The sequence below is a fragment of the Xenorhabdus beddingii genome (assembly GCF_002127545.1).
In the GTDB taxonomy this organism is placed as follows: domain Bacteria; phylum Pseudomonadota; class Gammaproteobacteria; order Enterobacterales; family Enterobacteriaceae; genus Xenorhabdus; species Xenorhabdus beddingii.
Genome location: NZ_MUBK01000003.1, coordinates 1 through 230,686, shown reverse-complemented (window position 1 = coordinate 230,686; position 230,686 = coordinate 1). Strand labels below are relative to the sequence as shown.

196 protein-coding genes, 1 tRNA gene, 1 other RNA gene, 2 pseudogenes and 1 other annotated feature (1 of these 201 cut by a window edge) are annotated in these 230,686 nt (G+C 43.7%); of the genes and pseudogenes, 89 read left to right on the top strand and 111 right to left on the bottom strand.

Translation table 11 applies throughout. From position 1 onward, the window contains the following. The 4 genes from fkpB to ribF form a co-directional block, all read right to left on the bottom strand. Window positions 1-181: the 5' end (the start) of an FKBP-type peptidyl-prolyl cis-trans isomerase gene (fkpB, locus tag Xbed_RS03390; protein ID WP_086111538.1), read on the bottom strand. 290 nt of this gene lie to the left of the window's left edge; the window shows 181 of its 471 coding nt (coding positions 1-181); it begins with the start codon at window positions 179-181; its stop codon lies off the left edge, out of view. Window positions 182-367: 186 nt separating this feature from the next. Continuing rightward, entirely contained in the window at window positions 368-874 is a 507-nt protein-coding gene (gene lspA / locus Xbed_RS03385; RefSeq protein ID WP_086111537.1) for a signal peptidase II, read from the bottom strand. Next, window positions 874-3,687 (bottom strand): isoleucine--tRNA ligase, encoded by a 2,814-nt coding sequence (gene ileS / locus Xbed_RS03380; protein WP_086111536.1) that lies wholly within the window; start codon window positions 3,685-3,687, stop codon window positions 874-876. Before ileS ends, lspA begins: the two co-directional genes overlap by 1 nt. Before the next feature lie 152 nt (window positions 3,688-3,839). Next, complete coding sequence (gene ribF, locus Xbed_RS03375; protein WP_086111535.1) at window positions 3,840-4,784, bottom strand: bifunctional riboflavin kinase/FAD synthetase; 945 nt, start codon at window positions 4,782-4,784, stop codon at window positions 3,840-3,842. A 348-nt stretch (window positions 4,785-5,132) separates the two neighbouring features. Between ribF and rpsT the strand changes: the two genes are divergently transcribed. Continuing rightward, entirely contained in the window at window positions 5,133-5,393 is a 261-nt protein-coding gene (gene rpsT, locus Xbed_RS03365) for a 30S ribosomal protein S20 (protein ID WP_047961479.1), read from the top strand. Between the two features lie 73 nt (window positions 5,394-5,466). On the opposite strand, the gene nhaR is transcribed toward rpsT, so the two are convergent. Together nhaR and nhaA are read right to left on the bottom strand one after the other, a co-directional pair. Beyond that, window positions 5,467-6,393, bottom strand: coding sequence for a transcriptional activator NhaR (gene nhaR, locus Xbed_RS03360; protein WP_086111534.1), 927 nt, complete (start codon window positions 6,391-6,393; stop codon window positions 5,467-5,469). 223 nt (window positions 6,394-6,616) lie between these two features. After that, complete coding sequence (gene nhaA, locus Xbed_RS03355) at window positions 6,617-7,798, bottom strand: Na+/H+ antiporter NhaA (protein WP_086111533.1); 1,182 nt, start codon at window positions 7,796-7,798, stop codon at window positions 6,617-6,619. A 206-nt stretch (window positions 7,799-8,004) separates the two neighbouring features. Between nhaA and Xbed_RS03350 the strand changes: the two genes are divergently transcribed. Beyond that, window positions 8,005-8,850 (top strand): DMT family transporter, encoded by an 846-nt coding sequence (locus Xbed_RS03350; RefSeq protein ID WP_086111532.1) that lies wholly within the window; start codon window positions 8,005-8,007, stop codon window positions 8,848-8,850. Between the two features lie 327 nt (window positions 8,851-9,177). On the opposite strand, the gene Xbed_RS03345 is transcribed toward Xbed_RS03350, so the two are convergent. The 3 genes from Xbed_RS03345 to dnaK all read right to left on the bottom strand — a co-directional run bounded on the left by Xbed_RS03345 (window position 9,178) and on the right by dnaK (window position 13,322). Continuing rightward, window positions 9,178-9,927 carry a hypothetical protein gene (locus Xbed_RS03345; RefSeq protein WP_086111531.1) on the bottom strand — a complete coding sequence of 250 codons (750 nt, stop codon included), beginning with the start codon at window positions 9,925-9,927 and terminating at the stop codon, window positions 9,178-9,180. A gap of 249 nt (window positions 9,928-10,176) precedes the next feature. Further along, window positions 10,177-11,313, bottom strand: coding sequence for a molecular chaperone DnaJ (dnaJ, locus tag Xbed_RS03340; protein ID WP_086111530.1), 1,137 nt, complete (start codon window positions 11,311-11,313; stop codon window positions 10,177-10,179). A gap of 104 nt (window positions 11,314-11,417) precedes the next feature. Further along, on the bottom strand, window positions 11,418-13,322 hold the full coding sequence (dnaK, locus tag Xbed_RS03335) for a molecular chaperone DnaK (protein WP_086111529.1): 1,905 nt from the start codon (window positions 13,320-13,322) through the stop codon (window positions 11,418-11,420). Window positions 13,323-13,673: 351 nt separating this feature from the next. Between dnaK and satP the strand changes: the two genes are divergently transcribed. After that, window positions 13,674-14,246 carry an acetate uptake transporter gene (gene satP / locus Xbed_RS03330; RefSeq protein WP_086111528.1) on the top strand — a complete coding sequence of 191 codons (573 nt, stop codon included), beginning with the start codon at window positions 13,674-13,676 and terminating at the stop codon, window positions 14,244-14,246. Between the two features lie 78 nt (window positions 14,247-14,324). Here satP and Xbed_RS03325 read toward each other — a convergent pair whose 3' ends face one another. Both Xbed_RS03325 and Xbed_RS03320 read right to left on the bottom strand, forming a co-directional pair. Beyond that, window positions 14,325-15,596 (bottom strand): MFS transporter, encoded by a 1,272-nt coding sequence (locus Xbed_RS03325; RefSeq protein ID WP_086111527.1) that lies wholly within the window; start codon window positions 15,594-15,596, stop codon window positions 14,325-14,327. Between the two features lie 298 nt (window positions 15,597-15,894). After that, window positions 15,895-16,392 carry a DUF2938 domain-containing protein gene (locus tag Xbed_RS03320; RefSeq protein WP_086111526.1) on the bottom strand — a complete coding sequence of 166 codons (498 nt, stop codon included), beginning with the start codon at window positions 16,390-16,392 and terminating at the stop codon, window positions 15,895-15,897. 138 nt (window positions 16,393-16,530) lie between these two features. On the opposite strand from Xbed_RS03320, the gene Xbed_RS03315 reads away from it, so the two are divergent. The 3 genes and pseudogenes from Xbed_RS03315 to Xbed_RS03305 all read left to right on the top strand — a co-directional run bounded on the left by Xbed_RS03315 (window position 16,531) and on the right by Xbed_RS03305 (window position 20,102). After that, window positions 16,531-17,172: an ArsR/SmtB family transcription factor gene (locus Xbed_RS03315; RefSeq protein ID WP_086111525.1), complete on the top strand. Its 642-nt coding sequence runs from the start codon at window positions 16,531-16,533 to the stop codon at window positions 17,170-17,172. Window positions 17,173-17,290: 118 nt separating this feature from the next. Further along, window positions 17,291-18,655: pseudogene (locus Xbed_RS03310) on the top strand (PTS transporter subunit EIIC); the annotation flags it as partial. Window positions 18,656-18,701: 46 nt separating this feature from the next. After that, window positions 18,702-20,102 (top strand): glycoside hydrolase family 1 protein, encoded by a 1,401-nt coding sequence (locus Xbed_RS03305; RefSeq protein ID WP_086111523.1) that lies wholly within the window; start codon window positions 18,702-18,704, stop codon window positions 20,100-20,102. A 160-nt stretch (window positions 20,103-20,262) separates the two neighbouring features. Here Xbed_RS03305 and mog read toward each other — a convergent pair whose 3' ends face one another. Beyond that, the gene (mog, locus tag Xbed_RS03300; protein WP_086111568.1) at window positions 20,263-20,838 is read right to left on the bottom strand and encodes a molybdopterin adenylyltransferase; all 576 of its coding nucleotides are present in this window, start codon (window positions 20,836-20,838) and stop codon (window positions 20,263-20,265) included. 81 nt (window positions 20,839-20,919) lie between these two features. Continuing rightward, window positions 20,920-21,873 (bottom strand): transaldolase, encoded by a 954-nt coding sequence (gene tal / locus Xbed_RS03295; protein WP_086111522.1) that lies wholly within the window; start codon window positions 21,871-21,873, stop codon window positions 20,920-20,922. A gap of 171 nt (window positions 21,874-22,044) precedes the next feature. On the opposite strand from tal, the gene yaaA reads away from it, so the two are divergent. Beyond that, window positions 22,045-22,821 (top strand): peroxide stress protein YaaA, encoded by a 777-nt coding sequence (yaaA, locus tag Xbed_RS03290; RefSeq protein ID WP_086111521.1) that lies wholly within the window; start codon window positions 22,045-22,047, stop codon window positions 22,819-22,821. Between the two features lie 91 nt (window positions 22,822-22,912). Here the strand turns inward: yaaA and thrC are convergent, their stop codons facing one another. From thrC to thrA, 3 genes are read right to left on the bottom strand one after another with little or no spacing between them, the layout of a single operon-like run. Continuing rightward, window positions 22,913-24,205 (bottom strand): threonine synthase, encoded by a 1,293-nt coding sequence (gene thrC, locus Xbed_RS03285; protein ID WP_086111520.1) that lies wholly within the window; start codon window positions 24,203-24,205, stop codon window positions 22,913-22,915. A 2-nt stretch (window positions 24,206-24,207) separates the two neighbouring features. Continuing rightward, window positions 24,208-25,158, bottom strand: coding sequence for a homoserine kinase (gene thrB / locus Xbed_RS03280; RefSeq protein WP_086111519.1), 951 nt, complete (start codon window positions 25,156-25,158; stop codon window positions 24,208-24,210). Then, on the bottom strand, window positions 25,140-27,644 hold the full coding sequence (thrA, locus tag Xbed_RS03275) for a bifunctional aspartate kinase/homoserine dehydrogenase I (RefSeq protein ID WP_086111518.1): 2,505 nt from the start codon (window positions 27,642-27,644) through the stop codon (window positions 25,140-25,142). Before thrA ends, thrB begins: the two co-directional genes overlap by 19 nt. Before the next feature lie 25 nt (window positions 27,645-27,669). Further along, window positions 27,670-27,789: a sequence feature (Thr leader region), on the bottom strand. A gap of 684 nt (window positions 27,790-28,473) precedes the next feature. On the opposite strand from thrA, the gene arcA reads away from it, so the two are divergent. Continuing rightward, entirely contained in the window at window positions 28,474-29,190 is a 717-nt protein-coding gene (gene arcA, locus Xbed_RS03270) for a two-component system response regulator ArcA (protein WP_038238609.1), read from the top strand. 120 nt (window positions 29,191-29,310) lie between these two features. On the opposite strand, the gene creA is transcribed toward arcA, so the two are convergent. Next, the gene (creA, locus tag Xbed_RS03265) at window positions 29,311-29,787 is read right to left on the bottom strand and encodes a protein CreA (RefSeq protein ID WP_086111517.1); all 477 of its coding nucleotides are present in this window, start codon (window positions 29,785-29,787) and stop codon (window positions 29,311-29,313) included. A gap of 733 nt (window positions 29,788-30,520) precedes the next feature. On the opposite strand from creA, the gene robA reads away from it, so the two are divergent. Then, complete coding sequence (gene robA / locus Xbed_RS03260) at window positions 30,521-31,402, top strand: MDR efflux pump AcrAB transcriptional activator RobA (protein WP_086111516.1); 882 nt, start codon at window positions 30,521-30,523, stop codon at window positions 31,400-31,402. Here the strand turns inward: robA and gpmB are convergent. After that, the gene (gene gpmB / locus Xbed_RS03255) at window positions 31,399-32,046 is read right to left on the bottom strand and encodes a 2,3-diphosphoglycerate-dependent phosphoglycerate mutase GpmB (protein WP_086111515.1); all 648 of its coding nucleotides are present in this window, start codon (window positions 32,044-32,046) and stop codon (window positions 31,399-31,401) included. The two genes, robA and gpmB, sit on opposite strands and share 4 nt — an antisense overlap. A gap of 55 nt (window positions 32,047-32,101) precedes the next feature. Between gpmB and yjjX the strand changes: the two genes are divergently transcribed. Continuing rightward, window positions 32,102-32,629: an inosine/xanthosine triphosphatase gene (gene yjjX / locus Xbed_RS03250; RefSeq protein WP_086111514.1), complete on the top strand. Its 528-nt coding sequence runs from the start codon at window positions 32,102-32,104 to the stop codon at window positions 32,627-32,629. A 208-nt stretch (window positions 32,630-32,837) separates the two neighbouring features. On the opposite strand, the gene trpR is transcribed toward yjjX, so the two are convergent. Together trpR and sltY are read right to left on the bottom strand one after the other, a co-directional pair. Next, window positions 32,838-33,158, bottom strand: a complete 321-nt coding sequence (gene trpR / locus Xbed_RS03245; RefSeq protein ID WP_086111513.1) for a trp operon repressor — start codon at window positions 33,156-33,158, stop codon at window positions 32,838-32,840. Window positions 33,159-33,214: 56 nt separating this feature from the next. Then, window positions 33,215-35,134, bottom strand: a complete 1,920-nt coding sequence (gene sltY / locus Xbed_RS03240) for a murein transglycosylase (protein ID WP_086111512.1) — start codon at window positions 35,132-35,134, stop codon at window positions 33,215-33,217. A gap of 246 nt (window positions 35,135-35,380) precedes the next feature. On the opposite strand from sltY, the gene ettA reads away from it, so the two are divergent. Next, a complete protein-coding gene (gene ettA, locus Xbed_RS03235) occupies window positions 35,381-37,048 on the top strand; it encodes an energy-dependent translational throttle protein EttA (protein ID WP_086111511.1) in 1,668 nt (555 codons plus the stop codon). Between the two features lie 64 nt (window positions 37,049-37,112). Here the strand turns inward: ettA and Xbed_RS03230 are convergent, their stop codons facing one another. The 4 genes from Xbed_RS03230 to serB form a co-directional block, all read right to left on the bottom strand. Further along, the gene (locus Xbed_RS03230) at window positions 37,113-37,841 is read right to left on the bottom strand and encodes an ATP-binding cassette domain-containing protein (protein WP_086111510.1); all 729 of its coding nucleotides are present in this window, start codon (window positions 37,839-37,841) and stop codon (window positions 37,113-37,115) included. 679 nt (window positions 37,842-38,520) lie between these two features. Next, window positions 38,521-39,747: a multifunctional transcriptional regulator/nicotinamide-nucleotide adenylyltransferase/ribosylnicotinamide kinase NadR gene (gene nadR, locus Xbed_RS03225; protein WP_086111509.1), complete on the bottom strand. Its 1,227-nt coding sequence runs from the start codon at window positions 39,745-39,747 to the stop codon at window positions 38,521-38,523. A 462-nt stretch (window positions 39,748-40,209) separates the two neighbouring features. After that, window positions 40,210-41,595, bottom strand: a complete 1,386-nt coding sequence (gene radA, locus Xbed_RS03220) for a DNA repair protein RadA (RefSeq protein ID WP_086111508.1) — start codon at window positions 41,593-41,595, stop codon at window positions 40,210-40,212. 39 nt (window positions 41,596-41,634) lie between these two features. Next, entirely contained in the window at window positions 41,635-42,612 is a 978-nt protein-coding gene (serB, locus tag Xbed_RS03215) for a phosphoserine phosphatase (protein WP_086111507.1), read from the bottom strand. Window positions 42,613-42,727: 115 nt separating this feature from the next. Here serB and Xbed_RS03210 point away from each other — a divergent pair, with 115 nt between their 5' ends. After that, window positions 42,728-43,375, top strand: coding sequence for a YtjB family periplasmic protein (locus tag Xbed_RS03210; protein ID WP_086111567.1), 648 nt, complete (start codon window positions 42,728-42,730; stop codon window positions 43,373-43,375). A gap of 72 nt (window positions 43,376-43,447) precedes the next feature. Here the strand turns inward: Xbed_RS03210 and Xbed_RS03205 are convergent, their stop codons facing one another. The 5 genes from Xbed_RS03205 to metC all read right to left on the bottom strand — a co-directional run bounded on the left by Xbed_RS03205 (window position 43,448) and on the right by metC (window position 47,222). Then, window positions 43,448-43,741 carry a hypothetical protein gene (locus tag Xbed_RS03205; protein ID WP_086111506.1) on the bottom strand — a complete coding sequence of 98 codons (294 nt, stop codon included), beginning with the start codon at window positions 43,739-43,741 and terminating at the stop codon, window positions 43,448-43,450. Between the two features lie 293 nt (window positions 43,742-44,034). Then, complete coding sequence (dkgA, locus tag Xbed_RS03200; RefSeq protein ID WP_086111505.1) at window positions 44,035-44,865, bottom strand: 2,5-didehydrogluconate reductase DkgA; 831 nt, start codon at window positions 44,863-44,865, stop codon at window positions 44,035-44,037. A 25-nt stretch (window positions 44,866-44,890) separates the two neighbouring features. Continuing rightward, complete coding sequence (locus Xbed_RS20480) at window positions 44,891-45,019, bottom strand: hypothetical protein (RefSeq protein ID WP_279625501.1); 129 nt, start codon at window positions 45,017-45,019, stop codon at window positions 44,891-44,893. 154 nt (window positions 45,020-45,173) lie between these two features. Continuing rightward, entirely contained in the window at window positions 45,174-45,845 is a 672-nt protein-coding gene (locus Xbed_RS03195; protein WP_086111504.1) for a DedA family protein, read from the bottom strand. A gap of 183 nt (window positions 45,846-46,028) precedes the next feature. Next, window positions 46,029-47,222, bottom strand: coding sequence for a cystathionine beta-lyase (metC, locus tag Xbed_RS03190; RefSeq protein ID WP_086111503.1), 1,194 nt, complete (start codon window positions 47,220-47,222; stop codon window positions 46,029-46,031). A 395-nt stretch (window positions 47,223-47,617) separates the two neighbouring features. Between metC and exbB the strand changes: the two genes are divergently transcribed. Together exbB and exbD are read left to right on the top strand one after the other, a co-directional pair. Continuing rightward, window positions 47,618-48,622 (top strand): tonB-system energizer ExbB, encoded by a 1,005-nt coding sequence (gene exbB, locus Xbed_RS03185; RefSeq protein WP_086111502.1) that lies wholly within the window; start codon window positions 47,618-47,620, stop codon window positions 48,620-48,622. A gap of 6 nt (window positions 48,623-48,628) precedes the next feature. Further along, window positions 48,629-49,054: a TonB system transport protein ExbD gene (exbD, locus tag Xbed_RS03180; RefSeq protein ID WP_086111501.1), complete on the top strand. Its 426-nt coding sequence runs from the start codon at window positions 48,629-48,631 to the stop codon at window positions 49,052-49,054. Between the two features lie 84 nt (window positions 49,055-49,138). Here exbD and Xbed_RS03175 read toward each other — a convergent pair whose 3' ends face one another. The 4 genes from Xbed_RS03175 to Xbed_RS03160 form a co-directional block, all read right to left on the bottom strand. After that, window positions 49,139-50,449, bottom strand: coding sequence for an insecticidal delta-endotoxin Cry8Ea1 family protein (locus tag Xbed_RS03175; protein WP_244182394.1), 1,311 nt, complete (start codon window positions 50,447-50,449; stop codon window positions 49,139-49,141). Window positions 50,450-50,515: 66 nt separating this feature from the next. Further along, window positions 50,516-50,941, bottom strand: coding sequence for a JHE-like toxin PirA (locus Xbed_RS03170; RefSeq protein ID WP_086111500.1), 426 nt, complete (start codon window positions 50,939-50,941; stop codon window positions 50,516-50,518). Between the two features lie 393 nt (window positions 50,942-51,334). Beyond that, window positions 51,335-53,770: a beta-N-acetylhexosaminidase gene (locus tag Xbed_RS03165; RefSeq protein WP_086111499.1), complete on the bottom strand. Its 2,436-nt coding sequence runs from the start codon at window positions 53,768-53,770 to the stop codon at window positions 51,335-51,337. A 102-nt stretch (window positions 53,771-53,872) separates the two neighbouring features. Next, window positions 53,873-54,517 carry a TetR/AcrR family transcriptional regulator gene (locus Xbed_RS03160; protein WP_086111498.1) on the bottom strand — a complete coding sequence of 215 codons (645 nt, stop codon included), beginning with the start codon at window positions 54,515-54,517 and terminating at the stop codon, window positions 53,873-53,875. Between the two features lie 571 nt (window positions 54,518-55,088). On the opposite strand from Xbed_RS03160, the gene Xbed_RS03155 reads away from it, so the two are divergent. Then, on the top strand, window positions 55,089-56,237 hold the full coding sequence (locus tag Xbed_RS03155) for a porin (protein WP_086111497.1): 1,149 nt from the start codon (window positions 55,089-55,091) through the stop codon (window positions 56,235-56,237). A gap of 119 nt (window positions 56,238-56,356) precedes the next feature. Here Xbed_RS03155 and rdgC read toward each other — a convergent pair whose 3' ends face one another. From rdgC to Xbed_RS03140, 3 genes are all read right to left on the bottom strand, one after another. Further along, on the bottom strand, window positions 56,357-57,268 hold the full coding sequence (rdgC, locus tag Xbed_RS03150) for a recombination-associated protein RdgC (RefSeq protein WP_086111496.1): 912 nt from the start codon (window positions 57,266-57,268) through the stop codon (window positions 56,357-56,359). A gap of 301 nt (window positions 57,269-57,569) precedes the next feature. Beyond that, entirely contained in the window at window positions 57,570-58,133 is a 564-nt protein-coding gene (locus tag Xbed_RS03145; RefSeq protein ID WP_086111495.1) for a hypothetical protein, read from the bottom strand. A 65-nt stretch (window positions 58,134-58,198) separates the two neighbouring features. Continuing rightward, complete coding sequence (locus Xbed_RS03140; RefSeq protein ID WP_339373820.1) at window positions 58,199-58,420, bottom strand: hypothetical protein; 222 nt, start codon at window positions 58,418-58,420, stop codon at window positions 58,199-58,201. A gap of 306 nt (window positions 58,421-58,726) precedes the next feature. On the opposite strand from Xbed_RS03140, the gene mak reads away from it, so the two are divergent. The 8 genes from mak (at window position 58,727) to Xbed_RS03095 (ending at window position 72,815) form a co-directional block, all read left to right on the top strand. Beyond that, entirely contained in the window at window positions 58,727-59,635 is a 909-nt protein-coding gene (gene mak / locus Xbed_RS03130; protein ID WP_086111493.1) for a fructokinase, read from the top strand. Between the two features lie 947 nt (window positions 59,636-60,582). Then, window positions 60,583-61,779, top strand: coding sequence for a porin (locus Xbed_RS03125; protein ID WP_086111492.1), 1,197 nt, complete (start codon window positions 60,583-60,585; stop codon window positions 61,777-61,779). Window positions 61,780-61,840: 61 nt separating this feature from the next. Then, window positions 61,841-63,796, top strand: a complete 1,956-nt coding sequence (locus Xbed_RS03120) for a bifunctional 2',3'-cyclic-nucleotide 2'-phosphodiesterase/3'-nucleotidase (RefSeq protein WP_086111491.1) — start codon at window positions 61,841-61,843, stop codon at window positions 63,794-63,796. Window positions 63,797-63,955: 159 nt separating this feature from the next. Beyond that, a complete protein-coding gene (locus tag Xbed_RS03115) occupies window positions 63,956-65,593 on the top strand; it encodes a bifunctional metallophosphatase/5'-nucleotidase (protein ID WP_086111490.1) in 1,638 nt (545 codons plus the stop codon). Between the two features lie 318 nt (window positions 65,594-65,911). Then, window positions 65,912-67,546, top strand: a complete 1,635-nt coding sequence (locus Xbed_RS03110) for an ABC transporter substrate-binding protein (protein ID WP_244182393.1) — start codon at window positions 65,912-65,914, stop codon at window positions 67,544-67,546. A 127-nt stretch (window positions 67,547-67,673) separates the two neighbouring features. Beyond that, window positions 67,674-69,308 (top strand): ABC transporter substrate-binding protein, encoded by a 1,635-nt coding sequence (locus Xbed_RS03105; RefSeq protein WP_086111488.1) that lies wholly within the window; start codon window positions 67,674-67,676, stop codon window positions 69,306-69,308. A 75-nt stretch (window positions 69,309-69,383) separates the two neighbouring features. Continuing rightward, window positions 69,384-71,006 carry an ABC transporter substrate-binding protein gene (locus Xbed_RS03100; protein WP_086111487.1) on the top strand — a complete coding sequence of 541 codons (1,623 nt, stop codon included), beginning with the start codon at window positions 69,384-69,386 and terminating at the stop codon, window positions 71,004-71,006. Window positions 71,007-71,192: 186 nt separating this feature from the next. After that, window positions 71,193-72,815 (top strand): ABC transporter substrate-binding protein, encoded by a 1,623-nt coding sequence (locus tag Xbed_RS03095; RefSeq protein WP_086111564.1) that lies wholly within the window; start codon window positions 71,193-71,195, stop codon window positions 72,813-72,815. A 207-nt stretch (window positions 72,816-73,022) separates the two neighbouring features. Here the strand turns inward: Xbed_RS03095 and Xbed_RS03090 are convergent, their stop codons facing one another. The 11 genes from Xbed_RS03090 to sbcD all read right to left on the bottom strand — a co-directional run bounded on the left by Xbed_RS03090 (window position 73,023) and on the right by sbcD (window position 84,660). Beyond that, window positions 73,023-73,808 carry a hypothetical protein gene (locus Xbed_RS03090; RefSeq protein WP_086111486.1) on the bottom strand — a complete coding sequence of 262 codons (786 nt, stop codon included), beginning with the start codon at window positions 73,806-73,808 and terminating at the stop codon, window positions 73,023-73,025. A 44-nt stretch (window positions 73,809-73,852) separates the two neighbouring features. After that, the gene (locus tag Xbed_RS03085) at window positions 73,853-74,494 is read right to left on the bottom strand and encodes a 2OG-Fe(II) oxygenase (protein WP_086111485.1); all 642 of its coding nucleotides are present in this window, start codon (window positions 74,492-74,494) and stop codon (window positions 73,853-73,855) included. Between the two features lie 182 nt (window positions 74,495-74,676). After that, on the bottom strand, window positions 74,677-75,405 hold the full coding sequence (locus Xbed_RS03080; protein WP_086111484.1) for a DUF6065 family protein: 729 nt from the start codon (window positions 75,403-75,405) through the stop codon (window positions 74,677-74,679). A 5-nt stretch (window positions 75,406-75,410) separates the two neighbouring features. Beyond that, a complete protein-coding gene (locus Xbed_RS03075) occupies window positions 75,411-76,571 on the bottom strand; it encodes an MFS transporter (RefSeq protein ID WP_244182397.1) in 1,161 nt (386 codons plus the stop codon). Beyond that, window positions 76,561-77,271, bottom strand: coding sequence for an SDR family NAD(P)-dependent oxidoreductase (locus Xbed_RS03070; protein WP_086111482.1), 711 nt, complete (start codon window positions 77,269-77,271; stop codon window positions 76,561-76,563). The genes Xbed_RS03075 and Xbed_RS03070 overlap by 11 nt, the downstream gene beginning before the upstream one ends. Then, on the bottom strand, window positions 77,259-78,077 hold the full coding sequence (locus Xbed_RS03065; protein ID WP_086111481.1) for an aldo/keto reductase: 819 nt from the start codon (window positions 78,075-78,077) through the stop codon (window positions 77,259-77,261). The genes Xbed_RS03070 and Xbed_RS03065 overlap by 13 nt, the downstream gene beginning before the upstream one ends. A gap of 109 nt (window positions 78,078-78,186) precedes the next feature. After that, complete coding sequence (locus Xbed_RS03060; protein ID WP_086111480.1) at window positions 78,187-78,423, bottom strand: hypothetical protein; 237 nt, start codon at window positions 78,421-78,423, stop codon at window positions 78,187-78,189. 582 nt (window positions 78,424-79,005) lie between these two features. Further along, on the bottom strand, window positions 79,006-79,410 hold the full coding sequence (locus tag Xbed_RS03055; RefSeq protein WP_086111479.1) for a type II toxin-antitoxin system HicB family antitoxin: 405 nt from the start codon (window positions 79,408-79,410) through the stop codon (window positions 79,006-79,008). 60 nt (window positions 79,411-79,470) lie between these two features. Then, window positions 79,471-79,653 carry a type II toxin-antitoxin system HicA family toxin gene (locus tag Xbed_RS03050; protein ID WP_086111478.1) on the bottom strand — a complete coding sequence of 61 codons (183 nt, stop codon included), beginning with the start codon at window positions 79,651-79,653 and terminating at the stop codon, window positions 79,471-79,473. 91 nt (window positions 79,654-79,744) lie between these two features. Further along, on the bottom strand, window positions 79,745-83,425 hold the full coding sequence (locus Xbed_RS03045; protein ID WP_086111477.1) for an AAA family ATPase: 3,681 nt from the start codon (window positions 83,423-83,425) through the stop codon (window positions 79,745-79,747). A gap of 17 nt (window positions 83,426-83,442) precedes the next feature. After that, the gene (gene sbcD, locus Xbed_RS03040) at window positions 83,443-84,660 is read right to left on the bottom strand and encodes an exonuclease subunit SbcD (RefSeq protein WP_086111476.1); all 1,218 of its coding nucleotides are present in this window, start codon (window positions 84,658-84,660) and stop codon (window positions 83,443-83,445) included. A 277-nt stretch (window positions 84,661-84,937) separates the two neighbouring features. Here sbcD and phoB point away from each other — a divergent pair, with 277 nt between their 5' ends. From phoB to brnQ, 3 genes are all read left to right on the top strand, one after another. Next, window positions 84,938-85,627, top strand: coding sequence for a phosphate regulon transcriptional regulator PhoB (gene phoB, locus Xbed_RS03035; protein ID WP_086111475.1), 690 nt, complete (start codon window positions 84,938-84,940; stop codon window positions 85,625-85,627). A gap of 91 nt (window positions 85,628-85,718) precedes the next feature. Further along, window positions 85,719-87,011: a phosphate regulon sensor histidine kinase PhoR gene (gene phoR / locus Xbed_RS03030; protein WP_086111474.1), complete on the top strand. Its 1,293-nt coding sequence runs from the start codon at window positions 85,719-85,721 to the stop codon at window positions 87,009-87,011. A 489-nt stretch (window positions 87,012-87,500) separates the two neighbouring features. Further along, on the top strand, window positions 87,501-88,841 hold the full coding sequence (gene brnQ, locus Xbed_RS03020) for a branched-chain amino acid transport system II carrier protein (protein ID WP_086111563.1): 1,341 nt from the start codon (window positions 87,501-87,503) through the stop codon (window positions 88,839-88,841). 108 nt (window positions 88,842-88,949) lie between these two features. Here brnQ and ggt read toward each other — a convergent pair whose 3' ends face one another. The 3 genes from ggt to Xbed_RS03005 form a co-directional block, all read right to left on the bottom strand. Continuing rightward, entirely contained in the window at window positions 88,950-90,713 is a 1,764-nt protein-coding gene (ggt, locus tag Xbed_RS03015) for a gamma-glutamyltransferase (protein WP_086111473.1), read from the bottom strand. 224 nt (window positions 90,714-90,937) lie between these two features. After that, on the bottom strand, window positions 90,938-91,540 hold the full coding sequence (locus Xbed_RS03010) for a peroxiredoxin C (RefSeq protein WP_086111472.1): 603 nt from the start codon (window positions 91,538-91,540) through the stop codon (window positions 90,938-90,940). Window positions 91,541-91,737: 197 nt separating this feature from the next. Beyond that, window positions 91,738-92,325, bottom strand: coding sequence for an acyl carrier protein phosphodiesterase (locus tag Xbed_RS03005; RefSeq protein WP_086111471.1), 588 nt, complete (start codon window positions 92,323-92,325; stop codon window positions 91,738-91,740). Window positions 92,326-92,437: 112 nt separating this feature from the next. Here Xbed_RS03005 and queA point away from each other — a divergent pair, with 112 nt between their 5' ends. From queA to pgpA, 13 genes are all read left to right on the top strand, one after another. Next, complete coding sequence (gene queA, locus Xbed_RS03000) at window positions 92,438-93,523, top strand: tRNA preQ1(34) S-adenosylmethionine ribosyltransferase-isomerase QueA (protein ID WP_086111470.1); 1,086 nt, start codon at window positions 92,438-92,440, stop codon at window positions 93,521-93,523. Window positions 93,524-93,758: 235 nt separating this feature from the next. Next, a complete protein-coding gene (locus Xbed_RS02995; RefSeq protein ID WP_086111469.1) occupies window positions 93,759-93,938 on the top strand; it encodes a hypothetical protein in 180 nt (59 codons plus the stop codon). Further along, a complete protein-coding gene (locus Xbed_RS02990) occupies window positions 93,935-94,348 on the top strand; it encodes a type II toxin-antitoxin system death-on-curing family toxin (RefSeq protein WP_086111468.1) in 414 nt (137 codons plus the stop codon). Before Xbed_RS02995 ends, Xbed_RS02990 begins: the two co-directional genes overlap by 4 nt. A gap of 355 nt (window positions 94,349-94,703) precedes the next feature. Then, window positions 94,704-95,828 (top strand): tRNA guanosine(34) transglycosylase Tgt, encoded by a 1,125-nt coding sequence (tgt, locus tag Xbed_RS02985; protein WP_086111467.1) that lies wholly within the window; start codon window positions 94,704-94,706, stop codon window positions 95,826-95,828. Between the two features lie 167 nt (window positions 95,829-95,995). After that, entirely contained in the window at window positions 95,996-96,334 is a 339-nt protein-coding gene (gene yajC, locus Xbed_RS02980; RefSeq protein ID WP_086111466.1) for a preprotein translocase subunit YajC, read from the top strand. A gap of 28 nt (window positions 96,335-96,362) precedes the next feature. Continuing rightward, window positions 96,363-98,210 (top strand): protein translocase subunit SecD, encoded by a 1,848-nt coding sequence (secD, locus tag Xbed_RS02975; RefSeq protein ID WP_086111465.1) that lies wholly within the window; start codon window positions 96,363-96,365, stop codon window positions 98,208-98,210. 10 nt (window positions 98,211-98,220) lie between these two features. Beyond that, window positions 98,221-99,189, top strand: a complete 969-nt coding sequence (gene secF / locus Xbed_RS02970) for a protein translocase subunit SecF (protein ID WP_086111464.1) — start codon at window positions 98,221-98,223, stop codon at window positions 99,187-99,189. A gap of 122 nt (window positions 99,190-99,311) precedes the next feature. Further along, entirely contained in the window at window positions 99,312-99,761 is a 450-nt protein-coding gene (gene nrdR / locus Xbed_RS02965; RefSeq protein WP_086111463.1) for a transcriptional regulator NrdR, read from the top strand. 5 nt (window positions 99,762-99,766) lie between these two features. After that, on the top strand, window positions 99,767-100,873 hold the full coding sequence (gene ribD, locus Xbed_RS02960; RefSeq protein WP_086111462.1) for a bifunctional diaminohydroxyphosphoribosylaminopyrimidine deaminase/5-amino-6-(5-phosphoribosylamino)uracil reductase RibD: 1,107 nt from the start codon (window positions 99,767-99,769) through the stop codon (window positions 100,871-100,873). A 99-nt stretch (window positions 100,874-100,972) separates the two neighbouring features. After that, a complete protein-coding gene (ribH, locus tag Xbed_RS02955) occupies window positions 100,973-101,443 on the top strand; it encodes a 6,7-dimethyl-8-ribityllumazine synthase (protein ID WP_086111461.1) in 471 nt (156 codons plus the stop codon). Between the two features lie 28 nt (window positions 101,444-101,471). Further along, window positions 101,472-101,888, top strand: a complete 417-nt coding sequence (gene nusB / locus Xbed_RS02950) for a transcription antitermination factor NusB (RefSeq protein ID WP_086111460.1) — start codon at window positions 101,472-101,474, stop codon at window positions 101,886-101,888. Between the two features lie 101 nt (window positions 101,889-101,989). Next, window positions 101,990-103,036, top strand: coding sequence for a thiamine-phosphate kinase (thiL, locus tag Xbed_RS02945; RefSeq protein WP_086111459.1), 1,047 nt, complete (start codon window positions 101,990-101,992; stop codon window positions 103,034-103,036). Next, complete coding sequence (gene pgpA, locus Xbed_RS02940) at window positions 103,029-103,520, top strand: phosphatidylglycerophosphatase A (protein WP_086111458.1); 492 nt, start codon at window positions 103,029-103,031, stop codon at window positions 103,518-103,520. Before thiL ends, pgpA begins: the two co-directional genes overlap by 8 nt. 96 nt (window positions 103,521-103,616) lie before the next feature. On the opposite strand, the gene pcp is transcribed toward pgpA, so the two are convergent. From pcp to Xbed_RS02895, 8 genes are all read right to left on the bottom strand, one after another. Continuing rightward, the gene (pcp, locus tag Xbed_RS02935; RefSeq protein WP_086111457.1) at window positions 103,617-104,264 is read right to left on the bottom strand and encodes a pyroglutamyl-peptidase I; all 648 of its coding nucleotides are present in this window, start codon (window positions 104,262-104,264) and stop codon (window positions 103,617-103,619) included. A 20-nt stretch (window positions 104,265-104,284) separates the two neighbouring features. Then, a complete protein-coding gene (locus tag Xbed_RS02930; protein ID WP_208612186.1) occupies window positions 104,285-105,304 on the bottom strand; it encodes a DUF979 domain-containing protein in 1,020 nt (339 codons plus the stop codon). Further along, window positions 105,301-106,029 (bottom strand): DUF969 domain-containing protein, encoded by a 729-nt coding sequence (locus Xbed_RS02925; protein WP_086111455.1) that lies wholly within the window; start codon window positions 106,027-106,029, stop codon window positions 105,301-105,303. Before Xbed_RS02925 ends, Xbed_RS02930 begins: the two co-directional genes overlap by 4 nt. Window positions 106,030-106,431: 402 nt before the next feature. Next, window positions 106,432-107,112, bottom strand: coding sequence for a helix-turn-helix transcriptional regulator (locus Xbed_RS02915; RefSeq protein ID WP_086111453.1), 681 nt, complete (start codon window positions 107,110-107,112; stop codon window positions 106,432-106,434). A 704-nt stretch (window positions 107,113-107,816) separates the two neighbouring features. Further along, complete coding sequence (locus Xbed_RS02910; protein ID WP_086111452.1) at window positions 107,817-108,995, bottom strand: MalY/PatB family protein; 1,179 nt, start codon at window positions 108,993-108,995, stop codon at window positions 107,817-107,819. Continuing rightward, window positions 108,982-110,436: a Na+/H+ antiporter NhaC gene (nhaC, locus tag Xbed_RS02905; protein ID WP_086111451.1), complete on the bottom strand. Its 1,455-nt coding sequence runs from the start codon at window positions 110,434-110,436 to the stop codon at window positions 108,982-108,984. The genes Xbed_RS02910 and nhaC overlap by 14 nt, the downstream gene beginning before the upstream one ends. Window positions 110,437-110,476: 40 nt before the next feature. Next, on the bottom strand, window positions 110,477-111,478 hold the full coding sequence (locus Xbed_RS02900; RefSeq protein WP_086111450.1) for a LacI family DNA-binding transcriptional regulator: 1,002 nt from the start codon (window positions 111,476-111,478) through the stop codon (window positions 110,477-110,479). A 153-nt stretch (window positions 111,479-111,631) separates the two neighbouring features. Next, complete coding sequence (locus Xbed_RS02895; protein WP_086111449.1) at window positions 111,632-112,366, bottom strand: PAS and helix-turn-helix domain-containing protein; 735 nt, start codon at window positions 112,364-112,366, stop codon at window positions 111,632-111,634. Window positions 112,367-113,232: 866 nt separating this feature from the next. Here Xbed_RS02895 and Xbed_RS02890 point away from each other — a divergent pair. The 9 genes from Xbed_RS02890 (at window position 113,233) to Xbed_RS02850 (ending at window position 129,733) form a co-directional block, all read left to right on the top strand. Continuing rightward, window positions 113,233-116,364, top strand: a complete 3,132-nt coding sequence (locus Xbed_RS02890; protein ID WP_086111448.1) for a toxin VasX — start codon at window positions 113,233-113,235, stop codon at window positions 116,362-116,364. After that, entirely contained in the window at window positions 116,365-117,321 is a 957-nt protein-coding gene (locus tag Xbed_RS02885; protein WP_086111447.1) for a hypothetical protein, read from the top strand. A 171-nt stretch (window positions 117,322-117,492) separates the two neighbouring features. Further along, a complete protein-coding gene (locus tag Xbed_RS02880; RefSeq protein ID WP_086111446.1) occupies window positions 117,493-118,473 on the top strand; it encodes a hypothetical protein in 981 nt (326 codons plus the stop codon). A gap of 170 nt (window positions 118,474-118,643) precedes the next feature. Beyond that, entirely contained in the window at window positions 118,644-119,624 is a 981-nt protein-coding gene (locus tag Xbed_RS02875) for a hypothetical protein (protein ID WP_086111445.1), read from the top strand. A 1,023-nt stretch (window positions 119,625-120,647) separates the two neighbouring features. Beyond that, window positions 120,648-122,390: a type VI secretion system baseplate subunit TssF gene (locus Xbed_RS02870; RefSeq protein WP_167371859.1), complete on the top strand. Its 1,743-nt coding sequence runs from the start codon at window positions 120,648-120,650 to the stop codon at window positions 122,388-122,390. Between the two features lie 12 nt (window positions 122,391-122,402). Beyond that, entirely contained in the window at window positions 122,403-124,412 is a 2,010-nt protein-coding gene (gene tssI / locus Xbed_RS02865; RefSeq protein WP_086111443.1) for a type VI secretion system tip protein TssI/VgrG, read from the top strand. Continuing rightward, entirely contained in the window at window positions 124,412-125,623 is a 1,212-nt protein-coding gene (locus Xbed_RS02860; RefSeq protein ID WP_086111442.1) for a DUF4123 domain-containing protein, read from the top strand. The genes tssI and Xbed_RS02860 overlap by 1 nt, the downstream gene beginning before the upstream one ends. An 18-nt stretch (window positions 125,624-125,641) precedes the next feature. Then, window positions 125,642-128,734 carry a toxin VasX gene (locus Xbed_RS02855; protein ID WP_086111441.1) on the top strand — a complete coding sequence of 1,031 codons (3,093 nt, stop codon included), beginning with the start codon at window positions 125,642-125,644 and terminating at the stop codon, window positions 128,732-128,734. Then, entirely contained in the window at window positions 128,735-129,733 is a 999-nt protein-coding gene (locus Xbed_RS02850) for a hypothetical protein (RefSeq protein ID WP_086111440.1), read from the top strand. A gap of 83 nt (window positions 129,734-129,816) precedes the next feature. On the opposite strand, the gene Xbed_RS02845 is transcribed toward Xbed_RS02850, so the two are convergent. Genes Xbed_RS02845 through Xbed_RS02835 form a run of 3 tightly spaced genes read right to left on the bottom strand, consistent with a single transcriptional unit; the run spans window position 129,817 to window position 134,369 of the window. Further along, window positions 129,817-131,043, bottom strand: a complete 1,227-nt coding sequence (locus Xbed_RS02845) for an MFS transporter (protein ID WP_086111439.1) — start codon at window positions 131,041-131,043, stop codon at window positions 129,817-129,819. Between the two features lie 17 nt (window positions 131,044-131,060). Continuing rightward, entirely contained in the window at window positions 131,061-133,145 is a 2,085-nt protein-coding gene (locus Xbed_RS02840) for a 2OG-Fe dioxygenase family protein (RefSeq protein ID WP_244182392.1), read from the bottom strand. Window positions 133,146-133,199: 54 nt separating this feature from the next. Continuing rightward, complete coding sequence (locus tag Xbed_RS02835; protein WP_086111438.1) at window positions 133,200-134,369, bottom strand: KamA family radical SAM protein; 1,170 nt, start codon at window positions 134,367-134,369, stop codon at window positions 133,200-133,202. A 1,075-nt stretch (window positions 134,370-135,444) separates the two neighbouring features. Here Xbed_RS02835 and Xbed_RS02830 point away from each other — a divergent pair. From Xbed_RS02830 to Xbed_RS02810, 5 genes are read left to right on the top strand one after another with little or no spacing between them, the layout of a single operon-like run. Beyond that, window positions 135,445-136,452 carry an amino acid--tRNA ligase-related protein gene (locus tag Xbed_RS02830; protein ID WP_208612180.1) on the top strand — a complete coding sequence of 336 codons (1,008 nt, stop codon included), beginning with the start codon at window positions 135,445-135,447 and terminating at the stop codon, window positions 136,450-136,452. Between the two features lie 42 nt (window positions 136,453-136,494). Further along, window positions 136,495-137,436 carry a TauD/TfdA family dioxygenase gene (locus tag Xbed_RS02825; RefSeq protein ID WP_208612179.1) on the top strand — a complete coding sequence of 314 codons (942 nt, stop codon included), beginning with the start codon at window positions 136,495-136,497 and terminating at the stop codon, window positions 137,434-137,436. Continuing rightward, a complete protein-coding gene (locus Xbed_RS02820) occupies window positions 137,433-138,671 on the top strand; it encodes an ATP-grasp domain-containing protein (protein WP_086111435.1) in 1,239 nt (412 codons plus the stop codon). The genes Xbed_RS02825 and Xbed_RS02820 overlap by 4 nt, the downstream gene beginning before the upstream one ends. After that, the gene (locus Xbed_RS02815) at window positions 138,652-139,869 is read left to right on the top strand and encodes a multidrug effflux MFS transporter (protein ID WP_086111434.1); all 1,218 of its coding nucleotides are present in this window, start codon (window positions 138,652-138,654) and stop codon (window positions 139,867-139,869) included. Before Xbed_RS02820 ends, Xbed_RS02815 begins: the two co-directional genes overlap by 20 nt. Beyond that, window positions 139,869-140,585 (top strand): aspartate/glutamate racemase family protein, encoded by a 717-nt coding sequence (locus tag Xbed_RS02810; protein WP_086111433.1) that lies wholly within the window; start codon window positions 139,869-139,871, stop codon window positions 140,583-140,585. Before Xbed_RS02815 ends, Xbed_RS02810 begins: the two co-directional genes overlap by 1 nt. Window positions 140,586-140,587: 2 nt before the next feature. Here the strand turns inward: Xbed_RS02810 and Xbed_RS20645 are convergent. From Xbed_RS20645 to xseB, 4 genes and pseudogenes are all read right to left on the bottom strand, one after another. Then, window positions 140,588-140,733 (bottom strand): annotated as a pseudogene (locus Xbed_RS20645) (IS982 family transposase); the annotation flags it as partial. 100 nt (window positions 140,734-140,833) lie between these two features. Then, a complete protein-coding gene (gene dxs / locus Xbed_RS02805) occupies window positions 140,834-142,699 on the bottom strand; it encodes a 1-deoxy-D-xylulose-5-phosphate synthase (protein ID WP_086111432.1) in 1,866 nt (621 codons plus the stop codon). 164 nt (window positions 142,700-142,863) lie between these two features. After that, window positions 142,864-143,796, bottom strand: coding sequence for a (2E,6E)-farnesyl diphosphate synthase (gene ispA, locus Xbed_RS02800; protein WP_086111431.1), 933 nt, complete (start codon window positions 143,794-143,796; stop codon window positions 142,864-142,866). Between the two features lie 4 nt (window positions 143,797-143,800). After that, complete coding sequence (xseB, locus tag Xbed_RS02795; protein WP_086111430.1) at window positions 143,801-144,058, bottom strand: exodeoxyribonuclease VII small subunit; 258 nt, start codon at window positions 144,056-144,058, stop codon at window positions 143,801-143,803. 228 nt (window positions 144,059-144,286) lie between these two features. Between xseB and thiI the strand changes: the two genes are divergently transcribed. Next, entirely contained in the window at window positions 144,287-145,735 is a 1,449-nt protein-coding gene (gene thiI / locus Xbed_RS02790) for a tRNA uracil 4-sulfurtransferase ThiI (RefSeq protein ID WP_086111429.1), read from the top strand. Window positions 145,736-145,809: 74 nt separating this feature from the next. Here the strand turns inward: thiI and panE are convergent, their stop codons facing one another. Then, the gene (gene panE, locus Xbed_RS02785; protein ID WP_086111428.1) at window positions 145,810-146,724 is read right to left on the bottom strand and encodes a 2-dehydropantoate 2-reductase; all 915 of its coding nucleotides are present in this window, start codon (window positions 146,722-146,724) and stop codon (window positions 145,810-145,812) included. A gap of 175 nt (window positions 146,725-146,899) precedes the next feature. Between panE and Xbed_RS02780 the strand changes: the two genes are divergently transcribed. After that, entirely contained in the window at window positions 146,900-147,391 is a 492-nt protein-coding gene (locus tag Xbed_RS02780) for a YajQ family cyclic di-GMP-binding protein (protein ID WP_086111427.1), read from the top strand. Between the two features lie 160 nt (window positions 147,392-147,551). On the opposite strand, the gene Xbed_RS02775 is transcribed toward Xbed_RS02780, so the two are convergent. The 9 genes from Xbed_RS02775 to Xbed_RS02735 form a co-directional block, all read right to left on the bottom strand. Further along, window positions 147,552-148,919 carry an MFS transporter gene (locus Xbed_RS02775; RefSeq protein WP_086111562.1) on the bottom strand — a complete coding sequence of 456 codons (1,368 nt, stop codon included), beginning with the start codon at window positions 148,917-148,919 and terminating at the stop codon, window positions 147,552-147,554. Between the two features lie 160 nt (window positions 148,920-149,079). Then, window positions 149,080-149,964 (bottom strand): heme o synthase, encoded by an 885-nt coding sequence (cyoE, locus tag Xbed_RS02770; protein WP_086111426.1) that lies wholly within the window; start codon window positions 149,962-149,964, stop codon window positions 149,080-149,082. Between the two features lie 12 nt (window positions 149,965-149,976). Next, a complete protein-coding gene (locus Xbed_RS02765; RefSeq protein WP_086111425.1) occupies window positions 149,977-150,309 on the bottom strand; it encodes a cytochrome o ubiquinol oxidase subunit IV in 333 nt (110 codons plus the stop codon). Continuing rightward, window positions 150,309-150,920: a cytochrome o ubiquinol oxidase subunit III gene (locus tag Xbed_RS02760; protein ID WP_086111424.1), complete on the bottom strand. Its 612-nt coding sequence runs from the start codon at window positions 150,918-150,920 to the stop codon at window positions 150,309-150,311. The genes Xbed_RS02765 and Xbed_RS02760 overlap by 1 nt, the downstream gene beginning before the upstream one ends. Beyond that, window positions 150,920-152,902: a cytochrome o ubiquinol oxidase subunit I gene (gene cyoB / locus Xbed_RS02755; protein WP_086111423.1), complete on the bottom strand. Its 1,983-nt coding sequence runs from the start codon at window positions 152,900-152,902 to the stop codon at window positions 150,920-150,922. The genes Xbed_RS02760 and cyoB overlap by 1 nt, the downstream gene beginning before the upstream one ends. Before the next feature lie 4 nt (window positions 152,903-152,906). Continuing rightward, window positions 152,907-153,872, bottom strand: a complete 966-nt coding sequence (gene cyoA / locus Xbed_RS02750) for a cytochrome o ubiquinol oxidase subunit II (protein WP_086111422.1) — start codon at window positions 153,870-153,872, stop codon at window positions 152,907-152,909. A 351-nt stretch (window positions 153,873-154,223) separates the two neighbouring features. Continuing rightward, on the bottom strand, window positions 154,224-154,991 hold the full coding sequence (locus Xbed_RS02745; protein ID WP_086111421.1) for a nucleoside-specific channel-forming Tsx family protein: 768 nt from the start codon (window positions 154,989-154,991) through the stop codon (window positions 154,224-154,226). 245 nt (window positions 154,992-155,236) lie between these two features. Beyond that, on the bottom strand, window positions 155,237-156,766 hold the full coding sequence (gene ampG, locus Xbed_RS02740) for a muropeptide MFS transporter AmpG (protein WP_086111420.1): 1,530 nt from the start codon (window positions 156,764-156,766) through the stop codon (window positions 155,237-155,239). 71 nt (window positions 156,767-156,837) lie between these two features. Beyond that, window positions 156,838-157,425 carry a lipoprotein gene (locus Xbed_RS02735; RefSeq protein WP_086111419.1) on the bottom strand — a complete coding sequence of 196 codons (588 nt, stop codon included), beginning with the start codon at window positions 157,423-157,425 and terminating at the stop codon, window positions 156,838-156,840. Window positions 157,426-157,663: 238 nt separating this feature from the next. On the opposite strand from Xbed_RS02735, the gene bolA reads away from it, so the two are divergent. The 9 genes from bolA to Xbed_RS02685 all read left to right on the top strand — a co-directional run bounded on the left by bolA (window position 157,664) and on the right by Xbed_RS02685 (window position 168,419). Next, window positions 157,664-157,987, top strand: coding sequence for a transcriptional regulator BolA (gene bolA, locus Xbed_RS02730; RefSeq protein WP_086111418.1), 324 nt, complete (start codon window positions 157,664-157,666; stop codon window positions 157,985-157,987). A gap of 398 nt (window positions 157,988-158,385) precedes the next feature. Then, on the top strand, window positions 158,386-159,690 hold the full coding sequence (tig, locus tag Xbed_RS02720) for a trigger factor (protein ID WP_086111417.1): 1,305 nt from the start codon (window positions 158,386-158,388) through the stop codon (window positions 159,688-159,690). 262 nt (window positions 159,691-159,952) lie between these two features. Further along, window positions 159,953-160,576 carry an ATP-dependent Clp endopeptidase proteolytic subunit ClpP gene (gene clpP / locus Xbed_RS02715; RefSeq protein ID WP_086111416.1) on the top strand — a complete coding sequence of 208 codons (624 nt, stop codon included), beginning with the start codon at window positions 159,953-159,955 and terminating at the stop codon, window positions 160,574-160,576. Window positions 160,577-160,721: 145 nt separating this feature from the next. Further along, a complete protein-coding gene (clpX, locus tag Xbed_RS02710; protein ID WP_086111415.1) occupies window positions 160,722-161,993 on the top strand; it encodes an ATP-dependent protease ATP-binding subunit ClpX in 1,272 nt (423 codons plus the stop codon). A 334-nt stretch (window positions 161,994-162,327) separates the two neighbouring features. After that, entirely contained in the window at window positions 162,328-164,682 is a 2,355-nt protein-coding gene (gene lon / locus Xbed_RS02705; RefSeq protein WP_086111414.1) for an endopeptidase La, read from the top strand. A gap of 240 nt (window positions 164,683-164,922) precedes the next feature. After that, the gene (gene hupB / locus Xbed_RS02700; RefSeq protein ID WP_208612184.1) at window positions 164,923-165,198 is read left to right on the top strand and encodes a nucleoid-associated protein HU-beta; all 276 of its coding nucleotides are present in this window, start codon (window positions 164,923-164,925) and stop codon (window positions 165,196-165,198) included. Window positions 165,199-165,372: 174 nt separating this feature from the next. Beyond that, entirely contained in the window at window positions 165,373-167,253 is a 1,881-nt protein-coding gene (ppiD, locus tag Xbed_RS02695) for a peptidylprolyl isomerase (RefSeq protein ID WP_086111412.1), read from the top strand. Window positions 167,254-167,401: 148 nt separating this feature from the next. After that, entirely contained in the window at window positions 167,402-167,794 is a 393-nt protein-coding gene (locus Xbed_RS02690) for a ComEA family DNA-binding protein (RefSeq protein ID WP_086111411.1), read from the top strand. Between the two features lie 226 nt (window positions 167,795-168,020). After that, entirely contained in the window at window positions 168,021-168,419 is a 399-nt protein-coding gene (locus Xbed_RS02685) for an acyl-CoA thioesterase (protein ID WP_086111410.1), read from the top strand. A 90-nt stretch (window positions 168,420-168,509) separates the two neighbouring features. Here Xbed_RS02685 and queC read toward each other — a convergent pair whose 3' ends face one another. Both queC and Xbed_RS02675 read right to left on the bottom strand, forming a co-directional pair. After that, window positions 168,510-169,208 (bottom strand): 7-cyano-7-deazaguanine synthase QueC, encoded by a 699-nt coding sequence (queC, locus tag Xbed_RS02680; RefSeq protein WP_086111409.1) that lies wholly within the window; start codon window positions 169,206-169,208, stop codon window positions 168,510-168,512. A gap of 32 nt (window positions 169,209-169,240) precedes the next feature. Continuing rightward, window positions 169,241-170,293, bottom strand: coding sequence for a PLP-dependent cysteine synthase family protein (locus tag Xbed_RS02675; RefSeq protein ID WP_086111408.1), 1,053 nt, complete (start codon window positions 170,291-170,293; stop codon window positions 169,241-169,243). 122 nt (window positions 170,294-170,415) lie between these two features. On the opposite strand from Xbed_RS02675, the gene Xbed_RS02670 reads away from it, so the two are divergent. The 5 genes from Xbed_RS02670 to amtB all read left to right on the top strand — a co-directional run bounded on the left by Xbed_RS02670 (window position 170,416) and on the right by amtB (window position 176,264). Next, a complete protein-coding gene (locus Xbed_RS02670) occupies window positions 170,416-170,886 on the top strand; it encodes an Lrp/AsnC family transcriptional regulator (protein ID WP_086111561.1) in 471 nt (156 codons plus the stop codon). Between the two features lie 57 nt (window positions 170,887-170,943). Beyond that, entirely contained in the window at window positions 170,944-172,692 is a 1,749-nt protein-coding gene (locus tag Xbed_RS02665) for a SmdA family multidrug ABC transporter permease/ATP-binding protein (protein ID WP_086111407.1), read from the top strand. Further along, window positions 172,676-174,454, top strand: coding sequence for a SmdB family multidrug efflux ABC transporter permease/ATP-binding protein (locus tag Xbed_RS02660; RefSeq protein ID WP_086111406.1), 1,779 nt, complete (start codon window positions 172,676-172,678; stop codon window positions 174,452-174,454). The genes Xbed_RS02665 and Xbed_RS02660 overlap by 17 nt, the downstream gene beginning before the upstream one ends. 176 nt (window positions 174,455-174,630) lie before the next feature. Beyond that, window positions 174,631-174,969, top strand: a complete 339-nt coding sequence (gene glnK / locus Xbed_RS02655) for a P-II family nitrogen regulator (protein ID WP_086111405.1) — start codon at window positions 174,631-174,633, stop codon at window positions 174,967-174,969. Between the two features lie 14 nt (window positions 174,970-174,983). Then, window positions 174,984-176,264: an ammonium transporter AmtB gene (gene amtB, locus Xbed_RS02650; RefSeq protein ID WP_086111404.1), complete on the top strand. Its 1,281-nt coding sequence runs from the start codon at window positions 174,984-174,986 to the stop codon at window positions 176,262-176,264. Between the two features lie 121 nt (window positions 176,265-176,385). Here amtB and tesB read toward each other — a convergent pair whose 3' ends face one another. Beyond that, the gene (gene tesB / locus Xbed_RS02645) at window positions 176,386-177,240 is read right to left on the bottom strand and encodes an acyl-CoA thioesterase II (RefSeq protein WP_086111403.1); all 855 of its coding nucleotides are present in this window, start codon (window positions 177,238-177,240) and stop codon (window positions 176,386-176,388) included. 510 nt (window positions 177,241-177,750) lie between these two features. Between tesB and ffs the strand changes: the two genes are divergently transcribed. Continuing rightward, an RNA gene (gene ffs / locus Xbed_RS02640) (signal recognition particle sRNA small type) lies at window positions 177,751-177,847 on the top strand. A 90-nt stretch (window positions 177,848-177,937) separates the two neighbouring features. On the opposite strand, the gene Xbed_RS02635 is transcribed toward ffs, so the two are convergent. From Xbed_RS02635 to Xbed_RS02620, 4 genes are all read right to left on the bottom strand, one after another. Continuing rightward, window positions 177,938-178,141 carry an HHA domain-containing protein gene (locus tag Xbed_RS02635; protein ID WP_038238384.1) on the bottom strand — a complete coding sequence of 68 codons (204 nt, stop codon included), beginning with the start codon at window positions 178,139-178,141 and terminating at the stop codon, window positions 177,938-177,940. 47 nt (window positions 178,142-178,188) lie between these two features. Beyond that, a complete protein-coding gene (gene tomB, locus Xbed_RS02630; RefSeq protein WP_086111402.1) occupies window positions 178,189-178,557 on the bottom strand; it encodes an Hha toxicity modulator TomB in 369 nt (122 codons plus the stop codon). Between the two features lie 651 nt (window positions 178,558-179,208). Continuing rightward, window positions 179,209-182,358 carry an efflux RND transporter permease subunit gene (locus tag Xbed_RS02625; RefSeq protein ID WP_086111401.1) on the bottom strand — a complete coding sequence of 1,050 codons (3,150 nt, stop codon included), beginning with the start codon at window positions 182,356-182,358 and terminating at the stop codon, window positions 179,209-179,211. A gap of 7 nt (window positions 182,359-182,365) precedes the next feature. Then, window positions 182,366-183,565: an efflux RND transporter periplasmic adaptor subunit gene (locus tag Xbed_RS02620; protein WP_086111400.1), complete on the bottom strand. Its 1,200-nt coding sequence runs from the start codon at window positions 183,563-183,565 to the stop codon at window positions 182,366-182,368. A gap of 141 nt (window positions 183,566-183,706) precedes the next feature. Here Xbed_RS02620 and acrR point away from each other — a divergent pair, with 141 nt between their 5' ends. Together acrR and mscK are read left to right on the top strand one after the other, a co-directional pair. Beyond that, entirely contained in the window at window positions 183,707-184,372 is a 666-nt protein-coding gene (gene acrR, locus Xbed_RS02615; protein WP_139837446.1) for a multidrug efflux transporter transcriptional repressor AcrR, read from the top strand. A 42-nt stretch (window positions 184,373-184,414) separates the two neighbouring features. After that, window positions 184,415-187,873, top strand: a complete 3,459-nt coding sequence (mscK, locus tag Xbed_RS02610; protein ID WP_086111398.1) for a mechanosensitive channel MscK — start codon at window positions 184,415-184,417, stop codon at window positions 187,871-187,873. A 58-nt stretch (window positions 187,874-187,931) separates the two neighbouring features. On the opposite strand, the gene rsmS is transcribed toward mscK, so the two are convergent. The 3 genes from rsmS to Xbed_RS19690 are packed head-to-tail and all read right to left on the bottom strand — an operon-like array spanning window position 187,932 to window position 188,875. Continuing rightward, window positions 187,932-188,096 carry a pleiotropic regulatory protein RsmS gene (gene rsmS / locus Xbed_RS02605; protein ID WP_086111397.1) on the bottom strand — a complete coding sequence of 55 codons (165 nt, stop codon included), beginning with the start codon at window positions 188,094-188,096 and terminating at the stop codon, window positions 187,932-187,934. Between the two features lie 21 nt (window positions 188,097-188,117). After that, on the bottom strand, window positions 188,118-188,660 hold the full coding sequence (gene priC / locus Xbed_RS02600) for a primosomal replication protein PriC (RefSeq protein WP_086111396.1): 543 nt from the start codon (window positions 188,658-188,660) through the stop codon (window positions 188,118-188,120). After that, window positions 188,660-188,875 (bottom strand): hypothetical protein, encoded by a 216-nt coding sequence (locus Xbed_RS19690; protein ID WP_086111395.1) that lies wholly within the window; start codon window positions 188,873-188,875, stop codon window positions 188,660-188,662. The genes priC and Xbed_RS19690 overlap by 1 nt, the downstream gene beginning before the upstream one ends. A gap of 5 nt (window positions 188,876-188,880) precedes the next feature. Between Xbed_RS19690 and apt the strand changes: the two genes are divergently transcribed. From apt to Xbed_RS02550, 9 genes are all read left to right on the top strand, one after another. Next, a complete protein-coding gene (gene apt / locus Xbed_RS02590; RefSeq protein ID WP_086111394.1) occupies window positions 188,881-189,432 on the top strand; it encodes an adenine phosphoribosyltransferase in 552 nt (183 codons plus the stop codon). Between the two features lie 96 nt (window positions 189,433-189,528). After that, window positions 189,529-191,499: a DNA polymerase III subunit gamma/tau gene (gene dnaX / locus Xbed_RS02585; protein WP_086111393.1), complete on the top strand. Its 1,971-nt coding sequence runs from the start codon at window positions 189,529-189,531 to the stop codon at window positions 191,497-191,499. Window positions 191,500-191,548: 49 nt separating this feature from the next. Then, the gene (locus Xbed_RS02580) at window positions 191,549-191,878 is read left to right on the top strand and encodes a YbaB/EbfC family nucleoid-associated protein (RefSeq protein WP_086111392.1); all 330 of its coding nucleotides are present in this window, start codon (window positions 191,549-191,551) and stop codon (window positions 191,876-191,878) included. Continuing rightward, on the top strand, window positions 191,878-192,486 hold the full coding sequence (recR, locus tag Xbed_RS02575; protein WP_086111391.1) for a recombination mediator RecR: 609 nt from the start codon (window positions 191,878-191,880) through the stop codon (window positions 192,484-192,486). The genes Xbed_RS02580 and recR overlap by 1 nt, the downstream gene beginning before the upstream one ends. Window positions 192,487-192,690: 204 nt before the next feature. Then, entirely contained in the window at window positions 192,691-194,580 is a 1,890-nt protein-coding gene (gene htpG, locus Xbed_RS02570; RefSeq protein ID WP_208612183.1) for a molecular chaperone HtpG, read from the top strand. Between the two features lie 176 nt (window positions 194,581-194,756). Further along, window positions 194,757-195,404: an adenylate kinase gene (gene adk, locus Xbed_RS02565; protein ID WP_086111389.1), complete on the top strand. Its 648-nt coding sequence runs from the start codon at window positions 194,757-194,759 to the stop codon at window positions 195,402-195,404. Between the two features lie 255 nt (window positions 195,405-195,659). Then, a complete protein-coding gene (gene hemH / locus Xbed_RS02560; RefSeq protein WP_086111388.1) occupies window positions 195,660-196,625 on the top strand; it encodes a ferrochelatase in 966 nt (321 codons plus the stop codon). Window positions 196,626-196,790: 165 nt separating this feature from the next. Further along, window positions 196,791-197,894, top strand: coding sequence for an LPS O-antigen length regulator Wzz(fepE) (wzz(fepE), locus tag Xbed_RS02555; protein ID WP_086111387.1), 1,104 nt, complete (start codon window positions 196,791-196,793; stop codon window positions 197,892-197,894). 231 nt (window positions 197,895-198,125) lie between these two features. Beyond that, window positions 198,126-199,436, top strand: a complete 1,311-nt coding sequence (locus Xbed_RS02550; RefSeq protein ID WP_086111386.1) for an inosine/guanosine kinase — start codon at window positions 198,126-198,128, stop codon at window positions 199,434-199,436. 55 nt (window positions 199,437-199,491) lie between these two features. On the opposite strand, the gene ybaL is transcribed toward Xbed_RS02550, so the two are convergent. After that, window positions 199,492-201,207, bottom strand: a complete 1,716-nt coding sequence (gene ybaL, locus Xbed_RS02545) for a YbaL family putative K(+) efflux transporter (protein ID WP_086111385.1) — start codon at window positions 201,205-201,207, stop codon at window positions 199,492-199,494. Window positions 201,208-201,445: 238 nt separating this feature from the next. After that, the gene (locus tag Xbed_RS02540; RefSeq protein WP_086111384.1) at window positions 201,446-202,663 is read right to left on the bottom strand and encodes an MFS transporter; all 1,218 of its coding nucleotides are present in this window, start codon (window positions 202,661-202,663) and stop codon (window positions 201,446-201,448) included. A 310-nt stretch (window positions 202,664-202,973) separates the two neighbouring features. Between Xbed_RS02540 and ushA the strand changes: the two genes are divergently transcribed. Next, window positions 202,974-204,635 carry a bifunctional UDP-sugar hydrolase/5'-nucleotidase UshA gene (gene ushA / locus Xbed_RS02535; protein ID WP_086111383.1) on the top strand — a complete coding sequence of 554 codons (1,662 nt, stop codon included), beginning with the start codon at window positions 202,974-202,976 and terminating at the stop codon, window positions 204,633-204,635. A 101-nt stretch (window positions 204,636-204,736) separates the two neighbouring features. Here ushA and ccdB read toward each other — a convergent pair whose 3' ends face one another. The 5 genes from ccdB to copA form a co-directional block, all read right to left on the bottom strand. After that, the gene (ccdB, locus tag Xbed_RS02530; protein ID WP_086111382.1) at window positions 204,737-205,045 is read right to left on the bottom strand and encodes a type II toxin-antitoxin system toxin CcdB; all 309 of its coding nucleotides are present in this window, start codon (window positions 205,043-205,045) and stop codon (window positions 204,737-204,739) included. Then, a complete protein-coding gene (gene ccdA, locus Xbed_RS02525) occupies window positions 205,046-205,264 on the bottom strand; it encodes a type II toxin-antitoxin system antitoxin CcdA (protein WP_086111381.1) in 219 nt (72 codons plus the stop codon). Window positions 205,265-205,347: 83 nt separating this feature from the next. Next, window positions 205,348-205,824: a Cys-tRNA(Pro)/Cys-tRNA(Cys) deacylase YbaK gene (gene ybaK, locus Xbed_RS02520; protein WP_086111380.1), complete on the bottom strand. Its 477-nt coding sequence runs from the start codon at window positions 205,822-205,824 to the stop codon at window positions 205,348-205,350. Beyond that, a complete protein-coding gene (locus Xbed_RS02515) occupies window positions 205,821-206,639 on the bottom strand; it encodes a TraB/GumN family protein (protein ID WP_086111379.1) in 819 nt (272 codons plus the stop codon). Before Xbed_RS02515 ends, ybaK begins: the two co-directional genes overlap by 4 nt. A gap of 131 nt (window positions 206,640-206,770) precedes the next feature. Then, a complete protein-coding gene (gene copA, locus Xbed_RS02510) occupies window positions 206,771-209,620 on the bottom strand; it encodes a copper-exporting P-type ATPase CopA (RefSeq protein WP_086111378.1) in 2,850 nt (949 codons plus the stop codon). Window positions 209,621-209,699: 79 nt separating this feature from the next. Between copA and cueR the strand changes: the two genes are divergently transcribed. Next, window positions 209,700-210,104 (top strand): Cu(I)-responsive transcriptional regulator, encoded by a 405-nt coding sequence (cueR, locus tag Xbed_RS02505; RefSeq protein WP_086111377.1) that lies wholly within the window; start codon window positions 209,700-209,702, stop codon window positions 210,102-210,104. A gap of 26 nt (window positions 210,105-210,130) precedes the next feature. Here the strand turns inward: cueR and Xbed_RS02500 are convergent, their stop codons facing one another. From Xbed_RS02500 to Xbed_RS02485, 4 genes are all read right to left on the bottom strand, one after another. Continuing rightward, window positions 210,131-210,595, bottom strand: a complete 465-nt coding sequence (locus Xbed_RS02500; RefSeq protein ID WP_086111376.1) for an NfeD family protein — start codon at window positions 210,593-210,595, stop codon at window positions 210,131-210,133. Between the two features lie 2 nt (window positions 210,596-210,597). Further along, on the bottom strand, window positions 210,598-211,527 hold the full coding sequence (locus Xbed_RS02495; RefSeq protein WP_086111375.1) for an SPFH domain-containing protein: 930 nt from the start codon (window positions 211,525-211,527) through the stop codon (window positions 210,598-210,600). Window positions 211,528-211,575: 48 nt separating this feature from the next. Next, window positions 211,576-212,454: a thioredoxin family protein gene (locus Xbed_RS02490; RefSeq protein ID WP_086111374.1), complete on the bottom strand. Its 879-nt coding sequence runs from the start codon at window positions 212,452-212,454 to the stop codon at window positions 211,576-211,578. 143 nt (window positions 212,455-212,597) lie between these two features. Beyond that, the gene (locus Xbed_RS02485) at window positions 212,598-213,374 is read right to left on the bottom strand and encodes an SDR family oxidoreductase (RefSeq protein WP_086111373.1); all 777 of its coding nucleotides are present in this window, start codon (window positions 213,372-213,374) and stop codon (window positions 212,598-212,600) included. Window positions 213,375-213,660: 286 nt separating this feature from the next. On the opposite strand from Xbed_RS02485, the gene Xbed_RS02480 reads away from it, so the two are divergent. Further along, window positions 213,661-214,338, top strand: coding sequence for a hypothetical protein (locus Xbed_RS02480; RefSeq protein WP_086111372.1), 678 nt, complete (start codon window positions 213,661-213,663; stop codon window positions 214,336-214,338). Window positions 214,339-214,513: 175 nt separating this feature from the next. On the opposite strand, the gene tesA is transcribed toward Xbed_RS02480, so the two are convergent. Beyond that, complete coding sequence (tesA, locus tag Xbed_RS02475; RefSeq protein WP_208612182.1) at window positions 214,514-215,146, bottom strand: multifunctional acyl-CoA thioesterase I/protease I/lysophospholipase L1; 633 nt, start codon at window positions 215,144-215,146, stop codon at window positions 214,514-214,516. Between tesA and ybbA the strand changes: the two genes are divergently transcribed. Together ybbA and ybbP are read left to right on the top strand one after the other, a co-directional pair. Next, complete coding sequence (ybbA, locus tag Xbed_RS02470) at window positions 215,117-215,803, top strand: putative ABC transporter ATP-binding protein YbbA (protein ID WP_086111370.1); 687 nt, start codon at window positions 215,117-215,119, stop codon at window positions 215,801-215,803. The two genes, tesA and ybbA, sit on opposite strands and share 30 nt — an antisense overlap. After that, window positions 215,800-218,232 (top strand): putative ABC transporter permease subunit YbbP, encoded by a 2,433-nt coding sequence (gene ybbP, locus Xbed_RS02465; protein WP_086111369.1) that lies wholly within the window; start codon window positions 215,800-215,802, stop codon window positions 218,230-218,232. The genes ybbA and ybbP overlap by 4 nt, the downstream gene beginning before the upstream one ends. Before the next feature lie 57 nt (window positions 218,233-218,289). Here the strand turns inward: ybbP and Xbed_RS02460 are convergent, their stop codons facing one another. After that, window positions 218,290-219,567: an MFS transporter gene (locus tag Xbed_RS02460; RefSeq protein WP_208612178.1), complete on the bottom strand. Its 1,278-nt coding sequence runs from the start codon at window positions 219,565-219,567 to the stop codon at window positions 218,290-218,292. 131 nt (window positions 219,568-219,698) lie between these two features. On the opposite strand from Xbed_RS02460, the gene Xbed_RS02455 reads away from it, so the two are divergent. Next, window positions 219,699-220,313, top strand: a complete 615-nt coding sequence (locus Xbed_RS02455; protein WP_086111367.1) for a riboflavin synthase subunit alpha — start codon at window positions 219,699-219,701, stop codon at window positions 220,311-220,313. A gap of 81 nt (window positions 220,314-220,394) precedes the next feature. On the opposite strand, the gene purK is transcribed toward Xbed_RS02455, so the two are convergent. From purK to ppiB, 4 genes are all read right to left on the bottom strand, one after another. After that, on the bottom strand, window positions 220,395-221,462 hold the full coding sequence (purK, locus tag Xbed_RS02450; protein ID WP_086111366.1) for a 5-(carboxyamino)imidazole ribonucleotide synthase: 1,068 nt from the start codon (window positions 221,460-221,462) through the stop codon (window positions 220,395-220,397). Continuing rightward, complete coding sequence (gene purE / locus Xbed_RS02445) at window positions 221,459-221,935, bottom strand: 5-(carboxyamino)imidazole ribonucleotide mutase (protein ID WP_086111365.1); 477 nt, start codon at window positions 221,933-221,935, stop codon at window positions 221,459-221,461. The genes purK and purE overlap by 4 nt, the downstream gene beginning before the upstream one ends. A gap of 247 nt (window positions 221,936-222,182) precedes the next feature. Beyond that, complete coding sequence (locus tag Xbed_RS02435; RefSeq protein ID WP_086111363.1) at window positions 222,183-222,905, bottom strand: UDP-2,3-diacylglucosamine diphosphatase; 723 nt, start codon at window positions 222,903-222,905, stop codon at window positions 222,183-222,185. Window positions 222,906-222,925: 20 nt separating this feature from the next. Beyond that, a complete protein-coding gene (gene ppiB, locus Xbed_RS02430; RefSeq protein ID WP_086111362.1) occupies window positions 222,926-223,420 on the bottom strand; it encodes a peptidylprolyl isomerase B in 495 nt (164 codons plus the stop codon). A 274-nt stretch (window positions 223,421-223,694) separates the two neighbouring features. On the opposite strand from ppiB, the gene cysS reads away from it, so the two are divergent. Further along, window positions 223,695-225,077, top strand: a complete 1,383-nt coding sequence (gene cysS, locus Xbed_RS02425) for a cysteine--tRNA ligase (protein WP_086111361.1) — start codon at window positions 223,695-223,697, stop codon at window positions 225,075-225,077. 138 nt (window positions 225,078-225,215) lie between these two features. Here cysS and sra read toward each other — a convergent pair whose 3' ends face one another. The 4 genes from sra to folD form a co-directional block, all read right to left on the bottom strand. Next, entirely contained in the window at window positions 225,216-225,452 is a 237-nt protein-coding gene (sra, locus tag Xbed_RS02420; RefSeq protein ID WP_086111360.1) for a stationary-phase-induced ribosome-associated protein, read from the bottom strand. A gap of 100 nt (window positions 225,453-225,552) precedes the next feature. Further along, window positions 225,553-226,164, bottom strand: coding sequence for a hypothetical protein (locus tag Xbed_RS02415; RefSeq protein ID WP_086111359.1), 612 nt, complete (start codon window positions 226,162-226,164; stop codon window positions 225,553-225,555). A gap of 178 nt (window positions 226,165-226,342) precedes the next feature. Then, window positions 226,343-226,555, bottom strand: a complete 213-nt coding sequence (ybcJ, locus tag Xbed_RS02410; RefSeq protein ID WP_086111358.1) for a ribosome-associated protein YbcJ — start codon at window positions 226,553-226,555, stop codon at window positions 226,343-226,345. Next, the gene (folD, locus tag Xbed_RS02405; protein ID WP_086111357.1) at window positions 226,555-227,430 is read right to left on the bottom strand and encodes a bifunctional methylenetetrahydrofolate dehydrogenase/methenyltetrahydrofolate cyclohydrolase FolD; all 876 of its coding nucleotides are present in this window, start codon (window positions 227,428-227,430) and stop codon (window positions 226,555-226,557) included. The genes ybcJ and folD overlap by 1 nt, the downstream gene beginning before the upstream one ends. A 193-nt stretch (window positions 227,431-227,623) precedes the next feature. On the opposite strand from folD, the gene Xbed_RS02400 reads away from it, so the two are divergent. Beyond that, window positions 227,624-227,700 (top strand) — tRNA-Arg (locus Xbed_RS02400). 15 nt (window positions 227,701-227,715) lie between these two features. On the opposite strand, the gene Xbed_RS02395 is transcribed toward Xbed_RS02400, so the two are convergent. From Xbed_RS02395 to Xbed_RS02375, 5 genes are all read right to left on the bottom strand, one after another. Beyond that, the gene (locus Xbed_RS02395) at window positions 227,716-228,873 is read right to left on the bottom strand and encodes a tyrosine-type recombinase/integrase (RefSeq protein WP_244182396.1); all 1,158 of its coding nucleotides are present in this window, start codon (window positions 228,871-228,873) and stop codon (window positions 227,716-227,718) included. Next, window positions 228,756-229,094 (bottom strand): helix-turn-helix domain-containing protein, encoded by a 339-nt coding sequence (locus tag Xbed_RS20100; protein ID WP_244182389.1) that lies wholly within the window; start codon window positions 229,092-229,094, stop codon window positions 228,756-228,758. Before Xbed_RS20100 ends, Xbed_RS02395 begins: the two co-directional genes overlap by 118 nt. 104 nt (window positions 229,095-229,198) lie before the next feature. Further along, entirely contained in the window at window positions 229,199-229,378 is a 180-nt protein-coding gene (locus Xbed_RS02390) for a hypothetical protein (protein WP_086111355.1), read from the bottom strand. Continuing rightward, entirely contained in the window at window positions 229,375-229,911 is a 537-nt protein-coding gene (locus Xbed_RS02385; RefSeq protein WP_086111354.1) for a phage N-6-adenine-methyltransferase, read from the bottom strand. The genes Xbed_RS02390 and Xbed_RS02385 overlap by 4 nt, the downstream gene beginning before the upstream one ends. 174 nt (window positions 229,912-230,085) lie before the next feature. Continuing rightward, window positions 230,086-230,686 (bottom strand): hypothetical protein (locus Xbed_RS02375; RefSeq protein WP_208612177.1); only part of this gene is annotated, 601 nt, incomplete at its 5' end.

Below are 230,686 nucleotides of genomic sequence, written 5' to 3'. Positions count from 1 at the left end.
GTTTATCACCCACGGTTAAACCAAGAAGTTGCTGTTCCAATGGGGCAGAAAGGCTGCCGTCACCGAGGCGGAATAATGCGGGCTTACCCTGACTATAAGTCGAGTCTGCCGTTGAGCCATCATCCAGCTTTAGAGTGAAGTGTAATAAAACTGCGCTGTGCGTTTGCACCTGCATTGACATGTTGCTCAAGCCTTTTACTTAAAAGTGATTGCAAGTATACCGCTATTGGGTATAGATGAAACTATCCGCCCCAGTTTTGTTCACTGGGGCGGGTTTATTATCATTTTTTCAATGACTGTTTTTTCAATGATCGTTTTTCAATGACCATGTTTTACTGACTATGTTTCACTGACTATGTTTCACTGACTACGTTTTGGGTGCGGCTTTTTTGTCGCTTGGACTGATAAAGCTCTCAATGATAATGAGGGCTGCACCGATGCAGATCGCAGAATCCGCGATGTTAAAGGTCGGCCAGTGCCATTCTCCGACGTAAAAGTCGATGAAATCGACAACAAAGCCATGCACCAACCGATCGAACAAATTCCCCAATGCCCCACCAATCACCAAGGCGTAAGCAATATTGCTCAGTTTTTGCCTGGCACTGGAGCGATACATCATCACCAGTAGGGCAACGGTGATGACCGTTGCTATCAATGCAAAAAACCAACGCTGCCAGCCGTCCTTGTCAGCCAGAAAGCTGAACGCAGCCCCCAGATTCTGGGCATAAGTCAGATTGAAATAAGGTATCAATGGAATGGATTCGTACAGCGTGAAGTGTTGCAACACTAAGTACTTGCTTCCCAAATCCAGTATCAATACCACGACAACCAGCCAAAGCCAGCGAAGGCCCGTGGAACAAATGGGTTTATTCATCAGGCAAATTTACGCTCTTCACCGTTACCGGCAACGTTAGTCACACAGCGGCCGCAAAGTTTTGCATGTTCCGCCACCAATCCCACATCTTTAGTATAGTGCCAGCAACGTGGGCATTTTTCTCCATCCGCTTTACGGAAGGCTATTTTCAGACCCGCAAGTTCGCTTTGCTGCGCATGGTCACCTGCGGCTGCGTATGCCTCAACGTTAGCCTGAGAGGTCAGCAGGACAAAACGCAATTCGTCAGACAGTTGGTTGAGTTTTTCTGCCAGTGCTTCATCTGCATAGAGCGTGACAGCCGCTTCCAGTGAACTGCGGATATGTTTATCTGCACGAGCCTGTTCCAGCACTTTATTGACTTCACCACGCACTGCCAGCAGGTCAGCCCAGAAAGTGTCATTCATGTTTTCACCCTCTGCCAGACCAAACAGCCCGTCATACCACTCTTCGGTAAAGACATATTGAGCACGTTTGCCCGGCAGCTCATTCCAGATTTCATCAGCAGTGAACGACAGGATGGGGGTCATCCAGCGAACCAGTGCTTCTGCAATATGGAACAATGCCGTTTGACAACTGCGACGGGCAAGGCTGTCACTTTTCGCGGTGTATTGGCGATCTTTAATGATATCCAGATAGAATGAGCCCATTTCCACGGAGCAGAACTGCATCAAACGCTGAACGACGGAGTGGAAATCATATTCGTCATAGTATTTGACGATATCAGCTTGTGCCGCTTGAGCACGGCCGACCGCCCAGCGATCCAGCACAACCATATCTTCTGGTTTCACCCTATGCAGTTCAGGGTTGAATCCGTTCAGGTTTGCCAGCAGGAAGCGAGCCGTGTTGCGGATACGGCGGTAAGCATCAGCAGAACGTTTCAGGATCTCGTCAGAAACAGCGATTTCACCCGTATAGTCGGTGGCCGCTACCCATAAACGCAGGATATCTGCCCCCAGTTTGTTCATCACATCTTGTGGGCTGACGGTGTTGCCGATGGATTTGGACATTTTGCGCCCTTGCTCATCGACAGTGAAACCATGAGTCAGAACCTGACGGTAAGGCGCCTTGCCTTTGATGGCAGTAGACAGCATCAGTGAAGACATAAACCAGCCACGATGCTGGTCAGAACCTTCCAGATAGATATCCGCTGAATGGCCGTTGAATTCGGGACGGGCGTCAACAACGGAAGAGTGGGTACTTCCGGAGTCAAACCAGACATCCAGCGTATCGGGTGCCTTGACGTAATCCGCCGCTTCACTGCCTAACAGCTCTGTTGCATCCAGATCCCACCATGCCTGAATGCCATCGACTTCGACGCGCCTGGCGACGTCTTCGATCAATTCAACGGTACGGGGATGAGGTTCTTGTGTCTCTTTGTGGACAAACAGAGACATTGGAACGCCCCATGTACGCTGGCGGGAAATACACCAATCCGGGCGGTTTTCTACCATGGATTCGATACGCGCCTGTCCCCAGCCCGGGATCCACTGAACGTCTTTGATTTCTTTCATTGACTGGGTACGCAGGCCGTTCTGATCCATGCTGATAAACCACTGTGGGGTTGCACGGAAGATAATCGGTTTTTTGTGACGCCAGCAGCAAGGGTAGCTGTGCTGAATTTTGGCCAGACTGAGCAGCGCGCCTTTGTCTTTCAGCATTTCAACGATGATATCGTTCGCCTTGAAGACAAACTGACCGTCAAGGGCAGGATAAGTCCCCGAGATATAACACCCATTCGGGCCAACAGGATTGGCAATTTCAAGGCCGTATTTCAGGCTGATGGCGTAGTCATCAGGCCCGTGGCCGCCTGCAGTATGCACCGCACCTGTACCGGCTTCAAGTGTGACGTGATCACCCAGAATGGCAGGAACGTCGAAGCCCATGAATGGATGGTTGAAGCGCATCAATTCCAGATCTGCGCCGGTGCAATCGTTCATGACTTCCCATGAAGTTATGCCCGCACGCTGCATGACCTGCTCGACCAATTCAGCCGCCAGAATCAGGCACTGATTGTCAGCTTTGACCAATTGGTAGGTGATTTCTGCATTCAATGCAATGGCACGGTTAGCCGGTAATGTCCACGGAGTGGTTGTCCAGATGACGAGGGAAACCGGTAGCCCTTGTGGTTGCACAGCAAATTTTGCGTACACGGCATCTGCATCAACGGCAGTAAAACGCACGTCAATGGAAGGGGAGGTTTTATCGTAATATTCCACTTCCGCTTCGGCTAGGGAGGAGCCGCAATCCGTACACCAGTGAACGGGTTTCACACCTTTCAGCAGATGCCCATTTTTGATAATGCGTCCCAGTGCCCGGATGATGTCTGCTTCAGTTTTGAAGTCCATCGTCAAGTAAGGTTTATCCCAGTCGCCCAGTACACCCAGGCGCTTGAAACCCGCTCTCTGTGTCTCGACTTGGGTCATCGCATATTTACGGCACTCAGCACGGAATTCAGCGGCGGAAAATTTTTCCCCGGGCTTGCCGATAATTTGCTCAACCTTGAGCTCAATGGGCAAACCGTGGCAGTCCCAACCAGGAATGTAAGGCGAATCGTAGCCTGATAATCCTTTGGACTTAATAACAATATCTTTGAGAATTTTATTAACTGAGTGACCAATGTGAATATCGCCATTTGCATAGGGAGGGCCATCATGCAAAATAAACGTTTTCTTGCCAGATTTTGCCTTTCTAATTGCCTGATACAATCCTTCTTTGTACCAACGATTTAACATATCTGGTTCGCGCTTGGCTAAATCCCCGCGCATGGGGAACCCTGTTTCCGGTAAATTCAGGGTATCTTTATAGTCACTCATTATAGGTTCTCAGTTCCAATTTTCCGCTATATCCTTCATCTTTCAAGCTGCGGCTTTGTTGGCTGCGTTCTCTCACCCCAGTCACATAGTGAGCTATGTTCTTGGGGGTTCGCTCACTTGCCGTCGCGCTGCAACTTGAAATCTATTGGATATCAGATACATGATTCGGATCGCTGCAAAAGGTAGTCTCTTGCCGCAACCACATCATTTGCGATTTGCTGCTTAAGCGCATCAAGCGAAGCAAACCGCTGCTCATCACGCAATTTTTTGCGTAATACCACATCAATATGATGCCCGTACAGATCCATTTGGGTATCAATTAAATGCACTTCCAGTTGCTGGCCTTGACCCGCAACTGTGGGGCGGTTGCCTATATTTGCAACACCCGGTAAAGGTTTATCGCCCAATCCATGGACTTCAACAGCATAAACGCCCTTAACTGGCGTAACCAGGCGTTTCAACGGTAAGTTAGCTGTGGGAAATCCGATGGTACGCCCCAATTGCTTACCGTGAACGACTCTGCCGCTTATGCTGTATGGATGACCCAGTAATATTTCAGCCAATGCCAGATCATCACGTTGCAGTGCCTGACGAATGGCTGTACTGCTGATCCGAAGACCACTGTCACAAAAGCTGTCCGTACTGGCGACCTCAAAATGGTATTGTTTACCTGCTTGCTGCAAATAGTGAAAATCACCTCGGCGATTTTTGCCAAAGCGGAAATCATCTCCTATCGCCAGAAACTTAACACCCAGCTTTTCAACGAGCAACCGCGAAACAAAGGTTTCAGGTGAGTTGGCTGCAAAGTGACTGTCAAATTTCACACACAACAGATAATCAACCCCATTTTGAGCGAGATATTTTATTTTATCTCTCAGCCGTGTCAGGCGAGCGGGTGCTTTATCTGCAACAAAAACTTCCAGAGGCTGCGGTTCGAAAATCATGACCATCGTCGGTAGCCCGAGACGCCGCCCTTCTTGCTTCACATGTTTTAATAAAGCCTGATGCCCGCGATGGACACCATCAAAATTACCAATCGTCAGCACGCAACCATGGTGACGCGCCCGGATATTGTGTATACCGCGAATTAGCTCCATAGCTGGCTCAATACCGTGGAAATTGCCGGATTATACCTTGTACAAAGCTCAAGGTTAACCCACTATCACAAAGGGTTTTAATTAATAACCTGATTCATACAATAAAAATAGGCCAGATGCCCGAAAAATATTTAATTTATCGCATTTCTCTGCGATTCATTCAGTTTTTTATTGCGAAAGACTGTATTCCCTTTCAGTAAGCTGATAAAATCCCGCCCCATCACAACGTAACCAGCGTCGCCGTACAACGACGCTTATTTGCACAAATCCATTGACAAAAGAAGGCTGAACAGGCATATTCCTCGGCCTTTGAATTGTCCTCGATAGAATATATTTGGGAGTTGGACCTTGGCTAATATCAAATCAGCTAAGAAACGCGCCGTACAGTCTGAGAAACGCCGTCAGCACAATGCAAGCCGTCGTTCTATGGTGCGTACTTTTATCAAGAAAGTATACGCGGCTATCGCTTCTGGCGATAAAGAAGCTGCACAGAAAGCATTTAATGACATGCAACCAATTGTTGATCGTCACGCCTGTAAGGGTCTGATCCACAAAAATAAAGCAGCACGTCATAAATCTGCTCTGGCAGCGCAAATCAAAGCAATGTAATCATTGTTTTGGCTATGCTGAAAAAAACCGGCTTTAAGCCGGTTTTTTTGTCTCTGGGTGTTTAGTGGATCGTTTAACGTAACCTTTTAGGGCTGCTTTTAGGCGGAGCGCTGAATAAAGCAGAAAAATCCTTGTTGCACACTCGCTGGACTGCCGGATGTTGGATCATGCGTTCTGCGAAGATGACGTAATACTCTTCTTGTACGGTATCCAGCCGGCCTATTTCAACAATATCGCTGTCGGCAAAAATATCGTTGGCATAGAAAGAAGGGGCAATGAAAATGGCGTTGTGGTACAGGCCAAATGCCTTCATCAGTGCCGCATCATCAAATTCTCCCAGTACCTCAACCTGAAGATTCTTGTTGCGTATCCATGTCAGAAGTTTTCTACCCAGCATGGAGCGGCGGCCGGGGATCAGCAAACGGCGTTCTTCCAAACATTCAGGAAACGGTTTCTCCGGGATTGGCTGGCGGCAGTAAAAACTAATATTGCACTCACCCAATTTCACTGAAAACAAGCCTTCCTGCTGGGAAGAATCTACCGGACAATCTGATAAGATCATATCCAGCTTATGTTGGCTGAGTTGCTCAAGCAGCATTTCATGCGTTGATTCAAAACAACGCAAGTGAATTTTCTCATGCTCTACCACCGTGGTTTCCAACACCTTGCTGACTAAACGCTTGGAGAGTGCATCAGCGACACCCACATCAAACAGCAGGTTTGATTCTCTGCTGTAAGTGACGATATCCAACATTTCTTGACTGAGCGTAAACATTTTATCCGCATAGCGGAAAATTAACTGCCCCAGTTCAGAGGGCACCAAGCCTCTTCCCTGCCGCTTGAATAATTTTCCACCCAGGCGTTCTTCTAATGCCTTAATTTGCCCGGTAATGGTCTGTGGTGTCAGGTATAGCGCTTCTGCGGCACCCACAACAGAACCTTCCTTACAAACATGCCAAAAATAATAGAGGTGGTTAAAATTTAAATGTGAAACCCGCATATATTTATCCTTGTATTGCCTCACATCTGTATGACAGCCGTGACCCTACATTTGAGGCCGCCAGATTATGGCGTTCCCCTATTTTCTATTGATATAAATATTCGCGACCCGACATGTTTAATGACTCTTGTTTAACTGCTATGTCGCGAACCCTAACGGAATGAATTACTTCGGAAATGAGTTCTGGTTCTGGGCTTAAATTAGTCTATTCATTTGCTTTTGGCTACGTTTTTTCTTCGGTATTTTTCTTCGGCAATAGTCTGTTTAACAATCCATAGCCGACGATAGCCGCAGTTGTGGAGCCAATCAATATACCCAAGCGTGAATAAGTACTGAAAGCGTCATTGAGACCTTCGAATGCCAGACCAGAAATAAAGATAGACATGGTAAATCCGATCCCACACAGCACGGAAACGGCAAAAATTTGCCTCATGCCAATTTCTTCCGGTAACTTAGCCAGTCCCAGTTTTACTGAAATCCAGCTAAACAGAAAAATGCCCAATGGCTTACCGATGAACAGACCAAGTGCAACGCCCACGGGTAACAGGCTTGTTAAGCCATCCAGTGTGACACCCTGCAATGAAACGCCGGCATTGGCAAAAGCAAACAGGGGCAGAATTAAATAAGCTACCCAAGGGTGCAGTTCATGCTCCAGTGTTTCGGACGGTGAATGTCCTTTTTTGTCGCGCAGAGGGATCAGGAACCCAACGATAACCCCAGCCAGCGTGGCATGAACACCCGATTTTAAGATACAAACCCATAAAACAACACCGACAGCCAGATAAGCGGATGTTTTGGCTATTCCTTTCCAGTTCATCCAGGCCAGAAGCACAATCATGGCTGCCGCCAGACCTAATGCCCCCAAAGAAACGGTTTTGGTATAGAACAAGGCGATAATAATGATCACGCCTAAGTCATCAATGATGGCTAATGCAAGTAAAAAGACTTTTAATGCGGTGGGAACACGCCTGCCCAATAACGCCATGACGCCAAGTGCAAAGGCGATATCTGTCGCTGCGGGAATGGCCCAACCTTGCCGTGCAATGTCATCACTGCCATTAAACAGTAAATAGATGAGTGCAGGAGCCAACATGCCTCCAAGTGCAGCAATGGCAGGGAAAATCGCCTTGTCACGACCCGCAAGCGAGCCTTCCATGAGTTCCCGTTTTACTTCCAGTCCGACAATGAGGAAAAATACCGCCATTAAGCCATCATTTATCCATAATAATAAAGGCTTGTTGATTTCCAATGCGGCAAATTGCACGGCAACAGGAAGATTGATAAATTGATGATAAATACCCTGCAATGGCGTATTCGCCATAACCAGCGCAATAATGGCCGCAATAATGAGGATAATTCCTCCTGCTGCCTCTAACTTCAAAAACTGGCGAATGATTGCAGTCATGAATAGATAACCTATGAAATTAATCGAAGTGCTTATGTTATGACAGACATGATATCGGAAAAAGTAGATTATATGTGCGATACTTTTCGTTTTATTCGAATTATTACTTTGTGTAAGTAACCTGTTTTCAGTTATTGATAAATTGCACTAAACAAAAGATGATGTCCTTATCATCAATATCGCTAACAATGTGAGTCAATTACCTTATGACGACTTTACTTTTCTTGTGGGTTCTTTGTGCGGCTTTGTTGCATGCCAGTTGGAATATTTTAGTAAAGTCTAGCGCTGATCGGTTCTTGGGTATTTCTATTATCGTCTTTTTTGCCGGGTTGATTGCAACATCAGGATTATTCTGGGTGGGATTACCGACCTTCGCTTCTCTACCGTGGTTAATCTTGTCCGCCATTCTGCATACCGGTTATTGCCTGTTTTTAAGTCGTTCTTACTCCACGGGAGATTTAAGTCAGGTTTATCCAATTGCCAGGGGATGCGCACCACTCATTACTGCCTTATTGAGTTGGTTAATTCTGCGGGAAAGGCTACCACCTTTCACGATGCTGGGAGTCGGGTTAATCATTGTGGGGATCATTCTGATTGCGTTTCCACAAGGGAAAAAATCGCTTCATTTGGATCGCAAGACATTGATTGCAGCCATGACAACCTCGGTATTTACGGCCTGTTATACCTTGTCTGATGGGGTAGGCTCCCGCACCAGCGATAGTGCCCTGACCTATATTTTGTGGTTATTTGCGGTTAATGGTTGGGTAATGGGCGTCATTATGTATTTCAAGTATTGGAATATGGCTGGAAAGAATATTTGTCAATACTGGAAGCAGGGATTGCTGGGGGGATTGATGCAACTACTAAGTTATGGAATTGTCATTTGGGCGATGAGCTATGCTCCCATTGTGCTGGTTGCTGCATTGCGCGAAACCAGTGTGCTGTTTGCTATGTTATTGTCAGTTTTTATCTTGCGGGAACCGTTTAGCAAAATGCGATTATTGGCCTGTGTTGTAATTGTGACTGGAGTTATTGGGACTAAATTGGCGTAATGGGTTAGTAGGCAATGATAAATAGAAATTCATTACTCTCAATTAAGTTGGGAATATTTTTATTCCTATTATCTTTATTACTGATATGTGAAGGATAATAGATCACCATTATATGGTCTTGGGATTATTGTAAAAATCTCTATATAAATAGGGCTGTTACATCTAGGTTTATTGTTAATAAAGGAATTTTTATATAACAGCCATGGTTATAATTAAACATATTTTATATTCCACAATTGATATATTTAGCAAGAACAGTGACTGAAGCGAGTGAGCACCGCCGACAAAGTTACAACTTGAAAAACAACGGGTATCACTTGAAAATTATCATATTATATTCGTACTACCATTAGGATGTATTACTGCCATATGTTCCACTCTTTTTATGCTATGGGTCATGGCGTGATAATTACGCGGTCTCAATGATGACGGATAATGCATATCGTCATCCAGTTCCTGCTCTGGTTGATATATAGATGTTGTTTTTCCTACTAGTTCCCATCTCAGCATCTTAACTTTCCATCTGGTAATATATTCCTCAGATGAACAAGCTATCTTGGCCCACGAGTCACATACCCAAGAGTTATCAGGGAGTGCCCTATAGCTCTGCCCTATCTTAGGTATATGCTGTGTGTGCTCAGGATGAGTAATAACAGTAATACAATGATCATATGGGTTGTCAAAAACCAGAAACAGTATATAAATGGGTTTCATTGCATTACTTCTATCCCATCTGCCATGTGACCTAAGACATTCTAAGATATCACTAGACCTATGTTTAGCTAAGTAGCTGAATACTGCTGTCGTTAATTCACCACAGTTTCCAATTAATTCTTCACCAGCATCTGATTGAGATAAGGAATATTGATATTGATTAATAGGATGCTCTATTTTATGAAGTTTATCTAAAAATTCATCATGTTTATCTTCCCTTGATGTAATATTTTGGGGATCATACATTGCTCTTTTATTTTCAGATAGCCTTGTAGTGTCACGATAAGTTTTATTCGTTGTTTTACCACGAAAAACATATCGAGAATGTCTTATTGCATCTTGTAAGATATTTTCAATCATCATTCTAACCTCATGATAATTTATAATTAGAACTGTGGAAAATATGTAAAGTGAGTATAACGTGGTAAGGAATTATAATGTCATGCATTACTATGTGGGATAGTCTGCTCTATTTTTAGCAAAACTTCAATCAGAGAATTGGGTATGTTAGTGTTATTAGAAAGAATAAATTAATAAGTCCCTGCTTATTATCAATTAATTATAAGGATAATAGCAGGGATTATTAACAAAGATTTCACTAAGGTAATTAAATTACTTAGTCAAATCATCAAAAAATTTCTTCACGCCATCAAGGAAGCTCTTGGAACGAGGGCTATTGGTTTCACCGCCTTTTCCGCCAAAAGATTCACCCAATTTACGCATCAGCTCTTTCTGCTCTTCATTCAGTTTAACCGGCGTTTCTACGACAACACGGCACAGCAAGTCGCCCTGTACACCGCCACGAACGGATTTTACCCCTTTACCTTTCATGCGGAACAATTTGCCCGTTTGCGTTTCCGCAGGGATTTTCAGGCTGACGCGGCCATCAAGGGTAGGGACTTCAATTTCGCCACCTAATGCCGCCGTTGCGAAGTGAATAGGGACTTCACAATAGAGGTTGCTACCATCGCGTTCAAAGATGTGGTGAGTCTTAACTTGAACCTGTACGTACAAATCACCGGCTGGTGCACCCTGCTCACCGGCTTCTCCCTCGCCACTTAAGCGAATGCGATCGCCGGTATCAACGCCCGCTGGAATTTTAACAGACAGGGTTTTGTATTTTTCAACGCGACCATGCCCATGACATTTGCCGCAAGGGTTTTTGATGATTTTTCCACGACCATGGCACTGAGGACAAGGTTGCTGAACCGCGAAGAACCCCTGACGCATTTGCACCTGGCCTGCACCGTGACAGGTTGAGCAAGTTTCTGGGCTGGTGCCTGCTTTTGCTCCGCTGCCATGACAGCTATCACAGGATTCCAATGTTGGAATGCGGATCTCTTTGGTCACACCACGGACAGCTTCTTCCAGGGTTAATTCCATATTGTAACGCAGGTCTGAGCCACGGCTGGGGCGCTGTTGACGGCGACCACCACCGAAAATATCGCCGAAAACGTCACCAAAGATATCGCTAAACTCAGCTCCACCACCGAAGCCACCTGCGCCACCGCCCATGCCGCCCTGTTCAAAGGCAGCATGACCATATTGGTCATAAGCGGCGCGTTTCTGAGAGTCCGTCAGGATTTCATACGCTTCTTTAATTTCTTTAAATTTACTTTCAGCATCTTTATCGCCCTGATTACGGTCAGGGTGAAATTTCATTGCCAGCCGTTTATAGGCTTTTTTGATCTCTTTTTCGTCTGCGGTTTTGGCGACGCCCAAAACTTCGTAATAATCTTTCTTTGCCATCGTATTGTTTACCCTTAACACGCACGCACGGGCGTGGAGTTACCTCAACGCCCGTGCCAGTTAACAAGTAACAGGCGCCCTGTTACTTTGCCCGCTAAGGGCTATTATTTTTTGTCTTTAACTTCTTCGAATTCAGCGTCTACAACGTCGTCTTCTTTTTTCGCGTTGCCAGCGTCAGCAGCACCTGCCTGAGCTTGTTGCTGGGCGATTTCCAGAAGTTTCTTGGACGCTTCAACCAGAGCCTGGATCTTCGCTTCGATGTCAGCTTTGTCTTCGCCTTTTATCGCCGTTTCCAGTTCAGAAGTGGCTTTCTCGATGGCTGCTTTCTCGTCTGCAGTCAGTTTGTCACCCGCTTCTTCAACTTGTTTACGAGTACCGTGAATCAGTTGGTCAGCTTGGTTACGGATTTGAACCAATTCTTCAAACTTACGGTCTGCTTCTGCGTTTGCTTCTGCATCACGTACCATTTGTTGGATCTCTTCTTCGTTCAGACCAGAAGATGCCTTGATGGTGATGTTCTGTTCACGGCCTGAATTTTTATCCTTGGCAGAAACATGCAGGATACCATCAGCATCGATGTCGAAAGTGACTTCGATCTGCGGAGTACCGCGCATTGCTGGTTGGATGCCATCCAGGTTGAACTGGCCCAGGGATTTGTTATCGCTGGCACGCTTACGCTCACCTTGCAGTACGTGGATAGTGACCGCAGACTGGTTGTCTTCTGCGGTTGAGAACACTTGGCTATGCTTGGTTGGGATAGTGGTGTTCTTGGTAATCAGGGAAGTCATCACGCTGCCCATGGTTTCGATACCCAGAGACAGTGGGGTTACGTCCAGCAGCAGAACGTCTTTCACGTCACCTGCCAGTACGCCGCCCTGAACGGCTGCACCTATCGCAACGGCTTCGTCCGGGTTCACGTCTTTACGTGGCTCTTTGCCGAAGAAGTCTGCAACTGCTTTCTGAACCATTGGCATACGTGTCTGACCACCCACCAGAATGACATCTTGCACGTCAGATACAGACAGACCTGCGTCATTCAGGGCTACTTTCAGTGGCTCGATAGAACGTTTAACCAGATCTTCAACCAGTGACTCCAGTTTCGCACGGGTCACTTTAACGTTCATGTGCTTAGGACCGGTTGCATCAGCAGTGATGTATGGCAGGTTCACGTCAGTTTGCTGAGCAGAAGAAAGTTCGATTTTCGCTTTCTCTGCGGCTTCTTTCAGACGCTGCATTGCCAGTGGATCGTTACGCAGGTCGATGCCTTGTTCTTTTTTGAACTCGTCAACCAGATAGTTGATCATACGGCTGTCGAAGTCTTCACCGCCCAAGTGAGTATCACCGTTGGTTGCCAGAACTTCATACGTTTTTTCGCCATCAACTTCGTCAATTTCGATGATAGAGATATCGAAAGTACCGCCACCCAGGTCGTAAACCGCGATAGTACGGTTACCCACTTCTTTGTCCAGGCCATAAGCCAGGGCAGCAGCAGTCGGTTCGTTGATGATACGCTTAACTTCCAGCCCTGCGATACGACCCGCATCTTTAGTGGCTTGGCGCTGTGCATCGTTGAAGTAGGCAGGAACGGTAATAACCGCTTCGGTGACTGGCTCGCCCAGATAATCTTCCGCTGTTTTCTTCATCTTTTTCAGAACTTCAGCAGAAACCTGAGGAGGTGCCATTTTCTGGCCTTTCACTTCCAACCATGCATCGCCGTTGTCCGCTGCCATGATTTTGTATGGCATGATGGCTTCGTCACGCTGAACTTCTTCGTCCTGAAAACGACGGCCGATCAAACGCTTGATGGCAAACAGAGTATTTTGCGGGTTAGTGACAGCCTGACGTTTAGCTGGTTGACCAACCAGAGTTTCACCATCCTGAGTATATGCGATGATGGAAGGTGTGGTACGGTCACCTTCACTGTTTTCAAGCACACGAGCAGTAGTGCCGTCCATAATTGCTACACAAGAGTTGGTAGTTCCCAAGTCGATACCAATGATTTTACCCATCTAAACGCCTCCACAAAGAATTCATATATTCGGTCAAGTTACTAAGCTATATGAGGACGAATGTTTGCTTTTCAATGGCACTGATTGCCAGACATTCCCCATTTTATGTTTTCAGTTGATGCTGATATATCAGTAGTAACTGTAGTTGAAACTTAGATGGGGTCATTCGTCTCATCATCAAGGGGCAGATTGAAAAAAAATTGAAGTTTAGTAAAAAATTTTTTTCCAAGGCCATTGTGTAGTTGATGCCATCACATTATGATTCGCCGCCTTTTATGGGTTCTCGGCGCCAAAAACGCCCGGAAAACTTTTTTTTACTATTTTGTTTTATTTGCATTTTCTAGGGGAAGTATGAACGCTAATAAGTTGGCGAACCCAGGCCCGTTGGGTTTAATGGGTTTTGGTATGACAACCATTTTATTGAACTTGCACAATGCAGGTTTTTTCCCATTGACGTCGGTCATTTTGAGCATGGGAATTTTTTATGGGGGTTTGGCTCAGGTGCTGGCCGGCATTTTTGAGTACAAAAAAGGGAATACGTTTGCGGCGACCGCATTTACCTCTTACGGAATGTTCTGGTTGAGTCTGATCGGCGTGCTGTTCCTGCCAACAATGGGACTGGCAGAAGCAACCAGCCAGGAATTTCTCGGCGTTTACCTCGCCTTGTGGGGAATTTTCACCCTGTTCATGTTCTTGGGTACGTTGAAGGCCAACCGTGTCCTGCAATTTGTGTTTGGCAGCCTGACGCTGTTGTTCGCCTTGCTGGCGATAGGAAATATTACGGGCAATGCTGACATCCTGACTTTCGCGGGTTTTGAAGGCATTATCTGTGGTGCGAGTGCTTTCTATCTGGCAATGGCTGAAGTTCTGAATGAACAATATGGCCGGACTATTCTGCCGATGGGTGAAGTGAAACAGGCTTAACCGTTTTCAGGCAGGATGAGCCTTTGTGTTCATCCTGCCCTTAGTCGATAACTCGCCCGCCTTGCTCCCCGCCCGTTTTTACATGGCTTTTTTGCGCAAATAGCATCCCAATAAGATACCGATCACTGATAACGCCAGCATATAGTAGGCCGGCGCCAGGGGAGTATATTTCAGCAGCAGGGTAACCAAGATCGGAGTGAGTCCACCAAAAATGGCGTAGGCCAAATTATAGGAAAATGAAATGCCGCTAAACCGTATTTCAGGTGGATAACTGTTAACCATAACGAATGGCGTTGTGCTAATGACGCCAACAGCCAATCCCGCGATGGCATAAGTACTGAATAATTTGAGCGGTTCATGGCTGATATTATGGTAGAAAAACCACGTGGCAGCAGCCAATAGCATACAGCCGATGATCAACACGATACCGGCGCCCCATTTGTCACATAAATATCCAACAAAGACGCAGCTTATCGCCAACGAGATGATCGCAAGGCTGTTTGCTTTCAGGGTAAGTGATTGTTCCAGATGGAATACCGTCTGCATATAGGTTGGTGCCATTAAGATAATGACCACGATGCCAGCAGACAGTAGCCAAGTTAACAACATAGAGATCGTGATGGCGGGTTTGTGATTAAGCACCACGGATTTTAGTGGCAACTCTTCTGCCAGTGCCTTGCGTTCCTGCATTTCCTTGAAGATAGGCGTTTCATGTAGCCAACGACGCAGGTACATGGCACACAGGCCGAAAATGCCGCCGAGGAAGAAGGGGAGACGCCATGCCCAATTCAATACTTCTTGTTGGGTATAAATGGAGGTGATCAAAGTCGCGACAAGAGAGCCAAACAGAATACCCATGGTCAATCCTGCCGTCAAAATCCCACAGGCGAGACCGATGCGTTTATGGGGAACATGTTCAGCGACAAAAACCCATGCACCGGGCACTTCTCCCCCAATCGCCGCTCCCTGCATAATCCGCATCAGTAAGAGCAGTACCGGCGCGGCAATGCCGATGGCATCATAGGTGGGCAACATGCCAATGGTCAATGTGGGTACGGCCATCAGTAATATGCTGAGTGAGAACATTTTCTTGCGCCCAATGAGGTCACCAAAATGAGCCATGATGATCCCACCTAAAGGCCGGGCCAGATAACCCGCAGCAAAAATACCAAATGTTTGTAGTTGCCTAAGCCATTCATGTGTATCCGCAGGGAAAAAGAGTTCTCCCAGCGCAACGGCAAAAAAGACAAAGATAATAAAGTCGTAAAATTCTAACGCACCGCCTAAGGCAGCTAAAGACAGAGTTTTATAGTCCTGCCTGTTTAGTGAACGATTTTGATATTGTGACATAAGTTACCGATTTATAGTTATAAAATGGGATTTTTATGATGATCTTCAATAAATTCGAAGAGGGTTAAAATAGATGAAAATAAAACTTATGCTATATTAAAAGATATTTATTCTGCAATTTTTTAAATGGAACGATTGCGGTGATATGTAGTTTGGATTCGCTCAGAGGGAGAATTTAAATCTACATATCAGGGGAATTGAGAATGGAAGAACCTTGATCATGGCTGAATTTAAAGACCTAATCGCTTTTTTTCAAAATCATAATTAAAGATATCAGCCATCATTTAAGGGGATGAAATCAAGAAAATAATGTCAGGAAAAGTGCGGCTAAATACAGACCAATACCATAAGAAGTATGCGCCATTAAACTTCTCAGTCTTAGTGTATTAGGGGCAGGGGTTTTGGATGCCGCTATCCCCATTCCCATTCCCGGCTGCATAATAAAAAAAGGGGCAATGACCGTCACGAACCCCATGATTAATGCAGGAAGAAACGTGGGATTTTTTGCCCAAGCTAATCCCCAAATGAGTAACAGAATGCCCGCAAAAATAATGCCAATAAAATAGTGGGCGAACCAACCCATTCCGCTTTCCCCTTTCACCGGCTCGGCTTGTAGAATATGTGTATGGATGAATTTCCCTTTTGGAATATGACCAAGCCAGCGTCCCACCATGCTATAGTTCAGTGAAGGTATGCCGAAACAGCGTCTTATGATGACAGCCCAAAGATCCATCACAACCGTTGCCCCAGCCCCAATGAATACAGAACGAACAATAAATTCCAACGCTTCACTCATTTGTTGATATTCTCCGAATGTCAGTCACCTGTTTCTCGTCCGCATTGAACGAAGGGTTTACGATGTTTTTCGCGAAAAAATTCTGTTATCATATTCAATTAACTAATTTATTGTAATAATGTAGGAAGGTTAAAGTCAATGTTTGATAAACAACTTATTGTTGAAATTGCGGAAATCGCGAAAGTGTTGGGCAATCCCCATCGGTTGATACTGCTTGAGTGCCTGCTCGATACTGAGCAATCGGTGGAAAATTTGTCGGCGCTTTCCGGTCTGTCCATTGCCAATACATCCCAGCACCTTCAGCACCTTAAACGAGCAGGATTGCTCCAATCCCGCAAATCAGGCAAACATGTGTTTTATCGTCAGAGTGAAGGGCCGGTCAGTGCGGTTATTTCAGCACTCCAGCAATATGCTGAATTTAACCGTACAGAAATGCGTAGGTTGATTGATGACACGAGCAATCAGGAAGCCATTTCATGGGAAGAGTTGCTGGAAAAGATCAAAGCAAACAGCATGACCTTACTTGATGTCAGGTCAAAAGAAGAATTTGAGCAAGGTCATTTACCCAATGCCATCAACATTCCCATTGATGAATTGGAAAACCGGCTGGATGAATTGACCTCCAGCCAGGATCTCATTGCCTATTGCCGTGGCCCATATTGCGTGCTTTCTACCAATGCCCTTGCATTGCTTCGGGCAAAAGGCATTCACGCCCGCCGATTTAAAACCGGGTTTTCGGGGTGGAAAGAGGCAGGAATGCGAATTGAGATAGAGTCATAACTCATCTCGCGATCACAATCACATTTTTATCGGGCATAAATTGAGCAAATGAAGAAAGTAAATAGACTTAAAAATTAGATTATTGAAGCATAGACAATGTGACAATGAGGTAAGTAGCATGAATTACCCGATACTGGCGCGAGAAATTATTGTAGGTGTTGGCGGTAAAGAGAATATAGTTACTTTCGTCCATTGTGCGACTCGATTGCGGTTCAAACTCCGGGATCGCAATCTCGCCGATCTCAATGCCTTGAAAGCTCATCCCGATATTATTGCGGTTGTCGAGAGCGGAGGGCAATTTCAGGTTGTGATTGGGAATGAGGTCAAAGAGGTCTATCAGGTTATTCAGCAACGGTTGGCAATTCCTGATGAAACATCCCCAATCACCGATTCAACGGAGCGCCGGGACAGTTTATTTAACCATTTTATCGATATCATCTCCGGCATCTTTACCCCATTTTTGGGTATCATGGCCGCTTCGGGGATCTTAAAAGGCTTGCTGGCCGTTGCCACCACAATTCATTGGTTATCACCTGACAGCGGTACTTATCATGTCTGGTATGCCGCCAGCGATTCACTGTTTTACTTTTTTCCTCTAATACTCGGTTATACAGCGGGTAAAAAATTCGGCGGCAACCCTTTTATTACGATGGGAATTGGTGGTGCATTGGTGCATCCGCTCATCATCTCAGCTTTTGAGACATCAATGATTGCGGGTCACTCAAGCGAAAACTTTTTAGGGATCCCACTTTCCTTTTTGAATTACAGTTCTTCGGTGATCCCCATTATTTTTGCCTCTTGGGTAAGCTGCAAAATAGAAAAAAAATTGGATGCCCTCCTGCCCAGTGCAATCAAAACCTTCATTACCCCCCTGATTTGCCTGATGCTTATTGTGCCACTGGTATTTCTGGTCATTGGGCCTGCGGCGACATGGTTAAGCCAAATATTGGCTCAAGGTTACCAAACAATCTATGGATTTGCCCCAGCTCTGGCGGGAATGGTGATGGGCGCAATTTGGCAAGTCTGCGTCATTTTTGGTCTGCATTGGGGGTTGATACCCATTATGGTCAATAACTTAACGGTTTTGGGACACGATACGTTAGCCCCTTTATTACTGCCTGCGGTCATCGGGCAAACGGGGGCTGCATTGGGTGTTTTCCTGCGTACCCGTGATGCTAAATTGAAAGTACTCGCGGGTTCTGCTGCGACTGCGGGGATGTTTGGCATTACTGAGCCTGCGGTTTATGGTGTGACCCTGCCTTACCGGAGGCCGTTTATCTTTGGTTGTATTGCGGGTGCGATGGGGGGTTCAGTTGTTGGTTATTATCAAAGCGCCATGTACTCAATGGGACTGCTCAATATTTTTACCTTCACTCAATTGATCCCGCCATCGGGCATCGATCATACCGTGTGGGGAGCCATGATGGGTACGCTGCTGGCGTTTGCCATTTCTACCCTTTTAACATGGATGTTTGGCCTGCCAGCTATTACGCATAAAAGCTATCACGCATAAAAAAGAGGAAATTTAAATGAAACAGTTTCCAGCGCATTTTCTATGGGGTGGTGCGGTTGCCGCCAATCAGGTTGAAGGGGCTTATTTGACGGATGGAAAAGGTCTTTCTACATCAGATACCTTGCCTTATGGCATTACAGGCCCGGTGATTGAACGAAGCGCTGCAAATGAAATCCCCTATCTCAAAGATATCGCCATCGATTTTTATCACCGCTATCCCGAAGATATCGCCTTGTTTGCGGAAATGGGGTTTAAATGCCTGCGTACTTCCATCGCCTGGAGCCGGATTTTTCCGCATGGAGATGAGGCTCAACCCAATGAAGCGGGGCTGGTATTTTATGACCAACTGTTCGACGAAATGGCCAAGTACGGTATTCAGCCTTTGATTACGCTATCCCACTATGAAATACCGTGGACACTGGTCAAAAAATACGGCGGTTGGGGTAATCGCAAGCTGATTGCGTTTTTTGAACAGTACGCCCGCACGGTCTTTACCCGTTATCAACAGAAAGTAAAATTATGGCTGACATTCAATGAAATCAATATGTCGCTGCATGAACCGCTGACGGGGGTAGGATTGCCGAGAAACAGCAGTCAATCTGAAATTTACCAAGCTATTCATCACCAATTGGTTGCCAGTGCCCGGGTGGTGAAACTGTGTCGGGAAATCATTCCTGATGCCCAAATAGGTAATATGTTGCTGGGTGGTTTGATGTATCCACTGACGTGTAAACCAGAAGATGTACTGGCAACGCTTCAGCAAAATCAAAAATGGTTATTTTTTGGTGATGTTCAATGTCGGGGGAATTATCCCGGCTATATGTTGCGTTATTTCCGCGACAATAACATTGCATTTACCATTACCGAACAAGATAAAAGTGATCTGAAAAACACCGTCGATTTTATCTCATTCAGCTATTACATGAGTGGTTGTACGACGGCAGATGAAGCGGCGTCTCTGAAACAGCAGGGGAATATCCTGCACATGATTGCCAATCCTCATTTGCACAGTTCGGAATGGGGCTGGCAGATAGACCCTATCGGTTTACGTACCCTCTTGAACCTCTTATGGGATCGTTATCAGAAGCCCCTGTTTATTGTGGAAAATGGTCTGGGTGCGAAAGATACACCAGAAGCCGATGGCAGTATTCGGGATAACTACCGTATCCGATACCTGAACGATCATCTGATCCAAGTCAGGGAGGCGATTGAGGATGGGGTGGATGTGATGGGCTACACCAGTTGGGGGCCGATTGATTTGGTCAGTGCTTCAAAAGGTGAGATCACCAAACGCTACGGTTATATTTATGTTGACCAAAATGAACAGGGAACAGGCACGCTGGAACGTCGCCGTAAGCAGAGTTTTTATTGGTATAAGCAGGTGATTGAAACTCATGGCCGTAGTCTGGATGAATAGCCGATCCTGATTTATCACTTAATTATCCATCAAGGTTCTGAGCCTGTTCAGAACCTTTTTATGCTATTTATGCTATGCGATTTCGGGATTATCTGATTTTTATTCTGCCGGCTTTAATGGAAAAAAATTAAAGATGGCAAAAAAGGAAAGCGACTGAATATCAACGCCGTGCGCTTTTGGGGCGGAATGCCGCAACCACGGTTTCATCCGTTTCCACATAAGGGCCATCCAGTAACTGGATGCAGTAAGGCACACTGGCAAAAATTCCGGCGACCCGTACTTTGCCATTTGCGTCTTTCAATCCTTCCAGCGTTTCTGCGATGGCTTTGGGTTGTCCGGGCAGGTTAAGAATTAACGCCTGATTGCGGATTACGCCTACCTGACGGGACAAGATTGCCGTTGGAACAAACTGAAGGCTGATTTGACGCATCTGTTCCCCAAACCCGGGCATTTCACGATCAGCAATCGCGAGGGTTGCATCCGGTGTGACATCCCGGCGTGCCGGCCCGGTTCCCCCGGTGGTCAGTACCAGATGGCATCCCATTTCATCGACTAATTCACATAATGTCTGCTCAATCAGGATTTGCTCATCGGGGATCAGACGGCTTTCTACACGAAAAGGTGTCGTGATCGCAGTTTCCAGCCATGCCTCCAGTGCCGGCAGCCCCTTGTCCTGATAAATGCCATTGGAAGCCCGATCAGAAACAGACACGAGGCCAATGCGTAATACGTTCATATAAACCTCAGTTAACGACAAACAAAAGGCGACATCCATTATGTCGCCTTTGTATAAGAAAAAATAGCGTATCGTTTGAGATTACAGCAGAGAGGCGATCATGCTCTCAAGTTTGCCTTGGTCTACCGCAAACTTACGGATACCTTCCGCCAGTTTTTCAGTTGCCATCGCGTCTTGGTGATGATCCCAGTAGAACTCAGCTTCAGTCATGCGTTGTGGGCGCGCTTTGATTTCGCCTTCATAACCCAGTTTGCATTCAACTTCACCTTCTGCTTCAGACAGCTCTTTCAGCAGTGCAGGGGAAATTGTCAGGCGGTCACAGCCAGCCAGTTCCAGAATTTCACCCGAGTTACGGAAACTTGCACCCATGACGACGGTGTTATAACCGTGCGCTTTGTAGTATTGATAAATTTCAGCAACAGAAATCACACCCGGATCTTCGTGTGGTGCAAATTCTTTCTTGTCGCCATTGGCTTTGTACCAGTCCAGAATACGGCCAACGAATGGCGAAATCAGGTAGACGCCGGCTTCTGCACAAGCACGAGCCTGGGCAAAGGAGAACAGCAGGGTCAGGTTACAGTTGATGCCTTCTTTTTCCAACTGTTCCGCAGCACGGATGCCCTGCCACGTAGAAGCCAGTTTGATCAGGATGCGGTCATTGCTGATGCCTGCTTCGTTATACAGTTTGATCAGGCGTTTTGCTTTCGCTACGCTTGCTTCGGTGTCATAAGACAGACGAGCATCAACTTCAGTAGAAATGCGACCCGGGATCAGTTTCAGAATTTCCAGGCCAATGTTAACGGCCAACTTGTCACCGGCATCGATAATTTGCTGCTCACGGGAATCGCTTTGACCACGCGCCCACTCAACGGCTTCATCAATCAGTTGGCGATATTCTGGGATTTGAGCTGCATTCAAAATCAGGGAAGGGTTGGTGGTCGCATCTTGCGGCTGATACAGTTTCATAGCCGCAATATCCCCGGTATCTGCTACTACCGTTGTCAGCTTACGCAGGGAAGTCAGTTTATCGGTCATGTTTAATATCTCATCGTTATACGTAAAATCTTTGGCAACGTTGCCTCGCCATCCCGTGATGATAACATGGTCAAGCGCGGCTGTAAGGTAGGAAAATCCTATCGCTGAGATTCTCCCCTTTCTGTGCTTTTTTGCTAAAGTGGGGAAAGTCTGAATTATTAGGAAAAAATGATGCTTATTACTCTTTCACCTGCAAAAACACTCGATTATGAAAGTCCACTCGCCACAGAAAAATATAGTCAGCCGGAATTGCTGGAGGAATCTCAGCAACTGATTGACGTTTGCCGTACTTTAACCCCGGCGCAAATCGGCAGTTTGATGAGTATCAGCGATAAATTGGCGGGGCTGAATGCCGCACGCTTTGGGGAATGGCAGCCAAATTTCACGCCGGAAAATGCCCGTCAGGCCATTTTGGCATTTAAAGGTGATGTTTATACCGGTATGCAGGCTGAAACTTTCTCTGCGGATGATTTTGCGTTTGCCCAGACTCATGTGAGAATTTTGTCCGGCCTGTATGGTGTCTTGCGTCCCCTCGACCTCATGCAGCCCTATCGCTTGGAAATGGGCATTAAACTGGAGAATCCACGCGGTAAAGATCTGTATAAGTTTTGGGGTGATCGTATCACTGACAATTTGAATGCCGCATTGGAACAGCAAGGTGATGAGGTGTTGGTCAATTTAGCATCGGATGAGTATTTCAAATCGGTGAACAGCAAAAAGTTGGCTGCGACTATGATCAAGCCGGTTTTTCTGGATGAGAAAAATGGCAAGTATAAAGTCATTAGTTTCTATGCGAAAAAAGCTCGTGGATTGATGAGCCGTTTTATTATTCAGAACCAACTGACTGATCCTGCACGGCTGGTGGAATTTAATCTGGAGGGATACGCTTTTGATGAATCCCTGTCCAAAGGGAATGAATGGGTGTTTAAACGTCCTGAACAACATTAATTGGTTGCCAGCATGGGAGGACTTCATCACCGGTAAAAGCCCACCTGAAAACTCCACCTATTTATTTTTAGGTGGAGTGGTGAATGTCCGGTTATTTCGGCGCTCTTGCCATCAGAAACTCACGCAGGGTAGAAAAATCCGCAGGCATGAAGTGGGATAACACATCCAAATCCGCTCGTTCAGCCAATTCTTGTGGCAAGGGTAACGGTTGACCGAGGGTGGCTTCGACGCTTTCCTTGAATTTGGCCGGGTGAGCGGTGCCCAGGAACAGACCATATTCCCCTTCCTGTAACTGATCACGCAGAACTCGATAGGCAATGGCCGCATGGGGTTCGGAAATATAGCCCTTTGCCGCCAGTTCCTGCATGGTGCTCTGAGTGGTTGCGTCATCCACAACCCCCTTTGCCAATTCACTCAATGCCCAACCTTTGCGTTTGAACAGCTCTTCAATGCGTGGCCAGTTATTGGGCTGGCTGACATCCATGGCATTGGACAGTGTGGCAATGGTTTGATGAGGTTGCCATGAGCCTTCCGCCAAATAACGGGGAACGGTGTCATTGACATTGGTTGCCGCGATAAAACGTTTTACCGGCAGTCCCAGCGACTTCGCCAGTAATCCTGCGGTTAAATTACCGAAATTGCCGCTGGGTACAGAAATGACCAACTGTTCACGTTTCTCGGCCGGGATCTGTGCAACCGCTTCAAAGTAATAACAGATTTGTGCCAACAATCGGCTGATATTAATGGAGTTGGCCGAATTGAGATGCAGGGCTTGTTTCAGTTCTTCGTCATCAAAAGCCTGTTTGACCAATGCCTGACAAGCGTCAAAATCGCTTTTGATGGCAACCGTGTGAATGTTGCCGCCCAGCGTACAGAAGAGTTTCTCCTGCAATGGACTGATTTTGCCTTCAGGATAAAGGATCACGACTTGGACGTTATCCAACCCATAGAAAGCGTGGGCAACGGCAGCGCCGGTGTCACCCGAGGTTGCGGTCAAAATAGTGACGGGTTGTTCTCCTGCGATCTGGGTCAGGATTTGTGCCATGAAACGGCCGCCAAAGTCTTTGAAAGCCAGTGTCGGGCCGTGGTAAAGCTCCAGTGAAACGATATTATCTTCGACATGTGCGACGGGGGCAGGGAAGGCAAAAGCGTTTTTCACCCGGGCAGCCAGTTGCCCTGCGGGGATCTCATCACCGATAAAGGCGGTGAGAATGCGCTGGCTACGGCTGACAAAATCTAATGCTAATAATTCGTTAATCTCATCATGGCTGAATTCTGGTAAATCCTGCGGAAAGAAGAGACCTTGCTGCTTGCCCAATCCCTGTTTTACCGCCTGTGAAAAACTTACCTGCTCGCTGTTGTCTTTTAAATTATATAGTTTCATCGTTACTCTACCTGTCGTGCGCCTGCGAGATCCAGACGGCAAATGTGTACAAAACCTTCATCATTCTGTACGTAGTGTTGTTGCAGCCATTGTGCGACATCTTCTGCGACGGCCATTTCATTGCAAATCGCAAAGAGGGTGGGGCCTGAGCCGGAAATACTGCATGCGAGTGCCCCCAATTTCAGGGCGGCTTCACGCGCGTTGGCAAAGCCGGGCAAGAGTTGCGTGCGATACGGTTCTGCAACCACATCTTGCATCAATTTGACGGCCAGCCCTGATTGTCGGGTATGGCAGGCATGAATGAAGCCGGCAAAATAACGGCCGTGATCAATGAGATCCTTGCGGGGGTATTCTGCCGGCAGGATCGCCCGGGCTTCGGATGTTGAAACTTTGATGCCCGGATAAGCCATCACCCACAACCAATCATCAAACACAGGAACGGGTTGGCAAAGTGGCCCTTCTTGAGACAATATCAACTGTAACCCTCCCAAATAGCAGGGCGCGACATTATCATAATGAACACTACCAGAAATGCGTCCTTCCAATTCACCCATCATGTCCAGCAACTGATTGCGACTGAATGGGCGGCCTTCATATTCATTCAAGGCCACCAGACTGGCGACCACGGAGCAGGCACTGGAGCCTAACCCCGAACCAATTGGCATATTCTTTTCTAATGTCATGGCAACAGGCAGTTCTTTTCCTAACCGTTGACAAAAAAGCTGCCAGCATTGGTAGACAATATTATGTTTGGGATCGGTAGGGAGTTTGCCGACAAATCGTCCCTTGTTATTGAGGCTGAAACTTGCAGCTTCACTTATGGAGACACAATCTCCAAGCAACGAGCCATCAACGGGAGAAACCGCTGCGCCGAGCACATCAAATCCGACGCCAACATTCCCGATAGAGGCAGGTGCATAAACCCTGACAGCCATTAAACCCCCAATTTCCATGACAGAGTGCGTAAGATATCAGCAAAAACCCCGGCTGCCGTCACATCATTCCCTGCGCCATAACCCCGCAATACCAGCGGAATGGGTTGGTAATAACGGGTATAGAAAGCCAGTGCGTTTTCGCCATTTTTGACTTTATAAAGCGGATCGTTGCCATCAACCGCGACAATTTTTACCGTACAACGACCTTGTTCAATGATGCCGACATAACGTAAAACTTTGCCTTGTTCCGCTGCATTTACCGCCCGTTGGCTGAATTCCTGATCCAGCCGTGGTAAATGGCCCAGGAAATTTTCGACATCACCGCTGGAATCGAATGAGGCTGGCAATACCGGCTCAACATGAATATCTTCCAGTTCCATTTCATAACCCGCTTCCCGCGCCAAAATCAGCAGCTTACGGGCAACATCCATGCCAGAAAGATCGTCCCGTGGGTCCGGTTCAGTAAAGCCTTTCTCTTTCGCCAGCATCGTGGCCTGTGAAAGCGTCATACCTTCATCCAGCATACCGAAAATGTAGGATAGAGAGCCAGACAGAATTCCGTTGAATTGGACTAACTCATCTCCGGCATTGAGCAGATTCTGCAAATTTTCAATCACAGGCAATCCAGCGCCCACATTGGTGTCATACAGGAATTTGCGCTTTGATTTTTCCGCTGCCTGACGGATTTGGCGGTAATAAGCCATCGACAAGGTATTGGCTTTTTTATTGGGTGTGACAATGTTAAAGCCATCACTGAGGAAACTGGCATATTGTTCCGCAATGGTTTGATTAGAGGTGCAATCCACAATGACCGGATTCAGGAGATGGTACTCTTTCTCAAGGCGGATCAGACGGCTAAGGCTAAAAGGTTCAGTCGCTTCTGATAGGGCTCGTTGCCAATTATCCAAACAGATCCCCTGCATATCGGTCAGCAAAGCGCGGGAATTGGCAATACCGCACACCCGTAGTTCAATGTGTTTTTGTTTGAGCCAGGCTTGCTGGCGACGGATTTGTTCGATCAAGGCATTTCCTACTCCCCCCACGCCCACAACGAAGACTTCAACGACTTGGGCGGTGTTGAACAACATCTGGTGACAGAGCCTGACTGCCGTGGTTGCCGCATCATTTTCAATGACGGCGGAAATGGAACGCTCAGAAGAGCCTTGGGCAATGGCAATGATGTTGATATTAGCGCGTGTCAATGCAGAGAAGAAACGGGCAGAAATTCCACGCTGGGTACGCATACCATCCCCAACGACGGAGATAATGGCCAGGTTATCGATCACGTCGATGGGATCAAGCACGCCATCTTTCAATTCCAGATAAAATTCTTCTGTTAATGCCTTCTGTGCCTTTGATAGCTCTTTTTGCGGCACGCAGAAACTAATGCTGTATTCCGATGAAGACTGTGTAATCAACACAACGGAAATCCCTGTGCGGGACATAACGGAAAATACCCGGGCTGCCATTCCAACCATGCCTTTCATGCCGGGGCCGGAGACGTTGATCATCGCCATGTGGTTCAGATTGGTAATGCCTTTAATCGGCATATTTCCGTCTTTTTGTTCACCTTGTTCACCATCAATAAATTGTCCATCACCAATAGCTCGCCCATTACCAATAAAAGTACCGGGAGCATCGGGATTGGCCGTGTTTTTAATCAGGCAAGGAATTTGAAATTGTGCAATGGGGGCGATGGTACGAGGGTGAAGGACTTTCGCGCCAAAGTAAGATAACTCCATGGCTTCTTGATATGACAGGCTTTTCAGCAAGCGTGCATCCGCAACCGCTCTTGGATCACAGGTATAAACGCCATCGACATCCGTCCAGATTTCGCAGCAGTCTGCGCGTAAACAGGCTGCCAGCACAGCGGCTGAATAATCGGAGCCGTTGCGTCCCAACACCACCAATTCACCGTTTTCATTACCTGCGGTGAAGCCTGCCATCAGAATAATATGGTCAGCAGGAATGTTCAGTTCAGCAATCCGTTTGGATGATTCATGGATATCAACGGTAGATTCAAGGTAATGCCCATGCGCCAGGAGATTTTTGACGGGATCAATCACAGTGACTTTATGACCACGAGCCAGTAATACCGCTTCCATGATGGCAATTGATAACTTTTCGCCACAACAGATCAAAGATGCGTTAATCCTGTCCGGACACTGTTTCAACAAAGAAATGCCATGCAGGGTTTGTTTCAGGTGACCGAGTTCACGCTCCACTATTCCTTTCAGGCGTTCATAATCAAATCCCGCTTGTTGCGCTTTCAACCCCGACAGCAAATCAGCGAAAACTTGGGTTGCATCGCTGATATTGGAAACAATATCCTGCCCTGCGACCGTTTTTTCGATCATCGCCACGAGATGGTTGGTAATTTTTGCCGGTGCAGAGAGCACCAAGGCAACTTGCCCAAGGCGTAACTCATTCTCGGCGATCTCTGCAACGCTCAGTACTCGCTGGTCATTTGCCACTGAGGTGCCCCCAAATTTCAGTACTCGCATTAACATTCCTCTCCTGATTTCTGTCAAAAAAAAAGCCCGTATCTTGTGGGATACGGGCTCATTATTATTTTATGTGTACGCGTTAGCCCGCACCGCAACTTAGGGTTCCGGTGGTAATCGTCGTGGTGGTTTTTGTAGTGACCATCTTTTTAGGGCTGTTATGGCGCATAGTTTCCTGTCTGTCTTTTAATTTGTCTGACCCCCTATTGGTTAAATTAAACTGTGGTCAATGTCAAATATTTTTTATCGGGAAAGCAGAAAAAAACGTCATTTTCCGTACTGTAATTATTCAAAGTATGACAAAAGTGATGAGTCATTATCTGGTAGGTAGGGTTATTTCCCAGCATTTAATTTTACAAAAAACATATTTTGTAATTATTTTGTCTTTATGATAAAAACATGCAAATTTGAACGGTTGGGTGCCGAATCGATCTTTTCAGGCATTCAAGATCCAGTGACGGTCATTAACATATTTTATTCAAATCAATAACAAATGATCTAAAGTAAAATTAACAATTACAGTTAATGTTAACGTGCTACAATTGATTTTGATATGTATCAACAAAAGTTAGTTTTTTTAGCAGGTAAATGCATTACTGGCTGTTATATTGCTGTTAATAGACTAATATAGGGCCTTGTTTAAATCGGGTTTTCCGGGTATGTACCCTCCAAAAAAGCGCCGCAGGCTTTTAGCGTAAAACATATCAAAACCTTTATTTTGGGCATAAGCTGGTTTTCTGTGCATCAGAACAAGATCAGCATATTTTCTTTTAATAATAGCAGCTTATGTCATACAGATTCTGTTTTTTAGCGATTTTAGGTAGCAACCATGCAAACCCCGCACATTTTGATTGTTGAAGACGAAATTGTCACACGCAATACCCTTAAAAGCATCTTTGAAGCTGAAGGGTATGTCGTTTATGAAGCCACTGACGGTTCAGAAATGCACAACATTCTGTCAGATAACGATATCAACTTAGTGATTATGGATATCAATCTGCCAGGTAAAAATGGGTTACTTCTTGCCCGTGAATTACGTGAACAGGCAAATGTCGCGCTGATGTTCTTAACGGGGCGCGACAATGAAGTGGATAAAATCCTTGGTCTTGAAATCGGTGCTGATGACTATATCACCAAGCCGTTTAATCCGCGTGAATTAACTATTCGTGCCCGGAACTTGCTTTCCCGGACAATGAACCTGAGTCATTCCGGTGAAGAACGCCGCCAAGTTGAAAGCTACAAGTTCAATGGGTGGGAACTGGATATCAACAGCCGTTCCCTGGTGAGTCCAATGGGCGATCAGTACAAACTGCCACGCAGTGAATTCCGTGCGATGCTGCATTTCTGTGAGAATCCAGGAAAAATCCAGACTCGTGCAGAATTGCTGAAAAAGATGACGGGTCGCGAACTGAAACCTCACGATCGTACTGTTGATGTCACGATTCGCCGCATTCGTAAACATTTCGAATCGACGCCAGATACGCCTGAAATCATTGCAACCATCCACGGTGAAGGTTACCGTTTTTGTGGTGATTTAGAAGACTAATCAACGCGGTTACAGTGATTAACACTGTATGGGTCAAAAAGCCCCGAATGTCTTGCGACATCGGGGCTTTTCTTTTTAACCGCCGCTCGCGTTTTCACCATTGATCGCCCTGTGGGGGATTTATTCTTTCCACGGCATAATCGGTACGGCGCTGATCGCATTTTTAGGGGAGCCATCGATCACTTTGTCAGAGTAAGTTAAATAAATCAGCGAATTACGCGCAGGATCATAGAAGCGTACAACCTGAAGTTTTTTAAAGACTAAAGAGGTCCGTTTCTGGAAGACGACCTGTCCTTTCTTGGGTGATTTTTTTATCTTATCTGCCAACTCAATCGGGCCAACCTGCTGACAGGATATGGCGGCATCAGAGGTATCTTCCGCCAATCCAAGCCCCCCTTTAATTCCACCTGTTTTGGCCCGGCTCAGATAACAGGTCATGTTTTTAACATCAGGATCATCAAAAGCCTCGATCACGATTTTGTTATCAGGGCCAAAAAGTTTGAATACGGTATCGACAGAACCAATCTCTTCTGCGTGCAGCACGACAGGAGAAAAGAGTAAGCCAGCCGCTATCACTAGTTTCTTCATTGTTGCCATATTTAGTCCATTTGAATTAAATAAATACAGTGAAAATATCTACCATTAACATATAATGTCAATCAATAGACCTAATATAACTATTTTCACCATGAATATATCCGCAATAAAAAATCATGGCATTATAGCTAAATATGCGCCCAAAACGAGTCAGTTGTGGTGGGTAAATCGCTCTCCACTGACTGCCCCGATTTCTCAATTGCGCTTAAAACAGAGGGAACTTTTAGAAAGTTGCCATGTTCATAACAACATTCGCCCATCAGATAGTGGTTTATTTTTTATTTAAATTCATGGCGTTGCCTAATTCATCAAGACAATGCTTGACATATTGTCAAATCTACCATTAATTTATTCCAAGTTTAAACTTGTTTAATTTTGTTGCTGATTTACTTGAAACATAAATGTAACAACAAGGATGCTAAATTAAATATAGTTTAGTTGGTGATTATCTCGGTGGTTATTTGAATTTTCAGGCAATGATAAATTTTGTCATTAATTTGCTGAAATGGGACTGCCGTTACCACGGTAAGGAACAGGGACGGTTTTCAAAATGTGAAAATTATAATGTGCCTGAACCATACCTGAACGTCAGGTAGGCAATGCCCTCAGAAAAACCCTGTCTTTTATCTTTGAGGAAATATAGGTATTGATGATAAATCAGACGACATAATATGTTCATTCAGAAAAATATTTTATATGATTTTCTTTTTGTCTTAATGACTTAGGGAGATGTATGGATCAAACCAACATCATTCGAGATTTGCTGCATTGGGTGGATAACAACCTGGATCGGCCATTATCCCTTGATAACGTTGCAGCAAAAGCAGGTTACTCCAAGTGGCATTTGCAGCGTATGTTCAAGGATGTGACTGGTCAGGCAATTGGCTCTTATATTCGCGCCAGAAGGTTATCCAGAGCCGCAGTTGCATTACGTTTAACCAGCCGCCCTATTCTGGATATTGCCTTGCAATATCGCTTTGATTCCCAGCAAACTTTCACTAGAGCGTTCAAAAAACAGTTTGACAGAACGCCAGCATCCTATCGCCGAAGTGAAGATTGGTGCGCCAAGGGGATATGTCCGCCTATTTTGCTGGATAACAAGCCCTTGCCCGCGCATAAATATGTCACATTGGAAGATAAGCCACTTATTGGTACTGAGCATACGTGTAGTTATATGCTTGAGCAGTGGTCAGTGGCTTGCAAAGATATGCGTCATAACTTTTGGGTCAACTATCTGCAGGATGCCGAAGTATTGCCACCCAGACTTTATGGATTACACCATACGACCTTTAGTATGGATCATGAAGATGAGCAAACGGTTTTCTATACTACGGCTATTGAACCCGAATACGCTACCTTTGATACCAAAGACAGTAGTCCGGTTATTCTGCCCGGTGGAGATTATATTTCGTTCAGTTATTTTGGTGATAAAGAACAGTTGCAAGAGTTTCTTTTCACCATTTATGGTATCTGCCTGCCTACACTAAACATCACTCGCAGAAAGGGATACGATGTCGAGCGATACTATCTCACTAACCTTGAATGGAAAAATATTGGGAATGAGTCTCAAAACCATATTGTGGAGTTTGAGTATCTCATCCCAATTGAGCGTTAGCCCTGTAATTCATCCAAGGCGGGCATATCCAGATGTGTGATATCGCCCGCTGTTTCGACAACCCAGCCCGAAGCCAGCCACGGGCTATCCTGATAATCCACCCGTGAAATGGAGCAGTTTCTTAGTCTCAGACGGCGTTCTGAATTGGCCGGAAGTCCCAAAATCGAACAGACTAAACTGACAAGTGCCATGCCATGACTCACCAGCAAAGGGCGGCTTCCTGCCGGTAGATTGAGACAACTTTCCAATGCCGCCCGCATCCGGATAGATAACTCATTCATCGATTCACCTTCTGGGATACGTCCATTTGGTGTACCATCGACCAGACTTTTACGCCAGGATTCCTCTTCCGGTGTGAGGGAATTCAGTTCGCGGTTTTCCAAGACGCCCATATGTAACTCTCGCAAACGCGGTTCCAGTATTATTTCGCACCCACAGGCTTTAGCGATGATTTCTGCTGTTTGTCGTGTTCGGCCAAGGTCACTGGTGATAACATGAGTAATGTTTTCTGATTTGACTCTCTGCGCGACTAAGTGAGCCTGACGTTGACCAATTTCAGTCAAAGGGCTGTCAGATTGTCCCTGAATACGGCGAGCCACGTTCCATTCGGTTTCGCCATGACGAACAAGATAGACCTGTAACATAGTTATTTTCCGTTATACTGCATCATGAAATAATTCAAAGGATAATTTATTTATTATGTACCACGTTATTGCAGCAACAACTAACCCTGCGAAAATAAAAGCGATTAGCCTTGCATTCGATGATGTTTTTGGCCCAGGTACTTACCGCATAGAAGATGTCAATGTAGACAGCAGTGTACCTCAACAACCTATTGGCAATACTGAAACCCGCACAGGTGCGCGTCATCGCGTTATGGCTGCCCGCCAGGTTCGGCCCGAGGCTGATTTTTGGGTTGGGGTTGAAGCTGGAATTGAAGATGACATGACATTTGCCTGGATGGTGGTTGAACACAAACAGATCCGTGGGGAATCGCGTTCTGCCAGTCTGATGCTGCCTGAAAAAGTGTTGGAAGGCATTCGCGAGGGACGCGAACTGGGCCACGAAATGGCTGACGTGGCTGGCATCGATAATATCAAACAGAAAGGCGGTGCAATCGGCTTTTTTACCAACGGTATTCTGACGCGCACCAGCGTTTATCATCAAGCGTTGATACTGGCTCTTGTACCTATCCATCATGAAATTTATAAAGAGTTAAATAACTAATCTTAACGGTACAGTATAGTTAACGGCCTACTCAATAGGATGGCTGTTCAAATGACATAGCCGTTCAAATGATATAGCTGTTCAGACGACATAGCTGTTTGGGGTTACCGTTGGATGACCCCAAACAACATTTGAATCCGTTATTTTATACTGACCGCATTTCACACTGATTATTTTGATAAATTAATCGCGGTTATTTTAGCCGCAGTTATTTTAGCAACTGAGCTTCCAGCCACGTTTTAACATGGGCTGGCGCTGTTTTTAAGCTGTTGGAACCCCGTGTAATGGTCGCAATACCAACACTAAGCTCGTTTTTTAGTTCGCGTTGGCTCATTTGCCCCCGCATCAATTCCTTAATAATCTGAACCCGGGTTGATAAAGCTGTACGCTCATCGGGAGTCAATAATAGCTGTAAAATAGAATGTTGCAAATTTTGTTCAAATGCTGTCTGCAACAACTCCACAAAAGTGAGCCAGTCATCACCATCTTCCGGGGAAATCGCCGGATCAATCAAATGATTTTGTGTCATAATAGACTACCATACTATTTAACTAGTACGGCAGCATATCATACTTGCCGCACAAATTAATAATGCCTTTGCCATTCAGCATCAGTCAGTACGTTCGATATTTTTCCCATAAAATTATGGTAAAACATATCATAAGCAAGAACGTTTTTGACATAAGAACGTGTTTCAAGGAAAGGAATGCTCTCAATAAAGGCGATCGGATCAATGCGCCCAGAGGAGTTAGCCAGCCAGCGATCAACATTTGTCGGTCCTGCATTATAGGCGGCACTGGCAAGAATGCGGTTATTACCAAAACGCTGGTAAACCGAATCCAGATAGGCGGTGCCAATTTGGATATTCATGACAGGATTCATTAATTGACTGCTGCTGACATAGCCTTGAATTTTTTGACTTTTCACCGTGTGTTCGGCTGTTTTTGGCATAATTTGCATTAAGCCACTGGCTCCTTTGGCAGAGCGGGCTTGTGGATTCCAGGCACTTTCCTGACGGGCAATCGCCATCGCATAACTTTGTGAAATATTTTTATCTGACGTAAAGTTGGCAAATTCGTTTTGCCATGCCAGAGGGAAGCGCTCTTCAAGGTGATCCCACATTTTTCCCGTAATGGTGGCCTGCACACTAAACGCAGGCCAGTGCTGCTCCAGCGCATAACGAGCTAGTTGCTGTTGCCTGAGATGCTCTTGCGATGAAACCAGGCTAACCCATTCTGAACGCGCCAGACCATCCATGTTCCAATACAATAATTCGCGGATGCGCTTGATTTCAGGCATATTGGCAATGGAAGCATCCGGTCTTTCTGATTTATTAATGAACAATGGATAGGGCATATGTAATTTCTGCGCCGCCACCATAGGATAAAAACCCCGGTGCCCGGTCAGGTTACGTAAAATCGCCTTTCCTTCTGTCTTTTTCCCTTGGTTGAACAGAATCATGGCGCTCCAATATTGCCACTCATCTTGCTGTAAATTCGTTTTTGGCAGCAACGAAAGCCATTTTCCAAGCCCGGTATAATCACCCTCCCTCAATGCCAAGCGAGCGCGTCGCTCAATTAATTGAGCCGATTGTGAATCCTGAATGGTCTCATCCCGCCATTTTGCCTGTTCGGGTGTGATATCCCCCATCAATTGCCAGGCAACGATATCTTTTAACTGCTGGTGTTCGCTATCATTCATTTTCTGTGCGCGAACAAAGGCAGGAATGTTAACTCTGGCAAGCTCGGCTTCTTTGCGGGCAAAACGAGGAAAAATCATCATGACAACTGAACGGGTGAAATTGGTTGGTGCTGTCGTTGTGGAAAATTGTTTAATCAGTGCCGGATCTTGTTGCAGCTTAATCAAACTTGAGCCTAGGCCCTGATGATCTAAGGGCAAGCGTTTGGCAAGATAAGTGATGAGTGCAGTATTGTTTTCTTTCATTGCCAATTCAATGCGCTGCAAAATTAAATGGGTAGAAAGATATCCGGCTTTCTCCCAGACATCGAATAGCTTATTGCAATTATCAGGTAATGCACGGCCACTTAGCCAAATTTCTTCCGCCCCGTTCCATGCAACCTGCTGGTGACCCGTAGCCCATTGGGCAAAGTAATAATCACAGCGTTCTGTCACTGCGCTTGGGGGATTGCGGCTGAAGGCTAAAATACCGGCCCAGTCACCCTTGTTGGTTAGCACATTAATAAACCGGGATGTCAGTGAACGTGCGGGTGGCAGAGTCGGATAAGTGTGAATAAAATGCTGAATTTGCTGGGGGGTCGCCATTGCTAGATCTTGAGTTAACTGACGATATTCAAGATAGGGGTAGAGCGGATAATTTTTTAGCGTTGGCATCAGGCGTGCAACTTCGGCCATATTTTTGGCTTCCCATGCCTGTTTTATTTCTTGATAGCGCTGGCGTTGAGCATTCAGAGAGTCAGCATGTGCCGCTCCAGCAACCACGGAAACCATACTTACAGCGATTGTAAAATGCTGCCACTTACTCATTGCCACATACCCCTCTGGAAGACTACTATCAGTCAGCGCTCAAATGCATTGCCAAAATATATTGTAATTATAATCATATTATTGATGTGATTTATTACAACTGATGAATGCGAGAGGGAATGCGGGAATTTAATCCTAATCAGGTAGCAACACGATAGGTAAAATTTAGGATAGAATACGCCATTCAAGGCTCCACAAGCACAAATAAATCTTAAAATTTCCTGATTAATCAAAAGGTAAAATACATTGGCTCAATATGTTTATAGTATGCACCGGGTTGGTAAAATTGTTCCCCCGAAAAGACATATTCTGAAAAATATTTCTCTAAGTTTTTTCCCTGGAGCAAAAATTGGTGTTCTCGGCCTGAATGGTGCAGGTAAATCAACCTTACTGCGCATCATGGCGGGTATTGATACAGATATCGAGGGAGAAGCTCGCCCACAACCCGGCATTAAAATTGGCTATTTGCCGCAGGAACCTAAGCTCAACCTTGAGCATACTGTTCGTGAAGCGGTGGAAGAGGCGGTCAGTGAAGTTAAAAATGCGCTGGCACGCCTTGATGAAGTTTATGCTGCTTATGCTGATCCGGATGCGGATTTCGATAAGCTGGCAAAAGAGCAGGGTGATCTGGAAGCGATTATCCAGTCCCACGACGGGCATAACCTGGATAACCAACTGGAGCGAGCGGCTGATGCCCTGCGTTTGCCGGCGTGGGATGCCAAGATTGAGCATCTGTCCGGTGGTGAGCGCCGTCGTGTAGCGATTTGCCGCTTGTTGCTGGAAAAACCAGACATGCTGCTGCTTGATGAACCCACCAACCACCTTGATGCTGAATCTGTCGCCTGGTTGGAGCGCTTCCTGCATGATTACGAAGGTACAGTGGTTGCAATTACCCACGACCGCTACTTCCTTGATAACGTTGCTGGCTGGATCCTGGAACTTGACCGTGGTGAAGGTATTCCATGGGAAGGTAACTACTCTTCATGGCTGGAGCAAAAAGATGCGCGTCTGGCACAGGAAGCGGCTTCAGAAGCGGCTCGGCGTAAGTCGATTGAAAAAGAACTTGAGTGGGTTCGCCAAAATCCGAAAGGACGTCAGGCAAAAGGCAAGGCGCGTTTGGCTCGCTTTGAAGAACTCAATAATGTGGATTACCAGAAACGCAATGAAACCAGTGAACTGTTCATTCCACCTGGCCCACGTTTGGGCGACAAGGTATTGGACGTCACCAATTTAACGAAGTCTTACGCTGATCGCGTTCTGATCGATAATTTAAGTTTCTCCCTGCCGAAAGGGGCGATTGTCGGGATCATCGGCCCGAACGGTGCGGGTAAATCAACGTTGTTCCGTATGTTGTCCGGTCAAGAGCAGCCTGATTCCGGCTCAATTACACTGGGTGAAACCGTTAAATTGGCTTCTGTTGATCAGTTCCGTGACAACATGGATGACAGCAAAACGGTTTGGGAAGAAGTTTCTGGCGGTCAGGACATCATGCGTATCGGCAACTTTGAAATTCCAAGCCGTGCCTATGTCGGACGTTTTAACTTCAAAGGGGTAGATCAAGGCAAGCGTGTGGGTGAATTGTCTGGTGGTGAACGTGGCCGTCTGCATTTATCCAAACTGCTACAAGTTGGCGGCAACATGTTACTGTTGGACGAACCGACTAACGACTTGGATATTGAGACGTTGCGTGCATTGGAAAATGCCCTGTTGGAATTCCCGGGTTGTGCGATGGTTATTTCCCATGACCGTTGGTTCCTTGACCGTATCGCAACGCATATCATTGATTATCAGGATGAAGGTAAGGTCTCCTTCTTTGAAGGAAACTTCAGCGAATACGAAGACTACAAGAAGCGGACATTGGGGGCTGAAGCGCTGGAGCCTCACCGCATTAAATACAAAAAGATCAGTAAGTAAGTTTGATCGAAAAAACGGCCTGATATCAGGCCGTTGTTGACTCATCATGATTCGTTTATCGTAACTACTGCACTAAAACACGTTGTTCCAGAAAAGATTCATAAGTTTTAACGGCTTTTCCACTTGTCAAAGTGATAACACTGTCCGCATGTCGCATCAGACGGCTATCTTGTGAAGCAATGACGACGGTGCCTTTCTGTTCATGTGCAATAAATTTAAAGATATTAATGAACGTCTGGAATGCTTTCTGATCCAGGTTACGTGTCGGATCATCTGCAAATAAATATTCAGGTCTTCTGGCGATGGCTTTTGCCATTGCCGCCAGTTGCCGCTCATTTCCAGACAGTTCCCCTGGGTAATAACGGCTTTTATCGCCTAATTTCACAATATCCAACGCTTTCTGCGCGATTTTTTCTGCTTGCTCACGAGAAAGCGATAATCCATAAGACGTTGATAATAACAAGTTATCTAACAGCGTGAGTTCACTCGATAAATTGAAGCCTTGGAAAATGAACCCACTATTTTCAGCATGAAACTTTCCTAATTCTACATCATTCATTAGTTTCAACTTGTTATTATTAATTAATACATCTCCTTGATCTGGTTGTAACATACCCGATGCAATCGACAATATCGTTCGGTTAGTCGATGCTCTCGGCCCTGTTATCAAAGTAATTTCACCTGGTATAATAGAAAATGTGATATCTGAAATCATTTCATGATTAACTGTGGTATCAGTTAAACCATATGAAATATTGATAACCTCAATCGATTTAAATTGATTTAAGTTCATATTCTCAACACAATTAGGTTAAAAGATTAAAACTTTTTCCTTAACATATGCGGTCTAATTTTATTCGAAATAGCATTAATATCCTTGTGATATTGTACGAGTAAAAATAGTCTATATGTGAAACATCTTCATCAAGGATATGCTCATCTTATGTCAATTATTATTTACAATGATCATCATAATAAATGAGATGTTTCTTAGTCTTAGAATAAAAAAATCAAGAATATTAATTGATTATGCTTAAAACAAAAAATTATTCAAATAAAAATAGCATAAGCTCTTCTATCTTTATTCCATTTTAATAATAAGGAAAAAAGTCATTTTATATTTCATTAACATTTTAATGTTATCTCGCATTACCTCCATGATTGTTTAAAACACCTAAAATATTTGTGGGATTATTATAACCTAATAAATTTTATATAAATAAATCAATAGGCCTGTTCATTAAATGACTTATTTCTCTGCAATTCAAGTCAAAAGAGTAAAATTAAAGTATCAAAAATTATTATTAACACAATCTATTTTATTACCGTTGTAAAAATAACGACAGTTAACATTTAATTAAATGTTAACTTGGCGTCAGCATAAAATGAAAAAAGTTACAGTGAATAATAAATAAACATCAATTAATTGTGATCATAATATAAGTGTAATCTATTTTATCTATATAAGTGGATTACGCCATTAACATGTGTTGAACCAGTTCAACACAGCGTAGAAAACGCTGATCATAGTCGGGTGAATCAACACAGACATAGTCGATATTATTTTTTTTCAATAAACTTTCAAGTAAATATTGAAATTCTTTACGATCTCGTTCACTGCCTAAACTTCTCAAACCATCCGCGACCCAAGGGGTGTTATTCTCTAAAAGAATAACTAAATCAAAACGATACTCATCAACCATGGCCTGAACAAAGGGATGTTCTTTTCCTTCATAGCGTTTGCAAAATGCCTGGGTTGTCACGAAATCAGTGTCGATAAAAGCAACCTTATTAGCATATTTAACCGAAAAATCAATATATTGAGCATGACCCAGCGCAATTTTATCGTAATCTGAGTATTGCAGGGCCATTTCATCGCCACCCAGATGGGAGAACACATAGTCTCGCCCATATTCCCATGCGCTGGTGGTGTTAAACATATTGGCCAGTTTATTCACCAAGGTAGATTTTCCGCTTGATTCACCGCCGAGAATGGCAACGGTACGCACAAAGAAGGGTTTCACTTCGGTAGGGATGTATTCCCAATAGCGGAAAGGAGCCTGACGGATTTGGCTTCCGCTGATATTCATGAATGAGCGTTGTGGGTCAATAAGCACGGTTTCAATGTTGAAATGCTCTTTATAACGGGCAGCATCTTGCGCCTCACTGGAATAGATGTATTTGGGCGTGATCCCTTTTGTTGACATGAATGCTTTCATGCCCTTGCTCCATGCCTCCCAGCCATTTGGATAAGGCTCCATGCCTTGTTCATCAAATGCATGAATATGAATATTTTTTTGATACTTGAATGTTTGCAACAACCATCTCAATCGGTCACTTACCGTTGGCTGCTGGGACATCGAGCTGTTGATAAACAGTTCACGATCACGAACTTCATCATAACAGAGAACAACATGTAATTCATCAACTTGGCTGGAAGCTCTCTGAATCAAATAAATGTGCCCGGTATGTAACGGGTAAAATTTACCAAACACGACACCAATTGTTTTCTTTTCCATGGGATACGCCAATCCTAGATATTGATGAAGAGAAGCCAGTTTCTGTGCACTGGGACTCTTTATTTTGTCGTTAATGAGTTGGCTAAGATAGCCTTTTGTCATACCACTGGCATCAGCAACTTGCTGTAATGTGCAACCCGCCTGTTTGATAGCCTCTTTCAAATAGTCAAACTGCCCCATATAACTCCCTCCTCTTATGTTTAGTATATTAAACAAATTAGCATGTTCATCGTGAAAGGTAAAAACAAAATGAGTTGTTTATCGATGCTTTGGGATTAAATACTGTTATTTTGGCAACTTTGAGTGTTTAAGATTGGATAATCAGCGATATGAATAAAATAAAAAAACAAATGCTAAATTATTAGGATTAATTGTAAGATTCAAGGCGAGGCGGAGAGTTGATTTTTTATTTATACAGAGTGAATAAAAATATTTTTTAAATATTGCCAGATTATTTATATTCATTAAGAATAATCTGATTTTTTGAATTTCAGATTAACGGGCTAAAAATTTCAAGGCGGGAAAATGCAGGAAATTGAAATGGCAATGTTATTGCCTGCCTTATTTGAACTGTGATGGCAGGCAACAAATATTCTGGATAATTAGGAAAAACACGTAGGTTGAAAAAGAATAAAAGTGGTTTTACTCATCCAGATCTTCCAGAACAGATAACGCATCGGCCAATTTTTTGACACCAAATACTTTCATGTCGGGTAAGGCTTTTTTGGGCATATTGGCATGAGGAACAATGGCGCGTTTAAAACCGTGCTTGGCAGCTTCTGAAATACGTTCCTGACCACTGGGTACAGGCCGGATTTCACCCGCCAGGCCGACTTCACCAAATACCACCAGATCACGGGGCAAAGGGCGATCACGGAAACTGGAAACCAAAGAGAGCAGTAATGCCAGGTCAGCACTTGTCTCCGTAACTTTCACCCCCCCCACGACGTTAACAAAAACATCTTGGTCAGACATTTGCAAACCACCGTGTCGATGCAAAACAGCCAGTAGAATAGCCAGCCTGTTCTGTTCAAGCCCTACCGCGACGCGACGCGGATTTGACATCATGGAATGATCGACTAGCGCCTGAATTTCAACCAGCAAAGGACGTGTGCCTTCCCACACAATCATGACGGAGCTGCCTGAGGTAATTTCATCGCCACGACTCAGGAAAATTGCAGAAGGGTTATTCACTTCCCGCAATCCTTGTTCGGTCATGGCGAACACCCCCAGCTCATTGACGGCCCCGAAACGGTTTTTATGGCTGCGCAGGGTACGGAAGCGGGAATCTGCTTCGCCGTCAAGCATGACTGAACAGTCTATACAGTGTTCGAGTACCTTGGGACCCGCCAAAGAGCCGTCTTTTGTCACATGACCAACCATGATAATGGCGACGCCACGGGTTTTAGCGAACCGGGTCAGGTAAGCGGCGGTTTCCCTCACTTGGGCCACGCTGCCCGGTGAAGATTGAATATCCGCCATGTGCATGACCTGAATTGAGTCAATCACCATCAGTTTGGGTTGTTCTTGTTCTGCAATCAGGCAGATCTGTTCAATGCTGGTTTCTGACAGCATGTTCAGTTTATCAGTCGGCAATCCCAGCCGATGGGCGCGCATTGCGACTTGCTGCAATGATTCTTCCCCTGTCACATACAGGGTTTTCATCTGTGCCGATAATTGGCACATGGTTTGTAAGAGCAGGGTACTTTTTCCCGCTCCGGGATTACCCCCGATCAAAATGGCACTGCCGGGAACCACCCCTCCGCCGAGAACACGGTCAAATTCTTTGAACCCGGTTGAAAAACGGGGAAGCTCTTCCAGACTGATATCTGAAAGTTTTTGTACTTTACTGATACCCGCATCCCCGGCATAACCGCTGAAACGCTCAGTGCGGGAAGATGAAGCTGCGGCCAGACGCACTTCCGTAATGGTATTCCATGCGTGGCATGCGGTACATTGCCCCTGCCAGCGGGGATAATCCGCGCCACATTCGTTACAGACAAATGCCCGTTTTGCTGCTTTTGCCACTCTATGCTTCCTTAATATGATGATATTGGGCTATTGGGATTAACGTTCTTCGTGCTTCAAGCCGCCACTCAACACACACAGAACGCCCATTAAATCTGCATGGCGGATCGCAACTTTAGCCTGCGCATACACTTTGGGTTTGGCATGATAGGCAATTCCCAACCCTGCTTTGCGGATCATTTTCAGGTCATTGGCACCATCCCCGATAGCGATAGTCTGACTGAGCGGAATGTTCAGCTCTTTTGTCAGCCTTATCAAGGTGGTTGCCTTATATTTGGCATCGACAATCGGCCCTTTGACTTTACCGGTCAGTTTGCCGTCTTTGATCTCAAGTTGATTGGCGACGGCGGCAAAAAGGCGTAGTTGCTGGCGAAGATTATCGGCAAAGAAAGTGAAACCCCCGGAGGCAATCGCGACATGCCAATCCAAAGATTGTAACTTACGGACAAGGCTGGTTAATCCGGGCATCAGGGGCAGTGTTTCCATCACTTGCTGCAAGATTGAAACATCAGCACCGGCCAGTTGTGCGACGCGTTCACGCAGGCTGTCTGAAAAATCCAGTTCACCCTGCATGGCACGTTCTGTAATTTCCGCCACTTTATCGCCGACCCCAGCCAGACGCGCAATTTCATCGATACATTCGATTTGGATAGCGGTTGAATCCATGTCCATCACTAATAAGCCGGGTGAACGCAGGCGTGGGATTTGCCCCAGTGGAACCACATCCAGACGGCATTCATCCGCCAGTCGTTTAATGCGGGGTGAAAGGCTACCGGCAATACGGACAACCTGATAATCATCAATGCGCCATGAAGATACCACGACGATGGCTGCCCCAAGGCGGTGCTGAAAATCACTGATACGTTGCTTATCCAGGCCTCGTCCATACAGCAACCAGCCGCTGTCTCCGGCGCGGTAGTCCAGCGGCATGACTTCATCACCACTGAGGGATAACGGTAATCCCGGCCATTTATGGATTTCATCCGGTAAGTAACGATAGGCCAGATTATTGGACATGAATATCGACTCCTGTAATTCCATGTAATTTTGGCAAGCGAAAAATGCTTTTCAAACTATCCTATCAGTACCGCATCTGGCAACATGTGCTTTCCGATCATAGGATGGGATAATGATGATAAAAGCAAAGCTAAAATTTCGACTGCATAAGACGGCGATTATTTTAATATGTCTAGCACTGCTGGTTATGCTGATGCAGGGTGTCTCCTATTTCAGCCGTTCTCAACAGCAGGCCCATATGAAGCAATTTGAAGATCTGGCGAATACATTGGCAAAACAGGTTGCATTCAGCTTGGCTGATTATATGGAGAATGGTAGCAAAGATCTTAATAATAAAAAGATTGTGGCGAGTTTGGTTTACTTGACGAGTAACAAACGCATTTTGGATGCCAGCGTTTATCTGGAGAATGGAACGCAGATAGCACGGAGTGGGGAGCCGGTTTCAGTGCGTGAGCGCTTATCGCTGGAAGGAAAAAAATCCAGTGGCTACTTCAACCAACAAATCGTTGTCCCTATACCGGGGAAAAATCATCCGAAGGGTTTTCTTCGCCTGACACTGGATACGCATAAGCTGGCAACAGAATCCAATCAGGTCGATAACACGACTAACTTACTGCGGATCATGCTTCTGTTGGCTTTGGCGATTGGTTTTATTTTGGCGCATAATTTACTGCAATTGGCGCCCAGCCGCTGGCAACAATCTCCTTATCTTTTGACTGCGAATGTCAAATCACCGGATGAGGATAATGGAGAGAACCGTTAGTCGATCCTGATAGCGAAACTTATCGATCCGCCACGACGCCCCCAAAGGGGGCGGTGGGTCACAAAACAGATTTTAATGTTCTTCATAAATAGCTTTCCCATAATATCGACCGAAACAAAGGGAATAGATCACACCGTGCAGAAAAGCCACAAAAATTGCGCCATAGAACACAATCGGTTGATGGGGTAGGGCAACATGCACAAACGGTATTTTGTTAAAACGAAATACGTACATGTGAAAGGCCATCGCTGCGATTGCCAGCAGAATTCCTGCCACATTGTGATGTACTTGGTGTGATAACAGGAACCCTTTTACAGCAAAGAAAAAAGGGACAAGCATAAATAAAGAAATAACGATATAAATCATGGTGATTTCCTTAAGTTTTGTTTGGGGTTTATAACTAAAAACAGATGTATCAAGGATTGTTACAAATTCAGTTGATATCTATTATCTATTTAATATGTAAATTATTTAATGCTGATAATTAAGTCTATGACATCAAATATACATAGATAGTAAACATAGTTATTATCAATAATATTGATTTGATCGATAATTTATAGTGTTTTAGGCTAGGGCTTATGTCCCTGACCTGAACCCTGCCGGAAAACAGAATTCAGGTCTATTGGAAGGGATTGAATGAGGTCGGTGGATATTCATTAAAGTTGATTGTAATTATCGGGATTCGGGCCTATCCGCTTACCAATATCCAATTCAGCCATCGCAGCCAAATCTTCTTTTTCCAATCTGAAATCAAACACATCAAAGTTTTCTTTAATGCGCGAAGGTGTGACAGATTTAGGAATGACAATCATGCCACATTCGAGATGCCAGCGGATCACAATTTGCGCTGGTGTTTTGCCGTGCTTAATGGCCAGTTGTTCAACCAGTGGAGAGTTAAAGACACCTTTTCCACCCCGTGATAATGGGCTCCAGGACTCAGTGGTAATATGATGGGTGGCATTCCATGAATGAAGCTGCCGTTGTTGCATCAGGGGATGCAGTTCAATTTGATTGATCGTGGGAACGACGCCCGTTTCCTGAATCACTTTTTGTAAGTGTTCAATGTGAAAATTACAAACACCAATACTGCGGGTCAGTCCCGCTTCTTTCAGCTCAATCAGTTGCTTCCAGGCATCCACATAATGGTTCTGTTCGGGAACCGGCCACTGAATGAGATAGAGATCAACATAATCTAACTGTAATCTCGCCAAACTTTCCTGTAATGCAGCACTGGCATCCAGATGACGATCATTCCAGAGCTTGGTGGTGACGAAAATCTCTTCACGTGGGATAGCACTTTCTTTCAGGGCCTTCCCTACACCCTCTTCATTATTATACATCGCGGCCGTATCAATAGAACGATAGCCCACTTCTAATGCAGTGTGGATGGCTCCCACAACCTGCTCATTACTCGCTTTCCAAACCCCAAGCCCCAGTTGTGGCATTTGATTTTCATCGACGAGTTTAATAATTGTCTGTTGACCCATTCTAACCTCCTTCAGGCTTGGAATTTCAGATGGACGCTGTGTCAATCCGTTTACGGATATCAAGCGTAACATCCTGCTGTTCACCAAGGGTAACCAAACCTTCTTGTTTTAATTTTTCGATCATGGCTGGAATAGAATTTCCATCTTTTGGCATGGTGTTGCTCAGTTAGGCAATTTGCCTTTTACCAAAAATGACTTGTGGATGTGTATAGGTTTATCTGGATGTTTATAATTAATATTTCTTTATTAAATGGGTTGATTGAACTTAATTGATTGAATTTAATCGATGAGGCAGTCATTCAGCATATTTACTGATTTTTCTTCGATGATGCTCTTTTGTGACGCCAGTACATCAACAAAGAAGCAGACAGCCCACTGATCAACAAAACGACGGGTAGAATGACCAAAATGTTCATGACCAGATCTTGATGTGCTTTAACAAAAGGGATCTGGTTCAAGATATAGCCAAAACCCACGATAATAATGACCCATAAAAAGCCACTTAACCAGTTAAAAAATTGAAAGCGTTTATTATTTAGACCAGAAATGCCCGCAAATGTTGGCAGGAGAGTACGCACAAATGCCAAAAAACGCCCGATAAGCAGGGCCGATAGGCCATGTTTGGCAAACAGGGTATTAGCGCGTTGCCGGTATTGCAGGGGAAGTTGAGCCAGCCAATTTTTGACAATGCGGGTATGGCCGAGCCAACGTCCTTGCAAATACCCTAACCAACATCCCAGACTGGCTGCGATGGTCAGCAGAACAACCGTGGGGATGAAGCTCATGACCCCTTTGGCAATTAAGGCGCCGGAAAGTACCAATAAGGTATCGCCGGGTAAAAAGGCGGCGGGTAATAGTCCGTTTTCCAGTACGAGGGTGACAAAGAGGACACCATAAATAACCCAGATGATATCGGGGTTGGCGAGTTGGTTAAAATCATGATGCCAGAGTGCATGCACAATCTCGCTTAACGTTTCCATTGTTTATCCTGTAATTTTTGTAAGTAAACTCATTAACAGACAGATCCCTCCCAGTGTACCGCAAAATAGAGGGATGGAAGTGGATTTGATTTAGCATACGGGATTGGAAGGGATAAAACAAAACCGTGGCTGTCTGTAAGGGAAAGACAGCCAACAATGTTGACACATTGTTTTATCAGGACATTAACGCATCGCGAGGCGGGCAAAACCCGCTTTCAGATCATCCATCAAATCTTGAGGATCTTCCAACCCTATGTGAAGGCGGAATAATGTGCCGGTTTTTTGTGGTGGATGATAGCGACGCAGCGTTTTGAGCATTTCAGGTTGAACATACAAAATCAACGACTCAAACCCTCCCCATGAAAACGCCATCTTAAAATGTTTCATGTTATCGAGATAATCAGCCAGTTGTTCGGCGGTAAGCTGGGTGTTCAGGAGAAAAGAAAACAGTCCGCAGGAACCTGTGAAATCGCGTTTAAAATAGGGGTGTCCGGGGCAGGAAGGCAGGGCGGGATGATAAACCTCGGCCACTTCCGGTCGTTGTGCGAGCCATTTGGCTATTTCGATACTGCTTTTTTCATGTTGCCTTAGACGAGTCGCCAATGTGTGCAAACCGCGCATTGCCATATAAACGGTATCGGGATCGGCAATTTGCCCCAGCAGGTAAGATCGCTCCCTGAGTTGCTCCCAACATCGGGCATTGGCGACTGCGGTGCCCAGCATGCCATCTGAATGACCGATGATATATTTTGTCGCGGATTGAACGGAAATATCGATACCAAACTCCAGAGCCTTAAACAAAACGCCCGCCGCCCAGGTATTATCAATGATAATGACAATATCAGGATTGACCTGACGGGCAGCCCGCACGATAGCAGGAATATCCTGTATTTCCATCGTTAGCGAGCCGGGAGACTCAAGAAAAAGCACCTTAGTGTTTGGCCTGATCAGAGAAGCAATATTCTCTCCCATCATCGGATCAAAATAATCGGTGGAGATATCCATTCTTTTCAGGAAATGATCACAAAAACTCTGTGTTGGTTCGTACACCGTTCCCGTCATCAGAACGTGATCGCCTGTTTCTACGAAAGCCAGAATTGAATGAGTGATAGCGGCCGCACCGGAAGGATACAATGCACAGCCAGCGCCACCTTCCAGTTCAGTCATGGCGCTCTGAAAGGCAAAATGCGTCATCGTGCCACGGCGTCCATAGAATAATTCGCCTTTATTGTGATTTTGCAACGCATATTTCAGGTCTTCAACGGTATCGAAAATGACAGATGATGTCCGTTGAATCAGGGGGTTAACGGCACCTTGCGTATATTTTTTTTCCCTTCCTACATTAACCAATAAGGTTTCTGGCTTCTTTTTTGTCATGAGATCTCACCCTAAGTTAATTTTTGGCCTACAGTCCAGTGCCCGGATTGAATGGGGTCATAATGATTAGAAAGTTAAAAGATTTAGCATCGTTTTGCCAAAGGGATTCATGCAACTTGACGAAAATTCAAGGTGATCTGCTGGGTGAATGGGAAGATGTGAACGAATGTGCACCGTCTATTAGCACTTTTTTATCAAATAGTAATGATAATTACTATCAAATCGCGCAATGTCTGATATCATTTGCAGCGAACTTTTTCCCCCTCTGAGCCATTGAGCGACGGAGGTCAGAAAGTTAAGAAACATGACTCCGGTCATATTAGGATTAGCAAGATGACTAAATGTGACTCACTGCTAAGTAACAGAATCTATAAAAAAGAGAGTAAGGCTAACTGATGCGTAATTTGACAGCTTCTATTCTATTGGCATTCGGATTAACAAGTTCAGCGTGGGCTGATACAGCGCCAGCGGCGCCAGAAAATCAGGCTGCTGCTCAGGTAGCCGCTCCGGCAACCCCAGAATCTTCCGCTGCACCACAAGCGGCTGAACTGAAAACGGGAACGCCACCCACCACGGAAACACCGATCTCAGCCGCAAATACGGCAGAAACTATATCTACAAAAACTATATCTACAGAAACTACAGCGACAGAAACGACTGTTACACCGGTTACAGCAGAATCTGAGAATCAATCCACGGGTTTTGCAACGGACCTGTCTGTTTGGGGTATGTATAGTAACGCTGACGTAGTCGTAAAAACGGTCATGGTAGGATTAGTGATCGCTTCTGTCATCACTTGGGCACTGCTGTTCTCCAAGGGGACGGAATTATTGATGGCCCGCCGTCGTTTACGCAAAGAGCAATTGGCCTTGGCTGGCGTTGCCAGTCTGGATGCGGCTGTAAAAATTGCAGAGAATTTTGGCAAGCGGAGCATCAGCCGCCTGTTGTTGAACGAAGCACAATCAGAGCGTGTCCTGTCGGTTGAAAGTTCTGACAAGGCGGGAACTAAAGAGCGAACGTCATTCCGTATGGAACGTGCGGTTGCGGCCATCAGCCGCGGTATGGGACGTGGCAATGGTTATCTGGCGACCATTGGTGCAATCTCCCCGTTTGTCGGGTTATTCGGGACAGTTTGGGGGATCATGAACAGTTTTATCGGGATTGCCCATTCACAAACCACTAACCTGGCCGTTGTCGCACCCGGTATTGCGGAAGCACTGCTGGCGACAGCTCTGGGTCTGGTGGCTGCTATCCCTGCGGTTGTCATTTATAACGTTTTTGCCCGTGTGATTTCATCATACCGTGGGCAAGTGGGAGATAGGGCGGCTCAGGCAATCCTGCTATTGAGTCGTGATCTTGATCTGGCTGAAAGTAAAGCAGAAAAAGCAGAGGCAAGGTAACAGACTATGGCAATGCGTCTTAATGAAGATTTGGACGATAGCGGCGAATTGCATGAAATTAACGTCACGCCATTTATTGACGTGATGTTAGTGCTGCTGATTATTTTCATGGTAGCAGCACCACTGGCAACCGTAGATATCAAAGTTGATTTGCCGGCATCAACCGCTAAACCACAACCTCGACCGGAAAAACCGGTGTTTTTGACCGTGAAAGCGGATCATCAGTTATATGTCGGTGAGCAAAAAATTGATCGCGATGCTTTATCTTCGGTATTGGATCAAACCACGCAATCCAACAAAGAAACCACGATTTTCTTCCAGGCAGATAAGACCGTGGATTATGAAACGTTGATGAGTGTCATGGACTCGTTGCGTAAGGCGGGTTACCTCAAAGTTGGGCTGGTGGGCATGGAATCGGTTGCTGCTCAATAAACCTGATGAATGCAGTTTAATGGTGTAGTTAGCGAAAGCCGTTGTAAACCCTCGCCCAATGTGGGCGAGGGATATATAAATGTATTATTTATCAGTCATCATATGGTAAGAAACAGCAATGCCTGCGGCTTGACCAGCAAGTGAAGGAGCATCGCTTGCTAAATACAGACCAGCTATATAGTGATTATCAACGGCATATTTTCTATATTTTTGGGCGTATCGTTCACCAACACGTAATTGCCGGCCATCGCTCAGCGTAAAAAACGCTTCATCGACGGCACCATTTCCCCATACTTCTAAGCTGACAATAACACTACCATTTAAATCAATTGATTTCGTTTCAGATGTCACTGTACCTAATGTACTGGAGGTATCATCACTAAATACAATTCTAATGCCGCCAACTCGGGGTGCATTGCCAATTCGCTGAACATATCCAACCAGTGACTTGATTTGATTGTATTTCCCATTGATTAAGGATGGCTTAAATGGTGCGGTCATTTGATCATCTTTTGTCAGCGCCTGAATCCTCATCTGGTTTGTGGCACGATCAAATACCGTTGAATAGCTGATGGTTTTAGGATAAAAACCACTTACAAGACTGTTGTTTTGTAAATGCTCAATCATTTCAAGACATTCTAAACCATGCAATAAGCAATAACCTCTTACAGACAACAAATTATTTGTGATATTGTCTGCATTCGATGTATTAACGGCGTTATTATACTCTCTTGTGTACATTGTATGAATATAATCATTGGCGCGAGTGACCAACTTATCGATAAGCTGTTTTAATTCATTAACTTCTATATCGGTTAAGCCAATGTCTGTTTTTTTCTCTATGCCTAATTTCCAATAAGGGATCTGCAACATAAGTGTGGAAGTATACATTGGCAGGATTTGATAATTTGTTTTGTCATCAAAAGATTTAAATTTTTCATCTATGCTGATGATATATCTGGCCAGAAACATATAAGCATCATGGGCTTCTTGGCTGCCGGGTGATGTTTCTAATATATCGTAGACATGTTCCATCTTCCCTTTTATTTCTTGTATATCGCCATTGAGTATACCCTTAATAGCCTGTAGAACGGCATTCTCTATCATCTGTTCTACTCTCTTGAGAATTTCATCCCAAGTATTATCTTTTTTATCAGGCCAAAAGAGTCCCAGTAGAAAAGATAGAGCGGCTCCAGGTCCAGGAATAAACCCTACACCGCCAATAATGGCATCTTTGATTTTTGATGATACATCCCATTCATAATCAGGCGTTGAAGTGGTGTAAAGCATCATTGGCATCATTTCATTCATCAATGCTGAATGAGGGGGGGTATCTATATTTATGGATATATTATTCATGGTTTTCTCATTGTATTTATACCCTTCATCTTCCAAGTTTCTGCCTAGATGTAACTTGAAACCTATTGGGTATATTATTATTAAATAATAATCTTCTGATTGTTACAGATTATATCCAGTAATAAAGGCACGCTGATCTGTATCGTTATAAATTACCACTTTGCTGTAATATAATGAATTGCTGGGGGAGTGTAATATTTTTTCTTCCCCTGCATTCACAATAACAGAGCTGGATTCGAACCATTCTGACGTAAAGGAATGAGACCAATAAAAAACAGCTCTTACTGATGATGCCGGGCCGGAATTAGCGATAAAGTAATTTGGCCGAGTTTCTGGGATAATAGGAGTGTCAATTCTTGTTGCCTCAATTGATGAATGTGGCTCGACAGTCATTTCCTTATAATTACTGATTGTTGGAGATTCAGATGCAGGCGTGATTATATTATCATTTTTTAACGTTGATATGTTTTTATTATCAATAACACTTTGAAATTCACCACCACTAATATTAATGTTTATTGTAATCATAATATGTTATCCTATTGAAAATTAGAATGAACAACAAAATAAGTTTTTTGATTATTTTGTTATTAGTGTGATTCCACGGCTATTTTAAACACACATTGTGAATGATATAAAAAACAAAAAATGGAATTTTAATTTAAAATTTATATTCGTTATTTCAAATTGATTGTGATAAATACCCGCTATTGTTTATTTTTACAATAACTTAATTTTGATAGAGTTGTTTGTGAAGTGATAAGGTGCTGGAATAATTCAGTCCGTTTGATGATTTGTAATTTGTGATGATTGAACAGAGTGTCAAAATAGGGCTGAGTTTCCTTCAGTGATTTACTATTTTGACAGCTTATTGACGAATAGGATAAGTATCAGAATAGCGATACCTATCCCCGGATTGACTTATTGAGTCGATTTACTCAAATGTTCCAGCATCTGTTCCAACGGATAGACCGCCCGTATCACCACTTCATCGCGCATTTGCGCGCCTTGTGACAGTCGTTTTTGTGCATCCTGCTGCTGTTGCGGAGAGAATGTTTTTCCGGCTTTCAGGTGATCCAACATCAGGAGACCGAGTTCGGCAATCTCGCCCACATCATTGGCAACGGGCACCAGATCACGCATCATATAATTCGCTTTGACGATCTTCATCAGCGGATCATGGTTATCCCGCCAGCGTATCAGCCGGGCACGTAATGCCTGTTCAGCTTGCCAATCCTGCTTATTCTTTAATAACCGATTGACCAAAATATCCATTTCCCTGACAACATGGCTTTCTGGCCCGATTGCATCAGCAAAACGGTAAAGTGGTTCATATTGATGGTAATTCCCCGCCTGAAATTTGGCATGATGGCGGGAGTAATACTGGGCAGGTTCTACGGCTTCAGCGAAGATCTGCAATGGCTCAATATTTGTACTGTTTGCCAGGCGAGTCATTAACCGTTGGGTATTGGCCTGCTGTTGCAGCCCGACAGATACCGTTGTCCAGGCATCCATTGCTTGCAGACGCGGGTACATGTGCTTCTCGTTAGTCACATCTTTGGCCGACCAAAGCCGTTCAGCAATAGCGAAAGTGCGTGGCCAGAGCTTAATGTCGAGTATTTCAGCGGTCACATTCTCTGACCATAATGCGGCTTCAGCCCCAAGAATATTTTGTTGATGTTGACTCGCCGGCACGACAGGTTGCTTGCCTGCGGGAGCCTCGGCCAATTTTTCTCCGGTGATTGGATAGCGGACATTGCCCAGCAAAATATAACCGCCAGCCGTTTTCTGTTTCTGATCGAGCGTCACAACCGGCGTGGTTTCTCCCATCCAGCTATCCACCGTAAACTTGACCGTATCTCCCTGCCAAACCATCTTATTAACGGCGCGACGTGATTTTCCGGCAAAATCAATAAAACCCCGCCATGTGCCTTTGTTATCTTGAATCAGGGTAAAACTGCCCGTCACGGGGCTGCCCTTTAAACGTGGCATCGTAAATGACCAGCTTTGCGCGGTTTCATTGGCTTTCACGCTATCGTCGATGCCAAGTGCCTGCGGCAGTATTTCATTGCGATAGTGATAGGCGGTACTTTGAGGTTGATCGAGGTAAAATCCGGTGGACAAAATGCCCTGATAGCCATCGTCGGCCGTTTTGCCCAATGAATCTTGCCCTTGCCATGATTGAATGACAATTGAACGAGGCAGGGAGGGATGGTAGATCTCGTCCCAACCCACCATTTTGCGTCCATGCTTCTCAAGCATTTTTTCCAGTTCCTGATTGAACCAGGCTTGCAGGGCATGTGTGTCTTTTAACTCTTTTTCCTGCATAAATGCCTGTATTTTTTCGGAAACCTGCCACTGAGAAGCATCGACTTCATCACCGCCAATATGAATATAGGGATCAGGAAAAATGTCGGCGACTTCACCAATCAAGGTATCAGCAAATTGGTGTACTTGAGGATTGCTCGGATCAAGTGTCGGTTTATGGACTCCCCATTCGCGCTGCATTGCGTAAGTTCCACGTACACTGATCAGTTCAGGATAAGCAACGGCAATGGCGGAGGCATGGCCGGGTAAATCAATTTCAGGCACAACACGGATACCCAAATGACTGGCATAGGCAACCAAATCCCTCATCTGCTCCTTACTGTAAAACTGCCCGTCGCTGGCGAGTTGTTGCAGTTTGGGATAATGATCAGACGCGAAGCGCCAGCCCTGATCATCGGTCAAATGCCAGTGAAAGACATTCATCTTGGCGGCCGCCATGCCATCCAATTGACGCTTTATGGCTTCAATGGGCAGGAAATGACGGGCTGAATCCAGCATCACCCCACGCCACGAAAATCGCGGCTTATCCGTAATATTAACCAGTGGCAGATAAGTTCCCTTGGCATCATTTTGGAGTAATTGCAGCAAGGTTTCCATGCCACGCAGCGCACCAAAACGGGTCGCGGCTTTTAATGTAATGCCGTGAGAATCAATGAGTAATTGATAACTTTCATCGCTGTCGGGCTGAGGAATGGGAGGCGTTCTTCTGGCGATATTGATTTTGATGGTTTGAGTAGAAATAGCTTGAGTAGAAATAGCTTGAGTGGAAGAAAAAGTGGCATCGCCTGATGGCAATACCCAACCCGTTTGGGCTTCAATGCGTTTTCGCCAGTAGGATACCGCCTCCTGCATGTCATCCCCGCTCACGGTGATATGCAGTTTCCTGTCAATCTGATAAAGGCGCCCCGGTTGCACTGAAATTTGTTGTGGCCACGGCATCAGGGGAAGATGATTGGCCGATGCTGCAAGGGACGAAAAACTATAATTTAAAGCCACAATGAATAATAATTGATGAAAAGAAAATTTCATGATGTTTTTCTCGTCTTAGAGAAGGCGCTGATTTATTTGTCCTTTCAGCGCCAATGTATATTTTTGTGAAAGTGATAGGGTCAGTAAATAACAGTTGGTTTTTTATAAATCCATGTTGATAAGTCCATGTTTGAGTAATGTCATTGCTGTGGTAATGCGAGGCATAATATCAGTTTCTGGTAGAGGAGGGAGAGTACCGAGTGCCATTTGCCTGAGGGGTTCTGCAATGACCATTGAGATGATTAATTCGCTGACAAGGCCGTAATTCAGCCCTTTCAGCACTCCTTGTTGATATTGACGTTCAAGCCAATGGGCCAGAATATTTTTGTCTCTCTCGATACCGGCCTTCTGATATTTATCCAGCCATTTATCACGATAAGGAAAATCAGATTGCAGTAATTTAAATAAACCTATCGCGTCTTTTGATAATGATCTTTTGGCCATTTCGGTTAAATATACTTTTAATAACGTGATGAGTTGCTGAGGATGATTGGCGTCTTTCTTAAAAACGGGAATAAAATTATCTGTCCAGCGGATGACAATTTGTTCAATCAAATCTTCTCGATTCTTAACAAAGCGATAGAGTGTTTTTTTGGCGATGCCCGTTTTCCTGGCAACAACATCCATGGTTGTTTTGTTATAACCTTGATGAATAATAAGTGAAAAGGTGACATCGTAAATTTTTTGGCGTATTTCCTTTTCTGGAATGGTCGGACGCCCTCGTGGACGCGGATGATTTTCTGCCATTTTAGCACCTTATGAGTTGTTAACACTTGTACTGTATTGGCGTGATCCCATTAGCAAACAGAATTTACTGATTGAACTTTAAATGGGAGGAGTCAATCACGTTTCACCAGATACAAAATTAAAAGGTTCTTGTCAATAATATCAATTTGTTATTGTCACTGAATCTATGATGGAGGATCGTAAAAAACACGACGTGAAGTGAAAAAATAAACCTTAAAATGAAAAAAAACTTCAATGATGGCAGGGTTATTTTTTATTAATCTACCTAACATTTATAACTAACTGTTTTTAGTAATTTATTTTCATAATTAAGACCATAAAGTTACTGCGTTTATACTCATAGCGTGATTTTCGTCACAGGATGGCATTTTTTGCTAATTTTTGTTAGCAAATGGTTGCATTAAATCTTAGTATCGTTATTGCATGTTACATATTTAACATATAGATAACATGCTCATGTAACACAACACAAATTCCGCTCACCTGATTATTTATTCCAAAAAAGATATTTCTTGGAATATGAGTTTCTTGGCGGTGGTGAAAAATAACAATATCAATGAGGATCATGATAATGATAAGACACAACGCAATAGCAATGGCACTTCCGGTACTTCTCATCGCAGGGGCTGCAAATGCGGCTGAGATTTATAATAAGGATGGTAATAAAGTTGATTTATATGGAAAAGCGGATGTCCAGAGAACATTCTCCAAATCAAATACAGAGTCTGGTGATGGTTCCGTTGGCCGTATAGGTATTAAGGGGTCAACCCAAATTACAGATAAACTCATTGGTTACGGGCGTTGGGAATTTAATATGGGCGCCAATGACGTGGAAACGGAAAGCGGTAAAAATACCAGAACACGTTATGCCTTTGCGGGTTTAAAAGTCGATAAATACGGTTCGCTGGATTATGGCCGTAATATGGGGGTGGTCTATGATGTCAACTCATGGACGGATGCACTGCCGGTATTTGGTGGTGATTCCATGGCAGCAACCGATAATTTCCTGATGGGGCGTTCGACAGGATTACTAACATACCGTAATACCGACTTTTTTGGTCTGGTGGATGGCCTGAACTTTGCCTTGCAGTATCAAGCCAAAAATGACGGTGGTACTCGAAATAGTCGCAGTGATATTTCAAGGCAGAACGGTGATGGTTTTGGTCTTTCCAGCTCCTATGATTTTGATAACGGTCTGAGTATTGGTGCGGCCTATGGCAACTCCAACCGTACTTTGGACCAAAAACAGGGGAATGCTGAGGCTAACGTACTGGCTAAAGGGAATAAAGCTGAAGCATGGGGTGTTTCTGCCAAATATGATAAAAATAACGTTTATCTGGCGGCCATGTATAGTGAAACCCATAACTTAACCCGATTTGGCAGTTCTGTGGACAAGTACACGATGTTTGCCAATAAGACCCAAAACATCGAGCTGACCGCCCAATATCTGTTTGATTTTGGCCTGCGTCCATCCATTGGTTTTGTTTATTCCAAAGGTAAAGATCTGGGCAAGGATTTGGCTGATCAGGGCACACAGGCAGCCAATAATTCTGAAGATTTGGTGAAGTATGTTTCAGTCGGTGCTTTCTATGATTTCAACAAAAATATGGGCACCTATGCTGAATATCAATTCAACTTGCTGAAAGACAATGATTTCACCAAGCAGACTAAGATCAACACCGATGATGTCTTTGGTGTCGGTCTGGTTTACCGTTTCTGATTGAAACTGTAATAGGGATGAAGACAGGGTAAAAAAACAGGGTCAATTGTCTTGTCGAACTGCCTCACTGGATATCACTGTTGTAGGCAGTTCGTCTTTTATTTATCTTTTTATGTCTATTATCTTTCCGCCTCGCCGCCCAGTGCCTCAATGGTGTTTTTGATGAGTGCGCTTAATTCGCCGGTCATTAAGGTAAAATCGGCATCGAACCGTTGGGCAACATCTTCACGATCGATATCATCGTTTTGATCACGTAAGGTTTGGCTGAATTTGATGCGTTTAAAAGCGCCATCATCTGACAGCATGAACTGAACGCGCTCTTCCCAATCCAATGCCAGTTTAGTGACGTGTTTGCCGGATTCAATATGTGCCGCAATTTCGTCTGATACCAATGCTTGCTTCTTACAGCGGATAACGCCACCTTCTTCCAAAATGGCTTTCAGCTCGGCCTCATCCATCAGGGCATAACCGGTAGGCAAATGACCTGAACGCACCCATTCCGTTAAGGTCAACTCAATAGGGTCGGTGAATGTCAGCGGAACGACGGGCAATGAACCCAAAGTTTTTCTCAATAATGCCAGATTATCTTCAGCGCGTTTTGCGCTGGCGGCATCAACAATGATCAAATGGTTGACGGTATCGATCCAAATATAGGTTTGGCTGAAACGGCTAAAGGCTCTTGGCAACAGTGTGTGGATGACTTCATCTTTCAAAGAATCCTTTTCTGTTTTTTTCAGCTTACGGTGCTGTTCACCTTCCAGACGGGCGATTTTGGCCTGTAATTCTTGCTTAATGACAGGCGAAGGCAGCATTTTCTCTTCCTTACGCGCGCAGATCAGGATCTGATTGCCGGAAGCATGGGTCAGCGCTTCACTGTGAGAACCCATTGGCGAAACCCAACCCGTTTTCATCATATCCTGACTGCCACACGGGGTGAATGCCAATGGGCTTAATTGTTTTTCCAGTTCATCCGCAGAAAGAGATATCTCTCGGTTTAAACGGTAAATCATTAAATTTTTGAACCATAACATGCAGTTACCCCATATTGTTGCGTATCGTGATAAAGGTCATCTCAAACATAAGGGGGCATAATAACGAATCATGTGATGAAGCCCTAGTACTTCATCCGTTTCATTTGACATCCTCCCCGGCATTGCGTTCAGGTTGATCAGCCACAGTCGATACAACCCTTCAGATATTTCTTAATAAACTCCATACAAGTAGGTAGAAGGTATGTAAGTTAAGCTATCAACGGATGGAATACTGCGTTTTGAACAAAAAAAAGCCATCTAATGATGGCCAACTGTGAGACTTTAAAGGCGTTATTATTATTTATACGGAAACTAACGCATGGTTATTATTCAGTTCATCCAAAAATTGAGACACCGCGACCATTGCGTTAGTATTTCGGATTGATAGGGCGGTATTAATAGAGCCAGTGATACGCGCTTGCTCTACCAACTCGTTGTCTATGATCTTATTTTTTGCCAGCCATTCCGCAATATCGCCCCAAGACCATAATGGGCGTTGACTGTCTACACGCAGGATAGGTGTTGGGAAATCCCCTTTTCCACGGCTACCCTTGTTGTATCGAGATAGCGCGGCCTTAGTGGTGCCGGCCAGTTCGGCAGCGTCACTTAAACTGACCACATCACCAATATCTACAGACAGACAAACTAAACCAGAAACAGACTCAATGTCAGAGATCGCAGACATCACGGCCTTTGAGTAACTTTCGCGAGTGCGTGTAAAGTTAACATAAAGTGTGCCGTTGTATGCGGCTGGATGTGCGTCGCTGCATCCCGCTTCGTACAACGCATCTGATATATCAAATAAACTATCGTCGGTAGTGATTTTCTTTCCGCCTACCACAATATCGAAACTGTATTTTTTCATCGTTAATTTCCTGTCAGGGAGGTGTGAGACTTAAAGAAAAAGGCCGCCGATTGACGGCCTGAGTATTATTGGCATTTATCCACTAATGAGATGATGTCTTTCGCGTGGTCTTGAGGACTTTCCGGTGTTCCCCAAACTGATTTTTGGTGGCATTTATCTTCATTACCACAGCGCAAAATTCCCACTGCATGGCCTTTTCCCTTACGTTTAACGTAGATCCAGCCTTGAGACACGGCATATGCAATTGCCGCGCTAATTTCTTTGTTTTTGTGATACGCGATAGACAACACTCCTTTCAAACTCAGTCTCACTTTGTAAAAGAACGCTGTTGACCAAAATAGCCAGTCGGTAACAATAGTAACCAGTCAAGAGTTTTTTGTCAACAATGGTTACCGTTTTTTGGGGGTTAATATGGGGTTCGAATCCAGAACCGCCACAAGTGCGTCAAGGTCGATAATTTTACCATCACACCGGAAGGGATATATTGGAGGCGCGGCCCAAATGCCGGAGATATACTCTGCTCTGGATAATAAAAAGCCCCATAGTATTAACATAGTATTAAACAGCAACGGTATAAATAGAAAAGGTAAGCTATGCGCATAGGTATTGATCTGGGTGGGACTAAGATTGAAGTGATCGCATTGGGTGATCAGGGTGAAGAGCAATTTCGCAAACGGGTGGATACCCCCCGTAACGACTATCAAAAAACATTGCAAGCCATTGTTGGGCTGATTCACGATGCGGAACAGGCAACCGGGCAGCAGGGAACCGTAGGGATCGGCATTCCTGGCGCCATTTCGCCTTTTACCGGAAAAGTCAAAAATGCCAACTCCGTTTGGATGAATGAGCAAATACTGGATAAGGATATCGCTGCGCTGTTGGGGCGTGAAGTGCGTATTGCCAATGATGCAAACTGTTTGGCGGTATCAGAGGCCACTGATGGTGCAGGCGCGGGAATGCCAATGGTCTTTGCCGTTATCATTGGGACGGGCTGTGGCTCAGGGATCGCATTTGATGGCCGGGTTCATGCGGGCGGGAATGGGCTGGCCGGAGAGTGGGGACATAACCCGTTACCGTGGATGGATGAAGAAGATCGGGCGTATCAGGCCGAAGTCCGTTGTTTTTGTGGCAAGCCGGGATGTACCGAAACGTTTGTATCGGGGACCGGGTTTACGCAAGATTACCTTCTCTTAAGTGGAGTCAATAAAAAAGGTCACGAAATTATCGCCTCCCTGGAACAGGGAGATCAGTGGGCAGAATTGGCAATGCAGCGTTATGAAAGGCGTTTGGCTCGGGCTTTGGCACAAGTGATTAATCTGCTTGATCCCGATGTGATTGTCTTGGGGGGAGGCATGAGTAACGTCGATCGCCTCTACCAAACTTTGCCCGATCTCGTCAAAGAGTGGGTTTTTGGTGGAGAGTGCGCTACGCCGATCAGAAAAGCGCTACATGGTGATTCTAGTGGGGTGCGTGGTGCAGCTTGGTTGTGGCCACAGCAGTAACTGCGTATTTTCATCAGGCATAGACTAACCCAATATCCTTAATCGATTTCAAGTTGCGTGCAGCGGAGAATGAAAGCCAACAAGAAAGCCGCAACTTGAAATATGAATAATCATAATAAATGAATGTCCTCTTTATTTGTTTGACTTATCCTATCTACAAAATATGATGGACTTATTAAAGGTTGACTTAAGTTAAATATGTAACTTTATGCGTTAATTTATTTTCCATGTTACGGGTAATAATGGGAATAATGAATTAATCCATTCATTATATTTATAATAAATGTCTTATACTGCATTGAAAATATATTTATTCGTCAGTGAATGAAATATCGCATCTGACTTTAAATTTGTTAATTATTCAGGTGATAAAAAAGACAGTTCATTAAATCATTAAAAGATGGAGAAAAAACAGGCTAAATGAAGGGTTTTCAATGGCATGATAAATAAAATTTTTTGCGGGTTCTCATCATGGAATGTTGTGTCGAAAATCATAACTGTCAAAATTTTGTGATTTTTATCACATATAATTGTAATAATTTGTCTATATATTTGCGTTAATGTGGATTTCTTCACGAAATATATTGTTTTTTTAGGTTATTATTAGCATGTGCAATAAACAGGGTTCAGAAGCGCAAGGGAAGAAAAATACATTTTCCAAGTGTCTTCTGGCTTAAAAGTAAAACGCATTATTGTCACAAATCTTTTTGATTACTGACTCCATATTGATGTTGATAAAAACGCTCAACAGGAAGATGTAACAGAGATTATTTTAAATAATATTCAAACATAGTCATTTTTTTGAACGATTTTCTTTTGACGAAAGGATCGTGACGGGCATTTATTGTCCTCAATATATTGATATTGCAGACTGGCCTGCGATAGAGCGAGCTTTTGCCTGAAAGAAAATCAGATTATTAAATTTAATATTTAGTGGGTGTCTTATTATGAGCAAGATGAAGCCGTTAGTCACTTTAATTGGGTTATTGATCACGTCTGGCAGCGCCAATGCGGTTACGGTATATAACGACAAAGGAAGCAAGGTCGATTTGACCGGTCAGGTTCGGATGAAAACGTCAGTGACCAGCGATAATCATGATATTCGCATCAAAGATGATGGTAGCCGTATCGGGGTGGCTGCCAGTCATGAACTGACTCAAGAGATTAATGTCTTCGGCAAAATGGAGTGGGGTTCTGATACCCAAAGGACCAACAGCGAGAACCGCAAAACGAGTTTTGAGATGTATAACCGCGTCGGTTATATCGGGGCTTCTCACCGTGACATGGGTGAATTTCAAATTGGCCGTACTTATATTCCCATCGATTGGGTGAGAAAATCCAGCTACGGCTATGGCAACACCGGCGTATTTTATTTCGGCGACGTATTGGGCCGCGCAACCGGCTATGACGGTAAAGGTGTCGGCAAAAACAACTTCCTTACCCGTTTGCCTCAAACGCTCTTCGTTCAAACCAATAGCTATAAAGGTTTCAACCTGGCGGCAACTTACAGTGGTCAATCCGGTGATGATAAAGAACGTCATCATGGTGATATTCGCCACGCTTATTCAATAGTCGGTTTCTATAAATCGGACTTTGGTCTGGAAGCCAGTGCGGGTTATTCTCAGGCGACAGGAGAGCGGAAAAAACCGGTAACGATAGAAACTGAAAGTAAAGCGAAGAGTAGCGGCGATGCCGGGCTGGCTTCTCCACAAGATAGCCTGCTGGCTTTTGGCGTGGAATACTATTTCCCTGGACGTGAATTCTCCATGGGCTTGGATTATGGGGTAGCGCGTTCCAAAAACTCAGGATTAATCTATCAGGAAGGCCGCAGCTCAAGCCTACAGAGCAAATCGGTTAAAGGCGACTGGAAAGCAAACCTATACGGTTTGGGTGGAAAGTGGCATTGGGATAAGATTGGCAGCGGCATGTATGCGGGATATTACCTGCGGGCAGGGGACGCCAACACATTCAACTATAAAAAACAGACCTACACGGTCGGTTTAGACAAACGCTTTGCGGTTTCTAAGTACAATAACCTGATCCTGTTTGTTGAAACGGCCTATGATGATGTCCGTAGTGACAATCCGGCTTACAAAAATACCCAACAAACCATTCTGGAAGCAGGCGCACGTTTGTCTTTTTAAGCAAAATTTCATGGGGAGAACTCACTTGGGCTCTCCCGTAATCATTCTAGAGGGGCATAGCATGATGAAGAGTATGTTGAAAGTATCAACATTGGCAATGTTGGTGGCATTCAATGTGAATGCGGCGACCGTTGATTTACGGGTGATGGAAACCTCGGATATTCATAGCAATCTGATGGACTTCGATTACTTTAAGGATAAATCCACGGAGCAATTTGGTCTGGTTCGTACTGCGAACTTAATCAAGGCTGCCAGGGCTGAAGCAACCAACACCATTTTGGTTGATAACGGTGACTTGATTCAGGGCAGCCCTCTTGCAGATTACATGGCCGCAAAAGGGCTGAAAAAAGGGGATGTCCACCCGGCCCATCAACTGATGAACACCATGAATTATACCGTGGGTAACTTTGGCAACCATGAATTCAACTTTGGGCTGGATTACCTGAAACAGGCCATTGCGGGTGCCAGGTTCCCCTATATCAACGCCAATATCATGGATGCCAAAACCGGCAAAAACTACTTTACGCCTTATATTATCGTCGATACCCCAGTCAAAGATCGGGAAGGCAAAGAACACACGATTAAGGTGGGTTATATCGGTTTTGTTCCGCCCCAAATCAGTATTTGGGACAAAGCCAATCTGGATGGCAAAGTCATTGTCAATGATATTACCGAAACCGCGAAAAAATTTGTTCCTCAAATGAAGAAAGAGGGCGCTGACCTGATCATCGCCATTCCGCACTCTGGTTTTTCTCAAGAACCTTATAAGGCAATGGCAGAAAACTCCGTTTACTATCTGAGTGAAGTGCCTGAGATTAATGCCATCATGTTTGGTCATGCACATGGTGTATTCCCAAGTAAGGAATATGCCGATATCAAGGGTGTCGATGTCGCTAATGGAACGGTTAATGGTATCCCAGCCGTGATGCCGGGACAGTGGGGCGATCATCTGGGCGTGGTTGATATGGTGATCAATAACGACAGCGGCGAGTGGAAAGTCGAATCAGCCAAGGCAGAAGCCCGCCCTATCTATGATAAAGTGCATAAAAAGGCGCGGGTTGAACGCGATGGCAAACTGGCCTCCCTCATCGAAAAAGATCATCAGGGAACCCGCGATTTCGTTGGCAAATTCATTGGTAAAGCCTCTGCCAACATGTACAGCTATTTGGCTTTGATCCAAAGCGACCCAACCGTTCAGATCGTCAATGATGCGCAGGTGGATTACACCAAACGCTTCGTTCAGGGCGATCCTAATCTGGATGGGCTTCCCATTCTGGCAGCGGCGGCACCTTTCAAAGCGGGCGGCCGCAAAAATGCCCCGGCTGACTTTGTGGAAGTGGAAAAAGGCGATTTGACCTTCCGTAATGCGGCTGACCTGTACCTCTACCCAAATACACTGGTGGTTGTCAAAGCCACGGGTGCGGATGTGGTTGAATGGCTGGAATGCTCTGCGGGCATGTTTAACCGGATCGACCCGACGTCCAGCAAACCGCAGGAATTGTTGAACTGGGAGGGTTTCCGCACTTATAACTTCGATACCATCACAGGTGTTGACTATAAGATAGACCTGACCCAACCCGCTAAATATGACACGGACTGCCAGCTTATCAATAAAGATGCAAACCGCATCAAAGACGTCACCTATCAGGGCAAACCGATTGATCCGAAAGCCACTTTCCTGATTGCCACCAATAACTACCGTGGTTACGGCGGTAAATTTGCGGGAACCGGAGAGGATCACATCGCATTTGCTTCACCGGATGAAAACCGGACCATTTTGGCGTCTTACATTGCCAGAATCACCAAAGAGAAGGGTGTCGTATCGACACAGGCTGAAAACAATTGGTCATTCCTGCCCATTAAAACAGACAAAAAACTGGATATACGCTTCGAAACTTCGCCATCAGAACAAGCAGCAAAATTCATTAAAGCACATGCTCAATATCCGATGAACTACTTGAAAAATGATGATATCGGTTTTGCGATTTATCAAATCTCTCTGACAGAGAAAAAATAAACCTGAACGGTACTGCACGGAATAGTCCTGATGCCTGCTCATCCTCTCCCCGGTGAAGGCGAAGGGCAGGCAGACTGTTCGTGACGAATTCTATATCTGCTACAGCAAAAATTTTGCAGTGATTGATTGTTCAAAGCCTGAACGTTAAGAGGTCATACAATGAATTATAAATATAAATTTCTTCCGATTGCGATAGGTGCCGCATTGTTGGCAGGATGTGCAACCAAACCGGCCTATGATCCAGAAAATGTTGTGGCTGTACGGGTGCTGGGCCTGAATGACTTTCATGGCGCATTGAAAGCGCCGGGGCCTAATCAACCGGGTGGTATTGAACATATGGCTACCTTGATTAAGGCGTTGAAACAAGAGAACCCGAACAACATTGTCGTTGCCGCAGGGGATATGATCGGCGCCAGCCCGTTGCTCTCGTCTATGTTCCATGATGAACCCAGTATCGAAGCCTTGTCCCTTGCCGGACTGGAAGCGACTTCTGTCGGCAATCATGAATTCGACAAAGGCAGGGATGAACTGCTGCGTAAGCAAAATGGCGGCTGCCATCCGGTGACCGGCTGTCAGGGGTCAAAACCCTTTAAGGGCGCGGATTTCCAATACCTGTCCGCCAATGTCACGGTGAATGAAACGGGCAAAACCCTGTTTCCTGAATATGTCATCAAAAAATTTGATGGCATTCCGGTTGCCTTTATCGGTCTGACGCTGGAAGGAACCCCTGCCATTGTGACTCCTCAAGGTACTGAAGGACTGACTTTTTCCAATGAAGTCAAAACCATCAACGCCTTGGTGCCGGAATTGCAGAAAAAAGGGGTGAAAGCGATAGGCGTCTTGATCCACGAAGGTGCCGCGCAGAAACGTGATGGCGGGCGCATTGATGTCAATGCCTGTCATGACGTAACAGGTAAGGTCTTGGAGATCGTCAACCATCTGGATCAAGAAGTGGATTTCGTGATCAGCGGTCATACCCATCAGGCTTATAACTGCGTGATTAATGGTAAGTCCGTCACTTCAGCGCAATCTAATGGGGCATTGCTGACTCAACTGGATCTGAAACTGGATAAAACCACGAAAGATGTGGTGGATTTCAAGGCGAAAAATATCTGGGTTGATAACCGTCAATACGCCAAAGATCCGAAAATCACTGAGTTATTGTCATCTTACGAAAAAATAGCCACGCCGCTGGCAAACCGTATTATTGGTAAATTGGCAAGCAATCTGACTAAAGAGACCAGTACCGGCGGGGAATCTGCATTGGGTAAAGTGATCGCGGATGCCCATTTATATGCAACCACTGCCAAAGAACATGGTGGGGCGCAGATAGCGTTCGTCAACAGTGGTGGCATTCGTGCCCCGATGGATGCGGGAGAGGTGACGTATAACGCGATTTATACCGTCCAGCCCTTCTCCAACATGATGGTGACCAAGACACTGACGGGCGAACAGATCAAGCGATTGCTGGAACAACAATGGGATCGTTCACGTCCACAGGTTTTGGCGGTATCACACAGTCTTCAATATGCATGGGACAGCACCCAACCCGTGGGCGATCGCGTTATCGTCAATTCGATAAAAATCAATGGCAAGCCGATTGATATGAAAGCGAAATATCGCGTGGCCGCCAATGAATACCTGGCGACCGGGGGAAGCCGTTTCTCCGTCTTTAAAGAGGGAACCGATCCGGTCTATAACGTGCCGGATATTGAGGCGGTGGTGAAATATTTTGCGGAGAAATCCCCGATTCATTACCCGAAACAAGAGCGGATTACAGATATTGGGGCAAAATAATGTGACGGGGATAAAAGATAACGTAGATCATCGTGGATAAAACCCCTAGATCAAAGATACTGTAACCGTTGTTTGATCCAGATCAAAAGTGCAACGTAAACAAAAAAGTGCAACGCAAATTGTTATGCGTTGCACTTCTGCATTGGAATAAATGTTAAGTCTGTAAAATAACGCCAATTACTCGAATATATAACTTAATGCAGTAACTTTTATATTGGCAAGGGTTATAAGGGGATTATTATAAAGTGATAAATATAAGGTAGTAATGATATAGGTAAAGATTATCTAATAATAGAAACCGTTATGGAGATCACTCATATGCAGAAAAGACAGGTAAGCATAATAAAAAATAAAATAGCTACAATATTCCTCTGTTCTATCAGCCTCATTTTAGGCGGTGTCACTTTCTCTTATGCGGCGATTATACCTCCCGGCGTGCAACTGGCGGATAAACAAGAAATTACCCGCAATAATTTTTCTGAACCCGGCTCTTTAGATCCGCATAAATCAGAAAGTAGCAGTGAATTTGATATTTTGCTGGATTTTTTTGCGCGCTTAGTGGATACAGATAAAGAGGAGAATATTATCCCCGCCCTGGCTGAACGCTGGGAAACGAAAGATCATAAAACGTGGATTTTTCATTTAAGAAAAGGCGTTAAATGGTCTGACGGCACCCCGCTGACTGCCCATGATGTGGTCTTTTCTTTCCGGCGGCTGGTCACGCCTGATACGCTTTCTCCTTACGGGAGTTACCTGATTCAGGCCAAGGTGGTGAATGCCCGTGATGTGTTGACAGGCAGGAAAAAACCGGAAGAGCTGGGGGTCAAGGCACTGGACGATGCAACGGTAGAAATTGCCTTGGAAAGGCCCAAAGCGGGTTTTCTGCAAATGCTGGCACATCCTGTCCTGTCTCCCGTGAATGAACAGGTTATCAAGAAATATGGCAATAAATGGACGCTGCCACAATTTTTTGTCAGTAATGGTCCTTTCAAACTCTCTGAATGGGTGGTGAATGAAAAGATCGTGGGTGTCAGAAATCCCCATTATTGGGATGATAAGAATACGGTCATTAATAAAGTCACTTACTTGCCAATATCCGATTATAAAGCGGATCTAAACCGTTATATGACCGGAGAAATGGATATCTCCAACGGTGGGCCATCGGAATTCTTGCCAACCGTGAAGAAGAAATTTGGCGATCAACTCCATGTCAGGCCGATAATGAGTGTTTATTATTATCTGTTTAATACGCAAAAACCGCCATTTAATGATATTCGGGTCAGGCAGGCGCTGAGTTTGGCACTGGATAGGAATATTATCACTGACAAGGTATTGGCTAATGGCCAAAAACCAGCCTATGATGTGGTGAGTCTGGGAGCCGGCGGGATTTATTTAAAGCAGCCTGAATATGCCTCATGGACACAAGAACAGCGTGTTGCAAAAGCCAAAGCGTTACTCAGTGAGGCGGGATTTAATGCAAACAACCCCCTTAAATTTACCCTGCTGTATAACACGTCGGACGCTCATAAAAAAATCGCCATTGCTGCCAGTTCGGCATGGAGGAAGAATCTTGGTGTGGAGGTGATTTTACAAAATCAGGAAAGCAAGACCCAGAATGACAGCATGGCGCAAGGCGACTTTGAGGTGACAAGATACGCATGGAATGCTGATTATAGTAGCCCGACCAGTTTTTTAGATATTTTCACCTCAGGAAATACGAATAACCATATGAGATATCAAAATAAGCAATTTGATCAATGGGTTTTAAAAGCCGATGAAACCAACGACCCGGCCGATTATCAACAAGCAATTGATATCCTCAATAAAGAATCTCCTGCCATCCCCGTTTATTATTATGTCCGTGTAAAATTAGTTAAGCCTTATGTCGGAGGATTCCACGTTGACTCGATGGGAAATATTCCGACAAAAGATCTTTATATTATTAAGCATTAGTTTTGAGTTAATAACCGCCGGTTAAAACAGGCGGTTATTACTGAACAAAGTTAATTGGAATAATACGTTAAATAAGAATGGTAGCGAAATGTCACAATAAAAACAGCAATTAATGGAGATTGAAAACATGAAAAGAATCATGGAGGGCTTAATTAAAAATAGGCTCACCCAAATCCTGACCTGTTCGATAGGCATACTATTGACAAATATCGCCCCATCCTATGCCGCAACCGTTCCGCCGGGAATAGAATTGGCCGATAAACAAGAGATTGTGCGTAACAATGGCTCCTTTCCTGCCTCTTTGGATGCCCATAAAGTAGAAAGTAATGTTGAACTGAATATTATCCATGATTTTTTTGATGGTCTGGTTTACACCGATAATCAAGGCAAAATCATTCCCAGATTGGCGGAACGCTGGGAAACGGATGACAACAAAACATGGGTTTTTCATCTGAGAAAAGGGATCAAATGGTCTGACGGCTCACCCATTACCGCCCGGGATGTGGTATTTAGCTGGCGGCGTCTGGTTGCTCCCGGCACATTATCCCCCTATAGCAGTTATCTTGGAACCGCCCATGTCGTGAATGCCAACGACATCATGTCAGGCAAGAAAAAAGCGGAAGAACTGGGTGTTAAGGCATTGGATGATTTGACACTGGAAGTGAAACTCGATAAACCTGTGGCTTATTTCTTGCAGATGTTAACCCATCCGGTTTTGGTTCCAGTGAGTGAGAAAGTGGTTAAAAAACAGGGCGATAAATGGACCCATCCCGATGTTTTTGTGGGCAGTGGTGCATTTAAACTGTCTGATTGGAAAGTGAATGAATATGTGATTGGCGTCAGGAATCCTCTTTATTGGGATAATCAAAACACGGTCATTAATAAAGTCACTTATCTTGCCCTGACATCAGAAAAATCGACTTTAAACCGTTATCTCGCTGGTGAAATTGATATTACTAATACTATTCCCTTGGACTCCTTTGCCTCATTAAAGAAAACATTGGGCGAGCAGGTGAATATTGCTCCGATGCTCAGTACTTACTATTACGCCTTTAATACTCAAAAACCGCCCTTTAATGATGTCAGGGTCAGGAAAGCATTAAGTTTAGCTATAGACAGAGAAGTGATTGCGGATAAGGTATTGGCGATGGGACAGCTTCCCGCTTACGGTATTCTTCCTCCCAATATTGGTGGTATGGCATTAACCCCACCAGAATATGCTTCATGGACACAGGAACAGCGAATTACCGAAGCCAAAAAATTATTAAATGAAGCGGGTTTTAATCAAAATAATCCACTCAAATTTAACCTGCTTTATAACACACTGGAGGCACATAAAAAGATTGCCATTGCTGCCACTTCAATGTGGAAGCAGAATCTGGGGGTTCAGGCTAACTTACAAAACCAGGAATGGAAGGTGATGTTGGATAATATGCACCAGAGTAAATTTGATGTCGTCAGATATGCATGGATAGCGGATTACAATAGCCCAATGTCTTTTTTGGATACTTTCCTGACCGGCAGTAGCCTGAATACCCCACTCTATGAAAACAGGGATTTTGATCAGATGGTGATTAAAGCCGGTGAAACCAATGACATGGCTTATTACCAAAAAGCGATGGATATCTTCAACCATGATACGCCTGTGATCCCGATTTATTACTATGTCGCTAATCACATGGTGAAACCGTATGTCGGCGGATTCTATGTAAGCCCAATGGATTATATATCCACAAAAGATCTCTACATTATTAAACATTAGAAAAAATGAGCGCCTGTTAACACAGGCGCTCATGATAGACAAATAAGAACAAACATCATTATGGAGAGTTAAAACATGCTGGAAATAATAAGAGCGAGAAAAATAAAACTATTCTCTTGTGCCATGGCGTTAATGTGGGGAAATAGCTCACTGTCTTATGCGGCAGTGGTTCCTGAGGGAACAAAACTGGCCGTTAAGCAGGAAATTGTGCGTAATAATGGTTCAGAACCCGCTTCATTGGATACCCATAAAGTTTCAAGTGATGTTGAATTCAATATTATTAACGATTTTTTTGATGGCCTTATTTATGTTAATAGACAGGGTGATATTGAGCCGAGGTTGGCCGACAGTTGGGAAACCAAGGACAATAAGACATGGATTTTTCATTTGAAAAAAGACATCAAATGGTCAGATGGTTCACCCATTACGGCTCATGATGTGGTATTCAGTTGGCGGCGACTGGTTGTTCCCGATACCGTTTCTCCTTATGGCAGTTATCTTGAAAATGCGTCGGTCATCAATGCGAACGAGGTACTGATTGGCAAGAAAAAAGCGGAAGAACTTGGGGTAAAGGCGCTGGATGATACAACGCTGGAAGTCAGGCTAGAGAAACCGGTTGGGGATTTTCTACAAATGCTGGGCCACCCGGTGATGTTTCCGATAAGCGAAAAGGCAGTAAAAAAACAGGGTGATAAATGGACCCGGCCGGAAGTCTTTGTGGGCAGCGGGCCATTCAAACTCTCTGAGTGGGTGGTCAATGAAAAAATCATCGGCGTCAGGAATCCCCTTTATTGGGATGATAAAAATACGGTAATTAATAAAGTCACCTATCTGCCTCTTTCTTCAGAAAAAGCCACTTTAAACCGTTACCTGGCAGGAGAAATCGACATCACTAATACGATTGCCGCAGAATCTTATCCATCACTGAAAAAATCATTGCCTGATCAGGTGCATATTTCTCCCAAAGCGGCAGTCTATTTCTATGAATTTAATAATAAGAAACCGCCCTTTAATGATGCCAGAGTCAGGCATGCGCTGAGTTTAGCGGTAGATCGAAACATTATTGTTGATAAGATATTGGGGCAGGGGCAATTACCCGCATATACCATGCTGACACCCGATATCGGGGGATTTAATTTTAAACAACCTGATTATGCTGCATGGACTCAGGAGCAGCGTGTTGCAAAAGCGAAAGAATTATTAAATGAAGCCGGATTTAATCAAAATAATCCACTGACCTTTAACCTGCTTTATAATACTCAGGAAGGACACAAAAAAATTGCCATTGCGGTGGCTTCAATGTGGAAAAAAAATCTTGGTGTAAATGCGGTTTTGCAGAATCAAGAATGGAAAGTCATGTTGGATAATATGCAACAGGGTAAATTTGATGTTATCCGGCGGGCATGGGTTGCTGATTATAATAGCCCGATGGCATTCTTATCGATATTTTTATCTAATAATGTTAAAAATACATCCCTGTATGAAAGTAAGGAATTTGATAAGCTATTGGAAAAAGCCGGTGAGAATAATGATAAAGTTTACTATCAGCAGGCATCAGATATCTTAAATAAAGACTTGCCCGCGATTCCAATTTATTTTTATGTAAATCATAATATGGTTAAGCCTTACGTTGGCGGATTTTATATTAATACAAGAGGCGAGTATTTGACAAAAGACCTTTATATTATTGAACATTGAAAATAATTATAGGCAATAAATGTCAAGCTGCACTTTTTCAAGTTGCAGCTTGACAATAAAAATATAGATACTGTATGAGTTCCATGCTAATTTTTTGAGAAGTGTAAAATGGATATGTATCCATTAGGCATACATAAATTTTTTCTCAATAATCAAAACCTCATCACCGCAATAGAGGAAAATAACATGTTAAATAAAATTTCTCATAAAAAAATTAGAGCATTAATCTGTTCTATAATTATGGCATTAGGTCATATTCCGATATCTTATGGTGTGGTTATTCCTAACGATATTCAATTGGCTGAAAAGCAAGAAATTGTGCGTAATAATGGAGCAGATCCTGTTTCATTGGATATCGCTAAGGCTGAAAGTAATATAGCAATGAATATTATCAATGATTTTTTTGATACATTAGTGGGCACAGATAAACAAGGTCATATCATCCCCAAATTGGCTGTAAGCTGGGAAACGAAAGATAACAAAACATGGGTTTTCCATTTGAGGAAAGGGATCAAATGGTCTGATGGGACCCCCATTACCGCTAATGATGTGGTGTTTAGCTGGCGGCGTTTAACTGATCCTAAAACACACTCTCCTTATGGTAGCTATTTTGTGGATGCTTCTGTCATGAATGCTAAAGCGATTTTAGCCGGAAAGAAAAAAGTGGAGGCGCTTGGCGTCAAGGCTCTGAATGACTCGACATTGGAGGTCACGTTAGAAAAACCCGTTGGGTATTTTTTACACATGCTGTCTTTTAATATTACCTCTCCGATTAGCGAAAAAGCGGTTGAAAAACAGGGTGATAAATGGACTCAACCTGAGTTTTTTGTCTCTAGTGGCGCATTTAAATTAGCGGAGTGGAAAATCAATGAAAAAATTGTCGGCGTGAGAAACCCTTATTATTGGGATGATAAAAACACCGTCATCAATAAAGTGACTTATCTTTCACTGTCATCAGATACCTCAGATTTAAACCGTTATCTTGCTGGAGAGATAGATATTACATTGACGATCCCAATAGATTACTTCGCATCATTAAAGAAAAAAATTGGCTCACAAATTCATATTTCACCGATACTGGCTACCTATTACTATGCATTTAACAATAAAAAACCCTTATTTAATGATATTAGAGTCCGACAAGCATTAAACCTTGCGTTAGATAGAGATATCATTGCGAATAAGATTATTGCTCAAGGTCAAATACCTGCTTATACATTTTTGCCGCCGGGAATAGGGGGTTTTAAGTTTAAACAACCTGATTATGCTTCATGGACACAAGAGCAACGTAACGCAAAAGCCCGGCAATTATTAAGTGAAGCTGGGTTTAATAAAGAACACCCTCTTTCTTTTAATTTACTTTTCAACACGTCAAACTCACAAAAGAAGATTATTATTGCTACAACCGCGATGTGGAAGAAGAATCTTGGTGTTATTGCTAATATGAAAGCGGAAGAATGGAAAGTGATGCTGGATCATGAACGTCAGGGTAAATTTGATGTTGCCAGAAGTGGATGGGTTGGTGTTTATAATAACCCAATGTCTTTTTTGCAAATATTGAAAACCAATCAAACAAATAACCTTTCATTGTATACCAATAAGAATTTCGATAATTGGCTTGATAAAGCCGGAGAAACGAATAATCAAGAAGACTTTCAACAAGCGCTCGATATTCTGGAAAAAGATATCCCCATTATCCCGGTTTATCACCCCATTACTGCGGTATTAGTTAAACCCTATATCGGCGGCTATTATTCCGATCTTATGGGAAGGGTATCCACAAAAGATCTTTATGTTATTAAGCATTGAATTAAGAGCCTGTTAAATCAGGCTCCTGCAGTGCCTTGCTGGCAGCCTAAAGTAGTTTTTGACGGACTACGGTAGGCTGCATAGGTAACGAGGGATCAAAATGCAGGCCATAAATTTACTAACATATTTATTTTTAAGTGATATCATCCATGTTAAATCTGTATCTTGAAGTAGATTAAGTATACATATCCTTTTTTGGAAACAGTTTTATAATATAGCGATATCTAATGGAGTCACAAGACGAGACATAACAGCAATTTCTGTATCTTCTATTTCTTTAAATGGGCTATGAATAATTATAGTTGTTTTATTTGTTAAATACTCATATAAATCATTGGCTTTATTTAGATTGACTGTTTTAATTTCATTTTCTAATCCGAGTGTGATGAGTGATAAATGACTACTGTCTGGATAAGTAAGCTGGATAAATTCAAACAATTTACTAAACCAAGTTTTGTTTGGTATACACCCTAGAGTATGTCGTGAAGAACCAACTCGACAGACCTGCAACAGAACAGTATCAACAAATGGATCTAAGCGAGTTGAAAATGTTGCCTTACTAGTATCCCAGACGCGAAACCCTTGGCCTGTAATTAAGGATGGAAACGCTATAAGTAATTTATCAATTATTGAGGGGCCAGAAAACACATTAATTTTAAAATCACAATTTTGAATAGAATAAAGTTGATTGGCAATACCTTCTATAACATAAGGGTTTCCTAGTATAGGAATTGCAATAACCCTATGTTTTATAACGATATCAATTATTTCCTTTGCCGCTTCTTTATAAACGTTTGATCGTTCTTCTAAGAATGTAGGCATAGCATTCAATCGAATAATTATGCTTTTAGGAGAAAATTTTTTTATATCGTCCTCGTCTATCTCAAAATTTGAAACTATTGCATTGGACGTCCTTAAAGCATTTAGACCAGCTGCACTTATGTCTGTATGGTAATATCCAATCCCTACAATATTAATTACTTTTTTATCCATGCTGTATATCTCCTATCTTTTTATGAAAATTTATTTTAATATCATTATCTTATAAAACCAGTTAATGATATACGCCCGATGCCTGAATATCCTTCAACTTTTGAAACTTTATGTGGAATACCTGTACGAAAGGCTACTAACCTATTAAACAATGGAGCAACTGCTAACCCATCTACTCCCCAAAAACGGTTCTGAACAATCTTTTTACCCATTAGTGCTAACCTAAAGTCATCATGTGAGATATTAAGATCAGGATAAATAATAAGCTCCCCTCCATTATTAGGATTCCATTCTGTATCTAAATAATAGATAAAAGCAGCTTTATAACTAGAATCTATATGAAAACTATGATGAGAACCATTAGTCATAATGACAAAATAGCATGTGACGTTAGATGTAATCAGATCAAAATGCAGTAACTTCAATGAGTTTTGAATAATTGTATCTATTGGTGTACCTGAAGGGATACGTTTTAGAGGATTATTCACATCAGCATGTGTTTCAAAGGGTTCTTCTTGTTTAAATATTCGGTATCCAGATGATATGCTAGGGCGAAAAAAAGAAAAAAAAGACTCATAATCTTTATAAATTTGTGCTCTAGCCAGTTCGAATACAAGGTTCGCCTCACTTTCCTCTAATAAATCATCTACTATATATATTCCATAATCTTCAGTTTTCTTAGTCATTTATTTAATACACCGTTAAAATAATTTAATTATATATATTAAAAATCCCGCATCTATATCTGTAATATAATGGTCTATAAAGGTTTGTATATTTCATGAAAAATATTAACTCTTAATAAAAACAGTATATTATGATATTTTTGGGGAGTATGGAATGTTTACAATTATCCATTTTAAATATACTAACGTTTGACATAAGTTTGACTTTTTACCGGGCAAATATATTCTATTTCAGTTTTCCAACGTAAATAAACACCATGATGTATTCGTTTCGTATGATTTCTATCAAATTTTCCATAAACCTCTCTTATGTATTTTTTCCATGGCTCAAGCAATGATGGCTCATCATTAATTGATATTGTTTTTAGTTCTATATTTTGTCCTTCTTCAAAATTTACTAGTGGAACTAAGCGGGCAATCGGGTGTTGTGATTTTATCTCTACTGTCTCATCTTGACGGAAAAATTGAAGATTGACAGTAGATGGTAAATGAAACCAATCAGAATCAAGTATACCAACATGTGTTGTATAAGCTGGTGATGGTTGATTTATTGCTCCTGTAAGTAATAGCTTCACATCAGGATCAGTGCGCCAAATCCAACCAACATCAATTTGAAGAACCCCTGAAATCTTAGAACACCATACGTAAGATGGAATATTGATAAGTGATTCCATTTCACTCGTCCAGATATACTTCAATATTGCATCATTTTCTATTTCAACATCAAATTTGCAGCCACCTCTCCATGTTACAGTTATGTCAAATGGAAGATATACATCAAGACCGTATTCATTGGCTGACAGAAAAACAGAACACAACCGCCCTGAACCAACAAGTGTTCCACCAAGAAAACGATCTGGTAACTTTGGTTCACGAGCTAGTGATGTAGTTTTAATTGCATCAATTTTCATATGAGCTACCTCTTAAAAAATTGCAGAAAGTTGGAGAGTGTCCAAGGAACAATAACAATTACAACAGCTATTATTGTTATCACACCAATAAAAAAGTAATTGGGTTCAAAGAAAAAAATCACAGATGCCAAACCTATTGAAACAAGTTGCCCGACGGCTGTTGCCATATTCATAGCAACAGCCGTATTGGCTGTAAATTGAGGTGATTTTTGCAAATTAGTATTCGTCGAAATAAATACAGAAGTACTAGAAAATCCTGTGATAAAGGCAATGATGAGTAAAGCTTCAACTGGAATAGGTGTAATTATTTTATATAATAGGAGACCTAAGCCTACTGAAAGAAATCCCCACAATACTGAGTTTTTTGCTTCACGAACACGAAACACAATACTAGAAAACACAGCTCCTAGACCGAAAGACATTAAGAGGGCAGAAAATGACTCAAGACCACCAGTACTATAATCTCTAATATACAATGGATAAATCAAATCAAATGTTATAACAATAAACATTCCTCCTGCAATAATATTCAGCGGTTTGCTATGTATTATAAACTCCTTAAACACATTATTGCGACTACCATTAGAAGAAGTCAGTGATGGATACTCATCAACTTGGTGGCATAGAGAAATGACTATGAAAATCGCAGCAATACAGAGTATTGAGAAGACAAGCATTATAATTCCCAATGTCCACTGTTTTATCGCGAGAGCTGCTATTGGTGGGGATATAATCACTGAAATAGCTCGCAACCTAGATATACCAGCAACAACCTGATTTTGCAATTCATTGGGAAATAATTTCTTAATAGAAATAGGCCTCATTGGATAAACCATAGACCATGCAACAGATTCTATAGCTACAAGTAAGAGAATAGCAATTTTTGAATTCATAAAAATAAGTGCTAATGCGATAAGTCCATTAAATAGTAAACCTAATATAGCCGTTTTACACACTCCAATCTTTGAAATAATAGCTGCGATGCTATTTCCAGTTAGTAATATTGGTATTATTGAACAAATCAGAATTCCAAAACTTTCAAAATATGTACCTGATTGGTCAAATGTAATTTTTGAGTATATTACCATTGCAGGAAACCAACTTCCAATGAAGACAAACCCAAAGAGAAGATAGAGAAGAAAAAGATTCTTTCTATTATTTTTCATTTCCAAGTAATAATCCCCCATCAACAGTTATTATATCTCCAGTAACCCAAAGAAAATAACGATGTATGGCAAAGGCAACTTGTGCTACATCTCGTGCTAATGTTAAGCGCTTTTCCAACAAGTGAAATGGTACAGATAGCCGTTTTAACTGCGCAGAGAGTCCTTCAGTGTTTGGCTCTACGGGGCCAACTCTTAATGCATATATACGGAGACATGGCGCTAATTCAATAGCGCTGGCTCTAACATATCCCTCAAGTGCTGCTTTACTAGCTGAATATGCGACATATCCTCTTGCTGGAGATACAGAATTAACGCTTGAAACATGAATTATGCTACCAATACTTTTATTTGTTTCTAAATAACGGTGAAATTGAACTGATATTATATGAGCACTGACAAAATTCAGATTAAGTGTCTTATGCAAAGCTGATACTGAAAGATCTTTCATAAGAGCATAATCTCCGCCACCCACAAGATTTAAGATGTGAGTGGGTTGAACGAATGTTATTGCTTTCCAAACGAGATTTTCATCAAATACATCAACAGAAAAATTAACATACTCACATCTTACTTGTTTAGCTTCTATATATGCATTCTTATGATTAATGTCAGCTAGATAAACCTTTTCAAACTTACTTATATAATTTTCAGCTATCCCACTAGATAATTGGTTTACAGCGCCAAATATTAAAGCTCGCATAGTATGCCCCGAAGTTCTGAAAGTTGATTATCATCTCTTGGAGATAACACTAACGTTGTTGCACCTGCAGATATAACTTCCTTGATAGTTTTCCTTAAAAGCTCGTTATACCCATTTTTGTCATGATGATAATTATCTGATATAGAAATCATTTCGAATTCTTGTTTATAACGTGAGTGTGTTTCTGAACGGTTTTGAAAGAGAAGGCCTGAATGAAATATTCCATATGCCTGTATCTCTAGATTCATTTTTTTATATAAACTGAGTGCGTTAAGTGATTCTGGTATAAGCGGTGTGCAACGTAACTGGATTATTGAGGGGATCTCAGATAGAGAGGAAGAAGTTTCTTCTTGAAAAATTTCACACATAATTTCCACCTGTAGTAGTGAAACATTTGACATTCCAAAACTCTTTATCTCTCCATTTATTATTTTTTTGATAATCCAACGGCATACTAATCTCAGTTGAGCAAATTCTGGAATTGACCATAGCATCAGACAATCAATATAATCAGCATTCGTTACTCTTATAAAGGTTTGGATGTTAGAATCCCATTCATTTTCTTCAAATAGACAATTTCCACTGAGAGTTTGCTTTGCACCAATTTTATATACAATTCTAATTTTATCTCGATTGATATAAAGCCTATGAAAATTCAAACGGTGGTGATTTTTACCAAAGAATTGGTAACCTTCACCAAGATCTAATGTAGAGAAGCCTGTATCAATCAAACGGTAGAAAAAATCTATCTCAGTGTTACGAGCAGGCTTCCAACATCCAAGAGATAAACGAGGTATAAATTTCATATATATTATTTTGAATGGTTACTAATTTTTTAGAAAGAAGGTTATCCGAACTGAAAACCAAATAACCTTCTCGTACTAACTAAAATGAAGCGTATCTCTTAAAAATAACTTATGCTCCTGTTACAGGAATTGCCATATTTACAACTTGTTCCTTTGCAATAGCTTTGTTTAGTCTAAGCATCAAATCTGTTGGCAAATCTTGATTAATAATATAACGGAGAACAGGAACAAAGTTTTTCTTATTAACGCTCTCTAAGAGCATTTCCGATTCCTCTGAAGTTAGTTCGGATTTATTAAATGGTAAACCTTCAATAGCATTACAAACTGCAATTGCAAAAGTGCTCATTTTAATTCTCCACTTTGATTAAGTAACATTTCAAAATAGTAGAACATTTTGAATAATGCCTTGTATAGCAAGATATTAAAGCATTTCATTGTAGAGTTATAAGTTGATATGATATTTAGCAAGTATCAAACTTAAATTCAGCTTTATATATCAATCAGGCAGACTATATCAGTATTATGAAAAAGTTATTCATATTTAATTACCCCCAATGGAGGTTAAATATAAACAAACAAACACAAGAATGTAAATATTGGGTTATAAAATTGTTTATTTTATTGTGTTTTTGTTTACTTTCTTGCGGTGCTTATCTGTGGAAATAATTTTAAAAACATATAATTATACCCAGCGTATTTCAAATTGTAGCTTTGGTGGTTCGTGACACCATTCTTATAAACATAGAGTTATCTATGTTTTTGGGGATTCATGAGAGACTCCTGCTTATCACCAGAGGATAGCCTTTGGTTGGACAAATGGACTCCTTTGCCACCGCACTTCATCTTGCAATTCGTTAGGTATAGAGAATGCTCTGATATTTATTTTTAGAATGGAAGAAGAGCCTGTTAAATCAGGCTCCTTTTGTAATTATTGCAGTGCCTTGCGGGCAGCCAAGGCTAAAAAACCACTGCGGCTGCCATATTCGGGGTGCTGTTTGACTTTAGCATCAATGCGATTAATTAAACGCAATGGTAATGTAATATTAATCCGCTCTATTTTGTCTTCGAACTGGTTCATATCGACAGGGATTAACAGCCATTGCCCATTTTCGTATTCATTCGCATTTTTTGTGAGGTGCTCTTGCATGGTTTTTGGTAACGGGAAATCCAGGTTTTGTTCTTTCATTAACTCAAAATGTGCATTGATCGCAGATTGTGCATCTGAATGCGCCTCTTCAAGTGTGTTACCTGCAAAGATACACCCTGCAACATCAGGAAACCAACCACTGGCGCTACCATCTTGATCTATTTCGATAAATGCCGGATATAACATAATCTTATTCCATTTTTATTGGTGTGCTTTTTCAGGATAATTCATGATTTGTTCACTGGATTATTTGAGTTTTGCATCTTTTAGAATTTTGTTGAGAGTTCCTGATTTGATATCTCTACGTGGATGCGGAACCGTTATTACGACAGCGAATTTAGGATGAGTCAATTGATGGTGACTTCCTTTGATTCGCTTAAGTTTCCAGCCGTTTTTTTCCAATAATTTCATCAAGTCTGAACTGTTCAAGCAGCCTCCTTTCCGCTTTGAATATCATATACACACTATACACATCTATCAAGGGGTTATTAATACACGACATAGGGGATAATCTTCAGGTTTAAACCCGAAATTCTGGTGCCAGTTGACTGAATCCCAACCCATTCCTTTTTTCCACTTTGATCTGAACGGGAATTCGTTCTTTTAATGCTTCTACATGGCTGATCACACCGATGGTCTTTCCTGACGCATTAAGGTGATCCAGTGCATCCAGAGCAATATCGAGAGTTTCAGGGTCAAGCGTACCAAAGCCTTCATCAAGGAACAGGGACTCTATCTGGGTTTTGTTACTCACCAGATCGGACAGGGCGAGGGCAAGGGCTAGGCTGACAAGGAAACTTTCTCCCCCAGAGAGGGTTTTGGTATCCCTGATGGCATCCGCTTGCCAAGTATCCACGATCTGTAATTCGAGGCTGCCATCATCTTTGCGTTGCAAGTAGTAGCGTTCATGCAGTTTTTCCAGCCGGAGATTCGCCAGATGGACGAGATGATCTAACGTCAAACCTTGGGCAAAACGGCGGAATTTGGCGCCGTCTGCGGAACCGATGAGATTGTTGAGATAGCTCCAGTCATCGTAGTTTTGTTGTGAAAGGGCGATCTGTGCCAGTAATGTTTGTTGTTGTTGACGGCGGCTAGCATCGCTATTCAGCAGGGTTCTGACTTCACCTTGTTGCTGGTTGTTGTGTTTCAATTTAGCGGTAGCGTCGGCCAATAGGGTTGATAACTGCTGGGCTTCATAGTGTTCAAGCAACGGTGGCTGCGTTTCTGTCTGCCTCTGTAAGGCCACTTCAGATTCATGATGGCGTGTTTTGGCCTGCAATTGTTGGTGTTCAAGTTTTTCTTGTAACTGTTGGAGTTTTTCCCGTTTTTCCGGTTCCAATAAGGCTCTTTCAAAAGAAGATTGATCAGAAAAACCTTGTTGCGCCAATCCGCTTTGGAAGTGGTTGCTGGCAAGTTTGCAGGCGGTTTCGGCGGTGATAGCGTTTTTTTCAATTTCACTGGCTGCGCCGTTTAATTGATTCATTTTGTTTTGCAGTGCTTGCAGGTGAACGGCTGCCTGTTTGCAGGCGGCGTCCAGTTCATTGTTTTTTTGCTGTAGGCTCTGGCGAACGGCTGTAACGGATTGTTCGGCAAATAAGTCATGACGTTCCTGACGTGTTTGTTCCAATAGTTGCTTTTGTTGCCGTTGCTGTTCATTCAAAGTATCAAGATGAGTGGCTAGCTTATTTTTTTGTTTTTCCAATTCACTCAGCTTGCTTTGTAAGGCGGCGTGTTCTTTCTGTAGTTGTTGCCATCTTTCTCGTGATTCACGGTAATTATTTAATTCCTGTTCACGTTGTTGCAGCCAGCTCTCTACTTCTTGATGGGGGGGCAGAGTAAAAGGAGTTGATTGCAATTCGGCGGTTAATTGTTGTTCTGTCACTGCGTAATCGGTTTCTATCTGTCGAATTTCAGTCGTTTTTTCGGCCAGTTGTTGTTGGGCGGAACCCTGTTTGAATTTTTCCAGCTCAATATTTTTTTCACAGCCCTGATATTGCTCTCGATGGGCTGAGAGTGCTTTTTCTGCTGCCTGCCAGGTTTTTTCTGCCTGTAACCACCTTTCTTGCTGGATTTGGTACTGTTGATAAGCCGATTGCCGTTGGTTGATAAAATGATTAACCGGCTCTGCTTCTATTGGCAAGTCTGTAGTCTGTAATTGTTGGCAATGATGTTCCCATTGTTTAACCCATTCAGCCAATTTAGTGTTGGATTGAGTTATATTTTGCTGCAATTGCTCGCAATTCTGCTGCTGAATCTGGTGTTTTTGCTGGAGAGTCGTGCGATTTTCTTGCAGTTGTTCAATCTGTTGACGCAGGGTTTTTAATCGCTCTTCTGATTGTGGCAGGGCAATATTTTGGTATTCACTGATTAAAGGATGATGAGTTGAACCGCAAAGCGGGCAGGATTCGCCTGCTTTCAATTGCGCCCGTTCTTTTTCCAGACTGACGATCCGCTGTTCTAAGCGAATGCGATGATTAAGATCGTCATAGTGCTGCTGCTTTTCTGCCAATTGTTGATTGAGGTCGGCAATCTGATCCGGTAAGCGTCTCACCGCTTCTTGAGATTGTGCAAGTTGAATTTGATCGACGGCGATCCCGCTGCGCAATTGCCGGATCTGCGGTAGCAAGATCTCCAACTGGTTCTGTGATACCAGTTGTTGCTGATAATTCGACAAATATTTCTGTAACTGTTCTAAAGGATGATCTTTCTGCAAAGCCGTGAGCTGGTTTTCAGCATGAGTAAGGTTATTGCGTAATGTTTGGCCCTGTTCTTTTTGTTTAGCCAATTCTACATTCAGCGCATTTAAATGAGCCGTTGTGCGAGTGATCTCTGCGGCAATGTGTTGGGTGTTTTGTGCCAGTTGGTTTATTTTTGTTTGCCGCTCTTTCTGGCGGGTAAATAGCTGCTTCCATTCCGGCAGTTTGCTGTCCAGATGATGGTAATAGGGGTGTTTTTCATAATAAGATTCCAGCGCTTTTTGTTCTTTATTCAGCGCATTTGCGTGGTTCTGTGTAGCTTGGTATTGGGATAGGGTGTCAGCGTATTCGCGGTTTTGTCGCGTGATGTCTTTTTCAATAGTCAGCAGATCTTTTGCTTGAATATCAATTTTATGATCGAGTGGCATTACTTGCTCTGAGATGAGCTTTTCCTGCTGATTTTGATATTGTTGGTGTGCTCGCTGGTTTTTTTCCAACTGGGTAATGTGTTGTTCAGCCGGTTGCAGCAGCGCCAATTGTTGTTGGCGTTCATTTTCTATTTGTGTGCGTTGTTCTGTGAGACGCTGTTTTTCGTGAAAAGTCCGGTTTTGTGCATCCCATAATGGGCGGATTTTCTCTGCCGGTTCGCTGGTTGCAAGTTGCTGTAATTGAGGTTGGGCCTCTTGGATCGTCTGTTCAGCTTGTTGCAAAAGTGCGGTATTGTTGGCCAGTGATTGCTGGAGTTCATCCCGGCGAAACAGCCACTGCTCGGCTGCCTGCAACGCCTTCATTTGCTGACTCAGTTGAATTTCTTCTGCAGCAAGTTGTTGTTGTTGGTTTTGGTAAGTTTGTTGCTGTTCTGGTGTGAGTAACTCAATGGCGGCGGCTTTGGCCTGTTGAATGTTCAGCTCAAGCTGAGCCTCTTTGTAGCGTTGATAAATTTTTTCGGACAAAATACCGTAAATTTCTGTACCGGTCAGCTCTTCCAGTAGGTCTGCCCGATCTTTATCCTGCGCATTGAGAAAGGCAGCAAAATCACCCTGTGACAAAAGTATGGATTTGGTGAAACGACTGAAATCCAGCCCGGTTATTTCGGCAATTTTTTCTTTTTTCTCCGGCAGCTTATCCGCCAGGATTTTTCCCTCTTTTTTGAGAACCAATTCCCCTTTTGGCTGTTGGAGTTTGCCGTTTGCCTGATTGCGGGCGCGGCGCTGGCTCCAAAATGCCCGATAAGCGATGCCCTTGACTTCAAATTCCACTTCAGCAAGGCATTCAGCGGTATGACGGGTCATTAACTCATTTTGTGACATGGAAATCGTTTTGAGCCTTGGGGTTTCATGATATAAAGCGAGGCAGATGGCATCCAGCAAAGACGTTTTGCCCGCTCCCGTTGAGCCGGTAATGGCAAACAATCCATTGCTGGCAAAAGGCTCGGCTGTAAAGTCAATTTTCCATTCACCCTGCAGTGAATTGATATTTTTCAGCCGTAAGCTAAGAATTTTCATGGAATAAGCTCTTTATGTTATTGCTGAGAAATATCATCCAGCGTTTGCTTAAATAGGGTGGTCAGGCGTTGTTTTTGAGCAATATCTTCTATTTCAGCCAGTGCCAGACGCCGTTCGAAAACTTCGTTGACGCTCAATTCGGTGAGGGTTTCTTTATTTTTTTCAGACAACGACTGATGACGGGGGCTTTTACTGCGTCGTAGCAGAATGACTTCGACTGGCAGCCCTTCGCTCAGGGTTTGGATGCGTTTCTGGATATCGGGCAGGTAATCCTGGGTCGCGACTTCAATATCCAGCCAGACCGGGCGCTCCCCCTGATATTCCTTGAAAGCCCGTAATTGTGTTTCGATTTGTTTCAAATTACCACGAATAAGCTGCATCGGTTGATACTGGGGTATCGGTAACAGCGTGATGTTATCGAGTTTATCTGCCTTAAAGTCTACCAGACAGACACTTTTATCCTGTCCCACTTCATCAAAACTGAGTGGAATAGGGGAACCGCTGTAGCGGATGTGTTCTGATTTTCCGATGACTTGTGGACGATGGATATGACCCAGTGCAATATAGTCGGCAGGGGGAAATTCCTGTGCAGGGAAGGCGTCCAACGTGCCAATGTAAATATCGCGGACGGAATCGGTGGTGGAAGCCCCCACGGTAGTGAGGTGCCCGGTGGCAATAATGGGTAATGGCTGGCTGAGTTGTTCCCGCAAGGCACAGGCTTGGTGATAGAGCTTGTGGTAGTGTTCGCTAATGGCATTCTGCAATGCCTGCTGTTTCTGGATACCGGATTGTCCCGCCTGGCTGGTCATGATATCCCGGGGGCGAAGATAAGGGATAGCGCAGAGAATCGCCCCTGGATTGCCATCTTTATTATTCAGTTTCTTTATTTGCTTTTCTGTCTCGTCGGTTTCGGCATTGGAGATCACCGTCGTATTCAGGCAGGAAAGCAGGGCTTTTGACTCATTGAGTGTGGCGACGGAATCATGGTTTCCACCAAGAATGACAAGTTGGCAGCCGGTGGGCTGTAGTGCCACAATGAATTTGTTATACAGCTCGCGAGCATAGCTGGGAGGAGAGCCTGTATCAAAAATATCTCCGGCAATAATCAGCGCATCAACTTGATATTGAATGATTTGTTCAATAAGCCACTGCAAAAAGTGCTTATGTTCTGCCGCCCGGTTTTTGGTGAAGAAATATTGGCCCAGATGCCAGTCCGATGTATGAATGATTCGCATGCTTTCCCGCCGTCGCCTGTGAGTTTCTCTTGCCTATGACAAGCGCTAATTATAATGGGTATGTGAAGGATGTCCTGTGCCAATTTGCTCTTGTTGTTGAGCTGTCGAGCAGCTTCGCATCAAAAATGTAATATGACAGCGGTTGAATATATTTCCTGCGAGTCAGATTACAACTTGATGATTGGGAAATCAGAGTTTTCATAAAATTGTCATAAAATTGACGCATAATGACTTAAAGTAAATGTTGCTGACTTCAATAATATTGACAGGATTAGCCATGGTTAAACGTATTTTGGTCGTTGAAGATGAAGTACCGATTCGTGAAATGGTTTGTTTTGTACTTGAGCAAAACGGGTATCAGACCGTTGAAGCTGGAGATTATGATTCGGCAATAAAGCGTTTGTCAGAGCCTTATCCTGATTTAGTGTTATTGGATTGGATGCTTCCCGGTGGTTCAGGAATACAGCTTATTAAGCAGATCAGGCGGGATAGTAATACCCGGGCGATCCCAGTCATTATGGTAACCGCTCGCACAGAAGAAGAAGATCGGGTGCGTGGCCTTGATGTCGGCGCTGATGACTATATCACTAAGCCTTTTTCACCCAAGGAATTGATTGCCCGTGTCAAGGCGGTTCTGCGACGCATTTCGCCCATAGAAGCCGAAGATGTCATTGAGATGGATGGGTTGATACTGGACCCGGTTTCTCACCGAGTTTCCAGTCAGGGGCAGGATTTGGAAATGGGTCCGACCGAGTTCAAACTGCTCCACTTTTTTATGACGCATCCGGAGCGTGTGTATAGCCGGGAGCAGCTACTCAATTATGTGTGGGGAACGAATGTTTATGTGGAAGATCGCACGGTTGATGTCCATATCCGGCGCTTGCGTAAAGCGTTGGAAGCCGGCAGGCACGATAAAATGGTGCAGACTGTTCGTGGTACAGGCTATCGTTTCTCTACCCGCTATTGATGGTTTGGGTAAATAAACGGGGTAAATAAAGTCGTGGGTTTGGGGAAACCGTCGTTTCGGGTAAAACCGTTTTCGTACCGGAGAAAATAGCGTGCTTGAGCGTTTGTCGTGGAAAAAGTTGGTATCGGGCCTCGTGCTGTTCTGTTTGCCCGCCGTCATTTTGTCTCTTTTTGTTGGTCATCTGGCTTGGTTATTAGTTATCGCGCTGTTTTTGGCTCTGGTATGGCATAGCTATAATCTTCTGAAATTATCCTATTGGTTATGGTTGGATCGCAGCACGTTGCCTCCAATGGGATATGGCGGATGGGAACCCATCTTTTACGGCATTTATCAGATGCAGCAGCGCAACCGTAAACGGCGGCGTGAACTCGCATTATTGATCAAGCGTTTTCGCAGTGGTGCTGAGTCACTACCGGATGCGATTGTGATGATGACCACAGAAGGCAATATTTTCTGGTGTAACCGTCTGGCACAGCATTTACTTGGGTTCCGCTGGCCGGAGGATAATGGTCAGCATATTTTCAATCTACTCCGTTATCCTGATTTCAGCCGTTATATCACGGCAAATGATTTTTCCCGCCCTTTAACCATTGAACTGAATAACGGCAATATGATGGAGTTCCGGGTCATGCCCTATTCAGAAAGACAGTTATTGATGGTGGTGCGTGATATTACTCAAAAAAGATTGTTGGAAAATTCCAGACGGGACTTTTTCGCTAATGTCAGCCATGAACTCAGAACGCCACTGACGGTACTGCAAGGTTATTTGGAGATGATGCAGGATCAGGTTCTCGGCAGTGAGGTAAACCAGAAGGCAATCAGTACGATGCAGGAACAGATACTGAGAATGGATGGTCTGGTTAAACAACTGTTGCATCTCTCTAAAATTGAAGCAGGGCCACAAGTGGATATGAGTGAAGTGGTTGATGTCCCTGCTATGTTGAAATTATTGCAGCAGGAAACGCTGGCTTTGGGGAATAATCAGTATGACATCCTATTTAAGGTTGATGAAAAACTGAAAGTGTTTGGTAATGAAGAGCAACTGCGTAGTGCAATGTCCAATCTGGTCTATAACTCCATTAGACATACTCCTGCGGGAACCCGCATCGTGGTCAGTTGGCAAAATGTTGCCCAAGGCGCGCTGTTTAAAGTGGAAGACAATGGTGAAGGAATGAGTGCAGAACATTTACCACGCCTGACAGAACGTTTTTATCGTGTTGACCGTGCCCGTTCGCGGCAAACAGGCGGAAGTGGGCTTGGGCTGGCGATAGTGAAACATGCATTGCATCACTACAATACCCATCTCGATATTTCCAGTGAGCTGGGTAAGGGGTCTACTTTTAGCTTTCTCTTGGCTCCCAGACTTATCGTTTCAACTCAATAAGTTTTCATCATAGTGACAGACTGAAATTCCGAAGATCCCTGACTCCCCACACTGCGGGGAGTCAGTAAGCGTCCTACGATTTTGCCATTTCATTGAGAAAAAGTTTAACTAAAAAATAAGCAATTTAATGGTAGTCATACGGAAAAAATGATTAATTAATCAATATGAGGGCAAAAAATACAAATCATATAGTGTGTATTCAATGATAGATAACCATAATCACTGATTTTAAAAATTAGTTTGGAATATTGTTCTGGTTTTTGGTTTGCCGCTTGCCTTTTGACGCTATAAAAGTTTTACTTGGGGGCAGTTGTTGGCGATTCTAGCTGTAATTACCACTATCATTCTGTATGTTTCGTCTATCAGTGAATATTGTGTTCCTCACTGACTGTGCAAGCAGAATTCGGTCTCGCCAGTGAAAATTCAAGTGTTTGCGATAATTACTATCGTACATGCAATTCTTTTGGCAACAATATATTAACAATCATTATGGCATACCGTTTATCATCTAAGGATATTTGGGCATTAGGCTTTATGACTTTTGCCTTGTTCGTTGGTGCGGGAAATATTATTTTTCCGCCTATGGTTGGCTTGCAGGCTGGAGAACATGTTTGGATCGCAGCAGTTGGCTTTTTGCTAACCGCAGTTGGCTTACCCGTCATTACTGTCATTGCTTTGGCAAAAGTCGGTGGGGGTATTGAGGCACTCAGCTCACCTATCGGTAAAACGGCAGGTTTGGTTCTGGCGACGGTTTGCTATCTGGCTGTCGGCCCGCTATTTGCCACGCCCAGAACGGCTACGGTTTCATTTGAATTGGGCATCGCACCCTTGACCGGGGCGGGTGAACTTCCTCTGTTTATCTACAGTGTGGTTTATTTTGCACTGGTGATTTTGATTTCGCTGTATCCGGGCAAACTGCTGGATAACGTCGGGCATATACTGGCTCCAATCAAAATTCTGGCACTGGCAATTCTGGGTGTCGCCGCTGTGCTGTGGCCTGCGGGCGAACCTATTCAAGCGGTTGCAACCTATAAGGAAACCCCATTCTCAAATGGTTTTGTCAATGGCTATTTGACGATGGATACCTTGGGCGCGATGGTGTTTGGCATTGTTATTGTCAATGCGGCTCGTTCCAGAGGGGTTGAAGCGTCTTCTTTGCTGACTCGTTATACCATGTGGGCAGGCTTGATTGCCGGTCTGGGTTTGGCGCTTGTGTATCTCTCCTTGTTCAAGCTGGGGGAAAGTAGCGGTACATTAGTACCGGCCGCTGAAAATGGCGCCGTGATCCTGCATGCTTATGTCCAAAATGTTTTTGGTAACTACGGCAGTTTCTTCCTTGCGGTACTGATTTTCATTGCTTGTATGGTCACCGCTGTTGGTCTGACTTGTGCTTGCGCTGAATTTTTCAGCCGTTACGTGCCGTTGTCTTATCGGACTCTTGTGCTGATTTTGGGCACTTTTTCCATGTTGGTGTCTAATCTGGGCCTGAGTCACTTGATTAAGTTCTCAATTCCAGTGCTGACGGCGATTTACCCGCCATGTATTGTGTTGGTATTGCTGAGTTTTAGCATAAACTGGTGGCATAATTTCTCGCGTATTCTCGCTCCAGCGATGTTGATTAGCTTGCTGTTTGGGATTTTGGACGCAGTAAAATCTTCTGAATACTTGACTCACTTACTGCCAGAATGGGCGAAACATCTGCCCTTGGCAGACCAAGGGTTGGCGTGGTTGCTGCCTACTTTGCTGACTGCGGCTGTGTGTGCGATCTATGACCGCCTTATCGGGGGCGTAAAACTCCCAAAGTATGAAGCACAGCATGAAGAAAAGTAGAAGCAAAGTGTAAGCGGTGGCGGTTATCCGCTGGCTTCATGGCTGCGTTGATGACAAATGATAAGGGCGGGCTGCTAAAGCAGCCTGCCCTTATTGATTTAGGTTGGATCAGTAACCAATAGCAGCACCGGCAGGTCTTCGTACATCATTGGAACCGTAGATGTAACCTTCACGAATAATGCCTGATACGGCTGAATCATTGCCCGATGAGTCAACCGGAGTGACACCGGCTGCGCCCGGTAACCCAATCATAATGAGTTCCGTCGCTCCCCATGGTGTTTGTTCCACCATTTTGTAACCCATTTTTTCCAGTAAATTCAGAGTATCTTTCGACAGCCCTCGTTGCTCATAATAGACCTCATCAGGTAGCCATTGATGGTGGATACGCGGGCTATTGACGGCTTCTTGTGGTGGCATATTGAAGTCGATGATATTCAGGGCACTCTGTAGCGTGATGGAGATAATGCGCGAACCTCCCGGAGACCCCAAGACCAGAAAGATTTTATTGTCTTTGGTCACGAGTGTCGGACTCATTGATGATAGTGGGCGCTTACCGGGGGCGATGGAGTTAGTGGCACCTTGTACTAATCCATACAGGTTCTTCTCACCTATTTTCGTTGTGAAATCGTCCATTTCATCATTCAGGAAAAAGCCGGTTCCCGGGGCAATGACGACAGCGCCAAAGCGCCCATTAATGGTATAAGTGGTTGATACCGCGTTTCCTGCTTTATCCACGACGGAGTAATGCGTGGTTTCTGGCTTTTCATGAAGGCCAACGCCAGGCTGGACATTGACTGATGGAGTGGCTTTGTTGGGTTGGATCTCTTTTCGGATAGATGCTGCGTAGCTTTTGCTCAACAGCCGATCGAGAGGGTTATTAATAAATGCCGGATCGCCCAGATAGGTATTTCTATCCATATAGGCGTGACGCATGGCTTCTGTCAATGTGTGAATATAAGCGGCGGAATTGAATCCCATGGATTTAAGGTCATAACCTTCAACAATGTTCAATATTTCGCATAATGTGACACCACCAGAGCTGGGCGGTGGGGAAGAGATGAACTTATAGCCGCGATAGCTACAGGTGACAGGCGCTGTCTCTGTGATAGAGAAGTTAGCAAAATCGGCGGCTGTGATAATTCCCCCTGATTTTTTTGACATCTCTTCAACCCGTTGGGGAATTTTACCGTGATAAAAAGCATCCGGCCCCTGTTTGGCAATCATTTCCAGCGTGTTGGCTAAATCGGATTGAATGAGCCTGTCTCCCGGTTTGAATGGTGTCCCATCTTTGCGCAGGAAAATACGGGCGGCTTCTGGATCTTGGGCGAAACGCTTAACAGTGGTGTCCAGAATATCGGTATCACCCCGGGTCAGGATATAGCCTTCACGCGCCAGCTTAATGGCTGGGGCCATGACTTGTTCCCGGGACAGGGTGCCGTATTTTTTTAATGCCGCGTCAAATCCCATGACGGTTCCGGGTACACCAACCGCTTTATATCCGTACAGGCTGGCATCTTTGATGACATTACCGTTCTTATCCAGATACATATCAGCGCTGGCGGCGGCGGGAGCGGTTTCACGGAAGTTAATGAAGGTATCCTTGCCATTGGCGAGATGAATGGTCATAAATCCACCTCCGCCTATGTTGCCACAGCAAGGGTTGACGACCGCCTGGGCATAGCCGACAGCAACGGCGGCGTCAATGGCGTTCCCGCCTAGTTTGAGGATCTCGATGCCAGCTTGTGAAGCCAGATGTTGTGAACTGACAACCATGCCCTGTTTGGCTTCAACCGCCGATTCAGTGGCGGCATAAAGTGGGGAGGCAACAAGGAGGGTTACTGCTATAAATGGAATTTTCCATGCTTTTAACATGTGTTGTTCTCCTGAACGCGAGTCTATCGTGGAGAGACTCAATGGGTTGTAATTTTTTTGTTAGAAAGATGTAATTTACCTTATCTAAAGCTCAGGATTTTGGAAAGGTGATTTTTTGTGCGCAGCTTGATGTTTTTTTCGGGGAAGAAAAAACCAGCCGACAGGCGGCTGGTTTGGCGGGGTCAATAACATGATGTTATTAACATGCTGAATATCGAAGAATATTACAGTTTATCCGCGTTTTTGGTCAGGTATTTTGCTACGCCTTCAGGTGAAGCGCCCATACCTTCCTGACCTTTTGCCCATTGTGCAGGACAAACTTCGCCGTGTTCTTCGTGGAATTGCAGAGCGTCAACCATACGTACTATCTCATCGATGTTACGGCCCAGTGGCAGATCGTTGACAACTTGATGACGAACAACACCATTTTTGTCCACCAGGAAAGAACCACGCAGGGCAACGCCAGCTTCTGGGTGCTCAATGCCGTAGGCTTTCATGATGTCACGTTTGATGTCAGCAACCATGGGATATTTGACTTCGCCGATGCCACCTTCGCTGATTGGGGTTTTACGCCATGCGTTGTGAACGAATTCAGAGTCGAAAGAAACGCCGATGACTTCAACACCACGTTTCTGGAATTCTTCATAGCGGTGATCGAAAGCGATCAGCTCAGAAGGGCAAACAAAAGTGAAATCCATTGGCCAGAAGAAAATAACAGCAGGACGGCCATTCAGGTGTTTTTTCAGATTGAAATTATTAACGATTTCACCGTTACCGAGAACTGCAGCAGCTGTAAAGTCAGGGGCTTGGCGGGTTACTAAAACCATAATTGACTCCTGTGATTTTTAAAGGGGGGTTATGTAAAAACGGGTTACAGCATAAGGAATTAGGGTATAGCAATAAAGGATAAAATACCAATTGTTATAATAGGTATTACCTATCAATAATCTGTTTTTAATTCCTTTTGTTCCACATAAGATAAAACTATTTGAAAAAAGTGCAAGGCTCTGGGCCATTTTCTTATTCAGTCAAGCAGTCGTTTGCTGGATGCCAATGCCATCATTTGTGGATAGAACCGCAAAAATAGCGCTTCAAAATCAAGATAATGATTTTCTATATCCTGATATGAACCTGCCAGCGCGGATAATTTCGGGCGCCTGAGTGCCATGCCTTGTAATACATGGGCAATACACGACATATCCGCATAGCGGATGAGCAAATTTTGTGACCAAAGATAGCGGTTCAATTCTTGGAACTTTTCGGGAGTTGAACCAAGGTAAGGTTCTATATTACTGCGGGCAAAATTGACAAATTCAGGCAGAGAGCAGCTTGTTTCAACTTTGCCCCAATGTCGGGAAAGAAAGTGATCCCAGATAATATCAAGGGTAATCGGGGCAACGCGGCGATACTCGCAACGAAACAAGTTACGTGCTTCTATGACAAGCGGGTGTGTGTCCGTCAGAGTGTCTACCCGACGGTGCATACGGATACCCGCCGCAATGTCGGAACTGAATAGTCCTTCTGGAGAGCCACGGACAAAATCCGCCATCAAATTGCCCAATAAGGAACTTTCCGATAATGCAGCTAAATGAAGGTGTGCGAGAAAATTCATAGTGGGAGTATACCGTAAATCGTTAAACTGGGTGCTTCTTTGTTGCACCCTTGCGTTTGCAGCACTAGACTAGTCCGCCTGTTTTTTTTTTTTTTTGAATGATACAGATAAAATGCGTGTCGCTGATTTTACATTTGAACTGCCAGAAGAGCTGATTGCTCACTATCCCCAGCCGCAGCGAAGTGCTTGCCGGCTGCTTTCCCTTGATGGTGAAACCGGAGAGCTGACGCACGGTATTTTTACTGATGTGCTGGATAAACTGGAAACCGGTGATCTGTTGGTTTTCAATAATACCCGCGTCATTCCTGCGCGCCTGTTTGGCCGCAAAGCGACCGGTGGAAAATTGGAAGTGTTAGTTGAAAGGATGCTGGATAATAAGCGAGTACTTGCTCATGTTCGTGCTTCCAAGGCACCGAAAGCAGGTGCCGCTCTGATCCTTGGCGAAGATGTTCTTGGTGAAAATCGGGGCATCAAAGCAACGATGCTGGCGCGCCATGATACGTTGTTTGAGATTCGTTTTGATGATGATCGTGACGTATTGACCATTTTGGATCAGATTGGTCATATGCCACTGCCTCCTTATATCGCCCGTCCTGATGAAGACGCCGATCGTGAGTTATATCAGACCGTCTATAATGAGCGCCCCGGTGCAGTGGCTGCCCCGACGGCCGGGCTGCATTTCGATGAACCCCTGTTGGCTGCGTTGCGCGAAAAAGGCATTGAGATGGCCTTTGTTACCTTGCACGTTGGTGCCGGTACTTTCCAGCCTGTGCGGGTGGAAACCATCGAAGATCATGTCATGCATGCTGAATATGCTGAAGTGCCGCAGAATGTCGTGGATGCTGTACTGGCATGTAAAGCGCGTGGCAACAAAGTCATTGCGGTGGGAACAACCTCAGTCCGCTCACTGGAAAGTGCCGCCAGAGCTTGCCAGGATGGAATTATTGCGCCCTTTTTTGATGATACCCAGATCTTTATCTATCCAGGTTTTGAATATCAGGTTGTAGACGCACTGATTACCAATTTCCACCTGCCAGAATCCACCCTTATCATGTTGGTTTCTGCGTTCGCCGGTTATAAAAATACCATGAGCGCCTATCAATCAGCGGTTACGGAAAAATATCGCTTTTTTAGTTATGGTGATGCGATGTTTATTAGTCGCAATAGAATGGCATCAAAAGAAACGGTGTCGAAATAAAAATAATCGTCATCTCAGCCGGTTAACAGCTGTAAATGCTGTTGCTGGCTGATGTCACTATCGACCTGTGCCAAAAATGTGACAACGCCGCTATAGTTGGCTAACTATTCGCCGATTAATGTATTCTCATTACCAATTCACGGATGGCATGACTAGTCCGGTTTCATCATGATTATGTACGTTGACTGCTGTATTGATGCTGCTAACCTGTACATATACAGAAAGAGAGGTGCATATGGAAAGAATTAACGTTATCAAAAAGATAGAGCAATCTGATAACTCAGAGTTGATTAGGAATGGTGACGCGGCTGATGTAGCTAAGCCTATCAACATCAGCGCCAAAAAATTTAAAGATGCTCTGTCGCATACTCAAACGAAATATGCAGCCATTATTAAGGCGCTGGAAGATAAATAATGGATATTCGATTTCTTTCAGTGGAAGAAGTTATTGAAATCCAGAGATCAACGCTTCCCAATAGCGGAATACCTGATATTGGTAGGCTTGAGGGAGCCTTATCCCGTATTGAAACGTTGAGAGATTATGAAGAGTGCGAAGATGTCTTTAAGTTTGCGGCTATGTATTTGATAGCAATAGCTAAAGCGCACGCTTTCAACGATGCAAATAAACGGACTGCTTTTCAGGCAGCTAGTGTATTCTTGATACTTAATGATTTTGAACTTAATGCGTCATTTGAGCTAGTGAAACTGACAATATTGGCAGCTATTGGCGAGGCAGATTGTGATAATACTGCTTTCGTGTTAAAGATTTTATCTAACTATCGCAATGAGCTTTTAGAAGATACCATTGCTGGCTATGGTTCATAAATTTTTATCACCATTCCACCCTCGATGATTCACACAAGGTCGCTTATGCGGCCTTTTTTTGGGGATCTAAACATGAACTTTCTAAGCGGCCTGAGTACCTTGCAGGGTGAAAGTGTGAAAAGTGGGCGATGGAATGGAATAGCGTCAATGGATCACGTGAATTTACGTGGCCGCCACAATGGGTGATTGGGTGCTGTCTCAAAACGGTGGTACTAAAAAGGATAAATGGCACAAAAAATCGCAAAATTTGACATACCGTATATTGTGAGGCTGGCGTGTACAGTGGCTTAATTAGCCATTAGAATGTGCGGTTTATGTATCGCATCAGACTGTTTTTCTGATGTCTGGAGGTTAAGTGAAATTTGAGTTACAAAAGACGGATGGAAATGCCCGTCGTGGCCGTCTGATTTTTGAGCGTGGGGTGGTGGAAACCCCGGCATTTATGCCTGTAGGGACTTACGGTACGGTAAAAGGCATGACACCGGAAGAAGTGAAAGAAACCGGTGCGCAAATCCTGTTAGGCAATACTTTCCACCTGTGGTTGCGTCCGGGGCAGGAAATCATGAAATTGCATGGTGACCTGCATGATTTTATGCAGTGGCAGGGGCCTATTTTGACAGACTCTGGCGGTTTTCAGGTCTTCAGTCTTGGGGCAATGCGTAAAATCAAAGAAGAGGGCGTTCATTTCCGTAATCCAATCAACGGAACCCCTGTTTTTCTCAGTCCTGAGAAATCGATGGAAATCCAGTATGACCTGGGTTCCGATATTGTCATGATTTTCGATGAATGTACGCCATATCCTGCTGATTGGGATTATGCGAAGCGTTCCATGGAAATGTCATTGCGTTGGGCTGCCCGCAGTCGTCAACGTTTTGATGAGATGGGCAATAAAAATGCCTTGTTTGGTATTATTCAGGGTGGCGTTTATGAAGATTTGCGCGATGTTTCTATAAAAGGACTGGTGGAAATCGGTTTTGACGGCTACGCTGTGGGTGGTCTGGCCGTTGGTGAACCCAAAGAAGATATGCACCGTATTCTGGAGCATGTTTGTCCGCAGATCCCGCAGGATAAGCCGCGCTACCTAATGGGAGTCGGCAAGCCGGAAGATTTGGTTGAAGGTGTTCGCCGTGGCATCGATATGTTTGACTGTGTGATGCCGACCCGTAATGCCCGCAATGGTCATCTGTTTGTGACAGAAGGGGTCATCAAGATCCGTAATGCCAAGCATAAAGAAGATACTTCTCCACTGGATGAGCATTGTGACTGCTATACTTGTCGCAATTATAGCCGTGCCTATCTTCATCACCTTGATCGCTGTAACGAAATTCTTGGTGCAAGGCTGAATACAATACATAATTTAAGGTATTATCAGCGTTTGATGGCCGAAATTCGCAAAGCCATTGAAGAAGACAGACTGGAACAGTTTGTTGAAGCGTTTTATCAGCGGATTGGCAAACCCGTTCCGCCGTTAAAGAGATAATTTGGCGTGACTAACCAGCCTCAATATGTGTAGCATATCGGGCTGGTTTTTGATCTAGCCATTGCCGATTTTCGGCAAACAATATTTTCGATGATACTATTTTTGATAACATGTTTTCGATAACCTGTTATCGATGACCTGTTTTCGATAACAATGAGGGAAATTTGATGAGTCTTTTTGTTTCTGAAGCTGCGGCAGCCGCTGGTGCACCCGCGCAAGCTCAGGGTAGCCCATATTCTCTGATTATCATGCTGGCAGTTTTCGGTTTGATTTTCTATTTCATGATCCTGCGTCCACAGCAAAAACGTACCAAAGAACATAAAAAATTGATGGATTCCATCTCCAAAGGGGATGAAGTGCTGACTTCTGGTGGTTTGGTTGGTCGTGTCTCTAAAGTGTCTGAAACAGGCTACGTGGTCATTGCCCTGAATGACACCACTGAAATAACTGTCAAACGTGACTTCGTTGCTGCCATTTTGCCGAAAGGTACGATGAAAGCTATTTAATTTTCTGATTTTCCCGAAGGGAACTGCCGTGTTGAACCGTTATCCTTTGTGGAAGTATCTGATGCTGATCGCTGCGATCCTCATCGGTCTGCTTTATGCACTTCCCAACCTTTATGGTGAGGATCCGGCTGTACAAATCACTGGCGTGCGAGGTGTCGCCGCCAGTGAACAAACGCTGGACCAAGTCCGTAATGTTTTAGAAAAAGATCAAATCAAGAGCAAGTCCATCGCATTGGAAAATGGAGCCATCCTTGCTCGTTTCAATAGCACTGATGTGCAGCTCCGTGCCCGTGAAGCACTGGTTTCTGCATTGGGCGAACAGTATGTCGTGGCATTGAACCTTGCGCCGGCGACGCCAATCTGGTTAAGGACTGTGGGTGCTGAACCCATGAAACTGGGGCTTGACCTGCGTGGTGGTGTTCACTTCCTGATGGAAGTGGATATGGAAACTGCACTGGGCAAGTTACAGGAGCAGAACATTGATAGCCTGCGCTCTGAACTGCGTGATCAAGGCATTGCTTATTCCACTATCCGCAAAATTGATAATTACGGCGTTGAAGTACGTTTCCGTGATAACGATGCACGTTCTAAAGCGGAAAGCTATCTTGAATCCCGTCACCGTGATTTAGTCTTCTCTGCGGGTGCCAACAGTACACTGAAAGCGGTCATGAGTGATGAACGCCTGCGTGAAGCCCGCTCTTATGCCGTACAGCAGAACATTACTATTTTGCGTAACCGCGTAAACCAACTGGGTGTTGCGGAGCCTCTGGTTCAACGTCAGGGCGCAGACCGTATTGTTGTTGAACTGCCGGGTATTCAAGATACCGCCCGTGCGAAAGAGATCCTCGGTGCAACCGCAACATTGGAATTCCGTTTGGTCAATACCAATGTTGACCAGAATGCCGCGTTATCTGGCCGAATTCCGGCGGATTCAGAATTGAAAGATACCCGCGATGGCAGCCCTGTGGTGTTGTATAAGCGCGTTATCCTGACTGGTGATCATATCACCGATTCGACTTCCAGCACGGATGAGAACGGTTATCCGCAAGTGAATATTTCCCTGGATAGTGCTGGTGGTACGGCGATGTCCAATTTCACCAAAGATAACCTGCAAAAACCAATGGCAACCCTGTTTGTGGAATACAAGGACAGTGGTAAGAAAGATGCCAACGGTCGTGCGGTCTTGGTTAAGCAAGAAGAAGTCATTAACATCGCTACCATTCAGTCACGTTTGGGTAACAGCTTCCGCATTACGGGTATCAGCAACCCCGCCGAAGCCCGTCAGTTGTCTCTGTTACTGCGTGCCGGGGCATTGATTGCACCCATCCAGATTGTTGAGGAGCGCACCATTGGGCCGACGTTGGGTTTGCAGAATATTGAGCAAGGTCTTGAGGCGTGTTTGTGGGGCTTAATGGCATCCATCCTGTTTATGGTGATTTACTATCGCAAGTTTGGTCTGATTGCGAGCAGCGCACTGTTGGCTAACTTAGTGCTGATCGTCGGTGTCATGTCCCTGTTGCCGGGAGCGACGCTGACCATGCCGGGGATTGCGGGTATCGTCCTGACACTGGCCGTCGCCGTGGATGCGAACGTGTTGATAAACGAACGTATCAAAGAAGAGCTGCGTAACGGTCGCACGGTACAACAAGCCATTCATGAAGGTTATAAAGGTGCGTTCTCCAGTATCATCGACGCAAACCTGACTACACTGATTACTGCCATCATTTTGTATGCGGTGGGTACTGGCTCCATTAAGGGCTTTGCGATTACCACCAGCATTGGTGTGGCGACTTCAATGTTCACGGCCATTGTGGGAACCCGTGCAATCGTGAACTTGCTGTACGGTGGCAAGCGAATCAATAAGTTGTCAATTTAAGGAGTACGTTGTGGCACAGGATTATACTGTTGAACAATTAAACTACGGGCGTAAAGTGATCGACTTTATGCGCTGGGACAACGTTGCCTTTGGGATTTCGTTCCTGCTATTGCTCGCTTCCATCGTTATGATAGGTGTTCGTGGGTTTAACTGGGGGCTTGATTTTACCGGTGGGACGGTCATTGAGGTAAACTTGAGTAAGCCCGCAGATCTGGACAAGATGCGTGAGAGCCTGACACAGAGTGGTTTTGTCGATCCATTGCTGCAAAATTTCGGCAGCAGCCGTGATGTGATGGTTCGTATGCCACCCGTGGAAGGAAATGCGGGGCAGGAACTGGGTAATAAGATTATTACGGTTATTAACCAGAATATCGATAAAGATGCCAAGGTTAAACGTGTGGAGTTCGTCGGGCCAAGCGTGGGAAGCGAACTGGCGCAAACCGGAGCGATGGCGTTACTGGTTGCCCTGATCTGTATCTTGATCTATGTCGGTTTCCGCTTTGAATGGCGTTTGGCACTAGGGGCGGTGATCGCACTGGCGCATGACGTGATGATTACGCTGGGCGTTCTGTCGTTGTTCCGCATCGAAATTGACCTGACTATCGTTGCATCGTTGATGTCCGTTATCGGCTATTCATTGAACGATAGTATCGTTGTGTCGGATCGTATACGTGAAAACTTCCGCAAAATCCGCCGTGGTACTTCTTATGAAATCATGAATGTTTCCCTGACTCAGACGCTGAGCCGCACGATCATGACTTCGGCGACCACGTTGCTGGTTGTATTGATGCTGTACATTTTCGGTGGTGAAATGCTGAAAGGCTTCTCGCTGGCAATGTTAATCGGTGTTTCCATCGGTACCGTGTCTTCTATCTATGTGGCTTCGGCACTGGCTCTTAAATTGGGTATGAAGCGTGAGCATATGATCCAGCAGAAAGTTGAGAAAGAAGGGGCAGACCAGCCTGCTATTCTTCCTTAACGATTTAGCGTGATCGAGTGAGGATATCGCTTAAACACCCTGTAAGTACTCACTGACAGGGTGTTTTTCATTATCACTTCAAGGTACACTGTTATCCCTTCGGTTAACTGTCAGGAAACGATATGCATTGCCCATTTTGCGCAGCCGTTGATACTAAAGTTATTGATTCCCGCTTGGTTGGGGATGGCTCCCAAGTGCGCCGTCGCCGTCAGTGCCTGGAATGTCATGAGCGTTTCACCACGTTTGAGATTGCAGAACTGGTGATGCCACGGGTCATTAAAAGTGATGATATCCGTGAGCCTTTCGACGAAGCAAAATTGCGTCGTGGCATGCAAAAGGCACTTGAAAAACGTCCTGTCAGCTCTGATGATGTGGAAACGGCGATTAGCCATATCAAATCGCAGGTGCGGTCAACGGGAGAACGCGAAATTCCGTCCAAGATGATTGGTAATTTTGTCATGGACGCCCTGAAAAAACTGGATAAAGTCGCGTATATCCGTTTTGCCTCTGTTTACCGCAGTTTTGAGGATATTCGTGAATTCGGCGAAGAGATAGCCAAACTACAAGACTAAATACCATGACACTTGATGAGATATATATGTCCCGGGCGCTGGAGCTGGCGCAACTGGGACGTTTTACAACATCCCCGAATCCCAATGTAGGTTGTGTCATCGTTAAGGATGATCAGATTGTAGGGGAAGGTTTTCATCTGCGTGCCGGTGAGCCTCATGCAGAAGTTCATGCCCTGCGCATGGCAGGTGAAAAAGCGAAAGGTGCTACCGCTTATGTCACGCTTGAACCCTGCAGTCATCATGGCAAGACCCCTCCCTGTGCTGATACTTTAATTGCGGCGGGCTTAAGTCGTGTCGTGGTCGCGATGCAAGATCCCAACCCCCAGGTAGCCGGACGTGGTTTGTATAAATTGCAGCAGGCGGGTGTCATCGTTGAACATGGCCTTATGATGGCGCAGGCTGAATCCTTGAATAAAGGCTTTCTCAAACGTATGCGCACCGGTTTTCCTTACCTGCAATTAAAACTGGGAGCCTCGTTGGATGGACGCACCGCGTTGGCATCGGGAGAAAGTCGGTGGATTACTTCAGCCGAAGCGCGTCAGGATGTACAGAAATTGCGGGCGCAGTGCAGTGCCATTCTGAGTTCCAGTGCGACGGTATTGGCGGATGATCCTTCACTGACTGTCCGTTGGCATGAAATGGATGCTGATACACAGGCGGCTTATCCTCAAGAACTTCTCCGCCAGCCAATCCGCATCATTACCGATAGCCAAAATCGGGTTACTCCACAACACCAAATTATCCGGCAGACCGGGCAATGTTGGTTAGCACGTACTAACAAAGATGAACAGCAATGGCCTGAGCATGTCGAGCAAATCCTGCTGCCGGCATATGGCAATGGCGTTGACTTGGTACTGTTGATGATGCAACTTGGCAGGCGTCAGGTAAATTCAGTCTGGGCAGAATGTGGTCCTGCTCTGGCCGGGGCTTTATTGTCATTGGGGCTGGTGGATGAACTGATCCTTTATCTCGCGCCTAAGGTGCTGGGAAATAGCGCCCGTGGATTGTTTGCTATCCCTGAATTACAGAAATTATCGGATGCTCCTGAATTCACTCTGTTTGATGTAAAACAGGTAGGGCCTGATGTGCGTCTGCGCTTACGACCCATTTAAGTGCCCTGATTTAAGTCGGGACATAAATCAAGACGCAGAGAAAAAGAATGTGATAAGATCCGCGCCCCTGCGGAATATGAATAAGATATAAGGAAGGCTATGAACGTAATCAAGGGTGTTGTTGCCGCGCCTGAAGCTCGTATCGCTATTGCGATTGCCCGCTTTAACAACTTCATTAATGACAGCCTGCTGGAAGGGGCCGTGGATGCGCTGGAACGTATCGGTCAGGTTTCTTCAGACAATATCACCGTAGTATGGGTACCGGGTGCTTATGAACTGCCGTTGACGGCCAAGGCACTGGCTGAGTCCAAAAAATATGATGCGGTTATCGCTTTGGGTACAGTTATCCGTGGCGGTACAGCCCACTTCGAATATGTTGCCGGCGAATGCAGCTCTGGTTTATCCAGTGTGGCTATGTCCAGCGACATTCCTGTTACATTTGGTGTTCTGACGACTGAAAATATAGAACAGGCGATTGAACGCGCTGGTACTAAAGCGGGTAATAAGGGCGCAGAAGCTGCCCTGACCGCATTGGAAATGATCAATGTAATCAAAGCCATTAAAGGCTGAGTTTTTAGTTTTAATTAAGGGGAATTTTGTGAAACCTGCTGCTCGTCGTCGTGCTCGTGAGTGTGCTGTTCAGGCAATTTATTCATGGCAATTATCCAAAAATAGCATTGCTGATGTTGAATTGCAGTTTTTGTCGGAGCAGGACGTAACTGGTGTTGATATCACCTATTTCCGTGAGCTGCTGTCCGGGGTAGCGGTCAATGCTACAAAATTGGATGCGTTGATGGCGCCTTATCTTTCCCGCCAGCTCGAAGAGTTAGGTCAGGTGGAGAAAGCCATCTTGCGCGTTTCAATGTTTGAACTAAGCTTTCGTGATGATGTTCCCTACAAAGTGGCTATTAATGAAGGCATCGAACTGGCAAAAGTGTTTGGCGCTGAAGATAGTCATAAATTCGTGAATGGGGTGTTGGATAAAGCTGGCCCGGCAGCACGCAAGAAAAAGTGATTGCTTGCCAGGAGTTCCCCATTATAACTCGATGATTTTACACATGAGGCCGGTTCCCCGGCCTCATGTGTTCATCGTTAGTCACTTTTTGGAATTCTACTATGGCATGTGGTGAATTTGACCTCATTGCACGTTATTTCAATCGCCCCGTCATCCGCCGACGTGATGTAACCTTAGGGATTGGTGATGATTGTGCGCTGATGACCGTTGCAGATAAGCAAGAATTAGCGGTAACCACTGATACATTGGTTGCCGGCGTTCATTTCCTTCCTGACATCTCACCGGAAGATTTGGCCTATAAAGCACTGGCTGTCAATATCAGTGACTTGGCCGCAGTTGGAGCAGATCCAGCTTGGGCATCATTGGCTTTAACGTTGCCTGACGTCAATGAGGATTGGTTAAAGCGATTCAGTGACAGTCTGTTTGAGCAACTGAACTATTACGGTATGCAGCTAATCGGTGGGGATACAACGAAAGGCCCCATGAGCCTGACGCTAACCGTACAGGGTTTGGTTCCGGCGGGCAGGGCACTGCGCCGTGCGGGGGCGAAAAATGGCGACTGGATTTATGTTACCGGCACACTGGGGGACAGCGCCGCAGGGCTTGCTCTGCTGCAAGACCGTCTGACGGTGGAAGATACCGCTATCCACAATTGGTTGGTCAGGCGTCATCTGCGCCCACAACCACGGGTTTTACAGGGTCAGGCGTTGCGTGATCTTGCGTCTTCCGCCATTGATCTCTCCGATGGTTTGATTTCTGATCTCAATCATATTCTGACCACCAGCCAATGCGGTGCGCGTATTAATCTGGATGCTTTGCCTTATTCGGAAGCCATGCAGCAATATGTTGCGCCCGAACAGGCATTGAAATGGGCATTGAGCGGTGGTGAAGATTATGAATTGTGCTTCACCGTACCTGAGCTTAACCGTGGTGCGTTAAATATGGCATTGGCCCACACGGGTGCCAGTTTCTGCTGTATTGGTCAAATCAGGCCGGAATCAGAAGGCATCCGCTATTTTAATAAAAACGAAGAAATTGAGCTGGATCTGAAAGGTTTTGACCATTTTGAAACCGATAAAAAACCGCTAGCACCTTGTTCGGCAGCACAGCAAGCGGAAAATGATCAAACGGAGGGAACGCATGGGTGATGCAAAGCGCCACTTAAGGATGAGCAATCCGTGGCATTTATTGGCGACGGGATTCGGTAGCGGTTTATCGCCGATTATGCCGGGCACAATGGGTTCCGTGGCGGCGCTCCCTTTCTGGTTACTGCTGGTGCAGTTACCGACATGGGGGATCTGGTTGGTGATTGCGTTGGGAACGGTCATTGGTTGTGTGATTTGCCAGAAAGCAGCCGACGCCATGAACGTAGAAGATCCGGGCTGTGTGGTCTGGGATGAGTTCATTGGTATGTGGATCACACTGATGGCTATCCCTGTGCTCAACTGGCAGTGGGTTTTAGTGGGTTTTGTGGTATTTCGTATTTTCGATATGTGGAAACCCTGGCCGATTCGCTGGTTTGACCGCTATGTGAAAGGCGGAGTCGGCATCATGCTGGATGACATTATCGCGGCCATTTTCGCGGTTGTGGTTATTGGGTTGCTGAATTTCTATCAACTATTGCCTTTTTAATACATTTATTTTTTAACGTATTGTTTTTATAAAATATTTTTCTGATTTGGCCACTATCTTCAGTGGCCAATCTATTTCCTGCACTGATTTATTTTCTTAATGCGTAGCTCCACCCGTCACAACAATATCTGATCTATTTTCCCATGCGGCTTCAATAGCGGCTTTTAGCGACATTGCCATCAATTCCAGAGTCATGCTGGGCATATCAGAGCGTTCCGCTGCCTGTTTTGGCAAATAAGGAATGTGGATAAAACCGCCACGTATAGCAGGGTAATGTTGGTTCAAATAATGCAGTAAACCATACATCACATGATTGCAAACAAAAGTACCGGCAGTTTGAGAAATAGATGCGGGGATACCCGCCTTTTTTAATGCACTAACAATAGCCTTGATCGGCAGGGTAGAAAAATATGCCGCAGGGCCATTGAGAATAACGGGAGTATCAATGGGCTGTTTCCCTGCATTATCGGGAATGCGGGCATCATTAACATTAATTGCGACACGTTCCACGCTGATATTTGCCCGGCCTCCTGCTTGTCCTACTGAAATCACTAATTCTGGTTTATAGAGTTCAATAGCCGCATAGAGATGTTGCAAGGCGATATCAAAAACACAGGGAAGTTGGCAAATCTCAATATTTGCGTCAGCGATTTGGCATCCTTGTAATGGCTTGATGGCTTCCCATGAGGGATTTATCGTCTCACCACCGAAAGGTTCAAAACCAGTGACTAAAATAGTTTTCATGACAGTTCCTTGTAGTTGTTTTATAAGAACATTAAAAAATAGAGTAAGAACACATTCGTCAGCAGTAAAGCGCATCCTGTAGGAATTTGTGCCTTGATGACAGCATTGCGATCCGGCAGCTCTAACAAGGCTGCGGGAACAATATTGAAATTCGCTGCCATTGGTGTCATCAACGTACCGCAATAGCCGGAGAACATCCCGATAGCGGCCATGACCGCAGGGTTGCCACCATGCTGTAAGATCAAAATAGGAATACCTATGCCGGCCGTGATAATCGGGAAGGCGGCGAAAGCATTGCCCATTATCATGGTTAGCAAGGCCATGCCAAAGACATAAGTGACCACTGCAATAAAGCGATTATCGACAGATAAATAATTTTCGGTTAAGTGGGAAATCACTGTACCTACACCGGCTGCGGTAAACAGCAATCCAAGGGTTGCCAAAATCTGTGGCAAGATAAACACACAACCAATGGAATCCAGCAGACGGCGAGTCTCCTGTATGGGCTGTGTGATGGTATCGCGGCTCATGCGTAACGCAATGATGAATCCAATCAGGCAACCCAGGGTAATGGAAAAGAGCGTGACCAAAGTTGTGTGATTACCTGCACCAAAAACCGCCTGTTGCAAACCGGGAATGTGGTTAAACATCAGAACGCCTATCATCGTAATGACAGGGATCAGTAAGGCGGGCAAAAACAACCGAGAGCCAAGACGGTCAGCACTTTCCTGCCGCTGTTTGGGTGTGGGTTGATGATAGCTGCCCAAGCGCACGCCACCGAATCCTGCCAGCAGTGACATCACCACCACCAATATGCCAACACTGATATGGGCGATTTTCTGGGCATGAATTTCATCACTGGTCCAGATGCTTGCCAGATGAGCGCTCCATTTCCCCACCAGAAATATTAAACCATAGAGCGCCCAGAATAAGCCGGTCGTTAAACGGCGGGGATTGGCTTTATCACGCCATGACATGATTGCAACAGCGAGTAAGAGCAGCCCTGCCAGCACATAAAGATACTGTAGTTGAAACATTATCTTGTCTCCTTGCTGTTCAGCTTAGTGTGGTTCAAGGCGCTAAGTTCATTGGCAAGGCGGTGATCGAGGCGATATAACCGAACGGAATGAATAAGAAAAGCACAGAGGGCGGTGGGAATTCCCCAGAGGGCAATATGCAGGGGTTCAGTGTGAATCCCCCCCGATTCCAGCATGAAATTGTGCATAAAAATAATTGCGCCAAAGGCGACAAAAATATCCTCGCCAAAGAATAAACCCGTATTGTCTGTTGCGGCGGACATCGCGCGAATGCGATGGCGAACTGAATCCGGTAATTCACCATATTGATTTTCCGCCGCGCCTTCTGCCATAGGAGCCAGCAGAGGGCGAACCATTTGTGGATGTCCCCCTAAACTGGTTAACCCCAGGGCGGCAGATGTTTCGCGTATAAACAGATAAATAATCAGTAACCGTCCGGTGGTGGCGGTTTTGATATGGGCAATAGATTGCTGGGCACGTTCTTTTAACCCGTGTCTTTCCAGCAGGCCAATGATGACCAAAGGAAGCAGAATGGTCAGTGTCAGGTTTAGCGTATTAATAAATCCCGAACCTAGCTTCTCCAGAATATCGACGATGGGCATCTGGGCGGATAATCCCGTGGCAAAGCCGGCAATGGTAACAACCAGAACCGGATTAAATCTGATGATAAAGCCAATGATAATGACGGCGATCCCGATTAGGGGCCAAAAATTGATAGTGTGCAGCATATCTTAACTTCCCCATGAATGAATTGTTGTTTTATTGTTGGTTTTGGTTTCTCTTATTGTTAACTCATTGTTTGTTCATTGTTGAACAATAAATAGGTTGCGATCAAAAAACAAGCAAGAAAAATCCGCATTGGATTGTAAAAATGGAAGACAGATCACTTATTGGATGAAAATGAATTTATCTGGTGAAAGGATTTTGCTAACCGTCTGGAAGATAAGAGAGATACACCGCCGAAAAACAGCAATACGGTATTATAAATATCAAATTAGGATTAATCTCTATCGTATTGGTCAGGCAGGCATAAAAGAACAATTTATTGATCTTGTTGTCAATAAAACCGATATTTTGGCAGCATACAGGGATTAAATATCGGTATTGTGGATGCCGCCAAAATTTGAGATTCAAACTAAAATACGGCTTTCAGGACGTAAAAAATTTTCGGGCACATAGAGATCGAAATCATTAAAGCGACAATATTCTTCCAATTGTTGAGCAGAACTGACACCCGCTTTTTTATATATTTGTGCTGTATAGTTTTCGACAGTACGATAAGAAATATTTAACATTCTGCCCATTTGTTTACTGGTGTATTTGTGTAAAGAGAGGAAAATAACATCCCATTCTCGTTGGGTAAATAAATGAGTCGGTGGTTGAAACATAATGGAGGAAGGCAGTTTTCCATGGTACAGGCGGGTTAATGAATAATCTTGGGCTTTCCATAGATGAAATATAATGCCTATACAATCACCATTATCATGATAAAGCGGTGATTTTTCACAAAAGTAAGATGATAACGTTTTCGTTTCTCCCCAAATATGGGTTTCGAGTGAAACATATGATTTTTCTTCTTTCATGACCTTGTGGTCATGGTGGATATATTCCTTTGCAAACTCAGCACCATCCCAGGGAAGCTCATCATCATAGAGTCCTTCAAAATCAAATGACTCAGAGAATCCTTTAATGGATTTCAATGCCTTGTTGCCATAAATAAAGCAGGAGTTTTTATCTTTTATGCCCCAGGGATCGTGACTTGCGGCTAGAGTGTTAATTATTTGAGGTGAAATGATGGGTTTATTACTCATATCATTATCTTTTTGCCATGTTTGAATAAATTAATCCTATAATATGGCACAACAATTAGCCAGTCAAAGACGATATACCCGTCGTTTTTCAAGTTACCGCTTTGTTAGTTGTATTTTTAAATCTATTGGGTATAAAGATTTAATGTTGCTTATTTGCCTTAAGAGAAGTGATGTTCAGTAAAGTATTTCATACGCTTCCAACATTTCTAAAAACGATTACAATTTTCAAATATTATGTCGGTTGCAAAATAATCTGTTCGAGTGTTTGTTGTCCGATTTTTACTGATATTAATTAATATATGACCTTTTAGTCACTGAACTCACTTTTGCCATTCGGAGAATATTTGATTGTTCTTCGTCAAGATTAACGTTTTAGTCGCGATATTTTTAGTATTTTATACCAGCACCAACGCCAGGGAATAACCTGTAATATTATAAAAAAATTATCTTAAGAAGATATCAGTATTGTGTTTTTATTAACCAACCAGAAGGAAGGGAAGAAAGAATTATTGATCGTCACTGATTGGCACAGAGCTGATAGGGTAAATAAATTGCCTTTCTCAAACTTAGCACGAACGTTTCATACAAAAAGCAGTATAAGTGAACGAATTACTTGAAACTTTTCTTGCGAAAAGTTTCAAGTATTATCATAGGCTTAAAACAGAACGGTTTCTCGGATACCTTTGTATTTTATAATGTGAACTTTACGGTGTTAACTGGGCTAAACCCGCGATGGCTTCTTCAAGGTATTGACGGGGGCAACCTAAGTTGATGCGGATAAACCCTTGTCCTCTTTCGCCAAAACTGCATCCCATTGAAACGGCTATTTTGGCCTTTTGGATCAATACCTGTTGCAAGGTGCCATCATCCAAGCCCAAATCGCGACAATCCAGCCAGGCCAGATAGGTACCTTGCGCTTTGGTCATCCGGCACCAAGGGACGGAAGAGGCTAAAGCCTGTTCGAACCAGCGACGATTTTCAGCCAGATAATTTTGTAGGTTATCAAGCCATGCATCCCCATATTGGTAAGCGGCTGTAGCCGCAGTCATCGATAATGCATTGAATACATCTAATCCGTGGGCATTAAGCCTATCATTAAAGGCTTGTCGGAGAGCGGGGTCTGGAATGAGAAAGTTTGATATACGGAGCGATGAAAGCCCAAACGTTTTACTTGCTGAGGTGGCAGCAATAACATGACGATGCCATTCACTTCCAAGATGCAGTATTGAAGTGAATTTCTCCTGTGGCAAAATTAAATCAGCCCAAATTTCATCGGAAATGACCGTCGTACCGTATTTTTTGCAGAGCCCCAATAACTGGAGCAGTTCGTCACGATCCCAACACCGGCCAGTAGGATTGTGTGGGTTACATAACAAGAACAGAGGGGGTCGGTGTTGCTCCAGTAGCTGTTCCAGATGGGCGTAGTCAATTTTATAACCTTCCGGGCTTTCAAGAAGCGGGTTTTCAATGAGCACCCTGTCGTTCATTGCAATAATTTTGGCAAATGAAGAGTAATAAGGCCCTTGTACAATGACACCTTCTCCTGGTTTACTCAGCATCTGTATCAATAAAGCTAATCCGGGCAGGACACCCTCTATCGATGTGAACCAATCCCTGTGCAAGGTCAGTTGATGGCGTCTTGAAAACCAGTCTATGGCTGCCTGATAGTAAAGATCGTCGCGTTCGCTATAACCGAAAATACCGTGATCAATACGGGAAGACAGGGCTTGCCGGACTTCTTTGGGGCTTTGAAAATCAAAATCAGATACCCACATGGGGAGAAGGTCAGTTTTAGTTAAGTGTAGGTAACGATCTAAAAAATCCCACTTAACAGAACCTGTATTGTGGCGATCGATTATCTGGTTGAAATCAAATGATTCCACGTTGGTTTTCCTTTTTCTTCGGGGAGATTTCTGGTGTGGTTCTTGCAATACCGAAACCAGTAAAGCCATAGATGAGAGCAAAAAAGGCCGCAGCATAGCACTGGATAGCCCAAGGTAGTAGATCAAGCGTACTGACACCCAATGTCGTCGCCATGTAAATGCCAGCGGCAGTCCAAGGGATCAGGGGTTCAATGACAGTACAGCCATCTTCAATGGTTCGAGATAGATTTTTGTTGTCCAATCCCATCCGGCGATAAGCTCCTTTGAACAGTTCTGCCGGGATAAGAAGAGCCAGCTTTCCATCACAGGTTGCCCCAGTTAACAGAATGGTGGTGGCCAGGGTTGCCGCGATAAGTTGCCCGGTTGAGTGAACCGCTTTCAGAAGCTGGTTAATGATGATGTTCAGGGCACCCGTGAGTGTTAACGTGCCCGCAAACGCGAATGCACAAAATACAAGCAATATAGTACTCATCATGGAGAACATACCACCACGATTGAGCAGGCGGGGAACATCACTAACGATCCCGGTGATGTCGTGCACCTGACCAGAAAACATTGAGAGATTGAAACCATCAATTAACGCATTAAGCCCTTGTTTAAGCGTGAATCCCTGAAGCCCTACACCGATCGCAATCGCCAGTGTACAGGCAGCCAGCATGATGGGTATCACCGGCCGTCTTGTCATCGCTCCCCACAAAACCAGTAATGGTGGCAAAATCAGCAATAAATTGAAGTGATACAGGCTTTCAAGAGACTGAATGATGTCGGTGATTTTTTCGGGTGTTGCCGCGTTATCGGTTAGGCTGGTATGGCCTGCAATAAAATAAACAATGCTGGCTAAGACAAAACTTGGGAGAGTGGTATACATTAAATGTTGAATATGGCTGTAAAGATCGGTATCAGCAACGATGGCCGCGAAATTGGTTGAGTCAGATAACGGCGAGATTTTATCCCCGAAATATGCACCTGAAACCACCGCACCCGCTACTGCTGCCAAAGATACATCCAGGCCAGTGGCGACTCCCATTAGGGCGACACCGACTGTTCCGACTGCCCCCCATGATGTGCCGGTGCAAACTGAAATCACGCTGGTGATAAAGAAGGCGGCAATGAGTATGTATTGAGGGCTAATCAGCTTGAGTCCCCAGTAAACCATGTAAGGTATGGTTCCACTGAACATCCAGGTGCCAATTAAGCCCCCGACGCAAATCAGTATCATGATCACTGGCATGGCTTTGGCTAGCTTTGCCACAATGGCATCAATAATGTCATTCCAGCGATAGCCTTGCCAATAGGCTAAGGCGGCGGCTATTGCTGCGGAGACGAGCAAGAGGGATTCGATGCGTAGACCCAGTTGACCATAGCCAATAATCAGCAATAAGAGCATTGCAGCAATGGGCAGTACAGCCAGCCCCAAATTAAGTTTTTTCTTGTCATCCATATAAAAAATTCCAGTTTAATATAGGTTATTGAAATAAAAGTTATTCTATCAAAAAAACGGAATCTCTGATGACGAGCTCCGCTGAGAACATATTCATTTGTGGCGTGAGTTCTTTTTTGGCGCTGATTTGTAATGCCAGATGAGCCGCCCGTTGAGCCATTTGTTCGATCGGATTATGGATGGTGGTTAAGGGGGGATAGAGATACCGGGCAGTGACAATATCATCAAACCCAACGATCGACAGTTGTTCCGGTAAGTTGATTTTCCGCCGATGCAGGGAGCGCATCATGCCGGCCGCCATCACATCATTGAATGTGACTGCCGCAGTAAAGTTGACACCACTGTCCAGGAGCTTTTCCGCCGCCAGCTCCCCGCCTTTTTCGTTAAATGGAACGCTGATAACCCAATCACTGGGCACGATGATCCCGGCATTCGCCATCGCAGCATGATATCCCTCCAGACGGAGCCTTCTATCATTGATCGGGAGATCGGCGGTGACATAAGCAATTTTTCGATGACCATTTTGGAGAAGGTAATGGGTGGCAGTCTGAGAGGCACTGACATTATCCAACCAGATACACCGGTTGGCGATGGCCGGTAAATATCGATTGATAATCACTAACCCTGGAGTATGCGCCGCATAACGTAATATATCGGCATCGTTCATTCGGCTGACATGGGCCACTATTGCTTCACATCCTTGGTTGATTAAAAAATTCAGGGCAGATTGCTCAAGTTCAGCTTGATGCCCACCACTGCAAACCATTAACTTAGCCTCTTTTTGCCGGGCAATGTTTTCAGCTCCACGAGCCAAAAGGGAAAAAAAAGGGTCAGCCAAATTCCCTGTCAGCAAGCCCAACATATTCCCGCATCTTTTTGCTAAGGCAAGAGCTGCGGAATTACGGTGGTAGTTGAATTCCCGCATAGCTTTTTCTACCCGCTCACGGGTGCCCGGCTCGACGTAAGCGGTATTATTAATGACACGGCTGACAGTGGCTGCGGATACTCCAGCTCGATGTGCTACATCTTTCATAGTGGCCATGCGTTCTCCCCGGCAGTGATGCAATCCAAATGTGAAGTGAAATAATATCCCAATTTATTCATATTATCATGAGCGGTTTTGTAGACGTTATTTCAAGTGAATAATGGATGTTGATTTTTTTAACAATTTTCAGTAAATGGCTCTATATTACGCTTAATATAATAAAGCATGGTTTACAGATTTAAAATATTCAGGTGGAATATAGAGGTCATAATTATGTTTTTCACAAAACATTTTTAATTCAATGATTGAATTTATTGATAATTTTTCATAGATAACTTTAAAATACCTTTCCAGGGTACGACCTGAGATATTCATTTCTTTAGCAATGTTTTTATTGCTGACACCACGGCAAAATAAAAAAATCACCCGCCATTCTTTCTCTGTCAGTATATTATTTGGGTGATTAAGATTAATCGCTATAGAAGTATCATTTTTAATATAATGATGTACTGAAAAATGACTTATTTCTTTGGCATGGCAAATGATACCAATACATTGATTATTTTCATCCATTAACGGATATTTTTCACAAAAATAGGACTTGAGTTGTTGATCATTGTCTTGTTGAACATTGTTTTGTCGATCATTGTTTTGTTGATCACTGCCTTGCTGATCATTACGTTGAGAATAAGCACCGATAGAGGATATCCGTTGCATAGACTGCAAAACCTTACGGTCATGCTCTTCAAAGAGATGAACAAGATGGCTGAACGGCGTAGATAATTCTTGTTCAGTATATCCCCTGGGATCAAAGTGTTCAGGTAAATTATTTAAGTTAATAAACACCTTATTTGCGTATATAAAACGGAGTTTTTTATCTTTTACAAACCAGGATTCGTGACTTTTATCCCACATATTTGTTAACTGGGGGGTTATTTGACTCATATATAACCTTAAGTAATTATTGAATATAATTTACCCTTCGTCTTTCAAGTTGCAGCTTTGTTGGCTGCGCTTCCATGCCACCGCGATGTAACCTGTAATCTATTTTTTAACCACACAGTGAGCACTTCGGTGTGGGATAGGTCGTAACAGACAGGGTAACGAACTTATTCCAGATAGAATGTGAGAGGGGCTTGCTATTCATGTAATCGGTTTCATGAAGTGTAAAAATGTGACTTTTGTAGCGGTTTTTGATCTTGCTTATCATTAAGTCAGCAAAGTCGGTAGTCGTTATCGGCTCCATCGTGCGTAAATTAGTCAGTAAATGGGCTTACATTGAAGCAGGCTGAGGAATGAAATTTAACGTAATGTGATCAATGCCGCTTTTTTCAGAGGATTGCTGTCAATTCATTGTGTTAGGTTAACTTTTCTCGATTTTATATCCCAATATTTTAAATTTAAATTCTCATTTAGATTATTGTTCCGATTGAATGACGATTTGGACATAATAATGAAATTATTGTCGGAGGCTTCTGTTGTTATTGGCTGTTTTTTGTTTTGACATATTTTTATCATGGCTTAATATTTGAATTTGTCTTATTAATCAATACAGGGTTGTAGGTTATTTATTCTATATAAAACCCGTTTTATTTTAAATTTAACGCATCTGAACTGGGCTTTATCTTAAATTAACCTGTCATCCTGCTGTAAATGTAGTGGCTGTTTTTTCTATAGCTAAAATAATGCGAGTGGCAGCGGGCGTGGGAACCTGCATATGCAGGATCACAGGCACAAGAGATACGGGCGCTGAGTTGTTATGAGTATTGTTTTCAGCATCGGATTGCAAAATAACATAGGAAAAAAGAGAAATGGATATTGTTGATTCTATTGTCACGAAAACCGGTGAGGCTGTTGATACAGCAGGGAAAGCCATTGATGGCGCGTTTGAAAAGATAGTTGATGAGGCGAGGGCACGTATACCCCATGAGTTGGACATGGATACCGTTATCAGGCCCTGTGACGTCAATATCCGGCCGGTTTATCCGGTCAGATACGCCTATATGAATTTTTTTGGTGACAACTGGGTAAATGCTCAATTACCACCGCCAATCAGTACGTTTATTGATCCTTATGATAATTCATTAAATGCAAGCGTTTTAGGGGGCTATAGCATCCGAATGCCAAGACCGGGTTGGATCTATGTCAAAGAAGAAGGATCAATTAAAACCCGGGGTTCCCAACATGAAGGTAAGTTATTGATTTTCAAATTCAGCCCTGAGATTGTTACATTAGGGGGCAAAAGGGGGATGGTCACAAAATACACCAAATATGAGCAAAAATCCGGAAGCTCATCATGGGAAGAAATCCAGCCTGTCAGCGGTACTGCGGGATTAGGCTATCCTTTTCTGGCGATTGACAAAGATGTGACCCAAATCAGCATTATTTACAGTGAAGTCGAGCTGGCTAAATCTGTCCTGAACAAAATAGATAATGATAAAAACTTCCGTAAGCATGCGATGCAATTTGTGGATTTTGACAGTGAGGCATCAGATTATGCCATTGATGCCAAACAAGAACATTTTGACGGATTAGTGGAAGATTTCAAAGATCCTGAAAAACAATTTCAGGTATACAAAAATCAATTATCCGATCCGCTGTTACAATCTGCTGATTTGGGGGATATCACGACGGAAGGCAGCTTTTTCATGGATGCAGACATGGAAATGCGTTATATAGACAGTCTTATCTGTCCTTATTACAAAGATAAAGCCAAGATTGTGGTATTGCATGATCCTGTGGGATATCAGCGTGATATTTTAATGATGTATACGTTACTTAATCTTTGGGAGCTAAACTATAGTGCAACTAATATGTATCCTCTTACGATAGGAAATTTTGTTGAGATATTAGCTGCATCAAAAAATGAAGCAGTCAAAAAATATGTTGAGGAGTGTATTCACCAAGAAAATTGGAAAACTTGGTGGCCTAAATTGACTGCTCCAATTAAGAGTTTAAAAGATAGAAAGAAAGAGATTCTTGAGTTATATAAACATTTCTTTGAAAGTGAAATGATCGCAGGTCAATTAGGTGGGCTTACCCATTACGTTGAAAATTTTTTCTCTCTATCTGATAAAAAAGACATTTATACTGAAGATGACGCAAAAGAATTTGAACGATTCTGCATATTACAAGCCGAACTAATTGAACCTCTAAACCATTCGGAAGAGGGATTGTTGGCAATGGAAAGTATTATTGCAGGTCCATTGGCTATAGCAGGAAATAGCGTATGGGATGTTGCCCTCAATGGAATAGTGAATTCATTGGGCCATGATGGTGTTGATAAAGGTTCCATTGCAAAGTTCCTCAATCGAGGAATAGATATAATGCTCAGTGTTGTTGGTAATTTATTGGCTAGACTTTATGTATTTACAACAGAATTATCATATAAAGGAATATTGCACTTACATGTATTGAGTGTTAAACAGATAACGCATAAACTTGTTCCTAAAATCTTACACTATTTGGGGCTTGAAATAATGCAAGGGCAATATTTAGAGTTAACTGAAAAAGAGTATTATAAGTTTCTGAAAAAAATTGAAGAATATGAAAATCAAGGTGTGTCAGGAAAAATTAAGAAAGGTATGACCCATGCTGAGTCTGGCCTGAAAAGGATTGTAGGCAAAAAAGTGTTTGATTGGTCTAACAAATTGGATAATTACAATAATAATATAAAGATAAAAATACCGCTGGTTAAATTTAAAAGACCTGAATTAAATCTCCAGTTTAAGTTTTTTTATAATGCAAATAAGTCTGCTGGTTACTTATTGAGTTCTGGCTTAAGTGGCCTGGATTTATTTATGAAGAGTTATGTGTTATATAAATTAACATCAATGTCTCGTTTCGATAAAAATGCACCATTTAACGCAAACAGACTTCCTTATTATTATGTTGCAAGCTATGTGAATACTATATTAGGAGGATTAATTGCTGCAAAAGGTGTTTCCGCTATTGGTGGAGATGCTGTTAAATTTGCAGCTAGATTGGCGGGTAAATTGAATAGCCCCGCAGTAAAAGCATTATTGGACTCTGCATCACGCAGGCTTATGTTAGAAAGTGCTTTAATAACAAAATGGGTAAATGGTGGATTAATTGCTACCGGATTTGTGAGTGGAGCACTTTCTTATTATGATGCATACAACTCTTTTGGTATTGGTAATGATAAAGAGGCTTATTCTCATATTGCAGTAGGTACAGGATCAATAGTGATGGCTGTAGGATGGTCCATAGCGGTAGCAACGTCGGAAGTGACTTTTGGCATCAGTCTTCTGATTGCGATAGGAGCTTCACTCATGCTTGGTGGAACATTTGCAGCTATCTACTTCAATTGGGTAGATTTGGAAACGTTGTTAAAGAACTGCTTTTGGGGGAATGGAGAGAAGTATGCTTTTTGGAGTAAAGATAAAGATCGTCCATCCTTAGATGATCAATTTTTCGAAATAAAAAGTGCAGACGAAATAATTAATAATGCATATTGGGTTGAGAAACAAGAATTTTTAAATATTTTTATTAAACCAATGTTAAAGATTGAAAATAATAAACAAGGAAATATAATTTATAAATTTATATTGCCTAACTTCAAATGGGGGGAATCAGATATATATTATGAAGTTATTCCATCTAATTTGTCAGATGGTTATAGTGATCCGGATGCGTCAATAACTGAACGTAGTTATGGTAGATATCATTATTCTGTGGTGAAAAATAAGTTTGATAAAGCAATAAATATTGCTTGTGAAAATCGTAATAATCTAATTTATGATGAGAAAAGTGGTTTCACCACACTCACTGTAGAGGTAGAAAAACAATATTCTGCGTATATGAAAGTTTTTTGGTATTATAAACCAATAAGAGATATTGTTTCTCCTCTTCACTATAAGTGGGGAAAAGAACCAACGTTGGGAAATGCGGTTTATGGATATGAAGATGAGGTATTACGTTAAATGAAAAAAATATTTAAAAAACTTTTTAGAGTGAAAGCTCCATCAACAGAACCTTTGTTTTCATTTGGTGATCCTGTTCTGGAAGAAAAGATAATTCTTCTGGATAATAAAACTGTAAAACGTGCAGATTTTTTGGATGCGATAAATAGCAAGGAGTGTCATTTTCGTCATAATCTTATCAGAGCAAGAAAAGAAGTTATAGTACCTGTGATGATTGGGTTTATGTTAGCTTTTGGATTTTTCATTAATAACTTTGTTAAGGCATGGGATGCTAACGAAAAGCATTTTCTTTGGTCTGTTAAAAATGCAAAAAAATTTTATGGGGAGCAATTTTATTTAAATCCTAAGGCACCTGCATATACTAAATCATTACAAGTGATATCAGATGAAAAAAAGGTATCATTATTAAAATATCTCTATATTAAATATTCTAATGATAGCTATTATGGTGAAGAAAGGGCTAGGCGATATCTGATTATAGATGCTAGCTTTGGATTATTCTTCCTTAGTGCCAATATTCTTCTTGTCAGCATCTTTTTAAGATTGCGTAAACCTGCAAATTTCATTATTGATCATGAAAGACAACTTTTTTACACCTGGAAAAGAGGGAAGGTGTATGTATCTCGCTATAAAGAATTAGGCGTGGCGTTTACTAATAATATTTTGCATTTTAAATGTCATGGGTTAAACGAAAAGAATGAACTGACACATCAGTTTTTTATCCCTTATCTTAGCCTTTTCAACTCAGACAAGGAAAAAATATATATTTTGGCATTTATGTCGAAATATTTATTACAAGGAAAGGAGTCTGTCAGTTCAGTTGATTTTAAACGTCAAGAGCGATTGCCGTGGTTACGTAAGCAAATAAAACCCGCAGATTGGGAAGCTCAGATTACGGCAATCTTAGCTGAATTGGATAGGCTTGGGCCACCGAAAGGAGCTACGGATCCTAAATAATAGCGGGAAAAAATAGTCATATAGTGAGTGATTTTTTTATTCCAAAAATAGCACCGAAGAATGTTTTAATTATCTCGGTGCTAAGTTTAAATTTTAAAAATATATTTAATCGACACGATAATGGATAAAGTGATCTGATGTTATGAGTATTATGATGAGGAATGGTGCTAAATGATAAACTCAATAAAAAAGTGGCTAACCAAAAAAACTAAAACCAAAGTCAACCCTAATATCAGAATTAGCCGGCTCTCAACCGTGGGTGATCCTTTTTTGGATGAAGATATTGGCATGCTGGATAAAGAGCAAATAAAGGCAGAGGGTTTTATTGATTTCATTAATGAAAAAAAATGTGAAATTCGATATGGAAGAAGTAATTATCGTGAAAAAATTTTACTGGCTTCTTTAGCCGGCTTTTTATTAGGGTTTTGTTTTTTTATTGATGATTTTATTACATCATGGAAAGCGAATGAAAAATTTCATTTGAGAATTGTTAGTAGTATTAAAGAGAGATATGGAGAAGATTTTTATCTAAATCCTAAATTACCCGATAATGATAAAGTTTATGAGTATATTTCCAATGCAAAGCATATCTCTTTCCCTCAATATTTTTATATTCATTATACGGATAGTGGTTTTTACAATAAATCACGTGTTCGAAATTGGTTGTTACTCGATGGTGGTTTTTTCCTATTTTCTATTACAATGATTTTAATTCATTTATGGGTGTTTTCTTTACTTCGTAAAATATCCCCGCTGGTTATTGATCGGGAAAAACAACTGTTTTATAGCTGGCGTAGAGGGAAAATGTATGTTGCGCGTTACTCGCAGGTAGATATTGTTAATCTCCATGATATTTTGTATTTGAGAGTGTATGGATTTGACAAGAATAATAAACTGATGATTTATGATTTTGAGCTTGAAATTCCGCATTTACCGGATGATATAGTCAGCAAGAAATATTTATTGGCTTTTATGGCAAAATATTTGATAAAAGGAAAGGGCTCTGTCAGTTCAGTGGATTTTGAGCGTCGTCCACACCTGTTTCCTTTGTGTAAAAATCCAAAACCCGCAGATTGGGAAGCTCAGATTACGGCAATTTTAGCTGAATTGGATAGGCTTGGGCCACCGAAAGGGGCTACGGATCCTAAATAATAGTGGGGAAAAAATAGTCATATAGTGAGTGTTTTTTATTCCAAAAATAGCACCGAAGAATGTTTTAATTATCCCGGTGCTAAGTTTAAATTTCAAAAATATATTTAATCGACACGATAATGGATAAAGTGATCTGATGTTATGAGTATTATGATGAGGAATGGTGATAAATGATCAACTCAATAAAAAAGTGGCTAACCAAAAAGGCTAAAACCAAAGTCAACCCTAATATCAGAATTAGCCGGTTCTCAACCGTGGGTGATCCTTTTTTGGATGAAGATATTGGCATACTGGATAAAGAGCAAATAAAGGCAGAGGGTTTTATTGATTTCATTAATGAAAAAAAATGTGAAATTCGATATGGAAGAAGTAATTATCGTGAAAAAATTTTACTGGCTTCTTTAGCCGGTTTTTTATTAGGGTTTTATTTTTTTATTGATGACTACATTATATCATGGAATGCTAATGAGAATTCTTATTTAAGAGTTGTTAGTAATATTAAAGAGAGATATGGGGAGAGTTTTTATCTAAATCCTAAATTGCCAGATGATTTTAAAATTTACGAGTATATTGCTGATGCAAAGAATATCTCTTTTTTTCAATATCTTAATATTCGTTATTCGGATAATGGTTTTTATAGTAAATCGACTGCTCGAAAAGATTTGTTACTCGATGGTGGTTTTTTCCTATTTTCTATTACAATGATTTTAATTCATTTATGGGTGTTTTCTTTACTTCGTAAAATATCCCCGTTGGTTATTGATCGGGAAAAACAACTGTTTTATAGCTGGCGTAGAGGGAAAATGTATGTTGCGCGTTACTCGCAGGTAGATATTGTTAATCTCCATGATATTTTGTATTTAAGAGTGTATGGATTTGACAAGAATAATAAACTTATGATTTATGATTTTGAGCTTGAAATTCCGCATTTACCGGATGATATAGTCAGCAAGAAATATTTATTGGCTTTTATGGCAAAGTATTTGATAAAAGGAAAGGGATCTGTCAGTTCAGTGGATTTTGAGCGTCGGCCACGCCTGTTTCCTTTGTGTAAAAATCCAAAACCTGCAGATTGGGAGGCTCAAATTACGGCAATTTTAGCTGAATTGGATAGGCTTGGGCCACCGAAAGGGGCTACGGATCCTAAATAATAGTGGGAAAAAATAGTCATATAGTGAGTGATTTTTTATTCCAAAAATAGCACCGAAGAATGTTTTAATTATCCCGGTGCTAATTTTAAAGTTTGAAATTTAATATTTAAACGATACCAAGAGTGGTGAAATTAGCCAGTATTTAAGAATGTGGTTACTACCTGTGATGATTGGATTTTTTTAATCACAGAGTGAGCGCTATGGTGTGGAAGGGATCATAACAGACAGGGTAACGAATTTATGTTAGATAGAATGTGAGAGGCGCTTGCTATTCATTTAATCGGTTTCATGAAGTAGGAAAATATGACTTTTGTCGCGGTTTTTGATCTTGCTTATCATTGAGTCAGCAAAGGCGGTAGCCGTTAGCTTGCTTCATTGTGCGTCAATTAGTCAGTCAATGGGCTTAAATTGCAGCAGACTGAGTAAAGACTTGTTGGTTATTATTTGACGGGTTTTTGCATAATGCACTAATTTCTATATTATAAGTTTATAATTGTTATTAATTCAATGTTATTAATCATCTGTTGGAATTTTATTTTGGCATCTGTTTTTTATTTTTCACAGAGTGAAATTTAACGTAATGTGATCAATGCCTCTTTTTTCAGTGGATTGCAGTCAATTCATTGTGTTAGGTTAACTTTTCTCGATTTTATATCCCAATGTTTTAAATTCAATTTCTAATTTAGCTTATTATTCCGATTGAATGAAAATTTGGACATGATAATGAAATTATTGTCGGAGATTTCTGGCGTTATTGGCTGTTTTTTGTTTTGACATATTTTTGCCATGACTTAACATTTGAACTTATCTTTTAATCAATAAAGGCTTATAGGTTGTTTATTCTATATAAAACCCGTTTTATTTTAAATTTAGCACATCTGAGATTGGCTTTATCTTAAATTAACCTGTTATCCCGCTGTAAAGAGGGTGGCTGTTTTTTCTATTACCTGTTTCATCTTATTTAAGCCAGAGATGAGAACGGGCACGACGTGTCGCTTGGCTTTAAAGGAAAAGGAGTGAGTGGTGAATTCGTTTGAATATTATTATCAGTGGGAACTTGATTACCTGAGGCAACGGGGAAAAATAGTGAGCGAGGAGAATCCGCATCTCAGAGATACGTTCAGCGGGCGAGATCCTGATGTGGAAAGGCTGAATGAAGGTTTTGCCGCACTGATGGCGCGTTTGGGTCAGAAAGTGAATGATGCATTTCCTGAATTAACCCAACCGTTATTGCAAAGATTGCGGGCACAGCCGCTGAAAGGCATTCCTGCCACCAGCATTATTCAATTCGATAGTGGAGCACGGGGGGATTTCGATTTTTCCATTCCTGCCGGAACGGAAGTTTATACCTATAACCGACAACCCTATGTGACTTGCCGTGAATGTGCCATTGTGCCGCTAACGCTGGTATCACGTGAAATTATGCATCAGGTGAAAACTACCAGAATCACCTTGAATTTCCGCTATGTCGGCAAAGAAGAAGAGTGGTTAACTCAACCCGTTAGCCTGTTTTTGAGCAGTGATGAAGTCGTGTCTGATACATTGATGCTGGGGTTGAGCCAGCATTATTGCGGTGCTGAATTGCATCACAATGGGCAAGTTTATCAAGCCCATTGGAAGCGATTTGAACCCCGCTCAGGGGCCTCCCGGTTGGTTTTGTCTTCTGCTGTGGGAGATAACTGGGCACCACAATTGCTGGTGGAATCGTTCTATTTACCGCATGTCAACCAATTCCTGAATTTGCCGTTACCCACCATGACCCATCGGCTGAAACTGGCAGAACATCGCGAATTTAGTGTCGTACTGACATTGGATACCCTTCTGCCGTTGTCAGCAGAACAAATATCCACCGCATTCCAGCTTCATTGTGCGCCAGTGGTCAACATAGTGCGAAACAGCCAGATCACCCTTCCTTTTGCCGCCGGGACAGCCCGTTATTGCTTACCCTTGGCTCCAACACAAGGCGTTCTGCATATCGCAGGCATTGAATTAAAAAGCGAGCCAAATACAGAAGAAGAAATCCGGGGAAATGAATACTTATTCTATCCGGTCAGCCTGCTTACCGGCATGGAACGTTATCACCCTGAATATGATAATGCTTGGTTTTATGCCCTTGAAATAACGAGTGATGCACTGGGTAAGATTCAGTACCAATTGGTGTTCTATGACAGTAAGGCGCAACTCATGCGGGAGCCGCCTGAATGTGAATTCATCTGCCATTTTTATGGTTTTGAGCTGAATCAGGCTCCGCTGGCGTTGGGGGAGATTTGTTTAAGTGGGGAGAAGGTCCCCGAAGTCTTCCAACTGAAAAATATCACACCGACTTCACACACTTACCCACCCATTATGGATAGCCGCCGTCACTGGAATTTACTGTCGCATTATTCTGTAGGTAGCTATTTGTTGGAGATGACGGCTTCAGTCAAACAGTGGTTACAAGATTTTGACCTGTATACGGACAGTGACCGCTCAAGCAGCCGAAATATTCGTCGCATGATCGATGGCATCACCAGTATAGACGCAAAATGGGGTGACAGGCTGATTAGGGACAGGCCGGTCCGTTGTCTGATGATCACTCTGGTATTGGATGAAACCGCTTATACCCATGCCGGTGAAATGTATCGTTTTGCCAATTCCCTCTATCAATTTTTCCCATTCTGCCTTGCCCAGGGCTCGTGGCTGAGAATGTGCGTGATTAGCCAGCCCTCGGGCACGGAATGGTATCTGGCCCCGTCAATGATTCAAGGTTATCGCTCAATTATGTAAGGAGTTTCTACAATGGATGGATTAGTTTTTACCTGTCAGATCGGCGCATTATCCAAGACCACTTTTCAGGTGGTGGATTTCAGCTTGCAGGAAGGGCTGTCGCAGCTTTTTCATTTGACCATGACCGTCGTGAGTGCCTCTGACAACGTGGCATTGAGTGAACAATTGGGAGCCAGCGCCTCCCTGACGGTTATGCGTAATGGTGTCATTGAACGCACCGTCAATGGCGTCGTGGCGGGGGCGGAACAGGGCAATACCGATGGCCGGCAAACCTATTACACTTTTATTATCCGCCCGGAAATGTGGTTGATGACACTCAATCAGGACAGCCGGATTTTCCACCACCAATCTGTGCCCGATATTCTCAATCAATTACTGAAAGAGCACCGCATCAAGGCAGACAGCAAGTTTTACAACGACCACCAACAACATTCGATACGGGAATATATCACTCAGAAACGTGAATCTGCCTATGATTTTTGGTGCCGGCTGGCAGCCGAAGAAGGCATCATGTTTTGGTCTGAAGAGGAAAAACTTTTTTACAGCAATTCCCATCTTGGCATGTTGGCCGCGCTGACCCTGACTTATAACGCCCAACCGAACACGGATGACAGCGATTCAACCGCTTGGCAGTGGAATTATGGCGAATATCTGTGCCCGGATGAGACGATCCACAAGGATAATAACTTCCTTCGGCCTTCCTATCCCCTGCAACATGCTGCGGCATTGGAAAACGGTGGCAATCGTTCTGTATTTGAAAGTTATGGACGCTTTCAAATGGATGCCGAAGGCCGTCCCTTTACCCAATTGCGTCTGGAACAGTTGCAGAACCAAAGCAAAGTCGGCAAGGCAAATACCAACTGCATCAAATTGCGGCCGGGGCGAATTTTTCTCCTGCAATCTCATCCGATTGCTGCCATGAATGATCGCTGGCAGGTGGTCAGCGTGACGCATCATGGCCGTCAGCCACAGGCTTCCGGGGATGCGGGAGAAGGAACCACACTGACCAACACCGTTTCCTTTATTCCGGGGCGACAGGATTGGCGTCCGCCATTCCGTTACAAGCCATTGGCGGATGGGGATGAAGTGGCAACGGTCGTCGGGCCGGAAGGTGAAGAAATCTACGTTGATAAACAGGGTGCCATCAAAGTTCATTTCCATTGGAACCGCTATGACGAAGCGGATGATCGCGCTTCCTGCTGGGTGCGTGTTGCGCAGGGCTGGAACGGTGATGGCTATGGTTTTATGGCCATTCCACGCGTGGGTCAGGAAGTGATAATTTCCTACCTCAATGGGGATATCGATCGTCCGCTCGTCACAGGTTGTACTTACAACGGACGTAACCGCCCACCGTTGGACTTACCCGCCGAAAAAACCCGCACGACCTTTAAAACGCAGACCCATAAAGGGGAAGGCTTTAACGAACTGCGCTTTGAAGATGCCAAAGGGAGTGAAGAGATTTATATCCACGCCCAGAAAGATCAGCTTATTCAGATTAACCACGATAAAACCCAGCGTGTCGGCCACGATGAAAGCCATCATGTGCTGAATGACCGTAAACATGAAGTGGGTAATGATGAATTCATTCGGATCATGCATGAACAGCACATCCAGGTTGACCTGAACCAGTTTGAAACCATCACCAAAGATCGCAAGACCCGCATTAACAACAACTGGCAGGAAAATATCTTTGCAGATCACCGGCAAGAAGTGGGACGGGACAAAACCGCCAGAATCAACAACAACTATACTCTGAATGTCGTCAACAACATCCAGAGCCTGACGAAAGTCCATACCCTACAGGCCAGCGAATCCGTGCTGATCAAAGGCAAGGCGGGGTCGATTAAGCTGGATGGTGCCGGGGTGACGATCACCGGAAAAATCACCCTGCAAGGGGATGTGTCGGTCACGGGGGGGAGCCCGGGTTCAGTGCCTTCTTTAGACGGTTCGGCCAATGAAGGCTTGGCAATGGCCGAAGATTGCCGGGAAAAAGCCAAAAAGCTCAAGGAGTCATCTGAATAATGTCTTGGTTACCCGATTGTTCTGAGTACTGGGTGGTGGATTATTCGTTCACGACCCAAGAGGGTGAACAGTTCTCTGCACAGGCGATGATCCATGCCAAAAGTGAGCGTCAGGCGCTTTCTGAGCTGGTGGAATATTTGCTGAATGCCGGGCACTCGCCCGGCCAATACCACGCCATTCAGCCATTGCTGGATTACCTCACGACCACTTCCCGGCAGGAACTGCCGTTATTGCGACACTTCCGGCAAGGGCAGGAACCGGGAGAGCGGGTGATATCGCTGAACGAACGTAATAACAGTTCACCTCTGCCTGTAGAGCGGGGTGCATTGCAATTCGCCGTTGCAGATAGCATGCCGGAAAAATCCCAGACGAAATATCGTTATGCTGTGTTGGATGCTGCGGTTTATCGTCAGGTGACGGGCAGTTTTCTTATCGCTGATCTGATGGTTTCCAACCTGCGTTGGGAAAGTTTGTTTCAGGGGGAAACACAAGTCACTTTGGAAGACAGCGCCCCTTATCTGGTGGAATTAACGGAAAATGAGGCGGTGTACTCCCGTTTCCGGCAGACGATTACCCGACCGGCGGCATCTGCCTTGGGCATTTTTATTGACAGCGACCAGCCTTTTAGTGTGTTACGTAACCACTTGCGTAAATTCACTTATCTGAAAAATGAACAGCAGCAAACATGGATGTTCTATCGGTTCTACGTTCCACTGGGATTAATTCCACTACTGAAAAGTTTGCCTGATGAGCAGTTGATGCACTTTATGCATCCAATCAAAAACGTCGGGTATTTCGATCCCCAGACCGCGCAGTATTACGCTTTATCCCTGGCTGAAAATGTGCCGGATAGGGATAAAACGGCCCCGGTGATCCTCAATCCAATTTTAATAACGAGTCTTGCAGAACAAACCCAGCAGCGTGCACTTGGTCAAATAGTGACGTTTATCGAAGAGACACAACCTGAGCTTTCACCACAGCAGAAAGCACAACTACCTGCTTTTGTACTGCAACAGAGTAACCTGGCTTGTCTGGCCGGATTTGCCCATCAGCGTTCCGTTCTTTATCTGGTCGCCGCCAGAAGTCTGGCTCGCCATGATGAGGAACTGTGGCAGCAGGCGTGGGAGCATGCATGTGCGGGATCACAGGCACAAGAGGTACGGGCGCTGAGTTGTTATGAATATTGTTTTCAGCATCGGATTGCAAAATAACATAAGGAGAGGATAAAAATGGAAATAGATAACTATATGTTTTATACAAAAGAATCTGCAACAACATCGGATGCGGATTTTAGACAGAAAGTTGATGAGGCTAATAAAAAACTCCCTCATGATCTAGATATGGACACAGTAGTCAGATTATGTGATACCAATATTCAACCAGTTTATCCGGTTAGATATGGTTATGTGAATTTTTTTGGCGAAACTTTAGAAAAAGCACAATTGCCTCCTGATATTCGTACGTTAATGCATCAAACAAACTCACTTTCTTTGCGAAATAGAAGGGGATATGCTGCGCGAATACTCCGTCCTGGTTGGATATATGTGAAAGAAGAAGGTTTGTTAAAAACGCGAGTCTCTAAACAGGAAGGAGATCTACTTATCTTTAAATATCAACCTGAAACCGTAGATATAAAAGGAAAAGAGGGAATAATTGAAAATTTTATCCAATATGAACGAAAAAAAGATAATTCATCTTGGGGTGAAATACGGCCAGCTAGTGGTAGGGCTGGATTAGCTTATCCTTTTCTGTCTATTCGTAAGGATGTGCAAAAAATTAGTATTGTTTATAGTGAAGTTCCATTTTCGCAATCTATTTTGGAAAAAATGGATAATGATGTATCTTTTCGTGCCGGAGCAATGCAGTTAATTGATCTGGACGATAGTCATTCTCCTCATGCTATAACTGCGACCGGGTATAACTTTAATTATTTAGTTGAGGATTTTAAACTTGAGGAAATACAGTTTGAATACTACAAACATGGATTGTTAGGTCCTGACTTATCATCATTTAGCCCAAGTGATGTGACCACACAGGATACTTATAGATTGAGTTCTTATACTCTTATGAAGCAAATGGAGTCTTTACTTTGTCCTCACTATAAGGATAAAGGGAAAATAATTATTTTGCATGATCCTGTAGGATATCAGCGTGATATTTTGATGGCATATAGTTTACTTGCATTGTGGCGAACAGGCTATAGTGCTACTTACAGCTATCCTATTACTATAGGCCAATTTGTAGAAAAAATATCTGAATCCAATGATTCTAAGATTAAGAAATATTTTAACGAATGTATTGATCAGTACAATTGGAAAGTTTGGTGGCCAAAATTGAATTACCCCATAAATAGTACAGGAAAGAAATTAGAAGAGTTGCTTCAGTTATATAAATCATTCTTTGAGGAAAAAGGTGTTTCAGACCAGTTAGGTGGACTTTCTCATTATTTTAAATATTTTTTCTCTTTATCTGAAAACAAGGATGTTATTATGGCAGAGGATGCTGAAGAATTTGAAATATATTGTACTTTACTGTCTGAATTGCTGGAACCATTAAATAGTTCAGAAGAAGGATTTATGGTTTTGGAACATATTTTAGGTGGAGAGCTAGCTGCAGAAGAAAGCAGTTCATGGGCTGTTGTCAATAATGGAATTGTGAATACATTGGGACATGCTGGCGCTGACAAGGAACAAGTAGCAAAAATACTCATTCAAGGAATAAATAAAATATTAAGTGCGACTGGAAATTTGCTGGCCAGATTTTTTGTATTTGCACAAGAGAAGTCATATAAAGGAGTGTTGAAATTACATTCATCTAGTGTTAAACAGATAACGGATATATTGATTCCTAAAATTTTGGGTACATTAGGGTTCGAAATAAAAAGAGGTGAATATACTGAGTTAACAGAGAAACAATATTATGATTTTTTGAAAAAAACAGAAGAAAAAGGAAATTATGGTAAAACTAGTAAAGATACGGCTAATGTTGAACTTAGTTTAAAAAAATTAACAGGAAAAAAAATATTTGATTGGTCTAACAGACTTAATAATTATAATGATGATCTAAAGATTAAAGTTTCAACTCTTGAATTGAAAAGAAAAGAATTTAATTTTAAATTTAAGTTAATGAAATACGATAATAAAACCATTAGCCACTTGTTGAATTGTAGCTTAAGTGGAGTGGATTTGTTTATGAAGAGTTATACATTATACTCATTAATGTCAATGTCTCGTTTTGATAGAAATGATCCATTTAAATTAAATAAACAACCTCTGTATTTCTTTGTTACATATATGAATAATGTAATAGGAGGGTTAATTGCAGCCCAGAGTTTCTTTGAAGCTACAGGAAAAGCTCTTGGAGCTGCTACGCGATTGGCTGAGAAGATGAATAGTCTAGCGGTAAAAGCATTATTGGATCCAATATCTCGTAACATGGTAGTAAATGGTGAATTAATGGCGGTGCTAGCAAGCAGAGGGGTGGTGGTTGCAACAGGATTTATTAGTTCCGGTCTTTCTTATTATGATGCGCTTAATTCTTTCAACGTAGGTAATAATCCAGAAGGTTATTCCCATCTTGCGATAAGTGCAGGAGCTGCAACGATGGCTGTAGCATGGTGGTTAGCTGGTGGAGCCCTAGCAGGAATGACTTTGGGTACAAGTGTTTTATTCTGGTTAGGTGTTTCTGCAATACTTGGTGGAACACTGGGATTAATTATATTTGGTCAGGCTAACTTTGAAACTTTGTTAAAGAATTGCTTTTGGGGTAATGGAGATAGATATGCTTTTTGGGATATGGATCGTCTCTCTTTAGATACCCAGCTTGGTTTTGTACGATATAGGGGACAAAACATCCAAAATGCATTCATCGTAGAGTGTCGGGAATTTTTGAATCGCTTTATTGTGCCGGTCTTAAAAAGAGAAAACGATAAAAAAGGTAAAATAAAATATAAATTTATTTTACCTGATTTTAAATGGGGAGAATCAGAGCTATATTATAATATATTTCCTTCTTATTTAGTTACTGGTATTAATGATGATAATCCATATATGGCATCTAAAATAAATATTCCTAAATATCATATCGCAAAGAGTAAATTTGAGGAGGTAATTAATGTTGGTTTTTCTAAGTTAATTGATAATGAAGAAAATGGTATAACTACATTAACTGTGGAGATGGATATGAATGACTCGATATATATAGATGTTTTTTGGTATTATATGCCGACAAAAGATACTATTTCTCCTATGCGTTTTTTATGGGCAGAAAAACCGGAGTTTAAAAATGCAATTTATGGATATGACAATGAGGTATTACGCTAAATGAAGCAATTAATAAAAAAATGGTTTAACAACACGTTTGGGATTGTTGAGGTTGATTCTTTACCTGTAGAACGTTTACCTGCGCTCTGTTATTCTTTATTGGAAAAAAAATTAAACTTACTGGATAGCACTACTATTAAAGATGTGGGGTTCTTGGATTCAATTAATAGTAGAGAGTGCCATTTTAGCCCTAATATTAATAGGATGAGGAAACAGATTCTATTTCCTATAGCGGTAGGGTTTATATTAGGATTTGTTTTTTTTATTAATAATTTTGTCAAAAAATGGAATGCAAATGAAAATGCTCTCATTGAGTATGTGGAAAACACAAAGAGGAACTATGGATCTCAATTTTTTTTAGACCCAAAAGCACCTGAACACATAAAATCATTAAAAATAATATCAAATAGTAAAGACATCTCTTTATTTAAATACTTTTATATTCGTTATTCTAAAGATAGTATTTATGGTGAAGAGCGTAGTAGACGATATTTCATTTTTGAAGTTGGCGGTGGTTTGTCTTTGCTAATAATAAATATTATTCTGCTTTATTTTGTTTTTCTTCATAAAAAACCTGCTGATTTTATTATTGATCGTAAAAAGAAAATTTTTTACTCTTGGAGAAAAGGCAGAGTCTATGTATCACGCTATTCTGAATTGGGTATTATAAATAAAAATAACATTATTAGGTTTGAAGTCTATGGTTTAAATAAAGAAAATAAGTTAATGTCTTGTTTTTTTGTTCCGAGTATTTCTATGTTAAATTCTATAGAATATAATAATTTCATGTTGAAGTTTATGTCTAAATATTTATTACAAGGAAAAGAATCTGTCAGTTCTGTAGATTTCAAAAGACGAGAAATATTACCTTGGTTACGTAAAGATCTAAGACCTGAAGATTGGGAATCCCAGATTTCAGCAATCTTAGCTGAATTGGATAGACTGGGGCCACCGGGTATGATGCTTGACTCAAAAACGCAGACAGAACAAAGCAGCTAATCCGGCAATGCATATATTTATCATCAAAAATCAGCACCGCAGAGCAATCCTCTTATCGGTGCTGATTATTCAATGTCCAATAATTACGCTTTATTGGGCGTAATACGCCGTACCCACAACAAAACCAGTACCAATATCGTCAGTGGTAAGCCGTGGAATATCAGGATCACAATAGAAGGGGGCAGCCAGACATAGAACGGGGCGACCAGTAGCATACCTATCCCAAAACCGGTCATTTGCAATAATGTCAGCAAACTAAAAATCGGCAGGCGTAAACTTTCCGGTTCACCTTGTGCCCGTGATATCAGGCTGACTTCTGCGATCCCATCCCCAATTCCTGCCCAGACCGCGAACAGCAATAGCCAGAATACGCTGCTTTGTTGGAAAGTGAGGATAAATCCCGTCGACATCAGAGCCACACCGATAAAGAACAGTTTCTCCATTTTCAATAGGTTGCGGCTGCGCAGCAGGTAGCTGGCTAATCGCGCGCCACTGAATTTCCCTATCGCCCATGTTGCCAGCAGTAACCCCATTGTGGTGCTGATATCATCGGGGGTCAGCAATTTTGAAATGATGGGAAAGCCTACGTTATGGGCGGCGCTGCCCAGTGTGTCAGCCAGACTGAGGAACAGCATACCCGCCAGCATGGGGGCACCGCGCAAACCGTGACGTAATTCACGCCATTCATTACCGAGTTCTCTTGATGTTTTCTGCTCCGGTAAGGAGAGAAAACGCAGGGGTATAATCAGGAACGCTGCCAGCAGATAAGTGACGATATTAACGGCAAATACCATTTCATAGCCGCTGCTTGCAACCAGCAGCCCCGATACCAGACTGCCAAATACGGCTCCGGTGGCAGCCACGGAGGTGAGCCAGGAGTTAGTTGATATGCGTTGGGAGGCATGTACCCAATAAGGCAGTTGGCTGTTCAGCCCGATAGCAAACATTGAGTTGCCTAAACCAATGCCAAAGGCGATCATCGGCAAAATCAGCAATTGTTGTGAAACGGGGATCACCAATAGCAGAGACAGCAAAATAACGCGCACCAGATCAAAAAAGACCAGCGGCCATCTTCCCGCAAATCGTCTGAAAAAGGGTGTTCCGATCAGGCTGGCGATGATGCCACCGGCAACACGGCAGGCGAGAAAAATACTGACGTGCATGACGCTGTTACTGAGCAGGTAAACATAGGTGGATAAAGCCACCATATTCAGGAATGCGCCAAAATCGGAGACGAACCGGGCACTGACGATCAGTAAGGCATTAAGTCTTGAACCACGCAAATTCAAACTATTTTCCTGACTTGACATTATTGTTAGCTCTCTTGTTATTCAGGAAGTTGCCGGAAAGTGACCAGCAATAGATCCCGAAATGCCGCGTTTGTAGGCGATATTTGCCGAACATTACTTGCTCGATGATAAAGTTGTTTATCATTTATTGCGAGTGTTTCAAGAAAGTGTTCCATTGCGGTATGTAATAAAGGTGGAGCGTCACGGGCTGTTGCGTGGACTTCGGAAGTCACCGGTTCAGTATTGTGGCTTTGGATAAAGTGCATAAAGATCCAATCCTGGCCATCCTGATGAATTCCGGACGTCGTGGGACTTTCTTTGCCCGCTTGGGCTTTCACCCGAAATGGGTGAATATCGATCGCATAGCGATGCTCCTTTGCTAATCGATCGCCTAAAATCGCAATGTCGGTTGCCAGAATACCCTGCATGATGGGATGGGTGATAAATTCCTCTTTAGCATAGCTAAGTTGATTAGCGCCTTGTTTGTATTCAATATCATAGGTGATGGATGAGTGGTATTCAGTGTCTCGATTAAGTTGAAGTGGGTTTTCTGTGTCAGGATGATAATAATAGCGCAGGATACGCCTTTCTCTATGAGTGTAATCTTTAAAGTTCTGATCTAAAACCAGTTGATTCCAATGTTCTTTGAATGTTTTTACTTTTTCTTGATCACAGGAAATTAATTCACTGAAATGTGGAATGTGACAATAGTGTTCATTCATCAAACGTGCCGATATATTTGTCATTTGCCTATCTTGGCTACCTTGAATGGGGACGATAATGGGATGAACATGCTCAACCATTTCTTGGTGTAATGCATGGGCATCAGCGGCATCGTCTACTTTTGCCCAACATCTGAGCAGGTAATGTTCTTCCGTTTCTGCATTGATATCGCAGTCAGCGGGGTGGGGAATGCATTCGATCACGTTCGGATGGTTTTTCATGTGCTCAATGTTTGCAATGCCTTGAAAATGCCCGCTTTTTTCCGGGTACATGGCCAGCATCGAATAATGCTGTTTAGCCGTTGTAGCGCGTTGTTGGGCGAGGTTTATCCGCGTATCAATGTCCTGCTCTTGTGAGAGAATGGAGAGATAGAGTGAGTACGGATCTAATCCGGCGATATCACGGAAACAGGAATTTACAAATAGCCCGCCCAGGCGTGGATTAATTTCAATAACGACAGGGCCATCGTGGGTCATGCGGAATTCAAGATGGACAATGGCATAGTTTAAGCCAACGGCTTTTATACAGGTGACGGCATAGTCTCTGATTTGTTCTTGCTCTGAAGGAGAAAATGATACTGGCGGGCAAATCAGCAAGTTTTCCAGTACGGTGTTCTCTTTTTCAGTCAGGATCAATTTTTCATTGATCAATACCGGATGGATTTGGTTCTGACTAATGACACATTCGACAGAGCCTTCTATACCTTCAATATATTCTTCCAGTAGCAGGCTCTTGCCCGGAATGCTGACCTGTTTTCCTTCCTCTGAAGTGACACATTCCTGGTTATTTCCCATAAAATCGACGTAAATCGAGTGCTTATAGTGAGTCGTGAATGCGTGATAGTGTGCTTGAAGTTCAGGCCAGTCACGGCATTTTTTGATAAAGACTGAACCCGCTCCAAATGGCGGTTTTGCAATTAAGGGATAGCCAACCATTTTGGCTTGTGAATAGAGTTCTTCTTCGGTGTGGCACAGTGCATGGCGTATTGATCTGACCCCCTGTTTTTGCAAAGCCTGACGCATCAAAAACTTGTTGTTGCAGGCCGCAATTGCGGAAGCTGACGCATTTGGCAAACCAATATGGTGACAAACTTCTGCAACAATACAGCCAACTTGACCGTAGGTAGATGCCTGGCCTGCGTAACATAAAATACCTCGCAGGGTATAGGTTTGCTGCAAGGTGCTGACAAGATCCTGCAAGGCTTCCTGTGTCAGTGATTCCAGATAGAAAACGTCATCGCTATCAGCATAAAGACGTTCTGTGTGCTGGCGTCCTTGCAGCGCCGCTGTTAGGCAGTTCATTCCCCTGTTTTTTGCTGCGGTGAAATGGGCTTCCCGATATCTATAGCGCGGAACTTTGGCATCATCGATATCAACAAACAAAATTGCGTTTGGTTTCATTTGGCATCCTTGAAATAAATAGGCTTTATAATGAGATGAAAAATAACAATTAACTTAGTTATCCAACCATTCACACTGCTCGTTTCGCCAGTTGATAAAACGGTAATAACGTTTGCCATCGATAGTTTCAAAATGGGGTATTTCTTCTGGATTAGTCAATAAAGGAACCGTGAATTTGCCTTTCATATGTGGCAAGACATATTCCGGTAAAGCGATATTGGAAACCCGACGTTTGAGTTTGCTCATAATGGCAATGGCATCGTTGATCGAGGCTTTGTATTCTGAGGAGCCGGGAGAGAACGGCATGAAATGGTAGAGATAGTAGGGTTTCACTCCCATGCGGTACAGGTCGATAAACAGTTTATGGAGGGTTTCTTCATTGTCATTAATTCCGCGCAGGAAAGGCATGTTGGAAAAGACAATCGGTACCACACCTTGGATACGACGAACCGCCGCTTGAAACTCTTCGCTTAACTCAAATGGATGGCAGATATGAACACCAAAGGCGTTAACACGGTGTTTTTTCAGGCTCTCAATGAGTGCATCAGTAATGCGGTAAGGGTTGAACGTCAGGGCACGGGAATGAACACGGATCAGCAGGTCTTCTCTGATCTCCCGGATGGCGGCTAACGATTCATCCAGTTTGTTATCTGTCAGCATTAAGGGATCGCCGCCGCTCAGAATGACTTCTTCCACGGAAGGCGTGTTTTTGATGTATTCAAGGGATTGCTGAAAGGAACTGCGTCCCGCATTCGATTTACCTGAATCCACTTTTAATGTTCGTAAGGCTTCAAAACAGAACTGGCAATAAGAATTACAGGCATTCACCATCCGCAAAATAACGCGATTGTCATACTTATGTTGGCAGATGGGGGTTTTCATCTCATCATTAAGCTCCCAGTTTTCAGATTCGCCATCGTAGCCATTGAGCTTTTCTTCACGCCAGAACGGTACGACTTGCCGCCAGAGAGGGTGTGTTGTGATATCGTCAGATTGGCGGGTGGATAAGATCCTGTTGAGATAGTAGGGCGTTATTTGCATTTTTTGCCCCTGTAGGTTTTGCTGAATGCGTTGAGTGACTTCATCACTCCATCCGCCACAGGCAGTACGTAAAGATGCCTCATCACGTAATGCGTTTTTTTGCTGCCAGCGCCAATCGGTCCAATTCTCATTAAAGTCAGAAAGGAATGGCTGTGAATGGGAAACGACATTGATATTATTCATAATGGTTCCTTAATGTTTATTGGTTTATTATCGTGAATAGGAAAAACGACTACTCTTTAAATAGTTATTATTATGCTATTTTAGTCAATAAAATATATTTTATTTTTGGTGTGGTTAACGATTGATGATTGTTAATATGTCAAAATTTGATATCTGTAATTGTTTTTTAAGGTTATAAGAGTTTGGTATAAAAGTGTTTCACTTTTTAAAACACCCTAAAATTTGTTTAATGCATAACATTAAATAGGTGTTTAATTACTGCGTAATATATATTTTCAACTGCTTAATTAGATGGGTTTTATTAACCAGCTTGAATTGTGTCAGTGTCCATACATACCATTTTGGACGATTGATTAACTTATTTTATAGAGGGGGTAATAATATTGTTATCGGCATGATTTTATTGGTGGTATTTTTCGAAAAAGCAATGGTAGAAAATTATCATGCTGTTAAAATTCACTCTCACTGTGGGGAGTCAGGTGCAAGGCGCAAGCATACTTTAATTAACATATAGCCTTGTAATGTAAATATCATTTTTTGACTGTATGATTTGTTATAACAGTCTAAATAATAATTCTTTTTTGTTGTATTTTGTTCGATGTTCATTATATGAAATCAAAGATTTTAGATTAAATAATCTTTGAAAAGAAGAAAACAGTGTGCTCTCGCTCTGGAGTCGTAAATTTTCAGGAATTTAATTATCATACTATTATGAAAAAGTATTTATTACTTATGTGTTTTTTTAAGGATAATTATTTTTCATTGTTGTTAATAAACTGTTAACATGTAATATATTGTGATTTTTTCAATGAAAACATTTTTACTAAGTATAATTACATTATTTAAAACAGTTTATTGTGTTTATTTTTTGTGATTGAAAATAAAATTAAGTTAATTTTATGTTGATTATTTATGATGTATTGGATAGGCTTGGAAAAATGATGATTATTTATATCAGAGGGGTAATTGTTTTGGGGTTTGATTAAAATATTACTTGTGAAATTCATGAGTTTTTTATGTGGTTAAGTAGAAACAATGTTTCTGACTTTTTATTTCATACTATATGGAGAAAAAAATGTCTAAGCCTACACTGTCTTATCTTGAAACCTATATTTGGAGTGGACTTGTTTTGAATGGGTTGCGAAAAGCTGCGGCAGAAAATAATTTTATGGAGATTTTGCCGTCTATTATTTCATCTAGTTATGAACCTGGAGCAAAGCATTCGTTTGCCGTTTTAGGAGATAAAAATCTCCCCCAAGTCATCTCAGATGAGTCAGGCAATGTACAGGTTAAAGGAAAAGAAAAATATTATCTTCCGGTCAGCCATGTCGTTGAAAAACAGATGTCGCTTGAGTTTCTTGAGAAAGTATATTGTGTTGCGCCATGTCTAAGACTAGTCATGGACGGTGAAGAAAGTTCGGGAAAACATCTATATAACTTTTTCCAGTTTGAGATTGAATGGCGTACAAGTAGCATGGAAGATGTTTTTCTGCAGGGTGAAAAGATCCTTGTATCTCTCGCTAAAACAATCTTAGAAGATCAAATAACACCGCAATCAGAAACAGGATTACGTAATATTAGGGCGCTAGCTAAATCGAATTACCCAACAATCACATTTTCTGAAGGGCATCGCCTTATCGGTAACTCACCAGATTTGAGAAGAGACTTTACACCGGAAGAAGATGAAAAATTAACAAAGCTTTTTGATATTCCATTCTGGATTTATGATTATCCTGAAGGGGTACGCGATTCAATTTATCATCAGAATGATGAAGGTTCTTATGATACTTATGATTTGATGTTGCCATTTGGTTATGGGGAATTAACCACTGGTGGTATCCGTCCAAAAACAGCAGAAGAAATTCTTCAGCAATCTAAGAGACTAGGTAAGTCATATAGTACTGCGTATGCAGAATGGAAAGATAGATCTCAGATTCAGACCGCAGGATTTGGAATTGGTTTGGAACGAATTATTCGGTATATGAGTGGTTGTGACTCGATACTTGATATTGTCCAGTATCATGATCTTGGTCCTAACCGAAATATAAATAAAGATTTTTTTAAGGAAAAAGAAGCTATCTAATAATTTATCTTTTATGAGGTCTATATGAATAGGGTAGAGGAAATGCAAAGTAGTAGCATAAATCTAAATGTTGATGTGGTGAAAAATGTTTTGATCATCCCAACTGAAATTCAGACCCGCTTTGAAAATATATCTCAAGACTATGATTTAAGGTTGAATCACGAAATATTAAGTCTATGCAAAGAAATTCGTGAAATTATCGATCCGCATAACACTATATCAGATGATATATGTAAAAAAGTTTCTAATGATGGCTATGCCTTAGTTTCAGGTTTTCCTGTTGATTTTGACAAACCTGAAACTCCTGTTGATAAAATGATAGAAAAACCAGTGGGGAAATTTATTACAGAAAAAATATTGATATACCTTTCTTCTTTGTTCGGCAGTCCTCATGCATACAAAACCGAAAATAATGGCCAATTTATTCATGACTTGTATCCAATTAAAGGCAATGAGACTGTAGCATCTGGTACAGGCTCGGAGGTGGATCTTGAGCTCCATACCGAAATTGCATTTGATACTGATAAGCCAGACTATCTGTTGTTGACAGCTATAAGAAGTAGAGATGAGCAAAATGTGCCGACCACACTTGTGGATGTATCATCTGTATTAGACTGTTTGTCGGAGTCGGAACTTAGTCTACTTCAAGATAAGAATTATCTTATACGAGCTCCTTATTCTTTTTCAGACGGAGATGATGTTTATTATCGTCGGTCACTTGCAAATTTTAGTGGTAAGAAAAGTTACTCTTTCAACTTCAACTTAGGAGTAATTCATTGCAGTACGCAAGAATCTAAGGAATTGTTTGAAAAGGTCAGACAACTATGCAACCAATATGCATTTGAAGTTTTGTTGTCACCTGGGTCAGCGTTAGTTATTGATAATAATAAAATGCTCCATGGACGTTCATTATTTAAACCCAAATTTGATGGAAAAGATCGCTGGTTACAGCGCCTTTACGTGAAAAATAAGGATTTAATATGAAAAAGTATATTCTTGTAGTAGAAGCTTCATTTCTAGGTGTTTCATATATTTCTCAAGCCATCAGTAATTTGGGCTATGAGCCTATATTTCTTACAAATTATTGGTCACAAGAAGGAGATGCCTTAATCCAGCTTGCGAAAGAAAGAGCAATTTTTTGTGAGACGACAGAGGTTGAAGACATTAAACGGGTAGTAAATTGTCTGGGGAAGGATAATATTGCAGGTTTGACAACCTTATTGGATAGTCGCTTGGCCATTATAGCGGCAGCTAACAGGGAACTGGGCCTTCCTGGCGTATCAGAGAGCGTTATCAGCTTGAAGGATAAATCCTATGTTAATGAGCTAATTCCTGAGTATGTACCTCAGTCATTTTCTTTGGAGTGGGGGGAAACGCCAGAAGTAAAGATTAAAGAATTTCTCAATTCTGCAGGAGTAGAAAAATTTATTGCAAAACCAAGTTTAACGGCAGGAGCTATAGGTACTTTCACTTTCGATAGCTTTGAGAATCTAGAACGCGGAATTGAACCGGCACTAAATAAAATACCTAGTTACCTTGAGCCAAATAAATATGTTATTCAGGAGTTTTTCAATGGCGAGTTGATAAGTATTGAAGGATATATTTATAATAGTAATATTGAATTTATTGGGGCTACTAAGCGTTTCAAATATGGTAATACTGAGGTAAAACATCAGTTTCCCTATCAGAATGAAATGGGTAATGATGTCTATGAAAAATGTAAGGGAGTTATTAGAAACCTCATTAATCGATCAGGTTATGATTATGGTTTTTTTCATATAGAATTCATAGTAAATGGTGAGGATGTTAGGCTGATTGATGCTAATATGGGGAGACCTGGCGGCACCAATGTTATGGAACTGATTGCGTTTTCCTATAATATCGATCCAGTAAAAATATTTGAGCATGTAATTAGCATTGCGGTGTTACAAAAACCAGTTATTAAAAATGAGTTTTTTACTGAAACCTCTTGTCAATATATGACTGGGATTTTATACGGACAGAAAGAAACAGCAAGGTTGCTCAAATTTGAGCTTCCTAATCCTAAATCCTCACATCATTTGGCAGTTAATATGGGAACAATTGTTCCAGGATTGGGTGAGAGTAACTGGTCCGCTATTGGTACTTTAACTGGTAGGCCAGAAGATGTGTTTGAAGATTTAGAAAATATTAAGCTGATTACTGATAAGGGTGAATGTGGTGCAGCAATTACCAAATAAAAGTAACGAGAGCATTTTCGTTAGTATTATTATTGTCTTATTGGTCGCAATGGGTCAGTTTAATAATACATTATTTATTCCATCTTTACCTCATATGAGTGTCCCTTTGGGGACCTCTGATTCTTTCCTTCAATTTTCAGTTACTTTAACTTTGCTTGCTTTCGGTTTTTCTCAGCTAATATATGGCCCGTTATCAGACTATTATGGTCGTCGCCCCGTTGTTTTAATTGGATTGATAATATTTTTTCTGGGTAATATTGTCTGCCTTTTTGCAATGTCTGGAGTTATATTTTTAATCGGAAAAGTTATAACTGGGCTAGGAGTTGGTTGTGTAGGGCCTATTTCTCGTGCTATTGCTCGTGACCTCTCTGATGGCAAAAAGTTGTTAAAATTAATGGGAATATTGGTAATGTTCATGTCTGTTACTCCAGCTATATCTCCTATGCTTGGTGGTGCTATTCAGGGATATTTAGGGTGGAAGATGAACTTTATTATATTATGTATTATTGCATTGTCTTTTATTATTTTTGTATATTACACTTTGCCTGAAACTAATAAAAATAAAGGTGAAGAGAATAATATTCTTAGTTTTCATCGGATGTTTTTAAACTATCGTGAACTAATTTTACACGGTGAATTTCTGAGAATGGCTCTTTTCAATATGTTTGGTTATGCTGCTGAACTAGTGTTTTTGTTATCTGCTTCTTATGTACTTCAAGAACATTTCTATCTGCCACCACAGCAATTTGGCTTGATACCACTGGTTATTGTTCCGTGTGTTATGATAGGGAACTTTATTGTCACTAAATTATCTTCACATTTCGAAGTGAAAGTAATCTGTACTATTGGAGTCTTACTTATAGCACTTGGCTCATTGCTTATGTTCCTTTTCAGTGAATTTATGCCATCGACAATTATTTCTTTTATCATACCGATGATGGTAGTGGCGCTGGGAGAAGGTATTGTCACTCCTAGTTCCACAGCCAGATGTATGGATTTGTATGGTAAGAAAGCAGGCTATGCAGGTGCTGTCGTTGGAGCGATTGCAATGGTGGGGGCAGGGATCATCGTAGGTATTTCATCACTAAATCCTCTTCATAGTCTATTCAGTATTTCTATTATACTTTTAGTAATCTCCTTTATTTTGTTGATATTATGTTTGGTTAACTGGATTTATCAAAATAGAGAGGTATCGTAATGCCTTGTTCAATCGGTGTGCTTGCTGGAATGGGACCAAGGTCAACTGGGCCTTTTGTCGATATGCTCGTGGACGCATCTCAGTCTCTGTATGGTGCAAAGTACGATATGGATTTCCCCAAAATGCATATTATCTCTTTACCAACTCCCTTTTATCCGGGAAGAACCATTGATGATACTAGAATGATACAGGCATTGAGAAACGGTATTGCAGATTTGGTTAAAGCTGAGGTAGGCCTGATCGCGGTTCCGTGTAATCTAGCCCACAGGTATTACGCTGACATGGAAGATGCTAGTGCTGGTATACCTATTCTACATATAGCTGATTGTGCCCTCAAAAAAATAACGCCTGATGACACAAAAATAGCAGTCATCGGCACAGAACCTACAATTAACGCAGGGTTTTATCAGTCGCGTATTTATAAGGCAGGGAAAGAAGCTATTTTATCTACAGAGTTGCGCAGCCGTACAACAGAGTTGATTACATTAATTAAAGAAAAGGGGTTTGAGAATAAAGAGGTAGTGACGGCTTGGGATTCAATATTGTCCTGTATCGAGGCTCTAAGAGCGCAGGTGTTACTCCTCGCTTGTACAGATATTAGTCCTCTTATAAAAAACAGGGTAAATAATGCCTTGAAAATAGTGGATACGGCTTCAAGCCTAGCTGAAGCAGCCATTCACACATCTTATAAATTAAAAAAATTATCTCTAGAATAACCTCAACATTGTTTAAGGATAGTGATTTCAGAATCAAATAAATCTAAGCTCGACTTCTTGGCTGGAACCTATTGGTCATTAATCCTGATACAATCTCCAGTAAAAAGCCGAGTATACTACGATGCTTTAAGTGTTCTATAACGTTCTTCTAAGATAATCATGCCTGAGGATCTCCACGATTTTGTTTTATTAGCTAAAAACTTTGATCGTACCTCAGGCACTTAGTTGTTTTTTAAGTAGGATTCAGGTTATTTAGCCAAATATTTCTCAATACTGTTTTGAATACCTGCCACATCAAGGCCTAAATCAGCGTGCAGCTCTTGCTGTGTTCCCTGGGGGATAAAATAATCCGGTAAGCCAAGGTTTAATACAGGAATTGTGCGCTTTTCCTGCATCAGCAATTCGTTAACGCCACTGCCTGCGCCACCCATGATGGCGTTTTCTTCCAAAGTCACCAGTAAATCATGGTTAGCTGCCATGTCCAGTATCAGTTCCTTATCCAGTGGTTTGACAAAGCGCATATCGACAACCGTTGCATTCAGGTTTTCAGCCGCTTGCAGTGCATAGGGAAATAATGTGCCAAAGTTGAGGATCGCGATCCGCTCTCCCTGACGGCGGAGTACACCTTTACCGATGGGCAGTGTTTCCAGTGGCTGGAGTTCGGCACCGGTTCCTGCACCGCGAGGATAACGGACAGCGGCAGGCCCTTCTTGGTAATGATGCCCGGTATGCAGCATCTGGCGGCATTCGTTTTCATCGCTGGGGGCCATAATCACCATATTTGGGATACAACGCAGGAAGGAAAGATCGAATGCGCCTTGATGGGTTTGCCCATCTGCGCCGACAATACCGCCACGGTCGATGGCAAACAAAACCGGCAGGTTTTGGATGGCTATGTCGTGGATCACCTGATCATAAGCGCGTTGCAGGAACGTGGAATAAATGGCGACGATGGGTTTGTAACCCCCGATAGCCAAACCGGCTGCAAACGTGACGGAATGCTGTTCAGCAATCGCGGCATCAAAATATTGTTCAGGATACTCACGGGAGAAACGGACCATGCCGGAGCCTTCCCGCATAGCTGGGGTGATCGCCATCAGTTTTTTGTCATGTGAAGCAGCTTCACATAGCCAGTCACCGAAGATTTTGGAAAATGTCGGGCGAGTATCTGCGTTTTTCGGCAGAGAACCGGTAGCGGGATCGAATTTGGGGACGGCATGCCAGCTAATCGGATCTTTTTCCGCCGGTGCATAACCACGACCTTTTTTAGTCATAACATGCAGGAATTGTGGCCCTTTCAGCTCCCGCATATTTTTTAAGGTTTGGGTCAGCGCCAGTACGTCATGACCATCGACCGGCCCGATGTAGTTAAACCCTAGTTCTTCAAACAGGGTTCCGGGAACGACCATGCCTTTAAGATGTTCTTCGGTCTTTTTCAGCAACTCTTTGATCGGGGGCAGGTTGGAAAAGACTTTTTTGCCGCTTTCCCGTAGGGTTGTATACAATTTGCCCGACAGCAGTTGTGCCAGATGGTTATTCAAAGCCCCGACGTTTTCAGAGATAGACATTTCATTGTCATTGAGAATAACCAGCATATCGGGGTCAATATCCCCGGCATGGTTCATGGCTTCAAAAGCCATGCCCGCCGTGATGGCGCCATCGCCAATGACGCAGACGGTTTTGCGGCCTTTGCTTTCGTGTCTCGCCGCGATTGCCATACCCAATCCGGCGCTGATTGAGGTGGATGAGTGACCTACACATAAGGTGTCATACACACTTTCATTTCGCCATGGGAAGGGGTGCAGCCCATTTTTCTGGCGAATAGTATCAATGCGATCACGACGTCCGGTTAAAATTTTATGTGGGTAGGCCTGATGACCTACATCCCAGACTAAATTGTCAAAGGGGGTTTTATAAACATAGTGGAGTGCGACGGTTAATTCGATAGCGCCAAGGCCGGAAGCAAAGTGACCACTGGAGCGGCTGACACTGTTCAGCAAAAATTGACGCAGTTCATCGCATAACTTTGGCAAAGTGTCTTTGGGTAGCAGGCGAAGCTCTTCTGGAGTTTCTGCCAATGCCAATGTTGGATATTTCGCTATATCAATGCTCATGCTATGCCTGTATAAAATGCTATACCCGTTAGAAGTTGAAGATTAAGAACCCTGTTATTATCCGTGTGTCATTTCCGGGTTCACCCCATAAGACGTTTTTATTGGTTATTGGGTTGTTACATCACTAATGACCCTATTAATTGATGAGTAATAGGGTCTATTTTTTAGCTGTTTCTCTCAATGATAAAACCAGCCAGTTCTTTTAAGGTTGTGGTGTTATACGACAGTTTTTCCAGTGCAGTGAGTGCGGCTATCGCTTCTTCATGCAGATCCCGGGCTTTTTTCTGGGCTTGTTCCAGACCCAATAGGGCAGGGTAGGTACTTTTACCGAGCTGTTGATCGTTGCCCTGACGCTTGCCGATGATTTCAGTATTGCCAATGACATCCAAAATATCATCATGTACCTGAAATGCGAGACCAATGGCTTGGGTATATTGATCCAGTAAAGGCAGCACTTCACGGCCACGTCGCCCCGCACCATAAGCCCCCATTCGCGCGGCGGCACGTATTAATGCGCCCGTTTTATGTCGGTGGATTTGCTCCAGCGAGGCAAGGTCTATCTGTTTACCTTCTGCTTCCAAATCGAGTGATTGCCCACCACACATCCCGGCAAAACCGCTGGCACCGGCCAGTTCAGCGATCATGGCAAGACGGTCGGATAAAGCGACATCCGGCATGTCTTGCGTCGCCAGGATTTCAAAAGCCAATGACTGTAAGGCATCACCCGCCAGAATAGCATGATCCTCACCAAATTTGATGTGGCAGGTGGGTTGACCACGGCGTAAGTCGTCGTTATCCATGGCGGGTAAATCATCATGGATCAATGAATACGCATGGATGCACTCTAATGCGATGGCTGCGGCATCAAGACTCTTTTTCGGCAGGCCAAACATTTCGCCCACACTGTAAATTAAAAATGGGCGCAGCCGTTTCCCTCCCAGTACCGCCCCGTGCTGCATTGCTGCACCTAATGGGCTGTTTAAAAAGGGTAATGAAGAAAATGCTGCCATCAGCCTGTCATTGACATGTTGCTGACAAGCGTGCAATTTTTCTGTAAAAGCGTGCTCTTCAATACGAGTTTTATATTGTTCAGACATAAATTCACTCAGTATCGGACGAAAATTCATCAAGTGGCGATTGTGCGTCATGACTCAATAAAATTTGCACTCGTTGCTCCGCCTGCTGGAGAGTTTTCTGCCCCTGTCTTGCAAGTTGAATTCCGCGTTCAAATTCATTCAACGCATCTTCTAATGGGAGATCCCCGGATTCCAGCCGAATAACAATTTCTTCCAGCTCTTTCAGAGAGGTCTCAAATACTGGCGTCTGTTCGGTTTTTGATGTTTGATTTGCTTTAGACATAATGACTTAACGTATGGTTATTTAACGAATTACAGCAAAGCAAGTTCGTTACGGAATTGCAGAATACCCTACTACACCACGAAAAATAAATCATGCGTTACCGCTGTTTTTTTACAGTCGATATAGCGAGATGATGTTATACTCTGCACCCTATCCAACTGAACACTTAAGAACCATCATTGGTATTGTTTGTGATAGTTCAACATTGAATGACTACTATATCTTACTATGAAGTTTATCATTAAATTATTCCCTGAAATTACGATCAAGAGCCAGACTGTCCGCTTACGCTTCATTAAAATTCTTGCCAGCAATATCCGTAATGTGCTGAAAACCTTCGGAGAAGGGATTGCTGTTGTTCGTCACTGGGATAATATCGAAGTTCGGGTGAAAAATGATGATCTCGGCGCAGAAATTTGTGATGCACTAACCCGCATTCCGGGTATCCACCATATCCTGCAAGTCGAAGAACGCGATTTTCGTGACTTACATCATATCTTTGAACAAACCTACGAAACATACGGCCACTTATTGCCCGGCAAAACGTTCTGTGTTCGAGTCAAACGCCGTGGCAAACACAGTTTTACGTCCAATGAAGTAGAACGCTATGTGGGTGGTGGGCTGAACCAGCATGTTGAATCCGCTAAAGTTAAGTTGACCCATCCAGATGTAACCGTCAATTTGGAAGTTGATCAGGACACATTAATTCTGGTTAAAGCGCGGCATGAAGGGATCGGCGGCTTCCCCATTGGTACCCAGGAAGATGTGCTGTCGCTCATTTCTGGTGGATTTGATTCCGGCGTTTCCAGTTATATGTTGATGCGTCGTGGTTGCCGTGTGCATTACTGCTTCTTTAATCTTGGGGGTTCTGCCCATGAAATTGGGGTGAAACAGGTTGCTCATTATTTATGGAACCGGTTTGGCAGTTCCCATAAGGTGCGTTTTGTCGCTGTCGATTTTGAACCTGTGGTTGCAGAAATTCTGGAAAAGGTTGAAGACGGCCAAATGGGCGTTGTGCTGAAAAGAATGATGGTCAGGGCGGCGTCAAAAGTTGCTGAGCGTTACGGTGTGCAAGCGATAGTCACGGGGGAAGCGTTGGGGCAGGTTTCCAGCCAAACCTTGACCAATTTGCGGTTGATTGACAATGCCTCAGATACGTTGATCCTTCGCCCTCTGATTTCTCATGATAAAGAGCACATCATTAAATTGGCGCGTGAAATTGGCACCGAAGATTTCGCTCGTACCATGCCAGAATTTTGTGGCGTGATTTCAAAAAGCCCAACCGTGAAAGCGGTTAAGGCCAAAATTGAAGCAGAAGAAAACAATTTTGACTTTGAGATCTTAGAGCGGGTTGTCAGTGAGGCTCAGAATCTGGATATCCGTCAGATTGCAGAACAAAGCAGTGAGCAAGTGGTGGAAGTGGAAATGGTGACAGAGTTTTCCGCCAATGACGTGTTGCTGGATATCCGTTCCCCGGATGAGCAGGATGATCGCCCATTAAGCATGGACAATATTGAGATTCAGCGATTGCCTTTTTACAAGCTGAGTACCCAATTTGGTGATTTGCCGAAGGAAAAAACCTATTTGCTTTATTGTGAGCGTGGTGTGATGAGCCGTTTACAGGCACTTTACCTGCGTGAACAAGGTTTCGAAAACGTGAAAGTGTATCGGCCTTAATTTGAAATCAAGACTGTCGGGCTGCTTATTATAGAACATGTCCTGTAAGCAGCCCGTGCAGGAAAATGATTTCTTCACTGCCATGAGTCAGGCAAATAAGGGCTGAGGCGCTCATATTCTCCCTCCTTGTGCTTAATATAATGATAAACAGCCGTATTTTCTGTGACTGACAGGCCGTATATACGGGCGCGGCGCAGCAGGAAGCCGGTGATGTAGTCTATTTCTGTATGTCGTTGTGTACGTATATCTTGCAGCATGGATGAGTAATTTTCGGCAGTTTGCTCAATCACATCCATGACGTAATCCATCAGTGTCTGTCTGGTTGTATGGACACCATCCAGTTCCATGACTTGGTGAATTTCAGCGCATAATAACCGAATGTGTGCCAGATGGTGTTGTAATTCACCATTTTTGCAATCATACATGACGGTGAGTGGATTAATGACACAATTGACGGCCAGTTTCATCCAACTGATGGAGTGTATTTCATTATGCCACGCCACATCGGGAAGTGCATGGTGTAAAATATCAGCTAATATACTGAATTTGCTGGATTTAACGGTCAGGGGGCCAATGTGCGTTATACCTTGCGATTTATGATAAACAATGCCATTTTCCCGATAGGCGCCATGAGTGGTAACACCCAGTAAAAGGGGATTAGGGAAAGATAAGAATTCTTCCTGCGTACCCATGCCATTGTGTAATAACAAGATGGGACAATGAGGAGAAAGTTTCTCTGCAAGGTGATTAATGGCATCAGAAACCTGCCATGCTTTTAAACAAACGAGAAGTAACTCACTTTCAGCGAGGTGTTTTTCATCATTAGCCGGAAATTGCTGATTAAATGTTTTACCCTTGAAGTTTTCAATCCGGACAGAAAAAAGAGGTTGTGGAACCCTTAGCCACCCCTGAATACTGTGATTCTGTTGGGATAGGGCGGCAAGCCACAGTTTGCCTATAGCGCCACAGCCAAGCACGGTTATTTTCATGTTTCTTCCTTGAGGGACGCAGTCATGGGGGAACCTCGGTTTTAGATTTAACGCTAGCTGACCTCGAAACAGGACAAATTCCAAAAGATCGCTAAACTCCCCGAGTATAGATCTTTTGCCAATAATGGAAAGCGGTTATCATGCCGATTTGTTGATTAGTCGGAGGTGACGGGTAATGCCATCATTTGATATTGTTTCAGAAGTTGATATGCAGGAAGTGCGTAACGCGGTAGAAAACGCACAGAGGGAGTTAACCAATCGCTGGGATTTCCGCAACGTCAACGCGAGTTTTGAATTAAACGAAAAGAACGAATCCGTTAAAATTGCGAGCGAATCTGATTTTCAGGTAAACCAATTAGTCGATATTCTGCGTGAAAAGTTTGCAAAACGCGGAATTGATGGTTCCGTACTCAATGTTCCTGAAAATAGGGTTCACAGTGGTAAAACGTACAGTGTAGAAGCAACGATGCTGCAAGGTATTGATACGCCGCTGGCGAAGAAAATTGTGAAACTGATTAAAGACAGTAAGCTGAAAGTACAAGCCCAGATCCAGGGTGAACAAGTGCGGGTAACGGGCAAAGCCCGTGACGATCTACAAAGCGTAATGGCATTGGTGCGTGGCGCAGAGTTAGGGCAGCCTTTCCAGTTTACGAATTTCCGCGACTAATTGCCGTTTTGCATAAGATAATAATGCATTATTTCTGTGACGGGATATCAGCTTAAGGGTTTACTGAATAAATAAAAAAAGTACGGTGTGTAATAACACTGTACTTTTTTATTAAACATACCGTGGGTGGAAAACCCCATTTTGTCATGCAGGTAGCAAATTATTCATGGGACAAAACAATCTGCTCTAATTGTTGGCGGTTGGTCAGTTTGGTATCGACTTTGACATAAGCGCTAAGCTCTTCTGCTGCAATGACGACATCTTTTACGCCATTTTGTGCCAATATCTTTTCCTCCAGACTCTCCGGGTTACGTAATGGCTCAGGCAAAACGAGCCTGATGCTGCTGACATATGGAGGCTGCCGCAATGTGAGGCTGATAATGAACCAGAGTGCCGTCAGCGCGATGCCTCCCATAAATACCAGTGATGCACCTTGAAGTTCGTAGAGCATTCCGCCAAGGCCGCCCCCTAAAGCAACCCCAAGGAATTGGCTGGTAGAGTAAACGCCCATGGCTGTGCCTTTGTAACCTGCCGGCGCTTCTTTGCTGATAAGTGAAGGCAAAATGGCCTCCATAATATTGAATGCCAGAAAGAAGATCTGGATGCCGGCAAAGATCCCCCAAAGATGGGCTCCCTGCGACCATAAGACGACTTCAGCAATGAATAGCATACCGATGCAAAGTAAGAATACTTGCTTCATGCGGCGTTTGGTTTCCGCATAAATAATAAAAGGCAGAACGGCAACGAAAGAAATAAGGGTAGTAATTAAATAGACTTTCCAGTGTTGTTGCGGAGGAAAACCTACTTTTTCCATGATGAGGGGCAGGGCAACAAAACTCGACATTAATAAAGTATGCAGGCTAAGAATGCCAAAATTGAGTTTTAGTAGCTGAGGATCAGAGAGTACGCGCTTGAAACTGCCTCGAGCGAACCCGGACTCGCGATTCAACACATGCTTATGTGTATTAGGTACGGCGAACAGTGTGATTAAAATTGCGCAACCAGCAAGGACAGCGATTGCGGCAAATAGGCCATTTAAGCCGATGTGGTGGGTGATAATAGGGCCTGCGACAATAGCAAAGGCGAATGTAATGCCAAAGCTAATACCAATAAATGCCATTGCCTTTGTGCGATTTTGTTCACGAGTCAGATCTGAAAGTAATGCCATGATAGCGGCGGATATTGCCCCTGTGCCTTGTAAGGCTCGCCCAATGATTATGCCCCAAATAGAATCACTGAGTGCGGCAATAATACTGCCTAATACAAAAATGAGTAGCCCGCCAATGATTAAGGGTTTCCTGCCAATCTTGTCTGAAAGTAACCCAAATGGGATTTGGAATATTGCTTGGGTTAATCCGTAGATGCCAATGGCAATTCCAATGAGGGCTTCGGTTGAATCATGTAACTCTAAGCCATAGGTCGTCAAAACAGGTAGAACCATGAACATGCCTAACATGCGCAAAGAGAAAACGGAACCTAAGCCCCATGTCGCCCGAAGTTCAAGCGGAGTCATTTTATTATCGTTCATGGATACCTCAAAAAATCTGATATGACATTTCATTTGGGGGAGAGCAAACGAAAAAGCCGCGTTTGTAACCGAATAACGTTTGTAATTGAATAAACTGTTATGGAATAACGAGATAAAAGGAAAGGGAAAAGATGACAGGGGATACCCTGTCATCTAAATATTACCAGACGTAAGCCAGTAAGTTTTCTGGAGATGCCGATGAATCTACAGACATCATGACGCTTAATGACATGATAGCGACGATAGAAAACACAAATAACCGGCGGGCCCAAAGACGATCATCAGAGGTTTTATAACCGGATAATGCCATACCCAGCCACCAGATACTCACTGCGGCGGCTACGATGAGATATTTATAACCCGCATAACCACTGATAGTCAGCATCAAAGTGGCAACCATAAAGGCCAGAATATACAGAGTGATGTGGTTTTTCGCGACGGAAATACCTTTGATCACCGGCAATACTGGGATGTTGGCCGCTTGATAATCTTTGAACCGAAAAATAGCAATGGCGTAAGAGTGGGGCATTTGCCACAAGCTGAAGATCAACAATAAAATCAACGCGCCTGTATCAAAATGTCCCGCTACTGCACAGTAACCAATCACAGGAGGTGCTGCGCCTGACAAGCTACCAACCAGCGTGCCATAAACAGATTTTCTTTTCATGTAGAGGCTATAAACCCCAACATAAATGATAAACCCAATGAGAGCTAACTGCATTGCTAAGGCATTGGCTGCTACATAGAGCAGCACTATGCCAGCAATACCTAACACTGAGGCGTAAATCAGGCTGATTTTCGGATCGATAAGCCCTTTCACAAGGACCCTTTCTTTTGTTCTTTCCATGATACGGTCGATATCGCGGTCGATATAGTTGTTGAATACACAACCTGATGCTACCACCAGCGATACCCCGACCATGGTTGCAAAGAACAAGGGGTAATCTATGACGCCCTTAGAAGCGAGTAGAAAACCACCAATCGCAGAAATTAGATTCCCGAAAATAATTCCTGGTTTGGTCACTTGCAGGTATTGCTTAATCATTTAAATCAACCCTTAATCAACCATCATATTGATGTTCAGGTTGTACATAATCCACAAGGAGCCAACAACAACAATAGCGATGACCAGTAATGTGAATATTAAGGCAATTAAGTTCCAACGCTCTTCAGACGATGTATTCATGTGCAGGAAGCAGATGAAATGAACAAAAATCTGAATGACAGCCATAGCGATTACGGTCACCAGGATTGTGCTGGGTGAAGCCGTGCCATCCATCACCATCCAGAATGGGATCACGGTCAGTATGACTGACAGAACAAAACCAATCATATAGGTTTTGAAGCTACCGTGGCTGGCGCCGGAATGAGAAGTATTTGGATGACTCATTACATCGCTCCCATCAGATAAACGACAGTAAATACACAGATCCATACCACGTCAAGGAAGTGCCAGAACAGGCTCAGGCAGTTCAGACGGGTACGGTTCACGTCAGTCAGGCCACGGCGTGAAACCTGAATTATCAGGATAACAATCCAAATCAGGCCGAAGGTAACGTGTAATCCGTGAGTCGCAACCAGTGCAAAGAAAGAAGACAGGAATGCACTGTGGTCAGGGCCAAAGCCTTCTGAAATCAGTTTATGGAATTCATAAACTTCCATTGACACGAAGCCAAGGCCAAACAGGAAGGTAATGAACAGCCACAGGTTAACCTGAGACGCTTTACCTTTGTTCATGCACAGCATGGCGAAACCATAGGTAATACTACTGAATAGCAGCAGGAAGGTTTCTACCAGGACAAAATCCAGTTCAAAAATATCTTTACCAGACGGGCCACCCGCAGTGCCATTGGCTAACACTGCGTAGGTAGCAAACAGACTTGCAAACAGAACCAAGTCACTCATCAGGTAGATCCAGAAGCCGAATACTTTGTTGGCTCCTGTATCGTGATGCCCATGAGTGTCATGGGCGGCTGTGTTGTTCAGGGTTTGAGTCGACATTATTTCACACCTGCCTTTCTCAGTTCTTCGTAACGCTGATTTTCAACTTTCTCGACTTCAGCTACAGGAACGTAGTAATCAACGTCTTCGTCAAAGCTTTTCACGATGCAGCTAATGATGATGCCAGCAAAACTTGCAATAGCCATCCACCAGATATGCCAGATCAAAGCAAAGCCTAAGGTCAGACAGAAAGCACTGATGATCACACCTGCGGCGGTATTTTTAGGCATATGAATTTCTTCATATTTCGCAGGACGCTTATATTCAATGCCTTTCTCTTTCATATCCCACCACGCATCACGGGTCTGAATGTGTGGAACTTCAGCAAAGTTATAGAATGGAGGAGGAGATGAAGTTGACCATTCCAGAGTACGGGCACCCCACGGGTCACCGGTCAAATCGCGGTTTTGGTCACGGTCACGGATACTGACATAGAACTGGATAACCTGACACAGAATACCCAAGGCGATTAAGACAACGCCACCTGCTGCAACAACCAGCAGTGGGTGGAATTCTGGGTTGATATCCTGACTCAGACGACGGGTCATACCCATGAAGCCCAGCGCGTACAGTGGCATAAAGGCAACGAAGAAACCCGTGATCCAGAACCAGAATGCGCGGACACCCCATTTTTCATTCAGCGTGAAGCCGAATGCTTTCGGGAACCAGTAAGTAGTACCTGCGAAGCAGCCGAAGACGACACCACCGATGATGACGTTATGGAAGTGGGCAATCAGGAACAGGCTGTTATGCAGGACGAAGTTTGCACCTGGTACTGCCAGCAGAACTCCCGTCATACCACCAATGGAGAAAGTCACCAAGAAACCGACAGTCCACAGCATTGGGGTTTTGAATTCAATACGACCACGGTACATGGTGAACAGCCAGTTGAAGATCTTAACCCCGGTTGGGATGGAGATAATCATCGTGGCGATACCAAAGAAGGCGTTGACATTCGCGCCGGAACCCATGGTAAAGAAGTGGTGCAACCATACGATGAACGACAGGACGGTAATAACGATGGTCGCCCACACCAGTGAGGTATAACCAAACAGGCGCTTTTTCGAGAAGGTTGCGGTGACTTCAGAGAAGATACCAAAGACAGGCAGAACCAGAATGTAAACTTCAGGGTGACCCCAAGCCCAAATCAGGTTGATGTACATCATCATGTTGCCGCCCATATCGTTGGTAAAGAAATGGGTGCCCAGATAGCGATCCAGAGTTAACAGTGCAATCGTGACTGTCAGGATTGGGAACGCGGCAATAATCAGTACGTTGGTACACAATGAAGCCCATGTAAAGACAGGGAGTTTCATCATGGACATGCCTGGTGCGCGCATGCGCAGGATGGTCACGAAGAAGTTAACCCCCGTCAGCAAAGTACCCACACCGGAGAGCTGAAGGCTCCATATCCAGTAATCGACACCGACTCCCGGATTGTACTCCAGACCGGATAGAGGCGGGTATGCCAACCAACCTGTTTGTGCAAACTCGCCAACCCCCAGAGAGAGGTTGATCAGTGCAACACCGACAACAAATAACCAGAAACTTAATGAGTTCAAGAATGGGAATGCAACGTCGCGGGCACCGATTTGCAGAGGAACAACAATGTTCATCAGGCCGACAACGAAAGGCATCGCCATGAAGAAGATCATGATAACGCCGTGGGCGGTAAAGATCTGATCATAATGGTGCGGGGGCAGGAAGCCTGCTTCGCCAGCGGAAGCAAGGGCTTGCTGTCCACGCATCATAATGGCGTCAGCGAAACCACGAAGCATCATCACCATCGCAACAACGATGTACATGACACCAATTTTCTTATGGTCAACGCTGGTTAACCATTCACTCCAGAGCCATTTCCATTTACGGAAATAAGTTAGGGAACCAACAACGACCAGCCCCCCAAGCAGGATCCCCAACAATGTCACCACAATAATGGGTTCATGTAATGGGATCGCATCCAGTGTTAATTTTCCCCACATGCCTTTATTCCTCAACACCTGAATGAGCCGGCTGACTCATATTCATATTATGACCCGCAGCTTCACCATGTTCTGTTTTGCCATGACCTGCCATACCATGCATACCACCATGGCCCATGTCACCCATGAATTTGGCGATAGTTTCTTGGAACAGTTTTGGTTTCACGCTTGAGAAGTATTCAACGGGATTGTTTTGGCTAGGTTTAGCCAAGCCATTGAATGCTTGCACGGTATCCAGGGTTTTAGGTGATGCTTTTACTTTCTGCACCCACTCTTCAAAACCTGCCCGATCATCAGTTGCCGTTGCAGTGAATTTCATGCCTGAGAAGCCATGACCACTGTAACTCGCTGAGAATCCATCGTATTTACCCGCAGAGTTAGCAATTAAGTGCAGTTTTGTCTGCATGCCTGCCATGGCATAAATCTGACCACCCAACTGTGGGATGAAGAAAGAGTTCATCACAGAGTCTGAGGTGATTTTGAAGTTAATTGGCACATCTTTAGGGAATACAATTTCGTTTACGGTTGCAATACCCTGTTCCGGATAGATAAACAGCCATTTCCAGTCAAGGGAAATCACTTCTATTGTCACCGGTTTTACATCACTGTCCAATGGCTTGTATGGATCGAGTTCATGAGTTGTTTTCCATGTAATCGTCGCCAAGATAATGATAATCAGGATAGGCACAGTCCAAACGACAAGCTCAATTTTATTTGAGTGTGCCCAGTTTGGACGATAAGTTGCAGATTTATTGGCTTCCCGGTAACGTAAGGCAAAGACGATTGCCATTACAATTGCCGGAATAACAACGATCAGCATCAGGCCAAACGCTGTCAGAATCAGCGTTTTTTGTTCAACGCCGATCGCCCCTTTGGGATTCATCAATACCATATCGCAACCACTTAGCATTAAAGTGGCTGCGAGTAGTGACGATAACCCAATAGTTTTTTTGTATTTCATAAGTCTCATTGAGCGACCCCAGATAACAAAAGCTTTATTGTCGTTTCATCAGTGGGGGCATTCTACGGTAAGGTTACCGGAGTGTAAACAATTGTAATAGAAGCAAGTTGGCTTGTAGGCTTTTTATGTTAGAGAGATCACATGTGGTATGAGATTTAACAAAACGTTAATTTCGGATGGTTATCTTCACCAAGGAATCAAAATGGATAATTATTTTAGATTAAGATGCTATTTTTTAAAAGAAAAAATTGGCGAAAACCAAAGGGGAAATTCCGTAAATACAGGTTATGAATAATGGGATAACCCCTGTTTATTGGTCTTAATGAGCAGCCAGAGGCTGCCCATGTGTTAAATTAATCCCTAGAAGTTATATTTTACACTGTAAACAATAGCATCCTGCCAGAAATCTTCGCCCAATTTGTTATCTGCATAACGGTACTGAACGCCAGTTGTAAAGGAAGGATGTGGAGTCCACCACAGTGCGATAGCGCCATTGATACCATCGCGTCCGCCGTTACCGTAGCGTTTATTGCGGTTCAGTTCAATTTCATTCCAGTTTGTAACGCTGAATTTTTGTTCCCAAAGGTTGAAATCGTACCCTGCAACCCAGCCTGCCACATAACCGTTATTGCCTGAGTAGAAAGTTTGGTCAACATAGTGCAGTGCGACGAAAGGCTTGAACCACACTCCTGCAAGACTGGTATTGTAGCCCAGTCCGTAGAGTGTGTTGACTTCGTGGAAGTTTCCGCCATTCGCTTTACCGGGTAATGAATAGACGCCATAGACGTGACCATAGAGGTTGAAACCCGTATCACCCAAATAGAAGCGGCCTGTTGTTTTGAAAGCATAACGTTGGTTATCACCTGGCTGGGCCGTTTTGCTGTTAAATGGATTTTCTAAATCAGCGAAACCATATAGTTCTCCCCAACTAAAGCCTGCTCCACCTTCCAGTTCCATATAAGCAAAATCGTCTTTATGCGAAGTTTTTCCGGTTTTTTGGGTGGTATGTTTATTCCAGTCAAGGTAGTTCATGCTGACATCAGCAAATCCCCACTGGTATTCCGCGCAGGCTGAAGCAGAAACCAAGGCAGTAGCAACAGCGGAGAGAGTCAAAATATGTCTTTTCATAAATTCCCTTTATATGGTTTTAAAGTGGTTAATGATATTTCGAATAGTACGAAATAAAATACGTTCAAATAATAATATTTGTTAGTTTGAATATAAATATTAACGTTCCGAAAAAGATGTCTCTCAAGTCACATAATGGTGTTTTTTTGTTTTATTTGTGAAGTTTGTCACTAAATAAATCAACAGAAGACTGAACTTTGTTAGCCTTCTGTTGTACGAGATGGGGTAATAACTAGGGGAACTGGCTAAGCGAGGTGAGTTTTTCTCAGGGCCAGATAATCCAGAATTCCGCCCAAAATCAGACCAAAAACGCCGAGAGCCACACTCCATGACAACATAGGCGATATCAGATCATTAATATGGTGAATATTAAGGAAATAAACCTGAAAAGCTAACGGTAAGTAAATCACCAGATGGCCTGCAAGGAATATCAGGATGCTGAGGATTAGCCAAGCGACAAAGATAAGAACAGCGCATAGGATGGCAATAAAGGTTAATCGGTAATAGTTACCAAAGAGTGTTCGCGGCATAAAGTCGTCATGCTCTTCAGTATAAGCCAGTGTCTTACGGCAGACGAGCAACAGTGCCAGTCCCGGCAATCCGATAACCACTGAGAACAGGTAAAACATGGGCCAGCCGTGTGCTTCTGCAAACCATCCTGCTACGGGGCCAACATACACCCGACCAACAGCCGACAATGCAGAGAGCAAAGCGAACTGGGTTGCCGAGAATGATTTATTGCACAGGCTCATCAGCAGTGCGACAAATGCCGCAGTTCCCATACCACCACAGATATTTTCCAGAAAAATGGCCGCTCCCATGGCATAGATATCCTTAGGCGTCACGGCAAGTATCCAATACCCGAAATTTGAAACGGTTTGCAGAATGCCAAATATCATCAGTGCACGGAACAGGCTCAACTTATGCATCAAATAACCACCGTACAATGCACCGACAATGGTTGCGGCGAGTCCGAAGGTTTTATTGATCATACCGACTTCCGCCGGATTGAAACCAACACCACGAATAAGGAACGGAGTGCTGAGTGAGAGCGCAAAAGCATCTGCCATTTTGTACAGGACAATCAACAGCAGGATAAGCCAGGCATTGTTTCGATTGAAAAAGTCATATAATGGCTGGAGTACGGCTTGACGCAAGGTTTTTGGCGGGGCTGCACTGATTTCTGGCTCTTTGGCGGTGAGAGTGGCATAAACACCAATCAACATCATGCCGGCCATAACCCAATACATATTTTGCCAGCCAATATAGAGGGTCAGCAGCAAGGCTAATCCACCAGAAGTCAGCATAGCTATCCGATAGCCCAATACGGAAATTGCGGCACCTGACCCTCGTTCTTCCTGCGGCAGCAAGTCGGTTTTATAGGCATCAAAAATAATATCTTGGGAAGCTGAGAAGAAGGCAACGGCAACCGCCAATGCAGCGAGCCACCATAAATGCTGGGATGGCTGCAGGAATCCCATCGCAGCAATACTGACGATCAATAAAAGTTGCGTTATGAGCATCCATCCCCGTCGACGCCCCAAAAATGAGGGGGAATATCGATCCATTGCGGGTGCCCAGAGAAATTTAAAAACATAGGCTTGACCAACCAGAGTGAAAAAACCGATAGTTCGTATATCGACATTTTCGACAGTCATCCATGCTTGTAACGTTCCTGCTGTGAGTGCAAGAGGCAGCCCTGAGGCAAAGCCCAATAATAGAAGGGTTCGATAGTTGCGTAGTGCAGATAAGTTTAAATAACGGTGGTTAGTCATGAGCCTCCCAAAAACTTTCTGCGCAGCATCTCATTTTTAAGAATTAGGCAGAAAGTTTATTTATTATCCGGTTAGCGGACGTTTTGTTTGATGAAGGTGCTGATTGAAGAATCCTGAGCCATGTCTGCGATCACGTCAGATAAGACCGTATTGACTGCGTCAGCAATTTTTGCGTTTGTTGCACTCAACGGCCCTTGGACATTGTAGCTAGTGCGATAGTTTTTAATCTGTTTACTGCCATCTTGGGCATAAACAATAATGGAGATCTCCGCTTTTGCTGCAATATCATGACGCAGACTGCCCTCTTTTACGTCGGCATAGAGCTGATTCACAATGACTTGCAAATTGGCATTGGAGGGAGAGCCAATCATATAGCCGCGAGCAACCATTTGCTTTTCTAGTGCTTCTTGAAGTAAAAAGCGTAAATCGCGGGAAGGCATTAACGTGACTAATCGTGCATCGCGATTAATTTGGGCCAGGGCTTGAGATTGACGATGGTCGGCCCCACTAATACTGAGTGTAATCGCTTTCATGGTTGGATCTGCCGATGGCAGAGTGATTTTGGGCTGAATGGCGAGTGTATTACCTGAGTTTGCACAGCCAGATAAGCCGGCTAAAAAGAAAAGCGCGATCAATGGAATAAATATTTTCTTTAGCATTTGGGTTTTCTCAATTCAAGATTCGGGTATCCGACAGATTAATACAGTAGTATAAACTGCCGTAATCATAGCATCGCCATGAATAACGGCATATCCCTGATGATGGAAACTCAAAGGGAATACCCTAAAGAAATTCTGTTAAAGAGATCGGGTTATCCCTGATGCTATAAGTAACGGGAAATAATCTAGAGTCAATGATGTGGTTGATAAATAACCTTTGGTGGTTGAGGAGAATGAGATGGTTCGTCAGGAAATAGAAACAAAATTACGGGCGGCATTTAAGCCTTCTCATCTGGAAGTGATTGATGAAAGTTATCGTCACAACGTACCGGCAGGTTCTGAAAGTCATTTTAAAATCATTGTGATAAGCAATGAATTCGTTGAACAAAGGATGCTCAGTCGTCATCGCTCAGTATATAGTGTTCTGGCTAAGGAGCTGGAAGAGGGGGTGCATGCTTTGGCGCTTCATACTTATACAGAAAAGGAATGGGCCGAATTGGGCGACACTGTTTTGGCTTCTCCTGCGTGTCGCGGCGGAAATACAACGACATCAAATTTATAATTTTGCGTGCTAATCCAATAGCCTGTCAGGTTTTATTATTAATAATCTAGGTTTAATTTTAGATGGCAGCTTTCGGGCTGCATTTTTGTTTATAGCCATATTTTTGCTTAGATAATAATTGCATAAACACTATTGTGATGTCGTCATTGAGCAACATTTATCACATAAGTCAACAAATCATGCATGCTTTTGTCTGCAATTCTCGACTCATACTGTCTGCGTCGCTATAATGCTGCGTCTAAATTTTTAGAATGGTTTCGGGACGCTTCTGATCACAGGGATTCTCGGTTTTTAAATGCGACCGCCCCGGTTCTTAAAGAGTGCTGCAATCAGCTTGTGTTAGGTATTGCAGCCATTCTGAAGTTGACCGAGCACTATGATTTTTTTGAGGTAACAAGATGCAAGTTTCTGTTGAAACCACTCAAGGCCTTGGGCGTCGTGTGTCAATCACCGTTCCTGCTGCCGATATCGAAAAAGCAGTTAGCAGTGAATTGGTTAATGTAGCAAAGAAAGTCCGTATTGATGGCTTCCGTAAGGGTAAAGTGCCAATGAAGGTTGTTCAGCAGCGTTATGGCGCTTCTGTCCTTCAGGATGTTCTGGGTGATCTGATGCAGCGTAATTTCATCAATGCAATCATTGAGCACAAAATCAATCCAGCAGGCGCACCAAGCTACAAACCTGAACAGTTTAAAGAAGGCGAAGACTTCACTTATGCCGTTGAGTTTGAAGTTTATCCAGAAATTGAACTGAAAGGTCTGGAAGAAATTGAAGTTGAAAAACCTGTCGTTGCAGTTAACGATGCAGATGTTGACACCATGCTGGATACTCTGCGTAAGCAGCAGGCCAGTTGGAAAGACACTGACGAAGCAGCAACTGCGGAAGATCGTGTCACTGTTGATTTCACCGGCTCTGTCGATGGTGAAGAGTTTGAAGGTGGTAAATCCACAGATTTCGTTCTGGCGATGGGCCAGGGTCGTATGATCCCAGGTTTTGAAGACGGTATCGTTGGTCACAAAGCGGGTGAAGAATTCACCATCGATGTGACTTTCCCAGAAGATTACCACGCAGAAAACCTGAAAGGTAAAGCGGCTAAGTTCGTCATCAATCTGAAGAAAATTGAACAGCGTGAACTGCCAGAGCTGACCGAAGAGTTCATCAAGCGTTTTGGTATTGCGGATACGACTGTTGAAGGTCTGCGTGCTGAAATTCGTAAGAACATGGAACGTGAACTGAAAAATGCCGTTCGTGATCGCATCAAAACTCAGGTTCTTGATGGTCTGGTTAACGCTAACGAAATTGACGTTCCTGCTGCGGTTGTTGATGGTGAAATTGATGTACTGCGCCGTCAGGCTGCCCAGCGTTTTGGCGGCAATGAAAAACAGGCTCTGGAACTGCCGCGTGAACTGTTCGAAGAACAGGCAAAACGTCGCGTTGTTGTTGGCTTGCTGTTAGGTGAAGTTATCAGCAGCAATGAGCTGAAAGTCGAAGAAGATCGTGTTAATACACTGATCGAAGAGATGGCTGCTGCTTACGAAGATCCAAAAGAAGTTGTTGAATACTACGGCAAAAACAAAGAATTGATGAACAGCATTCGCAATATGGCTCTGGAAGAGCAGGCTGTTGAACTCGTTCTGAGTAAAGCTAAAGTTTCTGAAAAAGAAACTGGTTTCAATGAGCTTATGAACCAAAATCAACTGGCATAAGTTTCATTTATTGATTGCCTGAGATGATGAAATCTCACTCTCAATAAAGTAAACCCGCAGGCTCTGCTTGCGGGTTTTTTTTATTTTTCTTGAAAAAAACAGATTTAACCTCATATCCTTTCTTACTATTATGTAAGAGCTTACTACTTTTTAGAGGGGGAAAAACCCCTTGTTAGTTAACTTTGGATCATGGTCATCATCGCTTATCTCAAGTAGAATCAGTTATGAATGGCACCAGCGTGAGTTCTATTAGGAGACGGAAATGTCATACAGTGGCAAGCAAGATCAATATGCACCTAACATGTCTTTGGTGCCGATGGTGGTTGAACAAACAGCACGTGGGGAGCGCGCATTTGATATTTACTCCCGCTTATTAAAAGATCGTATTATTTTTCTGACTGGGCCAGTTGAAGATCATATGGCGAACTTGGTTGCTGCCCAAATGTTATTCTTGGAAGCAGAAAACCCAGAAAAAGATATTCATTTATATATCAACTCTCCGGGTGGGGTTATTACGGCTGGCATGTCTATTTACGACACGATGCAATTTATCAAGCCGGATGTGAGTACCATTTGTATGGGGCAGGCCTGCTCAATGGGAGCATTTTTGTTGACTGCTGGGGCAAAAGGCAAGCGTTTCTGTCTGCCGAATTCCAGGGTTATGATTCACCAGCCATTAGGTGGTTTCCAAGGACAGGCGACGGATATTGAAATCCATGCACAAGAAATACTCAAGGTTAAAGCTCGTATGAACGAATTGATGGCAAAACATACTGGGAAATCCCTTGATAAGATCGCTGAAGATACAGAACGTGATCGTTTCCTATCAGCCTCAGAAGCCGTAGAATACGGACTGGTTGATAGTGTATTCACCCAGCGCAACTAATTTATTGACAATTACTTTATTACTCCGATGCTGCTCCTTTCAGGGCGCTTCTTTATGTTGACGTTAAACCGGGCGGAGTAATAACAGCGTTTTTTCTGTTATGCCAGATAAACTGGGATAACAGTTCATAAAGTGAGGTTGACTGATGACAGATAAGCGCAAAGACGGTTCAGGAAAGCTGCTGTATTGCTCTTTCTGCGGAAAAAGCCAACATGAAGTCCGGAAATTAATCGCCGGCCCGTCAGTGTATATCTGCGATGAATGTGTCGATTTATGTAATGATATCATTCGCGAAGAAATTAAAGAGCTGGTACCACATCGTGAGCGTAGCGCATTACCTACCCCTCATGAAATTCGTCAACATCTGGATGATTATGTCATTGGTCAGGAAACGGCGAAAAAAGTGTTAGCAGTGGCTGTCTATAACCATTACAAGAGACTACGTAATGGGGACAGCAATAATGGTGTGGAATTAGGCAAAAGCAATATCTTGCTCATTGGCCCGACAGGAAGCGGTAAAACCCTGCTGGCTGAGACACTTGCCCGCTATTTGGATGTTCCGTTTACTATGGCTGACGCCACGACATTGACTGAAGCGGGTTATGTTGGGGAAGACGTAGAAAATATTATCCAGAAACTTCTGCAAAAATGTGACTACGACGTGCAGAAAGCACAGCGTGGTATCGTGTATATTGATGAAATAGATAAAATTTCCCGTAAATCTGACAACCCTTCGATTACCCGTGATGTATCGGGTGAAGGGGTTCAGCAGGCGTTGTTGAAACTGATAGAGGGCACTGTGGCAGCGGTTCCACCTCAGGGTGGTCGTAAACATCCACAACAGGAGTTTTTGCAGGTTGATACTTCCAAAATCCTGTTTATTTGTGGTGGTGCGTTTGCCGGTCTGGATAAAGTTGTCAGCCAGCGTTTGAATATCAGTTCAGGTATTGGTTTTAGTGCTACAGTTAAAGGCGAATCTGAGAAAGCAACAGAAGGTGAATTGCTGTCTCAGGTTGAACCGGGAGATTTAATCAAATTTGGTTTAATTCCTGAATTCATTGGCCGTCTGCCGGTCTTGGCAACATTGACTGAACTCAATGAAGAAGCACTGATTGAGATCCTACAAGAGCCAAAAAATGCGCTGACCAAACAGTATCAGGCTCTGTTTAATCTTGAAGGTGTTGAACTGGAGTTCAGAAAAGAAGCGTTGACTGCCATCGCGAAAAAGGCAATGGCACGTAAAACCGGCGCCCGTGGTCTTCGTTCAATTGTTGAAGGTGTTTTGCTGGACACAATGTATGACCTGCCATCAATGGAACATATCGAGAAAGTGGTCGTTGATGAAGCGGTTGTCGAAGAGAAATCCGCACCATTATTGATATATAGCAAGCCGGATGCCCAAGTTTCTGGTGAGTGAAGAAAATAGGGTAGGAAATACCGATTATCAATACGCATTGAAAAAATACAAATGAGGGATTTTCCCTCATTTTGTTTTTTGCAGATATAGGCTATTGAATGTCAGATTCTTGTCCCCATATATTTTGTATTCTTTGAAGTGAAACTCGTGAAAACCGTGTTTCACGAGATTCCTAAAAACTGGCGAAAGCTGTACCCAATAGATTTCGAGTTGCTTCGCGACGGCAAGTAAATGAATCCCCAGAAGCGTAGCTAACGATGTGACTGGGGTGAGTGAGCGCAGCTAACAAGGAGGCAACTTGAAAAGTGAAGGGTATAAACGAAGAGAGAGCTCTATGAATCCTGAGCGTTCCGAACGCATAGAAATCCCTGTATTGCCTTTGCGCGATGTAGTGGTTTACCCACATATGGTGATCCCTCTGTTTGTTGGGCGTGAGAAGTCGATTCATTGCCTGGAAGCAGCAATGGATCATGACAAACAGGTCATGTTGGTCGCGCAAAAAGAAGCATCCACTGACGAACCGGGAGTCAATGATCTTTTCTCCGTAGGTACAGTGGCTTCTGTTTTACAGATGCTGAAACTACCAGATGGCACAGTAAAAGTTCTGGTTGAAGGTTTACAGCGTGCTCGCATTACTACGTTGACGGACAATGGCGAGTATTTTTATGCGCAAGTTGAATATTTTGAATCTCCTGATGTTGATGAACGTGAACAAGAAGTTCTGGTAAGAACAGCGATCAATCAGTTTGAAGGTTATGTCAAACTGAACAAAAAGATCCCGCCGGAAGTATTGACATCGTTGCACAGTATTGAAGATGCAGCAAAGTTGGCTGATACCATTACTGCGCACATGCCTTTGAAAATCAATGACAAACAGGCTGTTCTAGAAATGACTGATGTTGTTGAGCGCATTGAATATCTGATTGCAATGATGGAATCAGAGATCGATCTTCTACAGGTAGAAAAACGTATCCGTAACCGCGTTAAAAAACAGATGGAAAAAAGCCAGCGCGAGTACTACCTGAATGAGCAAATGAAAGCGATCCAGAAAGAATTGGGTGAGATGGATGATGCACCTGATGAATATGAGACGCTAAAGCGCAAAATCGAAGAGGCGAAAATGCCTAAAGAGGCGCGCGAAAGAGCAGAAGCTGAATTGCAGAAATTAAAAATGATGTCTCCAATGTCGGCTGAAGCAACAGTTGTTCGTGGTTATATTGACTGGATGGTACAAATTCCTTGGGTTGCGCGTAGCAAGGTCAAAAAAGATCTGGTGAAAGCTCAGGAAGTGCTGGATATAGACCATTATGGTTTGGAGCGCGTCAAAGAGCGTATTCTTGAATATCTCGCAGTACAAAGCCGTATTAACAAGATTAAGGGACCAATACTCTGTCTGGTCGGGCCTCCAGGCGTGGGTAAAACCTCATTGGGACGCTCCATTGCACGCGCAACCGGGCGCAAATACGTGCGTATGGCATTGGGAGGCGTGCATGATGAAGGAGAAATCCGTGGGCACCGCCGTACCTATATTGGTTCCATGCCGGGCAAATTAATTCAGAAAATGTCCAAAATCGGCGTGAAAAACCCGCTGTTCCTATTGGATGAAATTGACAAAATGTCATCTGACATGCGCGGTGATCCGGCTTCAGCATTGTTGGAAGTCCTTGATCCTGAACAAAACGTAGCATTTAGCGATCATTACCTTGAAGTCGATTACGATCTGTCTGATGTTATGTTTGTGGCAACGTCTAACTCCATGAATATCCCTGCTCCCCTGCTGGATCGTATGGAAGTCATTCGCCTGTCGGGTTACACCGAAGATGAAAAACTGAATATTGCCAAGCGTCATCTTCTGCCAAAACAGATCGAGCGCAACGCCCTGAAAAAAGGCGAATTAACCATTGATGATGGTGCCATTATCGGCATTATCCGTTACTACACCCGTGAGGCTGGCGTTCGTAGTCTGGAACGTGAAATCTCTAAATTGTGTCGTAAGGCCGTGAAAGCATTGTTGATGGATAAGAAGATCAAGCACATTGAAATCAACGCGGATAACCTGAAAGATTATCTGGGAGTACAGCGGGTCGATTACGGTCGTGCTGATACAGAAAACCGGGTTGGTCAGGTAACCGGTCTTGCATGGACAGAAGTCGGTGGCGATCTGCTGACGATTGAAACAGCCAGTGTGCCAGGTAAAGGTAAATTGACCTATACTGGCTCATTGGGTGAAGTTATGCAGGAATCCATTCAGGCGGCATTGACTGTTGTTCGGGCTCGTGCTGATAAACTGGGCATCAGCCCTGATTTTCATGAAAAACGTGATATTCACGTGCATGTACCTGAAGGGGCGACGCCGAAAGATGGTCCGAGTGCGGGGATTGCCATGTGCACCGCATTGGTTTCTTGTCTGACAGGTAACCCGGTTCGTGCTGATGTGGCTATGACGGGTGAAATTACGTTACGCGGTTTAGTCCTGCCAATTGGTGGCCTGAAGGAAAAACTGCTGGCCGCTCACCGTGGGGGAATTAAAACCGTCATCATTCCAGATGAAAATAAACGTGATTTGGAAGAGATCCCACAGAACGTCATTCAAGATTTGGAAATCCATCCCGTTAAGCGTATAGAAGATATTTTAGCTATAGCTTTGCAGAAACCTGCATTTGGTGCAGAAGTAGTATCACTAAAATAGTACAAAAATAGTGAGCTAACTCAAGAAGTGTATATAAAATTTCGGTTGGCAAGTGAATTGAGACTTGCCAGCCTTTTTTTGTGTCATTAAGTTAGTCTAGTCTAATTATCCGATTAAATATTTTGCTGTTCCATGATTTCTTGCTAATACTGGAAAGGATTGATATGACGGAACGACGGTTGTGTTGTCCGTTATAAATCGGTTTTTGTCATATAGTAAAACTAAATGGGGATGATAAGAGTGAATAAATCACAACTGATCGACAAAATTGTTGCTGATGTGAATATTTCCAAGGCAGCAGCCGGACGTGTAGTAGATGCATTCATTTCTTCAGTATCTGATGCATTGAAAGACGGTGATGATGTCGCTTTGGTAGGGTTCGGTACGTTTACTGTGCGTGAGCGCGCAGCCCGTACGGGACGTAACCCTCAGACAGGCAAGGAAATCAAGATTGCAGCAGCAAAAGTCCCTGCTTTCCGCGCGGGAAAGGGACTGAAAGATGCTGTCAACGGTTAATGAGTAGGATACCTGCTCCTCGTTTTTGCCTGGCAGTAAACTTAAACTGACTAGGCAATGTTGATAGGCTAGAATATAAGCGCATCAATCAATTGGTGCGCTTTTTTTCTCTTAGCGTCTGAATTGTCGTAATATGACAGTTTCTTTTTCACTAAAGCGGAGTTTTACGTCTTTATGATGGACAACCTACGCACGGCGGCAAACGGTCCTGTGCTTAAAATTGTGTTGGCTCTAATTATCCTGACTTTTCTGGTAACAGGTGTCACAGGCTACCTGTCGAGCGAAAGTGGTAGTTATGCTGCCAAAGTGAATGGCCAAACCATTAGTCGTGCTCAGCTAGAGCAAGCATTTCAGCGAGAGAAAAATGCTATGCAGGAGAGGCTGGGAGATGAATTTTCAACTTTGTTGAGTAATGAACAGGCCGTACAGCAGTTTCGGCGTAACTCATTAAATCAACTGGTCGATATCACCTTGATTGAACAATACGCACGTAAGTTGGGGTTATCAGCGAGTGATGAGCAGGTTGCACAGGAAATACGTAACCTGCCTTTTCTTAGAACCGATGACAAATTTGATAACAAGAAATATCAGGATTATTTGGACTTGCTTGCTCGCTCAAACATGAGTCCTGACGTCTTTGCTGAGCAGATTCGCCAAGAGCTTATTAATCGTCAATTAAGGCAAATATTGATAAATTCGGAAATCGCGTTACCGACTGAAGTCAAACAGGAAGCCGCGCTTCGTTTTCAAGAAAGAACCGTGCGCCTTGCAACTCTTGAATTGAAATCAATAGAAGCGCAGCAAAAAGTCACCGATGAAGAGCTGAAAAACTACTATGACGCGAACAGTAAAAATTTCGCTGTGCCAGAGAAAGTGAAAATCAGCTATATCAAGATGGATGCTGCGGATGAACTGAAAAATGTCACCGTATCTGATGCGGATATTGAAAAATATTATAACGACAACCTGTCGAAATACACCAAATCTGAACAGAAGAAGTACAGTTTTATTCAATTGGCCTCAGATTCGGCGGCTAAATCGGTTTTGGATGAATTAAATAAAGGGGCTGAATTCAGTCAATTAGCATCAGAAAAATCGACAGATAAATTTTCTGCTCAAAAAGGAGGGGATCTCGGCTGGATGGAAGAGAATTCTCTGCCTAATGAGATTAAAACCGCTAATTTGACCCAGAAAGGGCAGCTTTCTAATGTCGTCAAGTTATCCAATGGATATGCGATTTTCCGTTTGGACGATATCAAACCTCAGGTTGTCAAGCCATTGGAAGATCTCCGTTCGGAGATAGAAAAAATCGTTAAGCAGGAAAAAGCGGTTGATGCGTTTTTCTCTTTACAGAGAAAAGTCAGTGATGCGGCAGCTAATGATAATGAGTCTTTGGCGGCAGCAGAAAAAGCCGCCGGTTATCAGGCTGTGACGACTGACTGGTTTGATCGTGATCATGTGCCTGCTGATATTAACTTCAGCCAAGTTGTTCAGGCTATTTTCTCTGGCAATTTGCTTGATGATAAAGGATCAACCGGCATTAACTCTGATGTCATTTCGGTTGAGGGTGACAGAGCCTTTATTGTGCGTGTTGACGATGTTAAACCTGAAACCGTTCAGCCATTCGAACAAGCTAAAACTGAAATCGCTGAACTGGTGAAGCGCCAGAAAGCGGAAAAACAGCTTCAGGTTGAGAGTGAAAAATTACTGGCTGCCTTGAAAGAAGGTAAGGGTGAGCAGGCATTGGAAGCTGCGGGAATCCAGTTTGCCCAACCTACCGTGGTTCAACGCATGGGACAAACTAATCAGGCTACCGATATGGCATTCACTTTACCTCATCCTAAAGAGGGTAAGGTTGAATATGGTTTAGCCCAAGATGAACTAGGTAACGCAGTATTGATCCAGTTGGATAAAGTGACTCCAGGCTCTATTACCGATGAGCAGCTCAAACAATATACAACGAATTATCAGTATCAAACAGGTAATAACATGATGGAATCACTCATCATTAATTTGCGTGATAATGCTGATATTAAGTTTGGTCAAATCGAATAAAATTGTGAAGTCACTCGCAGCTATTTGTGCAAAATAGCAATTGAAAAAGGCCACTTTCGTGGCCTTTCGCATATTTAAATCTTACCTATTGCCCAGAAAAATTATTATGGCAATCTCTCCCTCGTCAACAAAACATGGAGAGATTTATATGAAATATGTAAGGATATTATTCAACTCACTCATGATGGCTGTGTGTATCAACATATCGTTAGCTCACGCCAGCACAGTGAATGAATCGACTGATAAGATAGTGAAACAACCCATTAGCCAGAATCAAAAGGCCATTGAAAACAATGGCTCGCAGCAAGAAGGTAAGCAAATTTCAAGCCAGCAAATATCAAAGGAAGGCACCCTTAACATCAATACTGCAAGTGCCGAAGAGTTGGCGAAAGAGCTTAATGGTGTTGGGACTAAAAAAGCACAGGCGATTATTGAATATCGTGAAAAATATGGTCCGTTTACGGCAATAGAACAATTGCAGGAAGTTCAAGGTATCGGGCCTATGCTTATAGAAAAGAATCGAAATAAATTAACTTACTGAGTATGAAGCCCTCTTGTAATGCCATAGTTATTTTTACATATACCCAATGGAGTTCAAGAAAGATGTAGCCAACAAAACGGCAACGTGAAAGACGACGGGTGTAGCAAACTTACCAAGAGGGCTGTGATACCGATCAATAATAATTCATTAAACGCTATTGTAATTAAATTGTTTTGCTATTGTTAATCATTATCTGGTCGGATGAGTGGAGAGGAATAAAATAGCAATGAGCACGATTATCAAAGTTAGGGGCTACCATATTGATCTTTTTCAGCATGTGAACAATGCACGCTATTTGGAATTTATGGAAGCAGCGCGCTGGGATTTACTGACTGAAGATGACACTCTGGAATGGTTAAACAGCAAAAATATTGGTTTTGTTGTGGTCAATATCAATATTAATTATCGTCATCCGGCAGTGGTTACCGATGAGCTGGAAGTCAACTCTTTCATGCGGGACTTGGGCAACAAAAGCGGCACATTTTTTCAGGAAATTACGCGCAGGAGTGATAATAAAATTATCGCAGATGCCTTAACTACATTTGTCTGCATTGATTTGAAAACTCAAAAAGCACTCGTTCTGGAAGGTGAATTACGGCAAAGAATGGAAGCATATAGGAGCTAAAACAGGAGAGTGAAAACAGCGTAGATGTAAATAGTGAGAGGTTCATTGAACCTCTCTACCTACAAACGTTAATTAAATAAAACGGTTTGATTAACCAACATGTGTTTTGGATTTCATCTCTGCCATTGTGGATTGGGCATTGTTTAAATAATTATCCAGCCCTCTGGCGCGGAGATGGCAGGCAGCGCATTCGCCGCATCCATCACCTTGAATACCGTTATAACAAGTCAGGGTTTGATGACGGACGAAATCCAGTTTTTGGTAATAATCAGCCAAAGCCCAGGTTTCAGCTTTGTTCAACCACATTAGGGGCGTTTCGAAACGGATATCACGGGCTATCCCAAGGCTAACCGCTTTGTTTAGGGCTTTGACAAATTCGTCACGGCAATCTGGATAACCTGAAAAATCAGTTTCACAAACACCCGTAATGACAGCTTCTGCTTCAACCTGATAGGCATAAATTGCCGCTAGCGTTAAAAACAGGATATTACGGCCGGGCACAAAAGTATTTGGGAGGCCACTTTTTTCACTTGCACTGAAATCTGGCACGGGAATGTCATCTCTTGTCAGGCTGCTGATTGCAAGCTCATTCAGTAAAGTCACATCAAGTACTTTGTGGGCAGCCGCGCCTAATTCCTTGCTGATACGGCAAGCGACATCAATTTCAGCACGGTGACGCTGCCCATAATCAAAGGTGACACAGTGAACTTCGTCATATTGACGGAGTGCTTGGATTAAACAAGTGGTGGAATCTTGCCCACCACTGAATACAACAACGGCTCGTTTCATGATATCTACCTCTGTAAATTGAAGGAGATATGTTACTCATAACCGTTTAACTTGGGTAGCTGTGTTCGGTACTGTGTGATATCACCGATATTATGATGAACCCATTCCGGGTTGTAATAAGTATCAAGATAGCGTTCTCCGCTATCACAAAGTAACGTCACAATTGCCCCTTGCTGATTGTTGTCGTGCATTTGTTTGGCGAGCTGTAAAGTGCCCCAGACATTAGTGCCTGTAGATGCGCCGGTTTTTCTGCCAAGTAATTTTTCAAGCCAGTAAATGGTAGCAATAGTGGCAGGATCAGGAACTTGGATCATGTCATCAATCACAGTAGGAATAAAAGAAGGCTCTACGCGTGGGCGGCCAATGCCTTCGATTTTACTGCCAACCGTTCCCAGAATATCCCGGCGATTCTGGCGGTAACAATCGTAGAAAACGGAGTTTTCTGGATCAGCAACAATTAATTTAGTGTCATATCCCTGATAGCGGATATAGCGGCCAAGGGTCGCTGATGTGCCACCGGTTCCCGCACTCATAACGATGTAAGTCGGTTCAGGAAATGGCTCTAGCTTCATGTGGCGGAAAATACTTTCTGCAATGTTATTGTTGCCTCGCCAATCAGTCGCTCGTTCGGCATAGGTAAATTGATCCATATAATGACCATTGAGTTCTTTTGCCAGACGCTCTGATTCCTGATAAATCATGGCCGAATGTTCTACAAAATGGCATTTGCCCCCGTAGAACTCAATTTCCTGAACTTTGCGTTTAGCGGTGCAGGAGGGCATTACAGCAATAAAAGGTAAACCAAGTAACCGGGCAAAATAAGCCTCCGAAACAGCGGTGCTGCCGGATGAGGCTTCAATAATGGGCGTTCCTTCCTTGATCCAGCCATTAGTGAGTGCATAAAGAAATAGGGAGCGAGCAAGCCGGTGTTTCAGACTACCGGTGGGATGGGTACTCTCATCTTTAAGGTAAAGATGGATACCCGAAAACATGGGAAGGTTGAGACGAATCAGATGGGTATCTGCACTGCGCTGATAATCAGCCTGAATAGCTTTTATGGCATTTTTAGCCCATAAAGACGACATAAATTGACCCTGAATAATAATACCGTAGTGGTATATAGATTACCCTTACATTTGGAGAAATAGATTATTATTTTTCTGTGATTATCCGTTATATTTGGGAAATATTTCTACAGGATTTAGATATGCTAGACAAAATAGACCGTAAGCTACTGGAACTGCTCCAACAAGACTGTAGTCTATCCCTCAATGCGCTGGCTGAAGCTGTGAATTTGACTTCCACGCCCTGCTGGAAAAGGCTAAAACGACTTGAAGATGAAGGGTATATTGTTGGAAAAGTGGCGTTGCTGAATGGCGCTAAACTTGGGCTGAGTTTAACCGTGATCGTGATGATTAAGACCCAGCAACACAACAGCGAGTGGTATGAACAGTTTGTGTCCTTTATCCGGGAGATGCCGGAAGTCTTAACATTTTATCGCATGGCGGGTGAATATGATTATCTGATGCATGTAGAAGTTGTTGATATGAAAAGTTATGATCGATTCTATAAACGCATGGTAAATGGGGTTTCGGGTTTGATTGATGTAAGCTCTAACTTTGCGATGGAAAAGATAAAATACACAACGGCGTTGCCAATACCAGATTCAGTGATCTGAAATCCCTTTTGGTAGGCAGACGTTAACCCTTTCATTTTTACCTTGGGAAATAGGTGTGTGAGATTATTTTCACAATTAAGCTGGTATTTTATTAGTGAATGGCGGCGTTACTCAGGTGCTGTCATTTTTCTCATTATGATTGCGGTGCTGCAACTGATCCCTCCTCGATTGGTTGGAATTATTGTTGATGGCATTAGTGCAAAAACGATGTCATCCAGCCAGCTATTAACTTGGTTAGGGTTAATGCTGCTTATCGCGTTAGCAATATATGGATTGCGATATGTTTGGCGTGTTTGGCTGTTCGGTGCCTCTTATCGGCTGGCGGTTAAAATGCGCAGTGATTTCTATCTGAGACTGAGTAGTCAGAATCCTGAATTTTATTTGCGTCATAGAACCGGCGACCTTATGGCTCGCGCAACAAATGATGTTGATCGGGTTGTTTTTGCGGCGGGTGAGGGAGTACTTACTTTAGTTGATGCTTTGGTCATGGGATGTGCCGTCCTCATCGTAATGAGTGTGCAAATTAGCTGGCAGTTAACATTGTTATCACTGCTTCCCATGCCTATCATGGCGTTTGCGATTAAGCATTATGGTAATCAGCTTCACCATCGTTTTAAGTCTGCTCAGGGGGCATTTTCTGCCCTGAATAACCACGCACAGGAAAGTTTGACCAGCATTCGTATGATAAAAGCGTTTGGCCTGGAAAAGTTGCAGTCTAACCAGTTTGAAGAAGTTGCCATTGATGCCGGGCGTAAAAATATGCATGTTGCCCGTGTCGATGCACGTTTTGACCCTACGATTTTCATCGCTATTGCTGTTGCAAACCTCTTGGCTGTGGGGGGAGGAAGCTGGATGGTTGTGCATGGCTCCATGACCTTGGGTGAACTGACCAGTTTTGTTATGTATCTGGGATTGATGATCTGGCCAATGCTGGCATTAGCATGGATGTTCAACATTGTTGAAAGGGGAAGTGCCGCGTATACACGTATTCGCAGCTTGTTACAGGAGCCATTGGTAATTGAAGATGGATCGTTGTCTTTATCGCCAAACCGGGGAACCCTGCAGGTAAATATTAACGCTTTTATTTATCCCAAAAATGATAAGCCTGTTTTAAATGATATTCATTTCCGGCTGGAACCGGGGCAACTATTAGGATTGTGTGGCCCAACGGGTGCAGGAAAAAGTACTTTGCTGGCTTTGTTACAGCGGCACTTTGATGTCACCAACGGAGAAATTCTTTTCCAGTCTCAGAATATTTCCTCCCTCAACGTGGAAGAATGGCGTTCACGATTGGCTATTGTCAATCAGACACCTTTTCTGTTTTCAGATACGGTTGCGGGCAATATTGCGTTAGGGCGGCCTGATGCAACCCAAGAGCAAATAGAAGGGGTCGCTCGTCTGGCAAATGTCCATGACGATATTCTGCGATTGCCCCAAGGTTATCAAACCGAAGTTGGAGAACGGGGGGTGATGCTTTCCGGTGGGCAAAAGCAGCGTATATCTATCGCAAGGGCCTTATTGTTGGATACTGAAATTTTGATCCTTGACGATGCCCTGTCAGCGGTTGACGGGCAGACCGAATATCAGATTATGAAAAACCTCAGCCAATGGCGGCAGAGTCGCACCATTATTATCAGTGCACATCGACTGTCCGCATTAACGGAAGCCGATAACATTCTGGTTATGCAACATGGCACGATTGCGCAGAAAGGTCAGCATAAACAGCTTATCGCTCAATCCGGTTGGTATTTCGATATGTACCATTACCAACAATTAGAAGCCGCATTGGATGGGGAAAATGACTAATACTCATATGCGCAAGCTATGGCCATCATTGAAGCGCCTGCTTTCTTACAGTAAAAATTACCGCAAGCCAATGATAATTGCGGTATTGATGTCATGGGTTGCAGCATTGGCGGAAGTGAGTGGGCCTCTGCTCGTGAGCTATTTTATCGATAATATGGTCGCAACTGGGAACTTACCGCTTGATACCGTCATTAGTCTTGCTGCCATATTTCTAGTTTTGCAGCTTGTTGCGGCTGCTTTGCACTATTATCAGAGTTTGTTTTTTAATCAGGCATCAGTGGGAGTGGTACAACAACTTCGCACTGATGTTATGAATTCAGCATTACGTCAGCCCTTAAGTGCTTTTGATAATCAACCGGTTGGTCAATTGATATCCCGTGTAACGAATGATACTGAAGTTATTAAGGATCTCTTTGTCAATGTGATCCCTACTGTGTTCCGCAGCATTGCATTAATTGGCGCTATGCTAATCGCGATGTTTATTCTGGATTGGCGCATGGCATGTGTTGCGATCCTCATGTTTCCTGCGGTATTGCTGGTAATGTTTATTTATCAGCGCTTCAGTACTCCAATTGTTAGGCGGGTTCGTGGCTATTTGGCCGACATTAATGATGGGTTTAATGAAGCCATTAATGGAATGACCGTGATTCAGCAGTTTCGCCAGCAGGCTCGTTTTGGTGAAAAAATGCTGGCGACCAACCGGGCACATTATCAAGCCCGTATGCAGGCTTTACGGCTAGATGGCATCTTATTGAGACCATTATTGAGTTTTTTTTCTACCGCAATATTGTGTGGTTTACTCTTGCTGTTCGGACTCAAAGGAGCAGAAATCATTGGAGTAGGTGTACTGTATGCCTTTATCAACTATCTTGGTCGATTGAATGAACCTTTGATTGAGCTGACTGCGCAACAATCCGTATTACAGCAGGCGGTCGTTTCAGGAGAGCGGGTTTTTGAACTCATGGATAGTCCTCAACAACAATATGGCGATGATTTGGAAGCGTTGGCCAGTGGCAGGATTGATATTGAGAACCTGAATTTTGCCTATCGAAGCGACAAACTGGTTTTGAGTGATATTAACCTGCATGTACCTTCCCATGGATTTATGGCTTTGGTTGGACATACTGGAAGTGGCAAGAGTACCTTGGCAAATTTGATTATGGGCTACTATCCGTGGCAGGACGGTGAAATTTACCTTGATGGGCGCCCAGTTTCTTCACTTTCTCATGCAGTATTACGTAATGGTGTAGCAATGGTACAGCAAGACCCTGTGGTTTTGGCTGCTTCATTTTTATACAACATCACGTTAGGACGGGATATTAGTGAAGAAAAAGTATGGGAAGTGCTGGAAATGGTTCAATTATCTGAATTTATTCATAATTTACCCGATGGTTTGAATTCAGTATTGGGAGAACAAGGCAATACGCTTTCCGCAGGGCAAAAGCAGCTTTTGGCAATGGCCAGGGTCTTGGTGCAAACGCCACAAATCCTTATTTTGGATGAAGCAACGGCAAATATTGATTCGGGAACGGAACAATCCGTGCAAAAAGCGCTGGCAATGATCCGTAAACAGACGACGTTGGTGGTGATTGCTCACCGTCTTTCAACCATTGTTGAAGCTGATTCCATATTAGTGCTGCATCGTGGTGCAATTGTTGAGCAGGGTCAGCACCAACAGCTACTGGCGCAGCGTGGGCGCTATTATCAAATGTATCAACTCCAACAGGTTGGTGAGACTTTGAATGAATCTGTGCACATTTAGTGTGCAGATGGGGAGTGGATGTGTTTGCTGCTCCCCTCTTTTTATCCCCCTTTAGAAATTCCTTTCAGTAATTCATTGATTAAATATCCTTTTTAATTTTTGGCATGTCCCTTGCAAATATTCCCTTGTGCAAACACAGCAGATACAGCAAATACACAGCCATAAGTGGGGGAAGCATGAAACTAATCACCACCATCATAAAGCCGTTTAAATTGGAAGAAGTGAGGGAAGCACTCGCTGATATAGGTGTGCAAGGTATGACAATCACGGAAGTAAAAGGATTTGGACGTCAAAAGGGTCATTCTGAGCTTTATCGAGGGGCTGAATATAACGTTAATTTCTTGCCCAAAGTTAAAATTGATATTGCCGTTAACGATGAGCAAGTTGAAGAGATTGTCCATGTTATTCAACATGCTGCATTCACGGGGAAAATGGGGGACGGGAAAATTTTTATCTTTGAATTACAGCATGCCGTCCGTATCAGGACGGGTGAACTCAATGACTCAGCACTATAAATAGGAGGTGAACAATGAACAAAAAACGCTTCTCCATAGTGAGTCTCGCAGTCTGTTTTCCCTCATTCGCTTTTGCTGCGGAAAAAACGCTGGATAAAGCTGATACGGTATTTATGTTTATCAATACCGTACTGGTACTTTTTATGACCATACCCGGCATCGCTTTGTTTTATGGAGGGCTATTACGCCGTAAAAATGTTTTGTCATTGATGTCACAGGTGATTGTTAGTTTTTCATTGGTGTGTGTACTTTGGGTTATTTATGGTTACAGCATGACTTTTGAGGTAGGTAACCGTTTTTGGGGTGGGTTAGATCAGGTTATGCTGAAAAATATATCCATAACCGATCTGACTGGTGGGTTCTATCAGTTGATACATGTTGTTTTCCAAGGTGCATTTGCTTGTATCACGGTTGCCTTAGTCGTGGGCGCTTTGTGCGAGAGAATTCGTTTTTCAGCGTTATTGATTTTTAGCGTGTTATGGCTAACGGCGTCGTATATCCCTATCGCGCATATGATATGGGGAGGAGGCTGGCTTGCTGAAGATGGCGCTTTGGATTTTGCGGGTGGAACGGTTGTCCACATTAATGCGGCGGCGGCAGGGTTGGTCGGTGCTTACTTACTTGGAAAGCGTTCAGGATTTGGGCGAGAGGCGTTTAAACCCCATAACTTGCCAATGACTTTTATTGGAACGGCGATTCTTTATATTGGTTGGTTTGGTTTTAATGTGGGGTCTGCTGGTGCAGTCAATGCCATTTCAGCCCTGGCTCTGGTGAATACTGTGATAGCAACAGCCGGAGCCGTATTGTCATGGGTGATTTCTGAGTGGTTATTTCGTCAAAAGCCTTCGCTATTGGGAGCATGTTCTGGATGTATTTCTGGTTTGGTCGTCATTACGCCTGCTGCGGCAACGGTGGGGATCGGCGGTGCGTTGGTTATGGGAGTGATTGGAGGCGTTGCCGGTTTGTGGGGTGTGGTCATACTGAAACGGTGGTTACGTGTAGATGATGTCTGTGATGTTTTTGGGGTACATGGCGTATGTGGCATTGTAGGTTGTTTGCTGACCGGGATTTTTACTGCGTCCACTTTAGGTGGAATAGGATTCTCTGAAGGAATGACCATGCTAAGGCAGCTTGGCATTCAGAGTATCAGTATATTGGTCTGTATTGTGTGGTCATCGATAGCAGCTTATATCTCATTTAAGGTGGCTGATAAACTGGTTGGGTTACGCATTAGTGTTGAATCAGAAAGAGAAGGATTGGACATTACATCACATGGTGAAAGCGCCTATAACTGATTAGATTTTTCTTCCTTGAACACTGTGTGCCGTAATAATACGAAAATCGCAATAGGAAATTAACAACGGGACAATACCCAATACCGATGATATATACGGTACACAGTGTGTATTCAATTCATTACAGCTTTCTGATGACGCCTTCCTGCACTGCCGAAGCGATGAGTACACCTTTACGATCATAGATATGACCACGCACAAAACCACGAGCTCCTGAAGCTGATGGGCTTTCGATGGCATAGAGCAGCCAATCGTTCATGCTGAAAGGGCGGTGATACCACATTGAATGGTCAATTGTGGCTACTTGCATATTACGTTCCATAAATCCTACGCCATGGGGCTGTAATGACGTCGGGAGGAAATTGAAATCTGAGGCATACCCCAGTAAGCAGCTATGAATGAATGGATCTTCCGGCATTTTTCCATTGCTGCGGAACCAAACATAACGAACCGGGGTTTTGGATGAATGATCAGGTAAATCGTGGGGTTTAACGAGTTTCATTTCCAGAGGTGGGGTAGAAAAAGCATCCTTGAGTTTGGCGGGGAGTGAGTCAGCCATTTTTTTGACCATTTCCTCTTGGGATTCCAACTCTTCTGGAGGGGGAACAACAGGCATGGTATTTTGATGCTCGAAACTTTCTTCGTGACCTTGAAAAGAGGCCGTCATATAGAAAATAGGCTGACCATGTTGTATTGCACTGACACGGCGGGCACTAAAACTTTTCCCGTCACGCAATATTTCAACGTCATAAACAATGGGTTTACTGCTGTCACCCGGGCGTAGAAAATAGCTATGGAAAGAGTGAATCATTCTATCATTGGCAACGGTTTGTTTTGCTGCATATAGAGCCTGACCTATCACTTGCCCGCCAAAAACTTGAGGGAATCCTAAATCCTCGCTCTGCCCACGATAAATTCCCTCTTCTATCTTTTCCAGATGTATTAAGTTAATTAAATTTTGTAATGCCTGGCTCATAACATGCCTTTGTTTTTTAAGAGCGTTAAAAATGGATAAAACAATGATGACTGATAATAGGTTTTCAATTGCTTGAAAATAAGCGGATAAAACTGTAAATAAAATTTATGATTATGTTTTTTATTTTGGAGATGAATTATCACTATTAATTTTATCTATGCTTGTCAAATAATGCGAATGATATTGTTTTTTCGTTTATTTGTTGATTTGTATAGCTATTTTGTTTTTTGTGATGAAAAAAGACGTGTTTGTATTTTAGTTAATTTGATATTTTCAACTCATTGAATTTTTGTATGGCAGGAAAGTGGTTTATTGGTGTTACTTAATATATTTGTATATTATTTTATCTTTATCTGTTTATCGCTAGTGTATCATGAATGCCAATTTGGTGGTTTTTGCACCTTAGTGGGCAATAAATCAGCATTCAAATAAAGTTGTCTTGCTATTTCATGATGTATGAAAGATAATGTCGACCGCTTCGCAATGTGAAGCTAACATCAATGAGGGCTCTGTTGGTTCTCCCGCAATGCTAACTTGTTAACTTGGTCAGGTCTGGAAAGAAGCAGCCATAGCAAGGGATGTGTGTGCCGGGATGTCGCTGACAGGGCCCTCACCAATTTTCAACCTCATCAATGGCTTACCTAGTCAGCCGATAATCGCTACCGGCTTCGGTCACTTCCTATCTGATCACTTCAGTTTAGCGGACAAATTTCCAAACAGACGATGGGATCTTATCATAGAGTTTATTCATGGTAAGTTCAGCTAAACGGTGGTCAGCAGCGGAGTAGAACAACTCAAGTTCATCATCCGAAAGCTCATATTTATTTTTTTCAATTACACGTTCCAGGGTTTCAATAGAAGTGCATTTTCTCAAACGCATCAGATAGTCAATTTTAGTCATGGTGGCCTTATCTTATTTGGTATAAAAAATAGGTAGAAATATATTTATTAGGTTTTACTTAAAGAAGTATTCAAATCATGTAACAGAATGTTAGTTAAGTGTTCGTTTGTTCTTTGCCATTTTGTAAGTTCAAGAAAGCTTATCTTATCGCTCCCAAATAAATTATATGTTTCATCGAGATACTCATCAATTAAGGCACTAAGATCATAGTTATCTGAGTATTTAATTTTGAAGCCCCAGACGAAAGCTGCAATGTGTTCGATCAATTCGTTTAGTTTTAAGCTTTTTTCGGAACTCAGATCGTGAATCCAATGATTATCAGCGCGATTCAGGACTGAAAGTGCCTCGTGAATTAAATTTTCACATAAGTATTTTAATTCAGCTATATCATGTTTTCTTGGTGAATATTCATCCATAATCACCTCCGTAAACGACTCGCGGCTTATTTGAACTAAGGCTTATACATGTTAATTATTATAGCCATTCTTTTAGAATAGAGCCTATCAAAACATGATTATTATTTATTAATATTAAAGTTTTATTTTGCACATCTACCAACAGGGCTTTTTAAAGAAGGCTAATTCACGCTTAATTGTCGCAAAAATGCTTAGTTCTGGCAAAGCCTGATTTCTGGCGAAAACCTAACAGTCTACTATCAAGGATAGCCATATCTACATATGCTGTTAAATATATTGAAATATACTAATACAGTAGATGCTGTAGCAATAGCACAGAAGTCATTATAGGCGATTGTGTTGCGATTTTCAAAAGCAATACAACGTCATTATTACATATGTCACCATCGAGATGGAACACTTTTTACCATTAAAGATGATATCAGAAGAAAAACAGGCAAAGTTATCAATTTATCTTCTATTTATTATAAAAAATAAAATATTTATAAAAAACAAAAAGATGCTGGTTTTAAACAAAACTTGTCTTCCATAAGTGTTTATTTTATCTGGATTATAAGGGATTTTAACGCAAATAGGGTTAGTTTATTGTTTGAAGTGATTCAGCGTAGGTTAAAAGGCCACTTACGTGCGTGGCCTTTTATATCGTTGGGTTTAGTGATGGGATGAGATGTGTTCTATCTCCTCACTTTTCTTTGTGAATCGGCGCTTGATGACAACAAAAAATACCGGGACGAAATAGATTGCCAGCGATGTCGCTGCAATCATGCCACCCAATACCCCTGTTCCTACAGCATTTTGTGCACCTGACCCCGCACCATTGCTCAACACCAGCGGCATAACCCCCAGCATAAAGGCCAAAGACGTCATCAGGATTGGACGCAGACGCATTCTGACAGCATCTAGGGTCGCTTCGATTAATCCTTTTCCTTCTTTCTCTATCTGGTCTTTGGCGAATTCTACGATAAGGATGGCGTTTTTCGCGGATAATCCGATGGTCGTCAACAGACCCACTTTAAAGTAAACGTCATTATCCAGACCGCGCATTGATGTGGCCAACAATGCACCAATCACCCCAAGAGGAACGACCAGCATCACCGAGAATGGCACAGACCAGCTTTCATAAAGAGCCGCCAGACAGAGGAAGACGACAATCAATGACAAAGCATATAGAGCAGGAGCCTGGTTACCAGACAAACGTTCCTGATACGACATCCCAGTCCAGTCATAGCCAATGCCGGGCGGTAATTGTGATGCGAGCTGCTCCATAAGGGCCATTGCATCACCGGTACTTTTGTTGGGCGCTGCTTCACCGACGATCTCCATGGCAGGGAGACCGTTATAGCGTTCCAGACGTGGTGAACCATAAACCCAAGGGTCTTTTGATGTGTCTATGAATGCAGAAAACGGCACCATCTGGCTATGGTAGTTGCGGACATACAGGTTGCTGATATCGCTCGGCAACATACGGTAAGGGGCGTCAGCTTGAATATAGACTTTTTTGACACGACCACGGTCGATAAAGTCATTGACATAAGCACCCCCAAACATCGTACTCAATGTTGAGTTGATATTTGTGGTCGATACAGCCAGTGCTTCCGCTTTTTCCTTATCAATGTGGATGCGATATTGCTGCGTATCATTCTGCCCATTAGGACGGACACTGCTGAGCATCTCAGGGTGCTGTGCAACCATACCAAGTAACTGGTTACGTGCGGCTGTCAGCGCTTCATGCCCAAGGTTTCCTTTGTCAATCAACTGGAAGTCAAAACCAGTGGCAGAACCCAGCTCTACAATTGAAGGAATATTAAATGCAAAGACGATAGCTTCCTTGATTTGGGAGAAACTGGCGTTTGCCCGCCCAACAATGGCTGGAACCTTATCTTTTTCGTCTTTACGCTGTTCCCAATCCTTTAAGCTGATAAATGCCAGGCCGGTATTTTGCCCCTGACCACTGAAACCAAAGCCGTTAACGGTAAATACAGATTTAACAACCTCTTTCTCTTCGGTATAGAAGTAGTCATTGATTTGATTCAATACCTTTTGTGTTTGTTCCTGAGTTGAACCCGGTGGTAATTGAACCATTGCCAGTAAAACGCCTTGATCTTCTTCTGGCAGGAAAGATGAGGGAATACGGTTAAACATCAATGACATACCTGCGATCAATACGATATAAATCACGAGGTAACGCCCGGTGCCACGCAACATCCGACCGATGCTATCGGTATAATGATGGGTACATTTTTCAAATATGCGGTTAAACCAGCCAAAGAAACCTTTATGTGTTGCATGGCTGCCTTTCGCAACTGGTTTGAGCATGGTTGCACAGAGTGCAGGAGTCAGAATTAAGGCCACCAGTACTGATAGCACCATGGCTGAAACGATAGTGACTGAGAACTGACGGTAAATCGCCCCTGTCGCTCCCCCGAAGAATGCCATTGGTACAAATACTGCAGAAAGTACCAGCGCGATACCGACCAGTGCGCTTTGAATTTGTCCCATCGATTTTTTGGTGGCTTCTTTCGGTGACAGCCCCTCTTCCTGCATGACCCGCTCGACGTTTTCCACCACAACAATGGCATCATCCACGAGCAAGCCGATGGCAAGTACCATGGCAAACATCGTCAAGGTATTGATGGAGTAGCCAAATGCAGCAAGGATGGCAAATGTGCCAAGCAATACAACCGGCACCGCAATCGTTGGAATCAACGTGGCACGGAAATTTTGCAGGAACAGATACATGACGACAAACACTAGCAGGATAGCTTCTGCCAATGTTTTTACGACTTCGAAAATAGAAATCTTGACGAATGGAGTGGTGTCATAGGGATACACAACCGTCAACCCATGTGGGAAGAAAGGTGACATCTCAGCCAGTGCTTTCCTGACGGCTTTGGAAGTATCCAATGCGTTGGCACCGGTCGCCAATTTGATCCCGATCCCTGATGAGGGTTTGCCATTGAATCGACCGATAATACTGTAGTTTTCAGCACCTAATTCAATGGTTGCAACATCACTCAAGCGGATTTGTGAACCACTGGGATTCATGCGCAGCAAAATTTTGCCGAACTCTTCCGTAGAGTTCAGCCGAGTTTGTGCGATGATTGAAGCATTTAAACGCTGGCCAGGAACCGCTGGCGTTCCCCCCAATTGTCCGGCTGCAACCTGATTATTCTGTGCCTGAATCGCACTAATAACATCATTGATGGTCATTTTGTAATTGACCAGCTTGTCAGGATCGAGCCAGATACGCATGGCATATTGTGTACCAAACAGGCTTGTTTCACCCACGCCCGCAACACGGCTCAGAGGATCTTTGACATTGGCACCAACATAGTCGGCGATGTCATCCTGAGTCATAGAACCATCTTCAGAGATGAAACCTGCGACCATCAAAAACGTACTGGTGGTTTTATCAACACTGATACCTTGTTGCTGAACTTCCTGAGGTAACAAAGGCATCGCCAATTGCAGTTTATTCTGAACCTGTACTTGCGCGACATCGGGGTCTGTGTTTGCTTCAAAGGTCAGCATGATATTCATGTGACCCGCAGAATCGCTGCTGGAAGACATGTACACGAGGTTATCGATGCCGTTCATATTCTGTTCAATAACCTGTGTTACCGTGTTTTGCACGGTATTCGCATCAGCTCCAGGGTAAGTCGCTGAAATAGAAATCTCCGGTGGCGCAATTGCAGGATATTGCTCCACGGGTAATTTCATTATTGCCAGTAGGCCAGATAACATGGTGATAATGGCGATTACCCATGCAAAGATTGGCCGTTCGATAAAAAACTTAGGCATGAATCACCTACTCCTTATTGAGGCTTTTTGCAGGCTCTGCTTGATTAGCCGTAGGTTTGGCGTTCAGATCGATTTCCGTTGGCTTAACCGTTATCCCCGGCATTATTTTCTGTAGCCCTGTGACGATGACTTTATCGCCAGCTTTCAAACCTTCCGTCACCAACCATTTGTTACCGATAGCCTGAGCAGCATTGATATTGCGTAATTCTACTTTGTTATCTTTATCGATAATCAGTGTGGTTGCCTGACCGCGAGGTGTTCTGGTAACAGCTTGCTGAGGAATTAAGATCGCATTCTGGCGCACACCTTCTTCTAACTTAGTACGGACAAACATACCTGGAAGTAATTCTTCATTTGGGTTTGGGAAAACAGCGCGCATAGTAATAGAGCCGGTTGATTCATCAACCGTCACGTCTGAAAATTCCAGATACCCTTCTTGGCTGTACTCCTGACCTGAGTCAGTAATGAGACGAATTTTATTTTTCTTGCTCTCTTTGTGAACGGTTCCTTTTGCGATTTCATTTTTAAACCGTAGATAGTCATCACTCGATTGGGTGATATCAACGTAGATGGGATCTAACTGCTGAACGGTTGTCAATGCTGTTGGCTGCCCGGCAGAAACCAGTGCCCCTTCTGTGACGGTGGATTTGCCCCCGCGACCAGAAATAGGGGAGGTGACTTTGGTATACGCCAGATTGATTCTGGCCGTTTCCAGCGCAGCCTTGGAGGACTGAACATCTGCGTTCGCTTGTGCATAATCAGAATTTGCTTTATCAAACTCCTGTTTACTCACATATTGTGTACCTAACAAAGACTTATAACGCTCCACGGTTAAGTGAGAAACGTTAGCATTGGCCTGTGCTCTGGCCAGATTTGCTTTGGCTTTATTGTATTCAGCCTGATAGGTTGCCGGATCTATTTGATATAACGACTCTCCAGCAGCAATATCAGTTCCTTCTTTGTAGTTACGTTTCAGAATGATACCGCTGACCTGGGGTCGAACCTCCGCAACACGATAGGCTGATGTCCGGCCCGGCAATTCCGTGATAACGGTAAGAGGTTCTGCTTTCAGCGTTACGATACCCACTTCAGGAACATGCTGGCCAATAGTCCCTTGCTGTGTATTGTCATTGCATCCTGAAAGAATGAAACTGCCTGAAAGTACCAGTAATGTGGCCAGAGGCAAAACTCCCCTGTTTTTTCGCATAAGTAAACCTCAATTTTTCAATGTCGATTCTCTAATCTAACGAGTGAAATCATTACTTCATTGATTAAGAATGCTATAGTACAAACATACATGAATGTATGTAAATCAGCCTCAGTCAAAAATAAAGTTTATGGCACAAAAATGGCACGAAAAACTAAACAGCAAGCACAACAAACCCGTCAACAAATTATTGAAGCCGCGATAAAGGTCTTTTCTGAACGTGGTGTTTCTGCCACCTCATTGTCAGATATCGCCACTGCGGCTGGTGTAACACGTGGAGCAATTTACTGGCACTTTAAAAATAAAACGGATTTACTTTCTGTTGTTTGCAAAATGCCAGCGCGAAAAATAGACGAGCTAGAGAAAGAGTATCAAGCAAAATACCCGAATAATCCACTTATTGCATTGAGATCTTTATTGATTTCTATGTTAAGAATGATGATGGATGATTTTCAAATCCGCCAGTTACTGGAAATTTTTTTCCACAAATGTGAATTCGTTGGAGAAATGTCTTCATTAGCAGAGGAAATCCGGGAAATATGTATTTCTGACTATCAAAAAATTGAGAAAATGCTGTCAGATTGCATCCAATCAGGTGAGTTACCTTATGAGCTTGATCTCAGGCGTGCAGCCATCATGTTGAGGTCATTGATGACGGGATTAATGGAAAACTGGTTATTCTCGCCGGACAGTTTTAATATTCAGGAACAGTCGGCACATTTGGTGGATAGTTTCATTGATACACTTAAATATGGTCACCACCTGCGATGCAGTGAAAAAAATGTAGCCAGCGTTCCTGATATTTAGCGCTATTATTCCATTATCTGTAAATAATGAGTCAATGAGTTCATGGTTTCTATTAACCGATACTTGGGTGTTTTGCTCAACAAGGGGGACTTGTGCAACAAATTCCCCGCTAAACTATTTTTTCGCTTTATCTGGCTGGCGGGGCTGTTCTTTCTCCTGTCAACCTTCTTTTCGCCAGCGAATGCGGCTTTCAGTAATGATGTCCCAACCCGCAATGATATTCAAAATCAGCTTAATATCCTGACTGAACGTAAGGAACATACGGTTGAGGAAAAGCTGTCAATCGCTGATCTGGAAAAGGCACTTTCTTTTTTTGACAAAATAGATCAAGTGAAGCTGGACTCCAATCTACTCAAAAAAAAGCAGCAAGACGAACCACAAAAGTCACGTCAAGTTATCGCCGAATTGGAAAACCTGAAAAATAACGCTGAACAGGATGAAAAGGACTATAAACAGGCGTTGGGGACGTTGTCGCTGAAACAGCTTGAATCGAAGCTGAACAATACACTGAACAGCTTGCAACGGGCACAAGAAAATCTTGCCAGCTACAACAGTCAGTTAATTGGGCTGCAAACGCAACCTGAACGGGCACAAACGATGTTATTACGTAATGTGCAGAGATTGCAGCAAATTCGTAATCAACTCAATAACGCATTCACTGAGCAGCAAGAGTCAAGCTATACCCGGACGGCGCTATTGTTGGTAGAACAGTCTTTTTTGATGCAGCAAAATGATTTCCAAAGGGCATCCTTACAGGCAAATACACAACTACAGTCGCTTTTACAGCAGCAACGGGATTATACGTCGTTTCAAATTGGGCAATTGGAGCGTTATGTCCAATTTATTCAAAATGTGGTGAGCGGTAAGCGGCTGATTATTTCTGAAGAAACCGCGAAAGAAGCGCAAACTCAAGATGGCAAAAATAGCCATATTCAGGATAACTTATTAGTTCAAAACGAAATTGATAACAATCATGAACTCAGTGAACGATTGGTTACTGCAACGCGTGGTAATAACCAATTGGTGCAGAAAAATATTCGTGTCAAAAATTATCTGGATAGGGCTATCCAATCAGAACGGAATCTAAAAGAGCAGGTCAAGGTGTTGCGTGGCAGTGGCAGCTTATTGCTATCGCGTATTTTGTTTCAAGAACAGTTGAAAGTCCCTCAGGATGTGCTGACAAAGGATCTGCCGACAAAAATTGCTGACTTGCGTCTGGAACAATTTGAAATTACCCAACAACGAGATCAGCTTTATCAGGTTAATGATTATGTCGATAATTTATTGAGAGATAAACAGAATAAAATAGAGCACGAATCCCCGGTGATGCAGGGAGAAGTCCGTCATGCCATCAACCAGATTTTGGATGTTCGCCGTGGGCTTTTGGATCAGCTCAATAATCAGTTGGGAAATCAGATTACCCATGCCATCAACTTACAAATGGATCAGCAGCAATTGTTGGATGTTACCGAATCGCTGGAACAAACCCTTGTCCAGCAAATTTTTTGGGTAAACAGCAATAAGCCGATGAACTTAACTTGGCTGAAATCCTTACCTGAACTCGTTAAAGAGGAGCTGAGTCATCTGAATATTCATCTGACTCTGAGTGGCCTGATGACGGGTTTGAAGAATTCCATCCATTTTGTCATTCCGCTGGTGCTGGTAGGTTTGTTTTTACGTTGGCAAACTAAAGGGATTGACAAACAACTGCAAAAAATTGCTCATGAGCTGGGGCAGTTCCGTCGTGACAGCCAGTTGCACACTCCACTGGCACTGATTTTAACGCTGATAAAAGCGTTACCACTGGCTTTTATTGTATTGGCGATGGGCTATTGGTACTCGAAATCAGGCGATGATTTGGGCGATTTGATCTGGGGGTTCTCCCGTCAATTGGCACTTTTTTGGATAATGTATAGCTGTAGTTACCAAGTCCTGACCAAAGATGGAATTGGAGAGCAGCATTTTTCTTTGGTAAGCGCAGATTGCACCTTATTCCGCAAAAATATTGCACGCCTGTCGATGGCTTTGCTGCCCATTCTGTTCTGGATTACATTGGGTGTTAAACATTCCCTGCGTTTGTCTGATGATGTTATTGGCCAATGCATCGTATTGATCTGTCTGTTCTTTGTCTTCCTGTTTGTTTTTCCATTCTGTCGTCAGGTATGGCGAGAAAAAAGCGCCCACATGATCCGCACCATTGTGGTAACTCTATTAACTTTTGCCCCACTGGTTTTGATGGTATTGATGGTGTCAGGTTATTTCTACACAACGTTGCGTTTAGCAGAACGTTGGCTCTATAGCCTGTATTTGCTGTTTCTCTGGCATATCAGTTATCAGACTTGCTTACGCGGATTGGGAATTGCCGCCCGCCGTATTGCCTATCGGCGGGCTGTGGCCCGGCGTCAGTCCCTGACAAAAGAAGGGGAGGGCGAAGTCGTTGAAGAGCCACCCATGGCCTTGGATCGCATTAATCAGCAATCATTACGTTTGACCACCATGGTGCTGTTTTTGATCTTTTTGGGGGCATTTTATGGGATTTGGTCCGACCTGGTGACGGTATTTTCTTACCTTGATGGGATCAATTTATGGCAATACAGCACGACAACAGAATTGGGCAGTGTTCTGAAATACGTCACCTTGAAAGACCTGGCATTGTCGATAGCCATGTTGGTGATTTCATGGGTCATGATGAGAAACCTGCCGGGGTTACTGGAAGTGTTGGTGCTATCCCGTTTGCAGTTACAGCAAGGCTCCTCATATGCCATTAAGACGACACTGACCTACCTGATTATCGGGGTTGGGGGAATTGCGGCGCTGGGAACATTGGGTGTTTCATGGAATAAATTACAATGGTTGGCCGCCGCTCTTTCGGTCGGTTTAGGCTTTGGCTTGCAGGAAATATTTGCCAACTTTGTTTCGGGTTTGATTATTTTGTTCGAACGCCCGGTCCGTATTGGCGATACGGTAACAATAGGAACTTATTCGGGATCAGTCAGTAAGATCCGTATTCGAGCAACGACGATTACCGATTTTGATCGCAAAGAGGTGATCATTCCCAATCGGGCATTTGTGACGGAACGCCTCATCAACTGGACACTTTCGGATACCATTACGCGGATCATCATAAAGGTTGGGGTCGCATACGGTTCTGATCTGGATAAAGTGAAAGACGTTTTGTTAAAAGCGGCAAATGATAATCCACGTGTGATGAGTGAACCGGGGCCACAAGTCTACTTTATGAGTTTTGGTGCCAGCACCTTGGATCATGAATTGAGGCTTTATGTACGGGAATTAGGCGATCGCAGCCGTACCGTGGATGAAGTTAACCGCAATATTGATAAATTATGTCGGGAAAATGACATTAATATTGCATTCAATCAGTTGGAAGTTTACTTACATAATGGGCAGGGTGAAAGTCTGCAAGAAGTGGACAAATCATTGAACATTGGGAGCCGCCATGCAGATGGCGGTTCTTCTGGCGACAAGCCATTCCTGCCTTAATTATTTTTTGGGTTAAACCATTTTAAATGGGGCCTGAGGAAGTAAGCATAGATCTCGCTTATTCCTCAGGCGGTAGAGCTTGTTTTTCCAGCTTTTCCTGAAAATCATGCCTGACAATTTCCAGTGCAGCCAGAGCGATGGCCGGAGAAATTTCATTGCTTTCGAGCAGATAAATAAGATCGACAGCAAGCTGCACTTCAGGTGGTGCTTGTTCGAGGGTCATAACGGGATATTTCCTTTGTGGCTAATCTGAATTTTCCTGCTTTTCTATCGATTTTTCGATGCGCATCAATGCCTGGCGACAGCGGGCCAATCTTCCCGCCAGAGCCGCGATCTCTTTTTGTAGTTTATACTTATCAGTCAGGGTATTTTGTTTATTTAATTGTAACTCTCTGTCATCAATCATCGTCATTAAACGGCGTTCATAATCTTGATGTTCCGCCAGTCGTTGATAAAGATCCCGTTCTTGTGATCTGCGTTCAAATTTTTCCTCTTGCTTTCGCAGTGCCTGAGTGGAGAGTTCGCGTTTCAATGCTTCGATTTGTGTTACCAAACGTTCAGAAAGAAATTTAACTTGCTCAATGCGCAGATCGTTTACACAGGACTTCAATTGTTCCATATTCTGTTTGATTTCCTGCAGGTATCCACCGAGTTTATTGCTGTGATGATGGAATAGTGTTCTCTCAAAACGAGGAATGGAAAAAGGGGTGTCAGACAATAAAGTGAGGTCTTTTTCCAGGATACTGATTTGTTTTTCAAGTGTGTTTAATAAATTTTGTATGGTCATCAGTGTCCCGTTATTGTTAATAATCTATACCTGTCGTCTTTCAAGTTGTCGTTTTGTTGGTTGCGCTGCATCCTTGAAATCCATTGGATAGATGGGTAAAAGCCGGCTTGGTTGACCTGAATCAACAAAATACAGGCTGTAATTTGCTTTGCAGTTGCTTTTTTCCGGTAGTTTGCATAGATTTTACCGTTTTCGTTTTTATAACTGGCTGGCATCGATTATGACCGCTAACGCACAACAACTCCAATTTATTAAAGATAGTATCGAAACGATCCCTGATTATCCAAAGGCAGGCATACTTTTTCGTGACATTACAACATTGCTGGATAATCCTACCGCCTACCAAGCTGCGATAGATCTGTTGGTAGAGCGCTATCAGGGAACAGGCATCACGAAAATTGTTGGTACTGAAGCCCGTGGTTTCTTATTTGGTGCCCCTGTCGCACTGCGCTTGGGGGTGGGTTTTATTCCTGTGCGCAAAAAAGGCAAATTACCGCGTGAGACGTTAAGTGAAACTTACGATCTGGAATATGGCACCGACACGCTGGAAATTCATAAAAGCAGCATCCATGAAGGGGACAAAGTTCTGGTCATTGATGATCTTCTTGCCACAGGCGGCACCATTGAAGCAACAGCAAATCTTATCCGTCGGTTGGGCGGTGAAGTTTCTGAAGCGGCATTTATCATTGGATTACCCGATTTAGGTGGCGTTGAGCGCTTGAAAAAACAGGGCATCGAGAGCTATACGATTGTTGAATTCCCTGGCCACTGATTATCCTGATTTTACATTATTGGTATATCAGCCTCGCCGTTCAGGGTGAGGCTGTGCTAGCATGATAGACAGTCATGTTCAATTTTCCCGGTATTCATGAGCTATCAGGTACTTGCCCGTAAGTGGCGCCCACAAATATTTTCTGATGTAGTCGGTCAGCAACATGTGCTGACGGCACTGGCGAATGGTCTCGAGCACCAGCGCCTCCATCACGCTTATCTTTTTTCCGGCACTCGAGGTGTCGGTAAAACCACCATTGCCCGTCTGCTGGCCAAGGGACTCAACTGCGAAGCGGGTATTACAAAGACGCCGTGTGGTCAGTGCGTGAACTGTCTTGAAATTGAACAGGGGCGATTTGTCGATCTGATTGAAATCGATGCTGCTTCCCGAACAAAAGTAGAAGATACCCGCGAATTGCTGGATAACGTCCAGTATGCTCCTGCCCGTGGCCGTTTTAAAGTTTACCTTATTGACGAAGTTCACATGCTTTCCCGCCATAGCTTCAATGCCTTATTGAAGACCTTGGAAGAGCCGCCTGAACATGTGAAATTCCTTTTGGCAACGACAGATCCACAGAAATTACCTGTGACTATTCTTTCACGCTGTTTGCAATTCCATCTGAAAGCACTTGATGTGAATCAAATCAGTAGCCAGTTGGAACATGTCCTGCATGAAGAACAGATAGAAAGTGATGTCCGTGCCCGCCAGCTCCTTGCCAGGGCTGCGGATGGCAGTATGCGTGATGCCCTGAGTTTAACCGATCAAGCCATTGCGCTTGGTGGGGGACAACTGACATCAGATATCGTCAGCCAAATGTTGGGCACGCTGAATGATGATCAACCGTTGGCGATAATTGAATCACTGGTACGTGCTGATGGGCAGCAAGTGATGGATTTGGTTGAACAGGTTGCATCCCGTGGTGTGGATTGGGAAAATTTGTTGGTCGAAATGTTGGCGCAGTTGCATCACATTGCGATGCTCCAGTTATTGCCCCAGCAGCCTGAAAGTGAAACTTCTTCAACGGAAGGGCGCTTGCGCCTGCTGGCGAGGTCAATTTCCCCGACTGACTTACAGCTTTATTATCAGGCATTACTGGTGGGACGCAAAGAACTCCCTTATGCCCCCGAACGTCGGATGGGCGTTGAAATGGCATTATTGCGCGCTTTGGCATTTCACCCTAAAGCAGTGATTGATGAAACACCATCACCAGTTGTGCCACTCCCGGTATCATCACCAACAGGGCTAGCCCCTGTGGCACCCATTCCCGCTCAGTTTTCGCCCAAGAATGAAGAAAGCGCGCATGCTGAACAGAGAATGCCTCAATCAATGGACTCGGCATCGACAACGGACAGCCCGACAGCAAAATTATTGCAGGCAAGAAGTTCGCTGACCCGGCAAGGAAATACGCCACCAAAAAAGCCTGAGCCGGCAGAGTCTGCAAAGGCGAAGCCGGCAAGTTCGGCACTGGAACGTTTGGTGGCGGTGGCTGAACAGCGCCCTCAATCTTATATCCCTAAGGAAAGGGAGGCCAGGCCGGTAAAAAAAGAGGCATATCGTTGGCGCGCAACAAAGATTGAAAATGCTGAAGAAAAACAGCCGTCGATGACGACGCCTAAAGCGATAAAAGCCGCGCTTGAGCATGAAAAGACATCAGAATTGGCAGAAAAGTTGGCGATTGAATCGAAAGAGAGAGATCCCTGGGCCGCAGAAATTGATAAACTACCGATTCCTAAATTGGTGCAGCAGGTCGCGCTGAATGCATTTAAAGAACAGATTGATGACAATCGGTTCTGTCTGCATTTACGTTCACAACAACGCCATCTTAATTCAGCATCGGCACAAAAAACATTGGCCGAAGCGTTAAGTGAGTTGCATGGAAAACCGATTGAACTCAGCATCATTGAAGATGATAATCCTGCGATAAAAACGCCTTTGGAGTGGCGGCAAGCCATTTATGAAGAAAAATTGGCACAAGCGCGCCAATCCATTATTTCGGATAGAACGATTCAAACACTTCAGCAGCTATTTGATGCGGAATTGGATGAAGAAAGTATCCGGCCTGTTTAACCGCCGCAGTGTACCTTTTATGCTGTGGCTATAGCGAAGAGAGATAATTATGTTTGGTAAAGGTGGTTTGGGCAATTTGATGAAACAGGCCCAACAGATGCAAGACAAAATGCAGAAAATGCAGGAAGAAATTGCCAATCTGGAAGTGACGGGTGAATCCGGCGCGGGTCTGGTAAAAATCACGATTAATGGTGCACATAACTGCCGCCGTGTTGAAATCGATCCAAGTCTGATGGACGATGACAAAGATATGCTGGAAGATCTGATCGCCGCTGCGTTCAATGATGCGGCCCGTCGTATTGAAGAAACCCAGAAAGAAAAAATGGCGGGTGTTTCCAGCGGAATGCAATTACCGCCTGGCTTTAAGATGCCATTCTAATGCAAACCAGCCCTCTTCTTGAATCGCTGATGGAAGCACTGCGCTGTTTGCCCGGCGTAGGCCCCAAATCTGCTCAGCGGATGGCATTTCATCTATTGCAGCGGGAACGCAGTGGTGGAATGCGGCTGGCGCAGGCACTGACGAGAGCAATGTCTGAAATTGGTCACTGTCAGGACTGCCGGACATTCACCGAACAGGAACAGTGCACCATTTGTGCTAATCCCCGTCGTCAGCAGAGCGGGCAGATTTGTGTGGTGGAAAGCCCGGCTGATATTCATGCCATTGAACAAACCGGTCAGTTTGCGGGGCGTTATTTTGTCCTGATGGGGCATTTATCGCCTCTGGATGGCATTGGGCCAATGGATATTGGTTTGGATCGTTTAGAAGAACGGTTATCTTCTGAAACATTGTCAGAAATTATTCTGGCCACCAATCCGACCGTCGAAGGAGAGGCAACGGCAAACTATATTGCAGAAATGTGTTCGCAGTATGGTGTCACTGCCAGCCGAATTGCTCATGGTGTTCCGGTGGGTGGTGAGCTTGAAATGGTAGATGGTACAACACTGTCCCATTCATTGGCTGGCCGTCAAAAAATCACTGACGTGTGATTTACTGCCCGATTCAAAAGGGTCATTCCAATGGATGGTGCTGTGGCTCATGTCACCATCCATAACAAAAATCCCCGTTGACTGAACTAATTTTACATTATTCTTGTTATTCCAACTTGAAACTCTCCGAACCTATCCCCATCTGATTACCATCGTCCGATTTTACATATCTGAACTGGATTTAGATTGAGGTAATAAATGAATATGAAAGGTCAGGAAACCCGTGGATTTCAGTCTGAAGTCAAACAACTGTTGCAGTTGATGATCCACTCTCTCTATTCCAACAAAGAAATTTTTCTCCGTGAATTGATTTCAAACGCATCTGATGCGGCAGACAAATTACGCTTCCGTGCATTATCCACCCCTGAGCTGTATGAAAATGATGGCGAATTGCGTGTGCGTCTGGCGGTTGATAAAGAGCAGAAAACCATCACCATCAGCGACAACGGTATTGGTATGTCCCGTGATGAAGTGATTGATAATCTGGGAACGATTGCAAAATCCGGCACTAAAGCATTTCTTGAATCCATCGGTTCTGATCAGGCAAAAGACAGCCAATTGATTGGTCAATTCGGTGTCGGTTTCTATTCTGCGTTTATCGTTGCGGATAAAGTGACTGTACGTACCCGTGCAGCCGGTAGTGCGGCTGATCAAGGCGTGTTCTGGGAATCAACGGGCGAAGGTGATTACACCGTTGCTGATATTGAAAAAACAGAACGTGGCACAGAAATTACCCTCCATTTGCGTGATAGTGAAAGCGAATTCCTCAATGACTGGCGTCTGCGTTCCATCATCGGCAAATATTCTGATCACATTGCCTTGCCGGTTGAAATAGAAACACAAACTCAAGACGAAGAAAACGACACAGTTACGGTCTCATGGGAAAAAATTAACAAAGCCCAAGCCCTGTGGACCCGTGGTAAAGCCGAAATCAGTGATGAGGAATACCAAGAGTTTTATAAGCACATTTCCCATGACTTTACCGATTCTCTTATCTGGAGCCATAACCGCGTTGAAGGTAAGCAGGAATATACCAGCCTGTTGTATATCCCTTCTCAGGCGCCGTGGGATATGTGGAACCGTGAACACAAACATGGACTGAAACTGTATGTACAGCGTGTATTCATCATGGATGAAGCTGATCAGTTCATGCCAAACTACCTGCGCTTTGTTCGTGGTCTGATAGATTCCAATGACCTGCCGTTGAATGTTTCCCGTGAAATACTGCAAGACAGCACAGTTACGCGCAATTTGCGTAGTGCACTGACTAAACGTGTATTGCAGATGCTGGATAAACTGGCAAAAGATGATGCGGAAAAATACCAGACTTTCTGGCAGCAGTTCGGTTTAGTGCTGAAAGAAGGGCCGGCTGAAGACGGAACCAACAAAGAAGCCATCGCTAAATTACTGCGCTTTGCCACCACTCACCATGACGGTTCAACTCAAAACGTCTCTCTGGAAGAGTATGTCAGCCGAATGGCAGAAGGGCAGGAGAAGATTTATTACATTACTGCGGATAGCTACGCAGCGGCGAAGAATAGTCCACACTTGGAACTGTTCCGTAAGAAAGGTATTGAAGTTCTATTGCTGTCTGACCGTATCGATGAATGGATGATGAGTTATCTGACTGAATTCGATGGTAAATCACTCCAGTCTGTTAGTAAGTCTGATGAATCCCTGGATAAACTGGCGGATGAAAACAAGGCTGAACAGGAAGATGCGGACAAAAAACTGGAGCCATTCATTGAACGTGTGAAAACCTTGCTGGGCGAGCGTGTGAAGGAAGTGAAATTAACTCATCGCCTGACAGATACGCCAGCCATCGTAACAACCGATGCCAATGGAATGAGCACCCAAATGGCGAAGTTATTTGCGGCGGCAGGTCAGTCGGCACCAGAAGTCAGTTATAACTTTGAACTGAACCCAGAACATAATTTGGTTAAGAAAGCGGCTGACATTGATGATGAGGCGCAATTTGCTGATTGGATAGAATTGTTGCTGGAGCAGGCACTGTTTGCAGAGCGCGGCACATTGGATGATCCAAACCAATTCATCCGTCGAATGAATCAACTATTATTAGCTGAAACCGCTTAATCTCACTGAGATTATGATAAAAAAACCACGCTTCAATGAAAAATGAAGCGTGGTTTATTTTTTTTGTGGATAATGCGAAAACGTTTACCTGTTTTCTTGAGCCATAGCCTATTCAAATGGTATGGTGGTACGTTTTCTTTAAAATACGAAAAGCAAATAGCAAGGGGATTTACGCAATGCGTATTATTCTGCTGGGCGCACCAGGCGCCGGTAAGGGGACTCAGGCGCAATTTATCATGGAGAAATATGGGATCCCTCAGATTTCGACAGGTGACATGCTGCGTGCCGCAGTTAAGGCTGGCACAGAGTTGGGTTTAAAAGCAAAAGAATTGATGGATAATGGCAAACTGGTCACTGATGAGCTGGTCATTGCCTTGGTTAAAGAGCGCATCAAACAAGATGATTGTCGCAATGGCTTCTTGTTGGATGGGTTCCCACGTACCATTCCACAGGCAGATGCCATGAAAGAAGCGGGCATCAAGATTGATTCTGTTCTGGAATTTGACGTTCCTGACGACATCATTGTTGAACGTATTATTGGCCGTCGTGTGCACGCACCATCAGGCCGCGTTTACCATATCAAATTCAACCCACCAAAAGTGGAAAACAAAGATGACGCAACGGGTGAAGAACTGACCATTCGTAAAGATGATCAGGAAGATACCGTTCGTAAACGTCTGGTTGAATACCACGCACAGACTGCGCCTCTGGTTTCTTACTACCAGAAAGAAGCGCAGGCAGGTAATACAGAATACTTCAGGCTTGATGGCACTCGTCAGGTATCTGAAGTCAGCGCAGAGCTGGCCCGCATTCTGGGCGAGTAATTTAGCGTATATGCCCAAAATAATTCGAGTTGCATCGCGGCGGCAAGGGAACTCATCCCCGGGAGCATAGCTAACAAAGAGGCAACTTGAAGTATGACGGGTATACCTGAATGGTTAAAACAGGCGGTATTGATACCGCCTGACTTTTTTGCACTCTACCGCACTCTATGAGAAATTCACTCCATGAAATGTTATATGTGACTATAACTCATGTTTTATACTAGATTGTCAGTCAGTAAAATGGAGTACTGAGTAATGAGTAGCAAGAAGTATGGGGTGGTATTGGTTAATCTTGGTACACCTGACGCACCGACACCCGCAGCGATCAGACGTTATCTGGCGCAGTTTCTGAGTGACAGGAGGGTGGTCGATATTCCTCCGTTGATTTGGAAGCCGATATTGTACGGCTTTATTCTTCCTTTCCGTTCTTACCGTGTTGCCGGGCTTTATCAGGAAATCTGGATGGAAGAGGGTTCTCCCTTGCTGGTTTACGGCCGTCGTCAGCAGACGTTGTTGAATGAGAAGTTGGCAAATATTCCTGTTGTTTTAGGCATGACTTACGGCTCACCTTCTTTGTCTCAGGCTGTCGATAGTTTATTGCAAAAAGATATTGATGATTTGATTATATTGCCACTTTATCCTCAGTACTCCAGTACGACTTCAGCGGCAGTGTTTGATAGCATCAGTAAGATATTGCAGGGATATCGTACCATTCCTACTCTGCATTTTATCCGTAGTTATGCCACACATCCGGCTTATATTGCGGCGTTAAGGGAAACCATTGAACAGAGTTTTGCAAAACATGGACATCCGGATCGTTTGATCTTTTCTTATCACGGTATTCCTGAACGTCTGGCAACGATGGGGGATGTCTATCCGCGGGATTGTAAGGCGACCACTCAATTATTGGCTCAGGCACTGGATTATCCGGCAGATAAGATCATCATGACATATCAGTCTCGTTTTGGTCGTTTACCGTGGTTATCACCCTATACAGACAAAACAATGGCGTCATTACCCGATCAGGGTGTGGAGCATGTTCAAGTGGTGTGTCCGGGATTCTCAGCAGATTGTTTGGAAACATTGGAAGAAATTAAGCAACAGAATAAGACTATCTTTTTGAATGCGGGGGGAAAAAAGTTTGAATATATCTCTGCACTTAATGATAATGAGCCCCATATTTCGTTGCTCGAAAATTTGGTAAAGAATATCATTCAGTAAATTGCAACGGCTTGTTATGGGGGATTATCTAACACGATGAGTAACAAGCATAGAGAGTTGCATGAGTTTCAAGGATGTTTTTTAAGCAATGAGTTCTGTGAGCAGGAGAAAACGCTTGCATATCATTAATGAAAAGCAAAATTATTTGGATTGGACATAGAGATAATGAGTAATAAACCTGTTAAACATCCCGATTTTTATGAAGAGAATTCAAACTATTATCATCCGGCACAAGAAGATGAAATTGATCTGTTTGAATTATTCACTGTACTCTTCCAATCAAAATATCTGATCATTGCAATATCATTTATTTTTGCCGTTGTTGGTTTCGGTGTTGCATCATTCCTGCCACAGAAATGGACCAGTACAGCCGTGGTGGTTAAACCGGGGTTGGAAGAATTCCAGCCATTAAACAATGCATTAACAAATTTGCACGTTCTGAATCTTGAACCGAAAATGACAGAGGAATCGCTGTATAATCGTTTTATTGAAAACTATAATTCACGTGTCTTACGTGAGGAGTATTTGGTCAATACCGATTATTTTAAGGAGTTGCTTGCTAAGAATCATGACCTTTCTGCTCAGGACAAAAGGAAACTGATCGAGCAAGTGGTTAATAAAAATATCTCCGCGTCTTTGCCTAAGAAAGATGATGACGTTGATGAAACCACACTTTCTTTCAGTGCGGACAATTCGAAAAATGCCTACAATCTGTTAACTGGCTATATCAGATACGTTTCTTCCGTGGTACGTGATCAAATGAAGGATGAACTGAATGATATGGTTCATCAGAAACTGGAATATTCGCAGAAACTTTATGCCATTGATTTGGAACGGATTGCCAATATGCGCAGTGTGGATATTGAGCGATTGAAGTATGCAATTTCTATTGCTAACTCCGCCGGCGTTAAAAGACCTGTATCAAATGGCGGTGCGATGATCAAGGATGACCCGGATTATTCGATTGCACTGGGTTCTGATGCGTTGCAACGTAAGCTGCAAATTACCGAAGAAATTGTTGATCCAACCAGAATTGATGCCGATCTGCGTAACCGTCAGCTATATATTAAAAATCTGCAAAAAGTGAATGTGGATAAAATTGATTTTGTGCCCTTCAAGTTTATGCAGGAACCTTATGAACCCACGTCAAAAGACTCACCTAAGCGCCTGTTAATTTTGATTGGTGCGGGTTTTATCGGATTTATTCTGTCTGTGATGTTTGTTCTGCTGGGCCACATGGTCCGTAGTCGCCAGAAAAAAGCAGCATAACATTATCGATATTCAATAAATTTCAGGTTGCAGCACTGGGCACCGCCAACAAAGCTGCAACCTGAAAGACCACACAGATAGCCCCTGTTATTGCAACAGGGGCTATCTGTGTTACACCATATTGTAACTATAATATATTGTAACTACACCATATTGTAACCACACCATATTGTGGCTACACCATATTGTGCTAATATGCAGCATATTTTGGCTCTATAACAGCAATTAATTATGAAATTCCCTGGTAAGCGTAAATCAAAACACTATTTTCCTGTCAGTTTAAGAGATCCTCTGCTCCAGCCCATTAAAGAGATGATGGATACTGAAAATAATCGAGCCTACATCGTGGGTATTGACCAAACATTGGTAGACATTGAAGCCAAGGTCGATGAAAGTTTTATCCAGCGTTATAACTTGAGCCAGGGACACTCGTTAGTGATTGAAGATGATGTTGCTGAAGAACTCTATAAAGAACTGACAGATAACAATCTGATCAGCCATGAGTTTGCGGGCGGTACCATTGGCAATACCTTGCATAATTATTCTGTTTTGGCCGATGACAAATCTGTGTTGCTTGGTGCCATGTGCAATAATATCCAAATAGGCAGTTACGCATATTGCTATCTTTGCAATACATCCAGCCGTATGGATTTGAACCATTTACAAGGCGTTGATGGCCCAATTGGTCGCTGTTTTACTTTGGTGACGGAAAATGGCGAAAGAACTTTTGCTATCAGCCCAGGTTTAATGAATCAGCTTCGCCCAGAAAGCATCCCTGAACATATTATTGCGGAAGCCTCTGCATTAGTGATTACCGCGTATCTGGTACGTTGTAAATCGGGTGAACCCATGCCAGAAGCAACAATGAAAGCCATCGAATATGCGAAGAAACACAATGTACCGGTTGTGCTGACATTGGGAACAAAATATGTCATTGCTGATGATCCTCAGTGGTGGCGTGACTTTCTGGCTGAAAATGTTTCAGTGGTCGCAATGAATGAAGACGAAGCCTTTGAGCTGACAGGTTTCAGTGATCCTTTGTTGGCGGCAGACAAGGCTCTCGACTGGGTGGATTTGGTGTTGTGTACCGCAGGGCCTGCCGGGTTATATATGGCAGGTTATTCTGAAGAAGAATACAAACGTCAAACATCCCATCCTTTATTGCCCGGTGCGATTGCCGAATTTAACCGTTATGAATTCAGTCGTGCGATGCGTAAAATGGATTGCCGGGATCCAATGCGCGTCTATTCCCATATTGAACCTTATATGGGGGGACCTGAAAAGATCATGAATACCAATGGGGCAGGCGATGGCGCATTATCTGCGTTGCTGCATGATATTACTGCCAACAGTTATCACCGCATGAATGTGCCTAATTCCAGCAAACATATGCGCTCTTATTTAACTTACTCTTCTTTGGCTCAGGTATGTAAGTACGCGAATAGAGTGAGTTATCAGGTATTGAGCCAACATGCTCCCCGCCTGACACGGGGATTGCCAGAAAGAGAAGATAGTTTGGAAGAGTCTTACTGGGAACGTTGATGCCGGAAATTTGGAATATCCCCGGATTAGGGGATATTCCTTGTACAGCAGAAAATTACGCTGTTGACGATGGGGCTGCTGGTGAAAGTGATGGCGGTGGCGCTATCGGGCAACTCACCTCATATCCAGAAAGTGCATCAGCCATCGCCCGCGCTATTTCATGCTCGCCAATAATGATATGGTCAGTGCCACGCTCTGTAATATAAGCGACTTCATCATCATAGTGGGCGCGTACAATGATATTGATATCTGGCCGAATTTCTCGGGTATTAGCAACAATTTCACCGGCTTCGTAGACATTGGGGATCGTCAGGAATAAGGTACAGGCGCAATCGAGCCTTGCCAGAGCCATAATATCTTTATTGGCTGCGTTGCCCATGACGGCACTGATGCCTATTTCCCCCAATTCTTCAAACCGGGATCGTGTATCTTCAATAACCACGATTGGAAAATTTTTTTCTTGTAAGCGTTGGGAAAGCTGACGCCCGACCCGACCATAACCTACGATGATGGCGTGGCCGCAAATATCAACGGGGATCTGGGTCTCTTCTTCCAGTGTTTCTTCGAGTAATTGCTCTTCAATGGTTTCTGTTTTTTCCAGATAACGATCCAGCAAACTGAATAGAATAGGATTCAACATGATGGAAATGATGGCTCCCGCCAAGACAAGGCTACGGGCTTCCCCATCCAACAACCCCAGTGTGACCCCAAGGCCAGCCAGAATAAAGGCAAACTCACCGATTTGAGCGAGACTGACAGAGATGGTCAAAGCAGTACGTCGTGAATGACCAAACATCCTGACCAACAACATGGCGGCCAATGATTTGCCAATAATAATAATGGTAAGCGTTCCCAGGATCGCGAGGGGCTGCTGGAACAGAACCATGGGGTCAAACAACATACCAACGGAGACAAAGAAAAGAACCGCGAACGCATCCCTGAGCGGTAACGTATCTTGTGCTGCCCTGTGGCTCAATTCGGACTCATTCAGTACCATACCGGCAAAGAATGCCCCAAGAGCAAATGACGCATCAAATAGGGTGACTGCACCGTAAGCAACACCTAATGCAATAGCCAGTACCGCCAGTGTAAATAACTCACGGGAGCCTGTACCCGCTGTCTTCGCCAGTAACCAGGGGATAACTCTTCTGCCGACGAAAACCATCAATAAAATAAAGACAATCACTTTGCCAATGGTGATGGCCAGTTTAAGCAGCAATTGAGCAATGTTGGCATCTTGGTTATTCAGAATACCTGCTGCTGCGGGGAGTAATACCAGCGCCAGTACCATGGCTAAATCTTCAACAATCAGCCAGCCAATGGCAATTTGCCCTCTTTGGCTATCAATGAGCTGCCGTTCTTCTAGTGACCTGAGCAGTACGACGGTGCTGGCAGTGGAGAGACAGAGGCCAAATACAATACCACTGAACAGCCCCCATCCGAGTAAAGCGGATAATCCTACTCCCAGTAAGGTTGCAACGGCAATCTGGGCAATGGCACCAGGAATGGCAATGGATTTGACGGCTAACAAGTCTTTAAGTGAAAAATGCAGACCGACACCAAACATCAGTAAGATCACGCCAATTTCTGAAAGTTCTGGAGCCAGGGAAGTATCGGCAACAAAGCCGGGTGTAAAAGGTCCCGCCAGTACACCGGCTACCAGATATCCTACCAGAGGTGAGATTTTTAGGCGCTGCGCAAGCATGCCAAGCAGATAGGCGAGAACAAAACCGCCAACAATGGTCGTGATAAGAGGTGTCGAATGCGCCATCAAGTCTCCTTTTGGGGTAAAGAATATAATAAATTGTCTGGTTAGGTAGGTAATAATATATTTTATAAGTAATCAAAGATGAACTTGATAAAAAATATACAGAGTGGTAAAAACAAGGGTAATCTACATAATTACTATTTTAATGTGAATTTATGTGGATTTTGTCATTATTTACGCTTGTTTACAAAGTGGGATAATGTGAATGCCATTACATTATCATAATGAATTTACAGTTTTTTTATGTTTTCTTTTCTATATTTGGCAGTAACAGGGTGAAAATACCAAGAAGTGGTAAGAAAGCACAAATTTTGTAAACCAATTCAATGCTGGTTTTATCCGCAACATAGCCGAGAATTGCCGCTCCAATGCCCCCCATACCAAATGCGAGACCAAAGAACAAACCCGCGATCATGCCGGTTTTACCGGGAACGAGTTCTTGGGCATAAACCAAGATAGCAGAAAATGCGGATGCCAATATTATGCCAATGATGACCGTCAGTATGCCCGTCCAGAATAGGGATACATAAGGGAGCGCCAGAGTGAAAGGCGCAACGCCGAGAATGGAGCCCCATATAACATATTTCCGGCCTATTTTATCTCCAACAGGACCTCCAATCATGGTGCCTGCTGCTACGGAGAATAAAAAGACAAACAGATGGATTTGGGCGTTTTGTATTGATATACCGAATTTTTGGATCAAGTAAAAGGTGTAATAGCTGCTGATGCTGGTGAGATAAAAATATTTTGAAAAAATCAGTATCAGAAGAATGGCAAAAGAACGTATCACGGTTTTTCTGGATAAGGCAGGCAGAGAAACACGGTGCGCGGATTGGGGAACGGCCGTTCTGTGTTGCATTTTATACCATTGGCTGACTTGCAATAAGATCACGATGGCAAGCAGTGCTGCCAGAGAAAACCACCCAACATTTCCCTTGCCGTAAGGCGCAATAAAAATAGCGGCGAGCAGAGGCCCAAGAGAACTGCCTAAATTTCCCCCTACCTGAAATAAAGACTGAGCCAGCCCGTGGCGTCCGCCGGATGCCATTCTTGCGACTCGTGACGATTCCGGATGGAAAACTGACGAACCGGTTCCGACTAATGCAGCAGCCACCAAGATAACCGGGAAACTTTCTGCGTAAGCCAGCAGAAGCAGCCCCGATAAGGTAAACCCCATACCCATAGGCAAGGAATAAGGTTGTGGATGTTTATCGGTATATAGGCCGATCAGGGGTTGCAGAAGGGATGCGGTTACCTGATAGGTCAGGGTTATCAATCCAACCTGAATGAAACTTAGCGTAAATTCCGATTGTAGCAGGGGATAAATTGCCAGAATCAACGATTGGATCATATCATTCAGCAAGTGAGATAAACTGATGGCTCCGAGTATTGAAAAAACCGTCTTGTGTGTTTTTGTTGATGAGGCTGGCAAGGGTTTTGTATCGCTTTGTTCACTCATGTTAATTCGCTTATTCATGTCGCCTATAGGGAGATATCAGAAGGTTGGTGTAAGTTCTGTTTGATTTTTACACCATAGTACATCTTAGGCGGCTAATAAATTTTTATTTATATCGGTATAATTTGATAGCTATCTCAAAAAAGTGAAAGAAGGCATTATTTAATGACACAAGTATGCAATCCTGATCAGAAAAATGCGGTATAACGCAGCGCGCCATTGTGCCATCATCGCATCCCATTTGGGGATAGTTTGTCAATATTCATATTACTCATCACCGTCGTATAACTCATAAAGAACATGGAGATATCCCATGAAATTTTCGTTTAAAGCGTCAGTATGTGCTCTTGCTATTTCTCTGTCGTTGACGCCACTCATTGCCAATGCCTGGGAGCAAGATAAAACTTATGACATTACCATTTTGCATACTAACGATCACCATGGTCATTTCTGGCATAACGATCATGATGAATATGGGTTGGCGGCTCAAAAAACGGTAGTAGACGCCATTCGTCAGGAAGTTGCCAAGAAAGGGGGGAGCGTACTGTTATTGTCTGGTGGTGACATTAACACGGGGGTGCCGGAATCAGACATGCAAGATGCCGAACCGGATTTTAAGGGGATGAGTCTGGTGGGCTATGACGCGATGGCCTTGGGGAACCATGAGTTTGATAAGCCTTTGAATGTATTGTACCAACAGCAGAAATGGGCCAACTTCCCGTTTTTATCTGCCAATATTTACCAAACCAGTACAGGTAAGCGCTTGTTTAAGCCTTATGTCATGTTTGATAAACAGGGCGTGAAAATTGCGGTGCTTGGTTTGACCACTGATGACACAGCGAAAGTCGGTAACCCGGCTAATTTTCCCGATGTTGAATTTCGTGTTCCTGCTGACGAAGCCAAAAAAGTGATTGATGAGCTGAAAAAGAACGAAAAACCGGATGTGATTATTGCCGCAACGCATATGGGGCACTATGACGATGGTCATCATGGTTCCAATGCGCCGGGAGATGTTGAAATGGCGCGTAGTTTACCTACGGGTTATTTAGATATGATTGTGGGCGGTCACTCACAAAATCCGGTCTGTATGTCCGCAGAGAATAAAAATTATAAACAAGTGGATTATGTTCCGGGCACCCCCTGCTCTCCAGATCGTCAAAATGGCACATGGATTGTTCAGGCCCATGAATGGGGAAAATACGTTGGCCGTGCTGATTTTCAATTCCGTAATGGTGAATTCAAACTGGTTCATTACCAATTGATTCCCATTAACTTAAATAAAAAAGTGACCAAAGAAGATGGCAGTACGGAGCGTGTTTACTATACGCATGAAATCCCGCAAAACCCAGAGATGCTTAAACTGTTGACACCTTATCAGGACAAAGGCAACCAGATACTTAGTGTGCAGTTAGGCTCGGTAGATGGCAAATTAGAAGGTGATCGCAGTAAAGTGCGTTTCGTGCAAACTAATATGGCACATCTTGTGCTGGCTGCCCAAATGGAGCGAGCAGACGCTGATTTTGCAGTGATGAGTGGGGGTGGAATTCGTGATTCAATTGAATCAGGGAATATTACTTACAAAGATGTCCTGAAAGTACATCCATTTGCTAATCAACTGGTTTATGTAGACTTCAAAGGTAGTGAAGTTTTGCCTTATTTGACAGCGGTTGCCAATATGGAAAAGGATTCCGGTGCTTATGGGCAGTTCTATAATGTGAGTTTCGTGATTAATGGTAAAAATATCAGCGATGTAAAAATTGGTGGCAAGCCATTAGATCCAAATAAAACTTATCGTATGGCAACCTTGAATTTCAACGCGATTGGGGGAGATGGTTATCCACGTGTTGATAATTTACCGGGTTACGTTGATACGGGGTTTGTCGATGCTGAAGTGTTGAAAGGCTATATTGAAAAACACTCTCCATTGAAGGCTTCTGATTATGAGCCGAAAGGTGAAATTTCGCGTAAGCAATAACGACTCATTGATAGATTGTTGTTAGCTACCTGACTAAAAAGACCATCTGAAAGATAGATGGTCTTTTACTTACTATTAATCAGGTGTGCTATGCGTAATATTTAAATTCCCCAAAACAATAGGTTAATCGCATCCTTGATATCTGATGACCATTGGCTTAGATCAGTGATTTTTTCACCAATTACGCTTTCTGATACACTTGAAAGTTCTGTTGTTAAAAGTCGGTAATTTTCATCTCTGATTTGCACAATAGGGAATAGATGAGTGCTTACCTTGTTTGAGAAATGATGCACTTCAACCAAAGGAATAACCATTCGCCTACCAAATGTTTCAATGATATCGCTTTGTACATCGACAAACATGTTATATTTGCTGCCACTCCGTTTGTATTGATAAACAAAAAATTGCATTTACCAGTTCCTATTTTCATCAGCAAATGAGCCATACTGTTCGATAAATTGAGCCACCTCTTCCATTCCTTTTCGATTCGCTGTTTTCCAATTTTCAGCTTTGATAATTTGAGCTTCTTTGATCATGGCATCATTAACCAAACCTGAAATATTGACACCTGCGGAACTCAGGATCAGATAATTTTCTTTATCAACGGTTACATTAACTCTATGTTTCATAGCACACCCTAAATACACATTTTAAACACACACTCAAAGTATGTATTCCATGAGTGCAAAAGGCAACTTAATTTTTGTCATTTTCAAAGTTTAGCAATATCCGCAAATGAACCATTGAGTAGTTGGCATAAATCAGCGGGGGATAATTCAATATCCAACCCACGTTTCCCACCTGAAATAAATAGAGTCGGCAATGTTTGCGCCTGAATGTCAATGACCGTGGGCAGACGTTTTTTCTGCCCTAATGGGCTAATGCCACCGACGAGATAACCCGTGACTTTTTGTGCTAACAGAGGCTCTGCCATATCTGCTTTTTTGGCTTTGAAAACTTTGGCGATTTTTTTCAAATCCAGTTGTCCAGCAACCGGCGTAACGGCGACCGCCAGGTTTTTGGGATCGCCATTCAATGAAACCAGTAGGGTCTTAAAAACCTGTTTGGCATCTAAGCCGAGTTTTTTAACCACTTCATCCCCGAAATTATGTTCATGGGTATCATGTTCATAAGGATGAAGTTTGAAATTGATTTTTTGCTTTTCCAGTAAAACAATAGCGGGAGTCATATTTTTTCCTGTAGCCTTAACAGCATTTGCCGTAAGTTGTTTTCGCCATGAAGATGCAAGGCACCTACCGTAACCAGATATTTTCCTGCTGGCAAACCATGTAACTGCTCACTCCATTGCTGGTTGCGCTCAGTCATTAAGGTTTGATAAATCTCGTCGCAGAATGTCATCGGCAATACCTGATGTTGTTGTTCGGGCCTGTAATTCATCCACCAACTAATCATCGTCTGCAAAGCGCGGGCATTGGTATGCCAATGGGTCAGTGTATCTTCCAACAATGCAAGACCTCCATTTGGCAGGCTGGTGAGCAGGTTAACCTGCGCATCAGTGCCTTCCAATTCGATAACCGGCTTATTGATAGCTTTTGCACTGTTCAGTAATTGGCAGTCAATGCCATATTGGGGGCGCAATCCTAAATATTGGGCTTGGGCAGCCTGTAATATCAAGGCGATTTGCCATGATGGTAATGGGTCCAGCAGGGCAACAGGATGATTGGTCTCCCGGCAGTAGTGCTGTAAGCAGCCAAAGTGTTCGGCAGATAAACGTTGTGATAGTGCAATTTGTTCAGGGAACGTTTCTTTGAAAGGAGAACCGGCTTGTGTGATATCCGCTTCGACAATAAGTGCATCAGATTGTTCTAGCTGGTCGAGCAGCACCTCAGAAAGTGGGAACATGTTCTCGGTTCCCATATGAATACTGCCAACAATATGCAATTGTTTGTTTTGTTCCAGATTCATGTCGAAAGCAGGATAAGGGTAATGCCGTTGAGAATTGAATCCTAATATATTGTTGAAATATGTCATTAATTTTCCCATGTTGCATACTCCAATAGCGGGCATTAAAGGGTATGCTAACTCGTTAGGCGTTGGCAGAAAAGGAGGAAAAGTGCGGGATGAAAAGCCAAACAAAGTCTGTTTAGCTTTTCATGGATATTTTGAATGTGGTTTCAGGATTTCGTCTTGAAGCGCAATAACCGATTGGCATTACTGACGACAGTAATTGAAGAGAGTGCCATTGCCGCGCCTGCCACCACCGGGTTCAGTAAAGTACCGGTGAAAGGATATAAGATGCCTGCTGCGATTGGGATGCCTAAGATATTGTAGATAAAGGCGCCAAACAGGTTCTGTTTCATATTGCGTAATGTGCCTCTGGATAATTCAACCGCATCAGCGACCCCGTGAAGACTATGGCGCATCAGCGTCATTGAGGCGGTTTCAATGGCGATATCACTGCCACCTCCCATTGCAATGCCGACATCTGCTTGTGCCAATGCGGGGGCGTCATTGATGCCATCACCGATCATGGCTACTTTTTTCCCTCCTGCCTGAAGTGATTGAATGGCGGATGCCTTGCCATCAGGCAGGACACCGGCAATGACTTGATCAATCCCGGCTTCTGTGGCGATGGCATTGGCTGTGACGGGATTGTCTCCTGTCAACATGACGAGACGATAGCCTTGGTGATGCAAGCGTTGCAGGGCAGAAACGGTATCTTGACGCAAAGGATCGCGGATGGAAAACAGGGCGGCGGCTTTCCCATTAACCGCCAGAATAACCGGCGTTATTCCTTTTTCTGCCTGTGCGGCAATCAATGGTTTTAATTCTGCGGTTTCAACCTGATTTTGCTCAAGCAATTTTTGATTGCCCAATAACAAAGTGGCATCGCCAATCTCCCCCCGTATTCCCAGTCCCGTTAGAGTCCGGAATTGTTGTACTTCCGGTAACGATTGACCTTCAACCTTCTTCAAGATGGCTTTTGCCAGAGGGTGGTTCGAACCGTTTTCCAATGCACCAGCCCAGACCGAAACTTGTTCTGCGGTAAAACCATTAAAGGTATGGATTTCTGTCACTTGTGGCATACCTTCAGTCAGGGTGCCGGTTTTGTCGAAGACAATCGTATCCAGTTGGCTGGCTTGTTGCAGGGCATCAGCATCGCGCACCAGTACCCCTAACTCGGCAGCCCGTCCTACCCCAGAAATAATCGACATGGGGGTTGCCAGCCCAAGGGCACAGGGGCAGGCGATAATCAATACCGTAGTCACGATAACCAACGCATACATGATTTGTGGTGCCGGGCCGGTAAAGTACCAGATTGCGCCGGCGATCAGGGCGATGGCAACGACAACAGGCACAAATATTGATGATATTTTATCGGCCAGTTGGCCGATTTCTGGTTTACTGCTTTGTGCCTGACGGACTAATTTGATAATGCGCGCCAACGTTGTTTGGCTGCCAATGGCATTGGCGTTAAACAATACGGTTCCATCTTGAACCAGAGTTCCCGCATGAACCGTATCCCCGATTGATTTTTGTTGAGCTATCGGCTCACCGGTTAACATGGCCTCATCCAGCCAAACGGTACCCTGAATAATTTCACCATCGACAGGAACACGATCGCCCGTTGTCAGCCGTAATGTCATATTGGGTTTAACATCAGCCAGTGGCCGTGTTTTTTCGCCTTCAGGCGTGATCACACGGGCGGTCGGTGGCGTTAAATCCAATAATCGTTCAAGCGCTTTGGAAGAGCGTTGGCGGGCGCGTTGTTCCAAGGCATGACCCAGGTTGATTAAACCAATGATCATGGCACTGGCTTCATAATAAAGATGACGGGCTTGGGGGGGAAAGATTTCCGGCCACAAATTGACACTGATCGAATAGAGCCATGCTGCACCAGTACCCAGTGCCACCAGGGTATCCATCGTCGCGCTGCCGTTTTTCAGGCTCTGCCATGCATTGCGATAAAAATGCCCGCCCGCGACGATCATGACGGCCAGTGTCAGTAACCCAATCGTGAGCCAAATCGAGTGGTTTGCAGGCGTGAGGATCATATTATCCCCCATCATGCCCCAAATCATGACGGGTATCCCAACGATTAATGCAAAGGCCGATTGCCAACGGAAACGGCGCATGTTGGCTTGTGCAACGTGTTGCTGACGTTCACGGCGTTCCGTTTCATCTTGGATGATTTCGGCACCATAACCCGCCTTAATAACCGCTTCAATCAAAGCACTTGGTGATGCGCTGCCCGTCACTAACGCGCTTCTTTCCGCAAGATTGACTCTGGCGTGCTCCACACCATCAACCGATTGCAGTGCTTTTTGTACCTTGCTGACACAACTGGCACAGCTCATGCCATCCAACAATAACTGAACACTGTCATCATCAATCACCTCGTTTTTAGTGCGCGCAATGGGTGTTGTATAGGTTGGATCTGTTCTTACGGGAGACATTTTTACCGGAGCTGCTTTTATTGGGGAGGAAGGTATTGGAGAGGAAAGTGTTGGAGAGGAAAGTATTGGGGAGGAAAGTATTGGGGAGGAAAGTGTTGCCGCTGCCAAAGACTCCGGAGTTTGTGGGGCAGATGTTGCCAGCGGCTCAGTTTTTGGGAAATCTACCGCCGTGACTAATTCGGCTTGGTATCCGGCTTGTTTGACGGCATTAATTAAAATGCGGCTCTCGGCTTTACCGTAGATTTTTGCCGTTTGAGTATCGACTTCCGTCGCGATGACTCCCTCCACTGCGGCTAATGCTTTCTGTGTTTTCCCGGCACATCTCATGCAGCTTAAACCGGACAGCCGCAACTCAATATCAGGTTGCGTAGCCACAGAGGCTGCATAACCTTCGGCAACAATGGCGGCAATCAATACATCAGGTGAGACATCGCCGATAATTTTGGCATAATCCAGACTGACATCGGCTTGTTCAACAGCGGATATTTTTTCCAGCGCTTTTTTGACTCTGCCGACACAATGCATACAAGTTAAGCCTTGAAGAGCAAGAAGGGTGGTTGTGGACATAACATTATCTCCTGGTACAGGGTGATATACTTATCAATGAGGCTAAACCTTCCTGCAAGGGGAAGGTCAAGGGGAAATGATGAACATTAGTGAAATTGCCCAAAAGACCGGTTTAACCAGCAAAGCTATCCGGTTTTATGAAGAGAAAGATCTCATTACGGCCCCGGGGCGGGGGGATAATGGCTATCGCTATTACCAGCAAAAGCATATTGATGAATTGGTACTCCTGCGTCAGGCAAAAGAAGTGGGATTTACGCTGGAGGAGTGTCGTGAGTTATTGCGGCTATTTCGCAATCCCAGTCGTCATAGTGCCGATGTAAAAACAGCGACGCTGCAAAAAGTGACCGAAATAGAAAAGACGATGGTGGAATTGCAGAAGATAAAAGAAAAATTGCTGGCATTGGCGGCGGAGTGCCCGGGAGATGATGGGGCTGAGTGCCCCATCATTGAGCATTTATCCGGCTGCTGTAACCATTGTGATTAAGCATGGCTGGGGAAGCACGGTTAATGCTAAACACGGTTATGAAGAATCGGTCTCACCCTTAATGTGATCCCGTCAACGGCGATGACTTCAACTTCAGTATTGGCCGGAAGTTCCCGGTCACACTGGACGCGCCAACTGCCATCAGCCAGTTTGACCCGGCCAAAACCGTTTTCAGTCTCTGTGATTAAACGGGCACGCAGCCCAATCAACTGATGATTTTTCTGATTAAGAATTTTATCACGAGTCCGGTGTGGGCGGTGGCGTAACCAGCTACGCCATGCAATAACAGAAAGCAAGGTCAGAACGGCAAACAAAATGCCTTGCAGTTCCCAACCCATGTTAGGGAAAATCCAAGTGACTTGGGCAACAACGACGGCTGCGGTTCCTGTCCACAATAGATATCCACCCGCTCCCAGCAATTCCGCAATCAGAAGCAGTCCACCAAGACAGAGCCAGAACCAGGCTGGCTGAGTGGCGATCTGTTCAATCATGGTCATTTATCCTGTTTGCTTTTCTTGCTTTCACCAATTAATTCAGCAATACCACCAATGGCGCCCATCAAATTGCTGGCCTCAAGTGGCATCATAATGACTTTACTGTTATTGGCTGCACCAATGTGGGTGAGAGCATCCGTATATTTTTGGGCGATGAAGTAGTTAATCGCCTGCATATCGCCATTAGCAATGGCATCAGAAACCATTTTGGTCGCCCGCGCTTCGGCTTCTGCCGCACGTTCACGGGCTTCCGCCTGAAGGAAAGCCGACTGACGCTCACCTTCTGCTTTCAGGATCTGGGATTGCTTTTCCCCTTCCGCTTTCAAAATGGCGGCCTGACGAATACCTTCCGCCTCAAGAATATCTGCGCGTTTGGTACGTTCGGCTTTCATCTGGGCGTTCATCGCGGAGATTAATTCCTTGGGTGGACGCACGTCGCGGATCTCAATACGGGTGATCTTGACTCCCCAGGGGTTGGTGGCTTCATCAACGATGGTCAGCAGACGGCTGTTGATTGAATCGCGCTGGGACAGCATTTCGTCCAGTTCCATTGAACCCAGAACGGTACGGAAGTTGGTCATGGTCAGGTTAATGATGGACAATTCCAGATTACTGACTTCATAAGCCGCACGCACCGGATCGACGACTTGAATAAAGCAGACGGCATCGATGGTGACGTTCGCGTTATCGCGGGAGATGACTTCTTGCGATGGAATATCCAACACCTGTTCCATCATATTGATTTTACGGCCAATGCGATCAACAAACGGCATAATGATATGCAGACCCGGCGTCAATGTACGGGTATAGCGCCCAAAGCGTTCAACCGTCCATTGATAGCCTTGTGGGATTGTTTTTACACAGGTAAAGACGATAACGACAGCAATAATAATGAGGATCGGTACAGCACTAAAAGAGAGTAAATCCATAACAATTCCCTTAATTAGTTAATTATGGAATCTATAAAGGTTTTTTACTTAATAGAGTAAAGAGTATACATGACGACGGTACTTAGAGGCCAGTGCGTCTCCGGTGCCCAGTGTAGAGATAATATCCATCATTGTCTTCTTCACTGCGCCATCGGCGGCCGCCAGATCTTTTTTCAAAAAACCCAACAGTAATTCAAGGGCTTCTTCATTACGACTGACTTCGTGTAATTTTGACGCGAGACGAATGGCTAATTCTGCATTTTCCGGCTGGTTAGCCCATTCTTGCTGAAGTTGCCGAATCTCAGGTGAATCTGCGGCCAGTTGCTGAGATTTAACCTCTTCAACTAACACATGATAGCGTTCATCCTGCATGTCTAATGGAACGATATCCAGTATTTTTTGCGCTTCATCCAGATGATTGAGCGCAAGATGAACTTGAGCCAAGAGTAGCATGATATCCGTATCTTGAGGATTTTCCTGATGAAGTTCTTTCAATAAAGGTAATGCTTCCTGATTTTTGCCTTCAGTAAGAAGGTCATCCACTTGCTCTAACAGAGACTTTTCCTCTTGAACCAGCAGTTGGGAAAAAATGTTTCTGATGGCTTCATCTGTCTGAATGCCTTCAAAACCCTGAACAGGGCGGGCTTCCTGCACGAACAGTACCGTAGGCAAGCCACGGACACCAAATTGTGCAGCGAGATGAGGAAATTGATCGCAGTTGACGGTTGCCAGCGCAAATTGCCCTGCATATTCATGTGCAATGTTCTTAAGCGTCGTTTCTAATTCATGACAATGCAGATCCTGTGGAGACCAGAAGTAGAATACGACGAGTTGGGTGAGTGAGTGCTGAACAATTTGAGCAATATTCGATTCATCAACATTAATGATATGAGCGGTATTATCGTTTGTATTCACTGTCGGTTCCATGGGCGTTTCTCTCGGTTCGTTGCAAGGCGATTACATGAATAAATAGGGTTCGTCGGTACGTTTTTCAATATCCCTGACTTTGTTAACTTAGCTTTACCAATTTAGCTTTACCAATTTAGCTTTATCAATTTAGCTTTATCAATTTAGCTTTGCCAACGTACTATTTTGTCGAGCCACTTTTCTGGGAGTATACGACGCATCACTTTCACTGCGTGAGTCAATAATGTAACAGAATAACGTAATTTAGGATTGGGGCTTTCCAAAGCGTGAATCAGTTTCGAAACAACATCTTCAGGCGTCAGTGTGAAACGGCGGGTCAGGCTTGAATTCTCGACCGGATGCTCCTGCTGCGTTTGATTCACATTCGCGGTAAAACGGGTGTTGATTGGACCGGGTTCTATCAGGCTGACTTTGATGCCGGTTGCTGCCAGTTCTCCCCGTAAGGCATCTGACCATGCTTCGAGGGCATATTTGCTGGCCGCATAGGCACCACGACCCGGTGTTGAGAGTAAACCAAGAACAGAACTGGTCTGGACAATGCGCCCTTCGCCATAAGCGCGTATGGCTGGCAGTAATAAGCAGGTGAGTTGATGGGTGCCAAAGAAGTTAGTGGAAAACTGTTTTTCCATTTGTTCACGGGAAATGCTTTCCAACGGGCCATAAACGCCGAATCCCCCATTATTGAATAGCCCGAATAAACGGCCATGGGTTAATTCGATCACGGTTTTGGCTGCACGCTCAACACTTTCTTTATCATCTAAATCTAATTCAATGGGTTCGAATCCCAATTCACGCATATGTGCTAAGTCAGCGGACTGACGGCAAGTTGCGAGTATGCGGTAACCCCGTTGATGGAGCGTCTTGGCCGCCACTAATCCGATCCCGCTAGAACACCCTGTAATCAGAACTGCTTTTTGCATAACTTAATCCGTTTATTTATATCAAATGACGTATAGCAACTTTTGGAAACTGCGCGGGCAAAGAGCAGAAAGTGCAGTTGCGAGCGGAAAATTTGTATTTGTAGGTAGGTGAATTAATGTGTTTACATACTGAGACACATCGCCGCCCGAAAGCCGCTAAAAGCTATCACCCATTACCAAGCCCCAAGGGGAAATGCTATCAGATAGATCGAAAAAGTGTAAAATCCCATTTGATTGAGATGAACATACCAAAATTTCTTACAACAGATCGCTGAGGAGAAAGTCTATGCCATTTCATCGACCATTTAAGACCTGTGTTGAGACAGGTGATCTGATATTTGGCTTATCTCACGATAGGTTAGAATATTGGAAAAACCATCCCCTATTTTCTCCGTTTTCGGCCCCGAATATCACGCGGAGTATTGATCAGTTTTCATTAAATAGGAATGAAATCGAAATCCAGCAGAGCTTTGGTAAAAAAATTCCTTTAATGCAAAGATCTTTTGAAGAAGCGACAAGAAATCACCCTAAATACAGCGCCATATTAGACCCTAAAATAAATTATTATGTTGATTCAAAAAAACAACGCGTGATGTACCATCCTAAAGTGGTCAATCGAAAATGTAAGGCCGGGTTATTCTGGATGAGTCATTCCTCATCTAATGCGTGTATTCATTTTATTTTGGATAGCATTAATATGGAACATGTTGTTATTAAATATTATGAAAAACAGACAGATATAAAATATTCTGTCACAGGGAGCGAGTTGAGGTGGATCTATCGCAATAGGCGCGATTTAAAAGTTCAGGCCAGTGTTCAATTCTGGCGAAATAAGGAACCCGTTTCCGCCCCCTGGGAAGAAGGAGAATATGTTGAACTATGGCGACAATATCACCCAAAATCTGAAAATTTAGTCACTGAGACGGTCGAATTGGAATATATCGAAATGGTCACCACGGTTTAGCTAATCAGCATTTCGGCCGGAAAAAATTCTCAATCCGGCCACTGATTTAATCTTCGAACCACTGAATTAACCTTCGGGTCACATCCAATAATAAACCTTGTTTTTACATAACTTTACCCGTTTACCTGCATTAATTTATGGAAATAAATGCGTTACTATTGGGAAAGACGGTTGTTTAAGCATGGTTGATATAAGCCGAAAGTTTATTGGACACCCAATCAGCAATAAAGGGCTGTGCGGCTTGATTGGGATGCAGTCCATCCTCTTGCATCCACTCTGGTTTGGTCGCAACGTGTTCCATGAAAAACGGCAGCAGAGGAATGTGGTTACGTTCAGCAAGCGCAGGATACATTCTCGCAAAGGAGTCGGTATAACGTTTTCCATAATTAGGTGAAATCCGAATTTGCATTAATAAAGGCTGCGCACCGGATTGTTTGATCAAAGTAATGCTCTGTTGCAAATCTTGTTCTATGTTTTGAATGGGAAAACCACGCAGTCCATCATTCGCGCCAAGTTCGATTAAAACCCACTTTGGATTGTGCTGTTTCAGCAATTCAGGCAGACGTTCAACCCCCTGTGCCGCAGTATTGCCGCTGATGCTGCCGTTAACGACAACGGTTTTCTTGTCGGCTTGTTGCCATTGTTTTGTCATCAGTGCAGGCCATGAATGCTCAACAGGCAGGCGATATCCGGCACTGAGGCTATCACCCAGTATCAGCAGGGTATCAGCAGCCGTTGCTCTGGCGCTGCACAGAATCAACAATAAAAGGAAAAGTACATGGCGGTAGAAAGCATTCTTGAAGTTCATCATCTCATTAAACATGTCGGTCAAGGGGAACAGGTAATTAATATATTGCAAGGTATTGAGTTGGTTGTCGAGCCAGCACAGACAATTGCATTAATTGGTGAGTCAGGGTCGGGTAAATCAACGCTGCTGGGAATTATTGCCGGGTTGGATGATGGCAGTGAGGGCGACGTTCACTTGTTAGGGCAGAATATCAGCCGGATGAATGAAGAGCAGCGGGCGCAGTTGCGGGCGGAAAATGTGGGTTTTGTTTTCCAGTCGTTTATGCTGATCCCGACCCTGAACGCGCTGGAGAATGTTCAGCTTCCGGCCTTGTTGCGTGGTGAGTCGGAAAATCAAAGCCGCCAGCAAGCCATCGAATTACTTGAACAACTCGGGTTGGGAAAACGCCTGAAACACATGCCCGCCCAGCTTTCAGGCGGGGAACAGCAGCGGGTGGCCTTGGCTCGCGCATTCTGCACCCGCCCCAAAATTTTGTTTGCCGATGAACCCACCGGCAACCTTGATCGTCAGACAGGCGATCGCATCGCTGATTTATTATTTTCCCTCAATCATGATTACGCGACGACATTGATTTTAGTGACTCATGACAGCCAACTCGCTGCCCGTTGCCAGCGTCGTTTACGCCTGGTGGATGGCAAATTGCGGGAGGAAGCATGATTTGGCGCTGGTTTTGGCGTGAATGGCGTACACCCTCCCTGCTGATTGTTTGGCTGTCCCTGACGTTGGCCGTGGCGTGTGTGCTGGCATTGGGGCGCATCAGTGATCGCATTGATCAGAGTGTCCATTATCAAAGCCGGGACTTTCTGGCCGGCGATCTGGTTTTAAGGGCTTCATACCCTGTTGATGAAACCTGGCTGAAAAAAGCACAGGCACAAGGGTTGACACTGAGTCGTCAGATCTCATTTTCGACCATGACATATGCGGGAGATATTCCGCAATTGGCTCAGGTAAAAGCCGCAGATGAACGTTATCCGCTGTATGGGGAGCTGGAAACCCATCCGCGAGGATTAAAACCGGAACGAGGCTCTGTGCTGGTGGCTCCCCGGCTACTGGCATTATTGGGGGTCGAAGTTGGTGATCGCCTTGAGGTGGGAGATACCACGTTGAAAATCAGTGGAGAACTGCTGCAAGAACCTGATAGCGGTTTCAGCCCGTTCCAGATTTCTCCCCGAATTTTAATCAATATTGAAGATGCCGGGGCGACCGGGGCAATCCAACCGGGTAGTCGCTTGACTTACCGCTATATGTTTACGGGATCGCCAACGGCTCTCCAAGACTTTCAGCAATTTGTTGATCCGCAATTAAAAGCCGATCAACGCTGGTTAACCTTGAAACAGGACAATAGTGCATTAGCACAATCCATTGAGCGCGCCCAGCAATTTTTACTCCTGTCAGCCTTGTTGACATTATTGCTCGCCGTGGCTGCGATGGCGGTTTCTATGGCTCATTATTGCCGTAGCCGACATAATTTGATTGCTATCCTGAAAACGTTGGGAGCCGGGCGTTGGGCCTTGCGGCAGTGGATTATTGGGCAATGGTTGGTGATATTGCTGGCCGCGATTGCGGTGGGTTCCACTTTGGGCTTGGTTTTTGAATCCGCATTGATTCAAATTTTGGCAGAAATGTTGCCCAAGATGTTACCGGAAGCGGGAATGTGGCCCTGGGTATGGGCGGTGGGTGCGCTGTTCGGCATGACTTTATTGGTGGGAATTCGCCCTTATCGTCAATTGATGGCGACTCAACCTTCACGCGTATTGAGAAGTGATGTTACCGCGACTCTCTGGCCATTGCGCTACTACCTGCCGGCGGTCGCCTTGATGGTGACGGGAGGGTTGGTCGCACTGGCTGGCACTCAGCCGCTGTTATGGTCATTATTGGCGGGTGTACCGATCGTGGCACTGCTGTTGGCACTCTTGGGGTGGGGCGGGTTGTGGGTATTGCGCCGCGTGACCTTCAGCCAGTTAAGTCTACGTTTGGCGGTGAACCGTCTGCTGTGTCGCCCATATCAGACCATGACACAATTGGCGGCATTTTCCCTGTCCTTTATGCTGTTGGCCTTGCTTGTGATGGCAAGGGGGGATTTGTTGAATCAATGGCAGAAACAATTACCGCCTGATAGTCCGAATTATTTCCTGCTGAACATCACGCAACCACAAATTGTCCAAGTCAATGATCTACTGGCAAAGTATCAGGTGAAACCCACTGAGTTTTATCCAGTGGTGCTGGCGCGTTTGACGGAAGTGAATGGACAGTCCGCCATTAAATGGGCGGATGAAAGGCAGCCTAACAGTACAACGGTGCGGCGGGAGCTGAATTTAACCTGGAAATCAGAATTACCGCCTTTTAATACCCTCGTTGAGGGAACGTGGCCACCCAAGCCCAATGAAGTTTCCATGGAACAGGGCGTTGCTGAACGGCTGCAAATCACGGTAGGGGATAAACTCTCATTTACGGGCGATACCCGAACATTTCAGGCCACGGTAAGCAGCATTCGTAAAGTGGATTGGGAAAGCGTGAATCCGAATTTCTTTTTTATCTTCGCCAAAGAGACGTTGGAAAATCAGCCTGCGATGTGGCTGACCAGCTTCCATTATGAAGGTGACGGGCGATTGCTGACAGAAATTAATCGGCATTTCCCGACGATCAGCGTGTTGGATATTGGGTCAATCATCAAACAGATCCAAGGCATCTTGCAGCAAGTCAGCAAGGCATTGGAAATCATGGTTGTTCTGGTGATGATTTGTGGTGCACTGCTATTACTGGCACAAATTCAGGTCGGTATGAGCCAGCGTCAGCTTGAATTGGTGGTATACCGCACATTGGGAGCGAGCAAGAAACTTCTGCGTCGCACGTTATGGAGTGAATTTGCTTTGCTTGGGTTTATGGCCGGGTTAGCTGCGGCAGTTGGGGCAGAAATCGCACTTTGGTTATTGCAGACCCAAGTCTTTCATTTCCCATGGCAACCGCAATGGCAAATGTGGCTGTTACTTCCTATCATCAGTAGCCTGCTGCTGTCATTATGCGGTGGGTGGTTGGGGATCCGGTTATTGCGGGGGCAAGGGCAGTACCGACGCTTACCGGAGTAAGCTAAAACAGGGGGAAGGTTTTTCCCCCTGATCTAATATAGAGTCTAATAGTAACCCTTATTCAATAAACGGAGTCTCTTCGACTGACCGCGTTTTCATTTTCTGAGCAGGTGGCTTCATCATCAAAGTGACAGCAAGAACAACAACAACGGGGATAGCAATAATCAGGAACGCCGAGGTGAAACTGCCTGAGTAATCCTTAATGGCACCGGCAAAAAAAGGCGCCAGACAAGCCAGCGTGGAGATCAGGTTCATGATTGCAAACAGTTCCAGATAAGGCTTCCGCCCAAAATAGTTAGCCAGCAATACACTGGATGCGAGGAACGTCATTCCGTAACCCATGCCGACAAACAGGGTGAATGCCAGCAAAAAGGGCCATGAAGACGCGATACTCAGTGCAATCAAACCCAAAATGATGATGCCCAGACTGCCAACCAATAATTTTTTGGGATCGACCCATTCCCCGACAGCACCACCGGCCAAGCGGGAAAACGCATTGATAAAGGCCATCGTACTCAGCAGCCCTGCGGCGATGGCTTCACTGAAACCATTTTCGATAATATGGGCAACGGCAAAGCTATTGACCGTAATACCGCACCATAAAAACGCGGTGTAAGTTGCGGCAATCACATAGAATTGCCATGTCCGCAATGCCTGATGTGCGGTCCAGCGCTGTCTGGTGCGATAAATACTGGAAGTATCCTGACTGTTATGTTTTTGATTCACGGCCTTGGCATGGGCAATTTCCCGCTTTCCTTCCTGAAGGGTAATGATTGTCAGGATAACGAAAATGGTGAGCACGATAGCGGAAATCATCCAGTGCATCCGCCACGTTCCCCAAACCCGGGTGGCCAGAAAATAGATCCACGGGCCAATAACGCCTCCCAAGCCCCCTATCGTGAAATAAAAGCCAAAAGCCAGGGACTGTTTTTCATATAACCGTGAGATCACATAAGTGCCCGGCACGGTCGCCAAAAAGGTAAAACCGACACCGATTAACGCGGTGCCGATAAAATAGGATGAAATGGCATGGGTATGATAAAGATGGTAGAAACCGGTCAGAAAAATCAGCAGGCCAATGAACAGCGTGAACCTAACGCCAATTTTACGAATAAATATTGTTGGCAGAAAACTGGATAGCCCGCAAGTCAGGCCAAGCAGTGTGAACCCTAAACCCGCATTCGTCCAGCTCCAGCCCAGCTCATGGATCATGCTGGGCAAGACAACACCCAATGACGTAAAGGTCGTTGCTGTGGATAAAAAATAAACCATGCCTAAAAGTATCAGCAAAGACCACTGATAAGTACGCCCGAATTTGTCGTGTTGAATGGACATTGTGACCCCATTAAGGATATAAACCATTAAAAACGGGACTATCTTAAGTGTTTATTACAAAAAGCTGTATCGAATAAACACACCATAGCTAAATTGATCCGTGCGAAAGCCGGGTGGAAAAGAGGATAATCATGTATACAGGCATTGTACAAGGTAAAGAGAGTGTATTATCACTCAATAAAAATAACGGGTTCAGTACACTGATTGTCAGCAATCATAACCATTTTTTTACTGATGTGACTGTCGGAGCCAGTGTCGCTATTGATGGCACCTGCCTGACGGTGACTCAATTTAATGACGATAACGTTGCTTTTGATATTTCCGATTTTACTACGGATACCACCACGCTAAAGTTTCTCGCCATGGGTGATGAAGTCAATATTGAACGCTCACACCAGATGAATAAAGAAAATGGCGGGCACAGTCTTTATGGGCACATGGAGGGGATGGCGGAAGTGGTCGAGTTTACCGCAACAGGTGAAACTTATCGGCTGGTTATCCGTATTCCTCAAGACAATATTCAATATTTTTTCCTGAGAGGTTTCATTGGACTCCACGGTTGTAGTTTAACCATCAACGGCATTGATGAAGAAAATAAAACGATTGCTTTAAACCTAATCCCGGAAACATTACGCATGACCAATCTCGGCAAAATTAAGGTCGGCGATTTCCTCAATTATGAAATAGACCAAACGACAAGAACCATTGTGGATACATTATCCCGAACGTTATCAAGAAGGTCATAATAGTTGACCGGATCGGAATGGGAAGTGGTCGCTTATTTTTAAGCATGACCACTTCCTTGCGCTGGCTATCTAAATAACCGATCAACTTAATTTATCTTGTGCCCATTGAAGACTGCTTTGATATTCTGTTGGCAAGAGTGAAGCTAATGTTTGCAGCGTCTTTTTCAATGTTTCCTTATCCGCGTGAGTCACATTTAAGTGACCGACCTTACGAACTGGACGCACTTCTTTTTCATACCAATGTAAACGAACCAAGGGCAAACTGAGCCATGCTGGGTTTATCTCGGTACCGATCAGATTGACCATAACGGATGGCGCATAGATTTTTGGTTGGGGCATGGGGAGATCCAAAATGGCCCGCAAGTGCAGCTCAAATTGGCTGATGGAAGCGCCATTTTGTGTCCAGTGACCGCTATTATGTACCCGGGGAGCCAATTCGTTGATCAACAAATTATCACCAACAATAAAGCATTCCATCGCCATCACACCGATATAATCCAGATGATCCATGATGGCGGTCAGCATTTTTTCTGCTTGTTGCTGTAATCTTTTGTCCGTATCGGGTAAGGCCACACTGGTGCGTAAGATGCCTTCCTGATGCAGATTGTGAGTCAGGGTATAAAATACCGATTCCCCTTGGGCATTCCGGGCACCCACCAGAGAAACTTCCCCTGAAAACACAATGCCCTGTTCTACAATGGATTCGCCATAAATCTCAGGTGGCAATTCTGTTTCATCACCCGGTCGGATACGCCATTGACCACGCCCATCGTAGCCGCCTGTCCGGCGCTTAACGATAATGAAATCCCCTAATTCAGCAAACAGTTGTGGCCATTGGCTGGGATCAGAAAGCAGTTTCCACGGTGCTGTCGCCAAGCCCAGCGTATCCATGAGCTGTTTTTGTGGCAGGCGATCGGCCAGTTGCGGGAAAATATCGCGGTTGATAAACGCCTTATGATGAGCCAGCTCACGGGTTAACGGGGTCTCCGGCCAACGTTCGATTTCTGCGGTGATAACACTGCTCTGATAAGGGACGGCTTCCGGCTCTGCATCCAACCCAACAGGATAAACCGCAATCCCCAGCGGTTCACCGGCCTGACGCAGCATTCGACCCAACTGACCATTACCCAATACACAAACCGGTTTCATGCATCCTCCCGTGGATCAGGATTATCCAAAACATCCTGTGTCTGTGCCTGACGCCAGTCTGACAGACGTTGAAAGATTTCCCCGTCATGCAAAGCCAGCACCTGAGCGGCCAGTAATGCCGCGTTTGCCGCTCCTGCCTTGCCAATTGCCAGTGTGCCAACAGGGATACCCTTTGGCATCTGGACGATAGAATACAGGCTATCAACCCCACTCAGCGCCGCACTTTGTACCGGAACCCCAAATACAGGCACTAAGGTTTTGGCTGCCAACATGCCCGGTAAATGGGCTGCACCACCTGCACCCGCAATAATGACATCAAAACCGTTTTCTTTGGCCTGTTCGGCGAAATGAAACAGTTTGTCGGGCGTTCGGTGTGCCGAAACAATTTCAACATGGAAAGGAATATCCAGAGAAGTCAGAATATCGGCTGCATGTTGCATGGTCGCCCAATCACTTTTTGAACCCATGACCATGGCAATCTTGGCGTGGTACTGCGTCTCTTTTGTTGTGGAAATAATAGCGGTTGCAGAAATAGTCGCTGTTGTTGAAGTCACAGCGGATGTGGGATCAGAGCTGGCCGTCATAAATCAGATGCTCCTGTATTGGGTGTCTACCAGAACAAAGATGATGTTTAAGGCGATGGATCATATCACGCGAATTGCACAAGGAAAACGTTTGCGTTACTTGATTGGTCTATTTTTCCAAAATAAATAAGGGGATTCAAAACGGGAAGGAGATCAACTCAATGGACGTTTCTGTTACCTTGAACATTGAACCTTGATGATGCCATGCCCCTAACACACCACGACGCACCGTTTTATCACCCATGTGAACATCATGGATTGCAGGACGATGGGTATGCCCGTGGATCATCCAATCAGCCTGATATTTTTCAAAATGTTCAATCACGGCTTGTTGATTGACATCCATGATCAATTCAGACTTCTGACGGTTGGCGTATTGGCTGCCAGCCCGCATTTTGGCCGCAATTTTCAACCTGATAAACAAAGGAAGAAGCAAGAACAGGCGTTGTATCCACGGAGTATGTACCCGCTGACGATACTGCTGATAACCGATGTCATCAGTGCATAGTGTATCGCCATGCAGGATCAGGATCCGCTTACCATACAATTCCAGCACTTTTTCCTGTGGCAGCAGGATCAGACCACTTTCTCTGGCAAAGCGGGAACCCAGCAGAAAATCACGATTACCGTGAATGAAATAGCAGGGAATGCCTTTTTGTTGGAGTTCATTGAGTGCCTGGGCGATTTTAGTGTGCAGTGGATTTGGGTCATCATCCCCAATCCAGTAATCAAAAAAATCACCAAGGATATATAAACTTTCAGCATGGACCGCATCTTCACGCAAAAAACGCAGAAAACCGGCAGTTATTGCCGGTTCTTGCTCACTGAGATGCAAATCTGCAATTAACAGTGTATTCATGTAACGATTAACTATTCGCTTTATTCGCTGACAGTAACACGTTCAATGATCACATCTTCATGGGGTACATCTTGATGCATCCCGCTGCGGCCGGTGGAAACGCTTTTGATCTTATCAACCACGTCCATGCCTTCAACGACTTCAGCGAAGACGCAATAACCCCATCCATCAGGACGTTCTGAACGGAAGTTCAGGAAATCGTTATCAACAACGTTAATGAAGAATTGGGCAGTGGCAGAATGTGGATCATTGGTACGCGCCATGGCGAGAGTGCCACGGCCGTTTTTCAGGCCATTGTTGGCTTCGTTCTTGATAGGATCTTGAGTGACTTTCTGTTTCATGCCAGGTTCAAAACCACCGCCTTGGATCATGAAGCCATTGATCACACGGTGAAAAATGGTGTTGTCATAAAAGCCTTCAGAACAGTACTTTAAGAAGTTCTCAACAGTTACAGGCGCTTTATCCGCGAAAGTGTTGATTACGATATCGCCAAAGTTGGTGTGGAAAGTCACCATAATAGAAATCCTGATAATAGTTTTGATTGACCCTGTATTTTAGGGGATTCGGAACAACCGCTGTTATATCATATATGAGATTTTGAGTCAGTACCCTGGAACCGCATCAGAACCCGGTGTTTTGCGGTACTTGCAAAGCACGGCATATCAAGGTGAAATACCTTATCTGGCTTCTGTGCATTCTGATTTATTTATATCGCTGATAAAGAAGCCTATAATCAGCGAATTCACTCGATTTTATACACGTACATCAATTTTTACGGAAAACCCCCTGATGCTAAAAATTTTCAATACTCTCAGCCGCCAAAAAGAAGAATTTAAGCCGATTCATGAAGGGAAAGTGGGCATGTACGTGTGTGGCATTACCATTTATGATCTGTGTCATATTGGTCACGGCAGAACGTTTGTTGCATTTGATGCGATTGCCCGCTATCTGCGTTATCTGGGTTACGATCTCACCTATGTCCGCAATGTCACTGATGTGGATGATAAAATTATTAAACGTGCCATTGAAAATAATGAAAGCTGTGATGATCTGACCACCCGTATGCTGGCAGAAATGCACAGCGACTTTGATGCCCTGAATATTCTGCGTCCGGATTCAGAACCTCGTGCAACCCAACATATCCCGGAAATCATTGCAATCACGGCAGAGCTGATTAAACGAGGACACGCTTATATTGCCGCTAATGGCGATGTCATGTTCTCCATTGACACCAATCCTGATTACGGTTTGCTTTCCCGTCAGGATTTGGAGCAATTACAGGCTGGCGCCCGTGTTGAAGTGGCAGAGGTAAAACGCAATCCAATGGATTTTGTGTTATGGAAAATGTCCAAGCCGGGTGAGCCGAGCTGGGAATCACCGTGGGGCGCGGGTCGTCCGGGCTGGCATATTGAATGTTCTGCCATGAACGGTAAAGCGCTTGGGCATCATTTTGACATTCACGGTGGCGGTTCTGATTTAATGTTCCCGCACCATGAAAATGAAATTGCGCAATCCACTTGTGCCCATGATGGCCCTTACGTCAATTACTGGATGCACTCTGGTATGGTCATGGTGGATAAAGAGAAAATGTCCAAGTCTTTGAACAACTTCTTTACTATCCGTGACGTACTGGAATATTACGATGCTGAAACCGTCCGTTATTTCTTGCTGTCCGGTCACTATCGCAGCCAATTGAACTATACCGAAGAAAACCTGAAACAGGCGCGGACTTCCCTTGAGCGTCTATATACTTCCCTGCGTGGTACGGATAAATCCGCGCAACCTGCGGGTGGAGAAGCATTTGAAGCGCGTTTTACTGAAGCGATGAACGATGATTTTAATACACCGGAAGCGTATTCAGTCCTGTTTGAGATGGTGCGTGAGCTTAACCGTCTGAAAGTCGAAGACATTGCTGCGGCGAATGGCCTGGCGGCTGAACTGCGTAAGCTGGCGGGCATTCTCGGCCTTTTGGAACAAGATCCAGAACAGTTTTTGCAGGGCGGGGTGCAGGCTGACGATGACGCAGCTCACATTGAAGCACTTATCAAACAGCGTAATGATGCTCGTAAAAACAAAGAATGGGCATTGGCAGATGCGGCGCGTAACCAGTTGAACGAAATGGGCATTGAGTTGGAAGATGGCCCACAGGGAACAACCTGGCGTCGTAAGTAATCGATTTTGATGGGCATATCTCTCAGAACCGCCCTTTAGATGGGCGGTTCACTTTTTACTGAATGGGTTTTATTAACCTTACGCTTTTATCGCGATATTTTTAATTGTCATACATAAGAGGAATAAAAATCGGCAGACTTATCGCCGGGTATTGATATATTCAGGATAGAAAGCCTTTACAGCGTGATAAGTGACTTTCCCAGCAACCGCGTCCCGTTTCATGGCAACAAAAGGAGAATGACTCAGAGGTTCTGGTACTTGATGTGTATTATCACCGGAAGCAAGATTGAGAAGAGAAACTGTTACCCTACGTTTAGAATTACTTAATGTATAAGACATACCTAACAACCTTCTTGCAGCTCTATTACTTAACATAATTAACTCCGTTTCAGTTGTACATAAGCCTCTCAGTATAGCAACTTATTAGAAAATCAAAACATTGTTGGCATGATTGTTTATCAGGATATCGTCAGTGTCACATATTTTGCGGATAAAACCAGACAAATCTACTGTCAGAAACATCGATATCATGCTGCCTATTATTATCTACCCGTATTTTTGCCGTGGGGTCTTTATGAATTATATAACGATTGTTTAGATATTTTTGAGAAATGAAAGGGAAAGTTATAGTGCTTTGTCCCATTAGTGCTTTGACAGGTTTATTGGTGAGGTTGGCAAGTTCTTGGGCGAAACCTGTTCTTCCTAGATGACAACAACAAAGCCTGATACTATTAATATTATACTTATTTAATAGCTTCACTATGCTATCAAATAACTGTTGTGGCATCAGGCGAGGATAACGGGGTTTACATTTTATACAACTGGAATAGGTGTTCTTGTGTCGATTACCGTGTCCGACAATATTGAGTCTTATAGGTGATTCATGTTTAGGAATATCAAGAAAATATTGAATTCCATTCTCGAATTGTTGCAATTCCACACTTAGGTTTTTCCAATTTAATATTTCTCTTGGATTGACTCTTGGGTTTATTCTTGAATTGGCGTTTGTTGGATCGATGATTGGATTTCTCTTTATTTTTCCTAATGAATCATATTCAACGTCAACAAGATGATGATATCTGCCCATAATATTTACCTTACTATTAACATCGTATTATTTGATGTTTATACTTCACTTTTTATTATTTCATATAGTTTGGTGATAAAAATAATTAATTTCTGTTTATAAAATAAAATAAAAGAACAGTACCTTAAATGTATAAACGTATAAGGCACTGTTTTTCGGAAGGCACTAGTGGTGCGGATTACTCTTCTACGCGAACGGACTCGCCATTAAAAGAAACAACTTTGCCGGCAGTAATTTTGCAGCGTTTGCGGGTTTCAGGTTGGTTATCAACCTGTACTAAACCTTCTGCAATCACAGCCTTCGCTGCGGCACCACTTTCGCACCACCCTTGCAACTTCAACAAATCACACAGTTCGACATAAGGGTGGCTCTCTAAATAAAAATTTTCCATCAGTATCCTTCAGTTGTATCTACATCATGATATTCCTCGCATGCCTGCAAGGTATTTTGAATCAATGTCGCGACCGTCATGGGACCGACGCCGCCAGGAACCGGGGAGATCCAGCCGGCGCGTTCGGATGCGTTATCGAAATCTACATCGCCAATGACTTTGCCATTCTCCAATCGATTGATGCCAACATCAATCACAATCGCGCCAGGTTTAATCCACTCACCGGGAATAAAATTCGGCTTACCGACAGCAACAACCAATAAATCTGCTTGCTCAACATGCTGACGCAAATTTTTGGTAAAACGATGCGTTACCGTAGTTGTACAGCCAGCCAGCAATAACTCAAGGCTCATTGGACGCCCGACGATATTGGAGGCACCGATAATAACCGCATTTAGCCCATAAGTATTGATATTACAGCGCTCAAGCAGCGTCACAATGCCACGGGGAGTGCAGGGACGTAATTTAGGGGCACGTTGACACAGACGGCCGATATTATAGGGATGGAAACCATCCACATCCTTATCGGGATGAATACGTTCCAGTACTTTGACATTATCAATGCCGGCAGGTAAGGGAAGTTGGACCAAAATACCATCGATTTCTGTATCGGCGTTCAGATTATCTATCAAGGAGAGTAATTCGGCTTCGCTGGTGATATCAGGTAGGTCATAAGAGCGGGACATAAAACCGACTTCTTCACAGGCACGGCGCTTGCTTGCGACATAAATCTGAGAAGCCGGATTTTCTCCCACTAAAACGACGGCAAGACCCGGCGCTCGTTTTCCAGCCTCAACACGCTGCCTGACTTTTTCTGCAACTTCGTTTCTGATTGTCTGCGCAATCGTTTTCCCATCAATAATTTTTGCTGACATGTATTTAAGATTCCATCATCAAGTATAGGAATGGGGACTATTTTGTCAGAACATAAACCATCTGTCAGTTTTATTGATAGCTATAAAATGAACATATGAGCGAAAAGGCCATTGACTCATTCCATTATGCCCGTATAATCCGCTCCTGCATCAACGAATTAATGATGTTTCTTACTCTGCATAGCATAATAATGCGCCCTTAGCTCAGCTGGATAGAGCAACGGCCTTCTAAGCCGTAGGTCACAGGTTCGAATCCTGTAGGGCGTACCATTTAAAATCAATTAGTTACGCTATTCTTAGACCTGCTTGATTTTTCCCTTGTGTCGTATTTGTGTCGTTACCTTCAAAAAGTACATCAATTTTGCAAGCGTGCTCGCTTAAATGGTTAGGTGCCAAGTGCGCATACCTTCTAACCATTTCTATGCTTTCCCATCCCCCCATTTCTTGCAGTGCCGATAACGGAACGCCCGACTGAATTAGCCAGCTCGCCCATGTGTGGCGTAGGTCATGAAAGCGGAAATCTTCTATCCCTGCTTTCTTAAGGCCAATATTCCAGGCACTATTATCATCAACCCTCATCTTTCTCACTGCCGGAGTTAATGTTCCATCTGGTCGGTGCTTGGCTTTGGTGTGCACAAATACCCACCTTGAGTGTCTGCCTATCTGATCTCGTAACACCCGGCATGCGGTATCATTCAGAGCTATACCTATCGCTTTCCCTGCTTTTGCGTTCTCTGGATTTATCCATGCTACTTTTCTTTGCATATCGACCTGTTGCCACTCCAGATCGATGATATTGGAACGCCGCAGCCCTGTTGCTAAGGCAAAGGTAACAATTGGCTTTATACTTTCAGGCATACATTCGATGAGTCTGGCTGCTTCATCTTTTGTCAGCCATCTTATACGCTTACTTACTGGCTTCTTAGTTTTGATAACAAGCGCTGATTTAATCCAGTTCCACTCATTAGCGGCCGCCCTTAACAGCGATCTGATGAATGATAAATGCTGGCTTTTCGTTGCCTGACTAACTGGAATAGCCTCGTATATAGGAGGCTTTTCCCCTTTCTTTAGCGCTGCGTCTCTTTTGCTCTCCCAAACTTGATAATGTTTACGATTCTTCATATTTGAAACAACACCGTAAATTTCATCTGCTGTTATTGTGGAAATAACTCGACCTGAAAAGTGCTGTAGGAAAAATTCAATCTTCGTTTTGTCGTCATCAAGTGATCTTTTATGCTCTTTTTCCCTAAGCCAGCGAATACAACACTCTTCAAATGTACGAGTTGGCAGATCATCAAGTTGGTCAACTCTCCAAGCCTCAGCCCTTAACTTGTCATACAGCTCCTGCGCTTGCTTTTTGTCCCTCGTGCCAAGAGATTTCCTAACTCTCTTTCCTGACGGTGTAAAGAAATGACAGTGCCATATTCCGTTTCTTTGGGTGATTGACATGATTTACCTCCATTACGATCACCCTTGCTCGCTCCATGAGTTTGCATCGGGCTTTTAATATAAGCAAGAACAGCCGACTTAGTTGTTTTATATCCCTTGCCGATTAGTTTACCGTCTATAACGCCTGTGGCTATCAAGTTAGCTACAGTTCTTGATGAAACTTTAATCTCTTTAGCTGCCTTTTTTGTATCCCAAATTTCATCTTCAATATTCATTTTTAATTTCCTTTAATCATGCCTAATTGAGATATTTTTAATAGTCAGTCCTTATATTCAGGCATTCCCTTGCCACCGTCCTCCTTGCGTTCTCGTATGACTGGTTATTCATCGGTGATAATGGTTTTTATTTCCGATTCGGGAAACTCCATTATTTCCAGACCAGAGACAACGCAGTCTGTTATAAAATCAGATAGCATTTGGTCAGAGACTTTTTTGCCGGGGTTGGAATGTTTTTCCGCCATGGTTCTGGATATTTCAATTGTTATTTTTGGTGTGCTCATGCTATTTTCCTTATTTGTTCGTTTCCGATGCCAATTAAATAGTCTCGGTCTACAGTGGTTATTATCTTGCGTGGGTTGGTGAATGGATTCCAGATTAACAATAGTGAACCTTTTGTATTATTCTTACCTTTGATTTCCCGTTCCGCTGGTACAAATTGAATCCTGCCACCTGTTATTAATCTGACCTCATCTACAGTTTCCATTGCCAATTTAAACCAGCCTACAGCAATGTCAGCGGGAACCAGCATTACTATTGACTGGCATTGTATCCTGCTCTCAATGGCGGCTTTTTCTACCCATGGCGTAATATTGGAATACGGTGGGTTGCAGAAAATAGAACCGTAACTATCCCAGTCACATTCCAGTGCATTATCTCGTTCCGTGAGATAATGTGCGCACAGGGTATTTTGAGCATTGGCGGCTGCATCCAGATAAAAACCAAATTCTAAATCGAGCGCCAAAAATAATGGCAGTGGAGTTTGCCAGAGGTCTTTTAATTCTGGCGGGGTATTACTGCCTCTGAAATCGCTCATAATCCTCCCCGCACTCCCGACTACAAAATGCCCCGTGTGTTGCTGGCTCAGTTTCACACCACCTACATTTACCGTTGATACTGGTTAGTACTGGTTGCCGGTTCTGGAGGGCATGAGATACCATTAGCTCAACGGTATCGTTAGCTGCATCGATAATGTCCATAATGGTTCTCGTTATTTGTTTGGGTGACGGTATAGGGGGATGATATTCCTAACACTATATTTTATGGAGTCTACATCTGATTTGTAATCTGATATATTACGCCACCAATGCCCTGATTCTTTATCTAGGCACTCAAATTGCCACGCCACAGGCTCCATATTTTCATATTCAGCGAGTTTCTTGCCGGACTCTTCCAATGACTTTTTAATTTTTTCGGCGGACGGAGTTTCGGAACGAATAATTTCTAGCGCTTTGGTTGTACCTACTTCATTTTCCATTCGATTATTAAACCAGCCACCTAAATCACTGGCATTATTTTTTGCCTCAGATAGTAGATCTTCCTCTGCCCAATCTAAAAGACCTTCCATCCAAGCCATCGCCTCTTCTTTATCTCCTTTCTCCAGCAAATAAAGGGCAATTGAATTAACTAGCAACAATCTTTCTATTATCCATGAATTAGACAATTCCATTGCTGCTTTAATTTGTAGTTTCTCAATTTCATTCGCCATATCAATAACATCATTGCTCATTTCTGTTCTCCTGATTCGCTTCCATCCCGCTTGAAATGCTTCCCAATAATTCTGAGCAGGTATATTGAAATATTTTCCATCG

Excerpts from the sequence above, each read along its gene's own strand:
- Xbed_RS03105 (WP_086111488.1), top strand. The coding sequence starts at position 67,674 with ATGAAAAGAATCATGGAGGGCTTAATTAAAAATAGGCTCACCCAAATC.
- Xbed_RS03320 (WP_086111526.1), bottom strand. The coding sequence starts at position 16,392 with ATGAGTGAAGCGTTGGAATTTATTGTTCGTTCTGTATTCATTGGGGCT.
- Xbed_RS02490 (WP_086111374.1), bottom strand. The coding sequence starts at position 212,454 with ATGGAACCGACAGTGAATACAAACGATAATACCGCTCATATCATTAAT.
- yaaA (WP_086111521.1), top strand. The coding sequence starts at position 22,045 with ATGCTTATTACTCTTTCACCTGCAAAAACACTCGATTATGAAAGTCCA.
- glnK (WP_086111405.1), top strand. The coding sequence starts at position 174,631 with ATGAAACTAATCACCACCATCATAAAGCCGTTTAAATTGGAAGAAGTG.
- Xbed_RS02550 (WP_086111386.1), top strand. The coding sequence starts at position 198,126 with ATGAAATTCCCTGGTAAGCGTAAATCAAAACACTATTTTCCTGTCAGT.
- Xbed_RS02840 (WP_244182392.1), bottom strand. The coding sequence starts at position 133,145 with ATGAAACCAAACGCAATTTTGTTTGTTGATATCGATGATGCCAAAGTT.
- exbD (WP_086111501.1), top strand. The coding sequence starts at position 48,629 with ATGGCAATGCGTCTTAATGAAGATTTGGACGATAGCGGCGAATTGCAT.
- Xbed_RS03195 (WP_086111504.1), bottom strand. The coding sequence starts at position 45,845 with ATGGAAACGTTAAGCGAGATTGTGCATGCACTCTGGCATCATGATTTT.
- ampG (WP_086111420.1), bottom strand. The coding sequence starts at position 156,766 with ATGACTAACCACCGTTATTTAAACTTATCTGCACTACGCAACTATCGA.
- Xbed_RS03350 (WP_086111532.1), top strand. The coding sequence starts at position 8,005 with ATGACGACTTTACTTTTCTTGTGGGTTCTTTGTGCGGCTTTGTTGCAT.
- Xbed_RS03230 (WP_086111510.1), bottom strand. The coding sequence starts at position 37,841 with ATGAACTTAAATCAATTTAAATCGATTGAGGTTATCAATATTTCATAT.
- nhaR (WP_086111534.1), bottom strand. The coding sequence starts at position 6,393 with ATGCGGGTTTCACATTTAAATTTTAACCACCTCTATTATTTTTGGCAT.
- ribH (WP_086111461.1), top strand. The coding sequence starts at position 100,973 with ATGAACGTAATCAAGGGTGTTGTTGCCGCGCCTGAAGCTCGTATCGCT.
- Xbed_RS03095 (WP_086111564.1), top strand. The coding sequence starts at position 71,193 with ATGTTAAATAAAATTTCTCATAAAAAAATTAGAGCATTAATCTGTTCT.
- Xbed_RS02635 (WP_038238384.1), bottom strand. The coding sequence starts at position 178,141 with ATGACTAAAATTGACTATCTGATGCGTTTGAGAAAATGCACTTCTATT.
- Xbed_RS02390 (WP_086111355.1), bottom strand. The coding sequence starts at position 229,378 with ATGAGCACACCAAAAATAACAATTGAAATATCCAGAACCATGGCGGAA.
- xseB (WP_086111430.1), bottom strand. The coding sequence starts at position 144,058 with ATGTCTAAAGCAAATCAAACATCAAAAACCGAACAGACGCCAGTATTT.
- mscK (WP_086111398.1), top strand. The coding sequence starts at position 184,415 with ATGGTTTCTATTAACCGATACTTGGGTGTTTTGCTCAACAAGGGGGAC.
- Xbed_RS02860 (WP_086111442.1), top strand. The coding sequence starts at position 124,412 with ATGTCTTGGTTACCCGATTGTTCTGAGTACTGGGTGGTGGATTATTCG.
- Xbed_RS03045 (WP_086111477.1), bottom strand. The coding sequence starts at position 83,425 with ATGAAAATTCTTAGCTTACGGCTGAAAAATATCAATTCACTGCAGGGT.
- cyoE (WP_086111426.1), bottom strand. The coding sequence starts at position 149,964 with ATGATTAAGCAATACCTGCAAGTGACCAAACCAGGAATTATTTTCGGG.
- Xbed_RS02915 (WP_086111453.1), bottom strand. The coding sequence starts at position 107,112 with ATGAGTAATAAACCCATCATTTCACCTCAAATAATTAACACTCTAGCC.
- Xbed_RS03120 (WP_086111491.1), top strand. The coding sequence starts at position 61,841 with ATGATGAAGAGTATGTTGAAAGTATCAACATTGGCAATGTTGGTGGCA.
- ccdA (WP_086111381.1), bottom strand. The coding sequence starts at position 205,264 with ATGAAACATAGAGTTAATGTAACCGTTGATAAAGAAAATTATCTGATC.
- Xbed_RS02925 (WP_086111455.1), bottom strand. The coding sequence starts at position 106,029 with ATGCTGCACACTATCAATTTTTGGCCCCTAATCGGGATCGCCGTCATT.
- ushA (WP_086111383.1), top strand. The coding sequence starts at position 202,974 with ATGAAATTTTCGTTTAAAGCGTCAGTATGTGCTCTTGCTATTTCTCTG.
- satP (WP_086111528.1), top strand. The coding sequence starts at position 13,674 with ATGAACGCTAATAAGTTGGCGAACCCAGGCCCGTTGGGTTTAATGGGT.
- bolA (WP_086111418.1), top strand. The coding sequence starts at position 157,664 with ATGGTTCGTCAGGAAATAGAAACAAAATTACGGGCGGCATTTAAGCCT.
- acrR (WP_139837446.1), top strand. The coding sequence starts at position 183,707 with ATGGCACGAAAAACTAAACAGCAAGCACAACAAACCCGTCAACAAATT.
- Xbed_RS02435 (WP_086111363.1), bottom strand. The coding sequence starts at position 222,905 with ATGAATACACTGTTAATTGCAGATTTGCATCTCAGTGAGCAAGAACCG.
- Xbed_RS03110 (WP_244182393.1), top strand. The coding sequence starts at position 65,912 with ATGCAGAAAAGACAGGTAAGCATAATAAAAAATAAAATAGCTACAATA.
- hemH (WP_086111388.1), top strand. The coding sequence starts at position 195,660 with ATGAGTAGCAAGAAGTATGGGGTGGTATTGGTTAATCTTGGTACACCT.
- rsmS (WP_086111397.1), bottom strand. The coding sequence starts at position 188,096 with ATGACCCTCGAACAAGCACCACCTGAAGTGCAGCTTGCTGTCGATCTT.
- lon (WP_086111414.1), top strand. The coding sequence starts at position 162,328 with ATGAATCCTGAGCGTTCCGAACGCATAGAAATCCCTGTATTGCCTTTG.
- ppiB (WP_086111362.1), bottom strand. The coding sequence starts at position 223,420 with ATGGTGACTTTCCACACCAACTTTGGCGATATCGTAATCAACACTTTC.
- serB (WP_086111507.1), bottom strand. The coding sequence starts at position 42,612 with ATGTCCAATAATCTGGCCTATCGTTACTTACCGGATGAAATCCATAAA.
- adk (WP_086111389.1), top strand. The coding sequence starts at position 194,757 with ATGCGTATTATTCTGCTGGGCGCACCAGGCGCCGGTAAGGGGACTCAG.
- nadR (WP_086111509.1), bottom strand. The coding sequence starts at position 39,747 with ATGGGGCAGTTTGACTATTTGAAAGAGGCTATCAAACAGGCGGGTTGC.
- Xbed_RS03125 (WP_086111492.1), top strand. The coding sequence starts at position 60,583 with ATGAGCAAGATGAAGCCGTTAGTCACTTTAATTGGGTTATTGATCACG.
- Xbed_RS02875 (WP_086111445.1), top strand. The coding sequence starts at position 118,644 with ATGATCAACTCAATAAAAAAGTGGCTAACCAAAAAGGCTAAAACCAAA.
- ybbP (WP_086111369.1), top strand. The coding sequence starts at position 215,800 with ATGATTTGGCGCTGGTTTTGGCGTGAATGGCGTACACCCTCCCTGCTG.
- Xbed_RS02620 (WP_086111400.1), bottom strand. The coding sequence starts at position 183,565 with ATGCGAAAAAACAGGGGAGTTTTGCCTCTGGCCACATTACTGGTACTT.
- panE (WP_086111428.1), bottom strand. The coding sequence starts at position 146,724 with ATGAAAATAACCGTGCTTGGCTGTGGCGCTATAGGCAAACTGTGGCTT.
- ybaL (WP_086111385.1), bottom strand. The coding sequence starts at position 201,207 with ATGGCGCATTCGACACCTCTTATCACGACCATTGTTGGCGGTTTTGTT.
- thiI (WP_086111429.1), top strand. The coding sequence starts at position 144,287 with ATGAAGTTTATCATTAAATTATTCCCTGAAATTACGATCAAGAGCCAG.
- purK (WP_086111366.1), bottom strand. The coding sequence starts at position 221,462 with ATGAAACCGGTTTGTGTATTGGGTAATGGTCAGTTGGGTCGAATGCTG.
- copA (WP_086111378.1), bottom strand. The coding sequence starts at position 209,620 with ATGTCCACAACCACCCTTCTTGCTCTTCAAGGCTTAACTTGTATGCAT.
- creA (WP_086111517.1), bottom strand. The coding sequence starts at position 29,787 with ATGGCAACAATGAAGAAACTAGTGATAGCGGCTGGCTTACTCTTTTCT.
- thiL (WP_086111459.1), top strand. The coding sequence starts at position 101,990 with ATGGCATGTGGTGAATTTGACCTCATTGCACGTTATTTCAATCGCCCC.
- Xbed_RS02760 (WP_086111424.1), bottom strand. The coding sequence starts at position 150,920 with ATGTCGACTCAAACCCTGAACAACACAGCCGCCCATGACACTCATGGG.
- Xbed_RS02485 (WP_086111373.1), bottom strand. The coding sequence starts at position 213,374 with ATGCAAAAAGCAGTTCTGATTACAGGGTGTTCTAGCGGGATCGGATTA.
- nrdR (WP_086111463.1), top strand. The coding sequence starts at position 99,312 with ATGCATTGCCCATTTTGCGCAGCCGTTGATACTAAAGTTATTGATTCC.
- ppiD (WP_086111412.1), top strand. The coding sequence starts at position 165,373 with ATGATGGACAACCTACGCACGGCGGCAAACGGTCCTGTGCTTAAAATT.
- htpG (WP_208612183.1), top strand. The coding sequence starts at position 192,691 with ATGAAAGGTCAGGAAACCCGTGGATTTCAGTCTGAAGTCAAACAACTG.
- Xbed_RS02885 (WP_086111447.1), top strand. The coding sequence starts at position 116,365 with ATGAAAAAAATATTTAAAAAACTTTTTAGAGTGAAAGCTCCATCAACA.
- Xbed_RS02995 (WP_086111469.1), top strand. The coding sequence starts at position 93,759 with ATGGAAAGAATTAACGTTATCAAAAAGATAGAGCAATCTGATAACTCA.
- Xbed_RS02500 (WP_086111376.1), bottom strand. The coding sequence starts at position 210,595 with ATGATTGAACAGATCGCCACTCAGCCAGCCTGGTTCTGGCTCTGTCTT.
- Xbed_RS02670 (WP_086111561.1), top strand. The coding sequence starts at position 170,416 with ATGCTAGACAAAATAGACCGTAAGCTACTGGAACTGCTCCAACAAGAC.
- cyoB (WP_086111423.1), bottom strand. The coding sequence starts at position 152,902 with ATGTGGGGAAAATTAACACTGGATGCGATCCCATTACATGAACCCATT.
- Xbed_RS03170 (WP_086111500.1), bottom strand. The coding sequence starts at position 50,941 with ATGATTACAATAAACATTAATATTAGTGGTGGTGAATTTCAAAGTGTT.
- thrC (WP_086111520.1), bottom strand. The coding sequence starts at position 24,205 with ATGAAACTATATAATTTAAAAGACAACAGCGAGCAGGTAAGTTTTTCA.
- gpmB (WP_086111515.1), bottom strand. The coding sequence starts at position 32,046 with ATGTTACAGGTCTATCTTGTTCGTCATGGCGAAACCGAATGGAACGTG.
- brnQ (WP_086111563.1), top strand. The coding sequence starts at position 87,501 with ATGGCATACCGTTTATCATCTAAGGATATTTGGGCATTAGGCTTTATG.
- queC (WP_086111409.1), bottom strand. The coding sequence starts at position 169,208 with ATGAAACGAGCCGTTGTTGTATTCAGTGGTGGGCAAGATTCCACCACT.
- Xbed_RS02765 (WP_086111425.1), bottom strand. The coding sequence starts at position 150,309 with ATGAGTCATCCAAATACTTCTCATTCCGGCGCCAGCCACGGTAGCTTC.
- Xbed_RS02460 (WP_208612178.1), bottom strand. The coding sequence starts at position 219,567 with ATGTCCATTCAACACGACAAATTCGGGCGTACTTATCAGTGGTCTTTG.
- Xbed_RS03080 (WP_086111484.1), bottom strand. The coding sequence starts at position 75,405 with ATGAAAATTGATGCAATTAAAACTACATCACTAGCTCGTGAACCAAAG.
- Xbed_RS02735 (WP_086111419.1), bottom strand. The coding sequence starts at position 157,425 with ATGCTAAAGAAAATATTTATTCCATTGATCGCGCTTTTCTTTTTAGCC.
- Xbed_RS02880 (WP_086111446.1), top strand. The coding sequence starts at position 117,493 with ATGATAAACTCAATAAAAAAGTGGCTAACCAAAAAAACTAAAACCAAA.
- dnaX (WP_086111393.1), top strand. The coding sequence starts at position 189,529 with ATGAGCTATCAGGTACTTGCCCGTAAGTGGCGCCCACAAATATTTTCT.
- Xbed_RS02745 (WP_086111421.1), bottom strand. The coding sequence starts at position 154,991 with ATGAAAAGACATATTTTGACTCTCTCCGCTGTTGCTACTGCCTTGGTT.
- thrA (WP_086111518.1), bottom strand. The coding sequence starts at position 27,644 with ATGCGAGTACTGAAATTTGGGGGCACCTCAGTGGCAAATGACCAGCGA.
- Xbed_RS02775 (WP_086111562.1), bottom strand. The coding sequence starts at position 148,919 with ATGAACGATAATAAAATGACTCCGCTTGAACTTCGGGCGACATGGGGC.
- Xbed_RS02835 (WP_086111438.1), bottom strand. The coding sequence starts at position 134,369 with ATGAATAATATCAATGTCGTTTCCCATTCACAGCCATTCCTTTCTGAC.
- Xbed_RS02850 (WP_086111440.1), top strand. The coding sequence starts at position 128,735 with ATGAAGCAATTAATAAAAAAATGGTTTAACAACACGTTTGGGATTGTT.
- recR (WP_086111391.1), top strand. The coding sequence starts at position 191,878 with ATGCAAACCAGCCCTCTTCTTGAATCGCTGATGGAAGCACTGCGCTGT.
- cueR (WP_086111377.1), top strand. The coding sequence starts at position 209,700 with ATGAACATTAGTGAAATTGCCCAAAAGACCGGTTTAACCAGCAAAGCT.
- ybbA (WP_086111370.1), top strand. The coding sequence starts at position 215,117 with ATGGCGGTAGAAAGCATTCTTGAAGTTCATCATCTCATTAAACATGTC.
- Xbed_RS02825 (WP_208612179.1), top strand. The coding sequence starts at position 136,495 with ATGCAAAGTAGTAGCATAAATCTAAATGTTGATGTGGTGAAAAATGTT.
- purE (WP_086111365.1), bottom strand. The coding sequence starts at position 221,935 with ATGGTCATGGGTTCAAAAAGTGATTGGGCGACCATGCAACATGCAGCC.
- Xbed_RS03065 (WP_086111481.1), bottom strand. The coding sequence starts at position 78,077 with ATGAAATTTATACCTCGTTTATCTCTTGGATGTTGGAAGCCTGCTCGT.
- apt (WP_086111394.1), top strand. The coding sequence starts at position 188,881 with ATGACCGCTAACGCACAACAACTCCAATTTATTAAAGATAGTATCGAA.
- dxs (WP_086111432.1), bottom strand. The coding sequence starts at position 142,699 with ATGAGCATTGATATAGCGAAATATCCAACATTGGCATTGGCAGAAACT.
- tesA (WP_208612182.1), bottom strand. The coding sequence starts at position 215,146 with ATGAACTTCAAGAATGCTTTCTACCGCCATGTACTTTTCCTTTTATTG.
- Xbed_RS03100 (WP_086111487.1), top strand. The coding sequence starts at position 69,384 with ATGCTGGAAATAATAAGAGCGAGAAAAATAAAACTATTCTCTTGTGCC.
- Xbed_RS20480 (WP_279625501.1), bottom strand. The coding sequence starts at position 45,019 with ATGCCAAAAGATGGAAATTCTATTCCAGCCATGATCGAAAAATTAAAA.
- Xbed_RS03070 (WP_086111482.1), bottom strand. The coding sequence starts at position 77,271 with ATGCGAGCTTTAATATTTGGCGCTGTAAACCAATTATCTAGTGGGATA.
- arcA (WP_038238609.1), top strand. The coding sequence starts at position 28,474 with ATGCAAACCCCGCACATTTTGATTGTTGAAGACGAAATTGTCACACGC.
- Xbed_RS03010 (WP_086111472.1), bottom strand. The coding sequence starts at position 91,540 with ATGGTTTTAGTAACCCGCCAAGCCCCTGACTTTACAGCTGCTGCAGTT.
- ispA (WP_086111431.1), bottom strand. The coding sequence starts at position 143,796 with ATGTCTGAACAATATAAAACTCGTATTGAAGAGCACGCTTTTACAGAA.
- Xbed_RS02810 (WP_086111433.1), top strand. The coding sequence starts at position 139,869 with ATGCCTTGTTCAATCGGTGTGCTTGCTGGAATGGGACCAAGGTCAACT.
- yjjX (WP_086111514.1), top strand. The coding sequence starts at position 32,102 with ATGTACCACGTTATTGCAGCAACAACTAACCCTGCGAAAATAAAAGCG.
- dkgA (WP_086111505.1), bottom strand. The coding sequence starts at position 44,865 with ATGGGTCAACAGACAATTATTAAACTCGTCGATGAAAATCAAATGCCA.
- folD (WP_086111357.1), bottom strand. The coding sequence starts at position 227,430 with ATGTCAGCAAAAATTATTGATGGGAAAACGATTGCGCAGACAATCAGA.
- Xbed_RS02820 (WP_086111435.1), top strand. The coding sequence starts at position 137,433 with ATGAAAAAGTATATTCTTGTAGTAGAAGCTTCATTTCTAGGTGTTTCA.
- Xbed_RS03060 (WP_086111480.1), bottom strand. The coding sequence starts at position 78,423 with ATGAGCACTTTTGCAATTGCAGTTTGTAATGCTATTGAAGGTTTACCA.
- Xbed_RS19690 (WP_086111395.1), bottom strand. The coding sequence starts at position 188,875 with ATGCCAGCCAGTTATAAAAACGAAAACGGTAAAATCTATGCAAACTAC.
- Xbed_RS03325 (WP_086111527.1), bottom strand. The coding sequence starts at position 15,596 with ATGTCACAATATCAAAATCGTTCACTAAACAGGCAGGACTATAAAACT.
- rdgC (WP_086111496.1), bottom strand. The coding sequence starts at position 57,268 with ATGTTATGGTTCAAAAATTTAATGATTTACCGTTTAAACCGAGAGATA.
- thrB (WP_086111519.1), bottom strand. The coding sequence starts at position 25,158 with ATGGAAATTGGGGGTTTAATGGCTGTCAGGGTTTATGCACCTGCCTCT.
- Xbed_RS02625 (WP_086111401.1), bottom strand. The coding sequence starts at position 182,358 with ATGCCTAAGTTTTTTATCGAACGGCCAATCTTTGCATGGGTAATCGCC.
- Xbed_RS03005 (WP_086111471.1), bottom strand. The coding sequence starts at position 92,325 with ATGAATTTTCTCGCACACCTTCATTTAGCTGCATTATCGGAAAGTTCC.
- Xbed_RS03145 (WP_086111495.1), bottom strand. The coding sequence starts at position 58,133 with ATGAAAAAATACAGTTTCGATATTGTGGTAGGCGGAAAGAAAATCACT.
- ggt (WP_086111473.1), bottom strand. The coding sequence starts at position 90,713 with ATGTTAAAAGCATGGAAAATTCCATTTATAGCAGTAACCCTCCTTGTT.
- Xbed_RS02495 (WP_086111375.1), bottom strand. The coding sequence starts at position 211,527 with ATGGATTTACTCTCTTTTAGTGCTGTACCGATCCTCATTATTATTGCT.
- Xbed_RS02480 (WP_086111372.1), top strand. The coding sequence starts at position 213,661 with ATGCCATTTCATCGACCATTTAAGACCTGTGTTGAGACAGGTGATCTG.
- exbB (WP_086111502.1), top strand. The coding sequence starts at position 47,618 with ATGCGTAATTTGACAGCTTCTATTCTATTGGCATTCGGATTAACAAGT.
- Xbed_RS02415 (WP_086111359.1), bottom strand. The coding sequence starts at position 226,164 with ATGGGCAGATATCATCATCTTGTTGACGTTGAATATGATTCATTAGGA.
- Xbed_RS02845 (WP_086111439.1), bottom strand. The coding sequence starts at position 131,043 with ATGTCAAGTCAGGAAAATAGTTTGAATTTGCGTGGTTCAAGACTTAAT.
- Xbed_RS03165 (WP_086111499.1), bottom strand. The coding sequence starts at position 53,770 with ATGAAATTTTCTTTTCATCAATTATTATTCATTGTGGCTTTAAATTAT.
- tssI (WP_086111443.1), top strand. The coding sequence starts at position 122,403 with ATGGATGGATTAGTTTTTACCTGTCAGATCGGCGCATTATCCAAGACC.
- clpX (WP_086111415.1), top strand. The coding sequence starts at position 160,722 with ATGACAGATAAGCGCAAAGACGGTTCAGGAAAGCTGCTGTATTGCTCT.
- Xbed_RS02685 (WP_086111410.1), top strand. The coding sequence starts at position 168,021 with ATGAGCACGATTATCAAAGTTAGGGGCTACCATATTGATCTTTTTCAG.
- Xbed_RS03075 (WP_244182397.1), bottom strand. The coding sequence starts at position 76,571 with ATGAAAAATAATAGAAAGAATCTTTTTCTTCTCTATCTTCTCTTTGGG.
- cysS (WP_086111361.1), top strand. The coding sequence starts at position 223,695 with ATGCTAAAAATTTTCAATACTCTCAGCCGCCAAAAAGAAGAATTTAAG.
- clpP (WP_086111416.1), top strand. The coding sequence starts at position 159,953 with ATGTCATACAGTGGCAAGCAAGATCAATATGCACCTAACATGTCTTTG.
- Xbed_RS03160 (WP_086111498.1), bottom strand. The coding sequence starts at position 54,517 with ATGGCAGAAAATCATCCGCGTCCACGAGGGCGTCCGACCATTCCAGAA.
- tesB (WP_086111403.1), bottom strand. The coding sequence starts at position 177,240 with ATGAGCCAGGCATTACAAAATTTAATTAACTTAATACATCTGGAAAAG.
- sltY (WP_086111512.1), bottom strand. The coding sequence starts at position 35,134 with ATGAGTAAGTGGCAGCATTTTACAATCGCTGTAAGTATGGTTTCCGTG.
- queA (WP_086111470.1), top strand. The coding sequence starts at position 92,438 with ATGCGTGTCGCTGATTTTACATTTGAACTGCCAGAAGAGCTGATTGCT.
- amtB (WP_086111404.1), top strand. The coding sequence starts at position 174,984 with ATGAACAAAAAACGCTTCTCCATAGTGAGTCTCGCAGTCTGTTTTCCC.
- Xbed_RS02830 (WP_208612180.1), top strand. The coding sequence starts at position 135,445 with ATGTCTAAGCCTACACTGTCTTATCTTGAAACCTATATTTGGAGTGGA.
- Xbed_RS02900 (WP_086111450.1), bottom strand. The coding sequence starts at position 111,478 with ATGGCCACTATGAAAGATGTAGCACATCGAGCTGGAGTATCCGCAGCC.
- ccdB (WP_086111382.1), bottom strand. The coding sequence starts at position 205,045 with ATGCAATTTTTTGTTTATCAATACAAACGGAGTGGCAGCAAATATAAC.
- Xbed_RS03205 (WP_086111506.1), bottom strand. The coding sequence starts at position 43,741 with ATGATTTATATCGTTATTTCTTTATTTATGCTTGTCCCTTTTTTCTTT.
- tomB (WP_086111402.1), bottom strand. The coding sequence starts at position 178,557 with ATGGATGAATATTCACCAAGAAAACATGATATAGCTGAATTAAAATAC.
- Xbed_RS02515 (WP_086111379.1), bottom strand. The coding sequence starts at position 206,639 with ATGGGAAAATTAATGACATATTTCAACAATATATTAGGATTCAATTCT.
- ribF (WP_086111535.1), bottom strand. The coding sequence starts at position 4,784 with ATGGAGCTAATTCGCGGTATACACAATATCCGGGCGCGTCACCATGGT.
- Xbed_RS02540 (WP_086111384.1), bottom strand. The coding sequence starts at position 202,663 with ATGAGTGAACAAAGCGATACAAAACCCTTGCCAGCCTCATCAACAAAA.
- phoB (WP_086111475.1), top strand. The coding sequence starts at position 84,938 with ATGGTTAAACGTATTTTGGTCGTTGAAGATGAAGTACCGATTCGTGAA.
- Xbed_RS02690 (WP_086111411.1), top strand. The coding sequence starts at position 167,402 with ATGAAATATGTAAGGATATTATTCAACTCACTCATGATGGCTGTGTGT.
- Xbed_RS03210 (WP_086111567.1), top strand. The coding sequence starts at position 42,728 with ATGATAAAAGCAAAGCTAAAATTTCGACTGCATAAGACGGCGATTATT.
- ybcJ (WP_086111358.1), bottom strand. The coding sequence starts at position 226,555 with ATGGAAAATTTTTATTTAGAGAGCCACCCTTATGTCGAACTGTGTGAT.
- Xbed_RS03345 (WP_086111531.1), bottom strand. The coding sequence starts at position 9,927 with ATGATGATTGAAAATATCTTACAAGATGCAATAAGACATTCTCGATAT.
- Xbed_RS02580 (WP_086111392.1), top strand. The coding sequence starts at position 191,549 with ATGTTTGGTAAAGGTGGTTTGGGCAATTTGATGAAACAGGCCCAACAG.
- nhaC (WP_086111451.1), bottom strand. The coding sequence starts at position 110,436 with ATGGATGACAAGAAAAAACTTAATTTGGGGCTGGCTGTACTGCCCATT.
- lspA (WP_086111537.1), bottom strand. The coding sequence starts at position 874 with ATGAATAAACCCATTTGTTCCACGGGCCTTCGCTGGCTTTGGCTGGTT.
- tig (WP_086111417.1), top strand. The coding sequence starts at position 158,386 with ATGCAAGTTTCTGTTGAAACCACTCAAGGCCTTGGGCGTCGTGTGTCA.
- metC (WP_086111503.1), bottom strand. The coding sequence starts at position 47,222 with ATGACAAAAAAGAAGCCAGAAACCTTATTGGTTAATGTAGGAAGGGAA.
- Xbed_RS03085 (WP_086111485.1), bottom strand. The coding sequence starts at position 74,494 with ATGACTAAGAAAACTGAAGATTATGGAATATATATAGTAGATGATTTA.
- Xbed_RS03090 (WP_086111486.1), bottom strand. The coding sequence starts at position 73,808 with ATGGATAAAAAAGTAATTAATATTGTAGGGATTGGATATTACCATACA.
- pgpA (WP_086111458.1), top strand. The coding sequence starts at position 103,029 with ATGGGTGATGCAAAGCGCCACTTAAGGATGAGCAATCCGTGGCATTTA.
- mog (WP_086111568.1), bottom strand. The coding sequence starts at position 20,838 with ATGAACGTATTACGCATTGGCCTCGTGTCTGTTTCTGATCGGGCTTCC.
- Xbed_RS03315 (WP_086111525.1), top strand. The coding sequence starts at position 16,531 with ATGTTTGATAAACAACTTATTGTTGAAATTGCGGAAATCGCGAAAGTG.
- Xbed_RS20100 (WP_244182389.1), bottom strand. The coding sequence starts at position 229,094 with ATGAATATTGAAGATGAAATTTGGGATACAAAAAAGGCAGCTAAAGAG.
- Xbed_RS02890 (WP_086111448.1), top strand. The coding sequence starts at position 113,233 with ATGGATATTGTTGATTCTATTGTCACGAAAACCGGTGAGGCTGTTGAT.
- sbcD (WP_086111476.1), bottom strand. The coding sequence starts at position 84,660 with ATGCGAATCATTCATACATCGGACTGGCATCTGGGCCAATATTTCTTC.
- Xbed_RS02780 (WP_086111427.1), top strand. The coding sequence starts at position 146,900 with ATGCCATCATTTGATATTGTTTCAGAAGTTGATATGCAGGAAGTGCGT.
- cyoA (WP_086111422.1), bottom strand. The coding sequence starts at position 153,872 with ATGAGACTTATGAAATACAAAAAAACTATTGGGTTATCGTCACTACTC.
- nhaA (WP_086111533.1), bottom strand. The coding sequence starts at position 7,798 with ATGACTGCAATCATTCGCCAGTTTTTGAAGTTAGAGGCAGCAGGAGGA.
- dnaK (WP_086111529.1), bottom strand. The coding sequence starts at position 13,322 with ATGGGTAAAATCATTGGTATCGACTTGGGAACTACCAACTCTTGTGTA.
- tal (WP_086111522.1), bottom strand. The coding sequence starts at position 21,873 with ATGACCGATAAACTGACTTCCCTGCGTAAGCTGACAACGGTAGTAGCA.
- trpR (WP_086111513.1), bottom strand. The coding sequence starts at position 33,158 with ATGACACAAAATCATTTGATTGATCCGGCGATTTCCCCGGAAGATGGT.
- Xbed_RS03305 (WP_086111523.1), top strand. The coding sequence starts at position 18,702 with ATGAAACAGTTTCCAGCGCATTTTCTATGGGGTGGTGCGGTTGCCGCC.
- mak (WP_086111493.1), top strand. The coding sequence starts at position 58,727 with ATGCGCATAGGTATTGATCTGGGTGGGACTAAGATTGAAGTGATCGCA.
- robA (WP_086111516.1), top strand. The coding sequence starts at position 30,521 with ATGGATCAAACCAACATCATTCGAGATTTGCTGCATTGGGTGGATAAC.
- ileS (WP_086111536.1), bottom strand. The coding sequence starts at position 3,687 with ATGAGTGACTATAAAGATACCCTGAATTTACCGGAAACAGGGTTCCCC.
- Xbed_RS02895 (WP_086111449.1), bottom strand. The coding sequence starts at position 112,366 with ATGAGTCAAATAACCCCCCAGTTAACAAATATGTGGGATAAAAGTCAC.
- priC (WP_086111396.1), bottom strand. The coding sequence starts at position 188,660 with ATGACCATACAAAATTTATTAAACACACTTGAAAAACAAATCAGTATC.
- Xbed_RS02385 (WP_086111354.1), bottom strand. The coding sequence starts at position 229,911 with ATGAGCGATTTCAGAGGCAGTAATACCCCGCCAGAATTAAAAGACCTC.
- Xbed_RS02855 (WP_086111441.1), top strand. The coding sequence starts at position 125,642 with ATGGAAATAGATAACTATATGTTTTATACAAAAGAATCTGCAACAACA.
- dnaJ (WP_086111530.1), bottom strand. The coding sequence starts at position 11,313 with ATGGCAAAGAAAGATTATTACGAAGTTTTGGGCGTCGCCAAAACCGCA.
- Xbed_RS02675 (WP_086111408.1), bottom strand. The coding sequence starts at position 170,293 with ATGTCGTCTTTATGGGCTAAAAATGCCATAAAAGCTATTCAGGCTGAT.
- Xbed_RS02455 (WP_086111367.1), top strand. The coding sequence starts at position 219,699 with ATGTATACAGGCATTGTACAAGGTAAAGAGAGTGTATTATCACTCAAT.
- Xbed_RS02660 (WP_086111406.1), top strand. The coding sequence starts at position 172,676 with ATGGGGAAAATGACTAATACTCATATGCGCAAGCTATGGCCATCATTG.
- Xbed_RS03155 (WP_086111497.1), top strand. The coding sequence starts at position 55,089 with ATGATAAGACACAACGCAATAGCAATGGCACTTCCGGTACTTCTCATC.
- yajC (WP_086111466.1), top strand. The coding sequence starts at position 95,996 with ATGAGTCTTTTTGTTTCTGAAGCTGCGGCAGCCGCTGGTGCACCCGCG.
- Xbed_RS03055 (WP_086111479.1), bottom strand. The coding sequence starts at position 79,410 with ATGTTATATCCGGCATTTATCGAAATAGATCAAGATGGTAGCGCCAGT.
- Xbed_RS03115 (WP_086111490.1), top strand. The coding sequence starts at position 63,956 with ATGAATTATAAATATAAATTTCTTCCGATTGCGATAGGTGCCGCATTG.
- ybaK (WP_086111380.1), bottom strand. The coding sequence starts at position 205,824 with ATGACTCCCGCTATTGTTTTACTGGAAAAGCAAAAAATCAATTTCAAA.
- pcp (WP_086111457.1), bottom strand. The coding sequence starts at position 104,264 with ATGAAAACTATTTTAGTCACTGGTTTTGAACCTTTCGGTGGTGAGACG.
- sra (WP_086111360.1), bottom strand. The coding sequence starts at position 225,452 with ATGTTAAGTAATAGAGCTGCAAGAAGGTTGTTAGGTATGTCTTATACA.
- ribD (WP_086111462.1), top strand. The coding sequence starts at position 99,767 with ATGACACTTGATGAGATATATATGTCCCGGGCGCTGGAGCTGGCGCAA.